Origin of the sequence: Saccharomonospora sp. CUA-673, from assembly GCF_001942305.1 — a bacterium.
Classification (GTDB): Bacteria; Actinomycetota; Actinomycetes; order Mycobacteriales; family Pseudonocardiaceae; genus Prauserella.
In genome coordinates this window covers 56365-262858 of sequence record NZ_MKKE01000033.1, presented here as the reverse complement: position 1 = coordinate 262858, position 206494 = coordinate 56365, and the positions used below count along the sequence as shown (strand labels likewise).

The 206494-nt window shown below is 70.8% G+C and carries 177 protein-coding genes, 1 tRNA gene and 34 pseudogenes (1 of these 212 cut by a window edge); 106 read left to right on the top strand and 106 right to left on the bottom strand.

What is annotated here, in order from left to right:
- Positions 1 to 219 (top strand): integrase core domain-containing protein (locus BJF85_RS16525; RefSeq protein WP_139320666.1); only part of this gene is annotated, 219 nt, incomplete at its 5' end.
- Here the strand turns inward: BJF85_RS16525 and BJF85_RS16520 are convergent.
- The 6 genes and pseudogenes from BJF85_RS16520 to BJF85_RS16500 form a co-directional block, all read right to left on the bottom strand.
- The gene (locus BJF85_RS16520; protein WP_255375691.1) at positions 171 to 1190 is read right to left on the bottom strand and encodes an HNH endonuclease signature motif containing protein; all 1020 of its coding nucleotides are present in this window, start codon (positions 1188 to 1190) and stop codon (positions 171 to 173) included. The genes BJF85_RS16525 and BJF85_RS16520 overlap by 49 nt on opposite strands.
- Before the next feature lie 813 nt (positions 1191 to 2003).
- A pseudogene (locus BJF85_RS16515) lies at positions 2004 to 2608 on the bottom strand (DNA-binding response regulator).
- Positions 2605 to 3705, bottom strand: coding sequence for a sensor histidine kinase (locus BJF85_RS16510; RefSeq protein ID WP_075848706.1), 1101 nt, complete (start codon positions 3703 to 3705; stop codon positions 2605 to 2607). The pseudogene BJF85_RS16515 and the gene BJF85_RS16510 overlap by 4 nt, the downstream one beginning before the upstream one ends.
- An 11-nt stretch (positions 3706 to 3716) precedes the next feature.
- Complete coding sequence (locus BJF85_RS16505) at positions 3717 to 4319, bottom strand: ABC transporter permease (protein ID WP_222844565.1); 603 nt, start codon at positions 4317 to 4319, stop codon at positions 3717 to 3719.
- Positions 4316 to 4522: a hypothetical protein gene (locus tag BJF85_RS29005; RefSeq protein WP_222844564.1), complete on the bottom strand. Its 207-nt coding sequence runs from the start codon at positions 4520 to 4522 to the stop codon at positions 4316 to 4318. Before BJF85_RS29005 ends, BJF85_RS16505 begins: the two co-directional genes overlap by 4 nt.
- Positions 4519 to 5445, bottom strand: a complete 927-nt coding sequence (locus tag BJF85_RS16500) for an ABC transporter ATP-binding protein (protein ID WP_075848704.1) — start codon at positions 5443 to 5445, stop codon at positions 4519 to 4521. The genes BJF85_RS29005 and BJF85_RS16500 overlap by 4 nt, the downstream gene beginning before the upstream one ends.
- Before the next feature lie 112 nt (positions 5446 to 5557).
- Between BJF85_RS16500 and BJF85_RS16495 the strand changes: the two genes are divergently transcribed.
- On the top strand, positions 5558 to 6178 hold the full coding sequence (locus BJF85_RS16495; protein WP_075848703.1) for a YigZ family protein: 621 nt from the start codon (positions 5558 to 5560) through the stop codon (positions 6176 to 6178).
- Positions 6179 to 6180: 2 nt separating this feature from the next.
- Here BJF85_RS16495 and BJF85_RS16490 read toward each other — a convergent pair whose 3' ends face one another.
- The 6 genes from BJF85_RS16490 to BJF85_RS16465 all read right to left on the bottom strand — a co-directional run bounded on the left by BJF85_RS16490 (position 6181) and on the right by BJF85_RS16465 (position 12575).
- On the bottom strand, positions 6181 to 6888 hold the full coding sequence (locus tag BJF85_RS16490) for an ABC transporter ATP-binding protein (RefSeq protein ID WP_075848701.1): 708 nt from the start codon (positions 6886 to 6888) through the stop codon (positions 6181 to 6183).
- Positions 6882 to 7682, bottom strand: a complete 801-nt coding sequence (locus tag BJF85_RS16485) for an ABC transporter ATP-binding protein (protein WP_075848699.1) — start codon at positions 7680 to 7682, stop codon at positions 6882 to 6884. Before BJF85_RS16485 ends, BJF85_RS16490 begins: the two co-directional genes overlap by 7 nt.
- The gene (locus BJF85_RS16480; RefSeq protein WP_075848697.1) at positions 7679 to 8716 is read right to left on the bottom strand and encodes a branched-chain amino acid ABC transporter permease; all 1038 of its coding nucleotides are present in this window, start codon (positions 8714 to 8716) and stop codon (positions 7679 to 7681) included. The genes BJF85_RS16485 and BJF85_RS16480 overlap by 4 nt, the downstream gene beginning before the upstream one ends.
- Positions 8713 to 9579 carry a branched-chain amino acid ABC transporter permease gene (locus tag BJF85_RS16475; RefSeq protein WP_075848695.1) on the bottom strand — a complete coding sequence of 289 codons (867 nt, stop codon included), beginning with the start codon at positions 9577 to 9579 and terminating at the stop codon, positions 8713 to 8715. Before BJF85_RS16475 ends, BJF85_RS16480 begins: the two co-directional genes overlap by 4 nt.
- 106 nt (positions 9580 to 9685) lie before the next feature.
- Entirely contained in the window at positions 9686 to 10882 is a 1197-nt protein-coding gene (locus tag BJF85_RS16470) for an ABC transporter substrate-binding protein (RefSeq protein ID WP_075848693.1), read from the bottom strand.
- 142 nt (positions 10883 to 11024) lie between these two features.
- Positions 11025 to 12575, bottom strand: coding sequence for an AMP-binding protein (locus BJF85_RS16465; protein WP_075848691.1), 1551 nt, complete (start codon positions 12573 to 12575; stop codon positions 11025 to 11027).
- Between the two features lie 129 nt (positions 12576 to 12704).
- Between BJF85_RS16465 and BJF85_RS16460 the strand changes: the two genes are divergently transcribed.
- A complete protein-coding gene (locus BJF85_RS16460; protein WP_075848689.1) occupies positions 12705 to 13628 on the top strand; it encodes a hypothetical protein in 924 nt (307 codons plus the stop codon).
- Complete coding sequence (locus tag BJF85_RS28050) at positions 13589 to 13921, top strand: CdaR family transcriptional regulator (RefSeq protein WP_158056970.1); 333 nt, start codon at positions 13589 to 13591, stop codon at positions 13919 to 13921. The genes BJF85_RS16460 and BJF85_RS28050 overlap by 40 nt, the downstream gene beginning before the upstream one ends.
- A gap of 7 nt (positions 13922 to 13928) precedes the next feature.
- On the opposite strand, the gene xylA is transcribed toward BJF85_RS28050, so the two are convergent.
- A complete protein-coding gene (gene xylA, locus BJF85_RS16450) occupies positions 13929 to 15119 on the bottom strand; it encodes a xylose isomerase (RefSeq protein WP_075848685.1) in 1191 nt (396 codons plus the stop codon).
- Between the two features lie 101 nt (positions 15120 to 15220).
- Here xylA and BJF85_RS16445 point away from each other — a divergent pair, with 101 nt between their 5' ends.
- Positions 15221 to 16606 carry an ROK family transcriptional regulator gene (locus BJF85_RS16445; protein ID WP_075848683.1) on the top strand — a complete coding sequence of 462 codons (1386 nt, stop codon included), beginning with the start codon at positions 15221 to 15223 and terminating at the stop codon, positions 16604 to 16606.
- 218 nt (positions 16607 to 16824) lie between these two features.
- Here BJF85_RS16445 and BJF85_RS16440 read toward each other — a convergent pair whose 3' ends face one another.
- Positions 16825 to 17028, bottom strand: coding sequence for a cold-shock protein (locus BJF85_RS16440; RefSeq protein WP_075848681.1), 204 nt, complete (start codon positions 17026 to 17028; stop codon positions 16825 to 16827).
- Positions 17029 to 17330: 302 nt separating this feature from the next.
- On the opposite strand from BJF85_RS16440, the gene BJF85_RS16435 reads away from it, so the two are divergent.
- Complete coding sequence (locus tag BJF85_RS16435) at positions 17331 to 18617, top strand: acetyl-CoA carboxylase biotin carboxylase subunit family protein (protein ID WP_075848679.1); 1287 nt, start codon at positions 17331 to 17333, stop codon at positions 18615 to 18617.
- Positions 18618 to 18620: 3 nt separating this feature from the next.
- Positions 18621 to 20648, top strand: coding sequence for a CocE/NonD family hydrolase (locus BJF85_RS16430; protein ID WP_075848677.1), 2028 nt, complete (start codon positions 18621 to 18623; stop codon positions 20646 to 20648).
- A gap of 108 nt (positions 20649 to 20756) precedes the next feature.
- Here BJF85_RS16430 and BJF85_RS16425 read toward each other — a convergent pair whose 3' ends face one another.
- Positions 20757 to 21593, bottom strand: a complete 837-nt coding sequence (locus tag BJF85_RS16425) for an IclR family transcriptional regulator (protein ID WP_075848675.1) — start codon at positions 21591 to 21593, stop codon at positions 20757 to 20759.
- A gap of 236 nt (positions 21594 to 21829) precedes the next feature.
- On the opposite strand from BJF85_RS16425, the gene BJF85_RS30300 reads away from it, so the two are divergent.
- The 7 genes and pseudogenes from BJF85_RS30300 to BJF85_RS16400 all read left to right on the top strand — a co-directional run bounded on the left by BJF85_RS30300 (position 21830) and on the right by BJF85_RS16400 (position 27455).
- A complete protein-coding gene (locus BJF85_RS30300; protein WP_255375684.1) occupies positions 21830 to 22054 on the top strand; it encodes a hypothetical protein in 225 nt (74 codons plus the stop codon).
- A complete protein-coding gene (locus tag BJF85_RS16420) occupies positions 22051 to 23133 on the top strand; it encodes an enolase C-terminal domain-like protein (RefSeq protein ID WP_255375683.1) in 1083 nt (360 codons plus the stop codon). The genes BJF85_RS30300 and BJF85_RS16420 overlap by 4 nt, the downstream gene beginning before the upstream one ends.
- 38 nt (positions 23134 to 23171) lie before the next feature.
- A complete protein-coding gene (locus BJF85_RS16415; RefSeq protein ID WP_075848791.1) occupies positions 23172 to 24173 on the top strand; it encodes a tripartite tricarboxylate transporter substrate binding protein in 1002 nt (333 codons plus the stop codon).
- Positions 24170 to 24754, top strand: coding sequence for a tripartite tricarboxylate transporter TctB family protein (locus tag BJF85_RS16410; RefSeq protein ID WP_075848673.1), 585 nt, complete (start codon positions 24170 to 24172; stop codon positions 24752 to 24754). Before BJF85_RS16415 ends, BJF85_RS16410 begins: the two co-directional genes overlap by 4 nt.
- A gap of 12 nt (positions 24755 to 24766) precedes the next feature.
- A pseudogene (locus BJF85_RS16405) lies at positions 24767 to 26295 on the top strand (tripartite tricarboxylate transporter permease).
- Between the two features lie 21 nt (positions 26296 to 26316).
- Positions 26317 to 26646 (top strand): annotated as a pseudogene (locus BJF85_RS31510) (enolase); the annotation flags it as partial.
- Positions 26647 to 26705: 59 nt separating this feature from the next.
- A complete protein-coding gene (locus BJF85_RS16400) occupies positions 26706 to 27455 on the top strand; it encodes a mandelate racemase/muconate lactonizing enzyme family protein (protein ID WP_304442316.1) in 750 nt (249 codons plus the stop codon).
- 71 nt (positions 27456 to 27526) lie between these two features.
- Here BJF85_RS16400 and BJF85_RS16395 read toward each other — a convergent pair whose 3' ends face one another.
- Positions 27527 to 28027, bottom strand: coding sequence for a MarR family winged helix-turn-helix transcriptional regulator (locus BJF85_RS16395; RefSeq protein WP_075848671.1), 501 nt, complete (start codon positions 28025 to 28027; stop codon positions 27527 to 27529).
- A gap of 188 nt (positions 28028 to 28215) precedes the next feature.
- On the opposite strand from BJF85_RS16395, the gene BJF85_RS16390 reads away from it, so the two are divergent.
- The 11 genes from BJF85_RS16390 to BJF85_RS30285 all read left to right on the top strand — a co-directional run bounded on the left by BJF85_RS16390 (position 28216) and on the right by BJF85_RS30285 (position 39015).
- On the top strand, positions 28216 to 29262 hold the full coding sequence (locus tag BJF85_RS16390) for a leucyl aminopeptidase (protein ID WP_075848669.1): 1047 nt from the start codon (positions 28216 to 28218) through the stop codon (positions 29260 to 29262).
- A complete protein-coding gene (locus tag BJF85_RS16385; protein WP_075848667.1) occupies positions 29259 to 30059 on the top strand; it encodes an aspartate/glutamate racemase family protein in 801 nt (266 codons plus the stop codon). The genes BJF85_RS16390 and BJF85_RS16385 overlap by 4 nt, the downstream gene beginning before the upstream one ends.
- 37 nt (positions 30060 to 30096) lie before the next feature.
- Entirely contained in the window at positions 30097 to 31368 is a 1272-nt protein-coding gene (locus tag BJF85_RS16380; RefSeq protein ID WP_075848665.1) for an FAD-dependent monooxygenase, read from the top strand.
- Between the two features lie 49 nt (positions 31369 to 31417).
- The gene (locus BJF85_RS16375) at positions 31418 to 32812 is read left to right on the top strand and encodes an MFS transporter (protein WP_075848663.1); all 1395 of its coding nucleotides are present in this window, start codon (positions 31418 to 31420) and stop codon (positions 32810 to 32812) included.
- Positions 32813 to 32847: 35 nt separating this feature from the next.
- Complete coding sequence (locus tag BJF85_RS16370; RefSeq protein WP_075848661.1) at positions 32848 to 33750, top strand: xanthine dehydrogenase family protein subunit M; 903 nt, start codon at positions 32848 to 32850, stop codon at positions 33748 to 33750.
- On the top strand, positions 33747 to 36173 hold the full coding sequence (locus BJF85_RS16365; RefSeq protein ID WP_075848659.1) for a xanthine dehydrogenase family protein molybdopterin-binding subunit: 2427 nt from the start codon (positions 33747 to 33749) through the stop codon (positions 36171 to 36173). Before BJF85_RS16370 ends, BJF85_RS16365 begins: the two co-directional genes overlap by 4 nt.
- The gene (locus BJF85_RS16360) at positions 36167 to 36730 is read left to right on the top strand and encodes a (2Fe-2S)-binding protein (RefSeq protein ID WP_083666467.1); all 564 of its coding nucleotides are present in this window, start codon (positions 36167 to 36169) and stop codon (positions 36728 to 36730) included. Before BJF85_RS16365 ends, BJF85_RS16360 begins: the two co-directional genes overlap by 7 nt.
- Positions 36731 to 36771: 41 nt before the next feature.
- The gene (locus BJF85_RS16355) at positions 36772 to 37368 is read left to right on the top strand and encodes an SRPBCC family protein (protein ID WP_369822197.1); all 597 of its coding nucleotides are present in this window, start codon (positions 36772 to 36774) and stop codon (positions 37366 to 37368) included.
- A gap of 15 nt (positions 37369 to 37383) precedes the next feature.
- Complete coding sequence (locus BJF85_RS16350; RefSeq protein ID WP_075848657.1) at positions 37384 to 38046, top strand: isochorismatase family protein; 663 nt, start codon at positions 37384 to 37386, stop codon at positions 38044 to 38046.
- Between the two features lie 70 nt (positions 38047 to 38116).
- Positions 38117 to 38596 (top strand): alpha/beta fold hydrolase, encoded by a 480-nt coding sequence (locus BJF85_RS30290; RefSeq protein ID WP_255375682.1) that lies wholly within the window; start codon positions 38117 to 38119, stop codon positions 38594 to 38596.
- Positions 38593 to 39015 carry an alpha/beta fold hydrolase gene (locus tag BJF85_RS30285; RefSeq protein ID WP_255375681.1) on the top strand — a complete coding sequence of 141 codons (423 nt, stop codon included), beginning with the start codon at positions 38593 to 38595 and terminating at the stop codon, positions 39013 to 39015. The genes BJF85_RS30290 and BJF85_RS30285 overlap by 4 nt, the downstream gene beginning before the upstream one ends.
- Positions 39016 to 39059: 44 nt before the next feature.
- Here the strand turns inward: BJF85_RS30285 and BJF85_RS16340 are convergent, their stop codons facing one another.
- Positions 39060 to 40580 carry an amidase gene (locus tag BJF85_RS16340; RefSeq protein WP_075848655.1) on the bottom strand — a complete coding sequence of 507 codons (1521 nt, stop codon included), beginning with the start codon at positions 40578 to 40580 and terminating at the stop codon, positions 39060 to 39062.
- Positions 40581 to 40729: 149 nt separating this feature from the next.
- Between BJF85_RS16340 and BJF85_RS16335 the strand changes: the two genes are divergently transcribed.
- Both BJF85_RS16335 and BJF85_RS30280 read left to right on the top strand, forming a co-directional pair.
- Positions 40730 to 41110, top strand: a complete 381-nt coding sequence (locus tag BJF85_RS16335; protein WP_369822196.1) for a pyridoxamine 5'-phosphate oxidase family protein — start codon at positions 40730 to 40732, stop codon at positions 41108 to 41110.
- A 245-nt stretch (positions 41111 to 41355) separates the two neighbouring features.
- Positions 41356 to 42220: pseudogene (locus BJF85_RS30280) on the top strand (AbrB family transcriptional regulator).
- Here BJF85_RS30280 and BJF85_RS16320 read toward each other — a convergent pair.
- Both BJF85_RS16320 and BJF85_RS16315 read right to left on the bottom strand, forming a co-directional pair.
- Positions 42217 to 43236 carry a sorbosone dehydrogenase family protein gene (locus BJF85_RS16320; protein WP_075848649.1) on the bottom strand — a complete coding sequence of 340 codons (1020 nt, stop codon included), beginning with the start codon at positions 43234 to 43236 and terminating at the stop codon, positions 42217 to 42219. The pseudogene BJF85_RS30280 and the gene BJF85_RS16320 sit on opposite strands and share 4 nt — an antisense overlap.
- Positions 43237 to 43381: 145 nt before the next feature.
- Positions 43382 to 43990 carry a TetR/AcrR family transcriptional regulator gene (locus BJF85_RS16315; protein WP_075848647.1) on the bottom strand — a complete coding sequence of 203 codons (609 nt, stop codon included), beginning with the start codon at positions 43988 to 43990 and terminating at the stop codon, positions 43382 to 43384.
- 101 nt (positions 43991 to 44091) lie between these two features.
- Here BJF85_RS16315 and BJF85_RS16310 point away from each other — a divergent pair, with 101 nt between their 5' ends.
- Positions 44092 to 44835: an SDR family NAD(P)-dependent oxidoreductase gene (locus BJF85_RS16310; RefSeq protein ID WP_075848646.1), complete on the top strand. Its 744-nt coding sequence runs from the start codon at positions 44092 to 44094 to the stop codon at positions 44833 to 44835.
- Between the two features lie 107 nt (positions 44836 to 44942).
- Positions 44943 to 45239, top strand: coding sequence for a hypothetical protein (locus BJF85_RS16305; RefSeq protein WP_075848644.1), 297 nt, complete (start codon positions 44943 to 44945; stop codon positions 45237 to 45239).
- Between the two features lie 33 nt (positions 45240 to 45272).
- Here the strand turns inward: BJF85_RS16305 and BJF85_RS16300 are convergent, their stop codons facing one another.
- Positions 45273 to 46298 carry a LacI family DNA-binding transcriptional regulator gene (locus BJF85_RS16300; protein ID WP_075848642.1) on the bottom strand — a complete coding sequence of 342 codons (1026 nt, stop codon included), beginning with the start codon at positions 46296 to 46298 and terminating at the stop codon, positions 45273 to 45275.
- Positions 46299 to 46557: 259 nt separating this feature from the next.
- Here BJF85_RS16300 and BJF85_RS16295 point away from each other — a divergent pair, with 259 nt between their 5' ends.
- The 4 genes from BJF85_RS16295 to BJF85_RS29000 all read left to right on the top strand — a co-directional run bounded on the left by BJF85_RS16295 (position 46558) and on the right by BJF85_RS29000 (position 50787).
- Positions 46558 to 47733: an MFS transporter gene (locus tag BJF85_RS16295; RefSeq protein ID WP_369822195.1), complete on the top strand. Its 1176-nt coding sequence runs from the start codon at positions 46558 to 46560 to the stop codon at positions 47731 to 47733.
- 134 nt (positions 47734 to 47867) lie between these two features.
- Complete coding sequence (locus BJF85_RS16290) at positions 47868 to 48677, top strand: SDR family oxidoreductase (protein WP_075848641.1); 810 nt, start codon at positions 47868 to 47870, stop codon at positions 48675 to 48677.
- A 442-nt stretch (positions 48678 to 49119) separates the two neighbouring features.
- Positions 49120 to 50382: an HNH endonuclease signature motif containing protein gene (locus tag BJF85_RS16285; protein WP_083666461.1), complete on the top strand. Its 1263-nt coding sequence runs from the start codon at positions 49120 to 49122 to the stop codon at positions 50380 to 50382.
- A 96-nt stretch (positions 50383 to 50478) separates the two neighbouring features.
- The gene (locus BJF85_RS29000; protein WP_075848638.1) at positions 50479 to 50787 is read left to right on the top strand and encodes an NAD(P)-binding protein; all 309 of its coding nucleotides are present in this window, start codon (positions 50479 to 50481) and stop codon (positions 50785 to 50787) included.
- Positions 50788 to 50923: 136 nt separating this feature from the next.
- Here the strand turns inward: BJF85_RS29000 and BJF85_RS30275 are convergent, their stop codons facing one another.
- From BJF85_RS30275 to BJF85_RS16265, 3 genes and pseudogenes are all read right to left on the bottom strand, one after another.
- Positions 50924 to 51214: a hypothetical protein gene (locus BJF85_RS30275; RefSeq protein ID WP_075848636.1), complete on the bottom strand. Its 291-nt coding sequence runs from the start codon at positions 51212 to 51214 to the stop codon at positions 50924 to 50926.
- 529 nt (positions 51215 to 51743) lie between these two features.
- A pseudogene (locus BJF85_RS30270) lies at positions 51744 to 52567 on the bottom strand (DNA-formamidopyrimidine glycosylase family protein).
- A 2-nt stretch (positions 52568 to 52569) separates the two neighbouring features.
- On the bottom strand, positions 52570 to 53421 hold the full coding sequence (locus BJF85_RS16265; protein ID WP_075848634.1) for a ParA family protein: 852 nt from the start codon (positions 53419 to 53421) through the stop codon (positions 52570 to 52572).
- A gap of 158 nt (positions 53422 to 53579) precedes the next feature.
- Here BJF85_RS16265 and BJF85_RS16260 point away from each other — a divergent pair, with 158 nt between their 5' ends.
- The 3 genes and pseudogenes from BJF85_RS16260 to BJF85_RS16250 all read left to right on the top strand — a co-directional run bounded on the left by BJF85_RS16260 (position 53580) and on the right by BJF85_RS16250 (position 56324).
- Complete coding sequence (locus BJF85_RS16260) at positions 53580 to 54341, top strand: bifunctional 2-polyprenyl-6-hydroxyphenol methylase/3-demethylubiquinol 3-O-methyltransferase UbiG (RefSeq protein WP_075848632.1); 762 nt, start codon at positions 53580 to 53582, stop codon at positions 54339 to 54341.
- A 58-nt stretch (positions 54342 to 54399) separates the two neighbouring features.
- Positions 54400 to 55695, top strand: coding sequence for a DNA polymerase IV (dinB, locus tag BJF85_RS16255; protein WP_075848630.1), 1296 nt, complete (start codon positions 54400 to 54402; stop codon positions 55693 to 55695).
- A 207-nt stretch (positions 55696 to 55902) separates the two neighbouring features.
- Positions 55903 to 56324: pseudogene (locus BJF85_RS16250) on the top strand (DUF3040 domain-containing protein).
- 140 nt (positions 56325 to 56464) lie between these two features.
- Here BJF85_RS16250 and BJF85_RS30265 read toward each other — a convergent pair.
- The 5 genes and pseudogenes from BJF85_RS30265 to BJF85_RS16235 form a co-directional block, all read right to left on the bottom strand.
- Positions 56465 to 57040: a DUF4129 domain-containing protein gene (locus BJF85_RS30265; RefSeq protein ID WP_255375692.1), complete on the bottom strand. Its 576-nt coding sequence runs from the start codon at positions 57038 to 57040 to the stop codon at positions 56465 to 56467.
- A gap of 318 nt (positions 57041 to 57358) precedes the next feature.
- Positions 57359 to 57747 (bottom strand): annotated as a pseudogene (locus tag BJF85_RS30260) (transglutaminase family protein); the annotation flags it as partial.
- Between the two features lie 556 nt (positions 57748 to 58303).
- Positions 58304 to 58813 (bottom strand): annotated as a pseudogene (locus BJF85_RS31505) (transglutaminaseTgpA domain-containing protein); the annotation flags it as partial.
- A gap of 155 nt (positions 58814 to 58968) precedes the next feature.
- On the bottom strand, positions 58969 to 60234 hold the full coding sequence (locus tag BJF85_RS16240) for a DUF58 domain-containing protein (RefSeq protein WP_075848789.1): 1266 nt from the start codon (positions 60232 to 60234) through the stop codon (positions 58969 to 58971).
- A gap of 7 nt (positions 60235 to 60241) precedes the next feature.
- On the bottom strand, positions 60242 to 61486 hold the full coding sequence (locus tag BJF85_RS16235; protein WP_083666459.1) for a MoxR family ATPase: 1245 nt from the start codon (positions 61484 to 61486) through the stop codon (positions 60242 to 60244).
- Between the two features lie 243 nt (positions 61487 to 61729).
- On the opposite strand from BJF85_RS16235, the gene BJF85_RS16230 reads away from it, so the two are divergent.
- The 9 genes and pseudogenes from BJF85_RS16230 (at position 61730) to BJF85_RS16195 (ending at position 68967) form a co-directional block, all read left to right on the top strand.
- Positions 61730 to 62182: a hypothetical protein gene (locus tag BJF85_RS16230; protein ID WP_075848787.1), complete on the top strand. Its 453-nt coding sequence runs from the start codon at positions 61730 to 61732 to the stop codon at positions 62180 to 62182.
- Entirely contained in the window at positions 62167 to 62754 is a 588-nt protein-coding gene (locus BJF85_RS16225) for a DUF3558 domain-containing protein (protein WP_255375679.1), read from the top strand. Before BJF85_RS16230 ends, BJF85_RS16225 begins: the two co-directional genes overlap by 16 nt.
- The gene (locus BJF85_RS16220; protein ID WP_369822193.1) at positions 62751 to 63122 is read left to right on the top strand and encodes a PPE domain-containing protein; all 372 of its coding nucleotides are present in this window, start codon (positions 62751 to 62753) and stop codon (positions 63120 to 63122) included. The genes BJF85_RS16225 and BJF85_RS16220 overlap by 4 nt, the downstream gene beginning before the upstream one ends.
- Positions 63119 to 63316: a hypothetical protein gene (locus BJF85_RS31500; RefSeq protein ID WP_369822192.1), complete on the top strand. Its 198-nt coding sequence runs from the start codon at positions 63119 to 63121 to the stop codon at positions 63314 to 63316. Before BJF85_RS16220 ends, BJF85_RS31500 begins: the two co-directional genes overlap by 4 nt.
- Positions 63313 to 64122, top strand: a complete 810-nt coding sequence (locus BJF85_RS16215) for an ESX secretion-associated protein EspG (RefSeq protein WP_075848628.1) — start codon at positions 63313 to 63315, stop codon at positions 64120 to 64122. Before BJF85_RS31500 ends, BJF85_RS16215 begins: the two co-directional genes overlap by 4 nt.
- Before the next feature lie 409 nt (positions 64123 to 64531).
- Positions 64532 to 64963, top strand: coding sequence for a division/cell wall cluster transcriptional repressor MraZ (gene mraZ / locus BJF85_RS16210; protein WP_075848626.1), 432 nt, complete (start codon positions 64532 to 64534; stop codon positions 64961 to 64963).
- Between the two features lie 192 nt (positions 64964 to 65155).
- Positions 65156 to 66112, top strand: a complete 957-nt coding sequence (gene rsmH, locus BJF85_RS16205) for a 16S rRNA (cytosine(1402)-N(4))-methyltransferase RsmH (RefSeq protein ID WP_075848624.1) — start codon at positions 65156 to 65158, stop codon at positions 66110 to 66112.
- Positions 66112 to 66906 carry a hypothetical protein gene (locus tag BJF85_RS16200; RefSeq protein WP_075848622.1) on the top strand — a complete coding sequence of 265 codons (795 nt, stop codon included), beginning with the start codon at positions 66112 to 66114 and terminating at the stop codon, positions 66904 to 66906. Before rsmH ends, BJF85_RS16200 begins: the two co-directional genes overlap by 1 nt.
- A 119-nt stretch (positions 66907 to 67025) precedes the next feature.
- Positions 67026 to 68967: pseudogene (locus BJF85_RS16195) on the top strand (peptidoglycan D,D-transpeptidase FtsI family protein).
- Between the two features lie 162 nt (positions 68968 to 69129).
- Here BJF85_RS16195 and BJF85_RS16190 read toward each other — a convergent pair.
- Complete coding sequence (locus BJF85_RS16190) at positions 69130 to 70923, bottom strand: long-chain fatty acid--CoA ligase (protein ID WP_075848620.1); 1794 nt, start codon at positions 70921 to 70923, stop codon at positions 69130 to 69132.
- A gap of 121 nt (positions 70924 to 71044) precedes the next feature.
- Here BJF85_RS16190 and BJF85_RS16185 point away from each other — a divergent pair, with 121 nt between their 5' ends.
- The 7 genes and pseudogenes from BJF85_RS16185 (at position 71045) to BJF85_RS16155 (ending at position 76287) form a co-directional block, all read left to right on the top strand.
- Complete coding sequence (locus BJF85_RS16185; protein ID WP_075848618.1) at positions 71045 to 71467, top strand: polyketide cyclase / dehydrase and lipid transport; 423 nt, start codon at positions 71045 to 71047, stop codon at positions 71465 to 71467.
- Positions 71468 to 71471: 4 nt separating this feature from the next.
- Positions 71472 to 72260 carry a metallophosphoesterase gene (locus BJF85_RS16180; RefSeq protein ID WP_075848616.1) on the top strand — a complete coding sequence of 263 codons (789 nt, stop codon included), beginning with the start codon at positions 71472 to 71474 and terminating at the stop codon, positions 72258 to 72260.
- A gap of 27 nt (positions 72261 to 72287) precedes the next feature.
- Positions 72288 to 72731 carry an SRPBCC family protein gene (locus BJF85_RS16175; protein WP_075848614.1) on the top strand — a complete coding sequence of 148 codons (444 nt, stop codon included), beginning with the start codon at positions 72288 to 72290 and terminating at the stop codon, positions 72729 to 72731.
- Between the two features lie 5 nt (positions 72732 to 72736).
- On the top strand, positions 72737 to 73918 hold the full coding sequence (locus BJF85_RS16170; RefSeq protein WP_075848612.1) for an ArsA family ATPase: 1182 nt from the start codon (positions 72737 to 72739) through the stop codon (positions 73916 to 73918).
- Positions 73915 to 74454 (top strand): hypothetical protein, encoded by a 540-nt coding sequence (locus BJF85_RS16165; RefSeq protein WP_083666457.1) that lies wholly within the window; start codon positions 73915 to 73917, stop codon positions 74452 to 74454. Before BJF85_RS16170 ends, BJF85_RS16165 begins: the two co-directional genes overlap by 4 nt.
- Before the next feature lie 73 nt (positions 74455 to 74527).
- Positions 74528 to 75489: pseudogene (locus tag BJF85_RS16160) on the top strand (ROK family protein).
- 9 nt (positions 75490 to 75498) lie between these two features.
- Positions 75499 to 76287, top strand: coding sequence for an NUDIX hydrolase (locus BJF85_RS16155; protein WP_075848610.1), 789 nt, complete (start codon positions 75499 to 75501; stop codon positions 76285 to 76287).
- Between the two features lie 47 nt (positions 76288 to 76334).
- Here BJF85_RS16155 and BJF85_RS16150 read toward each other — a convergent pair whose 3' ends face one another.
- The gene (locus tag BJF85_RS16150; protein ID WP_075848608.1) at positions 76335 to 76994 is read right to left on the bottom strand and encodes a hypothetical protein; all 660 of its coding nucleotides are present in this window, start codon (positions 76992 to 76994) and stop codon (positions 76335 to 76337) included.
- Between the two features lie 474 nt (positions 76995 to 77468).
- On the opposite strand from BJF85_RS16150, the pseudogene BJF85_RS16140 reads away from it, so the two are divergent.
- Both BJF85_RS16140 and BJF85_RS16135 read left to right on the top strand, forming a co-directional pair.
- A pseudogene (locus tag BJF85_RS16140) lies at positions 77469 to 78223 on the top strand (lysophospholipid acyltransferase family protein).
- Positions 78224 to 78270: 47 nt separating this feature from the next.
- Positions 78271 to 78769: pseudogene (locus tag BJF85_RS16135) on the top strand (polyadenylate-specific 3'-exoribonuclease AS).
- Positions 78770 to 78788: 19 nt separating this feature from the next.
- On the opposite strand, the gene BJF85_RS16130 reads toward BJF85_RS16135, so the two are convergent.
- Positions 78789 to 79961, bottom strand: a complete 1173-nt coding sequence (locus tag BJF85_RS16130) for a 3-deoxy-7-phosphoheptulonate synthase (protein ID WP_255375678.1) — start codon at positions 79959 to 79961, stop codon at positions 78789 to 78791.
- Between the two features lie 288 nt (positions 79962 to 80249).
- On the opposite strand from BJF85_RS16130, the gene BJF85_RS16125 reads away from it, so the two are divergent.
- Positions 80250 to 81275 carry a 6-phosphofructokinase gene (locus tag BJF85_RS16125; RefSeq protein ID WP_075848604.1) on the top strand — a complete coding sequence of 342 codons (1026 nt, stop codon included), beginning with the start codon at positions 80250 to 80252 and terminating at the stop codon, positions 81273 to 81275.
- 516 nt (positions 81276 to 81791) lie between these two features.
- Positions 81792 to 82985, top strand: a complete 1194-nt coding sequence (locus BJF85_RS16120; RefSeq protein ID WP_369822191.1) for a DUF222 domain-containing protein — start codon at positions 81792 to 81794, stop codon at positions 82983 to 82985.
- Positions 82986 to 83014: 29 nt separating this feature from the next.
- On the opposite strand, the pseudogene BJF85_RS16115 reads toward BJF85_RS16120, so the two are convergent.
- The 6 genes and pseudogenes from BJF85_RS16115 to BJF85_RS16095 all read right to left on the bottom strand — a co-directional run bounded on the left by BJF85_RS16115 (position 83015) and on the right by BJF85_RS16095 (position 88185).
- Positions 83015 to 83997: pseudogene (locus tag BJF85_RS16115) on the bottom strand (VWA domain-containing protein).
- Positions 83994 to 85003, bottom strand: a pseudogene (locus BJF85_RS16110) (DUF58 domain-containing protein). The pseudogenes BJF85_RS16115 and BJF85_RS16110 overlap by 4 nt, the downstream one beginning before the upstream one ends.
- Before the next feature lie 9 nt (positions 85004 to 85012).
- A pseudogene (locus BJF85_RS16105) lies at positions 85013 to 86073 on the bottom strand (AAA family ATPase).
- Between the two features lie 139 nt (positions 86074 to 86212).
- On the bottom strand, positions 86213 to 86575 hold the full coding sequence (locus BJF85_RS31495) for a molybdenum cofactor guanylyltransferase (RefSeq protein ID WP_369822198.1): 363 nt from the start codon (positions 86573 to 86575) through the stop codon (positions 86213 to 86215).
- Positions 86576 to 86670: 95 nt separating this feature from the next.
- Positions 86671 to 86715, bottom strand: a pseudogene (locus BJF85_RS31490) (hypothetical protein); the annotation flags it as partial.
- 108 nt (positions 86716 to 86823) lie between these two features.
- A complete protein-coding gene (locus BJF85_RS16095; RefSeq protein ID WP_075848601.1) occupies positions 86824 to 88185 on the bottom strand; it encodes an NlpC/P60 family protein in 1362 nt (453 codons plus the stop codon).
- Between the two features lie 697 nt (positions 88186 to 88882).
- On the opposite strand from BJF85_RS16095, the gene BJF85_RS26670 reads away from it, so the two are divergent.
- Together BJF85_RS26670 and BJF85_RS16085 are read left to right on the top strand one after the other, a co-directional pair.
- Positions 88883 to 89344 (top strand): hypothetical protein, encoded by a 462-nt coding sequence (locus BJF85_RS26670; RefSeq protein ID WP_083666452.1) that lies wholly within the window; start codon positions 88883 to 88885, stop codon positions 89342 to 89344.
- Positions 89260 to 90363, top strand: coding sequence for a hypothetical protein (locus BJF85_RS16085; protein ID WP_083666450.1), 1104 nt, complete (start codon positions 89260 to 89262; stop codon positions 90361 to 90363). Before BJF85_RS26670 ends, BJF85_RS16085 begins: the two co-directional genes overlap by 85 nt.
- Before the next feature lie 88 nt (positions 90364 to 90451).
- Here BJF85_RS16085 and BJF85_RS16080 read toward each other — a convergent pair whose 3' ends face one another.
- The gene (locus tag BJF85_RS16080; RefSeq protein WP_075848597.1) at positions 90452 to 91111 is read right to left on the bottom strand and encodes a nitroreductase family protein; all 660 of its coding nucleotides are present in this window, start codon (positions 91109 to 91111) and stop codon (positions 90452 to 90454) included.
- Between the two features lie 296 nt (positions 91112 to 91407).
- Between BJF85_RS16080 and BJF85_RS16075 the strand changes: the two genes are divergently transcribed.
- Positions 91408 to 94230: an aconitate hydratase gene (locus tag BJF85_RS16075; RefSeq protein ID WP_075848595.1), complete on the top strand. Its 2823-nt coding sequence runs from the start codon at positions 91408 to 91410 to the stop codon at positions 94228 to 94230.
- Positions 94231 to 94321: 91 nt separating this feature from the next.
- On the opposite strand, the gene BJF85_RS16070 is transcribed toward BJF85_RS16075, so the two are convergent.
- The 5 genes and pseudogenes from BJF85_RS16070 to BJF85_RS26665 all read right to left on the bottom strand — a co-directional run.
- Positions 94322 to 94840 carry a nitroreductase family deazaflavin-dependent oxidoreductase gene (locus tag BJF85_RS16070; protein WP_075848593.1) on the bottom strand — a complete coding sequence of 173 codons (519 nt, stop codon included), beginning with the start codon at positions 94838 to 94840 and terminating at the stop codon, positions 94322 to 94324.
- 162 nt (positions 94841 to 95002) lie between these two features.
- A complete protein-coding gene (egtD, locus tag BJF85_RS16065; protein ID WP_075848591.1) occupies positions 95003 to 95983 on the bottom strand; it encodes an L-histidine N(alpha)-methyltransferase in 981 nt (326 codons plus the stop codon).
- Positions 95971 to 96762 carry an ergothioneine biosynthesis protein EgtC gene (gene egtC / locus BJF85_RS16060; RefSeq protein WP_075848589.1) on the bottom strand — a complete coding sequence of 264 codons (792 nt, stop codon included), beginning with the start codon at positions 96760 to 96762 and terminating at the stop codon, positions 95971 to 95973. Before egtC ends, egtD begins: the two co-directional genes overlap by 13 nt.
- 4 nt (positions 96763 to 96766) lie before the next feature.
- Entirely contained in the window at positions 96767 to 98125 is a 1359-nt protein-coding gene (gene egtB / locus BJF85_RS16055; RefSeq protein WP_075848587.1) for an ergothioneine biosynthesis protein EgtB, read from the bottom strand.
- Positions 98126 to 98289: 164 nt separating this feature from the next.
- A pseudogene (locus BJF85_RS26665) lies at positions 98290 to 99620 on the bottom strand (glutamate-cysteine ligase family protein); the annotation flags it as partial.
- Positions 99621 to 99773: 153 nt separating this feature from the next.
- Here BJF85_RS26665 and BJF85_RS16040 point away from each other — a divergent pair.
- The 5 genes from BJF85_RS16040 to BJF85_RS28045 all read left to right on the top strand — a co-directional run bounded on the left by BJF85_RS16040 (position 99774) and on the right by BJF85_RS28045 (position 105219).
- Positions 99774 to 100352: a TetR/AcrR family transcriptional regulator gene (locus BJF85_RS16040; RefSeq protein ID WP_075848581.1), complete on the top strand. Its 579-nt coding sequence runs from the start codon at positions 99774 to 99776 to the stop codon at positions 100350 to 100352.
- A gap of 224 nt (positions 100353 to 100576) precedes the next feature.
- Positions 100577 to 101896 (top strand): hemolysin family protein, encoded by a 1320-nt coding sequence (locus BJF85_RS16035; protein ID WP_075848777.1) that lies wholly within the window; start codon positions 100577 to 100579, stop codon positions 101894 to 101896.
- A complete protein-coding gene (locus tag BJF85_RS16030; RefSeq protein WP_075848579.1) occupies positions 101893 to 102939 on the top strand; it encodes a hemolysin family protein in 1047 nt (348 codons plus the stop codon). Before BJF85_RS16035 ends, BJF85_RS16030 begins: the two co-directional genes overlap by 4 nt.
- Complete coding sequence (locus BJF85_RS16025; RefSeq protein WP_075848577.1) at positions 102929 to 103867, top strand: 3-methyladenine DNA glycosylase; 939 nt, start codon at positions 102929 to 102931, stop codon at positions 103865 to 103867. Before BJF85_RS16030 ends, BJF85_RS16025 begins: the two co-directional genes overlap by 11 nt.
- A gap of 86 nt (positions 103868 to 103953) precedes the next feature.
- Positions 103954 to 105219, top strand: coding sequence for a hypothetical protein (locus BJF85_RS28045; protein WP_158056966.1), 1266 nt, complete (start codon positions 103954 to 103956; stop codon positions 105217 to 105219).
- Positions 105220 to 105299: 80 nt separating this feature from the next.
- Here the strand turns inward: BJF85_RS28045 and BJF85_RS16015 are convergent, their stop codons facing one another.
- Positions 105300 to 105869 (bottom strand): MerR family transcriptional regulator, encoded by a 570-nt coding sequence (locus BJF85_RS16015; RefSeq protein ID WP_075848575.1) that lies wholly within the window; start codon positions 105867 to 105869, stop codon positions 105300 to 105302.
- 304 nt (positions 105870 to 106173) lie between these two features.
- On the opposite strand from BJF85_RS16015, the gene BJF85_RS16010 reads away from it, so the two are divergent.
- A complete protein-coding gene (locus BJF85_RS16010) occupies positions 106174 to 106824 on the top strand; it encodes a TetR/AcrR family transcriptional regulator (protein ID WP_075848573.1) in 651 nt (216 codons plus the stop codon).
- An 81-nt stretch (positions 106825 to 106905) separates the two neighbouring features.
- On the opposite strand, the gene BJF85_RS16005 is transcribed toward BJF85_RS16010, so the two are convergent.
- The 13 genes and pseudogenes from BJF85_RS16005 to rpmB form a co-directional block, all read right to left on the bottom strand.
- On the bottom strand, positions 106906 to 107379 hold the full coding sequence (locus BJF85_RS16005) for a bifunctional nuclease family protein (protein WP_075848571.1): 474 nt from the start codon (positions 107377 to 107379) through the stop codon (positions 106906 to 106908).
- A gap of 257 nt (positions 107380 to 107636) precedes the next feature.
- Positions 107637 to 108449, bottom strand: coding sequence for a MerR family transcriptional regulator (locus BJF85_RS16000; RefSeq protein ID WP_075848569.1), 813 nt, complete (start codon positions 108447 to 108449; stop codon positions 107637 to 107639).
- Positions 108446 to 108898, bottom strand: a complete 453-nt coding sequence (gene garA, locus BJF85_RS15995; RefSeq protein WP_075848567.1) for a glycogen accumulation regulator GarA — start codon at positions 108896 to 108898, stop codon at positions 108446 to 108448. The genes BJF85_RS16000 and garA overlap by 4 nt, the downstream gene beginning before the upstream one ends.
- A gap of 140 nt (positions 108899 to 109038) precedes the next feature.
- Entirely contained in the window at positions 109039 to 109431 is a 393-nt protein-coding gene (gcvH, locus tag BJF85_RS15990; protein ID WP_075848565.1) for a glycine cleavage system protein GcvH, read from the bottom strand.
- Between the two features lie 199 nt (positions 109432 to 109630).
- A pseudogene (locus BJF85_RS15985) lies at positions 109631 to 110203 on the bottom strand (CDP-alcohol phosphatidyltransferase family protein); the annotation flags it as partial.
- A 95-nt stretch (positions 110204 to 110298) separates the two neighbouring features.
- Entirely contained in the window at positions 110299 to 110529 is a 231-nt protein-coding gene (locus BJF85_RS15980) for a hypothetical protein (protein ID WP_075848773.1), read from the bottom strand.
- A 152-nt stretch (positions 110530 to 110681) separates the two neighbouring features.
- Positions 110682 to 112406 (bottom strand): annotated as a pseudogene (locus tag BJF85_RS15975) (AMP-binding protein).
- A 32-nt stretch (positions 112407 to 112438) separates the two neighbouring features.
- Positions 112439 to 113305 (bottom strand): crotonase/enoyl-CoA hydratase family protein, encoded by an 867-nt coding sequence (locus BJF85_RS15970; protein WP_139320661.1) that lies wholly within the window; start codon positions 113303 to 113305, stop codon positions 112439 to 112441.
- Positions 113306 to 113350: 45 nt separating this feature from the next.
- A pseudogene (gene cobA / locus BJF85_RS15965) lies at positions 113351 to 114590 on the bottom strand (uroporphyrinogen-III C-methyltransferase).
- Between the two features lie 117 nt (positions 114591 to 114707).
- Positions 114708 to 114938 (bottom strand): 30S ribosomal protein S18, encoded by a 231-nt coding sequence (gene rpsR, locus BJF85_RS15960; RefSeq protein ID WP_075848561.1) that lies wholly within the window; start codon positions 114936 to 114938, stop codon positions 114708 to 114710.
- Between the two features lie 10 nt (positions 114939 to 114948).
- Entirely contained in the window at positions 114949 to 115254 is a 306-nt protein-coding gene (gene rpsN / locus BJF85_RS15955) for a 30S ribosomal protein S14 (protein ID WP_075848559.1), read from the bottom strand.
- Between the two features lie 153 nt (positions 115255 to 115407).
- A complete protein-coding gene (rpmG, locus tag BJF85_RS15950) occupies positions 115408 to 115575 on the bottom strand; it encodes a 50S ribosomal protein L33 (RefSeq protein ID WP_075848557.1) in 168 nt (55 codons plus the stop codon).
- Positions 115575 to 115811 carry a 50S ribosomal protein L28 gene (gene rpmB / locus BJF85_RS15945; RefSeq protein WP_075848555.1) on the bottom strand — a complete coding sequence of 79 codons (237 nt, stop codon included), beginning with the start codon at positions 115809 to 115811 and terminating at the stop codon, positions 115575 to 115577. Before rpmB ends, rpmG begins: the two co-directional genes overlap by 1 nt.
- 46 nt (positions 115812 to 115857) lie before the next feature.
- Here rpmB and mrf point away from each other — a divergent pair, with 46 nt between their 5' ends.
- Positions 115858 to 117192 carry a ribosome hibernation factor-recruiting GTPase MRF gene (gene mrf, locus BJF85_RS15940; protein ID WP_139320660.1) on the top strand — a complete coding sequence of 445 codons (1335 nt, stop codon included), beginning with the start codon at positions 115858 to 115860 and terminating at the stop codon, positions 117190 to 117192.
- Positions 117131 to 117379 carry a type B 50S ribosomal protein L31 gene (locus BJF85_RS15935; RefSeq protein WP_075848553.1) on the top strand — a complete coding sequence of 83 codons (249 nt, stop codon included), beginning with the start codon at positions 117131 to 117133 and terminating at the stop codon, positions 117377 to 117379. Before mrf ends, BJF85_RS15935 begins: the two co-directional genes overlap by 62 nt.
- A 100-nt stretch (positions 117380 to 117479) precedes the next feature.
- Here BJF85_RS15935 and BJF85_RS15930 read toward each other — a convergent pair whose 3' ends face one another.
- Together BJF85_RS15930 and BJF85_RS15925 are read right to left on the bottom strand one after the other, a co-directional pair.
- Positions 117480 to 118499 (bottom strand): LLM class F420-dependent oxidoreductase, encoded by a 1020-nt coding sequence (locus BJF85_RS15930; RefSeq protein ID WP_075848771.1) that lies wholly within the window; start codon positions 118497 to 118499, stop codon positions 117480 to 117482.
- Between the two features lie 24 nt (positions 118500 to 118523).
- Positions 118524 to 119435, bottom strand: a pseudogene (locus tag BJF85_RS15925) (oxygenase MpaB family protein); the annotation flags it as partial.
- 114 nt (positions 119436 to 119549) lie between these two features.
- On the opposite strand from BJF85_RS15925, the gene BJF85_RS15920 reads away from it, so the two are divergent.
- Positions 119550 to 120161: a TetR/AcrR family transcriptional regulator gene (locus BJF85_RS15920; RefSeq protein WP_075848551.1), complete on the top strand. Its 612-nt coding sequence runs from the start codon at positions 119550 to 119552 to the stop codon at positions 120159 to 120161.
- A 4-nt stretch (positions 120162 to 120165) separates the two neighbouring features.
- Here BJF85_RS15920 and dmpG read toward each other — a convergent pair.
- A pseudogene (gene dmpG, locus BJF85_RS15915) lies at positions 120166 to 121196 on the bottom strand (4-hydroxy-2-oxovalerate aldolase).
- A complete protein-coding gene (locus BJF85_RS15910; RefSeq protein WP_075848550.1) occupies positions 121193 to 122122 on the bottom strand; it encodes an acetaldehyde dehydrogenase (acetylating) in 930 nt (309 codons plus the stop codon). Before BJF85_RS15910 ends, dmpG begins: the two are co-directional and overlap by 4 nt.
- A 40-nt stretch (positions 122123 to 122162) precedes the next feature.
- Between BJF85_RS15910 and BJF85_RS15905 the strand changes: the two are divergent.
- Together BJF85_RS15905 and BJF85_RS15900 are read left to right on the top strand one after the other, a co-directional pair.
- Positions 122163 to 122992, top strand: a pseudogene (locus tag BJF85_RS15905) (IclR family transcriptional regulator).
- A 71-nt stretch (positions 122993 to 123063) separates the two neighbouring features.
- Positions 123064 to 123468, top strand: a complete 405-nt coding sequence (locus BJF85_RS15900) for a pyridoxamine 5'-phosphate oxidase family protein (RefSeq protein WP_075848548.1) — start codon at positions 123064 to 123066, stop codon at positions 123466 to 123468.
- 185 nt (positions 123469 to 123653) lie between these two features.
- Here BJF85_RS15900 and BJF85_RS15895 read toward each other — a convergent pair.
- Positions 123654 to 124363: pseudogene (locus BJF85_RS15895) on the bottom strand (MBL fold metallo-hydrolase).
- Between the two features lie 136 nt (positions 124364 to 124499).
- Between BJF85_RS15895 and BJF85_RS15890 the strand changes: the two are divergent.
- Positions 124500 to 124985 carry a hypothetical protein gene (locus tag BJF85_RS15890; protein ID WP_075848546.1) on the top strand — a complete coding sequence of 162 codons (486 nt, stop codon included), beginning with the start codon at positions 124500 to 124502 and terminating at the stop codon, positions 124983 to 124985.
- Positions 124986 to 125012: 27 nt separating this feature from the next.
- Here the strand turns inward: BJF85_RS15890 and BJF85_RS15885 are convergent, their stop codons facing one another.
- Positions 125013 to 125597, bottom strand: a complete 585-nt coding sequence (locus tag BJF85_RS15885) for a TetR/AcrR family transcriptional regulator (protein ID WP_075848544.1) — start codon at positions 125595 to 125597, stop codon at positions 125013 to 125015.
- A gap of 93 nt (positions 125598 to 125690) precedes the next feature.
- On the opposite strand from BJF85_RS15885, the gene BJF85_RS15880 reads away from it, so the two are divergent.
- On the top strand, positions 125691 to 126338 hold the full coding sequence (locus tag BJF85_RS15880) for an FMN-dependent NADH-azoreductase (protein ID WP_075848542.1): 648 nt from the start codon (positions 125691 to 125693) through the stop codon (positions 126336 to 126338).
- Positions 126335 to 126655, top strand: coding sequence for a multidrug efflux SMR transporter (locus tag BJF85_RS15875; protein WP_075848540.1), 321 nt, complete (start codon positions 126335 to 126337; stop codon positions 126653 to 126655). Before BJF85_RS15880 ends, BJF85_RS15875 begins: the two co-directional genes overlap by 4 nt.
- Positions 126656 to 126680: 25 nt before the next feature.
- Here BJF85_RS15875 and BJF85_RS15870 read toward each other — a convergent pair whose 3' ends face one another.
- A complete protein-coding gene (locus tag BJF85_RS15870) occupies positions 126681 to 127682 on the bottom strand; it encodes an NADP-dependent oxidoreductase (RefSeq protein WP_075848769.1) in 1002 nt (333 codons plus the stop codon).
- A gap of 149 nt (positions 127683 to 127831) precedes the next feature.
- Here BJF85_RS15870 and BJF85_RS15865 point away from each other — a divergent pair, with 149 nt between their 5' ends.
- Both BJF85_RS15865 and BJF85_RS15860 read left to right on the top strand, forming a co-directional pair.
- The gene (locus BJF85_RS15865; RefSeq protein ID WP_075848538.1) at positions 127832 to 128257 is read left to right on the top strand and encodes a helix-turn-helix domain-containing protein; all 426 of its coding nucleotides are present in this window, start codon (positions 127832 to 127834) and stop codon (positions 128255 to 128257) included.
- Between the two features lie 61 nt (positions 128258 to 128318).
- Positions 128319 to 129062, top strand: coding sequence for an SDR family NAD(P)-dependent oxidoreductase (locus BJF85_RS15860; protein ID WP_075848536.1), 744 nt, complete (start codon positions 128319 to 128321; stop codon positions 129060 to 129062).
- 18 nt (positions 129063 to 129080) lie between these two features.
- Here the strand turns inward: BJF85_RS15860 and BJF85_RS15855 are convergent, their stop codons facing one another.
- From BJF85_RS15855 to BJF85_RS15830, 6 genes are all read right to left on the bottom strand, one after another.
- Positions 129081 to 130052, bottom strand: a complete 972-nt coding sequence (locus tag BJF85_RS15855) for a DUF3048 domain-containing protein (RefSeq protein WP_075848534.1) — start codon at positions 130050 to 130052, stop codon at positions 129081 to 129083.
- Positions 130053 to 130239: 187 nt separating this feature from the next.
- A complete protein-coding gene (locus BJF85_RS15850) occupies positions 130240 to 131469 on the bottom strand; it encodes a styrene monooxygenase/indole monooxygenase family protein (protein WP_075848532.1) in 1230 nt (409 codons plus the stop codon).
- A complete protein-coding gene (locus BJF85_RS15845; protein ID WP_083666444.1) occupies positions 131462 to 132121 on the bottom strand; it encodes an ATP/GTP-binding protein in 660 nt (219 codons plus the stop codon). Before BJF85_RS15845 ends, BJF85_RS15850 begins: the two co-directional genes overlap by 8 nt.
- Positions 132096 to 132437, bottom strand: a complete 342-nt coding sequence (locus tag BJF85_RS15840; protein ID WP_075848531.1) for a DUF742 domain-containing protein — start codon at positions 132435 to 132437, stop codon at positions 132096 to 132098. The genes BJF85_RS15845 and BJF85_RS15840 overlap by 26 nt, the downstream gene beginning before the upstream one ends.
- 64 nt (positions 132438 to 132501) lie before the next feature.
- Positions 132502 to 132942, bottom strand: a complete 441-nt coding sequence (locus BJF85_RS15835) for a roadblock/LC7 domain-containing protein (protein WP_075848529.1) — start codon at positions 132940 to 132942, stop codon at positions 132502 to 132504.
- Entirely contained in the window at positions 132939 to 134348 is a 1410-nt protein-coding gene (locus BJF85_RS15830) for a sensor histidine kinase (RefSeq protein WP_369822190.1), read from the bottom strand. The genes BJF85_RS15835 and BJF85_RS15830 overlap by 4 nt, the downstream gene beginning before the upstream one ends.
- A 438-nt stretch (positions 134349 to 134786) precedes the next feature.
- On the opposite strand from BJF85_RS15830, the gene BJF85_RS15825 reads away from it, so the two are divergent.
- From BJF85_RS15825 to BJF85_RS15815, 3 genes are all read left to right on the top strand, one after another.
- Positions 134787 to 135299 carry an ATP-binding protein gene (locus BJF85_RS15825; protein ID WP_075848525.1) on the top strand — a complete coding sequence of 171 codons (513 nt, stop codon included), beginning with the start codon at positions 134787 to 134789 and terminating at the stop codon, positions 135297 to 135299.
- 38 nt (positions 135300 to 135337) lie between these two features.
- Positions 135338 to 135967: a 5,6-dimethylbenzimidazole synthase gene (bluB, locus tag BJF85_RS15820; protein WP_083666484.1), complete on the top strand. Its 630-nt coding sequence runs from the start codon at positions 135338 to 135340 to the stop codon at positions 135965 to 135967.
- Positions 135968 to 136073: 106 nt separating this feature from the next.
- Positions 136074 to 136709 (top strand): phosphoribosyltransferase, encoded by a 636-nt coding sequence (locus BJF85_RS15815; protein ID WP_075848523.1) that lies wholly within the window; start codon positions 136074 to 136076, stop codon positions 136707 to 136709.
- A gap of 30 nt (positions 136710 to 136739) precedes the next feature.
- On the opposite strand, the gene BJF85_RS15810 is transcribed toward BJF85_RS15815, so the two are convergent.
- Together BJF85_RS15810 and BJF85_RS15805 are read right to left on the bottom strand one after the other, a co-directional pair.
- Positions 136740 to 137306 (bottom strand): DinB family protein, encoded by a 567-nt coding sequence (locus BJF85_RS15810; RefSeq protein ID WP_075848522.1) that lies wholly within the window; start codon positions 137304 to 137306, stop codon positions 136740 to 136742.
- 85 nt (positions 137307 to 137391) lie between these two features.
- Complete coding sequence (locus BJF85_RS15805) at positions 137392 to 138591, bottom strand: ROK family protein (protein ID WP_255375675.1); 1200 nt, start codon at positions 138589 to 138591, stop codon at positions 137392 to 137394.
- 316 nt (positions 138592 to 138907) lie between these two features.
- Between BJF85_RS15805 and BJF85_RS15800 the strand changes: the two genes are divergently transcribed.
- A complete protein-coding gene (locus tag BJF85_RS15800) occupies positions 138908 to 139819 on the top strand; it encodes a sulfite exporter TauE/SafE family protein (protein ID WP_075848763.1) in 912 nt (303 codons plus the stop codon).
- Positions 139820 to 139882: 63 nt separating this feature from the next.
- On the opposite strand, the pseudogene BJF85_RS15795 reads toward BJF85_RS15800, so the two are convergent.
- The 5 genes and pseudogenes from BJF85_RS15795 to BJF85_RS15780 all read right to left on the bottom strand — a co-directional run bounded on the left by BJF85_RS15795 (position 139883) and on the right by BJF85_RS15780 (position 148065).
- Positions 139883 to 145414, bottom strand: a pseudogene (locus BJF85_RS15795) (carboxyl transferase domain-containing protein).
- A gap of 255 nt (positions 145415 to 145669) precedes the next feature.
- Positions 145670 to 146110, bottom strand: coding sequence for a zinc ribbon domain-containing protein (locus BJF85_RS15790; protein ID WP_075848520.1), 441 nt, complete (start codon positions 146108 to 146110; stop codon positions 145670 to 145672).
- Positions 146111 to 146139: 29 nt separating this feature from the next.
- Positions 146140 to 146577 carry a hypothetical protein gene (locus tag BJF85_RS30255; protein ID WP_255375674.1) on the bottom strand — a complete coding sequence of 146 codons (438 nt, stop codon included), beginning with the start codon at positions 146575 to 146577 and terminating at the stop codon, positions 146140 to 146142.
- Between the two features lie 2 nt (positions 146578 to 146579).
- Positions 146580 to 146774 (bottom strand): annotated as a pseudogene (locus BJF85_RS30250) (MBL fold metallo-hydrolase); the annotation flags it as partial.
- A 317-nt stretch (positions 146775 to 147091) separates the two neighbouring features.
- Positions 147092 to 148065, bottom strand: a pseudogene (locus BJF85_RS15780) (NAD(P)H-dependent flavin oxidoreductase).
- A gap of 273 nt (positions 148066 to 148338) precedes the next feature.
- Between BJF85_RS15780 and BJF85_RS15775 the strand changes: the two are divergent.
- Complete coding sequence (locus tag BJF85_RS15775) at positions 148339 to 149433, top strand: CaiB/BaiF CoA-transferase family protein (protein ID WP_075848761.1); 1095 nt, start codon at positions 148339 to 148341, stop codon at positions 149431 to 149433.
- Between the two features lie 71 nt (positions 149434 to 149504).
- Positions 149505 to 149708 (top strand): hypothetical protein, encoded by a 204-nt coding sequence (locus BJF85_RS15770; RefSeq protein ID WP_139320659.1) that lies wholly within the window; start codon positions 149505 to 149507, stop codon positions 149706 to 149708.
- Positions 149709 to 149776: 68 nt separating this feature from the next.
- On the opposite strand, the gene BJF85_RS15765 is transcribed toward BJF85_RS15770, so the two are convergent.
- The 3 genes from BJF85_RS15765 to BJF85_RS15755 form a co-directional block, all read right to left on the bottom strand.
- Positions 149777 to 151819: an acyltransferase family protein gene (locus BJF85_RS15765; protein WP_255375673.1), complete on the bottom strand. Its 2043-nt coding sequence runs from the start codon at positions 151817 to 151819 to the stop codon at positions 149777 to 149779.
- 422 nt (positions 151820 to 152241) lie between these two features.
- Positions 152242 to 153462: a fumarylacetoacetase gene (gene fahA / locus BJF85_RS15760; protein WP_255375672.1), complete on the bottom strand. Its 1221-nt coding sequence runs from the start codon at positions 153460 to 153462 to the stop codon at positions 152242 to 152244.
- Complete coding sequence (locus BJF85_RS15755) at positions 153429 to 154628, bottom strand: homogentisate 1,2-dioxygenase (RefSeq protein WP_075848757.1); 1200 nt, start codon at positions 154626 to 154628, stop codon at positions 153429 to 153431. Before BJF85_RS15755 ends, fahA begins: the two co-directional genes overlap by 34 nt.
- A gap of 125 nt (positions 154629 to 154753) precedes the next feature.
- Between BJF85_RS15755 and BJF85_RS15750 the strand changes: the two genes are divergently transcribed.
- Complete coding sequence (locus tag BJF85_RS15750) at positions 154754 to 155146, top strand: VOC family protein (protein ID WP_075848514.1); 393 nt, start codon at positions 154754 to 154756, stop codon at positions 155144 to 155146.
- A 78-nt stretch (positions 155147 to 155224) separates the two neighbouring features.
- Here the strand turns inward: BJF85_RS15750 and BJF85_RS15745 are convergent, their stop codons facing one another.
- A complete protein-coding gene (locus BJF85_RS15745) occupies positions 155225 to 155758 on the bottom strand; it encodes a MarR family winged helix-turn-helix transcriptional regulator (protein WP_075848512.1) in 534 nt (177 codons plus the stop codon).
- 57 nt (positions 155759 to 155815) lie between these two features.
- Positions 155816 to 156613, bottom strand: a complete 798-nt coding sequence (locus BJF85_RS15740) for an oxygenase MpaB family protein (protein ID WP_075848755.1) — start codon at positions 156611 to 156613, stop codon at positions 155816 to 155818.
- A gap of 252 nt (positions 156614 to 156865) precedes the next feature.
- Between BJF85_RS15740 and BJF85_RS15735 the strand changes: the two genes are divergently transcribed.
- The gene (locus tag BJF85_RS15735) at positions 156866 to 157066 is read left to right on the top strand and encodes a PspC domain-containing protein (protein WP_075848510.1); all 201 of its coding nucleotides are present in this window, start codon (positions 156866 to 156868) and stop codon (positions 157064 to 157066) included.
- 30 nt (positions 157067 to 157096) lie between these two features.
- Here the strand turns inward: BJF85_RS15735 and BJF85_RS15730 are convergent, their stop codons facing one another.
- The gene (locus BJF85_RS15730; RefSeq protein WP_075848508.1) at positions 157097 to 158020 is read right to left on the bottom strand and encodes a LysR family transcriptional regulator; all 924 of its coding nucleotides are present in this window, start codon (positions 158018 to 158020) and stop codon (positions 157097 to 157099) included.
- Positions 158021 to 158281: 261 nt separating this feature from the next.
- On the opposite strand from BJF85_RS15730, the pseudogene BJF85_RS15725 reads away from it, so the two are divergent.
- A pseudogene (locus tag BJF85_RS15725) lies at positions 158282 to 159441 on the top strand (Glu/Leu/Phe/Val dehydrogenase).
- Positions 159442 to 159540: 99 nt separating this feature from the next.
- On the opposite strand, the gene BJF85_RS15720 reads toward BJF85_RS15725, so the two are convergent.
- Positions 159541 to 160377 carry an acyl-CoA thioesterase II gene (locus BJF85_RS15720; protein ID WP_075848506.1) on the bottom strand — a complete coding sequence of 279 codons (837 nt, stop codon included), beginning with the start codon at positions 160375 to 160377 and terminating at the stop codon, positions 159541 to 159543.
- Positions 160378 to 160457: 80 nt separating this feature from the next.
- Here BJF85_RS15720 and BJF85_RS15715 point away from each other — a divergent pair, with 80 nt between their 5' ends.
- Entirely contained in the window at positions 160458 to 161009 is a 552-nt protein-coding gene (locus tag BJF85_RS15715; protein ID WP_075848753.1) for a TetR/AcrR family transcriptional regulator, read from the top strand.
- A 28-nt stretch (positions 161010 to 161037) separates the two neighbouring features.
- On the opposite strand, the gene BJF85_RS15710 is transcribed toward BJF85_RS15715, so the two are convergent.
- The 4 genes from BJF85_RS15710 to BJF85_RS15695 all read right to left on the bottom strand — a co-directional run bounded on the left by BJF85_RS15710 (position 161038) and on the right by BJF85_RS15695 (position 164998).
- The gene (locus BJF85_RS15710; protein WP_255375671.1) at positions 161038 to 162405 is read right to left on the bottom strand and encodes an MFS transporter; all 1368 of its coding nucleotides are present in this window, start codon (positions 162403 to 162405) and stop codon (positions 161038 to 161040) included.
- The gene (locus BJF85_RS15705) at positions 162402 to 163556 is read right to left on the bottom strand and encodes an LLM class flavin-dependent oxidoreductase (protein WP_075848504.1); all 1155 of its coding nucleotides are present in this window, start codon (positions 163554 to 163556) and stop codon (positions 162402 to 162404) included. Before BJF85_RS15705 ends, BJF85_RS15710 begins: the two co-directional genes overlap by 4 nt.
- A gap of 137 nt (positions 163557 to 163693) precedes the next feature.
- On the bottom strand, positions 163694 to 164245 hold the full coding sequence (ssuE, locus tag BJF85_RS15700) for an NADPH-dependent FMN reductase (RefSeq protein ID WP_075848749.1): 552 nt from the start codon (positions 164243 to 164245) through the stop codon (positions 163694 to 163696).
- A gap of 270 nt (positions 164246 to 164515) precedes the next feature.
- A complete protein-coding gene (locus tag BJF85_RS15695) occupies positions 164516 to 164998 on the bottom strand; it encodes a hypothetical protein (RefSeq protein WP_075848502.1) in 483 nt (160 codons plus the stop codon).
- Positions 164999 to 165241: 243 nt separating this feature from the next.
- Here BJF85_RS15695 and BJF85_RS15690 point away from each other — a divergent pair.
- Positions 165242 to 165315: transfer RNA gene (locus BJF85_RS15690), tRNA-Pro, on the top strand.
- A 155-nt stretch (positions 165316 to 165470) separates the two neighbouring features.
- Here the strand turns inward: BJF85_RS15690 and BJF85_RS15685 are convergent.
- Positions 165471 to 166256: a cysteine hydrolase family protein gene (locus BJF85_RS15685; protein ID WP_255375670.1), complete on the bottom strand. Its 786-nt coding sequence runs from the start codon at positions 166254 to 166256 to the stop codon at positions 165471 to 165473.
- On the opposite strand from BJF85_RS15685, the gene BJF85_RS15680 reads away from it, so the two are divergent.
- The gene (locus BJF85_RS15680) at positions 166222 to 167169 is read left to right on the top strand and encodes a GlxA family transcriptional regulator (protein WP_075848498.1); all 948 of its coding nucleotides are present in this window, start codon (positions 166222 to 166224) and stop codon (positions 167167 to 167169) included. The genes BJF85_RS15685 and BJF85_RS15680 overlap by 35 nt on opposite strands.
- A gap of 39 nt (positions 167170 to 167208) precedes the next feature.
- Here the strand turns inward: BJF85_RS15680 and BJF85_RS28040 are convergent, their stop codons facing one another.
- The 3 genes from BJF85_RS28040 to BJF85_RS15670 all read right to left on the bottom strand — a co-directional run bounded on the left by BJF85_RS28040 (position 167209) and on the right by BJF85_RS15670 (position 171016).
- Complete coding sequence (locus tag BJF85_RS28040) at positions 167209 to 167382, bottom strand: alpha/beta fold hydrolase (RefSeq protein WP_158056964.1); 174 nt, start codon at positions 167380 to 167382, stop codon at positions 167209 to 167211.
- 14 nt (positions 167383 to 167396) lie between these two features.
- On the bottom strand, positions 167397 to 169154 hold the full coding sequence (locus tag BJF85_RS15675; protein WP_075848496.1) for a hypothetical protein: 1758 nt from the start codon (positions 169152 to 169154) through the stop codon (positions 167397 to 167399).
- Positions 169155 to 169297: 143 nt separating this feature from the next.
- Positions 169298 to 171016 (bottom strand): aldehyde dehydrogenase family protein, encoded by a 1719-nt coding sequence (locus tag BJF85_RS15670; RefSeq protein WP_075848747.1) that lies wholly within the window; start codon positions 171014 to 171016, stop codon positions 169298 to 169300.
- A gap of 209 nt (positions 171017 to 171225) precedes the next feature.
- Here BJF85_RS15670 and BJF85_RS15665 point away from each other — a divergent pair, with 209 nt between their 5' ends.
- Positions 171226 to 171582, top strand: coding sequence for a lipopolysaccharide assembly LapA domain-containing protein (locus BJF85_RS15665; protein WP_083666482.1), 357 nt, complete (start codon positions 171226 to 171228; stop codon positions 171580 to 171582).
- A gap of 26 nt (positions 171583 to 171608) precedes the next feature.
- On the opposite strand, the gene BJF85_RS15660 is transcribed toward BJF85_RS15665, so the two are convergent.
- Positions 171609 to 172643, bottom strand: coding sequence for a hypothetical protein (locus BJF85_RS15660; protein ID WP_083666440.1), 1035 nt, complete (start codon positions 172641 to 172643; stop codon positions 171609 to 171611).
- A 4-nt stretch (positions 172644 to 172647) separates the two neighbouring features.
- Positions 172648 to 173985 carry a magnesium transporter gene (gene mgtE / locus BJF85_RS15655; RefSeq protein ID WP_075848743.1) on the bottom strand — a complete coding sequence of 446 codons (1338 nt, stop codon included), beginning with the start codon at positions 173983 to 173985 and terminating at the stop codon, positions 172648 to 172650.
- Between the two features lie 353 nt (positions 173986 to 174338).
- On the opposite strand from mgtE, the gene BJF85_RS15650 reads away from it, so the two are divergent.
- Positions 174339 to 175358: a hypothetical protein gene (locus tag BJF85_RS15650; protein WP_187346926.1), complete on the top strand. Its 1020-nt coding sequence runs from the start codon at positions 174339 to 174341 to the stop codon at positions 175356 to 175358.
- Between the two features lie 67 nt (positions 175359 to 175425).
- On the opposite strand, the gene BJF85_RS15645 is transcribed toward BJF85_RS15650, so the two are convergent.
- On the bottom strand, positions 175426 to 176403 hold the full coding sequence (locus tag BJF85_RS15645) for a hypothetical protein (RefSeq protein ID WP_075848492.1): 978 nt from the start codon (positions 176401 to 176403) through the stop codon (positions 175426 to 175428).
- 326 nt (positions 176404 to 176729) lie between these two features.
- Between BJF85_RS15645 and BJF85_RS15640 the strand changes: the two genes are divergently transcribed.
- Together BJF85_RS15640 and BJF85_RS15635 are read left to right on the top strand one after the other, a co-directional pair.
- On the top strand, positions 176730 to 177134 hold the full coding sequence (locus BJF85_RS15640; RefSeq protein WP_075848490.1) for a CrcB family protein: 405 nt from the start codon (positions 176730 to 176732) through the stop codon (positions 177132 to 177134).
- A complete protein-coding gene (locus BJF85_RS15635) occupies positions 177131 to 177508 on the top strand; it encodes a CrcB family protein (RefSeq protein WP_075848488.1) in 378 nt (125 codons plus the stop codon). The genes BJF85_RS15640 and BJF85_RS15635 overlap by 4 nt, the downstream gene beginning before the upstream one ends.
- On the opposite strand, the gene BJF85_RS15630 is transcribed toward BJF85_RS15635, so the two are convergent.
- A complete protein-coding gene (locus BJF85_RS15630) occupies positions 177505 to 179586 on the bottom strand; it encodes a S9 family peptidase (protein ID WP_075848486.1) in 2082 nt (693 codons plus the stop codon). The two genes, BJF85_RS15635 and BJF85_RS15630, sit on opposite strands and share 4 nt — an antisense overlap.
- Before the next feature lie 163 nt (positions 179587 to 179749).
- Between BJF85_RS15630 and rocD the strand changes: the two are divergent.
- The 3 genes and pseudogenes from rocD (at position 179750) to BJF85_RS15615 (ending at position 183089) form a co-directional block, all read left to right on the top strand.
- A pseudogene (rocD, locus tag BJF85_RS15625) lies at positions 179750 to 181035 on the top strand (ornithine--oxo-acid transaminase).
- A gap of 49 nt (positions 181036 to 181084) precedes the next feature.
- Positions 181085 to 182451, top strand: a pseudogene (locus tag BJF85_RS15620) (DUF2252 domain-containing protein).
- Positions 182452 to 182459: 8 nt separating this feature from the next.
- Positions 182460 to 183089 carry a phosphatase PAP2 family protein gene (locus BJF85_RS15615; protein ID WP_075848484.1) on the top strand — a complete coding sequence of 210 codons (630 nt, stop codon included), beginning with the start codon at positions 182460 to 182462 and terminating at the stop codon, positions 183087 to 183089.
- Here the strand turns inward: BJF85_RS15615 and zapE are convergent.
- Positions 183037 to 184089 (bottom strand): cell division protein ZapE, encoded by a 1053-nt coding sequence (gene zapE / locus BJF85_RS15610; RefSeq protein WP_075848741.1) that lies wholly within the window; start codon positions 184087 to 184089, stop codon positions 183037 to 183039. The genes BJF85_RS15615 and zapE overlap by 53 nt on opposite strands.
- Positions 184090 to 184144: 55 nt before the next feature.
- Here zapE and BJF85_RS15605 point away from each other — a divergent pair, with 55 nt between their 5' ends.
- The 7 genes from BJF85_RS15605 to msrB all read left to right on the top strand — a co-directional run bounded on the left by BJF85_RS15605 (position 184145) and on the right by msrB (position 191193).
- Positions 184145 to 184933: a pyrimidine reductase family protein gene (locus BJF85_RS15605; RefSeq protein WP_075848482.1), complete on the top strand. Its 789-nt coding sequence runs from the start codon at positions 184145 to 184147 to the stop codon at positions 184931 to 184933.
- Positions 184934 to 185110: 177 nt separating this feature from the next.
- The gene (locus BJF85_RS15600; protein ID WP_255375669.1) at positions 185111 to 186616 is read left to right on the top strand and encodes an alpha/beta fold hydrolase; all 1506 of its coding nucleotides are present in this window, start codon (positions 185111 to 185113) and stop codon (positions 186614 to 186616) included.
- 113 nt (positions 186617 to 186729) lie between these two features.
- Positions 186730 to 187989 (top strand): AMP-binding protein, encoded by a 1260-nt coding sequence (locus BJF85_RS15595; protein ID WP_075848478.1) that lies wholly within the window; start codon positions 186730 to 186732, stop codon positions 187987 to 187989.
- Positions 187990 to 188002: 13 nt separating this feature from the next.
- Entirely contained in the window at positions 188003 to 188695 is a 693-nt protein-coding gene (locus BJF85_RS15590; protein WP_369822188.1) for a TVP38/TMEM64 family protein, read from the top strand.
- A gap of 239 nt (positions 188696 to 188934) precedes the next feature.
- A complete protein-coding gene (locus BJF85_RS15585; protein WP_255375668.1) occupies positions 188935 to 190350 on the top strand; it encodes a serine/threonine-protein kinase in 1416 nt (471 codons plus the stop codon).
- Between the two features lie 51 nt (positions 190351 to 190401).
- Positions 190402 to 190701, top strand: coding sequence for a hypothetical protein (locus BJF85_RS15580; protein WP_075848739.1), 300 nt, complete (start codon positions 190402 to 190404; stop codon positions 190699 to 190701).
- A gap of 102 nt (positions 190702 to 190803) precedes the next feature.
- Positions 190804 to 191193: a peptide-methionine (R)-S-oxide reductase MsrB gene (msrB, locus tag BJF85_RS15575; RefSeq protein ID WP_075848472.1), complete on the top strand. Its 390-nt coding sequence runs from the start codon at positions 190804 to 190806 to the stop codon at positions 191191 to 191193.
- 47 nt (positions 191194 to 191240) lie between these two features.
- Here the strand turns inward: msrB and BJF85_RS15570 are convergent, their stop codons facing one another.
- The 5 genes and pseudogenes from BJF85_RS15570 to hemE all read right to left on the bottom strand — a co-directional run bounded on the left by BJF85_RS15570 (position 191241) and on the right by hemE (position 195236).
- Positions 191241 to 191654 carry a type II toxin-antitoxin system VapC family toxin gene (locus BJF85_RS15570; RefSeq protein ID WP_075848470.1) on the bottom strand — a complete coding sequence of 138 codons (414 nt, stop codon included), beginning with the start codon at positions 191652 to 191654 and terminating at the stop codon, positions 191241 to 191243.
- The gene (locus tag BJF85_RS15565; protein ID WP_075848468.1) at positions 191647 to 191919 is read right to left on the bottom strand and encodes a hypothetical protein; all 273 of its coding nucleotides are present in this window, start codon (positions 191917 to 191919) and stop codon (positions 191647 to 191649) included. The genes BJF85_RS15570 and BJF85_RS15565 overlap by 8 nt, the downstream gene beginning before the upstream one ends.
- A 47-nt stretch (positions 191920 to 191966) precedes the next feature.
- Positions 191967 to 192665, bottom strand: a complete 699-nt coding sequence (hemQ, locus tag BJF85_RS15560; RefSeq protein WP_075848466.1) for a hydrogen peroxide-dependent heme synthase — start codon at positions 192663 to 192665, stop codon at positions 191967 to 191969.
- Positions 192666 to 192669: 4 nt separating this feature from the next.
- Positions 192670 to 194107: pseudogene (hemG, locus tag BJF85_RS15555) on the bottom strand (protoporphyrinogen oxidase).
- 7 nt (positions 194108 to 194114) lie between these two features.
- Positions 194115 to 195236 (bottom strand): uroporphyrinogen decarboxylase, encoded by a 1122-nt coding sequence (hemE, locus tag BJF85_RS15550; RefSeq protein WP_083666438.1) that lies wholly within the window; start codon positions 195234 to 195236, stop codon positions 194115 to 194117.
- Between the two features lie 97 nt (positions 195237 to 195333).
- Between hemE and BJF85_RS15545 the strand changes: the two are divergent.
- The 5 genes and pseudogenes from BJF85_RS15545 (at position 195334) to BJF85_RS15525 (ending at position 201887) form a co-directional block, all read left to right on the top strand.
- Positions 195334 to 195887: pseudogene (locus tag BJF85_RS15545) on the top strand (DUF3000 domain-containing protein).
- 485 nt (positions 195888 to 196372) lie between these two features.
- Positions 196373 to 197088, top strand: a pseudogene (locus BJF85_RS15540) (response regulator).
- A gap of 126 nt (positions 197089 to 197214) precedes the next feature.
- The gene (locus BJF85_RS15535) at positions 197215 to 198441 is read left to right on the top strand and encodes a ribonuclease D (protein ID WP_075848735.1); all 1227 of its coding nucleotides are present in this window, start codon (positions 197215 to 197217) and stop codon (positions 198439 to 198441) included.
- Between the two features lie 138 nt (positions 198442 to 198579).
- Entirely contained in the window at positions 198580 to 199782 is a 1203-nt protein-coding gene (locus tag BJF85_RS15530; protein ID WP_075848464.1) for a thiolase family protein, read from the top strand.
- Positions 199764 to 201887 (top strand): 3-hydroxyacyl-CoA dehydrogenase NAD-binding domain-containing protein, encoded by a 2124-nt coding sequence (locus BJF85_RS15525; protein ID WP_075848462.1) that lies wholly within the window; start codon positions 199764 to 199766, stop codon positions 201885 to 201887. The genes BJF85_RS15530 and BJF85_RS15525 overlap by 19 nt, the downstream gene beginning before the upstream one ends.
- Positions 201888 to 202230: 343 nt before the next feature.
- On the opposite strand, the gene BJF85_RS15520 is transcribed toward BJF85_RS15525, so the two are convergent.
- The 4 genes and pseudogenes from BJF85_RS15520 to BJF85_RS15505 all read right to left on the bottom strand — a co-directional run.
- Positions 202231 to 203367 (bottom strand): cell wall metabolism sensor histidine kinase WalK, encoded by a 1137-nt coding sequence (locus tag BJF85_RS15520; protein WP_075848460.1) that lies wholly within the window; start codon positions 203365 to 203367, stop codon positions 202231 to 202233.
- A pseudogene (locus BJF85_RS15515) lies at positions 203368 to 204136 on the bottom strand (response regulator transcription factor). It abuts the gene before it with no gap.
- 113 nt (positions 204137 to 204249) lie between these two features.
- Positions 204250 to 206163: a 1-deoxy-D-xylulose-5-phosphate synthase gene (gene dxs, locus BJF85_RS15510; protein ID WP_075848458.1), complete on the bottom strand. Its 1914-nt coding sequence runs from the start codon at positions 206161 to 206163 to the stop codon at positions 204250 to 204252.
- Between the two features lie 101 nt (positions 206164 to 206264).
- On the bottom strand, positions 206265 to 206494 hold the end of the coding sequence (locus BJF85_RS15505) for a FadR/GntR family transcriptional regulator (protein ID WP_255375667.1). It continues 481 nt past the right edge of the window; only the last 230 of its 711 coding nucleotides appear in the window; the start codon falls outside the window, past its right edge; its stop codon occupies positions 206265 to 206267.

The window sequence follows — 206494 nt, the reverse complement described above, 5'->3', positions numbered from 1 at the left end:
GCCGAGACCGTCAACGGGTTGTATAAGACCGAGCTGATCTACTCCCAGCCGGGTTGGCGGTCCCTGACGGAGGTGGAATTCGCCACTATGAACTGGGTTCACTGGTGGAATACCCACCGGCTGCACGAACACCTGAGGCACCAGACGCCCGCCGAGGTTGAGGCGGCCTACTATGAACACCAGCGGGAGGAACTTCCCGCTTCAGAACAACGGAACTGAACCCAGTACGGTTCATTGTCGGGTTCGGGCGGTCGGGGTTCGAGGACGGTTTCGCGTTTGTCGGTGTAGGTCACGCCCAGCGGTGTGGTGACCGAGGACGTGCCGTGGGCGGGGTCGTAGTGGTTGATCCAGCCGGGTGCGTTCTTGAGTCGGTGGTGCTTGCGGCAGCGTGGGCCTGCGTTGTCGACGGCGGTTGAGCCGTGGTCTTTGGTCCACTGTTGTTGGTGGTCGAAGTCGCAGTGCCGGGCGGGCCTGCGACACCAGGGCACGACGCACATCCGGTCGCGGACCTCGACGAGTGTGCGGATCGTCGAGGTCGGACGATACGAGGATCGGCCGAGGTCGACCGGGTTGCCGGTGGCCGGGTCGCACAGCACCTTGCGCCAGATCGACTTCGGGTTCGTCATGATCTCCCGGGCGTAGGTGGCCGGGATCGGTCCGATCCCGTCGATCGACGCGCCGGTCTCCGACATGGACAGTGCTGTGTCGATCGGCATGTGCAGATAGACCATCGCGGCCGACTGAGGCACGGTCACGCCGGGGTCGTTGCCCAGCAACAGGTCTGCGAACACGTCGGCGCGCAGCTGGTCGAGGTTGCGCGAGGAGTCGCCCAGTCGAAGTTTGCGGGCCATTGCATCCACCCGGGCAAAGGCGGCCGAGGCAACGTCGGACGGCAGGTCGGCCGAGATGCGCGATTGGGCGTAGACGCCGTGGTCGAGCGTCACCTTGCGTCCCTCATGCGCCATCCGAGCGGCGGCAGTCTCAGCGCCGGGATCAACCTGCTTGACGATCTGCGAGGCGTGCCAAGCCATGTTCCGAGGCTGCCACGCCGTAAGGGACAGACGGCCCAACTTCTCTTCCAGTAGCCGATCAACCTCCAGCGCATCGGAATCGGAAACCGGAGCCACCACGTTCAGCACCCGCTCAGCGCCATACCGATCCACCTGACCCTCCCGCATAGCCGCAAGCAGCCGAGCATCCGATAAGCCAAAGCCAAAGCGGTATAAATCCGATCCAACACACCCTGAGGCGACAGGCGAAGCTCAGGCGCCAACGCCTCAGATAACGACTGCCGCTCCCACGAATCCGACGACGACCCAGAGTCCAACGAGGCCAGAAACGACACCTCAGCAGCATCAGCCCGAGCCCGCAAAGCAAGCACCGAACGAGCCTCATCAACGATCCCCTCAACATCTCTCACAACACCAACACTACCGAACAAATGAGCGAGACGCATCACCCACTAGGCGACAGAAATACTGACTCAACGTAACCCCAACACCCCACAAACAACGCCCACCGCCGAAGCGAAGCAAGGCCAACCCCGCCAACCACTCCCACCCACAAAACCGCACCCCGAAGTGTCATCCCGTCGACCTAAAACGAAACCATCACACTGCAGTCAGGGCGCAACCAAAACCAAAACAGGAACCAAGAACCAAAACCTTGCGCTGACTGCAGTGTGATAAACGCAAAGCCGAGGTCGACGGGATGACACTTCGGACCAGCGGCAACGCCGCCCCACCATCCCGGAGACCTGCCCCGCCGGCGAGGCACCCCTCTACCCCCGAAACACGAAAACGACGCCACCAACTGCCAACACAGCGCCGCAAAACGCTGACACGGCGACGCGAACTGCTAACACGGCGACGCGAGGTGCTAACACGACGCCACGAAACGCCAACACGCCCGCGCAAACTGCCAACACGGCGACGCAGGTTGCCAACACGGCGTCCCCACGTGCCAACACGGCGACGTGGGGTGCTGACACGGCGGGGACGGGGTTAGATCCAGCCTCGGTCGCGGGCTACGCGGGCGGCGGCGTAGCGGTTCTCGGCCTCGGTCTTTCCGATGGCGGCGGACAAATGGTTGCGCACGGTGCCGGGGGAGAGGTGGAGTTGTGCGGCGATGGCGCGCACGGAGGCCCCGTCTGCGGCGGCGCGCAGGACCTCGCGTTCACGGTCGGTGAGGGGGTCGATGCCGCCGGCGAGGGAGTCGGCGGCGAGGGTGGGGTCGACGACGCGGTCGCGCGGTGGACGCGGCGGACCATCTGGGCGAGCTGGTCGGCGGGGGTGTCCTTGACGACGAATCCGGCGGCGCCTGCTTCCATGGCGCGCCGCAGGTACCCGGGCCTGCCGAAGGTGGTGACGATGAGGCACCGGCATCGGGCGCCGGAGGCGGTGACGGCGGCGGTGGCGTCGATGCCGTCGCCGCCGGCCATCTCGATGTCGATGAGGGCGACGTCGGGGTCGTGGGTGGTGACCGCGGGCAGGACCTCGTCGCCGCGGCCGACCTGGGCGACGACCTCGAGATCGGGTTCGAGCGACAGCAGCGCCGCGAGTCCACCTCGGACGAGGTCCTGGTCGTCGGCGAGCAGTAGGCGAATCATGGGCGGCTGACCTCCAACACGGTTCCCGGACGTTCGGCCCCGGCGTCGCGTTCCGACACCGCGAGCCGGGCACCGGCCTTCGAGGCCCGCTCCCGGAGGCCACGCAGCCCGGACCCCGCGCCGTCGGAGACGAGCTCGCCTCCGACCCCGCCCACTCCGCCGACGCCGTCGTCCTCGACCCGCAGCCGGCCCGGTTCGACCCGCACCCGGCAGGTCGAGGCCTGCGCGTGCCGGACCACATTGGTCACCGCTTCGCGCAGGGCCCAGGCGAACAGTTCGGCGTCGGTGTCGTCGACGCTGCGGACCTCGACGTCGGCGCTGATCCCGGCGGCGGCCAACGCCTCCCGGGCCGTCTCGACCTCGGAGGCCAGGTGGGGTGTGCGCAACCGGGCCACGGTGGAGCGGACCTGGGCGAGCGATTCACGCGCCAGGGCGTCGATGCGGTCGACCTCCTCCCGCGCCCGTTCGGGTTCGAGGTCGATGAGCCTGCGCGCCAACTGGGCCCGGATGGACAGCACCGTCAGCGAGTGGCCGAGGACGTCGTGCACGTCGCGGGCGATCGCGTCCCGCTCGGCGGCCTGGCGCAGTTCCTGTTCGGCGTGGTGCTGACGGTGCTCGAAGTTCTCGGCGAGCCGGATGACGACGATGAACAGCACGCCGAGCCCGGTGCCGAGGATCGGCCCCGGGTGCTCGGCGAACGGCAGCGACACCAGGGCCGCGGTCGCCCACACGGTGACGCCGCTGATCAGGCCGGCCCGCACCGGCAGGGTGAACACCACGATCGCGGTGATGAACGAGGCGTAGGTGATTCCCGTGTAGCCGGTGGCCGGGAGCGTCGCGGCGGCCAGGACCGCCAGTACCAACGCCCGGAGTGCCGCACGGCGCCCCGGACGCGGGCCGTCGTCCTCGTCCCAGAAGGCCGCGAGGTAGACCGCCACGAAGCACACCGTGGCGACCAGCGCGACGACCCGCAGCACCACCGGAACGTCCGCGCGGACGGCCACGATGACGGGGACGGCGAGGAACACCAGCCACACCCCTGCGTACAGCAGTCGGTAGATCCGGATCCCCATGGCCTCATCCTGCCTGATCGTCATCGCGGACGCGGTCAGCGACGCGAGGTGCGGCGCCGCTGCAGCAGCACGCAGGCGACGGCGAACACCAGGGTCCAGGCGCCGACGTTCGCCAACACCATCCACAGTGGATCGTGCCCGGGCCCCTCGCCGGGTCCCATGCCGACGAGGTGGCCGTCGGTGAGCGGATAGCGTGCCAGCGACACGATGCCGTACATCGGGGTGAACCTGCCGATGTCGAGCAGCACGCCCGACAGGGGCATGAACGCGTTGCCGAGGAAGCTGAAGATCACGAGCACACCGGTCGCCGAGCCCACGGCGGCGTCGGAACGGAAGCTGAGGCCCACGGCCAGGCCGTAGAGCGCGAACGGCAGCGATCCCACCACGGTCAACGCGGCGGTGGCCACCCAGGTGCCGAGCGGCATGTCGACGACCGTGAACACCCCGGCGAGGTTGAGTACGAGCACCGGCAGCACAGCGATGATCATCGAGACCGCCGCCTTGGCGGCGATGAACGCGGCGTGCGGCATGGCGGTCAGGGCCAGCTGCCGGCCCCACCCCTGTTGGATCTCCAACGCGGCCGCCCCCGCCATCGACGTCGTCGCCGTGGCCGCGCCGTAACAGGCGATCGCGATCATGGTCCAGGCGCTGGCGTTGCCGACGCGACCGGCTCGTCCGACCACTCCATGGACGCACCGAAGAACAGGAACAGCACCGTGGGCAGCACGATCACGAAGAAGCTGTTGCCGACGTTGCGCAGGTTGCGCCAGAAATCCATGGCGATGTAGTGGGTCAGGCCGTACCCGCCGCCTGTCCGGGCCGGTGCGATCGTGCTGGTCATGCCGGGACCTCCTCGTGGTCCGTCGTCGGCTTCTCGGTCAACAGGCGGAACGCCTCGTCCAAACTGGCCGGTCGGACCGTCAGCCCGTGGGCGACGGTCTCGGTGAGCAGGTACCGCGCGAGGTCGTCGGCGCGCTCGGTGCGGAAGGTGATCCTGCTGCCCTCGGTCTCCGCGGCGGCGAGGTGCGGTACGCGGCGCAGCTCCTCCGGTGCCGGCGACCAGGTGACCGTCACATAGGCGGAACCCGCGCGGGCGCGTACCTCGTCGGTGGGCCCGTCGGCCAGCACCCGGCCGCTGCTCATCAGCACCGTGCGGCGGGCGAACTGTTCGGCCTCCTCCAGGTAGTGCGTGGCGAAGACGACCGTCACGCCCTCGTCGGCCTGCGCCCGCATGCGCTGCCAGAATTCGTGTCGCGCGGACACGTCCATCCCGGCCGTGGGCTCGTCGAGCACGATGACGTCGGGTCGGGGCAGCAGCGCCAGCGCGAAGCGCAGCCGCTGTTGCTGGCCGCCCGAGCATTTGCCGACCTTCCGCGAGACGAACGGGCGCACGCCGGCGATATCGATCACCTCGTCGACGTCGGCGGGGTCGCGGTGCAGGGCGGCGATCATGCGCACGGTCTCGCCCGCGGTCAGGTCGGGCAGCAGTCCACCGGTCTGCAGGAGCGCCGACAGCGTGCCCGTCCGCACCGCCTGCCGGGGGCTGCGCCCGTCGACGCGCACCTGCCCGGACTGCGGGGTGGCCAGGCCCAGGAGGATGTCCAGCAGGGTGGTCTTGCCGGCCCCGTTGGGTCCGAGCAGCGCGAGGACCTCGCCGCGGGCCACGTCGAGGTCGACCCCGTCGACGGCGCGGACCCGGCCGCCGGCGCCGTCGGGGAACGACATCCGCACGTCCCGGGCGGAGATGACAGGTTTCTGATTCATGCCTCCAGTCTCGGCCTCCGGGGCGCCGGGACCGTAGGGCCGACGTCATCGATCGCCCATGACAGATGTCAGGTGGCCGGCGGCGTCCCCGGCGGGGCCTAGACTCGAGGTCGTGGGTGTGATCGCGCGGGGCGGGGAGCACGAGGTCGAGATCCAGCGATCGCTGTTCCGCTGCGCGCTCGCCCGGGTCGAGGACGTCGAGGACGCCAGGACGTTCATCGCGCGCGTGCGCAAGGCCGGGCCCGACGCGACCCACCACTGCACGGCGCTGCGCATCGGCGATCCCGACTCGGGCGCGCTCGTGGCGCGCAGCAACGACGACGGCGAACCCGCCGGCACCGCGGGCGCACCCATGCTCGAGGTGCTCACCCGCCGCGAGCTGACCGACGTGGTCGCCGTCGTGTCCCGATGGTTCGGCGGCACGAAGCTGGGCGCGGGTGGACTGATCCGCGCCTACTCCGGCGTGCTGGCCGAGACATTGGACGTGGTGGGCAGGCTGCGGCGGGTGCGGCACCACGAGCTGATGGTGTCGGTGCCGCACGACCGTGCGGGCCGGCTCGAGAACGACCTGCGCCACTCACCGTTCCGGCTGCGTGACGTCGACTACGGTGTCGACGTCACGCTCACCGTCGCGGTCGCCGAGGTCGCGCCGTTCGAGGAGTGGCTCGCCGAGCACTCCGGTGGCGGCGCCGCCGCCGTCTACATCGGTCCGCGCGACCTCTACCTGCCCTGACCTCACACCCCGAGATAGGCCTCCCGCACCGTTTCGTCGCCCAGCAGGTCGCCGGCGTCCCCGGACAGGGCCACCCGCCCCTCGGCGAGGACGTACCCGCGGTGGGCGATGCGGAGGGCGGCCTGCGCGTTCTGCTCGGCCAGCAGTACCGCGATACCGCCCCGGTTGATCTGGGCGACCGCCTCCAGCACCTGCTCGGTGACCAGGGGAGCCAGGCCCATCGACGGTTCGTCGAGGATCAACAACGCCGGATCCGACATCAACGCCCTGCCGATGGCGACCATCTGCTGCTGCCCACCGGACAGGGTTCCCGCCGGCTGCTGGCGTTTCTCGTGCAGCACCGGGAACAGTTCGTACACCGAGGCCAGTTGCCGGCGGATCCGCCCGCGGTCCCGCCTGCGCACGTAGGCGCCGAGCACGAGGTTCTTCTCCACGGGCATCTTGGGGAACAGATGCCGCCCCTCGGGGCAGTGCGCCAGTCCGGCCTTGACGATGCGATCGGCCGACAGCCCGGGCAGTTTCCTGCCGTCGAAGTCGATGTCGCCCGCGCGGGGCCGGATGATCCCGCTGATCGTGCGGAACAACGTCGTCTTCCCGGAGCCGTTGGCGCCGAGGATCACGGTGAGTTCGCCCTCCCGCGCCGTGATGTCGATCGAGTGCAACACGTCGGCCGTGTCGTAGCCGGCGGACAATCCGCGCACCGTCAGCATGCGTCGGCCCCCTTCTGATCGTCGGTGGTCTCGTCGTGCCCGGTACCGAGGTAGGCCTCGATCACCTGTGGGTCGGTGCGCACCGCCTCCGGCGTGCCGGAGGCGATCTCCTTGCCGTGATCGAGCACCAGGATGTGGTCGGCCAGGCTCATGACCATCGACATCCGGTGTTCGACGAGACAGACGGTGACGCCGCGGTCGACGATCCGGCGGATCAACTGTCCGAACTGGCCGGTCTCCTCCTCGGTCAGTCCGGCGGCAGGCTCGTCGAGCAGCAACAGCTGCGGTTCGGTGGCCAGCGCCAGCGCGATCGACGTCCGTTTCTGCACCTCCTGCGGCACGTGCCCGGCGAAGTCACCGCGGTACTCGCTGATCCCGGTGAACTCGAGGGCCTCCATCGCCTTGTCGAGGTTGTGCCGTTCCTCCCTGCGGTGGCGCGGGGTGTGCAGCACGGCGTCGAACACCGTCGAGCGCGACCGCACGATCCGGCCCGACAACACGTTGTCCAGCACCGTCGAGTCGTCGAACAGGTGCGTGGTCTGGAACGTGCGGGCGATGCCGTGGGCGACCGTCCGATGCGGACTCATCCCGGTGATGTCGCGGTCCTGGAACCGCACCGTGCCCGACGTCGGCCGGTAGAACCCCGCCAGCAGGTTGAACAGGGTGGACTTGCCGGCACCGTTCGGGCCGATGATGGCCGTGATGCGGCCGGCCTCGACGTCGAGGTCGACGTCCTGGACGGCGTGCAGGCCGCCGAACTGCTTGCCGAGTCCGCGTGCTTCGAGCAGCGTCATCGCGCCTCCTCCGGCTCGGTCGTGGACGATGTGGAGTCGGTGTCCCCGGGATCGCGAGTGGCGGTCCGGGAGCGACGGCGGGCGATGAACGTGTTGAGGTAACCGACGATGCCGCGCGGCGCGAAGATCACGATCGCGATGATGATCGGGCCGACGAGCAGGAACCGGTAGGCCTCGAACTCGCCGAAGAGCTCGAACAGGAACAGCACGATGAGCGTGCCGAGCACCGGCCCCATCACGGTGGCCAGTCCGCCGACGAGCACGAACATGAGCATCTCGAAGGTCAGGTCGACGCTCGCCGCCGACGGGCCGACGAACCCCTGCACCGCGGCGAACAGGCCGCCGCCGAGGCCGGCGAACGTGGTCGACGCGGCGAAGGCCAGCTGCTTGTTGAGCCCGACGTTGACGCCGATCGAACGGGCCAGGTCCTCCGACGTGCGGATCGAGACCAACGTGCGCCCGATGCCCGAGCGCCGGATGGCCCAGGTGACGTAACCGGCGCCGAGCAGGAACAGCAGCACCAGGTAGTACAGCACCGTCGGTTCGGAGAAGTCGAAGATCCCGAAACCCTCGGGGAACTTCACCCCGCTGACGCCGGAGTGGGCGTGGGTCACCGATTCCCACCGGCTGATCACCAGGTAGATGATGAAGCCCATCGCGAGCGTGAAGATCGCGAAGTACTCCTCGCGGGTGCGCAGCGCGACGATGCCGGCGACGTACCCGCCGACACCGGTGACCAGCACGGCCATCAGCAGTGCGGGCCAGAACGCCCAGTCGTGATCGGTGGTCAGCAACCCGACGACATACACGCCGATGCCGAAGAATCCGCCCTGTGCCAAGGAAAGCTGACCGGTCAGGCCGAGCAGCAGATTCATGCCGTAGACCGCGATGGCGTACGTCGCGCCGACGGTGAGCACCCGCAGGACGTACTCCTCGCCGGCCAGGGCGAGCGGGGCCAGCAGCAGCGCGAGCGCCACCAGCACCGTGCCCAGGGTCTGGGGCGAGAGGTTTCGGGGAGCGAATCGGGTCGTCATCGTTGCACCGCCTTTGCGAAGAGGCCGGTCGGCCGGATCGCCAGCACGAGGACGAGGACCACGAACGCGACGACCTCACCGGCGACCGCCGACACGTAGGTGGCCGTCATGACCTCGGCGAGCGCGAGGGTGAACCCGCCGACGATGGCTCCGGGCAGCGAGCCGAGCCCGCCCAGGATGATGATCGCGAACACCTTGATGCCCAGCGCGTCGCCCATCGTGGGCGAGAGCAGGTTGATCGGTGCCACGAGACCCGCGGCGATCGTCGCCAGTGCCGCGGCGAGGCCGAACGTCAGCATCGAGACCTTGTTGGGACTGATGCCGACGAGCGAGGAACCCGTGCGGTCCTGCTCGATGGCCTCGATCGTCTGGCCGTGGATCGAGCGCTTGATGAACCAGGTCAGCAGACCCAGCACCAGCACCGCCGTGAGGACGATGATGACCCGCTGCCACGACACCTGCGTCCCCAGGATGGTCACGCTGCCGGTGACCGGGGAGTCCATGCGGCGGAAGTCGGCGCCCCAGATGGCCTGCGCCAGCGCCTGGAAGAAGAACATCGCGCCGACCGCGGCGATCATGTGGTGGGTGTGGGGAGCGTTGCGCAGCGGATGGAACACCACGCGTTCCATCGCGATGCCGACCAGGGCCAGTACGACGGCCGCCAGGCCGATGGCCGCGATATAGGGCACGCCGACGCTCACGAGGAAGAAGTACGTGACGTAGGCGCCCAGCATGTACAGCGCGCCGTGCGCGATGTTGGGGATGCGGAGCACGCCGAAGACGAGTGTCAACCCGATGGCGGCCAGGCAGTACACGCCGCCGAGTGCCAGCCCGTCGAACAGCTGCTGGATGAAGAGGCTCATGTGCCGTCCTTGGTGGGGGCGTCGTTCATGCGCTGTCCTTGTCGATCAGTGCCGTGTCGATTGCTGCCGTGTCGTTCACGGTCCGGTCGATGCCTGTCCGTGCCGGTCACTCGTCGACCTGGTCGATCGGCAGGTACTCGTACTCGCCCTCCGGCGTGCGGTAGGCGACCTCGAGTTCGGTGTTGAGCAGGTGGCCGGCGTCGGTGATCTCGTCGGGGAAGCCCGTCACGTGGAAGCTGTCGTCAACCTCGCCGAGGGCCTCTTCCAACGCGCCGCGGATGGCGTGCGGGTCGTCGATCGACCCGGCGATCTCCATCGCCTTCACCACGAGCGTCATGGCCTGGTAGTTCAGCGACACCTCGGTGGTGAGGGGCCGCTCGTCGGTGATCTCGGTGTCCCACCGGTTGACCACGTGCTCGGTGCCCGGTTCGTCGTAGTGCTCCGCTGGCTTCACGCCGATGGCGTCGTTGAGGTTCTCCGGATCGGTGAACACCTCCATCTCCTCGAACTTCGGCTGGTCCATGAACAGGAACGAACCCTCGTAGCCCTGGTTGCGCGCCTCCTCGACGATCAGCGCGGTCGGCTGCGACGGTCCGCCGAGGAAGATGACGTCCGGATCCTGGGCGAGCGTGCGCGAGACCGGTCCGGCGAAGTCGGACACCTCGGCGTAGTCGATGCTGTTGTTGCTGAGGACCTCGCCGCCCCGCGAGCTCCATTCCTCGGACAGCAACCGGGTCCACTCCTGGCCGTACTCGCTGGAGGTGCCGAGCAGGCCGAGTCGCTCCACCCCGTCGACCTTCAGCTGGTCGACGAACGGCTCGATGTAGCTCTCGAAGTTCGGCGGGATCATCATGGTCAGCTCGTTGCCCTGGGCGACGATCTTGGGATCGGAGCTGTAGGCGCCGAGCAGGAACTCGGTGCGCGTCGAGTTGAGCTCCTGCGAGGCCTGGATCCCGCCCGCGTGCGGGACGAAGATGACCGCCGCGTCGTCCTGCTCGGCCAGCCGCTGGGCGTTGGTGGCCGCGACGTCGGGCGCGTAGTGATCGTCCAGCGAGCGCAGCTCCACCTGGTACTCCTGGCCGTCGACCGTGACGCCCTGTTCGTTGAGGTCGTCGATGGCGAGCTGCAGGCCGGACTGGATGTTCGTGCCGTAGGCGGCCGCGCCGCCGGTGAGCGGCCCCGACATGCCGATGACGATCGTGTCCGAATCGGACCCGCCCGCCCCGCAGGCCGCGGAGGCCAACAGGACGCCGGTACAGGCGGTCGCCGTGGCGACGGTCCGGATGCGCTTCGTTCGTGCCATGGCATTTCTCCTTTGAAATGTGTGGCTGGGGACTGGGTTGGGACGTGCAACGGGCGGTGCTTGTTCTCGGGTACTGCGGTGTTGCGGGTACTGCGGGGTGTTGCGGATGTGTCGGGTACGGGGGGACACAGGGATCGTTCGGTCAGGGGTCGGGATCGAGGGCGATCCGGCGTTTGAGGATCGTTCCGGCCGCGTTCGTCGGCAGGGTCTCGACGGTGCGGACCGACGTCGGGTGCTGGTGGGACGGGAGCGCGGCCGCCAGGTAGGTGCGCAGTTCGTCGCGGCCGACGGCGGCCCCCGGACGCAGCGTCGCGAGCGCGACGATGTCGGGGGAGCGGTCGAGCACGGCGGCATCGCGGACGGCGGGATGCTCGCGAAGTGCCTCCTCGATCTCGCGCGGGTAAATGGTGTGTCCGTCGTGGACGATCAGGTCGCTGGTGCGGTCGACGAGGTAGACGAAGCCGTCCTCGTCCCGGCGGCCGATGTCACCGGTGCGCAGCCAGTCGTCGGGACCCGCCCGGGCGAGGTCCGCATCGGCGGTGGGGTCGTCAGGTGCGGAACCGGCGGTGTAACCGGTGGTCACGATGTCCCCGCGGACGGCGATCTCGCCCGGTTCGGAGTCGCCGACCTCGCGGCCGCGTTCGTCGACGATGCGCAGGTCGAGACCGGGCAGTGGGATGCCGACCGAACCGACCCGTCTGCGGTCGATCCGGTTGCAGGTGGCCATCGGCGGCGCCTCCGACAGGACGTAGCCCTCGAGGACGACGCAGTCGGCGGTGCGCTCGAACGACAGCAGCGTCTCGACGGCGAGCGGGGCACCGCCGGACAGGCACACGCGGAGGCTGCTGACGTCGACGACGTCCAGCGGCGCGGGGCTGGGCTGGTCGAGCAGATCGAGGATGCCGCCGATCATCGGTGGCACCGCGGGAAGCGCGGTGACCCGGCGGCGGCGCACCGCCGACAGCACGTCGACCGCGTCGAGGCTGTCCAACAGTGCCAGGGACGCGCCCGCTCGGATCGCCGCGTGTAGCGCCGCGGTCTGCCCGAACGACTGGAACAGCGGCAGCGCGGCGAGGACGACGTCACCCGCGGACAGTTCGAACAGGTCCTGCACGACGATGTCCGCGGAGCGCAGCAGGGCGCCGTGCGTCAGCCGCACGCCCTTCGGCCGGCCGCTCGCGCCGGACGTGTAGACGACGGCCGCGAGGTCGGACGGCGCGCGCGGGGCGAGCTCCGCGGCGGCGCCGGCACCGTCCAGGGCCGTGAGGCTGCCCGGTGCGATCACGACGATGTCCGTGCCGGAGGTGCCTGGACTGTCGCTGTGCGGACCGTCGGTGTGCGGGTCGTCGGCCTCCAGGCTCGTGGACAGGGCCGTATGCCACACGAACGCCAGTCGTGGCGCCGCATCGGCGAGGCGCCGGGCGAATTGGTCGGCCGTCAGCTGCGGGTCCAGGGGGACCACGACGGCGCCTGCGTGGAGGATTCCGTAGTACAGCGGGGCGAACTCGAGCACGTTCGGGACCAGGAGCACGACGTGGTCACCCGGCCCGATCCCGCGTTCGGTCAGAAACCCCGCCACCTCGCGGCTCTGCCGGCCCAGTTCGCGATACGTGACGACCTCGTCGCCGCTGGAGGTCGCGACGGCGCGCGCATGGAACCGGGAGGATCGCTCGAGGTTCTCGGCCAGGTTCACGGCGGCTCCACTCGTCGTCGAGACGGAACGTCACGGGAGCCTCAGGTTTGTCCAGGTCGCACTGTTTCAGCCATAGTGACTGGACTCACGTATGTCTCGGATGTTTGTGCTCGGTGACAAGGAGGTCCGGTGAGCCAGCAGACGGCGATGACGACAGAGACCGGAACGGATGCGCGGGTGGTGGCCGCGTGCGAGGCACTGCTCGACGACCTGGATCGGTTGACCCTCGACATGGCGCGGCAGATCCGCGAGGACGAGTCCTACTACCGGGAGTACATGACCGACCAGCAATTGGCGGATTCGATTCGGCCGAATGTCATCTCGGGGTTGCAGAACGTCATTCAGAACGAGCCCAATCGGCCGACCGTGGCACGGCGGACCGGCAGGCAACGCGCCGCGCACGGGGTGCCGCTCGCGACCGTGATGCACGCCTACCGAGTCGGGACGTTGCGGCTGTGGCAGGAACTGGTGCGCCAGTGCGGATCCGATCCGCACGTCAGCCAGGCGTTGCTGACGTCGGCGTCGGTGCTGTGGAACTCGTTCGACCTGTCGTCGCAGGCGCTGACGACGGCCTACCGCGACGTCGAGACCGAGCAGCTGTTCCGGGACTCGCGGCTGCGGGAGGCGGCGCTGGCGTCGTTGTTCAGCGGCATCACGACCAACGGCAGGGGATTGGCCGACGTGGCCGCCGCCCTACGACTGCCGACGGTCGGGCTGTTCGTCGTGGTGGCTTCCGATCCGCAGGCGATGGATCGCAGCCGGCTGTCGGTGTCGGCCGAGCGCGCGCTGAGTTCGCTCGGCGTGCGGTCGGTGTGGCGTTCGGAACCCGACAGCGAACTCGGTCTGGTCGTGCTCACCCCGAGCTACCGCGCGGACCGGCTCGACCGGCATCTGGCGTCGATCACGTCGGGCCGGGTGGGTGTGAGCGAGGTGTTCGAGTCGATCGTCGCGACGCCGCAGGCGGTGACGCAGGCGCGGACGGCGCGCGACGCGGCGGCGATCGGGTCGAAGTGGTGCTCCGGTTCGACCAGGCCCGCCTGGCCGCACTCGTGACGTCGGTGCCCGAGCTGAGCGTCGGCCTGGCGCGGCAGGCGCTCGACCGGGTGCTCGAGCTTCCGGTCGAGGAACAGGACGTACTGCTCGAGACGTTGGCGGCGTGGTTCGACACCGACGGTTCGCCCGCCGACGCGGGCCGCCGATTGCACTGCCACCGCAACACGGTGCGCTACCGGCTCAACAAACTCGCGCAGTTGACCGGATGCGACCTGCGCAAGCCCGGTGACATCACCCGGCTGTATCTCGCGCTCGAGGCGGTACGCCTGCTCCCCGACCAGGTGCGGGGGTGAGCCGCGCTCAGCCGATGAGGTGCTCCATGGCCAGTCGCGACAGTTCGACGAATCCGTAGCCCCGCGCGCCGGCCTTGTCGGCGTCGAAGTCCTCGAACGCCGACCGGTCGGAGAGCAGGTCGCCGAGCGTCTCGCCCGGGGCGAGGGTCGGGCGGGCGAGCTCGTCGAGTCCGGCGTCGGCGACGGCCTGCCGCACGCGCGGGTCGCCGCGGAAGGCCTGCGCCTTGGCCTTCAGCATCAGGTAGGACTCCATGTTGGCGGCAGCGCTCGCCCAGACGCCGTCGGTGTTCTCGGTGCGCAGCGGCTTGTAGTCGAAGTGGCGCGGTCCCGTGTACGCGGGTCCCGCCTCACCGCCGGGCGTGCTGCCGTATTCGAGCAGGTCGACGAGGAAGAACGCGGACAGCAGGTCGCCGTGACCGAACACGAGGTCCTGGTCGAACCGGGTCCCCTTCTGGCCGTTGAGGTCGATGTGGAACAGCTTGCCCTGCCACAGGGCCTGGCCCATACCGTGGACGACGTTGAGTCCGGCCATCTGCTCGTGACCGACCTCGGGGTTCACACCGACGAGCTCGTGGTGGTCGAGCTGGGAGATGAACGCGAGGGCGTGCCCGATGGTCGGCAGGAAGATGTCGCCACGGGGTTCGTTGGGCTTGGGCTCGAGCGCCAGCCGCAGCGGATAGCCCTGGTCGACGACGTACTGGGCGAGCGTGTCGATGCCCTCGCGGTACCGGTCGAACGCGGCGGCGACGTCCTTGGCCGCGTCGGTCTCCGAGCCCTCCCGACCGCCCCACAGGACGTAGGTCTGCGCGCCGAGCTCGGCCGCGAGGTCCATGTTGCGCATGACCTTGCGCAGCGCGAACCGGCGCACGTCGCGATCGTTGCTGGTGAGCGCGCCGTCCTTGAACACGGGATGTTGGAACAGGTTGGTCGTCGCCATGGGCACCGTCATGCCGGTCTCGTCGAGCGCGCGGCGGAACCGGGCGATGCGGGTGCTGCGTTCGGCGTCGTCGACGGTGAACGGCGTCAGGTCGTCGTCGTGGAACGTCACGCCCCACGCGCCGAGCTCGGCCAACCGGTGCACGGACTCGACCGGGTCGAGCGGTGCGCGGGTCGCCGTGCCGAACGGATCGGCGGCCTGCCAGCCGACCGTCCACAGGCCGAAGCTGAATTTGTCGTCGGGTACGGGTTTCCTGACCACAATGTCCTCCCTCACCACGAATAAGTTTGGTCATTGAACTTATGTGGTGGGCGGGCCGGTCAAGGGCCGGTATCGGGCGGGTGTGGTTAGGATCGGCGGCCATGGGTACCGCGGAGCCTGCAGGTCAGCACACCGTGCGCCGGCACAACGCGGCGCTGGTGCTGGCCGCGATCGGGGCTGCGGCGGGCACGTCCCGGGCCGGGGTCGCCGCGCGAACGGGGTTGACGAAGGCGACGGTGTCCTCGCTCGTCGACCGGTTGGTGGCGGCCGGGCTGGTGCAGGTGTCCGGCCAGGAGGGCCGCTCGGGGCCGGGCCGGCCGGGTACGGCGTTGTCGCTGGCGCCCGCCGGACCGCACGGGCTCGGCGTCGAGGTCGCGGTGGACTACGTGGCGACGTGCCTGGTGGATCTGACCGGCGAGGTGCATCGGTTGCGGGTGCGCCGCCGTGACAACCGGGATCGGGGTGTGGGCCGGGTTCTGCGCCGCGCGGCGGAGGCGGTGGCGCGGGCGCGCGTGGATGCGGCGGAGCTGGGCGTCGAGGTCGGCGGTGTGGGCGTGGCGGTGCCGGGGTTGGTCGAGACGTCGTCGGGCCTGGTGCGGGTCGCGCCGAACCTGGGGTGGCGGGATGTGGACGTCCCGGGCGAACTGCGCCGACGGGTGGAGGTGCCGGCGCGGGAGGTGATGGTCGCGAACGAGGCGAACATGGCGGCGTTGGCCGAGGTGCATGTGGCCGGTGTGGATGGTCCGCGGAGCTTCGTGCACGTGTCGGGGGAGATCGGCGTGGGTGCCGGCATCGTGTTGGACGGTGCGGTGTTCCACGGGGTGCGCGGGTACGGCGGCGAACTGGGGCATGTGCAGGTCAGTCCGCGTGGGGCGCGGTGTTCGTGCGGGACGAGGGGGTGTGTGGAGCGGATGGCCGGCCAGGAGGCGATCCTCGAACGTGCCGGCGTGTCCGATCTGGACGCACTGGTGGCGCGGTTGGAGGCGGGGGATCGCCCTGCGGTGGCGGCGGTGCGCGCTGCGGCCGACTGGTTGGGAGTGGCGTTGTCGGGGGCGTTGAACCTGCTGGATGTGCCCGCGGTGGTGCTCGGCGGTACCTATGCGCGGTTGTATCCGTGGTTGGCGGGGCCGTTGGCCGATCGGTTGTCGGCGCGGGTGTTGTCCGCGCCGTGGTCCGAAGTGGACGTGGTGCGCTCGCGCCTGGGCACGGAGGCCGCGGTGCGTGGCGCCGCCCTGTCCGCCGTCCGTGCTGTCGTCGCCGACCCGGAGGCTATATCGCCGCTCGGGGTGGGGGATAGCTGCGGACGGCGGCGGGCCTACGTGGCCGGGTCCGCTGTGGACGCGGGGGACGTCGGGTCGGTCAGGCCGTGGTGGTGTCGAACGGGCTGCGCAGTTTGCGCATCGCGGCGTCGCTGTGGTCAGCGGTGGGCTGCGGCGCGGGCGCGGGGATTCGACTGTGGGCGGGTTCGAGGAACGCCGGCGGGGTGACCGCACTGCGGGCGGCCGTGGCGCGGGCGTTCGGGGCGGCGGGCGGAGTCTCTGTGGACAGAGGTCCGCGCCTGCGCACCGGTGTGGGTGTGGTGATGGTTTCCTTCCGTTCCCGGGTCGGTGACCACGGGAGGTGTACGGCCCGCGGCGTGTGCCGCGGGTGGGGTCGTGGTTGCCCGCCCTGACGGACGGGCAACCACCGGGTGTCGTGGGGGCCGTCAGGCCGGGCGCACGACGTCGGCCTGAGGGCCCTTGGCGCCCTGGCTGGCCTCGTAAGTGACCTTCTGGTCCTCTTCGAGGTTGCGGAAGCCCGCGGCGTCGATGGCCGAGTAGTGCACGAACACGTCGGGGCCGCCCTCATCGGGAGCGATGAAGCCGAAGCCCTTTTCCGAGTTGAACCACTTCACGGTTCCGGTGGTCATAATGTCTCCTTCGGGAGCTGGGGGTTGACGGGCAGCCACGAGGTGTGGAGGCCCGGGCCTGAGATCTCGGACGGCGGCCGACTCCAGCTGCAACCAAAGTAAGAAGCACGCCCGCATCAACATCCTGCGAGCATGTACGAACACGAACCCAGAAATATTTCGACCACCTTCGACACTACACGAGTCCTGGCCGGGTGACCACGTCGGTGCACGCGAGCCGCTCGACAGCGGCGAAGCATCACGTGGTTTCGCACTGGATCAGGTGAGGGACCCTCCGGGCCGTGACGAAGGGAGCCACGCGCATGACCAGGAACATTTTCGTGCTCGGTCTCGACGAGGGGAACCTCGACCAGCTCCGGAACATCCCCGGCACCGACGACTGTGTGTTCCACGGCCTGTTGAGCGAGGAAGAACTGGTGAGCGGCGAGCAGGTCGCCCTCGGCGAACTGCTGGACAAGGCGGAGCGGCAGCTCGCCGACTTCGACGGCACCGTCGACGCGATCATCGGCTACTGGGACTTTCCCACCAGCTCGATGGTGCCGATCCTCTGCCGACGGCACGGCCTACGGTCGGCGAGCCTGGACGCCGTCGTCACGTGTGAGCACAAGTACTGGTCGCGGCTGCGGCAGCAGGAAGTGATCGACGAGTACCCCCGGTTCGGACTCGTGAACCTCGCCGACGCCGAACCGCCCGACGGTGTCCGGTATCCGATGTGGATCAAACCGGTGAAGGCCTATTCGTCCGAACTCGCCTTCCACGTGCATGACGCCGACGAGTTCGCCGCCGCCGTCGCCGAGGCCCGCGAGGGCATCGACCGCATCGGCAAGCCCTTCCAGCAGGTGATGGATTTCCTGGATCCTCCGGACGAGATCGCGGCGATCGGCGGACAGGCCTGCATCGCGGAGGAGGCCGTCACCGGTTCGCAGGTGACCGTCGAGGGCTACAGCACGGGGGAATACACCCACGTCTACGGCGTGATCGACTCCCACACCTATCCCGACTCGTCGAGTTTCCTGCGTTACCAATACCCCTCCTCGCTTCCGGCGTCGGTCCAACGCCGCCTCGCCGACATCTCCATCCAGGTCATCGACCACATCGGACTGACCGACGTCGCGTTCAACATCGAGTACTTCTGGGACGCCGACAGCGACACGATCCGCCTGCTGGAGATCAACCCGCGGCACTCGCAGTCGCACGCGAGGCTGTTCACCGAGGTCGACGGTGTCCCGAACCACCAGTGCACGCTGCGCCTGGCGCTCGGCGAGGATCCCGACCTGCCGCATCGCCAGGGGCCGCACCGTCTCGCGGCCAAGTGGTTCCTCCGCCGGTTCGCCGACGGCGTCGTGCGGCGCGTGCCCACCGAGCAGGAGATCGCCGACCTCGAAGCACGGCACCCCGGATGCCACGTGGAGGTCGGCGTGGAGGAAGGCGAACGGCTCTCGGCCAAGAACGGTGAGGACAGCTACAGCTACGTGCTGGCCATGGTGCACGTCGGCGCCGACGACGAGCGCGAGCTGACCGAGCGTTACGAGCGGTGCGTCGAGGAGCTGCCTTTCGAGATCGAGGACGTCGATACGTCCGGGAGGTGAGGAATGCACGAGGTGACGTCCTTTCCCCACGACGTGCGGGAGGACCACCACGTCTGGATCCCGCTGAGCGACGGAACCCGGCTGGGCGCGCGCATCTGGCGCCCCGTCGACTCCGACGAGAACCCCGTGCCGGCCGTGCTCGAATTCATCCCGTACCGCAAAGGGGATTTCACCGCGGTCCGTGACTCGATCCACCATCCCTATGTGGCCGGCCACGGGTATGCGGCGGTGCGCGTCGACCTGCGGGGCAGCGGCGAGTCGGACGGCGTGTTGACGGGCGAGTACCTGGAACAGGAACTGCAGGACGCCGAGGAGGTGCTCGCCTGGATCGCGAGCCAGAGCTGGTGCACGGGACGCACCGGCATGATGGGTATCTCGTGGGGCGGGTTCAACGCGCTGCAGGTCGCCGCACGGCGCCCCGAGAGTCTGGGCGCGATCGTGTCGGTGTGCTCGTCGGACGATCGCTACGCCGACGACGTCCACTACATGGGCGGGTGTCTGCTGGGGGACAACCTGTCGTGGGCCTCGACGATGTTCGCCTACAACGCCTGCCCGCCCGACCCGGCGATCGTCGGTGAGGACTGGCGGCGGATGTGGCACGAGCGGCTGCACGGCAGCGGACTCTGGTTGCAGGACTGGCTGGAGCACCAACGCAGGGACGAGTTCTGGCGGCACGCCTCGGTGTGCGAGAACTACGCGGACGTCGCCTGTCCGGTGATGGCGGTGAGCGGATGGGCCGACGGCTACTCGAACGCCGTGTTCCGGATGCTCGCCGAGCTGGACGTGCCCCGGAAGGGGCTCATCGGACCGTGGTCGCACAAGTATCCGCACCTGGGACAACCGGGTCCCGCGATCGGTTTCCTCCAGGAGATGGTGCGCTGGTGGGACCACTTCCTCAAGGACGTCGACAACGGCGTGCTCGACGAGCCGATGCTGCGGACGTGGATGCAGGACAGCGTGCCTCCGTCGACGGCGTACGAGGAACGTCCCGGGCGCTGGGTGGGCGAGCCGTCCTGGCCATCGCCCCACGTCACGTCCGCGCGGTACGGCCTGGCACCGCATCGCATCCTGCCCGCGGGCGAGAACTCCGAGATCGACGAGGCGCTGCACGTGGAGTCGCCGCTGTCGGTCGGGCAGTTCGCGGGCAAGTGGTGCTCGTACAACGCGCCGCCCGACCTGCCGTACGACCAGCGTGAGGAGGACGGCGGGTCGCTGGTGTTCGACAGCGACGTGCTCACCGAGCGGTGCGAGATCCTCGGATCGCCGGCCGTGCACCTCGAGTTCACGGTCGACCGGCCGGTCGCGATGGTGGCGGCCCGCTTGTCCGACGTCGCTCCCGACGGACGGGCCACGCGCGTGACCTACGGACTGCTGAACCTCACCCACCGCGACGGTCACGACACTCCCGAACGGCTCGAGCAGGGCGAGCGGTACCGCGTCACGGTGCAGCTGAACGGCGTCGCGCAGGCGTTCCCGCCGGGTCATCGGATCCGGTTGTCGCTGTCGACGTCGTACTGGCCGCTGGCGTGGCCGCCGCCCGAGTCGGCGCGGCTCACCGTTTTCCTGGCGTCCTCGGCGCTGACCCTGCCGTTGCGGGACACCGGGGACGGGGACGACGTGTCCCCGCGCCCGTTCGACGAGCCGGAAGGCGCCGCGCCCCTGCCGACCACGGTGCTCCGGCCGGGGGAGCAGAAGTGGGACGTCGTGCGGGATCTGATCGACTATCACTCCGCGCTGGAGGTGGTGAAGGATTCGGGCACCGAGCGCATGGACGACACCGGGCTCGAGGTGACCAAGCGCGCCGAGGAGCGCTACAGCTCGCAGCGCGACGACTTCACGTCCGTCCGCGGCGAGGTGGCTTGGACGATCGGCTTCGCCAGGGACGACTGGCGCGTGCGGACCGAGACGCGCACGGTGCTGACGTCGACGCGCACCGAGTTCCTGCTGCACGCCGAGCTCGACGCCTACGAGGGGGACGAGCGTGTCGTCTCGCTGAACTGGAACACCACGATCCCGCGTGATCACGTGTGAGTGGCGCACACCACCGGTCGTGCCGACGTCACGGTCGTTCAGTGATGTGCCGGCGCGCGAGCCGGGTTCGTCAGCTGTCTCCAGGCGCTTGTGCCGTGGATGCGCCGGTCAGCTGACCGAGCCCGGCTCCGGCTCTGCCGTGAGGTCGACGGGCGCCATCCGCTCGATCGCGAGGCGGGTTCGCTGCATCGCGGCGAGGATCTCCTCGGTCCGCTCCTCGGTGAGTCGTTCGACGGGTACCGAACAGCTGATGGCGTCCGTGCCCGGGCTGGTGTAGCGCAGCGCGAAGCCGAAGCAGCGCACGCCGAGGTAGTTCTCCTCGTTGTCGACCGCGTAGCCGCGTTCGCGGGTGGTCTCCAGGTCGCGGGTCAGAGCCTCGTGGTCGGTGATGGTGTGCTCGGTCAGTGCCGTCAGCCGGCTCGGTACATGCGCGAGGGCGTCGTCGTCGAGCCGCTCGGCGAGCAGCGACTTGCCCATGGAGGTGCTGAAGGCCGGTAGCCGGCGGCCCACCCGGCTGAACGGTCGCAGGTACTGGCTGGACTCCTTCGTCGCCAGGTAGACGATGTCGCAGCGGTCGAGTCGTCCGAAGTGGATCGTCTCGTCGATCTCGGCGCTGAGGTCGTTGATGTGCGGCTGAACGATCCGCAGGTAGGGGTCTGTGTCCAAATAGGTCGTTCCGGCCAGGAGTGTGCGGATGCCGATGCTGTACTGGGTTCCGGACGGATCCGTGCGGACCCATCCGAGGTTCACCAATGTCCGGATCAGGGCGTACACGCTGCTGCGCGGTGCGTCGAGTGCCTCGCTGAGTTCGCGCAGTCGTGCCGGTCGGTTCTGCCTGGAGGCCAGTAGTTCGAGCAGCTCGACGGCGCGCGCGGCCGATTTGACGTCGCGCACGCCTCCCCGCTGATGTGCCTTCTCGGCCGTGGACTTACCGGGTGTGGTCATCGCACCTCAGTTCGCTCTCCCTGGGACGGCGGAGCGTCGCGCGATCGATGCCTGCTCCTGCGGATCGTCGTCTGCGCGGTGTTGACACGGTAGCAACCAGTGACGACGATGTTTCGTATGAGTATGGCATCTACATATGAAGACAACGATGTGCATGTGTGGACAAAGTGCGTGCTGATGGCACCTCCGCCCGCGGTCCTCGAAGCCTGATCCGCCCGTCGCCCAGGAGGTAGAGAATGGGACGCCCCGTGCCCCGCATCGTGCGGGCAACGGCCACGCCGATCCTCATCGGAGATCCGCCGCTGCTGAATGTGCTCGGCGTGCACCAGCCGTACACACCTCGCTGCATCATCGAGGTCGAGACCGACGACGGTGCGACCGGCGTGGGCGAGACCTACGGCGACGCCGAGTACGCCGCGCTGGCCGCCGCGCTCGCCGACGCGTCGTGGGTAGTCCCGTGACGGCGCTGAACGGACTGTTCGAACTCGCCTACGAGGCGGCCGGCATCGCCGACGACGCAGCTCCCGAGTTCGATCCCGCCGGGCTGCGGGGCGTGCGCACACCCTCGAAGCTGGTTCGCAGCGTCGTGTCGGCGTTCGAGATCGCCAGTCTCGACGCGCTCGGCAAGACTCTCGGGCTGCCCGTGCACGCCCTGCTCGGTGGCAAGGTGCGCGACCGGGTCGACTACAGCGCCTATCTGTTCTACCGCTGGGCCGAACACCCGGCAGACGGGGCGCTCGGCGAGCCCGTCCCGGCGGACGACTGGGGTGCTGCGCTCGACCCGGAGGGCGTCGTCGCGCAGGCGCGGCGCTTCGCCGCCGACTACGGGTTCGGCTCGTTCAAGCTCAAGGGCGGCGTCTTCCCGCCGGAGGAGGAGATCGCCGCGATCAAGGCCCTCGGCAAGGAGTTCCCGGACCACCCGTTGCGGCTCGACCCCAACGGCGGTTGGACCGTGGACGCCTCGGTCCACGTGGCGACCGAACTGGCCGGCACGCTCGAGTATCTTGAGGACCCGACACCGGGCGTCGAGGGGATGGCCGAGGTCCGTCGCCGGACCGGTGCGCTGCTGGCCACCAACATGATCGTGACGTCCTTCGAGGAGATCCCCGCCGCGTTCGCCGCCGACGCCGTCCAGGTCGTCCTGTCCGACCACCACTACTGGGGCGGCCTGCACGCGACGCGGGAACTGGCTGCGCTGTGCCGGACGTACGGGGTTGCGCTGTCGATGCACTCCAACACGCATCTGGGTATCAGCCTCGCGGCGATGACCCATGTCGCCAGCGTCGTACCGGACCTGCGCTACGCCTGCGACACCCACCGGCCGTGGCAGACCGAGGACGTCATCACCGAGCCCCACGTCTTCCGCGACGGCGCCGTGGCGGTGTCCGACGGCCCCGGACTCGGGGTCGAGCTCGACCGGGACGCCGTCGCGGCGCTGCACGACCGATGGCGCCGGCTGGACATCCGCGGCAGGGACGACGTCGCCGCCATGCGCGTGGCGCATCCGGATTGGACGCAACCGCCGTTACCGCGCTGGTGACGTCGGTCGACAACTGACGACGTGGAGGGTCAATGATGATGTCTCACCGTCCCCACCGGGCAGGCGTCGCCGTCGTGGCGCTCGCGTGCTCGGCCCTGGTCACCGCAGGATGCACCGTCCACGGCGGTGCGAACGGCGGCGGAACCGGCGAGTTCCCCAACCGGCCGGTCGAGTTCACGGTGCCGACCGAACCGGGCGGCAGCTCCGATCTGATCACCCGTGCCTTGGCCCAGAGCACGGAGGAACACCTCGGTGGCACCTCGATCGTGGTGAACAAGCCCGGGGCCAACGGCAAGGTCGCGGGCAACGCCGTGTTCCGGAGCCAAGCCGACGGACATCGCGTCGCCGTGATGCCGCAGTCGTTGTTCGCCATCGGTCCGCTCGCGATCGACGACCCCGAACCGATCGAGCTGGACGACATGTCGTTCGTCCGCGGACTGACCATCGAGGACTATGTCCTGGTCGTCCCGGCCGCGTCCGAGTACGACACCCTCGAGGAGCTGTTGGCCGAGGACCGGTTGGCCTTCGGCAACTCGGGAGCGGGAACCGGCGGCCAACTCGCGCAGGAGCTGCTGTTCAGCATCGCCGAGGTGAATGCCGCCGACATCCCGTTCGACGGGGGAGGGCCGACGTTGACGGCGGTGCTCGGCGGCCAGATCGACGTGGCCGCGTTGCATCCCGCGGAGGTCATGCCGCAGATCGAGGCCGGCGACCTCAAACCGCTCGCGGTGTTCTCCGAGGAGCGACTCGACGCGCTTGCCGACACGCCGACCGCCGTGGAATCGGGGTACGACGTCGTCGTCGACCAGCGCCGATTCCTCGCGGGACCGGCGGGCCTGCCGGACGAACTGGTGGACCGGCTCGGGGAGGCGACCGACAAGGCGACCCGGAACGCCGAGTACCGCAACATTCTGCGCAGCAACTACATCCGGGAGTGGAACGCCGAGCCGGACGAGGTCGGCGACCAGCTTGCCGAGAGCAGTCGCCGGTTCGAGGACCTGACCGAGGCATACCGCGTCGAGCTGGGTGGTGACGAATGACCGCCGAACAGGACAGCACCACCGAACAGAAGGCCACCGAACCCCAGGCCACCGAGCAGAAGGCCACCGAACCTCAGGCCACCGAGCAGGCCGCCGCCGAGGAGAACGCCGTTGCGGCCGGCAACGAGGTGTCGGAGCGGTACGCGCGGCGGCAGAACCTGATCGCGGCGGCCGTCATCATGACGGTCGGCATCGTGGCCGTGGTCATGTCGGCGAGCCTCGGCGTCGGAGATCTCGCCGAACCGGAACCCGGCATGTGGCCGATGATGATCAGCGTCGTGCTCGTCGCGATGTCGGCGGCGCTTCTCCTGCAATCCGGCCGCCACGGCGACGAGCAGGCCTTCACACGGGAATCCCTGATCGTCGTGGTCGCCGTCGTCTCCCTGCTCGTGTACGCGTCGCTGTTCGAACGCATCGGGTTCGAGGTGCCGACCGTGGCCGTGCTGCTGCTGTGGATCAAGGGGTTGGGACGCCAGTCCTGGCTCGTGTCCCTGGCCGTGTCGTTCGGATCGTGCGCGGTGATCTACGCGGTCTTCATCTCCGCCCTCGGCGTCCCCCTTCCGCACATCGTCGTGTTCTGAGCGAGGCGCATCATGGACTTCCTGATTCCCGTGATCGAAGGCTTCGGTGTCGCACTGCAGCCGATGAACCTGCTGTTCTGCCTCATCGGTGTCACCCTCGGCATGTTCGTCGGGGTGCTGCCCGGGCTCGGCCCGGCCGCGTCGATCGCGATTCTGCTTCCGGTCACGTACACGCTCGACGAGACCGCGGCGATCATCATGCTCGCCGGAATCTTCTACGGTGCGTTGTACGGCGGCACGATCACCGCGATCCTGCTGCGACTGCCGGGCGAGGCCTCCAGTGCTGTGACCGCATTGGACGGTTATGCGATGCGCGCGACGGGCGTGCTGGTACCGCACTCGGCGTCGCTGCGATCTCCTCGTTCATCGGCGGGACGGTGGCGATCGTCGCGCTGACGTTCATCGCTCCGGTCGTCGCCGGGTTCGCGCTCGACTTCGGCCCGCCCGAGTTCGCCGCGCTGGCGTTACTGGGCATCCTCATGGTGGCCACACTCGGCACGGGCTCGGCGCTGAAGAGCGTCGTCGCCGCCGCGCTGGGCCTGCTGTTGGCCAGCATCGGTCAGGACCCGATCGACGGCACCGGCCGCCTGAACTTCGGCTCGGACCAGCTCTTCGACGGCATTCCGTTCGTCATCGTCGCGATGGGACTGTTCGGCGTCGGCGAGATCCTCTACAACCTCGAATCCGTCCGGAACAAGCGCGCCGAACTGCCCGCGGTCGGCCGGGTCTACCCGAGAAAGAAGGATCTCCGCGAATCGAGCGGCGCGATGGGCCGCGGGTCGGTCGTCGGGTTCGTCCTCGGCGTGCTTCCCGGCGGCGGCGCGGTGATGTCGTCGATGGTGTCGTACGCCGTCGAGAAACGCGTGTCCCGCAAACCCAAGCTGTTCGGCCGCGGTGCGGTCCAGGGGGTGGCCGGCCCGGAGACGGCGTCCAACGCCGCGGCGTCGTCGTCGATGATCCCGCTGTTGTCCTTGGGCATCCCGGCGAACGCCTCGATGGCGGTCATCTTCGGTGCGCTGCTGCTGCAGGGCATCACGCCGGGTCCGCTGCTCGTGGAGGACCGCCCCGACCTGTTCTGGGGCGTGGTCAACTCCATGTACCTGGGCAATATCCTGCTGGTGCTGATGTGCCTGCCGCTGATCGGCGTGTTCGTGCGCATCGTGCGCATCCCGGTCGCGGTGCTCGGGCCCGTCGCGCTGATCATCACGTTGGTCGGCGTGTACACGGTGCGGATGAGCGTGTTCGACATGTTCCTGATGATCGGCCTCGGCGTCATCGGTTACCTGATGAAGAAGACCGGGTTCGAGCCGGCGCCCCTGGTGTTGGCCTTCATTCTCGGCGGGATTCTCGAATCGGCCTTCCGGCGGTCGATGCTGCTGTTCGACGGACAGGTCACCGGCTTCTTCGGCCAGCCCATCGCGGCGACCCTGCTGATCGCCACGGCACTGCTGATCGGGTTCACGGTGCTGAAGGCGATGCGGAGCAAACGGGTCGACAGAACCGGCGCGCAACGCACCGAGGACGACACCACCGTGGTCTGACGACCGCAGAAAGGAACGACCGTGACCGACCGTTTCGACACCATCAGTTCCGTTCGGCTTGCTCTCGTGCAGCTACCGCTGTCGGCGCCCATCAGCGACGCGAAGGTGCTCACCGGGCGGCAACGTCCGCTCACGAAGGTGGCGGTGTTGACGGCCGACATCACCACCGAGGGCGGACACCGCGGGTTCGGGTTCAGCTATTCGAAACGGGCCGGTGGTGACGGGTTGTACGCCCACGCCGCGGAGATCGCAGGCGATCTGATCGGTGAGGACGCCAACGACATCGCTCGACTGTGGACGAAACTCGTGTGGGCGGGGGCGTCCGTCGGGCGCAGCGGTCTGGCCACCCAGGCGATCGCAGCGTTGGACATCGCGCTCTGGGACCTGAAAGCACGCCGGGCCGAGCTCCCTTGGCCAAATTGCTCGGTGCCCATCGGGACGGCGTGCCGTGCTACAACACCTCCGGCGGATTCCTGTCGACCCCGTTGCCGGAGGTCCTCGAGAACATCGACGCGGCGTTGGGCAAGGGCATCGGCGGCATCAAGGTCAAGGTCGGTCAGCCCGACACGGCGGCCGATCTCGAGCGCGTCCGGGCGGTGCGTGAGCACCTGGGCGACAAGGTCGCGCTCATGGTCGATGCCAACCAGCAGTGGGACCGCGGCCAGGCACGGCGGGCGTGCCGCGCCCTGGAGCAGTTCGACCTCACCTGGATCGAGGAGCCGCTGGACGCCTACGACGCGGCCGGGCACGCCGCGTTGGCCGAGCGGTTCGACACCCCGATCGCGACGGGGGAGATGTTGACCAGCGTGGCCGAGCACTGGGACCTGATCCGACAGGGATCGGCCGACTTCGTCCAGCCCGATGCCGGGCGGGTCGGTGGCATCACGCCGTTCCTGCGGGTCATGAACCTGGCCGACCACAACCATCTGTCCATGGCGCCGCACTTCGCGATGGAGATCCACCTGCACCTGGCGGCCGCGTACCCGGGGCCGACGTGGGTCGAGCACTTCGAATGGCTCGAGCCGCTGTTCGAGGAACGACTCGACCTGTCCGACGGCCGGATGCTGGTCCCGGACCGTCCGGGCCTCGGACTCACACCGTCCGCACAGGCCGAGGCCTGGACGGTGCAGCACACCACGATCACCGAGCGCGCGGGGTAGGACTCCGACTCGATCGGACGGCGGGCCCCGCTACGGTGCGGGTCCCGCCGTTCGCGTGTCCTCGGCCGTGATCAGGGGAGGCGGTCGAACTCCGCGACCGACTCCCAGCGCTCGGCCAGCGCCGTTAACAGGGCCGCCACATCGGTGTTGCCTTCGAGGCCGGTTCCGCTGAGGAGGGCTTCGTCGAGCTTGCGCGTCTTCCGGTGGATGCGCGTCAGCTCCTTCTTGCCATCCGGCGTCAGGGACACGAGCTTGCGCCGGGCGTCGTGGGGCGATTCCACGCGCTGGATCAAGCCGCGGCGTTCCAGACGGCGGCACAGATCGGCCATGGTCGATGTGTCCAGTGCGGCCGCACCCGCGAGAGAACTCTGGTCGCTGTTCGGATGGGCGCGAATCGTCGACAACACGGCGAACTGCGGACCGGTCAGCACCGGGTCCACGTGCCGGTTCCACGCGGCGAGGTAGGCCTGGTAGAGCCGTCGAGCCCCATATCCGGGTGCGGCGAGAAGCTCCGCCGGCGGCGCCGGCGTGTCCGCCGTGGTCGTCTCATCGGTGTGCGCTGGTCGACCCATCACGTTCCTCCCCTTGGCGGGCATGTGCCCCGTGTGGAGCGCTGTCAATGATACGTGTCCGGACCGTTTCAGCGTGACGGAGGGTTGTGCCGAGCTCGGCGACAGCGGTGTTACGGCTGGGAAAACTGCCGGCAGACTATTGCGCATCCGGATAGTACGTGTTCGGATGAGTTCAGGAGGTGAGCACCATGGATCAGAACCTGTTCAACGATATCTGTCTGCAGCAGTTGACCCTCTCCGGTGTGCACGAGGGCGAGACGGTCGCCGTGCTGACGCGCGGTTCGGAGCGCGGTGAATATGCGGATGCGTTCCTGTGGGCGGCGCGGAAGCTTGGCGCGCAGGCGTTCCACATGCGACTGCCGGCGCCGGTGAGCGCGTCGGGTGCGTGGGCCGTGGGCGATTCCGGCCTGGCGGGCAACCAGCACGCCGTGGACGCGCTGAAGGCTGTGGATATGGTGGTGGACTGCACGTTCCTGCTGTTCTCGAAGGAGCAGTTCGAGATCCAGGGTGCGGGGACACGGATTCTGACCGCGGTGGAGCCACCGGAGCTGCTGGCGCGGTTGATGCCGACCCCGGAACTGCGGGAGCGGGTGGAGATCGGCGCCGAGTTGCTCGCCAAGGCCGGAACCATGCGCATCACCAGTCCGGCCGGGACGGACGTGACGTACCAGCTGGGCGTCTACCCGACGATGTCGGAGTACGGCTACACCGACACTGCGGGGCGGTGGGACCACTGGCCGGCGGCATTCGTCTTCACCGGTGGATCGGATGACGGCGTGGACGGACGGATCGTGTTGTCGCCGGGGGACGTTCTGCTGCCGTTCAACACGTATGTGCAGACCCCGGTCGAGATCATCATCGAGGCCGGCTTCATCCGGGACATTCGTGGCGGCGCGGGCTCATCGGGGTTGGATGCCGACCTGCTGCGTTCGTACATCGAGAGCTTCGAGGACCCGCGTGGCTACGGGATGAGCCACGTCGGATGGGGCCTGGACGAGCGCGCGCACTGGCACGGCCTGACCCAGTTCCCCGGCGGGATGGGCATGGAGCTGCGGAGTTTCTACGGGAACGTGATGTTCTCGATCGGGCCGAACAACGAGTTGGGCGGTCCGAACGACACACCGTGTCATTTCGACATTCCCATGCGGGGCAACAGTCTCTACCTCGACGACGAGCTCATCGTCGACGCCGGCGAGCTGACCGTCGCCGACATGCGACCGGTGGCCAAACGATGACCGCCCACTCGTCGACGTCACGCGGCAAGGCCCGCGATCACCACATCGGGATGATCGTGCCCAGCTCGAACCTGACGATGGAGACCGAGCTTCCCCGGATGCTGCGTGCGCGCGAGGGTGAAGATCCGGCCGATCGGTTCGTCTTCCACTCGGCACGCGCCCGGATGCAGCACGTGACGCCCGAACAGTTGCGGGCCATGAACGAACAGTCCACCAGGGCCGCGACTGAACTCGCGGACGCCAGGCCGGATGTGGTCGCCACGGCGTGTCTCGTCGCGATCATGGCACAGGGACCGGGTTTCCATTGCACGGCCGAGGGCGACATCAGCCGGTCGTTGCGTGCGGAGGGTAGCGAGGCACCGGTGGTGTCGAGTGCGGGAGCGCTGCTGTCGGGTATCGAGGCGTTGGCGGCTCGGCGCGTCGCGATCATCACGCCGTATCTCAAACCCTTGACCCAGGCCGTCGTTGAGTACCTGGAGGACGCCGGAATCACGGTTGTCGACTCGTTGTCCCTCGAGGTTCCCGACAACCGCGAGGTCGCGCGTCTCGACCCGGCCGACCTGCTGCAGCACCACAGGACACTGGACCTGTCCACGGCGGACGCTCTCGTGCTGTCGGCCTGCGTCCAGATGCCCTCGTTGCCGTCGATTCAACCGGTCGAGGACGAGGTGGGCATTCCGGTCCTGTCCGCCGCGACGGCGACCACGTACCGCCTGCTGTCGGAGTTGGGCCTCAAGGCCCGGGTACCGGGCGCCGGCCGCTTGCTGAGTGGCGACGTGTCACCGGCTGTGGCCTGACCGCCCACCGGTATGAAGACGTGAAAGGGAGATAGCTGTGGCTGCAAGTCAGTCATACGAAGTCGTCGTCGTCGGTGCGGGGCTCGGCGGTTTGTGCGCCGCGCTCTCGCTGCGACAGCGCGGCCTTCGGGTGACGGTCGTCGAGGCAGCGGCCGAGCTGGGCGAGATCGGAGCCGGGATCCAGACCGCCCCGAACGCGAGTCGGATCCTGATGGGGTTGGGACTGCGACGGAAACTCGAGGCAGTACGGACCCAGCCGGAGGACCAGGTTCGGCGCCGCTGGGCCGACGGATCGATCATCGCGCAGCTCCCGCTGGGCCAACGCGTGATCGACACCTATGGCGCCCCGTACTGGCACTACCACCGGGCCGATCTGCACCGCATCCTGCTCGATGCGTGCGTCGACCCGGAGGGCCACGGCCCGATTGTGGAGGTCCTGACCGATGCGCGCGTCGTCGCGCTCGACCGCACCGACCCCCGGCGGCCGGTCGTCGAGACGGCCGACGGCAGGCGTGTCGCCGGAGACCTCGTCCTCGGCGCGGACGGGATTCGCTCCACGGTGCGCGACCTTGCCGGCTTCGACGACACCTTGGTGTTCTCCGGGGAGATGGCCTACCGTGCGCTGATCCCCGGCGACGTGGTGGAGGCGGACCCGGCGACCCGGTTCCTGATGGACCGGTATCACTCGACGATCTGGTACGGACCCGACAAACACCTGGTGCACTACGTCATTCGCGGCGGCGAGTACCTGAACATCGTGGCGATCGTGCCGTGCAGCGAGCAGATCGAGCGGGACTGGAGCGGGCCCGCCACGGGTGCCGAACTGGCGCAGCACTTCGAGGAGTGGGACGACCGCGTCCCGACGTTGCTGGCCAAGGCCAAGGACGAGGACACCTCGGTGTGGGCGATGTACCGGCGACGCCGGGACCCGGTGTGGGTCGATGGCCGGGTAGCACTACTCGGCGATGCCTGTCACGCGATGTTGCCGTACCAGGCGCAGGGCGCATCGCAGGCCATGGAGGACGCGGCGGTGCTGGCCGAGGAACTCGGCCGCGTCCCCCGTGACGGCATCGACGGTGCCCTGGCCCGCTACGTCGACCGACGTGCGAAGCACGCCGGCATGGTCCAGGACGCGTCCCTGGAGAACATGCGGTTCTACCACTTGCCCGACGGTCCCGAGCAGCGCGAGCGGGACGAGAAGCTCCGCTGCTTCGACGGCGAGTCCGATGTGTCCTACGACTGGCTGTGGAACGGCAGCCCCCTGAACGACCACGACACGGAATCCATCCACTACCAGTTCGCACGCTGAGGCGTGCTGCCTGACAACCAGCAGCCCAGCCGCACGGACGGAGTCACCCATGCGTACCGGAGATCAAATCGTCCAGGATCTGCCCTGGCGATGGAACGTCCAGGGAAAGATCTTCCTGATCGGAGGATTGGGGTACATGTTCGACGCGTGGGATGTCGCGTTGAACGGGTTCCTCACGCCTTTGGTCGGCTTGGAGTTCGATCTGTCCTCAGGGCAGGCAGGCCTGGTGGCCACCGCCAACCTCATCGGCATGGCGGTCGGCGCCGTCGCCTGGGGCACGATTGCCGACCGAATCGGGCGGAAGAGTGCATTCAGTATCACCCTCGCGGTGTTCGCGTTGTTCTCCGTGCTCGGTGCGCTGTCGCCGAACATCGAGATGTTCCTCCTGCTGCGGTTCCTCGCTGGTATCGGCCTCGGTGGCTGTATCCCGGTGGACTACGCGATCGTCAGTGAGTTCTCCCCGAAACGGGAGCGCGGCAGAGTACTGTCCGCAATGGACGGCTGGTGGCCGATCGGTGCCACCCTTGCCGGGGTGTCGGCGACCCTGCTCGTTCCGTTCGACGGGAACTGGCGATGGATGCTGGTGTTGATGATCCTGCCCGCACTGCTGCTGTTCTGGGTGCGCCGCGGTGTGCCGGAGTCTCCGCTGTATCTGGTCCGTAAGGGCAGGGAGGCCGAGGCGCGCGAAGTGATCGACGACCTGGTCCGGCGTACGGGAGCCACGCCGGAACCGTATGTGATTCCCGAACCGGTCAAGGAGGACAAGCGCGGTGGCGCGGTGGCTGCCGCAGCCGACCAGCTGCGCCGGGTCTGGGCGTACAACCCGCGGATCACAGCCGTGTCGTGGGCACTGTTCGTCAGCGTCATGCTGGTCTACTACGCGGCGTTGAGCTGGATGCCGTCGATCCTGCAGGAGCAGGGCTTCGGCGAGATCGCGTCCTTTGCGTCCACGGCCTTGATGAACGCGGTCGGGATCGTCGGTGTCCTGTTGGCGGTGTTGGTGGTCGACCGGGTCGGCCGGAAGCGGGTCATTGCGATTGCGGGACCGGCGACCGCTGTGACGCTCGTGCTGTTCTCGCTGCTGCTCGACGTGCCCGCGGCTGCGATTGTCGCGCTCGGTGCGTTCGGTCTGCTGGCACTCGTCGTCATCCCGGTGATGTACGCCTACGTCTCGGAGTTGTATCCCACGGAGTTGCGGGCGTCCGGCTTCGGCTGGGCATCGTCGGCGAGCCGGGCCGTAACCGGGTTCGCGCCGTTGCTGTTCGGCAGTGTTCTGTGGCCGGTCCTCGGATTGCCGCTGACGTTCACCGTGCTCGGGCTCGTGCTGGTGGCCGCGGTCATCTACATGATGGTCGCCGCGCCCGAGACCACCGGTCGCGAACTCGACCGCATCGGCTCCGACGACGGTGCCCAGGACGGGCAGCAACCGACGCCCACGGTCTGAGTGTCACCGCCGGACGAACCAGGAGGTCGCCCATCGTGAAGCCCGCCGCGTTCGCATACCACCGTGCACACGACGTCGCCGACGCCGTGCACCTCCTCCGGGAGCTGGTCTCGGCGGGGGAGGAGCCGAAACTCATCGCCGGAGGTCAGAGTTTGATGCCGATGATGAACTTCCGGCTCGCCCGGCCGACCGTCCTGGTGGACCTCGGTGGTCTCCGCCGGGAGCCGGAGCTGCGGAGCATCCGGTTGGACGGCGACACGCTGCGGGTCGGGGCGCTCGTGACGCACCGGGAGATCGAACTCGCCGGCGACACGCTCGGGTCGCACTTCGGGGTGCTTGCCGAGGCGATGCGGTGGGTCGGACATCTGCCGATCCGCTCTCGGGGCACGGTGGCCGGAAGCATCGTCCACGGCGACGCCACGGCCGAATGGTGCCTGCTGGCGCTGCTCCTGGATGCCGTCGTCGTCGCCGAAGGGCCCGCCGGCACGCGGAGGATCCCGGCCTCGGACATGTTCCACGGTTTCTACACGACGGCCGTGGAACCCGACGAGGTCGTCACCGAGGTGCAGTTCACCCGTGGTGCCCGTCGCGCGTCGTTGACGGAGTTCGCTCGTCGACACGGGGACTTCGCCACCGTCGACGTCGCGGTCGCACTCGACGGTGACGAATCGGGCGACGGGGCGGTGAACGGTGTGGTGCCGGGCCGGGTCGTCCTCGGCGGGGTCGCGCCGGCCCCGGTGCAGGTGCCGGAGGCGGAGGCTGTGCTGGCAGAAGGCCCAGCCGGTCCCGCGCTGTTCGAGGCGTGCGGTGCTGCGGCGGCTGCAGCGGTGGATCCGCCGTCGGATGCGGCGGGGAGCGCGGCGTATCGGAAACGCCTGGTGCGGACCCTGGTGGAACGTGCACTGACGGAGGCGTGGACGATGGGAGCGGAGCGTTGACGGGGACCGAACGAGCACCAGGATTCGACGGCAGGCGAGGACGTTGGGTCGGCGCGTCCGTGCCGCGGAGGGAGGATCCGCGTCTCCTGCGGGGCCGGGGAAGGTTCGTCGGCGACATCGAGCTGCCCGGCATGCTCCACGTCGCCTTCGTCCGTGCCTCGATCGCGCACGGCAGGATCACCGCCGTCGACCTGTCGGCTGCACGTGCGGTCGAGGGTGTCATCGCGGTCTACACCGCCGAGGACCTCGCGCTCGGGGACATCGTGGCCCTGCTCGACCGGCCACCCGAGGAGTTCACCCCGACCGCCATGCCCGTGCTCGCGAAGGACAAGGTTCGCTTCGCGGGCGAACCGATCGCCATCGTGATTGCCCGTGACCCGTACGCGGCCGAGGACGGGGTCGAGGCGGCGGTGGTCGACTACGAGGATCTCGGCGCGGTCGTCGACGAAGACTCCGCGTTCGCGCCCGACGCACCGCTGGTGCACGACGAGGCGAGCGGCAATGTGCTCGTCGATGTGTCGATGTTCGACACCCCGGGCGTGGACGAGGCGTTCACGGCGGCGCAGCGCGAGGGCTGTGTCGTCGACGTGACCACGCGCAGCGGGAGGCAGAACGCGCTCCCGTTGGAGACCCGCGGCGTGGTCGCCTCATGGGAGGAGCACGACGATCAGCTGCTGGTGCAGACCTGCACCCAGGTTCCACACCAGGTCCGGACGGTGTTGGCCCGGTCGCTGAAGCTGGCGGAACGGTCGGTGCGGGTCACGGTGCCCGACATGGGCGGTGGATTCGGCCAGAAATGCGTGGTCGGGCGTGAGGAGATCGCCGTGGCCGCCGCCGCGAAACGGCTCGGTGTTCCCGTGAAATGGGTTGAGGACCGGGCCGAAGCTCTGACGGCGGCGTTCCTCGCCCGCGAGCAGCGCTACCGCACCCGCGCCGCGTTCGACGCCGACGGCCGGATCACCGCGCTCGACGTCGACGTCGTGTGCGATATGGGCGCGTACTCGTGCTATCCGTTCACCGCCGGGATCGAACCGCTGATGGCCTCGGCCGAGATGCCCGGCGTCTATCGGGTTCCGGCCTACCGGGTGCATGCGCGGGCCATGACGAGCAACAAGGCCCCGACGGCCCCGTATCGCGGGGTCAGCAGGCCCCAGTACGTCCTTGCCATGGAACGGGTGATGGACCGTGCTGGCCGCGAACTCGGCCTCGACCCGGTCGAGATCCGCCGTCGCAACGTGATCACCGAGTTCCCCTACACCGGCATCAACAACGTCACCTACGACCCGGGTACCTACCGCGAGACCCTCGAACTGGCGGAGGCGACGCTGCGCGACGAGGGGTGGTACCGCGTTCGCGACGAGGCGGCAGCCCGTGGCCGGTGTGTCGGCATCGGCTACGCGTGCTTCTCCGAACGCACGGGCTACGGGTCGGGGGCGTTCGCGCAACGCAAGATGCGGGTCGTGCCGGGCTTCGACATCTCCGAGATCCGGATGGACACGTCCGGATCCGTCGTGGTCACGAGTGGGACCATGAACCACGGGCAGTCGCACGAGACGACGCTCGCGCAGATCGTCGCCGACCGGCTCGGCCTGCCGATCGAGAAGATCAAACTGCGCCAGGGCGACACGGAGCGGATCGCCTACGGATGGGGCACGTTCGCGTCCCGGTCGGCGACGATCGGTGGCTCGGCGGTGTCGCTGGCGGCGGGCCGACTCGGCGAGGTGCTGTGCGCGATCGGCGCGCATCTGCTGGAGACCCGCCGGGACAATGTCGCACTCGACGGGGACGGCGGCGTCGTCACCCTCGACGACGCCGAACGCCGAGTGTCCTATGAGGACATCGCCGATGTTGCCTACCTGCGCAGCCATCTGCTGCCGAAGGACGTCGAACCAACCCTCACGGCGACGGCCAGCTTCGACGTGCCGGGCGACGGGACGTTCTCCAACGCCACGCACGCCGTGGTCGTCGAGCTCGACCGGGACACCGGCCAGGTGTCGATCCTGCGATACGCCTGCGCCGAGGACTGTGGTGTGCTGATCAACCCGAAGGTCGTCGACGGGCAGTGCCGCGGTGGCATCGCCCAGGGCATCGCCGGTGCGCTCTTCGAAGAGGTGACCTACGCCGACAACGGCGAACCCTCGGCGGCGAGCTTCATCGACTACCTCGTGCCGACCGCAACCGAGATTCCGGATGTGTCGATCACGCATCTCGAAACACCCAGCGGGTTCACCGAGAACGGGGCGAAGGGTGTCGGCGAGGGCGGCACGATCGGTGCGCCCGCGGCGGTGTTGAACGCCGTCAACGACGCGCTGCGTGACACGGGCGTCGAACTGGACACGACACCGGTGCATCCCGAAGTGGTCCTGGATGCACTCGACGGCGCCGCGGACACAGCCGGTACGAAGGAGGGCAGCCGATGGTGACCCGGCAGCTGATCGAACTCACCGTGAACGACACCGCGCACGAGGTGCTGGTCGAGCCGCGGAAGACGCTGCTGGACGTGTTGCGCCAGGACCTCGGGCTCACGGGTGCGCATGCCGGCTGCGAGCACGGCGTATGCGGGACGTGCACGATCCTCGTCGACGGAGAGCCGGTACGGGCCTGCCTGATGTTCGCCGTGCAGGCCGAGAACCGCGCGGTGCGCACGGTGGAGTCGTTGGACGACGACGGTGACCTGTCCGATCTGCAACAGGCGTTCAGCGAGCATCACGGACTGCAATGCGGGTTCTGCACGCCCGGCTTCCTCATGTTGGCCGAGGGGTTCCTCACCCAACAACCGGATGCGGATCGACAGGAGGTCCGGGAGGCCGTGTCGGCGAATCTGTGCCGCTGCACGGGATACCAGACGATCGTCGACGCCGTGACCGCCACGGCCGAGAGGCGGAGGTCGTGCGGGCGAGCCGGTGCGTGCGGTGACCGGCTGGGATATCGGCATTCCACATCGGACGACGCTGCGGCGGGGAAGGAAGGAGCAGCGTGATTCTGGAGAACCACATCGACGTACCGGCCGAACCGGACGCCGTGTTCGCCTTGATCAACGACGTCGAACGGGTCGTAACCTGCCTGCCCGGGGCGACCCTGGAGGGACAGGAGGGTGAAGCCTACCGCGGGAGGGTGCGCTTCAAGGTCGGCCCGATTAGTGCGACCTACGCGGGTACGGTGCGCTTCACCGACGTCGACGAGGGGGCGCGAACGCTGCGCCTGTCGGCACGAGGAGCGGATGCGCACGGCAACGGTGACGCGGAGGCCGACGTGACGCTCGTTGTCGGAGAGGCCTCCGGCGGCGCGAGGATGGACCTGCGCACCGACCTGTCGGTACGCGGGAAGATCGCACAGTTCGGCAAGGGCGCGATCAGTTCGGTGTCCACGCGCCTGCTCGACCAGTTCGCCCGCAACCTCGGCGAGCTGCTGCAGCAGCCTGCCGGTGCGACGGCGATTGCCGAGCCTGTGCAGTCTGCGGGGACAGCAGGCGAGCCCGCTGTCCAGCCGGATGCCGTCGACGGACTGGCCATGCTCGTCCCGCCCGGAATACGGCGCTACGCACCCCTTGCCGGTGTGGCGGCGGTGGCATTCGTCCAGGCTGGTTGCTCGGCCGGCTGCGCGGTCAGAATCGCTTGATCAAGGAGTTGCAGCATGGCCGCCGATGACCCGTCCGGTCTGCACGGCGCCGCGACCGACGAGACCTACGCCCGCGCCGGGTTCGGAGCACACGTCCCTCGCGGACCACGGCCCGCGGTGATCGTCGTGGACCTGACCCGGGGTTTCACCGAACCGGCGTTCCCCTCGGGCGCCGACCTCACTGCGGAGGTCGCGGCGAGTGCCGAACTGGTGGCACAGGCGCGGCGCGCCGGCGTCCCGGTGATCTACACGGCGATCAGTTACACACCGGCCGAGGCGGGTGGCGACAGTATCGCGTGGCTGCGCAAGGCCCCGGGTATGCGTGCGTTGACTGACGGGAGCGACGCCGTCGCGCTCGATCCGCGCCTCGACGTGATCGACACCGACCACCTCGTGGTGAAGAAGGGCGCGTCGGCCTTCCACAGCACAGGCTTGGCCGCGCTGCTGACCGGACTGGGGGTCGACACGGCGGTGGTCTGCGGGGCCACGACGTCCGGCTGTGTTCGCGCGACCGCGGTCGACGCCGTCCAATCGGGACTGAACACGCTGGTGGTCCGCGACGGATGCGGCGACCGCGCCCAGGGGCCGCACGAGGCGGCGTTGTTCGACCTGCACGCCAAGTACGCCGACGTGGTCGGACTGGCCGAGGCACTGCGCTACCTCCGGTCGATCGGTTGACGCGGGAAGCGTCGACCCGCCGGGGTCCCTCAGGAGAGAACACAGCATTCCCGAGTACGAGGTGGTTTTCGTGAGTACAGCCGTCCCGCCGATCTCCGTCGAGGCGCCGACCGCACGCACTATCAGCCAGCCTGCACTGGCCGATCTCGCCGACATCCCGGCGACCAGCCGGTGGGTCACCGCCGGATCGGTGCGCCTGCACGTCCTCGACTACGGACCATCGGACGCAGTTCCGGTGCTCATCATTCCGGGAATCACGAGCCCCGCCGTGACCATGGATTTCGTCGCACGGGAACTGACCGACCTGGTTCGGCCCCTGATCCTCGACGTGCGAGGGCGGGGACTGTCGGACAGCGCCCCGGAGACCGACGGCGCACTGCTGGGCTACGACCTGGCCACCTACGCCTCCGATGTGGACGCCGTCATCGCGGGACTCGGGTTGGGCGAGCCGATTCTGGTGGGACATTCGATGGGAGCGCGCATCGCCGCGGTCGCCGCTGCGGAGGCACGGGCGACCTGCGGGGCACGGTTCTGGTCGACCCGCCGATGAGCGGGCCGGGCCGCGGGACGTACCCCACAACCCTGCAGGCGTTCCTCGGGCAGCTCGAGCAGGCCCGCCGGGGCACGACGGCCGACGAGGTGGCGCAGGTGTGGTCCCGGTGGCCACGCCGGGAACAGGAACTGCGCGCACGCTGGCTCGCGTCCTGTTCGCGCACGGCCCTCGAGGCGACGCACGCCGGGTTCGAGTCCGAGGACTTCTTCACCACGTGGCCGCACGTCTCCGGGCCGACGACGCTCGTGTACGGCGGGGAGAGTCCCGTGGTGACCGCCGATGGGGCGGCGGAGGCACGTCGGGCCCACCCGTCGGCCGCTGTGGTGGAGGTTCCGGCTGCGGGGCACATGGTGTTCTGGGACCGACCGGTGGAGAGCGTGTCGGTCCTCCGGGAGTGTCTGCTGTCGATCCGCTGAGCCACCGCGGCCCCCTTCCGGCGGGCCACCCCTCCGGCGGCGGATCAGGCGGGTGGGGTGGGGAAGCCGCCGACGGACTTCTCGTAGGCGTCGGCGACGGTGAGGACGGTGGCGTCGGCGAAGCGCCCGCCGACGATCATCAGGCCTGTCGGGAGGCCGTTCACCAGGCCGGCCGGCACCGTGCACGCCGGGTGGCCCGACACGTCGAACGGGGCGCAGTTGGCCAGCATGCTCAGCGCCGTCGACAGGTACATCTCGAGCGGTGCGTCCGGATCGGGCAGCGGACGCGCGGTGTAGGGCACCGTGGGCATGACGAGGACGTCGTGGGTGCTCAGGGCGTCGTCGTAGGCCCTGCGCAGTTCGTACGCCAGGTTGCGCGCCATGGCGTAGTACTTGCCGCCACCGACTTCGAACGTGTAGCGCCCGGACAATCCGACGAGCTTGACCGTCTTCGACAGTTCGGCGCCGTGGGTGATCCGGTTCGCGGCGTAGTGCGCGATGAGTTCGGGGTCGTAGAGACCCCACGAGTTCATGCCGTAGGCGTTGCCGTCGACCATCTGGAACGCCGCGCCCTCGGTGGCGATGACGTTCCACACCGCCATCGCGTCGGCGTGCCACGGGATCGACACCTCCTCGACGATCGCGCCCGCCTCCCGCAGCGTGTCGATCGCGGACCGCACCGCGTCGTCGACCCCCGGTTCGGCGCCGTCGAGCCCGAACCCCTCGGACAGGACGCCCACACGCATGCCGGTGACGTCGCCGGTCAACGCGGCCAGGTGGTCGACGCGGTCCAGGTGCGTCGGCTGCCGCGGGTCGTAACCGTCGACGCCGGCGAGCACGTCGAGCATCGCGGCCGCATCGGCGACCGTCCGCGTCATGGGCCCGAGGTGGTCGATCGTCTGCTCGATGGGGAACGCGCCGGTGTACGGCACGAGTCCGTGCGTCGGCTTGTGTCCGACCCCGCCGCAGAACGCGCTCGGCATCCGCACCGAACCGCCCTGGTCGCCGCCGAGCGCGAGGTCGACCGCGCCGCTGGTGACCAGTGCCGCGCTGCCCGACGACGAACCGCCCGCGTTGCGCGCGGTGTCCCACGGATTGCGCACCGGCCCCGGCCAGGACGTGAAGCTGCCCCCGGAGAAACACAGGTCCTCGCACACGGCCTTGCCGGTGATCGTGGCGCCCGCCTCCAGCAGGCGGGTCACCACGGTCGCATCGCGGGAAGGCACGAAACCCTCGACCGTGCGCGAGCCGTTCATCATCGGCACGCCGGCGACCGCGACGTTGTCCTTGACCGCCACCGTGCGGCCGGCGAGCGGACCGCCCGCGGCGCCCTCGATCGACGTCGTGACGTACCAGGCGCCGAACGGGTTGTCGGCCGGTTCGGACCAGTCCCGTTCGGGCGGTGCCGGCGCGGACGCGGCGTAGAGCTGCTCGACCCGTTCCGGTGCACCGAGCGTGCCCGCCACCGCAGGCGCGAACTCGGCCAGTTCCGCGGGCGTCAGTCCGAAGGAGAAATGTTCGTCGAGTTCGGCCAGTCGGTCGTTGTCCGGGGGAGGTATCGACATGCCGGCTCCTCGATTCGCGGTCGATCCGTCGCCTGTGGCGAAGTTACGAGCGCCGTCGTGGGGTGTCAACGCGTGGGAGAATGGACGTCCGGGCAGTGTTGTGACGACCAGGGGGTGGGGAGTTGCCCGATACGGAGCTGAGACGGGCGTTGGCGGATCATGCCGGCGACATGGTCGTGTGGCTGGGGACGGTGACCGCGGCCGGTCGGCCGACGGTGCGTCCGGTGTGGTTCGTCGTCGACGACGGGAGGCTCGTGACGTTCTCTGCGCCGCGGGCGGCGAAGGTTCGGCACCTCGCCCGGAATCGGCACGTCGTGCTGAGTTTCCCCACCGACGCGCACGCCCGGAACGTGCGGGTGATCGACGGGACCGCCGAGGTCGATGCCGACGGGCCGCGCGCGTCGGCCATGCCCGGATTCCTGGACAAGTACGAACACCTCTACGCCGGACTCGGCTACGACCGCGCCGGATTCGACGCCGCACTGTCGACGCGCATCACGATCACCCCCACTCGCACGTGGGGTTGGTGAACCGCGGCCGGCGAACCGCCGCCGGCGACTCAAGCAGTGCGCTTAGGGTGGGCCGGTGATCGATCGAGCAGGTGGGCGGCTGCGCGCGTGGGCCGGGCTGGTGGTGGTCTTCGGCGCGGCGTCCGCGCTGTTCGCCGTGGCGGGACTGCCGTCGCCGTACCTGTTCGCGGGCGTCGTCGCCGGCGCCGTGGTGACTGGCCGGGCGCCACGAGATCACTCTGCCGAACGTCGGGCGGCGCACCGGCATGGCCGTCATCGGCGTCGCCGCCGGCTCCATGTTGGACGCCGGCCTCCTGCGTACCCTCGCCGCCCAGCCGGTGCTGCTGCTGTCCGGCGTGGTGCTGACGCTGCTGGTGACCATGGGCATCGGGCAGGTGCTGCGGCTGTCCCCGCACGTCGACGCCTCGACGGCCGTGTTCGCCTCGATCGCGGGCGGCGCGTCCGGGGTGTCGGCCTCGGCTCGCGAGGTCGGCGCCGACGAGGTCACCGTGCTGGCCGTGCAGTACTTCCGGGTGCTGTTCATCCTGCTGACCCTGCCGGTGGTGTCGACGGTCCTCGGCGCGGACGCGACGCGACGTCGAGGCGACCGGCGCCGGCTGGTCCGGGCTGGCGTTCACCGCGGTGGCGCTGGCCGCCGGGTTCGCCGTGACGAGCGTCGTGCGGTTCACCGCCTCCGGCCTCGTCGTGCCGCTCGTCATCGCGGCGGCACTGGCGGCGTCGGGACTGTTCACCACCACCGCGACACCCGAACCGGTGCTCGCCGTCGGCTACGGCCTCATCGGCGTCATGGTGGGACTGTCGTTCACCAGGGCGACCCTGCGGCGGCTCGTCATGCTCATGCCGCTGGTGCTCGTGCAGGTCGTGCTCAGCGTCGCCGTGTGCGCCGCGATCGGGTTCGGCTTCGCCGACATCGCGGGCATCAGCATGCTCGACGGCTACCTCGCGACCACACCCGGCGGCCTGCCCGCCGTCACCGCCGTGGCGCTCGGCTCGGCGACCAACGTCGGCCTGGTCATCGCGATGCAACTCGTCCGCGTGTTCATCGCACTGCTGATGCTGCCCGTCCTGGGCCGGTTCGTGCGCGGCCGGGGCGAGCCGGACGGCGGTTAGGCACCGTCCGGCAGGCGGAGCACCCGGTCGTCGCCGTCGGCGGGCGAACCCCGGCCGTCGGTGTTGTTGGTCAGCACCCACAGCTGGCCGTCCGGGGTGCGCGCCACGTCGCGCAGCCGGCCGTACTCGCCGGACAGCAGTTCCTCCGACGTCGTCGGATCGGCGACGGGAACGGTGAAGAGCCGCTCGCCGCGCAGGTTCGCGATGTAGATGGTGCCGTCGGCGATCTCGATGCCGCTCGGACTCGACTCGTCGGGCGTCCACTGCTGCACCGGATCGACGAACCGGTCGTCCCCGCCGATGCCCTCGACGTCGGGCCAGCCGTAGTTGGCGCCCGGTTCGATGACGTTGAGCTCGTCCCACGTGTCGGCGCCGAACTCGGAGGCGAACATCGTGCCGTCCTCCGACCACGCGATACCCTGCGGATTGCGGTGCCCGTAGCTGTAGACCGGGGAATCCTCGAAAGGGTTGTCCTCGGGAATGCCGCCCTCGGGCGTGAGACGCAGGATCTTGCCCGCGAGGCTGTCCGGGTTCTGCGCGTCCTCGGGGATTCCCGCATCACCCACCGTCGCGTACAGCATGCCGTCCGGGCCGAACGCGATCCGCCCGCCCGAGTGGTAGACCGCCGACGGCAGGCCGTCGATGACCGTCTCCGGCTCGCCGAGCGACAGCGAACCCGGCTGACCGTCCACTGTGAACCGTTGGATGCGGTTACCGTCGTGGGCCGTGGAGTAGACGTACAGCTCGTCGCCGTCGACCTCGAGGCCGAGCAGCCCGGACTCGCCGCCGGCCTCGACGCCCTCGACGGTGCCGACGACGCGCGTCGAGTCACCGGTGAGTTCGAGGATCTGCCCGGTGTCGCGGGCGCTGATGAGCGGTGTGTCGTCGAGAAACGTGATCGACCACGGCGCGTCGAGGCCGGTGGTGATCGGGTCGGCCGACCCCTCGTCCGGCTCGTGCGAACCCGACCCGACGGGGGAGCAGGCAGTGAGCACGGCGAGCGCGGTCACGCTCACCGCGGCGACGGCACGGGAGACGGTCTTCGGCGCGACCCGGCGGGAGGGGACACGGCGTGGGGGGACACGGCGTGAAACGGTCATAACTCCGACATTACGGACCTACGGAAGGTGATCGGCCGGGACCCCGGGGTGACGTGCGGGCTCAGGTGCCGGCGTGCTCGGCCGGCTCGGGCAGGAGCTGGGCCGCGAGCGACCGGGCCGTGGCGGTGAGCGCGGCGGCGTCCACGCCTGTGCGGCTCATGAACACGAGGCCCTGTTGTGCGGCGAGCAGGGCACGGGCGAGTTCCGTGGCGTCGGTGTCGGCCGGCAGGTCGCCCTCGCGGCGCGCGCGGGCGACGCAGTCGGCGATCAGCTCGGTGGTCGTCTCGTAGGTGCGGTGGGCGTGCGCGAGCACGTCGGGATCGGCGGTGCCGCGTTCGCAGGTGCTGTTGGCCAGCAGGCAGCCGCGGCGGGCGTCCGGGTCGTCGGACTCGCCGACCGGCGGGTCGAGGAGGGCTCGCAGGGCGTCCAGCGCACGCGGGGTCTCGGTGAGGGTGGCGCGCAGCTGGGCGTGCATGTCGTCGGTGTAGTCGCGGAGCGTGCGCAGGAAGAGCCGGCGTTTGTCGCCGAAGGCGGCGTACAGACTGCCCTTGCCGAGGCCGCTGACGCGCATGAGGTCGTCCAGGGATGTCGCGGCGTACCCGGCGTCCCAGAACTGCTCGCGGACGGCGCTGAGCACCGTGTTCTCGTCGAACGCGCGTGGACGGCCCATGGCGCCAGGATACGCAATGTTGACCACTCGGTCCATAACTGCCTATTCTGGACCTGGCGGTCCAGAAGTCCGTCGCACATCGAACAGGAAGCAGGCAGAACATGGGCAAGCTGGACGGCAAGGTGGCGATCGTGACCGGCGGGTCTCGGGGGATCGGGGCGGCGTCGGCCCTGGCGCTGGCCGACGAGGGAGCCGACGTCGTGATCAGCTACTCGTCCTCGGCCGAGCAGGCCAAGACCGTGGTCGCCGACCTGGAGGCGAAGGGGGTGCGCGCCGCGGCCATCCAGGCCGACCAGGCGGATGCGGCGCAGGCGGCCGGGTTGATCACCGCCGTGGTCGAACGGTTCGGGAAGTTGGACATCCTGGTCAACAACGCGGCCACGAGCGGCGGTGGTCTCGTCGACGGACCGGTCGACCAGGACGACGTCGATCGCCAGCTCGCCATCAACTACACCAGCGTCGTCGCCGCGATCCGGGCGGCCGTGCCGGTGCTGCCCGAGGGTGGGCGGATCATCACCATCAGCTCGGGCGTGGCCACCCGGGCGGGATTCCAGGGGATGGCGTACTACACGGGCACGAAAGCGGCCGTCGAGGGCTTCAGCCGGGGCGCCGCACGCGACCTGGCGCAGCGGGGGATCACCGTCAACATCATCCAGCCCGGTTTCGTCGACACCGACGGCAATCCCGCGGACGGTCCCGCGGCGTCGGTGTTCCTGCCGACGGCCGCGATGGGTCGGTACGGCCGGCCGGACGAGATCGCCGCGGGTGTCGCGTTCCTGGCCAGTCCGCAGGCGTCCTACGTGACCGGCTCCGTGGTGCGGATCGACGGTGGGTACGCGGCGTAGCTCGCCGGGTCACCTGGCCGGGTGTGATGGGCCGTGCCGGCTGGCGGATTCATGCATGAAAGCTAATGTGTGGCCCCGGACGTGAACAACGACGACGGGTGAGAACTATGACCACGGCACACACCCAGCACGCGGGCCACGACCATCAGCACGGCGAGGGCTGCGGCCACGTGGCCGTCCCGCACGGCGACCACGTCGACTACGCCCACGACGGGCACCTGCACCGGCTGCACGACGGCCACGTCGACGAGTGCGAACCGGCCGGGCACGAGGCCCACGGCGGGCACGACCACGAGCACGGCGAGGGCTGCGGCCACGTCGCCGTCCCGCACGGCGACCACGTCGACTACATCCACGACGGACATCGCCACGCCGCCCACGGCGACCACTACGACGAACACTGAACCGAACGGAATTGCGCTGCGGGGCGGCGCCGCTCAGATCCGGGCGGTGCTGCCCCGCGGCGTGAGTATCGGCGTCAGTACGACGTCCTTCGCGGCGGCGCGCTTGTCGTCGAGCCGCTCGGCGCACGCCTGGACGGCGCATTCGGCCAGTGCCGCCGCGTCCTGACGCACCGTCGTCAGGCCCACATAGGACAACCGGGACGCGCGCGTGTCGTCGTAGCCGACGATCGACACGTCGTCGGGGCAGCGGACGCCGGCGCGACCGAACGTGTGCAACAGACCCTCGGCGCAGCTGTCGTTGGCGGCGAACACGGCCGTCGGCAGGGTCTCGCGGCCGAGTAGTTCCCGCGCCGCGCGGGCACCGGATTCCTCGGTGTAGTCGCCGGGCAGCACCTCGGCGTACTCGTCGAGCCGGTGCGCGCGCATGCGTTCGCGGTAGCCGCGGCGCCGGTCGGCCGATCCGGGCAGGGCGGCCGCGTCGACGTGCACGATCCGGCGGTGGCCCAGCTCGGCGAGATGATCCACGGCGAGCCGGGCGCCGTCGACGTCGTCGACGCGCACGCTGTCGATGCCCGGCGCGCCCGTGTGCTGCCCGATCTCCACGACCGGCACCTGTTCGGCGACCTTCGTCAGATGCGCGGGCGCCTCGACCGACAACCCGATGAGGATCACGGCCTCGCAGCGCAGTCCGAGCAGCTCGTCGACCGCCTGCCGCACCCCGCGCGTCGGCAGGATGGCACCCAGCACGATGCTGTAGTCGAGCCCGGCCGCGGCGGCGTAGAGCCCCTCGATCACGAGCGGGTCCAGCGAGTGCTCCATCGTGAACAGCACCCCGAGCTGGCGGCTTCGCGCGCGCCGCAGCAGCTGGGCCGCCGTGTCGGCCTGGAACCCGAGGTCCTCGGCCGCGCGCAACACGTGCTCGCGGGTGCCGGCGCCCGGGCCCGGCTTGTCGCCCAGCACCAGCGACACGGTCTGTCGGGACACGCCCGCCCGCGCGGCGACGTCCGACATCGTGGGTCGCTTCGCGGCGTCGAATGAGCCGTCGTCGGACCGCGGCATCCGTTTCTCCTGCTCCGGGCGGGTGTGTGGCGGATGCTACCGGCGCGGCGGGCCGCGCCGCGGGGGCGTGGTCCGCCGAGGCCGATCCGTGGTCCGGCGAGACAGATCACGCCGGCGGCGACTTGAACGATCCCGACGGGGCCTGCGACCCTGGACTTGGCACGTGCCAAGAGCTCCCGGTGTTGCGAGTCCGGACGTGGCCCCGTCCTCCCGCTGGACCTCCCACCCCCTCGATTCGCCGGAGAAAGGTGCTGCCCTCATGGCTTTGGCGTTGTGCGCTCTGGCGCTCGGAGCATTCGCCATCGGCACGACCGAGTTCGTGATCATGGGCCTGCTTCCGCAGGTCGCGGGCGGACTCGACGTGTCCGTGGCGACCGCGGGCAATCTCATCTCCGCCTACGCGCTCGGGGTCGTGGTCGGCGCGCCGCTGCTGGCGGCGCTCGCCACCCGCGTGGGCCGCAAACAGGCGTTGCTGCTGTTCCTCGCACTGTTCGTCGTCGGCAACATCGCGACCGTGTTCGCCCCCGGGTATGCCGGCGTGTTCGCGGCGCGGGTGATCGCCGGCCTGCCGCACGGCGCCTACCTCGGCGCGGCGAGCCTGGTCGCCGCGCAGCTGGCGGATCCGTCCCGGCAGGCGACCGCGGTGGCGCGCGTGCTGATGGGGCTGACGGTCGCCAACATCGTCGGCGTGCCCGCGGGCACGTTCCTCGGGCAGATCCTCGGCTGGCAGGCGGCGTTCCTCGTCGTCGCGGTGCTGGGCCTGCTGGCGGTGGCGGGCGTCGCCGCGTTCGTCCCGGCGTTGCCGAAGCCCGCGGGCGGCGGTCTGCGCGGAGAGGTGCGCGCGATGGGCCGGCAGCAGGTCGTGCTGGGCCTGACGACGGCGGTGTTCGGGTTCGCGGGCGTGTTCGCCGTGTACAGCTACATCTCGCCGATGCTGACCGAACTGGCCGGCATGGGCGAGAGCGCGGTGCCCGTGGTTCTGGCGTTGTTCGGTGTCGGCATGACGGCCGGTTCGCTGATCGTCGGACCGCTCGCCGACCGCGCACTGCGCCCGACGATCTACGGCGCGCTCGCCGCGCTGGCCGTGGTGCTGGCGGTGTTCTGGTTCGCGATCAACTCGCCGTGGTCGGCCGTGATCATGGCCGTCGTGCTCGGCGCCGTCGGCTTCGGTGTCACCGCACCGCTGCAGGTACTGATCATGCGTAAGGCCGGCAACGCCCCGACGTTGGCAGCGGCGTCGAACCACTCGGCGTTCAACCTCGCCAACGCCGGGGGGAGCGTGGCTCGGCGGTATCGGTATCGGTGCAGGCCTGGGCTACGCCTCGCCCGCGCTGATCGGCGCGGTCCTGGCGGTGGTCGGACTGGGCATCGCGCTCGCCGCCGGCGCCGTCGACCGGGACGGCACCGATGCGCCGGTCACGGATGGTGCCGATGACGGGGCGGCCGATGGGGCGGGGGAGCGGGTGCCCGAGCGGGTCTGACGCCGACCGAATGGCGGTGGCTTGCGGTGTTTGCGCTGCTAACGTCATAAGTTATGGGTGTTTACTCCGTGACCGGGTCGCGTCCGGGATGGGGCTCGCGACGGCCGACGCGCTCCGCGCGGCAGGGCACACCGTCGTGGGCGTCGACCTCCGCGACGCCGACGTCGTGGCCGACCTGTCGACGGTCGAGGGCCGGCGATTCGCATCGCAGGAGGTGCTCCGCCGCAGCGGTGGACGCCTCGACGGTGCCGTGTTGGCCGCCGGACTGGGGCCGATGCCCCGGCGCGAGCACGACATCGCACGCGTCAACTACCTCGGCGTCGTGGACCTGCTCGCCGCGTGGCGAGCGGCGTTGGCGGAGACGGGCGCGGCGAAGGTCGTCGTCGTGGGCAGCAACTCCACGACCGTGACACCGCTCGTACCGCGCCGCTCGGTCCGCGCGCTCCTGGCCGGCGACCCCGACCGGGCCGTCCGCGCGGTCCGCATGTTCCGAACCGGCGCCGCGCCGATGATCTACGCGGCATCGAAACTCGCCGTCAGTCGGTGGGTTCGGCGCACCGCCGTCACCCCGGCGTGGGCGGGAGCCGGCATCCGGTTGAACGTCCTCGCGCCCGGCGCCGTGCGCACACCACTGCTGGAACGCCAACTCGACAGCCCCTCGGCGCGTGCTGTCGCCGGCTTTCCCGTGCCCGCCGGCAACTACGGCGACCCCGCCCTGCTCGCGACGTGGATGACATTCATGCTCTCCGACGCCGCCGACTTCCTCGTCGGCAGCGTCGTGCTCGTCGACGGAGGCTCCGATGCCTATCTCCGGCCCGACGCCTGGCCCCGGCCCGTGCCGGCGGTGGGGTTGGTCGGCTACATCCGGAGGATGGCGGCGTTCCGTCGGCGGCGTTAGGTGTCCGTGTCAGCACCTCGCGTCGCCGTGTTAGCAGTTCGCGTCGCCGTGTCAGCGTTTTGCGGCGCTGTGTTGGCAGTTGGTGGCGTCGTTTTCGTGTTTCGGGGACAGAGGAGGCGCGCCTCGCCGGCGGGCAGGTCTCCGGGATGGTGGGGCGGCGTTGCCGCTGGTCCGAAGTGTCATCCCGTCGACCTCGGCTTTGCGTTTATCACACTGCAGTCAGGGCGCAAGGTTTTGGTTCTTGGTTCCTGTTTGGGTTTCGGTTGCGCCTGACTGCAGCGTGATGGTTGCTGTTTAGGTCGACGGGATGACACTTCGGGGTGCGGTTTTGTGGGTGGGAGTGGGGTGGTGGCGTATTTGGCCTTGCTTCGCTTCGGCGGTGGGCGTTGTTTGTGGGGGTTTGGTGGTCACTTTGAGTCAGTGCTGTGTCGCCTAGCGGGTGATGCGTCTCGCTCAGTTGTTCGGTAGTGTTGGTGTTGTGAGAGATGTTGAGGGGATCGTTGATGAGGCCCGTTCGGTGCTTGCTTTGCGGGCTCGGGCTGATGCTGCTGAGGTGTCGTTTCTGGCCTCGTTCGACTCTGGATCGTCGTCGGATTCGTGGGAGCGGCGGTCGTTGGCTGAGGCGTTGGCGCCCGAGCTTCGGTTGTCGCCGCAGGGTGTGTTGGATCGGATTCATACCGCACTGGCGTTGACTCATCGGATGCCACGGCTGCTGGCTGCCATGCACGGCGGGCAGGTGGATCGATATGGCGCTGAACGCGTGTTGAACGTTGTTGCCCCGATTTCCAATGCCGATGCTCTTGAGGTTGACCGGCTACTTGAGGAGAAGTTGTCCCGTCTGTCTCTTACTGCGTGGCAGCCGCGGAATATGGCGTGGCACGCTTCGCAGATCGTCAAGCAGGTCGATCCCGGTGCCGAGACTGCCGCCGCTCGCATGGCCCACGAAGGTCGGAAGGTGACCTTGGATCACGGCGTCTATGCCCAGTCGCGGATCTCGGCCGATCTGCCGTCCGATGTTGCCTCGGCCGCCTATGCCCGGGTGGATGCGATGGCTCGCAAGCTCCGGCTGAACGACTCCTCGCGCAACCTCGACCAGCTACGAGCGGACGTGTTCGCCGACCTGCTTCTGGGCAACGATCCTGGCGTTCAGGTGCCGCGGTCGGCGGCGACGGTCTACCTGCACATGCCGATCGACACGGCACTCTCGATGTCGGAGACGGGTGCTTCGATCGACGGGATCGGACCAATCCCGGCCACCTACGCCCGCGAGATCATGACGAACCCCAAGTCGATCTGGCGCAAGGTGCTCTGCGATCCGGCCACCGGCAGCCCGGTTGACCTGGGCCGGTCGTCCTATCGTCCGACTTCGACGATCCGCACACTCGTCGAGGTGCGGGACCGGATGTGCATCGTCCCCTGGTGCCGCAGGCCCGCCCGGCACTGCGACTTCGACCACCAGAAACAGTGGACCAAAGACCACGGCTCAACCGCCGTCGACAACGCAGGCCTACGCTGCCGCAAGCACCACCGACTCAAAAACGCCCCCGACTGGATCAACCACTACGACCCCGCCCACGGCACCTCGTCGATCACCACACCACTCGGCATCACCTACACCGACAAACGCGAAACCGTCCTCGAACCCCGACCGCCCGAACCCGACAACGCCTCCCAACCCGACGACGACGAACCGCCGCCCTTCTGACCTCGGAGGCCCGATTCGCTCCCTGCCGGAGCGGTGCTGTCACGTTCTGCCGCGCTGTCTCGTCCTGGGGAGAGAAGACACATTCGGGAGGACAGCATGCCGAAGGAGATCACGGTCGTCGGTGGAGGACTGGCCGGGTTGGTGGCGGCCGTCGAGGCGGCCGAACGGGGCGCGAAGGTGACGCTGCACGAGGCGCATTCGTCGCTCGGCGGGCGGGGAGGGCGACGTCGGGTCCGTACGTCGCCCATGACGGGGCGCACGTGTTCTACGCCGACGGGCCGCATTGGACATGGTTGGTCGACCACGGGGTGGTCGGCCGGCTGGGACGGCCGTCGGTGCGCGATGCGCGCATCGGGTTCCGCGTCGACGGCGACCTGCGCGCGATACCGCCGCGGCGGTTTCTGAGCATGCTGTCGCTGCGGCGCATGACCCTGACCCCCAAGAGGGCCGCGCCGGTCGACCGGGACTTCCACGGGTGGGCATCCGAACGGTTCGGGGAGGAGACCGCCCGGCACGCGGCCAACGCCATCGCCGTCGCCACCTACGAGGCCGACACCGGACGCCTGTCCGCCGCCTTCGTCTGGGACCTCATCACACGCGTCTTCGCACCCAAACCACCGGCCGTGCGGTGGGTCGTCGGCGGCTGGCAGTCCGTTGTGGACAGGCTGGTGGCCGTCGCCAAGGAACGCGGCGTCGACATCGTGCTCGGCTCCCGCGTCACCGAGCTGCCGACCACGCCGACGATCGTCGCCACCGAGCTGTCCTCGGCGCGCGTCCTGCTCGGCGACGACACGCTGCGCTGGCACAGCGGACATGCCGCACTGCTCGACATCGCCGTACCCCGGGCGCGCACCGACCGGTTCGTCGCCTTCGACCTCGACGAAGGCGGCTTCCACGAGAACTACGCGGCCCAGGACGACACCGTCGCACCGGCCGGCGAATCCCTGTTCCAACTGCAGATGCCCGTGCGCGCCGCCGAGCGCAAGGCCGACGCCGCACACCGCCTGGAACTTCTCGCCGACCACACCGTGCCCGGATGGCGCGAACGTGCACGCTGGCACCGCACCGCCACGGCCAAGGGCCGCACCGGCGCGCTCGACCTGCCAGGACAGACCTGGCGAGACCGGCCCGCCATCGACCGCGGCGGCGACGTCGCCCTCGCCGGCGACATGGTCGCCGCACCGGGAATGCGCGGCGAGATCTCGATCAACAGCGCCCTGCGTGCCGTCACGACGCTGCTGGGCGAGGCTGATGAGGCGGAGACTGCCGGCGCCCCCGAACCGCGGCGAACCCGAAACGATGGGATCTACTCCGCCGTGTCAGCAATCCGCGTCGCCGTGTTGGCGGTTCGCGACGCCGTGTCAGCGCCCTGGGGTGGGTCCTTGTTGGCACCTCGGGCAGAACCACGTCGGTCGCTGCTCGACACCCGAACCCTGCGGCGCCACGCGCACCGGGCCGCCGCAGCGGAAGCAGCCGTGCCGCGTGCGTTCGTACACCCACGTGCGGCGCCTCGGTGCCAGCTCGCCAGTCGTGCTCTGCTGCCAACGATGCGCATTGGCGCGCAACAGCTTCCGCGCCAACGTCACCGCGGCCACCGGGTCCACATCGGACACCGGCGTCCACGGCGTCACACCCAACAGGAAACAGGTTTCCACCTTGTACAGGTTTCCCACCCCGGCCAGCGCCCGCTGATCCAACAGCGCCACGCCCAATTCTCGCGCCGGGTCCGCCGCCAGGTTCTCCGCCGCGCGACCGGCATGCTCGTCCGACCACTCGGCGTCCAACAGATCCGGCCCCAGATGGCCCACCCAGCGATGTTCGTCCGCCACCGGCAGCAACGCCACATCATGCACCCGCACACCGATCACCTCGGCCGCCCCCGTCGCCAACGCCACGCGCACCTGATGGCCCGGCGCGCTCCACCGCGCCCCGCGGCGCACCACCCGCCACTCACCGTCCATCCGCAAATGGCTGTGCAGGCTCAGCACATCCCCGGCGCCGCCGCGTCGGCGCCGAACCGGAAGAACAGGTGCTTGCCCACCGTGCGCACATCCAGGAACGTGCGGCCACGCACATCAGCCGTCGCCAACGCCGGCAGCCGGAAATCGCTGCGCGTGATCACCGCACCGGCCAACGCGCGCTCCACCACGCGCCCCGTGCGGAAAACCGTGTCGCCCTCCGGCACCGCTACGCCGAATCGGGCTGCGCGTGCTGCTCCGGATCCCCACCCAGGATGCGGTGCCGACCCGCACGGCTCGACCGCAGGATCTTCGCCAACACCATGTTGAACGTCAACGAGATCTCGTGCGCCCCCGGCGACCGCCACTCGTGAATCGGCAGACACGCGCCCTGCGCCTGCTGGATCGCCAACTGATCCGGGATCGCCGTCGGCATCACCGCCCTGCCGAACGTCTCCCGCAGCTCCTCCACCCGGTAATGATGCTCGTACGACCGCGGCCGCAACCGGTTCACCAACACCCCGGCCGACCGCAACCGCGGGTTCGGCCCACGGCGCACCGACTCGATCGCCTCGAACGCCCGCTCCGCGCCCGACACCGCATACATCGTCGGCTCCGTCACCAACAACGCCGAATCCGCCGCCAACAACGCCGACCTGGTCAACCGGCCCAACGACGGCGGGCAATCCAGGATCGCGATCTCGTACGGCCGGTCGTCCACCGCCGGCGGGCGCTCGCGCAACACGTCCAACGCCCGCGCCAGATTGTCCATCCGCCGCGCATCCGGCCCCGGCTCGTTCAGCAGCTCCAGATCCTCGGAACTGACGAACACGTCCAACTCGGGACTCCACCCGCTCGGCGCCAACGCCCGATCGATCACCGCCTCGCGCGGGGTGTCCAACACTGCCGTCAACGTGGACTCCGTCATCGGCGGATTCAGCGTCGCGGTCGCGTTGCCCTGCGGATCCAGGTCCGCGACCAACGCGCGAGACCCCCGCCGAAGCGCCGCGGAGGCAAGGCCGAGCGCGACCGTCGTCTTGCCCACGCCTCCCTTGAGGCTCAACACCGCGACCGTATGCACGCCCCGAAGCGTATCGGCTCGCGCAGCGTCACGGGGTGGTCCGGGCGTCCCGCGCGAGATCCCTCACGTGGGTGGCGGTGTGACTCGGGCAGTCACGCCCGGCGTGTCCGGCACACAGGGCGCGCGGTCGCCGACGCGCGTGACTACGCTGGGCGCCCATGCGAACGGAGTACGCGGCCGGCCACGGATCCCCGGCCGTACGGCGAGTGCTGGAAGACGAGCTGGCGCGGGTGCGCGAACAGCGTTCCAGCAGGCCACGGGTGGTCGACGTCGGCGGCGGCAGCGGCGGTTGGGCCGTGCCCCTGGCCCGCCACGGATGCGAGGTGACCGTCGTCGAACCCAACCCCGACGCGCTGGCCACCCTGCGCCGGCGCGCACGGGAGGTCGGCGTCGACGAACTCATCACCGTCGTGGCCGACGACTCCGACGCTCTCACCGGCGCCGTGCCCGAATCGTCCGCCGACCTCGTCCTCGCCCACGGACTGCTCGAGGTCGTCGACGACCCCGCCGCCGCCGTGCGCGCCTTCGCCGCCGTCACCGCACCCGGCGGCGCCGTGTCCGTGCTCGTCGCCAACCGCCACGCCGCCGTCCTGCAGCGTGCACTCGCCGGCCGCGTCGGCGAGGCCACCGCTCTACTGGCCGCACCCGACGGCGTGCTCACCGGCGATTCCGAAACCGTGCTGCGCCGGTTCGACACCCCGGGCCTCGAGATGCTGCTCGGTGGCGCCGGCCTGACCGTCGCGCACATGCAGGGCGACGGCGTCGTCGCCGACGTCGTGCACCACCTGGACGCCGCTCGCGACGGGGCCGAGGAGACGTGGGAACGCGACCTCACCGAGTTCGAGGACCGCGCCGCCGTCACCCCGCCGCTGCGCGACATCGCCAGCCGACTGCACGTACTGGCCCGCCGCCCCGCCTGAACCGCCGCGGGGTTCCGTGTGGCCCGGTTCTGTCGGTGGCCGCGGCTAGGCTGGCGCCGTGGGACGTAACGCGCAGCTGCCCGGCGGGCACGAGCGCTTCGTGGTGCGCACCGACACCCCGCGCGGTGACTACCCGGACGACACCGGGTGCCCGATCCTGCACGTCGACATGGACGCGTTCTACGCGGCCGTGGAACTGCGCGAACACCCCGAACTGGCCGAACGGCCCGTGATCGTCGCCGGCGAGGGCCCGCGGTCCGTCGTGCTGTCGGCCAACTACCCGGCACGCAAGTACGGCGTGCGCTCGGCCATGCCCGCCGGCGCGGCCCGCAAACTGTGCCCCGATGCCGTGTGGATCCCGCCGAGCAGGCACGCCTACCGCGAGGTGTCCGACGGCGTCATGGCGATCTTCCGCGACCTGACCCCGCTCGTGGAGCCCCTCAGCCTCGACGAGGCGTTCCTGGACGTCGGCGGCGCCCTGCGCCGGCTCGGCGCGTCCCCCGCCGAGCTCGGCGCGCGCATCCGGGCGCGCGTGGCCGCCGAACACGGCATCACCTGCTCCGTCGGCGTCGGCCGGGCCAAGTTCATCGCCAAACTGGCCTCCGGCATGGCCAAGCCGGACGCCATGGTCGTCGTCCCCGACGCCTGCACGCTCGAGTTCCTGCACCCGCTGCCCGTCTCGGCGCTCTGGGGCGTCGGCGCCCGCACCGAGGAGACTCTGCGCAACCACGGCTTCGCCACGATCGCCGACGTCGCCGCCGCACCCGTGCAGAGACTGCGGCGCAGTGTCGGCAACGCCGCGGGCCCGCACCTGCACGCACTTGCCCACGGCCGCGACGACCGCCCCGTGGTGGCCGAATCGGAGGAGAAGTCGCTCGGTGCCGAGCACACCTTCGACACCGACGTCCGCGACCGCGGCGTGCTCGACCGGGAATTGCTGCGCCTGTCCGAACGCGTCGCGGCGACGTTGCGGGCCAAGGCGCTGCGCGGCCGGACCGTGTCGATCAAGGTGCGCTTCGCCGACTTCCGCACGATCACCCGCGCCCGCACGCTCGGCGCCGCCACCGACTCGTCCCGCGAGGTGCATGCGCAGGCGTCCGAACTGTTCCGGGAGGCCACCGCGACGCCCTCCGGCGACCCGGTGCCGGTGCGGCTCGTCGGGGTCCGCATGGAGGGCCTCGCGGACGGGGATGCCGCGGAGCAACTGAGCTTCGACACGCTCGCGACGGAGACACCCGGAGTGACTGCGAGCCCGCGCTGGCGGGAGGCCGAACGGGCGGCCGATGACGCCCGGTCGAGATTCGGGTCCGCGGCGATCCGTCCGGCGTCGCTGTTGTCACCCGATGAGAGGTGATGTTGATCGCGTTCCGTGCAGGTCACGGTCCGCTCCGTCGTTGTCGCAGGAAAGAGTCCTGCCGGAAGGTGAGATCGGGTAGTCGCCGGCGCGAGGTCCTCGTATCCTGGGTGGTGACACCCCGACCCTGGGGCTTGTCAGGGTCCACGACGAATTGCGGTCCGGTGCGCGAGAGGCACCGGAAAGCGCTGTGCCGGAGGAGGAAAGATGCCACTCTCCGAGCATGAGCAGCGGCTGCTCGACCAGATCGAGCGCGAGCTCTATGCCGAGGACCCCAAGTTCGCATCGTCGGTACGTGGCGCCAAGGTGCGCCGCCCGAAGCGCGGTAAGCGTCTGCAGGGCGGTGCGCTGTTCGTACTGGGCATCGGCCTGCTGGTGCTCGGCGTCATCGTGCCGGTGCGGGTTGCGAGATCCCGCTGATCAGCGTGTTCGGCTTCCTGGTGATGTTCTTGGGGGTGGTGCTCGTCGTCACTGCCATGCGAGCAGGTGGGGAGCCGGAAGCGGAGGACGCCGACAGCGGCGGCACTGGGGGCTCCGGCGGCGGCTCGTCCGGCGCCGCTCAGGCCAAACGCAGCTCCTTCTCGCAGAAGATGGAGGATCGTCTCCGCCAGCGGTTCGACGATCGATAACACCGCGACCCGCTCCCGCGGGCCGCGACATGCACATACCGACTTCGAGCAGGGCACCGGCCACCGGTGCCCTGCTCGAAATCATGTCCGGGGCACGTCCCGCCGCCTGAGCTCCCAAGGGCCCTTGGGAGCTTCTGGGGTCAGCGGGAGAGGAGGGAGCGGGGGACCAGTTGGCCTCGCCAGGGGAGCGGGGAGTGGCGGTCCATCGCCGCACGCAGGCCCTCCACGGCCTCGGCCAGGTTCGGTTCGGTGCCGCCCGGCAGGCCGGCGCCTGCTGACGGGCCGGCGCCGGCCGCGCCGGTGGGGCTGTACCACGAGCGTTCGACCACCTGCACGATCGTCGACAGGTGGCGGCGGCCCTCGTCGTCGAGCGCGAGCCGGTCGGTGATGGTGTCGCGGGCCTGGCGGAGCGTCTCGGTCGACGGGATGTCCAGGCCGCGGTCGGCGCACTCGGCCAGCACCTCACGCCACGCGGCGTCCGCCGAGGCGGGCGTGCCGCGGGAGACCTCGGCGAGCCGGCGGCGCCGGCCGAACTCACGCGTGGCGGCCGGTCCGAGCAGGGCGGCGACACCGAGGAGCACCACGAGCGGCACCGCCCAGTGCAGCAGCCACCCGGCCAGCACCAGCGAGACCGCCCACGCGCCGCCGACCGCCGCGGCGACGGCAGTGCTCACCGGCGGGCCGCCGGTGACGAACCGCCGGCCGCCCAGCAGCACGGCCGCCGTCGTCGCGGCCAGCAGACCGCCGGCCAGCCATCCCGGCCACTGTGCCGGCGGGCCGGAGTGCGGGTCCGGCTGGGCCTGCGCGTCCTGACCGTCCTCGGGGGCGGGTGCGGGTTCCTCCGACGTCGGCCGGGGGTCGTCCGGCGCGGACTCGTCCTCCGCCGGGTCCGGCGGCAGCGGGTCCTCCTCGGTGTCGAGGTAGTCGGGCGTGTAGCCGCGGCCGTCGCTGAGCGGGGTGGGGTCGAACGTGACCCAGCCCAGGTCGTCGAAGTACACCTCGACCCACGCGTGCGCGTCCTGCGAGGTGATGACCCGCGAGCCCTGACCGTCCTGGTAGCCGCGGGTGAAGCCGACGGCGACCCGGGAGGCACGTCGATCGAGCGCAGCATCACGGCCATGGCCGAGGCGTACTGCTCGCAGAAGCCGCGTTTGCCGTGGAGGACGAAGTCGGCGAGCGCGTCCGGATCGGACGCCGGCGCGGTCTGGGTGTCGTAGACGAACCCGTTGGCCGGGTCGGTGAAGTGCCGCCAGATCGACCGGGCCTGGTCGAACGTCGTGTCCTGGTCGCGGGTGAGGTCCTCGGCGAGACCGCGCACCCGCGGGTCGACGTGGTCGGCCCGGAGGTACTCGGCGGATCCGCCGGTGACGGCGCCCTGGGCGCGCAGCTGCTCGGTGGACGGTTCCTCGAGCGAGGTCGTCATCGTGTACGCCTCGGGGCGACGCCGGTCCTCGCTGTACACGGCGCCGCTGCCGGGGTCGTAGTACCAGCCGGGCGACGGCGGATCGATGCTGCGCATCCGGCCGTAGGTGGGCAGCCAGACGTCGAGCCAGTTGACCGGCGTGACGCGAACGGTGCGCGCGTCGCCGGACGGGGTGTCGCCGGGGGCGGGCGGCAGGACGCCGTCGGCCGGTTGCCCGGCGGGCATCCGCCGGCCCTCCGGCAGCGCCCACCCTTCGCCGGGCACGTATCGGGACAGGGTGAAGGCGCGCATCAGCGGTACGTCCTCGCCGAGGCCGTCGACCTCGAACATCCGCGCATCGCCCCGTTCGCCGAGCATGCCGCGCAGCGAGGTGAACGGGGAGACGCCGAGTCCGCCGGGTGCCTGGCGCTCCTCGGAGTCGGAGCCGGGCAGGCTTCCCTCGGTGCCGACGACCGTGATGGTGGCGCCGGCGACGAGTCCCGCGACGACGGCGGTCACGACCACCGCCACGGGGGCCGACACCGACCCGACGCTGACGCCCGCGCGCGCACGGGTGTGCGGTTACGCCACACCCGGTGCCGGTGCTGCCGTCGACCGCCAGCAGCGCGGCGAACGCGGCGACGCCGAGGGTGAACGTCCACCACGGCAGCATGTCCGAGGTCAGCGCCGAGGGGACGGCGTACAGGCACAGCAGCACGAGGCCGGTGGCGGCCGGGGCGGCCGCGGTGATCGCGAGGATGTCGACGATCAGTGCGACCAGACCGAGCGAGATCATGATCAGACAGCGGATGCCGGCGCTCGCCTCGACGGGCGGCAGTCCGGTGCGAATGTCCTCGAATCCGCCGAGCAGCACGCGGTGCAGTTCGGCGAACGCCTCCGGCCCGGGCAGGACCGTGAGCACCCCCGTCGTCGTGAACGAGCCGGTGATGAGCATCAGCAGCACGAGCAGCTGCGCCGCGCCCACGACGAACGGGTGCAGCCGTGCCGCGCGGGTCGCGATGCCCGTCGCCGTGATCAACAGCGTGGCGAGCAGCACGTCGCCGAACCACGACCAGCCCTGCAGCACCCCGCTCAGCGACGTCGCGGCGGCGATCACCGCGAGCGCGGCCACGAGCGGGGCGACGACGCCGTGCACCGTGAGGGCCGGGCCGCGCCGGGGGGCGTCCCCGGCGCCGGGAGCGGTGGCGGGTTGCTGGGGCGGGGCCGCCGGGGGCGTGACGCTCACCAGCCACCTCCCGCCTGGACCGGGCCGCGGGCCGGGATGGAGCACAGCCGGGTCCACGCCTCGTCGATGCGCATGCTGCGGTCGGCGACGACGACGCCCCAGCCCGCGGACCGCAGCAGCGACGCGGCCTCGTCGACCGGCGGGCCCGCGGGTCGGCCCGGTTCGGGCCACGAGGCGGTGTCGACGAGCACGGCGAGGCTGCGGACGCCGCGGGTGCGCACGTTCGTCAGCTCGGCGACGCCCTGGGCACCGATGGTGCCGAGGACGGCGACGAGCTCCTGGCCGTGGCCCGGATCGGCGCCGGTGGCGAGTTCGCGGTCGTGCGTGGGTTGGAGCGCGGCGAGGGCGTCGAGCACCACGCCGTCGGCCTGCGGTCCCGACTGCTGCGGGGCGTCGACCACGGGCAGGCCGTTGCCGCTGACCAGCCGCACCGGCATGCCCGCGCGGCCGAGGTGCAGGCACGCGCTCGCGGCGAACTCGATCGCCCACTCGAGGCTGCCGTCGGGGGTGCCGATGCCGTGGTGGGCGGCGGCACGGTGGTCGAGCAGTACGGTCGTCCCGCCGCGCCAGGGCCGTTCCTCGACGCGCACCATGACCTCGTCGCGGCGGGCGGTGGAGCGCCAGTGGACCTTCCGCAGGTCGTCGCCGGTGCGGTATTGGCGCACCATGACGTCGGGTTCGCCATGGCCGGCGTGCAGGCGCACGTTGCCGGTCTCACCGCCACCGGTGCCGGCGCCACCGGGCATGCCCTGCAGGCGCGTGATGCGCGGGACGACGACGATGCGCGACGGCGGGGCCAGGTCGCGGTCGAACTCGCACAGTCCGAACGGGTCGGTGATGGTCGCGCGCAACGAGCCGATGCGGTGCACGCCGCGCAGTCCGGGGCGGATCGGGTAGCGCAGGGACACCGGATGGTGGGGGAGGCGTTCGACGACGAACCGCGGCCGCACGCCGAGGACCTGCGGCACGCGGTCCTCGAGCAGGATCTCGCCTGCGGGGAGTCGTCCCGTACGCCACAGGTCGAGTCGCACCTCCCCGTCGCCGCCGACGGGCACACGTTCCTCCGACAGCAGCCGCCGCGCGCCGATGCGCACGCGCGAGGCCGACGCCAGCAGCACGGTCAACAGCGGCAGGGCGATGACGAACACCGCGATGCGCAGTAAACCCCGCTCGTTGAGCACCGCGGCGCAGATCGCTGCCGCGACACCGGCGGCGAGCAGACAGCGTCCGCGCGTGGTCAGACCGGACAGTGCGCGCAGCAACGCGGGTTTACGCCGTCCCGCGGAGGTGGTCATGGCCCTGGGTCCGTACGTCAGCGTCCGACGTGGTCACCGGCGGTCCCGCGCGACCGTCGGGGTAGGGCTGGGCGGGAGGTGTGGCGGCGTGCTGCGGGTGATGCCCGTTCGTCGAGCCCCCGGCCTGCGTGCCGGCGGGGGCGCCCCGCTGGGGCACGGGCAGCCGCTGCAGCACCGAGCGCACGACGTCGGCTGCGGAGCGGCGCGCGGCCTGCGCCTCGGTGGTGAGCACGAGCCGGTGGGCCAGCACGGGTACGGCCACGGCGTGCAGGTCGTCGGGGACGACGAAGTCGCGGCCCGACAGGGCGGCCTGGGCGCGCGCGGCGCGCAGGAACTGGAGGGTGGCGCGCGGCGAGGCGCCGAGGCGCAGCTCGGGCAGCTGCCGGGTGGCCGAGACGATGTCGACGGCGTACTGCCGGACCTCGGGGGCCACGTGGAGCTGCTGGACGGCGGTGGCGAGCCGGTGCACGGTCGCGCCGTCGGAGGCGGGGGTGAGTTCGTCGAGCGGGCTGTGCCCGGCGTGCTCGTCGACCATCGCCAGCTCGGCCTGCGGGTCGGGGTAGCCGATGGACACGCGTGCGGTGAACCGATCGCGCTGGGCCTCGGGGAGGGCGTAGGTGCCTTCCATCTCGATCGGGTTCTGGGTGGCGATGACCATGAACGGCGACTCGAGCGGGTAGGTGGTCGTGTCGACCGTGACCTGCCGTTCCTCCATGCATTCGAGCAGCGCCGACTGGGTCTTCGGCGAGGCGCGGTTGATCTCGTCGCCCACCACGATGTTCGCGAACACCGGGCCGGGCCGGAACTCGAAGTCGGCGTTGTGCCGGTTGTAGATCGACACGCCCGTGACGTCGCTGGGCAGCAGGTCGGGGGTGAACTGGATGCGGCTCACGCTGCAGTCGATGGACCGGCCGAGCGCCTTGGCCAGCGAGGTCTTGCCGACGCCGGGCACGTCCTCGACCAGCAGGTGCCCCTCGGCGAGCAGCGTGACCAGGGCGATGCGGACGACGTCCGGCTTGCCGACGAGGACGCGTTCGACGTTGCCCGCGATGCGCCGGGCGGTCTCGTGCAGCTCACCGAGCCCACCGGTCTCGACGCGCTGCTCACGCTGGTCGGGGCCGCCGTGGTCGGGGTGCTCGGCGTTGGGGTGGGCGGCCGCGTGCGCGGGGCGATCACCGAACGTGTCGGCGGTTGCGGCTGAATGCCCTCTCGACGTCACACGACCTCCACGTTCCCACGTCCACGCCCGTTTTCCAGGTTCCCACGAAGTGTGTCAAACAGAAGCGAAATCGAGACATTCGCCCCGAGCGACGCGGGTCCGCGCCGGGCCTGGGGTTTACAGCGACCGGCAGACCTCTAGTATTGCCCACCGATATCGTGCGGTTACGTAGTGCTATGACTCGGCTGGGCTGTGGCTCGACCACGACTCGGACGACTCGGTCGGTGCGGGATGGGAGGCATGATGACCGGTGAGACGTCGGCGCCCGTCACGGGGCCGGTGGACATCCCGGCGGGTGCCTTCACGGTCTCGCCCGAGCTGGCCCAGGACAGCCTGCGCAAGATCAGCAGCCTGCAGGACGAGGTCGCGCGCATGGTGCGGGAGGCCAAGGTGCTCGGGCGCTCGGTCCCGTTGGGCGGCGGCTACGCGGGCGAGCTGGGCGAGTTCATGGCGCGCTACGGCATCGAACCCGGTGGCGGTCCCGCGGGCGATGTGTCGCAGGCGAGCACGGCCATCGGCGCGCTGGCCTCCGGTGAGGGCTCGGCGGCGGCGCGGGCGGCGGTGCCGGCGCTCGTCGAGTTCGGCAGGCAGTTGGCGGATCTGCGCGAGCAGATCGACGCCGCGCTCGAGCAGTACCGGGCCCGCGACGAGGACGCCGCGGGCGACATGGGCGGTGTGGATTGCGAAGGCGGCTGAGCCTGCTCGCCGTCCCGGCGATCGCCATGCTCGTCGCGGGCTGCGGTCAGGCCGTCGGCGGCGACCCCCGAGGAGACGCCGCCCAGGGGGACACAGCCGAGGGAGGCACGGCCCAGGACGACACCCGGCCGACGCGGAGCGCGCCCCCGTCGAGCGCGCCGAGTGCGGAACCTCTCGATCCGTGCGCGTGGCTGGACCCGGCGGACCGGTCGACGGCGGGGCTGTCGGTGGCGGGCGAGCCGCGGGACGTCGCCGGCGCGCCGGCGTGCGACTACACCGAGCCGGGTGTGGGCGGCGTGACGATCACGGTCGACGACGCGTCCGGGGTGGCCGACCTCGAGGCGGGCGCCGACGACGTCGAGCGGCTGCGGATCGGTGCGCGCGATGCGGTGCGGATGGCCGATCGCGCGGCCGACGACGGCACGTGCGCGGTGGTGCTGGCCACGGGGCCGGGGTCGTCGGTGCACATCGATGTGTCCTCTGTGGACTTCACCGACACGGCGTCGTCGTGCGAGCGGGCGACGACGGTGGCCGAGCTGGTCGAGCCCGAGTTGCCCAGGAGGGCCGAATGAGCGGAGACACGGCACCCGAACCGGTGGTGCGGTACGAGAGTTACAGCCACGAGCAGTTGAAGGCCGAGGTCGAGGCCGGTAACGACCCGGAGGCTGCGGGTGAGATCGCGCGCGGCTGGGTCGAACTGGCCGGGCGCCTGCAGTCCGCGGTGGACACGCTGAGCGGTGCCGCGGGCGGCTCCGAGGAGGCATGGCAGGGCGACGGGGGAGACGCGTTGCGGGCCGCGTTGGCGCGCGCGGGCGCGTGGGCGCGGCACGGCGCGGAGGCCGCCACGTCGGTGGGCGGTGCCGTGTCGGCCCAGGCGGGCGCGGCGGCGCGGGCGCGGGCGGCGATGCCCGAACCCGTCGAGTACGACCGGCCGGGATGATCCGGGACGTCGCGTCGTCCGGGAACCTGGTGGCGTTGGCGGGCCTGGCGGGTGCGCTGGCCGAACGTCGGCACGAGGCCGAACGGGCGCGGCAGACCGCCATCGACGTGATGTACGCGCGGGACCGCGCGCTGCGCGACGCCGTGCCGGGCGACGGTTTCGCGGCGCCGCCGTCGCTGAGCAGCAGGGCATGATCCGGGTCTCGGCCTCGGCGTTCGACATCCTCTGGTCGGACGTCGTCACGGATGCCGCGCCCCGGCCCGGCGTGTTGCGGATCCCGAGCGGCGGTGCGACCGACACCGAGCGGCGGTGGATCCGAGAGGACGTGTACGCCAATCTGGCCGATCGTGGCCTGTTGCCGGGCGGCCGGGTCGACGAGGTGTTGTGTGCGCGGCTGGAGGCGTTGGCGTCGGCGCCGGTGACGATCGAGTGCGAGTTCCTGTTCGACGTGGCCGCCGACGAGGAGCCGTTGCGGGCGGTGCTGGCCGGCAGCCGGACCGGCCCCGGTGTGCTGGCCGTGCAACCTGAACGCACGATCGGCGTGGCCGCCGTCGGCGAGGGCCGGCTGTTCGCCGACGCGGCGGGGGTGCTGCCGGACGTCGAGCCCGGCCCCGGTGCCGGGGTGAACCTCCCGTCGGACGCACTGTCGGCGGCCGACGATCCGGTGTTCGACGGCACGGCGTTCGACGGCAGGGCGTTCGACGGCACGGCGGGCTCGCGGGCGTACGAGCAGCAGGTCCGCGAGGCGCTGGCCATCCAGGCCCGTCCGGTACTGGCGGCCGGTCAGTTCACCCTGACCCGGCGTACGGCGGGGGAGCCGCCGCGCCGGCTGGGTGGCGCGACGTGGTTCCTGACCGATGTCGGCGCCTACACGGGTGTGACCCACCGCGGCGGCGACGGCCGGAGCTGGACGAGCGTGGCGCCGGCCGATCGGGACCGCGTCGCCGCGCGACTGGCCGATCTGGCTGATGCGGAGGACGGGGCACCGGTCCGGGGCTGATCGCGCCCGCCGCGGCTCTCCACCGTTCCCCACCCGGGGCTCCACGGCGCCCCACCACGGTTCCCCACCGTCGTCCCCGGGCGTTCCCCACGATCACCCACGGGCGGCCCCGGGCCGTCCGTGGCGGGTCGGCGACGCTCGAAAACCGGCCGGATCCGGCGTCCCGACGGGCCCGAACCCCGCCGAACATCCCCCGCCTCGGCGATATCCCCCCACCCTGCCCCACCTGCCAACCACCGCGCTGACCTGCGAATCTGTGGCCGATGTCCCGTGAATCCCCGTGTTTTCCCGTTGACTGTGGTGGGAAGTGGGGTACGGTGGTGATCAGTGGGGCGGAAGGGAGCTCCGTGGCCGGTTCCGGTGGGTCCGACAGGGAGGCCTGCTGGATCGGTAGGGGAGGTGGAGGCCGATGTTCCTCGGCACTCACACCCCGAAGCTGGACGACAAGGGGCGGCTGACGTTGCCCGCGAAGTTCCGGGAAGCGTTGGCAGGGGGCCTGATGATCACCAAGGGTCAGGACCACTGCCTCTACGTCTTCCCGCGGGCGGAGTTCGAGCAGATGGCTCGGAAGGTCGCCGAGGCGCCGTTCACGAACGAATCGGTGCGGGCGTATCAGCGGTACCTCTTCGCGGGGACCGATGAACAGCGACCCGACGGGCAGGGGCGCATCGCGATCGCGTCCGAGCTCAGGCGTTATGCCGGGCTCAACAAGGAGTGTGTGGTGATCGGTGCGATCACCAGGTTGGAGATTTGGGACTCCGAGGCGTGGCAGTCCTATCTCGACGACAACGAGGACAACTACGCGAAGGCGCAGGAGGAGATCCTGCCCGGCGTTTTCTGAGTCGCTCCGGCGGCGTAGGGAACCGTCGGAAATCGGCTTCGGTGCGGATGTCCTCAGGCTGCGGCCCTGATACACCTTCCCCGGTATCAGGCCCGCAACCTGAAGGCATCCGCCCGCCGCCGAATCGAATTCGGAACGTATTCGCGTTGAATTCGGCGGAAACGGGGCCGCCGGGAGGAAAGGGGGCGCGTCATGACCAGCGATGCCGCTCACCTTCCCGTTCTCCTCGACCGGGTCGTCGAATTGTTCACCCCGGCGCTCGCCGATCGCGACGCCGTTCTCGTCGACACCACGCTCGGTCTCGGCGGTCACGCGGACGCGCTGCTGTCCGCTCACCCCCGCCTCACCCTCATCGGTCTGGACCGCGATCCCGCGGCACTCGAACGCTCCCGGCAGCGGCTCGCGCCGCACGGCGACCGCGTCGAGTACGTCCACGCCGTCTACGACGAACTGCCCAGCGTCCTCGACCGACTCGAGCTGCCCGCGGTGGACGGCGTCCTGATGGACCTCGGGGTGTCGTCGATGCAGCTCGACGTCGCCGACCGCGGATTCGCCTACGCCCAGGACGCACCGCTCGACATGCGCATGGACCCGACCACCGGCTCCAGCGCGGCCGACGTGCTCAACACCTACTCGGTCGCCGACCTCACGCGCATCCTGCGCGAGTACGGCGAGGAGCGGTTCGCCCAGCGCATCGCGAAGGCCGTCGTGGCCGAACGGGACAAGGAACCCTTCAGCCGCAGCGGACGTCTCGTGGAGCTGCTCTACGACGCCGTGCCGGCCGCCAGCCGGCGCACCGGGGGACACCCGGCCAAGCGGACGTTCCAGGCGCTGCGCATCGAGGTCAACCGTGAGCTCGACGTGCTGCGTGCGGCCGTGCCGGCGGCGCTGGACGCGCTCGCCGACGGCGGCCGGATCGTCGTCGAGGCCTACCAGTCGCTCGAGGACCGCATCGTCAAGCGCGCCCTCGCCGAGCGGTCCACGTCCCGAACCCCAGAGGGGCTGCCCGTGGAACTTCCCGGGCACGGCCCCGAGTTCCGCCTGTTGACCCGCGGTGCCGAGAAGGCTGGTGCCGAGGAAACCGAGCACAACCCGCGTGCGGCGTCCGTCCGTCTGCGCGCGGCCGAACGGATTGGAGCGGCTGCCTGATGACCGCACCCGCACGTCCTCGCCCGCAGCCGGACGAACGTCCGCGGCAGAGCCCGCGGCGCGGCACGCGGCAGGCACCGGCCGCCGCACCCGACACCGGCGCACCGCGCCGCCGCAGTTCCGCCGCCGAACGCGCCTACGCCCGCCGGGCGCAGCGCGTCGACTCGGTGCAGCGCCAGACCGAACAGCGTGAGCAGGCCGAACCGCTGCGTCTGCGCCTCAAGCTGCGCCTGCCGCGCTCGCGCGCCTCGTTCGTGCTCATGCTGATGGCGCTGATGGCCGTGGGCGTCGCGACGACGCTGTGGTTGTCGACGCAGGCCATCTCCGATTCGTACCGGCTCGAGGAGCTGCGCCAGTCGAACGCCGATCTGGCCGAACGCACCGAGGAACTCACACACGAGGTCGCCACGGCCGAGGCGCCCGGTCAGCTGGCCGACCGGGCCGAGAAGCTCGGCATGGTGCCCGGCGGTGACCCGGCCCGGCTGGTCGTGGGCGACGACGGCAAGGTCCGCGTCGTCGGCGATCCGGAGAAGGCCGAGAAGCCCGCTCCGCCGCCCCCACCCGCCGCGCCCGACAACAACGCCGGGGACAACCCGAACGCCGGGGGGAACGGTGCCGCCGACGAACAGCGCGGCGGTGACAACGGCAACGGCGGCAACGGCGGCAACGGCGGTGGCGGCCCGGACGGCGAGAACCGCCAGGCCGACGCCGCGGCCGAGGGCCAGGGTGACCGTCCCGAGGGCGGCGCCGGACCCGGCGGTGACGGCGAGCCAGCCCCCGAGGCCCAGGGCTGACCGACACGCGCGGGGTACGCGCGTACGCCGGTGCGGGCGGTGCCGGCGGGGAGACTGTGGACTGACGGTGGGGCGAGCCGCGAGGGCGGCGGCCCGCGGGAGCGATCCGGAGGGGACCGATGCGACCGAAGCGACCGGCCGGCGGGGCGGGACCGAACCGGCCGTCGGCAGGGCGTGGCCGCGGGGGAGGCCGTACCTACTCGGCGAAGGCGCGCGGCGCCGTCGGCGGGGCGGCCGCAGCCACCGGTGGCACGCAGCAGCGCTTCGCCGTCGGACGCATCGTGTTGGCGGTGATCCTCGCAGCGACCTGCCTCAAGCTCGTGTACGTGCAGGGTTTCCAGGCCGAGGCGTTGTCGGCGCGGGCGGAGCGGCAGAGCACGGCGACCATCGACATCCCGGCCCAGCGCGGTGACATCCTCGACCGCAACGGCGCCCAGTTGGCGTTCAGCGTCGAGACGCGCACGCTGTGGGCGAACCTGCGGTTGATGCGTAAGGAATGGCAGGAGTTCGAGAAGAACAACCCGAACTCCGACGAGAACTACGACTCCCGCGTCCAGGAGATCGCCGAGTTCATCGCCCGCAAGGTGCCCGGCAAGACGACCGAACAGGATCTGCTCGAGGACCTGCGCGACCGCGAGTCGTCGTTCACGTACCTGGTCGACGACGTGCAGCCGTCGGTGGCGGACGAGATCCAGGCCAAGTACCCCGAGATCGGGTACGAGGAGCGGGCCAAGCGCGAGTACCCGGCCGGCAATGTCGGTTCGAACATCGTCGGTTTCGCGAACTGGCGCATGGAGGACCCGGACCAGTCCAAGCACAACATCGAGGGTCTGGCGGGGTTGGAGAGCGCGCGCAACGACGTGCTGACCGGCAAGTCGGGCCGGCAGGTGGTGCAGACCGCGCAGGGCACCAACGTCGTCATCCCGGGCACGGAACGCGACCTGCAGGAGGCGACGGCCGGCTCGGACCTCGAGCTGACGATCGACTCGGACGTGCAGTACAACGTGCAGCGCATGCTGGCCGACTACGTCGAGAAGTCGGACGCCGACGGCGGCAGCGCGGTGGTGCTGGACGCCGAGACGGGCGAGATCTACAGCCTCGCCAGCGACAAGACGCTCGACCCCGGCAACCTCGACCCGGATCTGCTGACCGACAAGGCCGTCACCGAGCCGTTCGAGCCGGGCTCGGTGAACAAGCTGATCACCGCGGCCGGTGCGATCGAGGAGGGCGTCACCAAGCCCGAGAGCGTGCACCAGGTTCCCGGGTCGATCCGCGTGGCCGACCACACGGTGCACGACGCGTGGGAGCACGGCACGCAGCCGTTCACGACGACGGGCATCTTCGCGAAGTCGTCGAACGTCGGCACGCTGATGTTGTCCGACGAGCTCGGTCCGGACCGGTACCTGGAGTACCTGAAGAAGTTCGGCCTGGGGACCCGCACCGGGGCGGGGCTGCCGGGTGAGAGCCCCGGCTACATCCCGCCGCGGAACCAGTGGTCGGGCACGACGTTCGGCAACCTGCCCATCGGCCAGGGTCTGTCGATGACGGTGCTGCAGATGACCAGCATGTACCAGGCGATCGCGAACGACGGCGTGCGTGTGGAGCCGCGAGTGGTGTCGGCGACGCGCGGTCCGGACGGCAGGCGCGTGGCCGAGCCGAAGCCGGAGGAGACCCGCGTGGTCAGCCCGAACACCGCCGAGCAGGTGCGTGACATGCTGCGCGGCACCGTGCAGGACGGCGATTCCTACGAGGCCGGCACCGCTCCGCAGGCGGCCATGGAGGGCTACCAGGTGTCGGGCAAGACGGGCACGGGTCAGCAGATCAACCTGAGACGGGCGCCTACAGCCGCGACCTGTACAACATCACGTTCGCGGCATGCTGCCGGCCGAGGACCCGCGGTTCGTCGTGGGCATCCGCCTCGACGCACCCGACACGACCACCCCCGAGGGCAGCTCGGCGGCACCGCTGTTCAAGGAGATGTCGTCGTACCTGGCGCAGCGCTACGAACTGCCGCTGTCGGAGAAGCCGGCCCCGCGAGTCCCGCTCATCCACCGCCACTGACCCCGCCGAGGCGCGGGCATCCGTGGTGGGCGGGCAGCGTGCGACGTCGACCTCGGCTTCGACGTACAGGTCTGACCCCCCACCCGGTGGCACGAGGTCGGGAACGGTGAACGCCCCTGGCACCGAGGGGTTCGGTGCCAGGGGCGTTCGCGTGCGCGGGACTTACTTCGCGTAGAGCGAGTCGATGTCGTTCGCGTAGTTCTTGCTGACGACGTTGCGCTTGAGCTTCATGCTCGGGGTGATCTCACCGCCGGCCTCGGTGAAGTCCTTCGGCAGGACCGAGAACTTCTTGATCGCCTCGGCCTGCGAGACGAGCTTGTTGGCCTCGTCGATCGCGGCCTGGATGTCTGCCCGCAGCTTCTCGTCGTCGGCCAGATCGGCGACCGTCGCGTCGGCCGGCTTGCCGTTCTGCTCCTTCCACGTCGGGAAGAACTCCTCGTCGACCGTCACCAGCGCGCCGATGTACGGACGCTGGTCGCCGACCACCATCGCCTGGCTGATCAGCGGGTTCGCCTTGAGGGCGTCCTCCATCGTGGACGGGGCGACGTTCTTGCCGCCGGCCGTCACGATGATCTCCTTCTTGCGGCCCGTGATCTTGATGAAGCCCTCGGAGTCGAGCTCGCCCAGGTCGCCGGTGTGGAACCAGCCGTCCTTGACCGACTCGTCGGTGGCTTCCTTGTTCTTCCAGTACTCGCTGAACACGATGTCGCCGGACAGCAGCACCTCGCCGTCGTCGGCGATCCGCACCGAGGTGCCCTTCACCGGGCGGCCGACCGTGCCGACCTTGAACGCGTCGCGGGTGTTCACCGCGGCCGCGGCGGAGGTCTCGGTGAGGCCGTAGCCCTCGAACACCGGCACGCCGATGCCGCGGTAGAAGTGCGCCAGGCGGGCACCCAGCGGGGCGCCACCGGACACGGCCGCGATGCAGCGGCTGCCGAGCGCGGCCTGCAGCTTGCTGTAGACCAGCTTCGAGAAGACGGCGTGCTTGAGCTTCAGCGGCAGGCCGACCTTGCCCTCGTCGAGCGCCTTGCTGTACTCGATGGCGGTCGCCTCGGCGGCGTCGAAGATCTTGCCCTTGCCGCCGGAGTGCGCCTTGAGCTTGGCCGAGTTGTAGACCTTCTCGAACACGCGCGGCACCGCGACCACGAACGTCGGGCGGAACGCGCCCAGGTCGTTGACCAGGTCCGTGGTGTCGGTGTGGCCGAGGGTCACCCGCGACGAGAACGCCGTCAGCGCGATCGCCCGCGCCAGGATGTGCGCCAGCGGCAGGAACAGCAGCAGGGAGTTGCCGTCGTTCATCAGGTCCGGGAACGCGTCGATGTCGGCGCGCACCTCGGCCAGCAGGTTGCGGTGCGTCAGCGTGACGCCCTTCGGGCGACCCGTCGTGCCCGAGGTGTAACAGATCGTGGCGACGTCGTCGGCCTTCACCGCGCGGCGGCGGGCCTGCAGGTCGTCGTCCGAGACCTCCGAGCCGGTGGACGTCAGCTCCGCGACGGCACCCTTGTCGCCCTCGATCTGCCAGCTGTGGGCCAGCTCGGGCAGCCGCTCGGTGACCTCACCGAGGGTGGCGCTGTGCTCGGTCGTCTCCACGACGATGCCCTTGGCGCCCGAGTCGGACAGGATCCACTGGATCTGCTCGGCCGAGGACGTCTCGTAGATCGGCACCGTGACGCCGCCGGCGGCCCAGATGGCGAAGTCGAACAGGGTCCACTCGTAGCGCGTCTTCGACATCAGGCCGACGCGGTCGCCCTGCTCGATGCCGGATGCGATGAGGCCCTTGGCCACGGCCCCGACCTCGGCGGCGAACTTGCGGGCCGTCACGTCGTGCCAGGAGCCACCCACTCGCCGTCGGAAGCTGACGGTGTCCCCGAATCGTTCAGCATTGGCCCACACGACATCCGAGGAGCTCTCGTCGTCGGCGATGGGTCGTAGTGCTGGGGCGCTGTACTCGCGCACGTCAACCTCCGAAATGGCGAAACTCAACAACGTTGTTACTCGCCGGTCAACCTAGCTGCTGTTCGCCCGATTCACCATGGGTGGGTGGGGGCTGTTGCGATGCGCATATCATTTCGCAACCGTGACCGGTTCTCCTGCCGAGCCAGCGCTCGGGCCCGCGCTCGACATCGTCGACGAGACCTTCCTGACCGTGCCGCCAAGTTCGTTGGCGACGGTCTTCGCGGACCCGGCGTCGTGGCGTAGATATTGGCCCGATTTGGTACTCGATGTCTACACCGACCGCGGTGACCAGGGACTTCGCTGGACCGTGCGGGGTGCTCTGGTGGGCACGATGGAGGTGTGGCTCGAGCCGGTGCTCGACGGCACGATGCTGCACTACTTCCTGCGCGCCACCCCCGCCGGACCCCCGCTCTCGCCTGCCGGACTGCGTCGCGAGTTCGACCGGCGGGCCCGTGCGGCCAAGGCGATCGCCCTGGAACTCAAGACGACGATGGAGGACGGCCGCGCCGCGGGGGATCCGCCTCCGCACGGCTCGGTAGGGTGATCATGTGCGGGTTCACGTGGTCTCCGACGTGCACGGCAATGCCGAGGCACTCGCCCGGGCGGGTGATGGCGCCGACGCGCTCGTCGTCCTCGGCGACCTGATCGACTTCGTCGACTACCACGAACACGGCGGCGGCATCCTGGGTGCGCTGTTCGGCGCCGAGAACGTCGCCCGGTTCGCCACCCTGCGCCGCGAGGGCCGCCGCGGCGAGCTGCGTGAACTGTCGAAACGCCTGTGGGGCGGCCTGGACGACCCGCGCGCGGCGATCGACGAGGCCGTGCGCGAGCAGTACACTCGCCTGTTCGCCGCCCTGCCCGCACCGACCTACGCCATCCCCGGCAACGTCGACGCGCCCGCGCTGTGGCCAGAGTTCGAGGCCCCCGGGCTGCACTTCGTCGACGGCAAGACCTGCGACATCGGCGGGTTGCGATTCGGTTTCGTCGGCGGCGCCGTCCTGCCCGACGGCGCGACACCCCGCACCGACCAGGCCTGGCGCCCCTACCTGCGCACCCGCGAGGACTTCGACGCCGCGGTCGCCGGGCTCGGCGCGGTCGACGTCGTCTGCAGTCACATCCCGCCTGCGCTGCCCGAACTGACCTACGACGTCGTCGCGCGGCGGGGCGAGGTCGGCTCGGCCGCACTCGCCGAGTTGATCACCGCCGAGCAGCCGCGCTGGGCACTGTTCGGCCACGTCCATCAGCCGTTGACCTCCGCACTGCGCGTCGGGCTGACCGAATGCCGCAACGTCGGCCACTTCCAGAAGACGGCACGCCCCTACGTGCTGCGATGGTGAGGCGCGTGAACGCTACGCTCTAGCGCCATGGCCGACCAGTCCACGCAGTCCATCGAGGTCGATGCCGCTCCCGAGCGGATCATGGCCGTCATCGCCGATCTGCCCGCCTATCCGGAATGGGCCAAGGCGGTGCAGCAGACCGAGGTGCTCGAGTCCGACGAGCAGGGCAGGGCGTCGCAGGTGCGCTTCACGCTCGACTCGGGGCCGGTCAAGGACGTCTACACGCTCGAGTACGACTGGGCCGACGACGGCCTGGCGGTGAGCTGGCACCTCGTCAAGGGGCAGATGCAGAAGGCCCAGAACGGCAGCTACGCGCTCGAGCCGCTGCCCGGCGGCGGTACCCGCGTGACGTACACGCTGTCGGTCGAGCTGGCCCTGCCGATGATCGGGATGCTGCGCCGCAAAGCCGAGAAGATGATCATGGATACGGCGCTGAAGGAGCTCAAGAAGCGCGTCGAGGTCAAGGGCTGAGGCGCGTGCGGCTGCTGCTGCTCACCGGAAAAGGCGGCGTCGGCAAGACCACGCTGGCCGCCGCGACCGGCGCCGCGCTCGCGCGCCGGGGCAGCAGGACACTCGTCGTGTCCACCGACCCTGCGCACTCGCTCGCCGACGCCGTCGACGTCCCGCTCGGCCACGAACCCGTCGAGGTCGCCGACGGCCTGCACGGGGCGCAGCTCGACGTGCGCGCCCTGGCCGACGACAGCTGGGACGAGGTCCGCACCCAACTTCGCAGTGCGCTCGTGCGCGGCGCCGGCCTCGACGGACTCGAGGCCGAGGAACTGACCGTCCTGCCCGGCGTCGACGAACTGCTCGCGCTCACCGAGGTGCAGCGCCTGGCCACGGGCGGGCGCTGGGACACCGTCGTCGTCGACTGCGGCCCCACCGCCGAGACGCTGCGGCTGCTGGCCCTGCCCGACGCCGTCAGCGGCTACCTCGCGCGCATGCCCGGACCGCTGACGAAACGCTCCGGCCTCGCCCAGTCCCTCCAGGCACTGGCCGCGCGCACCGGATCGCTGAAGGACCTGCTCGCCGACCCGGCCCGCACCAGCGTCCGGCTCGTGTTCACCCCGGAACGCGTCGTCGTCGCCGAGACCCGCCGGACCCTCACCGCGCTGGCGCTGCGCGGCATCCGCGTCGACGGCATGATCGCCAACCGCGTCATGCCCGCGCCCGGCTGGTGGCGCGGCCCGGCCGCCGCCTGGGTGCGCACCCGGCGCGCGCAGCAGGAGACGGTGCTCGGCGAGCTCGAACGGTCCGGATTCGGCTCCGCCGCCGAACGGCTCCGCACCGTCGAGCACCGGGCCGCCGAACCCGTGGGCCTGGCCGCCCTTCACGCGATCGCCGACGAGCTGTACGGTTCGTCCGATCCGCTGGGCGCCGGCGGCGGGGTCGACGGGGCCGGGGAGGCCGACGACACCAATCTCGCGCCGTTGTTGCGGATGTCCGCCACCGATGTCGGGTACCAACTCCGGGTGGCAGTGCCGCTCGCCCGGGACAGCGTGGTCGACCTCGCGCGGGTCGACGACGACCTCGCGATCACCGTCGACGGCGTCCGCAGGCTGATCGCGCTGCCCGAACCACTGCGCGCCTGCCGGATCACCGATGCCGAATCCGACTCGCGCGGCGTACTCGTGCACCTGGAGGGAACCGACTCATGAGCGGCGGCACCGAGGGCACCGACCCGTCCGGCACGTCCGGCGTCGGCGCGGACAGCGCGCGGCTCGCCGAGGAGATCCGGCTGCTGGTGGACCTCGTGACCGAACGCGCCGAACCGTGGTTGCGGGGCCTGTTCGCCGCGGGGCACGGTGGCGGCGACCCGACGTCCTGCCCCGCCCCCGACGGCGGATCCGCGGCCGAGGACGACGCGGGAACCGGATCGGCGTGCTCGTGGTGCCCGCTGTGCGCAGTGATCTCGGTGGTGCGCGGCGAGGCGCCGGAGATCGCCGCCCGGGTGCTCGAACAGGCCGCTCAGGTGATCGCGCTGCTGCGCGCCGTCCTCGCCGATCGGTGGCAGCCCGAGGAGGGCGTGCACATGCCCGGCTACCGGCCGACCTCGCGGCCCGGCCCGGTCCCGGAACAGGCCACCCGACCGCAGCCGGACCCCGCGACCGCGGGCGCCTCCGACACGCCGGGTACGGGCCGACGCGTCCACAAGGTCACGGTGCGCCGCCGCGACCACTGGGAAACCCAGTAGTCGGCCGCGCAGGGGCCGGGGCGGACAGGCGAGTCGGGACGACAGGGGAGCAGCGGCAGTGGTGGCGATCGGCATCGACGTCGGCGGCACGAGCGTGCGCGCCGGGGTCGTCGATGCCTCCGGCGGCCTGCTGGACACCGCCCGCACCGCCACACCCCGCAGCGAGGCCGCCCTCGAGGAGGCCGTCGCCGGCGTCGTCGCCGAACTGCGCGCCCGGCACGACGTCGACGTCGTCGGCCTCGCCGTGGCCGGGTTCGTCGGCCACGACCGCCGCACCGTCATCTTCGCCCCGCACCTGCCGTGGCGCGACGCCGACGTCGCCGACCGCATCGCCCGCCGCGTCGCGTTGCCCGTCACCCTCGAACACGACGCCAATGCCGCCACGTTCGCCGAGTACCGCTTCGGTGCCGCCCGCGGCTGCCGCGTCGGCGCGTTCGTCGCTCTCGGCACCGGCATCGGCGCCGGGCTGCTGCTGAACGGCGAACTGTTCCGCGGCGCCCACGGCGTCGCCCCCGAACTCGGCCACCTGTGCCTCGTGCCCGGCGGGCGCACCTGCCCCTGCGGCAAGGCCGGCTGCTGGGAGCGGTACTGCAGCGGCACCGCCCTCGCCGCCACCGCCGTCGAACTGCTGGCCACCCGGCCGGGGCGGTCCACCGTGCTCGCCCGCGAGGCGGCGTCCAACCCGGACGCCGTCACCGGCCGCCGCGTCGCCGCGGCGCCCGTGACGGCGATCCGCTGGCACGGATGGCGATGGCCGATCTGGCCCGCTGGCTCGGCGAGGGGCTAGCGCTGGTCGCCGACGTCTACGACCCCGAGATCATCGTCATCGGGGGCGGGGTGTCCGAATCGGCGCCGCTGTTCCTGGACGACGCGCGCGAGGTGTACATGCGGTCGGTCACCGGTGGCAAACGCCGGCCGCTGGCCCGGATCCGCACCGCCCAGCTCGGCGACGAGGCCGCCATCGTGGGCGTCGCGACCCTGGCCGCCGAAGCACCCGCGATCGGCTCTTCCGGTGCACCCGGTGCGAGGCGATAGATTCGGGCGATGCTGGTCGGTGACGGCGACGGGTTCGTCGCGTGTGCGTGCGGTCAACGGCACTGGGGTCTGTTCGGCGCGGCCGGACTGCTGCTGACCGACCCCCGCCGCGGCGTGCTGCTCCAACACCGCGCCGGCTGGACGCATCAGGGCGGATCGTGGGCGCTGCCCGGTGGTGCGGTCCAGTTCGACGAGACGTCGGCCCAGGCGGCGGCCCGCGAGACCGAGGAGGAGACCGCCGTTCCCGGCGAGGCGTTCCGCGTGCTCGCCCAGCGCGCCGACGACCACGGCACCTGGCGCTACACCACCGTGCTGGCGACGTTGGCGGCCTCGGCCGGAGCGGTCGAACCCCGTGTCACCAACGCCGAGAGCATGGCGCTGCGGTGGGTCGCACCGGCCGACGTCGACGGATACCCGCTGCACGCCGGTTTCGCCGCGGCCTGGCCCGACCTGCGGGCCCAGCTCGACCGTGAACTCGTGCTGATCGTCGGCACGGGCCAGGACGGCATGGGTCGGGACGCTGTCGGGCGGGAGCGGTTGGACGGGCTCGCGCGCGTGGGCGTGCGCGCCAGCGACATCGGTCTGGACGGGCTGCCGGGGGCCGAACACTGGACGTGGTGGCCACGCGTGGAGCTGACCGCCGACCCGGGGGCCGCCGAGCTCGCCGCATCGGTGCGGGCGCTGCGCGCCCAGCGGCCGCGCGACCATCTCGTGCTGGTGAGCGCCGACCCCGTCGAGGACGCCGACGCGGTGCTCGACCCCGCACGGTTGCGCCGCCTGCTCGAGAACTACCCGTAACCCGGCCCGGCCGGGTTGATCAGACCGGCTTGATCAGCGCTGCGTGTTCACACCTGGGCGCCGTTGTTGGGGTCGGCGCCGGGCGGCGGGCCCTGGCGCACCCGCAGTAGGAGCAGCGCGAGGCCGGCCGCCAGTGACAGCATGCCGAGCGGGGTCGCGATGCCCGCCGCCATGCCCAGCAGCGACGGCGTGATCAACAGCAGCACGCCCAGTACGAACAGCATCAGGATCAGGAACGCGCCCTTGCGCGGTGTGGGCAGCGGCGGCGGTTCGGGCGGGACGAAGCGGTCCTCGGGGTCGTTCGGATCGCCCGGCGCGGGGCCGAACATCGTCTCGTCCCAGGCGATCGGATTGTCCCGCCAGCCCGGTTCGTTCGGCTGGGCATCCCGGGCGGTGGTTTCCGGACGGTCGTCCTCCGGACGGCGCAGCTCGTCGACCCCGCCCGCGTTGCCGACGCCGGGGTCGTCGTCGAACCCGACCCCGCCGCGGCCGCGGTCCGCCCGGTCGGCGCCGTCGTCGGCGGAGGAGTCGTCGCTCCCGCCATCGGCGGTGCCGTCGCGATATCGGCCGTCGCGATGCCGCTCGTCGTCGGCGAAGCCCTTGTCGGCGAGCGCCTGCTCGCCGAAACCCTCCGCCCGAAGGTCGGCGACGATCTCCTCGAACGTCGCGTCGACGTTCTCCGGTCCGTCGGAGCCTGGTCTGCTCACTTCGTCCCCACCTGCCTGGCCGCACGTACGGAGTCGATGCTCTGTCGTCCGAGAACGCCGCGTCGACCGGCCCTGTATCGACAGGTCCCGCGTCGAGGGTCGTCCGGCGCGTCGTTCCCGAGGGTGGCGACGTCGGAGCCCCGGTGCAAGACGGGTGCGACGGTGCTGCCGGTCGTCCCGGGGTACCGGAACGGCTCGGCGCCGGCGGGCACGGGCATGCCAGGGGCCTTTCGGTCTGATCCTCGGACGGGTGAGTACCTCCATGGTTGCACGGATCGGTTTCCCGGCGGGGCGAGTGTGGGGATCCGGTGTGCTGCCGAGGTGCGGGCGGCGGCCGGTATCCGGCGCGGGCGCGGCTGTGAGAAAGTTCGTCGTTGGCCCACCCGTGTTGTTCGGCGGCCGGCTGTGTTCGTAGTGTGATCGACCTGCACGCAGTGAGGCCGAGCGGCCGAGAACGTAAGGAGGCGTGGCCCGGTGGTGTACCGGCTGCTGAAGTACGTGATCCTCGGACCGCTGCTGCGGTTGTTCTGGCCCACGAAGGTCACCGGGGTCGAGAACATCCCGGCCGACGGCGGCGCGATCATCGCGAGCAACCACCTGGCCGTGGCCGACTCGTTCTTCATGCCGCTGTACGTGCCGCGGCGCGTCACCTTCCCCGCCAAACGCGAGTACTTCACCACGCCCGGGGTGAAGGGCCGGCTGCAGAAGTGGTTCTTCACCGCGTCCGGCCAGTTCCCGATCGACCGCTCCGGCGCTCGGCGGCGCAGGCCGCGCTGGAGACCGGAGCGCGGCTGCTCGACGAGGGACGGCTGCTGGGCATCTACCCCGAGGGCACCCGTTCGCCCGACGGCCGGTTGTACAAGGGCAAGACCGGTGTCGCGCGGATCGCGCTCGAGGCGCGGGTGCCGGTGATCCCCGTGGCCATGGTCGGCACCGACAAGGTCAACCCCATCGGCTCGAAGATGTGGTGGCCGCGGCGGCTCGAGATCCGCTTCGGTGAGCCGCTGGACTTCTCCCGCTACGAGGGACTCGCCGGCGACCGGTTCATCGAACGCTCGATCACCGACGAGATCATGTACGCCCTGATGGAACTGTCCGGCCAGGAATACGTCGACGTCTACGCGGCCAAGGCCAAGGAGGAACTCGCCGGCGCGGTGCCGCTGCCCACGCCCGCCCAGCCGCCCGGTGTCGGCGACGTCGCGCGCATGCCGGAGAGCCGGGCGGGCTGAGACGCCCGGTGTCCGGACCGGACGGTCGGCACCGTTACTGTGCTGCGGTGCGATTCTTCTACGACACCGAATTCATCGAGGACGGCGTGACCATCGACCTGGTGTCGATCGGTGTCGTGGACGAGCAGGGCCGCAGCTTCTACGCCGTCTCGACGCAGTTCAACCCGGACAAGGCGGGCAGGTGGGTGCGCGAGCACGTGCTCGACAAACTGCCCAGCCCCGCCGACCCGGCGTGGCGCAGCCGCGAACGCATCCGCGAGGACCTCGTGGAGTTCTTCGGCAAGCGTCCGACGGCATCGAACTGTGGGCCTGGTACGCCGCCTACGACCACGTCGCACTGGCCCAGTTGTGGGGTCCGATGCCCAAGCTGCCCCGTCAACTGCCCCGCTTCACCCGTGATCTGCGGCAGCGCTGGGAGGACGTCGGCAAGCCCACCCTGCCGAAGCGCCCGCCGACGCCCACGATGCGCTCGCCGACGCGCGGCACAACCTCGAACGATGGAAGATCATCGACGAGGTGCGCCGGCGCGACGGCTTCGCGAACTGATCCGCCTCGAGCGCCGTCCTCAGGCGGCGGCCCGGCGGGCTCGCACGCCTGCGGCGAGCTCGTCGAGCAGCGCGGCCGTGGTGTCCCACCCGAGGCAGGCGTCGGTGATGCTGCGTCCGTAGTCGAGCTCGTCGGCCTGCCCGAGCGTCAGGTCCTGCCTGCCCTCGGCGAGGAAGCTCTCGATCATCACGCCGGTGATGCCCGGTTCGCCGCCGGCGATCCGTCCGGCCAGCTCGTGGAGCACCGCGGCCTGCCGGACGTGGTCCTTACCGCTGTTGCCGTGGCTCGCGTCGACGACGACCCGCTCGGGCAGATCCGCCTTGCGCAGCCGCGCGAGCGTGTCGGAGATCGTGGCGGGGTCGTGGTTCGGACCGCTGCTGCTGCCGCGCAGGATCACATGGCAGTCGGTGTTGCCCGCGGTCGTGAACAGCGCCGACAGACCGTCGGTGGTGATGCCGGGGAACACGTGTCCCGCACCGGCGGCGCGCGTGGCGTCGACGGCGACCTGCACGTCGCCCTCGGTGGAGTTCTTGATGCCGACCGGCATGGACAGCGCGCTGCAGAGCTGACGGTGCACCTGGCTGGCGGCGGTACGAGCGCCGATGGAACCCCAGGTCACGATGTCGGAAATGTACTGCGGCGTGATGGGGTCGAGGAACTCGCAGCCCACGGGCAGGCCCAGGCTCGAGACGTCCAACAACAGCTGGCGCGCCATGCGCAGACCCTTGTTGACGGCGAAGCTGCCGTCGAGGTCCGGGTCGTTGATCAGACCCTTCCACCCGAGCGTCGTGCGCGGCTTCTCGAAGTACACGCGCATCACGACGTGCAGCTCGTCGCGCACCGTCTCGGCGTGGGCGGCGAGCTTGCGGGCGTAGTCCAGGGCGGCGTCGGCGTCGTGCACCGAGCACGGGCCGACCATGACGAGCAGGCGGTCGTCCTGGCCGGAGAGGATGTCGACGGTCGCCTGGCGGCCGCCGCGCACGGTGCGGGCGATGTCGGCGTCCACGGGGTGCTCGGCCCGCAGCAACGCCGGCGACATCAGGGGGCTGACGTGCGTGATGCGCTGATTGTCGAGGTCGGCGCCCGCGAGTCTCGCTAGGGAGGGATCGGCATCGGACGCCGGGACGTCGCACCGTCCGGCGCCGACGTGGAGGGGCTGGTTGGGGTGGCCATCGGGGCTTCCTTTCCGCAAGCCGCCCCGGAATCCACCGAGCCGGCTTGGCTTCCGGCTCGAAGTGGGGGATGGTCAGCGCACGGCCACGCCGACCGGCCCACTCCGGGCCGGCCACGTAAACCAGTAGAAACGCTGCATGAGTGGCACCGTAGCACAGGCTAACCTTCCTTGACCGGTGCAGTGATGCACGTCCCGTGGCAAGATCATTGCCACGAGCTCGTCGACGCGTACGAGCCGCCCTTTTCGGCAACACAACTCTCGAAACACAACTCTCGAAACACAGCGACGTGTGGAGGCAGGCGAGCGATGCGAGTGGGTGTCCTGACCGGCGGCGGCGACTGCCCGGGACTGAACGCGGTGATCCGCGCCGTCGTGCTCAAGGGGGTGAACCAACACGGATGGGACGTCGTCGGCTTCCGCAACGGCTGGCAAGGACCGCTCACCGGCGACGTGCGCACCCTGAGCACCGACGACGTCGAACCGATCCTCACCCGCGGCGGCACCATCCTCGGCTCGTCGCGCACCAACCCCTACGCCGTCGACGACGGCCCCGCACGCATCGCGTCCGTACTCGCCGAACAACGCATCGACGCGCTCATCGCCATCGGCGGCGAGGACACCCTCGGCGTGGCACACCGGCTCGGCAAGGAGGGCATCGACGTCGTCGGCGTGCCCAAGACCATCGACAACGACCTCGGCGCCACCGACTACACCTTCGGCTTCGACACCGCCGTGCACATCGCCACCGAAGCCATCGACCGACTCCACACCACCGCCGAATCGCACCACCGAGCCCTCGTCGTCGAAGTCATGGGCCGGCACGCCGGCTGGATCGCACTGCACTCCGGCATGGCCGGCGGGGCCAGCGCCATCCTCGTGCCCGAACGACAATTCTCCGTCGACCAGGTCGTCACCTGGGTCGAACGACGCTTCCACCGCGAATACGCCCCCATCATCGTCGTCGCCGAGGGAGCCCTGCCCGAGGGCGGCGCCGAAGTGCTGCAGAACGGCGAGAAGGACGCCTTCGGACACGTCCGACTCGGGGGAGTGGGATCCTGGCTCGCCGACGAGATCGCCACCCGCACCGGCAAGGAATCCCGCGCCGTCGTCCTCGGCCACACGCAACGCGGCGGAACACCCACCGCCTACGACCGCGTCCTCGCCACCCGATTCGGACTCCAGGCTGTCGACGCCGTCGCCGACGGCGAATTCGACGTGATGGTCGCCTTGCGCGGGGTGGGGGTCGAGCGGATCGGCCTCGCCGACGCGGTGGATGTGTTGAAGACCGTTCCCGAGGAGCGGTTGGCCGAAGCCGAGGTGTTCTTCGGTTAGGGGGAGCGAGGAGGGCGGTGCATTTCGGGGTGCCGTGTCAGCAGTTCGCGTCGCCGTGTCGGAGTTTCGCGTCGCCGTGTCAGCATTCTGTGGCGCCGTGTTGGCAACTCACGTCGCTGTGTTGGCAGTTCGCGGCACTGTGTTGGCAATCCATGACGCCGTGTTGGGGTTTCGGGGTGGGTTGTTGGGGTTGCGTCCTTGGGGTGAGGGGTGCCTCGCCGGCGGGCAGGTCTCCGGGATGGTGGGGCGACTGGTGTCGCTGTTCCGTGTCATCCCGTCGACCTCGCTTTTCGTTTATCACGCTGCAGGCAGGGCGCAAGGTTGTGTTGTTTGGCTGCGGTGTTGGGGTGGGTTGCGCCCTGCCTGCAGCGTGATGGTTTCGTTTTAGGTCGACGGGATGACACGGTGGAGGTGCGTGTTTGAGGGGGTGGGGGTGGCGGGTTTGCCCTTGCTTCGCTTCGGGGGTGGACGGTTTTGTGGGGTTGTTTCTGGGGTGGCTTTTCGGGTTGCTTTTGGGTGGAGTTGTTGTGGGGTGTTTGGTATCATTTAGGGGTGTCGACGTTGACTTCTTCTCTTCTTGGTGAGCTTGATCGGGTTCGTGCCGATCGGGCTCGGCTTGATGCTCGGGAGGCGGTTTTGCTGGCTCGGTTGGAATCGGTTGAGTCCGATTCTGCGGGGTTGGTGGAGTCGTTGCGTCCGGTGTTGCGGGGGTCTCGGGCTCAGGTCGAGAAGCGAGTTGCCCTCGCCTCGACGCTGACCTCTGATCACCCTGGGATGTTGGGGGCGATGTCGCGTGGGGAGGTCGACTCGTACGGGGCTTCGCGGGTTGTTGCTGTGACGTCCGGGATGTCGTCCGCCGATGCACGCGCCGTCGATGCCCAGTTGGCCGAGAAGCTGTCGTCGTCTCCGGCCTCGACGTTCATGCCCGACAACTTGGCTGCGCATGCGCGGAGAATTGCGAATTCCGTTGATCCTGAGGGGCAGGCCGCGCGAGCCCGCACGGCGCGGCAGGGGCGGAAGGTCGAAATCATCCACGGTGAGAACGCCATGTCCCGACTGACCGCACACGTGCCCGTCGAAGTCGCCTCCGCCGCCTACGCCCGCGTCGACGGGATGGCTCAGGCCCTGCGGCGGGCCGGATCGTCGCGATCGATGGATCAGTTGCGGGCTGATGTCACCACAGATCTGCTCCTCGGGCGTGATCCCGGCGTCACCGCACCCGAAACAGCCGCCACCGTCTCCCTACACATGCCGGCCTCCACCGCACTCGGCATCACCGACGACGGCTGCACCCTCGACGGCTACGGCACCATCCCTGCACCCATCGCCCGAGAGATCATGACCAACCCCGCCAGCACCTGGCGCAAAGTCCTCTGCGATCCGACCACCGGCACACCAACATCCCTCGGTCGCACCCGGCGCAAACCCTCAACCACCATCCGAGACCTCGTCCGCATCCGCGACCGCGAATGCGTCGTCCCGTGGTGTCACCGACCCGCCACCCACACCGACTTCGACCACGAACAACCCTGGACAGATGGCGGACCGACGTCAGCCACCAACGGCACCAGCCGCTGTCGACACCACCACCGCCTCAAACACCACCCACGCTGGACCCACAGCCACAACCCGACCCACAGCACCACGACAGTCACCACACCCCACGGCACGACGTACACCGCGCCCGTCCCACCGGTGCTGCGACCATGAGCTCGGCCCGGCCGAACGGCCGCTCCGGATCAGTCCGGCAGGCGCCTGCCGATCACCAGCGAACTCGCCGCCGCGCCGAACAACGTCAGCGTGCCCAGCACCACCCACGGCCGGCTCGCGTCCGTGTCCTGAGTTTCGTAGCCGATCTGCTCGCCCAGGCTCGCGTACACCTCGCGCAGCTCCTCGGCCGTCGCCGCCTTGTAGAAATCGCCACCCGACAAGCGCGCGATCTCCCGCATCGACGGGTCATCCACCGGCACCGGCACTTCCTTGCCCTCGATCTCCACCGAACCGTGCGACGTGCCGAACGAGATCGTGCTCACCGGGATGCCCTTGTCCTTGGCCTCCACCGCCGCCGTGAACGCACCCCGCGGCGCATACTCGTCCTGCGGCACCGTCTGCTTGCCGTCCGTCATCAACACGATCCGCGCCGGCGGCGGACCCTCCGCACCGCCCACCACCGACGAGAAACTCTCGATGGACTGCAACGCCGCGAACATGCCCTCGCCCGTCGCCGTCGACTGCGCCAACTTCAAATTGTCGATCGCATGCGTCACCGGGCCCCGCTCCGTCGTCGGCGCCACCAACACCGTCGCCGTACCCGCGAACGAGATCAACCCCAGGTTCACCCCCGGCGTCAGCCCTCCGCGAACTCCGACGCCGCCGTCTGCGCCGCCTCCAACCGCGACGGCTCCACATCCGTGGCCTCCATCGACAGCGACACATCCATCACCATCATGACCGTCGCCCGATTCCGCGGCACCTTCTGCTCCGCCGTCGGACCCGCCAACGCAAAAGTCAACAACAACAACGACACGACCAACAACGCCGACGGCACATGCCGCGTCCACCGCTTCCCACTCGGCGCCACCCGCTCCAACAACGCCAAGTTCGAGAACCGCATCGTGCGCCGACGCCGCGCCCTCGACGCCAACACGTAGCCCACCACCACGGCAGCCACCACGATCAGCAGCACGAACCACCACGGCGACGCGAACCCCGTCAGATTCATGACACCGCCCCCGACCAACCACGTTTTCGCGCCACCACGAACCGCACCACATCCGCGATCCAGTCCGAATCCGTGCGCAACACCAAATGACCCGCACCGGCCTGACGCAACGCCCGCGCCACCTCCGTGCGATGCTCCTGCGCCGCCGCCGCGAACTCCTTACGCAACAACGCCGACGCGTGCACCTCCCGCTGCCGACCCGTCTCCGGGTCCGCCAACACGATGTCGCCCACCTCCGGCAGATCCACATCCCGCGGATCCAACACCTCGACACCGATCAGATCGTGCCGCGCCGACAACCCCCGCAACGGCCGCTGCCACGACATGTCCCCCAGGAAATCCGACACCACCACCGCAAGACCCCGCCGACGCGGCGGCCTGCGCAGCTGATCGACCAACTCCCCCAGATCGCCGCCCGTACCCTCCTCCGCGCGCGGCATCTCCGCGATCCGCCGAATCAAATTCCGCGCATGCGCCTGCCCACCCCGCGCCGCACCCGCACCGTCTCCGCGCCGTTCGAGATCAACGCGCCCACCCGGTTGCCGCCGCCCGACGTCAGATGCGTGATCGCCGCCGCCGCGCACACCACCAGATCCCGCTTCTCGCAGAACGCCGTGCCGAAATCCAGACTCGCCGACACATCAGCGACGAGCCACGTCTCCAACTCGCGGTCCGCGATCGTCTCCCGGATGTGCGGGGTCGTCGTCCGCGCCGTCACCGCCCAATCCATGCGGCGCACATCGTCGCCCGGCTGATACGGCCGCGCCTCCCCCGGCTCCGACCCCGGCCCCGGAACCAGACCCAGATGATTGCCCTGCAACAACCCGTCCAACCGGCCACGCACGTCGAACTCCAACGTGCGCAATCCGGCCTCCAACCGGTCGCCACGCAGCACCGGCGGCGCCCACCTCGGCCGCTCAGCGTCCCCGGAGGCACCCGCGGCCGACCCGGCCCGCTCGTCCTCCGGCTCCCGGCCGGCGTCCCCGGTGCGCTTCTGCCATGCCATATCGCCCGGTTACCTGCCCGGAACGCCTGCGGCCACCGGCTGCCCGCCCGTGGGACGAGCGGTCACCTGCGGCAACGGAACGGTCTGCAGGATGCGCGTGATGATGTGGTCCAACGGCACCCCGTCGGCCAGCGCGTCGTACGACAACACCAACCGGTGCCGCAACACATCCGGCACCACGTCCACCACATCCTGCGGCAACACGTAATCCCGGCCGCGCACCAACGCCACGCCCGCGACGCCGAGATGATGCCCAGGCTCGCACGCGGCGAAGCTCCGTACGACACCCAGCCGGCCACATCCGTCAGACCGTGCTCACCCGGGGTCCGCGTCGCCAACACCAGCCGCACCACGTAGTCCACCAGCGCGTGGTGCACGAACACCTGCGACGCCACGCCCTGCAGCCGCGCCAGCTCCTCGGGAGACAGGACCGCCTGCGGCTCGGGCGCCGACACGCCCATCCGGTAGACGATCTCCCGCTCCTCCTCCGCCGACGGGTACTCCACGATGATCTTGAACAGGAAGCGGTCGCGCTGCGCCTCCGGCAGCGGGTAGACGCCCTCGTTCTCGATCGGGTTCTGCGTCGCCAACACCAGGAACGGATCCGGCATCGGGAACGTCTCGCCGCCCAGCGACACGTGCCGCTCGGCCATCACCTCGAGCATCGCGGACTGGACCTTCGCCGGCGCGCGGTTGATCTCGTCGGCGAGCACGAAGTTCGCCACCACGGGCCCCAGCTCGACGTCGAACTTCTCGCTGCCCTGGCGGTAGATGCGCGTACCGAGGATGTCGGCTGGCACCAGGTCCGGCGTGAACTGCACGCGGGAGAACGATCCGCCCACCACCTTGGCGAACGTCTCGACCGCGAGGGTCTTCGCGACGCCCGGAACACCTTCGAGCAGCAGGTGACCCTTCGCGAGCAGGCCCACCAACATGCGTTCCACCAGTCGGTCCTGGCCGACGATGATGCGCTTGACCTCGAACACGGTCCGTTCGAGCAACTGGGCGTCACGTGCGGGTGCGCCGGGTTCCGCCCCGTTCGCGCCGTCGGGGATGCCGGGCTCCGTCACGCCTAACCTCCTAGCCGGTGATCTTCCCTCTCCGCCGGGACCGTACCGCCCGCCGAACCCGCACAACCGAGCGAGGTGCTCCCTGCACAGGGAACCGTCCGGGCGGTATGACCGGTGTGAACCGGGTGTCCGGAGGCGGTCACAGGTCCGCCGGTGTGTCCACGTCGGCGGTCTCGCCCGGCCGTGCCGGCACCTCGGCCGTCCGCAGCCCGCCGAGCACCGTCCGCAGCGCCGTGCCCGCCGGTTCCGGCGGCAGGGCAGCGCGCACGGCCGCCGTCCGCCACGCGCTCTGCAACCACTGGCGACGCCCGTCGTCGTCGACCAGCACGGCCCCGTCGAGCTCCGGGTCCGCGGCGAGCTGATCGACCAGTCGCGCCACCGTGTCCGGCCGGACGCCCGGCAGGTCCGCCGCCAGCAGGACCACCACGGCGGCCTCCACTGTGGACAGGCCCGCCGCGAGCGCGGCAACCGGGCCCCCGCCCGCCGCTCCTCCCGCGTCCACCGCACGGCCGGGTCGGAGCCGGGGCCGTCGAAGCCAGGACGCCAGGGGCCGACGACGACCACGTCCTCGGCCCGGTCGGGCCCGTCCTGCGCCGCGCGCAGCGAACGTTCCAACAGCGTCGTGCCGCCGACCTCGAGCATGGGCTTGTCGACGCCGCCGAGCCGCCGGGCCCGGCCGCCGGCGACGATCACGCACGCGAACGACATGCGTCGAGCTTGGCACGTAGGACCGATCGGCCGTCGTGCGCCTCAGCCGATCAAGCGGGTCGCGTAGGGCAGGATGTCGCCGTAGCGCACCGGCACGACCTGGACGTGGCCACCGGACTGCGGTGCCTCGATCATCTGCCCGTTGCCCAGGTACAGCGCCACGTGGTGGATGCCGGCGTTGCCCCAGAAGATCATGTCGCCGCGCTGCATCTGCGACAGCGGCACCTTACGGCCCGAGTCGTACTGGTAGCCGCTGTAGTGCGGGAGCGCCTGCACCCCGGCGAACGCGTAGATCATCAGCCCCGAGCAGTCGAAACCGATCTTGGCGTAGTCGCCGTGGGCGTCGGCCACACCGCCGTCGCGGATGCCGTAGGTGGGACCGCTGGCGTTGCCGCCGCCCCAGGCGTACTGCACGCCGAGCTGCGACATCGCCCGCTGCACGACGGCCTCGACCGTCGCGCCCGCGGGAGCGGAACTCGACGACGGGGCCGGCGCCGGCGCCGGCGCCGAGGATCCGCTGCTGCCGGCCGAGCTCGCCGCGGCCTGGGCGGCGGCCTGCGCCTGCGCGGCTTCCTCGGCCTCCTTCTCCGCCTGCCACTGTTCGTAGGCGTCGCGCTGCCCCTCGAGGCCGCTGACGTTCGACCGTGCCTCGCGGAGTTGCTCCTCGACCTCGCCGCGCTCGGACTCGAGGGTCTCGGTCCGGGCCGCCTGCGCCTGCCGCGCGTCGATCGCCGTCTGCTGCGCCTCCTCGGCGGCCACGCGCGCCTCGCCGGCCGCGGTCCGCTTCGCGCGGGCCTCCTCGAGCGCCTCGCGGGCGGCGGCGTCCTTGTTGGACTTCTCCACCTGGGCCCGGCGCATGTTCTCGAGCACGTCCATCTCGCTGCCGCTGACGGCCCCGAGCAGCTGTTCCCGCGACAGCAGGTCCTTCGGCGACTCCGCTCCGAGGTACGCGCTCAGGGAGCCGACCGTGCTGCCCTGCCGGTAACTGCCCGCGACGAACCGGTCGAGGTTCTCGCGCATGCCGCGGATCGCGCCCGACGCGGTCTCGGCCTCGGCGTTCGCCTCCTCCGCGGCCTGTTCGGCGCTGTCGGCGGCGGAACGGGCCCGCTGAAGGTCGACGCGGGCCTTGTTGGCCTCCTCCATCTTGCGCTCGACCTCGTTGCGCAAGGTGGTCAGCCGCGACTCGGCGTCGGCGAGGCGGCTGGTGAGCCTGCCGACCTCGTCTGCCCGGTCGTTGGCCTCCGCGCGTCCGGCCTCGAGCTCGGAATCGCTCGGGTTGGGCGGCGGTGGCGGCACGGCAAGAGCGGTTCCCGGCCCCGCCATCACTGCGGCGAGTGCCAGCGCCCCCACGGCCAGCACCGAACCTCGCGTCCTCGTCCCCACCTGGGCCCACCTCCTGCTCATCCGAGAAGAACTGTGCCATTTCGGTCACGGCATCACCAGTTGTCACATGCGAATCACTGTCACCTCCCATCACAATTCCCCGGTTCGGGTGACCCTTACCGAGTTGCGCAGGGCCGTTGTCGCCTCCACCCCGGTGACCTGCGACACCGCGAGATCTCGATTCGCACCGATTCACCGTCGCGGTCGGGGCCGCCACGGCACGATGGGAACTCATGTCGTCCGCCCGCACGTTCCCCATCACGGCCTCGGCCGCTGGCGCCTCGTCACGGCGGCCGGACTCGTCACCGCCGTGGTCGGCACGTTCCTGCCCTGGTTCGTCTCCGGCGCCGTGACCAGGGACAGCTACGAGGCGTCGGGCTCATCGGCGCCCTCGGTCTGGCCGGGGACGCGCAGCCGGTGCTCGAGCTCTGGGCCGCGGTTCCGCTGCTGTGTGCCGGGTCCGCGGCGCTGTTGCTGACGCGCTTCACCCGCACCGCGGCGGTAGCGTGTTGGATTCCGGCAATTCCGGTGGGAACCGTTTCGGTACTCCTGACCGTCCAAGCCTTCGATCGCGACGGACCGGTCGGCATCGCCGCCCCGGGCCCCGTCGTGACCGCCACGGGAACGGCCGTCGCGGCCGTCGCGGCCGTGGGCGTTCTCGCAAGCGCACACCTTCGGAAGGGTGCGCGCTGACGACCGAGCAGACAGGTAGGAATCCGTGACGACTCCCCAGGACCCGAACAACCCGTGGGGCGGGCAGCCCGGCCCGTACGGCGGACAGCAGGGCGGTTATCCGCAGGGTGGTGGCTACCCGCAGGGCGGCCATCCGCAGCAGAACTGGCCCCACGGCGGTCAACCCCAGCAGCCTTACGGCCAGCCCGGCCAGTTCGGCCAGCAGCCGTTCGGCCAGCCCCAGTACGGACAGGACCCGTACGGCCAGCAGGCCTACGGGGCGCAGTACGGCGTCACACCCGACGCGGGCGGAAACTCCGGTGGCGGCAAGGGCAAGCGCGGACTGATCATCGGTCTCGTCGCCGTGCTGGTGGTGGCGGTCGGCGTCGCGGGGTCGTACTTCGCGTTCTTCCGTCAGGCTCCGTGGCCGCCGGCGCCTCGTCGCCGACCGACGCGGTGCGCACGCTCGCGACCTCGCTCGAGGACGCCGACGTGGCGGGCGCGATGAGCGGCCTGGCACCGTCCGAGGCCGCGCTGCTGACCGATCCCCTCGAGGATCTCGTCGGCGAGTACCAGCGCCTCGGGGTGTTCCGTGACGACGCGAGCGCCGACGACCTGCGCGGCATCAGCCTGACCGCCGAGAACCTGCAGTTCGACGAGAGCGCCGAGGAGCGCGTCAACGACCGCGTCGTGATCACCAAGCTGACCGGCGGCACGCTGACCTTCACCGGCAACGCCGACGAGCTGCCGCTCGCGCCGGAGTACAAGGACGAGCTGGTCGGTTCGGGCAACACCGTCGAGACGCACACGGTCGACATCGCCGAGGAGACCGACGAGCCGATCCGCATCGCCGCCGTCCAGGAGGACGGCGAGTGGTACCCGAGCCTGTTCTACACCGCCGCCGACGCGATCCTGCAGCAGGAGGGCGCCGCGTGGCCCGAGGAGTCGGTGCAGCCGCAGGGCGCGGGTTCGCCCGAGGACGTCGTGCGCGAAACGGTCGATGCCGCGGTGGCCGGTGACCTGGAGCGCGTGCTCGCGCTGCTGCCGCCGGGCGAGATGAGCGTGCTGCACGACGCCGGTCCGCTGCTGCTCGAGCAGGCCTCCGACTTCCCGGGCGCGCCCGGTGCGGAGCTCACCGACCTGCAGACCGAGACCAGCGACGTCGAGGGCGGCACGCGCGTGACCGTCACCGCGGTGACGGTCAGCGTCGACGGCCAGACGTTCACGGTGCGCCAGGACGGCGACTGCTACGAGGCCGAGGCGCAGGGCCGCACGGAGCGGATGTGCGGGGAGGACCTGGTGGGGATGATGGCCTCCGAGTTCCGGGGCGCCATGCCGCGGCAGGCCGCCGAGATGATGGGAAACCTGGCCGGCGGCGTCATGGAGCAGGGCATCGGCGTCGTCACGGTCGAGGTCGACGGCGAGCACTACCTCAGCCCGGTGCGCACGGTCACCGAGCTCGGCCTGACGGTTCTGCGCAGCCTCTCGCGCGAGGACTTCGAGGCGATGACGCAGGGCGGGTTCTGACCCGCGCAGTCAACTCGCACATGCGGGGGTGGGCCGGAAGCCGGCCCACCCCCGCTTGCGTGTGTGGCGACCGTGCTCGAGTGCCGGCTCAGCTTTCTCGCCGGGCGTGGGCGCCCCAGCTGTTCCAGTGCACGACGTCCTCGACGGGCGCACGCTTGGGACGCGCCCACCGGCCCCGTTCCGGGTACCCCATCGGGATCAGCGCCATCGTCAGCGCGTCGTCCGGCAGTCCGAGCAGGCTGCGCAGTTCGTCCTCGTGGCCCGCGTACAGCGTGGTCAGCGAGGTGCCGATCCCCCGCGCTCGCGCCGCGAGGCACAGGTTCTGGACCGCACCGTAGATCGAGGACCCGGTGCGCGGGTCGGTCGCCTCGGCCGCACGCCGCAGCACGGGGAACACCCACACCGGCGCCTCCTCGAGGTGTTCGGCCAGGTGCTCGGCACCGCGGAACCCGGCAGGACTCAGTCCCTCGGCCGTGCCTGCGAGGAACTGTTCCTTCCGGCTGCCGTAGGCGCGCTGCCAGTTCTCCCGGTACCAGGGCGCTACCCGCTTCTTGATCTCGGGATCGGTGACGACGACCCAGCCCCACTCCTGCCGATTACCGCCGGAGGGCCCGCGGACCGCGGTGTCCAGGATCTCCCACAGCACCTCGTCGGGGATCGGGTCCGGCGCGAGGTACCGCCGTGCCGGGGTCGTGTTGAGCACCTCCCAGGCGGTCTGCTCCTCCACGGGCGGGTCGACATCGCGCATGCTGCGTACTCCGTTCGTCGGCGGCGCTGCTCGTCGCCGGTCCGTGTGTGCTGGTCCGAGGCCGGCACGGTCATCCCACCACGCGGACAACCGAGGCGGACGACACCCAGGACGATCACCACCGCCGAATACCAGACGCCGCCGACGACGTGCCCCCGTGGCCCTGGCTTGACATAAAAAAGGACAGGCGTACTGTTTGTGGGGCAGGGATCTTCCGAGCCCACCTCTGCGGGCGCGACGGGGGTGCGCAAGACTCGGCCCTGGGTACCCGAACTAACCGCCGCATGGAGTGAGACGTGACTGCACCCGCCAGCAAGAACAGCTTCGGCGCTCGCGACACATTGAAGGTGGGTGACGCCTCGTACGAGGTGTTCCGCCTCAACAAGGTCGAGGGCTCGCAGCGGCTGCCGTACAGCCTGAAGATTCTCCTCGAGAACCTTCTGCGCACCGAGGACGGCGCCAACATCACCGCGGAGCACATCCGCGCACTGGGCAACTGGGATCCGAAGGCCGATCCTTCCACCGAGATCCAGTTCACCCCCGCTCGCGTGGTCATGCAGGACTTCACCGGTGTGCCGTGTGTCGTCGACCTGGCCACGATGCGCGAGGCCGTCACCGCCCTCGGCGGTGACCCCGACCAGGTCAACCCGCTCGCCCCCGCCGAGATGGTCATCGACCACTCGGTGATCATCGACGTCTTCGGCCGTCCCGACGCCTTCGAGCGCAACGTCGAGATCGAGTACGAGCGCAACAAGGAGCGCTACCAGTTCCTGCGCTGGGGCCAGAACGCCTTCGAGGAGTTCAAGGTCGTCCCGCCGGGCACCGGCATCGTGCACCAGGTCAACATCGAGCACCTCGCGCGCACGGTGATGTCCCGCAACGGCCAGGCCTACCCGGACACCTGTGTCGGCACCGACTCGCACACCACGATGGTCAACGGCCTGGGCGTGCTCGGCTGGGGCGTCGGCGGCATCGAGGCCGAGGCCGCGATGCTCGGCCAGCCCGTGTCGATGCTCATCCCGCGCGTCGTGGGCTTCAAGCTCACCGGCGAGATCCCGCCCGGCGCGACCGCCACCGACGTCGTGCTGACGATCACCGAGATGCTGCGCAAGCACGGCGTGGTCGGCAAGTTCGTCGAGTTCTACGGTGAGGGCGTCGGCGCCGTGCCGCTGGCCAACCGCGCCACGATCGGCAACATGAGCCCCGAGTTCGGCTCCACCGCGGCGATCTTCCCGATCGACGAGGAGACGATCCGCTACCTCAAGCTGACCGGCCGCTCGGAGGAGCAGCTGGCGCTGGTGGAGTCCTACTCCAAGGAGCAGGGCCTCTGGCACGACCCGTCCGTCGAGCCGGAGTACTCCGAGTACCTCGAGCTCGACCTGTCCACGGTCGTCCCGTCGATCGCCGGTCCGAAGCGCCCGCAGGACCGCATCGAGCTCACCGACGCCAAGCCCTCGTTCCGCAAGTCGGTGCGCGACTACATCACCGACGAGCAGGCCACGCCGCACACCAACGTCGACGAGAAGGTCGAGGAGTCGTTCCCGGCCAGCGACGCGCCGGCCACCTCCGGCGCCGAGGTCGCCGCGGCGGTGCAGTCGGCCGCCAACGGTGCGACCGGCCGTCCGTCCAAGCCGGTCACGGTGCGCTCGGACGAGCGCGGCGAGTTCGTGCTCGACCACGGTGCCGTGGTGATCGCCTCGATCACCTCCTGCACCAACACGTCGAACCCGTCGGTCATGCTCGGCGCCGCCCTGCTGGCCCGCAACGCCGTCGAGAAGGGCCTGTCGGTCAAGCCGTGGGTCAAGACGTCCATGGCGCCGGGTTCGCAGGTCGTCACCGGCTACTACGAGAAGGCCGGCCTGTGGCCGTACCTGGAGAAGCTGGGCTACCACCTGGTCGGCTACGGCTGCACCACCTGCATCGGCAACTCCGGTCCACTGCCGGAGGAGATCTCGCAGGCCATCCAGGACAACGACCTCACGGCCGTGTCGGTGCTGTCCGGCAACCGCAACTTCGAGGGCCGGATCAACCCCGACGTCAAGATGAACTACCTGGCCTCGCCGCCGCTGGTGATCGCCTACGCCCTCGCGGGCACGATGGACTTCGACTTCGACAACCAGCCGCTCGGCCAGGACACCGACGGCAACGACGTCTTCCTGAAGGACATCTGGCCGTCGCCGCAGGAGATCCAGCAGACGATCGACCAGGCGATCACGCAGGAGATGTTCACCAACGACTACGCCGACGTCTTCGACGGCGGCGAGCGGTGGAAGGCCCTGCCGACGCCCGAGGGCAAGACGTTCGAGTGGGACTCCGAGTCCACCTACGTGCGCAAGCCCCCGTACTTCGACGGCATGGCCGCCGAGCCGGCGCCGGTCGAGGACATCTCGGGTGCGCGTGTGCTGGCGCTGCTGGGCGACTCGGTCACCACCGACCACATCTCCCCCGCCGGCGCCATCAAGGAGGACTCGCCCGCCGGCCGGTACCTCAAGGAGAACGGTCTCGAGCGCAAGGACTTCAACTCCTACGGTTCCCGACGCGGTAACCACGAGGTGATGATCCGCGGCACGTTCGCCAACATCCGGCTGCGCAACCTGCTGCTCGACGCCATCGTCGACGGCGGTGTGCAGGGCGGGTACACGCGTGACTTCACGCAGGACGGCGCCCCGCAGGCGTTCATCTACGACGCGGCGCAGAACTACGCGGCGCAGGGCACCCCGCTGGTGGTCCTGGGCGGCAAGGAGTACGGCTCCGGTTCCTCGCGTGACTGGGCGGCCAAGGGCACGAGCCTGCTGGGCGTGCGCGCGGTGATCACCGAGTCGTTCGAGCGCATCCACCGGTCGAACCTGATCGGCATGGGCGTTGTTCCGCTGCAGTTCCCGGAGGGCGAGTCGGCGAGCTCGCTCGGCCTCGACGGCACGGAGACGTTCGACATCGCCGGTATCTCCGCGCTGAACAACGGCGAGACGCCGTCGACGGTCAAGGTCACCGCGACCAAGACCGACGGGCAGAAGGTGGAGTTCGACGCGGTCGTCCGCATCGACACCCCCGGCGAGGCGGACTACTACCGCAACGGCGGCATCCTGCAGTACGTGCTGCGGAAGATGACCAGCGCCTGATCACCAGCTGATCGCGCACAGGGCGCCGTGGGCCGACAGGCCCACGGCGCCCTCGTCGTTCGGCCCGCGTTCGGTCCCGCGAGATCGGCGTTCAGGACTGCGACGTCTGTGTTCGATCCGGGGTGAGGACGAAGATCGGGAAATCGCGACCGGCCTCGTCGCGTTCCATCGCGTAGCCGGGCCAGAACGCCAGCAGTCGCCGCCAGGTCGCCTCACGGTCCATTCCGGACAGTTCCCGCGCGTGGACGTCCGTGGCACGGCCGCGGATCACGACGCGCGCCTCGGGTGTCGTCCGCAGGTTGTGCACCCATGCCGGCTCCGTCGGACGTCCCCAGTTCGATCCGGTGACGATGCAGGCGCCGCGGTCGGGCAGGTACAGCAGGTTCGTCTCGCGCGGCCGGCCGGTGCGCCGACCGGTGGTGACGAGCCGCAGCGACGGCAGTCCCGCGATACCCACGAGCGTCACCCTGCCGCGGGTCAGCCGGGTCAGCCGCGCGTCCGTCCACACGATGGCGGGCGCGAGCCGCATCAGGCCGCGCCGTTTTCCGAGGATGCGGGCCAGGGCGGGCAACGGATTGGACGACGTCGGCGAGGCGGGCGTACGGGACATACCGCCATTCGATCACCCACGGCCCGCCCACGCATCGGGGTTTATCCCCGATCCCGCCGGTCCGACCGCAGACCTCACGCGTCTGGATGCAGATCTGGCGGTTCTGGATGCAGATTTCGCGGGTCTGGGTGCAGGTCTCGGGGGCTGGGTGGGGGCGGGTGGCTAGGTGGCTTGTGCCAGGGAGAGGCCGAACCTGCCTGCCTCGTCGGTCCACCAGTGTTCGAGGGCGAAACCGGCCTCGGCGAGTTCGGTTCGGACCCGTTCGGGGCGGAACTTCGCGGAGATCTCCGTGCGGACGTCCTCGCCGCGGGCGAAGCGCACCTCCAGGTCCGCGCCGGGGATGCGCACCACGAGGTCCCGGCGGGCCCGCAGGCGCATCTCGATCCACTCCTGCTCGGCGTCCCACACGGCCACGTGGTCGAAATCGGCCGGGTCGACGTCGGCGTCGAGCCGAGTCGCGAGGACGGCCAGGACGTTGCGGTTGAACTCGGCCGTCACACCCTCGGCGTCGTCGTAGGCCCGCACCAGGGTCGCCGGGTCCTTCACCAGATCGGTGCCGAGGAGCAGCCACTCCCCCGGCTCAAGCACGCCGCGCACCGACCGCAGGAACCGCACCCGGTCGGCCGGCAGGAAGTTGCCGATCGTGCCGCCGAGGAACACCACCAGCCGCGGCGACGTGCCGGGCAGCTCCGCGAGGTTCTCCGTGAAGTCGCCGACCACGCCGCGCACGTCGAGATCCGGGTAGTCGGTGGAGATCGCCTCGGCGGCCGCCGTCAGCGCCGAGCCCGACACGTCCTGCGGCACGAACTGACGCACAGTGCCGTGGCGCACCAGCCCGTCGAGCAGCACCCGGGTCTTCTCGCTCGACCCGGCGCCGAGCTCCACCAGTGTGCGCGCCCCGGTGGTCGCAGCGATCGCGTGCGCCTCCCGCACGAGGATCTCCCGTTCGGCCCTCGTCGGGTAGTACTCGGGCAACGCGGTGATCCGCTCGAACAGCTCGCTGCCCCGCGCGTCGTAGAACCACTTGGAGGGCAACGATTTCCGCTGCGCCGACAGTCCTTCCCGGACATCGCGCCGCAGTTGCTCGTCGATCGCGACCTCGTCGACCGCCTCGCCGCTCGCGTCGATCCTCACGCCTGCCATGTCGCTCCTCCCTCGTCGATGGCCTCGACCGTCACGGTCACCTCGTCGGACTCGCCTGGCCCTGACGCACACCGCGCCGTGACGAGGCTGCGGTCCGGGACCTGCCGCCAACCGTCGTCCTCGTCGTACGGTTCGGACGTCAGCTCCACGGACCGCGATGTGGCCCGCAGGGCCAGCGAGTGCGTCCACGTGGTGGCGATCAGCGTCCCGGGCGCGGCGATCAGCAGGTTCAGTCGTGATCCCGGCGCCGCGCGGTCCACGTCGGACACGAGCCGGGCGACCTCGGCGGCCGGGTCACCGCCGCTCGCGAGCCGTCGGCGCAGCAACGCCCACAGCAGGGCCGAATCGGTGCGCGACTCGAGTCGCAGCAGATCCGTCGTCGGCAGCGTCGCAGCCAGGTCGGCCACGGAGTCGGGCCAGCCGCGCACGACCCCGTTGTGGCTGAACATCCACGTGCCGTCGAGCATCGGCGCACACGCCGCCTCCTCCACCGGCATCCCCGGCGTCCCGGAGCGGACCGCGCCGACGAACGCCGACGAACGCACCGACCGTGCCAAGCGCGGCGCGGTCTCGTCGGTCCACAACGGACGGGCGCGCCGGTACCGCACAGGCGCACCGTCCGCGGCGATCCAGGCGAATCCGAAGCCGTCGGCGTTGACGGTGCCGCCGCCGCGCATGTCCCGTGGCGCGTGGGCCTGCACCGACAGCGAGTGCGGCGCGTCGACCACCGCATGCGCCGGCGACGCCTCGGGCCCCAGGTAGGCCACGTGCCGGCACACCCGTTCAGCCCTCCCCGGGGCGGAGGTCGCGGGCGCAGCGAAAGCCGGTGAAGATCTGCCGGCGGATCGGGAAGTCCCAGTTGCGGAACGTGCCGCGGATAGCCACCGTGTCGGTGCCGAAGGACCCGCCGCGCAGCACCTTGTACCGCCCGTCGAAGAACACCTCCGAGTACTCGGCGTACGGGAACGCCCGGAATCCCGGGTAGCCGGCGAAGTCGCTGGAGGTCCACTCCCACACGTCGCCGATCAACTGCTGCACGCCGAGCGGCGAGGCCCCGGCCGGGTAGGCGCCGACGGGCGCGGGGCGCAGGTGCCGCTGCCCGAGGTTCGCGTGCTCGGCGCCCGGGTCGTCATCGCCCCACGGGTAGCGCCGGGACCGGCCGGTCTCCGGATCGTGGCGGGCTGCCTTCTCCCATTCGACCTCGGTGGGCAGCCTCCTGCCCGCCCACGCGGCGTAGGCCTCGGCCTCGTGGAACGACACGTGCAGCACCGGTTCGTCGTCGGGCACGGGTTCGTACACGCCGAAGCGGCGGCGCCACCAGCGTCCGCCGTCGAAGCGCCAGAACCGCGGTGCGGTGATGCCTTTCTCCGTGACGTACGCCCAGCCGTCGGCGCTCCACCAGCGTGGGTCGCGGTAGCCGCCGGCGTCGACGAACGCGGCGTACCGGTCGCAGGTCACCGGGAAGGTGTCGATGGCGAAGCCGTCGACGAACACCTCGTGTGCGGGCCGTTCGTTGTCGAGGGCCCACGGTTCCGCGGAGGTGCCCATCGTGAACCGGCCCGCGGGCACGACGACCTCCTCCGGCACGGCGCCGCAGCGGCGGACCGGCGGTGCGGGCGCGTGCAGCAGCGGGTCACCGCGGCGCAGCTGGTGGGTGGCGAGCATCGTCTCGTCGTGCTGCTGCTCGTGTTGGGCGACCATGCCGAACGCGAAGGCCGACTCCGTCAGCGGGCTGCCGTCAAGGGGTGCGGCGTCGAGCGTGTCGAGCGCCTTGCGCCGCACCTGGTCGATGTAGGCGCGCGCCTCGGCCGGCCCCAGCAACGGCAGCTGCGGCCGGTCGGCGCGGGGGTGCCGGAACGCGTCGTAGAGCTCGTCGATGTCGGGGCGCACCGCCTCACGTCCGCCGACGTCGCGGACGAGCCAGATCTCCTCCTGGCTGCCGACATGCGCGAGGTCCCACACCAACGGCGACATCAACGGCGAATGCTGGCGGGTGAGTTCGCCGTCGTCGACGTCGGTGAGTGTGGCCGTCCGTGCGCGGGCGCGTTCGAGTGCTGCGGCGGCCCGTTCGCGGAGGTCGCCCGGTGCCGTGTCGGGGCTGTCATCGGTGCCGGGGCCGGTGTGGGTGTCGACGGTGCTCATGGCGTCGTCCTCCTCGTGGTCGACGGATCGGCGGACTGTCGCGGGCGCGGACCGGTCTGTGGTGTGCGCGGTTGAGGCAGGGGCCCGGGTGGCGGCGGCACCCGCGGGGTGCGCGGCGGCGGAGTGGGACGGCCGGGTTCGCCCGGCCGGCGCGGTGCCGGTTCCCGGTCGAGGCGGGCATGCAGGGCAGCGGTGATGTCGTCGACGCTGTCGCCGGATAGACCGAGGGCGCCCAGTTCGCCGCACGCGAGGTCGACGAGCTGCCGTGCGACGCGGTTCAGGTCCGGATCGGCCGTTCCGTGCCGGGCGGCGTGGACCCACCGGTCCTCGCCGGTGCCGACGGGCGCGCAGAGGTCCAGGACCCGGTCGGTGACGTCCGGTCGGTGCAGCAGGGCGGCGAGCATCGCCACCGGGTCTATCCACCGGCCGGGAGGCTGGGCGTCGAGGTACCGCACCTCGAGGTGCCCGCGTGGCCGCACGGGCGGGAACAGCGTCGTGAGGTGGTAGTCGAGGTCGCCGAACGTGGGTGGTGGCCACGTGCGGGCGATGCCGCGGCGGGCGATCCAGTCGGCGAACGGCACGGCGGGCGGGGCGTCCCACCGCCCTCGCGCACGACGCCGGACCATCAGCGGGGTGTCGAGCACCCGGCGTGCCCATGCCGCAGGCGGATCGGCCGGTTCGGCGTCGAATCGGGTGCGGGGCGGGTCGGTGTCCAGCACCGACAGCCACCGCGCGGACGCTGCCCCGTGCGGCGGCCGGCGTGGTGGGTGGAGTTCGCGAACAGCGCCAACAGCACCGGACCGGCGGCGTGCAGTGCCGCCCACCGCGCGGGCAGGTCGGCGGGCTCCCCCGCGTCGAGACACACCTGCACCGCCGCGGTGGAGCACATCATGGTGATCCCACCGCTGCCCCGGGCGGCGAACCGGCGTTCCATCGCGGCGTACCGCTCGGTCTCGAGCAGGCGCGCGGGGGTTCGTGTGGAATCGATCGCCGTACGGCCGAGGAGGAGGCCCTCGGCGGCGAGCAACGCGGCGACGTGGTCCAGATCGGTGGTGGCCGCGGAGATCAGCCGGTCGAGCGTGGGATGCGGAGCGGTGGAGATCTCGACCTGTCCCCCGGGTTCGACGGTCAGGGCGGACCCGGCGGGCAGTTCCGCGGAGGACGGGCCGGGTGTGCGGCCGGGATGGCGGGCGAGGGTGGCCGGGGCGTGGCTGCCGAGGGCGCGCGCCAGCCGGTCGGGTGCGAGGCGCGCGGACGGGTCGGCGCGGTCGTACACGAGATGTTCGAGTTCGACGCCGACGAGCCGCGGCGGGCCGTGCTTGAAGCACACCGACGCGACGTACGCCTCGCCCTCGGCGCGGTCGGCGACCACGCGGGCCGCCCGATCGCGGGCCGCGGTGTCCGGCAGGGCCGGCTCGGCGACCTCGCCGCCGGCGCACGCTCGCTCGGACGGGGGTTCGGGAAAGGGACTGACAGGACCGTGCATCGCCGTCATGCGACCACCCGTATCGGTTTCCGGGACCGTCGCTGCCCGACGCTACCCCCGGGGTACGACACTCGCAGAGAACTCGAGCCGCCGGATCACACCGTCCTCACAGGACGTACGTACGGTTTGCGTTGGGTCCACGCGCGGTGTCAAGATCGATGAATGCCACGCGTGAGTCAGGACCACCTCGATGCACGCCGGCGCCAGATCCTCGACGGCGCTCGGGTGTGCTTCGGGCGCTTCGGCTACGAGGGTGCCACGGTCCGCAGGCTCGAGGAAGCGACCGCGCTGTCCCGCGGCGCCATCTTCCACCACTTCCGCGACAAGGAATCGCTGTTCCTGGCCCTCGCCGAGGACGATGCCGCGCGGATGGCCGACGTCGTGGCCGAACAGGGTCTGGTCCAGGTCATGCGCGATCTGCTGTCCGGCCAGTCCGAGCACCCCGCCGACTGGCTCGGCACGCGCCTGGAGGTCTCCCGCCGACTCCGCACCGACCCGGAGTTCCGCAGCCGCTGGGCCGAGCACTCCCAGCAACTCACCATCGCCACGCGCAAGCGACTCGAATGGCAGCGGCGGTCGGGCAACCTCCGCGACGACATCGCCGTCGAGGTCCTCGCCGACTATCTCCAGCTCGTCCTCGAAGGTCTCGTGTCCCACCTGGCGATGGGCCTGCCCGCCGACGATCTGGAGCCCGTCCTGGACGTCGTCGAGGACAGCGTGCGCCGACACCGCGGCGAGTGAGCCGCCGGGAACACCACCCACGCCGGCACCGTTTGTGCTGGTTAGGATGACCCGCATTTCCGTTCCCGCTCTTCGAGGAGTGACGTCGTTCGTGCGCGATGCGCCATCGCCGGGTGACAGTCCCGAGCCGGGCGCCAGGCCCGGCTCCCCGCGTTTCCACCCGGCCTCCCTCGTGAAGCCACCCGCACGGCAGGCGGGCGGCGCGCTGTGATGGACGTGTGCTGATGGACGTCGTACTCACCATCGGCGGACTGCTGGTCGTCCTGCTGCTGACGGTCGGCACCGGCCTCGCCGTGGCCGCCGAGTTCTCGCTCACCTCGCTCGAACGCAGCGCCATCGAGGCCAACGTGCGCCAGGTCGGCGACCGCCGTGCGCGCACGGTCCTGAGGGCACACCGGACGCTCTCGTTCCAGCTCTCGGGCGCGCAGGTGGCGATCACCATCACCACCCTGCTCACCGGATACGTCGCCGAACCGCTGCTCGGCCAGGTGATCCGCCCGATGCTGCACGCAGCCGGCCTGCCCGACGGCGCCGTGGCCGGGACCTCGCTCGTGGTGTCGCTGCTGCTGGCCACCACGCTGTCGATGGTCATCGGCGAGATGGTGCCCAAGAACCTGGCCGTCGCCCAGCCGCTGCGGACGGCCCGCGCCGTCGCCGGGTACCACTCGCGGTTCTCCGCGCTGTTCGGCTGGCTCATCACGTTCATGAACAACAGCGCCAACTGGGTCGTGCGCAAGGCCGGTGTGGAACCACAGGAGGAGCTGCGCTCGGCCCGTTCGGCGCAGGAACTCGGCTCCATCGTGCGCGCCAGCGCCGAGAGCGGCACCCTCGACGCCGCGACCGCCCAGCTGCTCGACCGGTCGTTGCGGTTCGGCGAGCGCACCGCCGACGAGCTGATGACCCCGCGGGTGGGCGTCGAGGCGCTGCACATCGACGACACGGTCGCCGACCTCGTCGAACGGTCCCGGGCCACCGGCACGTCCCGGTTCCCCGTGTACCGCGAGGATCTCGACGACGTTCAGGGCGCCGTGCACGTCAAGCAGGCGTTCACGGTCCGCGCCGACCGCCGCGCGTCCGTGCCGGTGAGCTCGGTGATGCGCCCCGTGCCGACGGTTCCCGAGTCCCTGCCGGGCGACGCGCTGCTCGACCGGCTGCGCGCCTCGCGGTTCCAGCTCGCCATCGTCGTCGACGAGTACGGCGGCAGCGCCGGTCTCGTCACGCTCGAGGACGTCGTCGAGGAGATCATCGGCGACGTCCGCGACGAGCACGACGACCGCGAACAGCCGACGTCCCAGCAGATCGGCAACGACAGCTGGGCCGTGTCGGGGAGGCTGCGCGACGACGAGGTGCGCGACATCACCGGGTTCCGCATGCCCACCGGCGACTACGAGACCATCGCCGGTCTCGTGCTCGAGCGGCTCGGCCGCATCCCGCAGCGCGGCGACGCCGTCGACGTCGACGGCTGGCGGCTGACGGTCACCGAGATGGACCGCCACCGCGTGGCCGAGGTCCGGGTCGAACCGGGCGGGCAGGGGGCGGAATGAACGACTGGATCGCCATCGCATCCATCGGCCTGCTGCTCGCGTTCAACGCGTTCTTCGTCGGCGCCGAGTTCGCCCTCATCTCCTCGCGGCGCGACCGGCTCGAGGCGCTGCTGGAACAGGGCACGACCCGCGCCCGGATCGTCATCAAGGCCAGTCAGAACGTCTCGCTGATGCTGGCCGGCGCGCAGCTCGGCATCACGATCTGCTCGCTGCTGTTGCTCCAGTTCGGCGAACCCGCGGTGGCGCACCGGCTCGAGGCCGCGGCCGTCGCCCTCGGTGTCCCGATCCCGGTCTACGTCGTGCACATCATCGCGTTCACCGTCACGCTCGTGGCGATCACGCTGCTGCACGTGCTGGTCGGCGAGATGGTGCCGAAGAACCTCGCGATCGCCGAACCCGAACGGCTCGCACTGTGGCTGGTGCCCGTGCACGTCGGGTGGGTGCGGCTCGTCAAGCCGTTCATCTGGCTGCTCAACGGTGTCGCCAACGGCATCCTGCGGGTGATGCGGGTCGAGCCGAAGGACGAGATCGAGACCAGCTACACCTCCGACGAGCTCGCCGCGCTGCTCAGCGAGTCCCGCCGGGAGGGGCTGATCGAGCAGGCCGAGCACCGCAGGCTCACCCAGACCCTGTCCTCGGCCGACAAGACGGTCGCCGACATCGTCGTGCCCATGGACCAGCTGCGCACCGTGCCGGACCGGCCGACGCTCGGCGACGTCGAGGAGGCCGTGTCGGCCACCGGCTTCTCGCGCTACCCGCTGCGCACCGACGGCGGCAGGCTCGTGGGCTACGTGCACATCAAGGACATCCTCGACCGGATCGGCGACGATCCGGACTCGGCCGTGCCCGCACACAAGATCCGGCGGCTGACCCAACTGGCCATGCACACGCGGATCGACACGGCGCTGTCGGCGATGCGCCGCGAGGGCAGCCACCTGGCCACCGCGGTGGACGGGGCGGGACGGGTCGTCGGCGTGGCCGCGCTCGAGGACCTCGTCGAGGAGTACGTCGGCACCGTCCGGGACGGCACCCATGTCACCTGACGCCCCGACCGTCCTGACCGAGCGGGAGTGGCGCGCCCGCGAGGAGGCGCACGTCGCCCGCATGCGCACCTGGACGGTGCCCCACCAGGCCCGCCGGTCCCGCGGCGAGAAGCATCCGGTGTGGGACTTCCTGTTCACCTACTACTCCCTGCCGCCGTCGCAGCTCGAACGCTGGCAGCCCGGCGCGGGGACCGTCGTGACCGGGCCGGGCGCGCGCACGTTCCTCGCCCGCACCGGCTACGTCGAGACCGCGATCCCCGGCGCCGCCGACGACGACGCCGACACCGCCGCGGTGACCGTGGACCCGGCGGCGCTGACGGCCAAGCGCGCCCGGATGGCGCGGCACGTGCTCGCGCTGCTCGAGGCGACCGCGTCCCGCACGGCGCGGCTGAGCTGTTTCGGCCTACACGAATGGGCGATGGTGTATCGCGACGCACCGGACCAGGTTCGTCACTCTCAGCTACCGCTACGGTTGGGCTCGGCCGGCACCGACGAGGTCGTCGACCGCATGGACATCCGGTGCACCCACTACGACGCCTTCCGGTTCTTCACCGAACCCGCACGGCCGCTCAACACCCTGCAGCCGACCAGGAACTCCCAGCGCGACCTCGAACAGCCCGGCTGCCTCCATGTGGGGATGGACATTTACAAATGGGCCTACAAACTGGGCCCGCTCACACCCTCGGAACTGCTCGCGGACTGCTTCGAGCTCGCCGCCGACATCCGTGAGCTCGACATGCGGGCCAGCCCGTACGACCTCTCCTCGCTCGGCTACGATCCGGTGCGCATCGAAACCGCCGCAGGCAGGGCGGAGTACGCGCGCCGCCAGGCCGCGTTCACCCGTCGGGCCGCGCCGCTGCGCGAACGACTGATCACCCTCTACCGCGGGTTGCTCGCTTCGGCCGAAGTCGGTCCCGAATCACACTGATTCGACGCGCTCGGCTGTTAGGGTGGTTACGTTTTTGTCACGTCGACAGAGTGTAGTCAGCGCTCGGCGCACGCGAGAGGACGCGAATGGGGCGGCACAGCAGAGCCGACGATCCGGCTCCCAAGCAGCCTGATCCGCAGGCGACGACCGGCAGACGCAGCCGGTCCTCGTACTGGTTCAGCGACACCACGACTCCCCCTCCGGCATACCGAGGGGCACCGGGTTACGCACCCGCCCCCGACGGCGTGCGGGAGACCAACCCGGCCATGCACGCCGTCGGCACCGCCGAGCAGCAGCCCCGTCCGGCTCCCCGGCCGAGGCGCTCCGCCGACGCCGGCACCCACCGAACCCCGCCCGGGCACCCCGTCCCCGAGGTCGAGCGCACGATCCCCGCGATGCCTGCTCCCTCGGCCCGGTCCGCGGTGCCCCGCCCCACCGATCCCCGTCCTGCCGACACTCCCCGCCCCTCGGCCACGCCCCGGCCCACCCCCGCTCCCTCCTCGACTCCCGAGCCCGCACCGGCAGACGAGCCCGCAGTGGCAGCCGAGCCGGCCGCCGCTGCCGAGGCCGACGCCCCGCCGGCGTCCGACTCCGTCGACGCGGCCGGGTCCACCAGCAACGACCGCACCGTCACCTCCACCGGCAGCCGCCGCGCGGTCACGTCGACGGGCAGCCGCCGCGCGGTGACCGCCAGCGGCAGCCACCGGGCCGTCACGTCCACGGGCAGCCGCCGCGCAGTCACCTCCACCGGCAGCCACCGCGCCATCGACACGGGCGTGAAGCGGCGCCGCGTGGCCGCGTGGCCGATCGCCTGCGGAATCCTCGTGCTGCTCATCGTGGGCGGCATCTTCGCCTGGAACTGGGCGGACGACGAGATGGCCCACCGCGCGCAGGCACAGGCCGCGGCCTGCCAGGAAGGCACCGCCACGCTCCGGGTCGCCACCGCCCCGGGCGCCGCCGACGCCGTCGAGCAGGCGGCCCGGTCGTGGAACGCCGACCGGACGGTCGTGCACGGCCACTGCATCGACGTCACCGTCCAGCCGGGCACGCCCGAGGTCGTCTACGAGGACCTCACCGGCAACCGCTCGCGCGGCACGCCGTCGGCGTGGATCGTCGACGACACGCAGTGGTCGGACAAGCTCCGGTCCGAGCAGCCGGAGCGCGTCGGCGCCACCCCCGAGACGCTCTCCGAGACCTCGGACGCGACGTTCACCTACGTCAGCCTCGCCGGCGACGGGGTCGACAGCATCCAGCAGCGGGCCGCCCAGTCGTTCCGCGCCTACCTCGGCGAACCCGCCCAGCAGGACGCCCTCACCTCCCGCGGCAGCGGCAGCGCCAGCGACCAGGGCTGACCGACACGCAGCGGCACCACGAACGCGCCGCCACCACGTTCGACCGTGGTGGCGGCGCCGGTGTCTGTCGGGGGCTCGCCTCAGCCGGTGCGGCGGGCCTTGCGCCGCTCGGACAGCTCGTCCGGGACGGGAGTCTCGAGCTCGCCTCCGTCGGCCCGCTCGGCGGGGAACTCGTGCAGCGAGCCGGTGATCTCCTGCATCGCGCCACTGACGGCGATGCCGAAGACACCCTGCCCACCCTGCAGCAGGTCGACGATCTCCTCGGGCGAGGTGCATTCGTAGACGGTCGCGCCGTCGGAGAACAACGTCACCCGCGCGAGGTCGCGCACGCCCCTGCCGCGGAGGTGGTCGACCGCGACCCGGATGTTGTGCAGCGAGATGCCGGTGTCCAGCAGCCGCTTGATGATCTTCAGGACCAGCAGGTCCTTGAACGAGTACAGGCGCTGCGAACCCGAGCCGTGCGCGGTCCGGATACTCGGTGCGATCAGCTTGGTGCGCGCCCAGTAGTCGAGCTGCCGGTAGGTGATGCCGGCGATCTGACACGCCGCCGGGCCACGGTAGCCAACCAGCTCGTCGGGCAACGAGTCATCGGGGAACAGCTCACCCTGTTCCCCACCGTCGATGCCTTGGATCGAACTGTCGTCGACCACGCATGCCTCCTCTCGCCCGGCCACGCGGCCGACGAAACAAGAACGCCGGCCCGGGTGGCGACCGGTACGACACACGCGCATCGGCGCTGCTGTCACCAGGTCCACGTGCCACGAGATCCACGAGCGACGAGGACCGCTCCGCAGCGCCGGCGCGATTCATCGTTCTTCGAACGGTATGCCCACCCCCTCAGGCGGTCAACGCGACGCGCGGGCACCCTGGCGACATCTCGACCGAACGCCGCAACGGCGATCGCCCTCCCGGTATCAACTTGCGCGATTTACTCACCTGGGTCACTATTTACTCATGCAGGTAAATGAAGAATCCCGACTCAGCGAATTCGGTGCGGGTAGCGGACTCACGGTCACCGAGGACGCACGGCGCAGGCAGATCGTCGACGCGACCATCGAGACGGTCGCCGACCTCGGTTACGGCCGTACCTCGTTCGCTCGCATCGTGGAGCGGGCCGGACTGTCGAGCACGCGGATGGTGTCGTACCACTTCGCGAGCAAGAGCGAGCTGATGTCGGCCACGCTCGGCGCGATCATCGACCGGCGCGACACGTTCGTCACCACGAGACTCGCCTCGGAGCTGGATGAGCCGGCGGCCAAGGACCTCCGACTCATCCTGCTCGGTCAGCTGCGCGCGGAGCTGGCGTTCCTCGCGCAGCACCCTCGGGAGTCGACGGCGCTCGTCGAGATCGGCACCCACGCCGGGGCCGATCCCGTATCGGCTCAGGTGGTGCACGCGGTGCAGGTCGGCCGCTTCGAACGGCAACTCGCCCAGGGAACCCGTGCAGGCGTGTTCCGGGACGTCGATCCGCGCGTCACGGCGCTGGCCATGCGGCAGGCCGTCGACGGGGTCACGCTCCGGCTGCGACAGGAACCCGACCTCGACGTCGAGGGCTACGGCCGGGAACTGGCGGAACTGTTCGACCGGGCGATCCGGGCGGACTGACCGCCGTACAGGGCGGACGACCCCGTGAAAAAGCTACGGCCGCGATGCGAGGCATCGCCGGCCGTAGCTGTCGTGGCAGGATCAGGTGTCCGCGCCACGGAAGTCTTCGGGTGAGACCGAGTCGAGGAACTCGCGGAACTTCTCGACCTCGTCCTCCTGCTCGTCGGGGATGAGGAGGCCGGCTTCCTCGAGGACACCCTCCTCGGCGTGAATGGGGACGCCCATCCGCAGCGCCAGCGCCACCGAGTCACTCGGCCGCGCGGACACGCGCACGTCACCGTCGAACACCAGCTCGGCGAAGAACGTGCTCTCCTGCAGATCAGTGATGATCACCTGTTCCAGGTCCCTGCCGAGACCACCGATGACATCCTTGAGCAGATCATGGGTCAGCGGGCGAGCCGGTTTCACCCCTTGTTGTTCCAAGGCGATCGCGGTCGCCTCCACCGAGCCGATCCAGATCGGCAGGTACCGCTCGCCTTCCGTCTCCCGCAGCAACAAGATCGGCTGGTTCGCGGGCAGCTCGACCCGGACGCCGACGACGCGCATCTCGCTCATCGGGCTTCGCCTCCCTCTTCTGCGCGGGCCGCAGCGCGTCGCCTGAGGGTAGCCCCGCTCGGCGCTGCCCCGCGATGGCTCACCGCGCGGACACCGTCGACGCTACCCGTCCGCGGTGCGCTGTGCTCGCTGCTCACTCTCGCCGGCCCGGTCTCTTCGAGCCCGCTTCAACCGTACGTCATCCCTACGGCTTCACCGAAGTTTCGCCGCACTGCTTAACAATGGCGACACGCCAGGTTGCTCCGTCCGGGCGTGGTTCACCCACCGGTCATGCCCCGAATGCCCGCTTTGACGAGCAGGGTGTGGAGCGTGACCGACAGGGCCGCCAGTTCGCGGACCAGTTCATCGCCGCGTTCGCGCGCGCCCGCGTCGCGATGCCGGTAGACCGGGGACGCGATCTGCTCGAGCAGTCCGACCTCGCGGTCGGCGGACACGCGCAGGGCCCGCAGATGCCGCGGTTCGATGCCGAACTCGGCCATCGCCGTCACGGTCCGGGCGATGTGCACGGCGTCGGAGTCGTAGAACCCGGCGGCGCCGGGCCGGATGAGGCCGTACTGGACGAGCTCGGCCAGCAGTGCCTCGTCGATGCCCGCGTCGGCGAGCACCTGCTCCTGCGTGAGCCGCAGGGGCGCACCGCCGGCGAAGTCGGCCGCCGTGGGCGCCGGCACTCCCCCGGTGTCCGGGCCGTCGACCGACACGAGCTTGCGCGGGGGACGCGGCCCCGCCGCACCCGCGCCGTCGCGACCGGCCGGGTTCCCCGCGGCGTCCACGCCGCCCGTTCGGGGGCCGGGGTCGAGTTCGGCGCCGCGGTCGGCAGCTTCCAGCCGTTCCTTGATCACTTTCAGTGGCAAGTAGTGATCACGTTGGGCCGTCAGGACGAACCGCAGACGTTCGACATCGGCGGCGGTGAACTGACGGTAGCCGGACGGCGTGCGACCGGGGCGGACCAGACCCTCGGACTCGAGGAACCTGATCTTCGAGATCGTGACGTCGGGGAAGTCCTTGCGCAGTTGCGCCAGCACGGCCCCGATGCTCAACCCCTCGCGTGGTTGCCGCCCGGCAGCCGTCACTGCGCCCCCTGGCCTCCGGTCAGGAACACCAGCCGGAACTTGCCGATCTGCACCTCGTCGCCACCGGCCAGGACGGCCTGGTCGACCGGCTCGCGGTTGACGTACGTGCCGTTCAGGCTGCCCACGTCGATCACCACGAACGAACCGCCCTCGCGGCGGAACTCCGCGTGCCGGCGGGACACCGTGACGTCGTCGAGGAAGATGTCGCTGTCGGGGTGCCTACCCGCGCTGGTCGTGTCGCGGTCGAGCAGGAAACGCGAACCGGCGTTCGGTCCCCGCTTGACCACCAGCAACGCCGAACCCGCAGGCAGCGCGTCGACGCCGGCCTCCTGCGGCTCGACCGCAGGGGCCTCCTGCCCTTCCACCTCCGACAGGAAGTCCGCCCGGAACACGGAGGTCTTCTCCGGAGCTCCCTCCGGGGGAATCTCGGGCCCGTCGTTCGTGCTCACCTGAGCTCTCCTTACGCACTGACAGTGTGTCGCTTGGCCTTCGGCCGCCGGCCAGGGGCGCTGCTCGCCTCCGGACCGGAAAACCTGGTGCGCCTCAACGTACCGCGCACGGGGCCGCCCGCGGTGCCCGGGCTCCCCGATCAACCCCCGATGACCCGCTGGTATGCCTCGGCATCGAGCAGTCCGCCGAACGTGTCGGGATCGGACAGCTTGATCTCGACGAGCCACCCCTCGCCGTAGGGGTCGCCGTTGATCAGTTCCGGGGTCTCGGTGACGCCGTCGTTGACGGCGACGATCTCGCCGTCCAGCGGCGCGTAGAGCTCCGAGACGCTCTTGGTCGACTCGACCTCGCCGAACGCCTCGCCGGCGGTCACGGTCGAACCGGACGCTGGTAGGTCGACGAACACGACGTCACCCAGCTGGTCCTGTGCGTACTCGGTGATCCCCACCCGCACGACCCCGTCGGTGCGTTCGGCGACCCATTCATGGTCCTCGGTGTAGCGCAGCTCCTCCGGAGCGGACTGAGCAGCCAAGGCCCTTCCCCTTTCACGTCACGACTGCTGCGCATCATGGCACGGTCGCCGCCCGCGCGTCAGTCCGAAACCGCACCCTTCGCCCCGGTGGCCCCCTGAGCCCCCTCGGACCGCTGGGCCCCGTCGGCGGGGTCCGGCTCGGGCTGTGGGGGTTGTTCGAGCGGGCCGCCGTCTCGAGGGTGCCGCGGCGGAAGCGGAAGACGGCCAGGACGGTCTGGATCACGTACAGGGCGCCGGACCACAGGTACAGGGCGCCGCCCCAGATGGTGAACGCGTACGCCAGCGGACGCACGATCTCGGCGGCCATGGAGTCGCCCTGCATGAGCAGCAGCAGGGGGAAGGCGTACATGAGTACGAACGTGGCGCCCTTGCCGACGTAGGTCACCTCGGGCGGCCGGAAGCGGTAGTAGCGCAGCACCAGGACGCACACGGCTGCCACGACCTCGCGGACGAGCAGGGCGACGACGGCCCACCAGGGCACGATGTCGCGGACCAGGAACGCCACGAGGGTGGCCACGATGTAGAGCCGGTCGGCGGCGGGGTCGAGGACCTCGCCGAGCCGGCTCATCTGGTTCAGCCAGCGGGCGAGCTTGCCGTCGAGCCAGTCGGTGCCCGCGCTGAGCACCAGCACCAGCAGGGCCCACCCGTCCTCCTGCGGGCCGAGGAGCAGCCACAGGAACAGGGGGACGCCGGCCAGGCGGAGGATGGACAGAATGTTGGGTGCGGTCAGCGCCTGGCGCAGCAATGACGCTTCGGACCCAGTACCGGACAACTCGCCATGCTGCCTAGATCCCGCAGACTCCCTCACTCGTTCACCGTAGCCGGAGCGTCAGGAAGAGGTGGCGGGGACGCACGCACACCCGACGTTCAGCGGGCGCGACGGTAGCTCCAGCCGCGGCGGCACAGCTCGTCGCCGGTGAGGGCCTGCGGACGCCCGTGCCGGTCCATGCCCATCCAGCGGGGCCGGCCGGCGCCGCTCTCGAGCACGAAGGGCCGGCCCTGGCTCCACACGACCGTGCAGGGCGTGGTGGGCGGGGCGGGCGAGATCGGTTGGGTCTGCGCGGCCGAGCCTGACGCGGGGCTGTCACTCTCGTTCATCACCCGGACCATCGGCAGCCGAGGCGCCCGCGTAACGGCAGGCGATCATGTTCACCCGCCCGCGCCGGTGACACCGCGCACGACCGGCGCCCGATTTGTCCACTGTGGACATGTGTGGACGCGCCCGGCGCCGGTCGTACCACGGGGCCGATTCAGCCTTTCAGCGCAGGGAAATCCTCGTCGCGATACTCCCCTGCGGGCCGCTCGGCCGCCTCGTTCTCCTTGCCGCGCAGCTCCACCCGGCGGATCTTGCCGGAGATGGTCTTGGGCAACTCACCGAACTCGAGTCGGCGAATCCGCTTGTAGGGAGCCAGGTTCTCGCGGCAGAAGGCCAGGATCCCTTCCGCCACCTCGGGACCGGGTTCGTGCCCGGAGGCGAGCACGACGTAGGCCTTCGGCACGGCGAGCCGGATCGGGTCCGGGGCGGGTACACCGCGGCCTCGGCGACCGCCTCGTGCTCCAACAGCACGCTCTCCAGCTCGAACGGCGAGATGCGGTAGTCGGAGGCCTTGAACACGTCGTCGGTGCGGCCCACGTAGGTGATGTAGCCGTTCTCGTCGATCGAACCGACGTCGCCCGTGTGGTAGTAGCCGCCGCCGAACGCGGTCGCCGTGCGCTCCTCGTCGCCGGCATAACCGACCATCAGGCCGGTGGGCCGTTCGGTCAGGTCCAGGCACAGCTCGCCCTCGGTGGCCGGCTCTCCCGTGGCCGGGTCCACGAGCACCACCGAGAACCCGGGCACGGCCCGGCCCATCGACCCGGGCTTGACGTCCTGGCCGGGCGAGTTGGCGATCTGCACGGTCGTCTCGGTCTGGCCGAACCCGTCGCGAATCGTCACGCCCCATGCGGCGCGGACCTGCTCGATCACCTCGGGGTTGAGCGGCTCACCGGCGCGACGACCTTCGTCGGCGGTGTGGCCAGCGCGGTCAGATCCGCCTGGATCAGCATCCGCCACACCGTCGGCGGGGCGCAGAAACTGGTGACGCCGCAGCGATCCATCTGCGTCATCAGCGCGCCCGCGTCGAAGCGCGTGTAGTTGTACAGGAACACGGTCGCCTCGGCGTTCCACGGCGCGAACACGTTGCTCCACGCGTGTTTCGCCCATCCCGGCGACGAGATGTTCAGGTGCACGTCGCCCGGTTCGAGGCCGATCCAGTACATCGTCGACAGGTGGCCCGCCGGGTACGACACGTGCGTGTGCTGCACCAGCTTCGGCTTCGCCGTCGTGCCGGAGGTGAAGTACAGCAGCAGCGGGTCGGCCGCGTTGGTGGCCCCGTCGGGGGTGAACGCCGCCTCGGCGTCGTCGGCGTCGGCGTAGGCCGCCCAGCCCTCGACCGGCTCCCCCACCGCGATGCGCGTGTAGTCGCCGGGGACGTCGTCGAACTTGCCCGCATCGGCCGACCGCGCCACCACGTGCCGCGCCTGCCCGCGCTCGACCCGGTCGACGAGGTCGGCCGGCCCCAGCAGCGTGGTCGCCGGGATGACGACCGCACCGAGCTTGATCGAGGCCAGGATCGTCTCCCACAGCTCGACCTGGTTGCCCAGCATCAGGATCAGCCGGTCACCCCGGCGCACACCCTGGGCGCGCAGCCAGTTGGCCACCCGGTTCGACCGCGCGCCATCTCGGGATAGGTCCAGCGCCCCTCGGTGCCGTCCTCCTCCACGATCCACAGCGCGTAGCGCTCGGCGTTGGCCGGATCGGCGGCCACCCGGTCGAACCAGTCCAGTGCCCAGTTGAACTCGGTCAGCGCCGGCCAGCGGAATCCCGCATAGGCCGTGTCGTAGTCCTCGCGGTGCTCCAGCAGGAAGTCCCGCGCCACGCGGAAAGCGTCGTGGGCCGAGTGGGCTGTGTGGGCTGTGTGGGCCTCGTTGCTCACGTGTCCTTCTTCTCCCTCGTCGTCGAGTTCCGCTACTCACCGGTGAAGTGCGGCTCGCGCTTCTCCATGAAGGCCTGCACCGCCTCGACCAGGTCCTTGCTCGGCAGGAACGCGGCGTTCCACGCCGCCACGTACCGCAACCCGGCGTCGACCTGCTGTTCGGTGCCCATGGACAGTACGTCCTTGATGCCGCGCACGACCAGTGGCGGATTGGCGGCCAGTTCCGCGGCCAGGGTGCGCGCCGCGGCGAGGAGTTCGTCCTGGTCGGCGTAGACGTCGTTGACGAGACCGATGCGCTCGGCACGGGCGGCGTCGATGTCCTTGCCGGTGAGCGCCAGCTCCCGCAGATGACCCTCGCCGATGATCCCGCCCAGCCGCTGCAGGCTGCCGATGTCGGCGACGATGGCGACCTTGACCTCGCGCACGCTGAACTTCGCGTCGGCGCTCGCGAGGCGGATGTCCACGGCGGAGATCAGGTCGACGCCGCCTCCGATGCACCAGCCGGACACGGCGGCCACGATCGGGGTGCGGCAGGTGGCGACAGCGGTGATGGCCTCCTGCAGACGGCGGATCTCCTCGAGGAACCGCGTCCGCGGCCCCGCCTGTGCGTCGGCACCGAGGAACTCGGCCCACCCGGGCAGCATCGCGTTCAGGTCCAGCCCGTACGAGAAGTTCCGTCCGCTGCCGGTCAGTACGATCGCCCGCACCTCGGGGTCGGCGTCGAGCGCGCGGAAGACCTCGGGCAGCTCCCGCCAGAAATCCGGGCCCATCGCGTTGCCCTTGGCGGGCCCCAGCAGAGTCACCTCGGCCACGTGGCCGGATCGGGTGACCTCCAACGAGACGAGGTCGGCGAACGGGTTCTCGGTACCGGCGGCTGCGGCGGGGTTCTCGGCGTTCATGGTCATCATCCTGGCCCACGGGTGCCGCCGAGCACCACAGCCGGGTCAGGCGCCGTCGAGCAGTCCCACCACCGGGCCGATGACCGTCACCGCGGGCGGGCGGATGCCCTCGCGCGCCGCGTCCACGCCGACCTCCTTGAGCGTCGAGCGCAGCACCTTCTGCGTGGCCATCGAGCCGTCCTGGATCATCGCCACCGGCGTGTCGGCGGGCCGGCCCGCGCTCATCAGTGCCTCGGCGAACCGGTCGATCCGCTCGACACCCATCATCAGCACGATCGTGCCCCGGAGCCTGCCCAGCGCATCCCAGTCCACCAGCGAGGCCTCGTGGTCGGGACCGACATGGCCCGACACGACGACGACCTCGTGGGTCACGCCACGATGCGTCACCGGGACGTCGGCGAGCGCGGGCACGGCGAACGCACTCGTGATGCCCGGCACCACGGTCACCTTCACGCCGGCCTCGACACAGGCCAGCAGCTCCTCGAAGCCGCGGCCGAACACGTACGGATCGCCGCCCTTGAGGCGCACGACGAACTTGCCCGCCTTGGCCTTGTCGATCAGTGCGCTGTTGATCACATCCTGGCTCGCGGCCCTGCCGTACGGGATCTTCGCGGCGTCGATCACCTCGACGTGCGGGGGCAGTTCGTCGAGCAGTTCCCGCGGCGCGAGCCGGTCGACGACCACCACGTCGGCACGCGCCAGCAGCCGCCGGCCGCGCACCGTGATCAGCTCGGCATCGCCCGGTCCGCCGCCCACGAGCGCCACGCCCGCCTCGGGACGACCGGCGCCGCCGGACTCCTGGCCGTACCCACGGCCGGGGTCCTGGGCGGCGCCGGACCGCAACGCGTCCAACAGGTTGTCCCGCACGACGGCCGAACGCTGGGGCTCCCCACCGGAGAGCACGCCCACCAGCACACCGTCGTTCTCCCCCGACGCCGGCGTCACCGCACTGCGTCGGGACCGGAGTCGGCACGGACACAGAAGATCCGCCTGCGCTCGGCCTCGGCGTACACCGCGGCGTTGACGTCCGCATCGTCGGTGCACGCCAGGACGTACCAGCGTCGGCGAGGTCACCGTCGGCGTAGGCCCGCCGCGTCCAGGTGATCTCCCCCTCGTCGGCCATCGCGCCGACCGACGGGGTGGTGTCCGGGGATACGAGTTCGATCACGGCCCCGGCCTTGACCAGCCGCGGCAGCCGCCGCTGAGCGACGGTGCCGCCACCGACGACGACCACACGTCGCCCGCTGAGGTCGAGTCCGACCAGGTAGTGCTCCTCCTGCGCCATGCCGGTCAGCATGCCGCATGCCCCGCCCGCAGCACGCGCTCAGGGCCGCGCAACGTGAGCAGGCCCTCTACCCCGCGGCACCCGACATCGGCGACGACACACCCCGAACGCTGCGGCTCAGCCCTTCTTGACCGGATACGGCAACAGGGCCATCTCCCTGGCGTTCTTGATGGCCCGTGCGACGTCCTTCTGCTCGCTCGGGGTCAACCCGGTGATCCGGCGGGCGCGGATCTTGCCGCGATCGGACAGGAACTTCCGCAGCAACGCGGTGTCCTTCCAGTCCACGTACTCGACGCCTTCGGCCCGCAGCAGATTCCGCTTGCGCCGCTTGGGCGGGGTCGGCTTCACCGTTCTCCTCCTACCAGCTCGACTTGCTCACACCGGGCAGCTCGCCCCGGTGCGCCATCTCCCGCAGCCGGATCCGCGACAGACCGAACGCGCCGTAGTAGGCACGCGGCCTGCCGTCGACCGCGTCGCGGTTGCGGATCCGCGTCGGACTCGCGTCCCGCGGCAGCTTCTGCAACGCCGACACCGCCGCGGCCTTCTGCTCCGGCGTGCTGTGCGGCGACCGGACGGTCTCCTTCAGCTCCGCACGCCGCTCCGCGTACCGCGCCGCGACGACCTTGCGCCGCTCGTTCTTCGCGATCTTCGACTTCTTCGCCATCAGCGCTCCTCCCTGTTCTGCGGGACACCCGCACCCGGTCGCGCCGTCGAACCAAGGACTTCGCGATCGTCACTCATCAGCGCTCCTCCTTGTTCTGCGGGACACCCGCACCCGGTCGCGCCGACGAGCCAAGGGCTTCGCGATCGTCACTCATCAGCGCTCCTCCTTGAACTCCACGTGCTTGCGCGCGATGGGGTCGTACTTGCGCAGCACGAGGCGGTCGGGGTTGTTGCGCCGGTTCTTCCGTGTCACGTAGGTGAATCCGGTGCCCGCGGTCGAGCGCATCTTGATGATCGGCCGGATGTCGGTCGTGCTGGCCACTAGAGCTTCACCCCCTGCGCGCGCAGGTCGGCCACGACGGCGTCGATCCCGCGCTTGTCGATCGTCTTCATGCCCTTCACCGACACACGCAGCCGCACCCAGCGGTTCTCGCTGGGCACCCAGTACCGCCGCGTCTGGATGTTCGGTTCCCACCGCCGCGACGTGCGCCGGTGGGAGTGCGACACCTGCTTGCCGTAGCCCGGGGCACGCCCGGTGACCTGGCAGATCGCCGACATCAACCCTCCTTGGTTCTGATAATCGTTTTCATTTACAGTACATGGCGTGACCGACAAGCACCGCGTACCCCTCGTCCTCGTGTCGGGGTTGGCGACCGCGGCCTCCCGCTGCCTGGCCGATCGGCTCGTGGGCGATTCCCGGACGACCGCCCTCGTGCACCACGACCTGCGCCTCGCGAGCGAGGGATTCCTCCGCCGCTACGTCAGCCTCGGCGACCACGACAGCCTCGAGACCGTGCAGCTCGACCACGACTGCGTCTCGTGCACCCTGCGCCGGGACCTGCTGCCGCTGCTGCGCAGCCTGGCCCGCACACCGGAGGTGGAGCGGATCGTGGTCCGGCTGGACGAGGCACTCGAACCCGAGCAGGTCTGCCAGGAGATCCATACGACGGTGGTGGGCGAGGCACCCGTGACCGACGATGTCGAGATCGAGGCGGTCGCCACCGTCGTCGACCAGGCCACGTGGCTGGCCGACGTCACCGGCGACGCACCGTTGCGCGAGCGGGGCCTGCAGGCGGGCCCCGACGACGACCGCACGCTCGCCCAGGTCGCGGCGGTGCAGCCCGAGTTCGCCGACGTGCTCGTCCTCGCGGGCGAGGCGCCCGACGCGTGGACCGCGGCGCGCACCGGGGCGGTCCTCGAGCGTCTCGCCCCACGCGCGGCGATCCTCGAACTGTGCCGAACCGACACCCCGCGGCTCGGCGAGGCCGTGCCCGGCAACGGGTTCCGCGGCACGCCCCGTGATCCGGGCGGCGCCGTGTTGTCCGGGGAGCCGCCGCTGGAACCGGACTGCGGTGTGTCCCTGCTCAGCTTCACCGCCCGGCGCCCCTTCCACCCCGACCGGCTCAACCGGGCACTCGACACCCTGCTCGACGGCGTCGTCCGGACCCGCGGACACGCCTGGATCGCCAGCAGGCCCGACGAGCGGCTGTGGGTCGAGTCGGCAGGCGGCGGGCTCGGCCTCCGCCTCGCCGGACAGTGGCTCGACGCCGACACCGGACCCGCGTGGGACGACGTGTCGCCCGAGCGCCGCGCGATCGCGTCGCTGCGCTGGCATCCGCGATGGGGCGACCGGGCACAGGAACTCGTCGTCCTGGCCGATCGCGCCGACCCCGCGGCCGTCGAGCACGAGCTGCGCGCGGCGCTGCTCACCGACGACGAACTCGCCGAGGGCGCCGATGCGTGGCGCCGCTACCCCGATCCGTTCGTGCCGGCCACAGCGAGGAAGCCGACACCGGCGACCCCGCCACAGAACAACCCGGCACCGAACAACCCGGCACCGACGCCGGTGCGACCGACCCGACATTCCAGGAGGAACGATGAAACGCGGCATCCATCCCGACTACCACCCGGTGGTGTTCCAGGACGCCAACACCGGTGACCGCTTCCTGACCCGTTCGACGGCGACCTCGGAGCGCACCGTCGAATGGGAGGACGGCAACACCTACCCGTTGCTGACCGTCGAGATCAGCTCCGCCTCGCACCCGTTCTGGACGGGCACGCAGCGGATCATGGACTCGGCGGGCCAGGTCGAGAAGTTCCGCCGGCGCTACGGCACGCGCACGTAACCCGGCTTCGGCATCGGTATCGGACGGCGGCGCCGGGAGGTTCGGACCACAGCGGTTCGGACCACGCCTCCCGCGCCGCCGCCCGCGCGTGCCGGTCGCGTCAGCCGAGTACGTCGGCGACGCGGCGCAGGGTCGCGGCGTCGCCACGCACGAGCAACGTGGTGACGACGGTCTTCTCCCACAGCGCCAGTTCGTCGCGGATCTTCGCGGGCGGGCCGATGAGCGCGATGTCCTCGACCAGCGACGTCGGGATCGCCGCGGTGGCCTCGTCCTTGCGGCCGGCGAGGTAGAGGTCCTGCACCGTGTCGGCCACCTCGGCGTAGCCCATGCGCGCGAACACGTCGTGATGGAAGTTGACGTCCTTGGCGCCCATGCCGCCGATGTAGAGCGCCAGCGAGGGCTTGATCATCGCGGCGGCCTGTTCGACGTCGTCGTGGACGATCACCGGCACCGACGCGGCGACCTCGAAGTCCTCGGGTGTCTCCCCGCGCGCGGCGAACCCGTCCTCGAGGGCGGCGCGGTAGAAATCGTCGCTCTTCGGCGAGAAGAACAGGGGCAGCCAGCCGTCGCAGATCTCCGCCGACAGCGCGACGTTCTTCGGCCCTTCCGCCGCGAGGTGGATCGGGATCCGCGGGCGCAGCGGGTGCACGGTCGACTTCAGCGGCTTGCCCAAGCCGGTTCCGCCCTGCAGCGGCAGTTGGTAGTGCCGCCCGTCGTGCACGACGGGTTCCTGCCTGGCCACGACCCGGCGCACGATCTCGACGTACTCACGGGTGCGGGCGAGCGGCTTCGGATAGGGCTGGCCGTACCAGCCTTCGACGACCTGCGGCCCGGATGCGCCCAACCCCAACACGAAGCGGCCGCCGGACAGGTGGTCCAGGGTGAGCGCGGCCATGGCCGTGGCCGTCGGCGTGCGGGCCGACATCTGGATGATGTTGGTGCCGAGCGTGACGCGTTCGGTCGCCGCTCCCCACCATGCGAGCGGGGTCAGCGCGTCCGACCCGTACCCCTCGGCGGTCCAGACCGAGTCGAAGCCGAGTTCCTCGGCGGTGGTGATCGCCTCGAGCGCCCCCTCCGGCGGACCGGACGACCAGTACCCGATGTGATAGCCCAGCTTCACGTCACATTCTCCTTCCGGCCGCACGTAATGGGTCGACCACGAACGTTCCGCCTCCGGCGGCAGATTGCGGTCCGGCGTCTCCACGGCGGGGGCGTCGGGCGGGTCCATGCCGAGGGCGCGGCGCCATCCGGCACGGGCCCGCGGGTGGTACCGACGTTGCCACGGCACGAACCGGAACGCGACGGCGATCGCCGAGCCGACGAGCCGGTGCACCCGCTCGTCGCGCCGGCTCCACCGGTAGCCCAGCAGGTCGCGCACCGGCTGGTCGTACATGCCGACGGTCAGCCACACGAATCCGCGGTGCACGAGCGGACGCACCAGCGCCCACGCCGGCCGCGGCAGCCACGACAGGAACGGCGGCCGGTCGATCCGCGACAGGTCGAGCACGTCGCGCGTGGCCTTGTTGTCCTCGAGCACCTCGCGGCACATGTGGTCCCAGTACTCCTGGAACTCCTCCCACGTGCCCGGCACGGACCGCATGGGCATGTCGTACATCCGGTACCAGCGCCGGTGTTCGTCGAACAGCTGCCGGCGCTGCGCCTCGGTCAGTCCGCCCATGAAGTGCTCGGCGATGACGAGCGTGCTGACGAAGAACGTGGCGTGCGCCCAGTAGAACGTGTGGGGGTTCAGCGCGTGATAGCGGCGGCCGCGGGCGTCGACGCCCTTGATCGTGTTGTGGTAGCCACGCACCTCCAGCGCCGTGGCGTGGGCACGCGGACCGTCGTAGATGACGCCGCCGATCGGGTACAGCGAACGGAACAGGCGCTGCCAGCGCTCGTCGAAGAACCGCGAGTGCTGCTCGACGCCGGCACCGAGTTCCGGGTGCATGTTCTGCATGCTGCCCGCCCACAACGCGATGAGCAGGCCGCGCCAGTCGCCGAAGATGCGCCACGTCAACGAATCCGGGCCGAGCGGTTCGGTCGAGCTCTGCGTCATCGTCGACTCCCAGGACTGACTCGAAGAACTGGCACCAGAACTGACTACGGCCGTTGTCAGCTGTCTCGTCCACGGTACGGTTGGCCACGTGCCTGGTCAACCGGAGGAAACGCCATGTCCGACGTAGACCGCACGTGGGCAGGCACCACGCTGGCCGACCGGCGGGCGACCCGGCGGACGCAGCTGCTGGACTCCGGCCTGGAACTGCTCGGTGCCGGCGGCAGCGCCGCCGTGAGCGTGCGCGCGGTGTGCCGCCATGCCCGCCTCACCGAGCGGTACTTCTACGAGAGCTTCACCGACCGGGACGAACTGATCATCGCCGTGCACGACCTGGTGGTGACCGAGGCGCACCAGGCCCTGGTCGACGCGGTCGCCGCGGCGCCGGTCGACGACCGTCCCGCGCGGGCGCGCGCCGCGGTGACGGCGTTCGTCGAGCTGATCATCGACGACCCGCGCAAGGGTCACGTGCTGCTGCTCGCCCCGCTCGCCGACCCCGCCCTGAGCAGCCGCGGCGTCGAGCGCATCCCGATGTTCGCCGCGCTGGTCCGCGACGAGCTGTCCGACAAGGTCGACGAACAGGACCGCGCGATGACCGCGACCGCCCTCGTCGGCGGACTCGCGAACCTGTTCACCGCTTACCTCGACGGCACCCTCGAGGTGGGCCGCGACCGACTGGTCGAGCACTGCGTCAAGCTCGTGCTCGGGATCGACGCGCTGCACGCCTGAGCCCTCACGCGCCGGCCGCAGCGGTCCTGCCCTCCTCGACGAGTTCGAGCGCGATGTCGATGATCATGTCCTCCTGGCCGCCGACGTAGCGCCGCTCCCCGACCCGCAGCAGGATCTCGTGGGCGGGCACGCCGTAGCGTTCGGCGGCGCGTTCGGCGTGCAGCAGGAAGCTCGAGTACACCCCGGCGAAGCCTGCACGATCGACGAGCGGTCCATCACGGGCAGCCGCGTGATGTAGGGCTTGACGACGTCCTCGGCGGCCGCCATCAGCGCGAAGGCGTCGACCCCGGTCTCCACGCCGAGCCGGTCGAACGTCGCGGCGAGCACCTCGGTCGGCGAGTTGCCCGCGCCCGCGCCGAGCGCGACGAGCGACCCGTCGATCTGCCGGGCACCGGCGCGATGGGCCAGCACGGAGTTGGCCACGCCGAAGCTCAGGTTCTGATGTCCGTGGTAACCGACCTGCGCGTCCTGCCCCAGTTCGGCGACGAGAGCGGCGACGCGGTCGGAGGCGTCCTCCAGGATCAGCGCGCCCGCCGAGTCGACGACGTAGACGCACTGACAACCCGCGTCCGCCATGATCCGGGCCTGCTTCGCCAGGGCCTCCGGTTCGGACATGTGGGAGAGCATCAGGAAACCCACCGTCTCGAGGCCGAGCTCGCGGGCCGCGGTGAAGTGCTGCACCGACACGTCGGCCTCGGTGCAGTGCGTGGCGATCCGCACCGTCCCGGCGCCGAGGTCGGCCGCCGCGCGTAGGTCGGCCACCGTGCCGAGACCGGGCAGGAGCAGCACCGCGATGCGCGCACTGTGGGCCTCCTCGACCGCCGCGGCGATCAGGGTGCGTTCGTCGACGAGCGAGAAGCCGTAGTTGAACGTCGAGCCGCCCAGGCCGTCGCCGTGGGTCACCTCGATCAACGACACCCCGGCCTCGTCGAGCGCGCGGACGGTGTCGCGCACGTTCTGCTCGGTGAACCGGTGCGCCATCGCGTGGCTGCCGTCGCGCAGCGTCGTGTCGACGATCCGGACCGGGGCCGTCATGCGCGCACCGCCTTCTGCTCGTGGGCCGCACCGGCGACGCGATCGGCCAGCAGCTCGCCGACGCGCGCCGCGGCCGCGGTCATGATGTCCAGGTTCCCGGCGTAGGTCGGCAGGTAGTCGCCGCCACCGGCGACCTCCAGGAACACGCCCACGCGGGCGCGACCGTTCCAGTCGGGCCGGGGATCGTCGAACTGCGGATCAGCCTTGAGGGTGTAGCCGGGTACGTACTCCTGCACCCGCGCCACGGTGTCCACAATGGAGTTCGCGATGGCGTCCCGGTCGGCGTCCGGGTCGATCGCGCAGAACACCGTGTCGCGCATGATCATCGGCGGGTCCATCGGGTTGATGATGATGATCGCCCTGCCACGGCCCGCTCCCCCGACGACCTCGAGACCCTTGGCCGTCGTTTCGGTGAACTCGTCGATGTTGGCCCGCGTCCCGGGGCCCGCCGACCGCGACGACACCGACGCGACGATCTCGGCGTACGGCACCTCGGTCACCCGGCTCACGGCGTGCACGATCGGGATGGTCGCCTGCCCGCCGCAGGTGATCATGTTGACGTTCGGGGCGTCGAGGTGGTCGGTGAGGTTCACGACCGGGCACGTGAACGGGCCGGTCGCCGCCGGCGTCAGGTCGACGGCGCGGATGCCCGCCTCGAGGTAGCGCGGCGCCGCGGCCAGATGCGCCTTCGCCGACGTCGCGTCGAAGACCAGGTCCGGCAGCTCGTCCCGCTCGAGCAGCCAGTCGACGCCGCCGGCCGAGGCCTCGACACCGTAGGACGCGGCGCGTGCCAGGCCGTCGGACTCCGGGTCGACGCCCACCATGTACCGCACATCGACGCGCGTGCTGCGGCGCAGCTTCTCCAGCAGATCCGTGCCGATGTTGCCGGGACCGACGATGGCCGCCGTGGCGGTGGGAGTTGTCATGCAGGTGACGCTGCCCCAGTCGATGAGGCACGATCAACGCATGTGTTCCGCTAATCGGAACGATGACGTTCCTGGTGTGCGCGGTGGTGCGGGCGGCGGCGTGGGCGGTCGTCCTGGCGCCGAGTCGGGTGCGGCCGAGACCAGTGGGGCCACGGCGGCGCGGCTCGCCGCGGTGCTGACGGCCTTCCGGCCCGGTGAGGAGACGCTCGGGATCTCGGAGCTCGCGCGGCGTACCGGCATGCCGAAGTCGAGCACGCATCGCCTGGTGGGGCATCTCGTGGACCAGGGTCTGCTCGATGCCGGCGAGCGGGGCAGGTTGCGGTTGTCGCTGCGGTTGTTCGAGATCGGGCAGTTGGCGGTCCAGCAGCGCGGTCTGGTCGACGCGGCCCGGCCGCATCTGGCGGATCTGCGCGAGGCGACGCGCAACACGGCGCATCTGGCGGTGCTCGACGGCGACGAGGTCGTCTACCTCGACATCCTGCGGGGCCCGGACGCGCCGACGTTGCGTCCCGGGTCGGCGGGCGGTTCCCCGCGCACGCGACGTCGGTGGGCAAGGCGATCCTCGCGTTCTCCCCGCCGTCCGTTGTGGACGGTGTACTGACGGGCGAACTACGGCGGGTCAGTTCGCGCACGATCACCGCACCGGGGTTGTTGCGCCGCCAGCTGGCGACGATCGCGGAGGAGGGAATCTCCTACGATCGCGAGGAATCCGGGATCGGCGTCGTCTGCGCGGGCGCCCCGCTGATCGGCTCCGACGGCATCGCCGTGGGCGCGCTGTCGCTGTCCGGCTGGACGGGCCGCATGCGCGTCGACCGCGTCGCCCCGGCCGTCCGCACCGCCGCCCTCGCCCTCTCCCGCCTCCTGCCCTGACCGGCGGTCCGCGGCAACCTCAGCCACCGGCCTCCGCGAGTTGCTGATCGGGCACGCCTAGGGTCGTCGGTATGACTTCGCTGCCTGCGGATCCGCCGACCGATGCCCTCGCCGAGTTCTGGCGGGAACGCCACATCGCGACCCTCACGACGCCGCGCGCCGACGGCACGCCGCACGTCGTGCCGGTGGGCGTCACCGTCGACGAGACGTTCACGACCGCGCGCGTCATCTGCTCGCGCGACAGCGTGAAGGCCCGCAACGTCCGCCGCGCCGGACCCGACGGTGCGCCCGTGGCGGTCAGCCAGGTCGACGGCCGGCGGTGGTCGACGCTCGAGGGCCGTGCCGTGGTGCGCGACGACCCGGACTCGGTCGCCGAGGCCGAACGACGCTACGCCGCCCGGTACCGCACACCCCGCGTCAACCCCGAACGTGTCGTCCTCGAGATCACCCTCGCCCGCCGACTCGGCATGTCCTGAACTGCCGACACCAGCCGCAGGACGCCAACACGGCGACGTGAGATGCCAACACGGCGACGCCAGATGCTGACACGGCGACGCCAGATGCTGACACGGCGACACGGGATGCTGACACGGCGACACGGGATGCTGACACGGCGACACGGGATGCTGACACGGCGACGTGGGGTGCTGACACGGCGGACTCAGGCGCCGAACATGGCTCGGAAGTGCTCCAGGGACTTGGCGCGGTAGACGAAGTTGTCGCGGGTGACCTCGTCGAGCGGGGCCGACGGTTCGGCCGAGTACAGGTGCCCCGGGTGCACCACGGGGTTGCCGGCAAGACCGGCCAGGGCCTGCAGGCTGTGGTACATCGCGTCGCGTCGCCGCCGGGGAAGTCGGTGCGCCCGCAGCCCTCGAGGAACAGCGTGTCGCCGGCGACGAGCTTGTCGCCGACCAGGAAGCACTGGCTACCGGGCGTGTGCCCGGGGGTGTGCAGGAAGCGGATGCCGATCGAGCCGACCTCGAGCAGGTCGTCGTGGGCATGGGCCACCAGGTCCGAATCGGACACGCCGGTCACGCGCCGCACCCATTCGGACTCGGCGTCGTTGACGTGCACCGGAACCTGCTGCTGCCCGAGCAGTTCGGCCAGACCGGGCAACGAGAAGCCCATGAAGTCGCCGCCGACGTGGTCGGGGTGATGGTGGGTGGCCAGCACCCCGGTGAGGCGCATGTCGTCGGCGGCCAGCACGTCGAGCAGGTCGCCCACGGCGTAGGCGGGGTCGACGATCACCGCCTCGCCGGATTCGCGGTCGCCGATCAGGTAGGCGAAGTTGCGCATCTGCGTCGCGACGGGATCGCCGACGGCGAAGTCCCGGCCCGCGAGCAACTGACGGAAGTACAGCTGGTCGGCCATGTCGCGAGAGGCTACCGGTTGGCCGGCCGCGGCCCGGGTACCCGCCATTCGGGCGGACCGGGTGGACGCGGTGCGTGTCCGCCCGGTCACGGATGTCACAATCCTCGGGCCCGCAGATCCACCGTCAGGAGGGGCCATGCGCGCACGCCGCGTCACGGGCGCCGCGATGTCCGTCGTGGTGACCGCCGCGATCCTCCTCACCGGCGCCGGAAGTTCGGCGTTCGAACCGGTCGAGCCGGGCGCGGCGCACCCGTCCACGGCGACGGCCCACGAGGCGCCCGATGACGACCGCCAGCACCCTCATCGGGATCAGGCCGACGGTCCGCACCGGGTGGAGATCCATGTCGCCGGCCCCGAGGACACGTTGATGCGGGTCGTGCGCGATCGCCAGGGCAGCGAGGTCGCGTTGCAGGGCGAACCGTTCGACCACGCCTTCACCGAACCGGCCGGCAGCGACGGCTACCTCGGCATCCAGGTGGCCGCGGCCAGCAAGCAGGCCGGCCACCCGGCCGTGAGCTGCAGCATCACGGTCAACGGCGTGGTCGTCTCCGAACAGGAGTCCGTCCGGGCCGACCACACGGGCCTGGCGCAGGTCCTGTGCACCGTGCCCCGCGACGTCTGACCGTCCGAGGTTCCGGCTGCCGGATCCTCACTGGTCGTCCGCGCCCGCCGCACCGGACTCCGCCGCGTCGAGGACCTGAGCGAGCACTCCCAGCGCAGCAGTGATGCGCTCGACGTCGAGTCCGTTCTCCCGCTGATGCAGGTACACGTCGGGCGCGACCGGGGCCAGCAGGGCATCGGCCAGCGCTTCGGCGTCCGCCGCACCGGCCTCGCGCGCGAGGGCGAGCACGTGCGCACGCCAGAACCCGTAGGCACCCGTGGAGAAGCGTGCGTTCCCCACTTCTGCCCCGAGGACCAGCCGGCCATGGTGCTCGAGCAGGTCGACCATCCGCCCGTAGAACGCGGCCAGCCGCCGGGCGGGCGGTGCGCCCGGCCCCAGTGGCGGCGGACCCGAGATCAGGTCCTCCTGCAACTGCCGTTCGTGGTCGTCCAACAAGGCCACCGCCACCGCGGAGATGGTCGGGTACCGGCGATACAGCGTGGCCCGGCCGACGCCGGCCTCCCGCGCGAGCTCGTCCATCGTGACGACCCGGGGATCCTTGCGCGCGAACAGCGCCGCTGCCGCCGTCAGCACGCGTTGCCGGTTGTGGGCGGCGTCCGCACGTTCACTCATCGCCCCCAGGATACGGGAATAGGTGGACACGCTGTCCGGTTGACCTCGAGTGTCAGACATCCGGACACGATGTCCACTTACCTGGGAGACGAGATGCAGACCCTGCTCCACCTCGACGCCAGTGCCCGCACCCGATCCTTCAGCCGCGAACTCGGCAGGACCTTCGCCGCGTCGTGGAAGGCGGCCCACCCCGACGGCACCTACGTCCACCGTGATCTTGCGGCCGACCCCGTCCCGCAGATCGACGAGGCGTGGACCCAACTGTGCGACTACGTCCTCGCCCACGGGATCACCGACATCGACCGTTACGCCGAGGCCGCACGGACCCCGGAGCAGCGGCAGGCGTGGGCCGTCGTCGAGCCGCTGCTCGCCGAACTGGTGGCCGCCGACGTCGTCCTCATCGCCACCCCGATGTACAACTACTCGGTCCCTGCCTCCCTCAAGGCGTGGATCGACCAGGTCACGTTCCCTCGCATGTCGCTGGCCGGCCGCACGTTCGTCGTCGCCTACGCCCGTGGAGGCGCCTACGGCCCGGACGCCCCGAAGCACCCGTACGACCACCAGGAGCGATACCTCCGGGACTTCCTGGCGGGACATTTCGCGATCGACGACCCGGTCGTGTTCGGCACCGAGCTGGCCAACGCGACCGTCGATCCGGCGCTGGCGCGGCTGCGCACCGCCCACGAGGAGTCTCGCGCCGCGGCGCTCGCGGCCGCGGCCGACCTCGGGAGCCGGCCATGAGCTGGGTGCTGCTCGTACTCGCCGGCGTCATCGAGGTCGCCTGGTCCCAGAGCATCAAGCCGACCGAGGGATTCACCCGGCCCCTGCCCACCGCGCTCTGCTTCGCCCTCGCCGCGGCCGCGGTCTACCTGCTTTCGCTGGCCATGCAACGGATTCCCGTCGGCACGGCCTACGTCGTGTTCACCGGGATCGGCGCCGTCGGCGCGGTCGCGATCGGCATCCTGGTGCACCACGAACCGGCGACGACCAGCAGGCTGGTGGCACTCGGTCTGATCGTCGGCGGCATCGCCCTGGCCAAGGCGACCGCGACCGCATGAACGGCCGCAGCGAGCGGGCCGGGCGTCACGGCGGCCCACCGGCCGTGGCGCTCCGGTCCCGGACGAGGACGATCCGGCCACGAACACCGCCGGCGGCCACGCGCCGGTAGGCGGGCACGACGTCCTCCAGGCTCATGGTCGCCTCCACACGCACCGGGAGTTCGCCTGCGGCCACGCGGTCGAGCAGCCGGGCGAGCAACGGGCCGTCGGGACGTGCGACCACGACACCCACGGCGATGCCGCGCTCCTCCGGCGGCGGGGCGGCGGGTTGCACGCCGACGAACCGGCCGCCGTCGCGCACGTACCGCAGCGCAGTCCGCTGCATGGCGGCTGCGTCGGCAACAGCATCGGCCGCGACCCCGACTGCCGTGTCCGTGGAGCCGGCGGCTGAATCAGGACCGGAGGCGGAATCGGGTGCCGGCGCGAATTCCACGCCGAGACCGCGCACGAACCGCTCGTCCGCGGGCCGCGCGACGCCGGTCACCCGCCACCCGCGCTCGCGGGCCAGGACGGCGACATACGCACCGACCGCGCCGGCGGCACCGGTGACCACGAGGCGGTCTCCACCGGCGGACGGCTCGCCGAGCAGGTCGACGAGCTGGGCGGCCGCCGTGGCGGTGAGCGGCACGGCAGCAGCCGTGACCAGGTCCAGTCCGTTCGGCACGACGGCGACCTGCGTGGCGTCGACGACGAGGTGCTCGGCGTGGGCGCCGTGGTCCCGGTCGAAGCCGTCGACGAACCCCGCGATGCGGGTACCGAGTGGCAGGTCGACGCCGGCTCCCGCGGCCTCGACGGTGCCGGCGAAGTCCCAACCGAGGCCCGTGTACTCCGGCTGGTTCACGAGCCCGAGCTCGTGGAACACCCCACCGGCCACGCCGACGTCGACCGGGTTCACGGCCGCCGCCGCGATCCGGACCCGAATCTGCCCGGCGCCCGGGTCGGGCACCGGGACCTCGACGAGCTCGGTCGCCTCCGGTCCGGACGGGCGGCGGACCACGGCCCTCCGGGAGGTCCCCTGTTCGATCATCGTGCGCCCCTTCGCGTTGTCGTCCGCGGCGCCGGCGACTGCCACGTGTTGCGCCGCTGTCTGTCCGCCCCTCACGATGAACAGGTCACTCTCCGCAAGGAAGTAGGCACCTTGAAGTGCGTAAGTCACCATCACGTCCGGGAGGTGCCATGGCCACCAGGTCCGCCGCCGAACGCCGCGCCGCGGCGAAGGCCGACTACGACGCGTTCCTCGAGGCCTGCCCCAGCCGCCGGCTCCTCGACCGGATCTCCGACAAGTGGGTCGGCCTGGTGCTCGCGGCGTTGGCCGACCACGAGCGCGGCGACGGGCCGGCTCCCATGCGGTACTCGATGCTCGCGCGCAGGATCGCAGGCGTGAGCCAGAAGATGCTCACCCAGACGTTGCGTTCGCTCGAACGCGACGGCCTGCTGACCCGGACCGTCACCCCGACCGTCCCGGTCACCGTCGAGTACGCCCTGACCGACCTCGGGCACTCGCTCCAGGACGTGATGGTCCACATCAAGTCCTGGGCCGAGACCCACATGGATGAGGTCCAGATCCACCGGGATCGCTACGACCGCCAGCAAGGGCGGTGACCGCCCGAGACCCCACCCCTTCCGGGACGGGCGGCGTGGGTGGGCAGGCACACTGTCGGCCATGAACGGAACCGTCGTCGTCCTCGGCGGCCGCAGCGAGATCGGTCTCGCCGTGGCCACGAAACTCGCCCGTGCCGGATCCACGGAGTTCGTCCTGGCCGCGCGCCGCAGCCACGAACTCGACGAGCAGGAGCGCGAGCTGCGTGCCGCCGGCGCCACGCGCGTCGACCGGGTGGAGTTCGACGCCGACGACACCGACCGGCACGCCGACGTGCTCGGCGAGATCATGACCGCCCACGGACCGGTCGACGTCGTCGTCACCGCCTTCGGCATCCTCGGCGACCAAGCGCGCGCCGAGACCGACGCCGCGCACGCGCTGCAGATCGTGCACACCGACTACACCGCCCACGTCAGCGTGCTGACCCACGTCGCGAACCTGCTGCGCGCCCAGGCCAGCGGCCGGCTGGTCGTGTTCTCCAGCGTCGCCGGCGTGCGGGTGCGCCGCGCCAACTACGTCTACGGCTCGGCCAAGGCCGGACTCGACGGGTTCGCCTCCGGACTCGCCGACGCCCTCGCCGGCAGCGGCGTGCACCTGCTGCTGGTGCGGCCCGGGTTCGTCGTCGGGCGGATGACCGAGGGCATGTCACCCGCACCGTTCTCGAGCACCCCGGACCAGGTCGCCGCCGCCACGGTCGGCGCGCTGACATCCGGCAGGCACACCGTGTGGGTGCCGTGGATGCTGCGTCCGCTGTTCTTCGCGCTGCGCCTGCTGCCCCGCGCCGTCTGGCGGCGCATGCCCCGCTGAGGCCGGACCGCACGGTTCTCACCGCGGCGCCAGCAGCACCCACACCGGGCCGCTGTCGGACATCCGGATCGGCTCACCGGACTCGGTCCGGTAGGTGATCGGATCGCCGCGGTTCTCGCGGACCCACTCGCCCTCGAACGCCCGACCGTCGCGCAGGATCGTCGCCTCTCCCCTGCCGACCGAGACCGCCACGGGCGAGAACCGGCCGCCGGAGTCGCGCACCTGCCTGCCCTCGCGGATCTCCGTGCGCTGCACGACGACCGTGCCGGCGACCACCTCGCCCGCCTCGGTCGTGGTGACCGGCGTGCCGTTCAACACGACGCGATAGCCGCCGTCGGCCTCCGACCAGTGGAACCGGTAGCCGGCCGCGCGGAACGCGACCTCGTGGTCCGCAGCGGCGCGTCCGCCCTCCGGTGCCGCGCCGGCGTCGACGACCGCGGCCGGGCCGGTGTCGCGATCCTGGCCGGGCAGGCTGTCCGGGCGGACGTACAGGTTGTGCGGGATGGGCCGGTCGTGGCCGCGGAAGAACGCCTCCGGGCGCATCCGGTCGGTCACGAGCTCGATGGGTGCGTTCCGCAGCAGCGGCTCGATCTCGGGGGCGCCGCCGGAGTAGGCCAACACGGGCCGGTCGAACTGTTCGATCAACGCGATGTCGGTCTCGCGGGCACTGCGCACCGGGCCGACGGCCTCCGGCAGCTCGCTCGCGTACACCGCGGCGAGGCGGGTCAACCCGCCCTCGACGGGTTCGACGTAGACGATGTCGGCGGCCGACAGTCCCGTCTGGGGCCGTGCCTGGTCGACGTTGTCGACCTTCACGACGACCACCGGGCGCCGCTCGGGACCGGTCTCCGGGGGCGGCGACGGCTGCTGCCCACCGCCCCGGTCGGGGGCGTCACCGCCGGACAGCAACACCAGCGTCACCACGACCGCGGCGGCGACGAACACGGCCACGGCGGCGATCAGCTGCACCGCCGACTTCGACACCGCCATCGCGCCGCCACCTCCTCACCGAACCACCGCATGCCGGGCGCGTCACCGCGTGCCGGGCGCGGCTTCGAAGTTCCCGACCCGCCGTCGGCCTAACCAACGAATGGTGCCCGGGCGCGGATACGGCGGCGGGCCGGCACCCGATCGTGGTGCCGGCCCGCCGCCGGAGGTGGATGCTGCGCGACGACTACTACGACACGCTTGCCAGGTAGTCGGCCGCCTTCTGCGGATCCATGAACCAGTGCTGGAAGTCCGTCGGGTCGGAGAACCCGTTGGCGAACCGGTTGGCCACCGCGGAGTTCACCTGAGCCGCGCCCAGGATGTCCATCACGTGCGGAGGCGGCGGCGTCAGCAACGCGTTCGTCCACGCGGTCACGTGCTGGGCGTGGTCCCAGTACTTCTCGAACGTGTTCGACATCCACTCGGCGTCGAACGGCTGGTCACCGCGCTCGAGGATCTCGTGCAGGTAGGTGTGCGCGCACTTGGCCGCGTTGTTGGAGCCCTGACCCGTGATCGGGTCGTTGGCCACCACGACGTCGGCCATGCCGAGCACCTTGCCGCCGGAGGGCAGCTCGCCCACGGGCTTGCGCACGACCGGCGTGTAGCCGCCCGCGAGCGTGGCCCGATCGTCGGTGAGCTCCGCGTTGCGAGAACGCTCGTACTCCCACGGCAGGAACTTCTTCATCAACGCGAGCGTGCGGTCGAGGTGTTCCTGCGGCGACGGCCGGTCGCTGAAGCAGTCCAGCGGACCGCCGGGGATGCCCTCGAAGAACAGGATCTCGCAGTTCCCGCTCAACGTGTAGCCCGGGATCATGAACAGCTCGCCGACACCCGGGATCAAGTTGAACCGCACGGCGCGATTGTTCGGGTGCTCGGGCCGCGTCTCCACGCCGTGGGCGTAGACGACCGACAGCGCGCGCTGCGGCTTCGTCCACACCGAACGCTCGTTGTCACGGTCGAACAGCTGCACCAGTTCGCCCTTGCCCGCCGCGACGACCGTCAGGTCGTACATCGTGGACAGCGAGTTCAGGTCGGCCGTGGTCACGCCGTGGATGACGAGCTTGCCGCCGCGCTCCTCGAACAGCTCGAGCCAGCCGGCCATCTTCACGCGCTGGTCCACGGACTGGCCGTAGGCGTCGAGCCACCCGGCCCAGTTCATCACCCGGCTGCTGTCCTCACCGGCGACGGACACCCCGAGACCGTCGACGGTCACGCACTCGGCTTCCCACAGGTTGAGGCCGACCTCGCGCTCGGTCTGCAGGGCATCGGCGAACATGCACTGGGTCGACATCACCCGGCCGCCGCGGATCTCCTCCGAGGTGCGGGCCGACATCACCGTGACGTCGTATCCGTGGTGTTGCAGCGACAGCGCCAGCTGCAGACCCGACTGGCCGGCTCCGACGACCAGAATCTTACGCATGTGTTCGTGTCCTCCCGGGGTCAGACAATTCGGCCAGCGACAACGTGTAGCTCACGAGCTCACGCAACGTCTCGGCCGTGGATTTCGGATCCCGCGCGTCGACGGTGACCAGCGGGACCGACTCGTCGAGCGCCAAGGCGTCCCTGACTTCGCTGAGGTCATGGTGCATCTCGCCGTCGAATCGGTTGATCGCGACAATGAACGGCAGGTCCGAGTCGTTCTCGAAATAGTTGATCGCGGCGAACGACTGGTCGATCCGGCGGGTGTCGACGAGGACCACGGCGCCGAGGGCGCCACGGGACAGGTCGTCCCACAGGAACCAGAACCGTGCCTGCCCGGGCGTGCCGAACAGGTACAGCAGCAGATCCGAGTGCAACGTGATCTTGCCGAAGTCCATCGCGACGGTCGTGGTCGACTTCTGGGCGCCGTCGGGCGCCTCGTCGATTCCGCTTCCCGCCTCGGTCATCCAGGCTTCGCTGTTGATCGGCGGTACCTCGGAAACGGAGCCGACGAACGTGGTCTTGCCGACGCCGAAACCGCCGGCCACCACGATCTTCGCCGACACCGTCAACTGTTCCGGGTCGGCGGCCTCCACGGCGCCGTTCCCGCCGGCCGCCGTCGGGCCGTCAGACCGGTAGCCGCTTGAGTCCATCGAGGATCCTCTCGAGTACGTTCCGATCGTGCGCGTACGCGTACGCCGTCGGGTGGATGTAGATCGCGCCCTGCGCGGCCAGGTCACTGACCAGGACTCGGATCACACCCAGCGGCAACGCGAGCGACACCGACAACTCGGCGATCGACACGCGTGTGCGCGCACGCTCGTAGAGCTGACGCGACTCCGGCATCAGGGAGTCGGCCAGGCTCGGGTCATAACGCGGCACCGAAATGAGCGTTTCGACCAGTAGGTCGTAACGCGATTTGGTGCGGCCGCCGGTGAGCGCGTAAGGACGGATCCGCTTGCTGCGCATCCGTGTCGGCTGACCGGCCCCGTTTTCTGTGGACACGGTGGTCACTTCCTCACCAGTGGGGTCGTCACGCCTGCGCCCTGCGGGCGGTCAGCACGCGTCGCATGTCGGCACGAATTTCCGGAGTCAGGGCATGGCCGGCGTTGCGGACGAACTGCGTCATCTCGTACGCGACCACCTTCATGTCGCATTCGGGCCCGGTCAGCACAGCGAGGCCGGCGCCGTTGCCGATGCCCATGAACAGGAAGTAGCCGTGGGTGAGCCGGATGATGATCTGCTCACACCCACCCTTGTCGAACAGCGTCGCGCTGTTGCGCGCGAGGCTGAGCATGCCGCTGGCGATGGCCGCGAGCTGCTCCGACTCGTCGGTCGTGACCTCGTCCGACGACGTCAACGGAAAGCCGTCCGACGACATGATCAACGCGTGCGTGACCCCGTGCACCTTGTGGACGAAGTCGTTGATCAACCACGAGAAGTTGTGTTTTCCGGCGCTGGTTTGTGGGTTCACTCGGCGGCCCCACCGGACTCGGGTCGGGTGTCGTCGAGCCGGTGCTTCGGCTGCGAGGACTGCTCCCCGGACTCGGCACCGCCGGCCGCGCTCTCGGACTCGGAGGTCTCGGCGGCGAGCTGCTCGCCGTCGGAGAACGCGTCCAGGTCGGCAAGGAGTTGGTCGTGGCCCTGCTCCAGCGCCACGGGGTCCTCCATCGGGTCCTCGGGAGCCGCCTCGTGCGGCACCGAGGAACCGGAACCCGCACCGGCCGCCGTGACGTCCTTCAGGCTCTGCGACACCCGCCGCGGCAGACCGCTGGCGGTCGTGCCACCGGTCGCGGTCGGGCTGGGTGCCGGCCGCGGACGCGGACGCGGGGACGGCGCCTCCTCCGGCGGAGGGGCCAGGGGCGGCGGCGGGCTCGCCGCGGCGCCGCTCTGCTGCGGCACGCGACGGGGCAGCTCGCCCGAGATCGCACCGGACGAACGGGGGGCCGTTCCCATCGCGGGGCCGGCCGCCGGGGACCGGTCACCGACCGGCGGTTCCGGCGCGGGCTCGACCAGGCCGGGGCCCTGCGAGTAGAACACCGTCTCGTTGCCCGACCACATGGCGTCGGGAACCTCGGTGACCAGACCGGACGGCAGCAGCACCGTCGCGGTGGTGCCGCTCGGCAGCCGATTCGCCAGCGACACGGTCAGCTTGTGCCGGTCGGCCAGGCGCCGCACGACGGTCAACCCCATGCTGCGCACGGCCGCGTCGTCGAGGATGACCTCGTCGACCTCGGACGGCGACAGGCGCCGGTTGAGCTCGTCGATCCGCTCCTCCGGCAGGCCGATGCCCTCGTCCTCGATGCGCATCAGGACGCTGCCGGTCTCGGTCAGGTGCGCGCTCACGCGCACCGGCGCGTTGGGCGGCGACTGGTTCGCCGCGTTGTCGAGCAGTTCCGCCAGCAGTCGGCTGATGTCCTCGGCGGCGAAGCCGACGACACCGAGCGACACGACGCGACCGATGGTCACGCGGGCGTACTGGTCGATCGACGACATCGCACCACGGACAATGTCCACAAGGGACGATGCGTCATTACCGGGCCCACCTGCGTCCCGACCCGCGAGCACCCGCAGGTTCTCGGCGTTGCGGCGCAGCCGCGTCGCCAGGTGGTCGAGGCGGTAGAGCTGCTCGAGGCGCTCGTCGTCCTCCTCGCCGGTCTCCATCTTCTCCAGCTCGGACAGCAGCGTGTCGACCAGGTTCAGGTCACGCAGCGCGAGGTTCGCGCACATGTCGACCAGGGCCTGCTGCTGCTCGCCGGTGTCGTGCGCAGGAAGTGGCTGCGCATACGTCGTGATCGCCGCCGCATCGGCGGTCTCCCCGTCGTACCGCGGGGGGTCGAGCAGCTGCGCCGCCGCCACCCGGGAGCGGTCAAGTAACACACGAGAGCGCTCCAGAATCTCTCGCGCTTTCGCCCGCCTCGCCATTGGTGTCCACACTTTCCTTGAGTCGCGTACGGGCCTCGGATTCGGCCGTAACTCCCCCGACCAACGGACGCCTATGCAAGCAGAAGCCCTGGCCGATGTCCACAACCAGTCCCTGGTTCGACGCGCGGCGTGACCGCCTATGCTCACGTGCGCCGAAGGCCGCACCGTACACCCGTTCGTGGGACATGAATCACGGTGCGTAGCCCATGTACTGACGCACAGATCACACCTAGAGTGTTCTCGTCCGAGGCAGGGCACAGGCGAGCAGTCGGGGCCGCCACCTGGCCGTGACCGCCCGCTGCGTGGGCTCGGGGTGCACGCCCCTCCGGGCCCGGTCGTCCTGCAAGATGTGCCAGTCCGGTCCGAGTGGCACGCGGCGCGGAAGGATCACGAGTGAGCACCCACACCGCACAGGTCGACGACATCCGGCTCGTCGCCGTGCCCAGCGCCCTGAACTGCGCGGCGATGTTCGCGGAGTTCTCGCTGAGCGAGTGGCAGCTGCCGATGCTGCGGGAGACCACGAGCGAGGCGGTGCGCACGCTGGTGCAGAACGTGCTCGACCACGCCCAGGGCCGGACGGGATTCGTCAGCGTGCGCCTGCGACTGAAGGGCGACTGCCTCGTGATCGAGGTGGAGGACGACCAGCTCGCGAACGCCCACGACGACGCGCCGGTGATCGAGGGCCGCCGCACGGGCGCGATGCCGGTGCAGGGCCGCGGCAAGCTCGTGTGGTGCGAGATCCCGTTGCCGCCGGGCATGTCGGCGACGCAGGTGCGCCTTCCGCACCGCGGCGAGCGCCGCAACCTTCCGCCGGAGGCCGCCGCCGCTGCCCCGGAGCCGCCGTCGAACGTCGACCCCTCGCTCGCCGACCGGGTTCTCGTCGGGCTGAAGAACCGCGAGTGGTGAGCTCGCAGATCCCCCGGGTGCCGCAGTCGCCGCAGTCCCTGGCCGAGGACTTCTACACGCTGTGTGGCCGTCGCCGGGATGTGCGCGGTCAGTTCACGGGCGCACCGGTCGACGAGGACACCCTCCGCCGGGTGCTCGGTGCGGCCCACGCGGCCCCGAGCGTCGGGATGAGCCAGCCGTGGGACTTCGTGCTCGTGCGCGACCGCGACACGCGCGCCGCGTTCCGCGAGCACGTCGCGGCCGAACGCGAGGCGTTCGCGGCCGAGCTGTCGGGCGAGCGCGCCGAGACGTTCGCCAAGATCAAGATCGAGGGCATCCTCGAGTCGACGCTGTCGGTCGTGGTCACCTACGACCCCGACCGCGGTTCCCCCGCGGTACTCGGCCGGCATGCGATCGCCGATGCCGGGCTCTACTCGGTCTGCCTGGCGATCCAGAACCTGTGGCTCGCCGCGACCGCCGAGGACCTCGGCATCGGCTGGGTCAGCTTCTACCGCGAGCCCGTGCTGCGCGAGCTGCTCGGCATCCCCGAGCGCGTGCGCCCGGTGGCGTGGCTGTGCCTGGGCCCGGTGACGCACCTCGAGGAGACGCCCGATCTGGAGCGGCACGGCTGGCGCGAGCGGCTGCCCCTCGACGCCGTCGTCCACGAGGAGCGCTACCCGTCCACCTGAGGTGGTCACGCACCCGGTGGGCGGTTTACACCCGGCGCGGACGCGAGCACCCTGGATCGACGAGGCAGTCGATCCTGCGTCGAGACAGTCTGCACGGGAGCCCGGGATGGAGTTCGCCGATCGCCGTGCCGCCGGCCGCGAGCTGGCGGCCCGCCTGCGCTACCTCGACGGTCAGCGGCCGCTGGTGCTCGGTCTCCCCCGCGGCGGCGTGGTCGTGGCCAAGGAGATCGCCGATGCGATCGGCGGCGAGCTCGACATCATCCCGGTGCGCAAGCTCGGCGTGCCCGGCGATCCGGAGCTCGCGCTCGGCGCCATCGCCGAGGGCGGCACGGTCGTGACGAACCCGGACGTGTTGCGCCAGCGCGGGCTCGGCCCCGCCGACGTCGACGAGGCCGCCGCCCACGCGTTCGCCGAACTGGAACGGACCGCGGCGACGCTGCGCCGCCATCGCCCGCCCGCGACGTTGCGCGACCGCGCCGTGGTCGTCGTCGACGACGGCGTCGCGACCGGGGCGACGACGCGGGCGGCCCTGCGGTCGGTCGCGAGCCGCGGCGCACGCTGGTTGACCCTCGCGGTGCCGGTCGCCCCCGCCGAGGTGCTGGAGGAACTGGCCTCGGCCACCGATCACACGGTGTGCCCCAACCCGCGGGTGTGGATGCGCGCGGTCGGCAACTGGTACCGCGATTTCCGCCCGGTGACCGACGAGGAGGTCATCGCCCTCCTGCACCGCCAGCCCGCCTGAGCCCCCACGTTCCCGTGCCGCGCGGCCCGGTCACTCGGCCATGGTGCGCTGTCCGTCGAGGGTTTCGCGGATGATGTCGGCGTGCCCGGCGTGCTGGGAGGTCTCGGTGATCACGTGGAGCAGGACCTGCCGCACCGACCAGCGCTCCTCCGGCTCGAACCACGGCGCCTCCGGCAGTTCGTGGGTCACGTCGAGGTCGGCGGCGGCGAGGAACTCCTCGGTGCGCCGCGCGACGGCCGCGTAGTCGTCGAGGAGCCCGGCCAGCGTCTCGCCGGGCAGCAACCGGAACTCGTCCGGGTCACCGGCCACGGCCTTCGCCCCGGCCACGTCGCGGGACTCTGCCGAATCGGCGCCCGCGAAGTCGAGCCACCCCCGTTCGACCGCGGCGACGTGCTTGATCAACCCGGCCACGGTCAGCGCACTGACGGTCGTCGCCCGGTTCGCCTGCTCGTCGTCGAGCTCCCGCGCCGTGTAGCGCAGGAACCACCGTTGCCGCGCCAGCATCCCGAGCAGATCGGCGCGCTCCCGCTCAGCGCCCGCCGTTCCCGCAGCGCCCGCCGCTGCCGTGTCGGCCGTGGTCGTCCCTGTGGTGCCCATCCTCGCGTCCCTTCCTCGTCCGGTGCTGCCGAGGACGCTACGAGCGATGCCGGACAGCTCCGGTCCGCGATGCCGATGCGGCGAATCAGTCGCGGAGGGAATCGGCGCCCAACATCGACAAGGGGTGGTCGTACAACTGTGTGAGCAGACCCGTGCAGGCCGCCATCGCCTGCACGTTTCGCCCGAATTGTGTCATCACGACCAAATCCTTTCCGGGCAGCACGGTATTCGCGGCGAATTCGTCCAACACGGTGTCGAGATATTCGGGTGCCTCGGTGATGGCCTGACCACCGAGCACGACGAGATCCGGATTCACCAGATCGCGTGTCCGCGCGATCGCGCGCCCGAGCGCGCGGGCACGTTCGGCGAGGATGTCGGCCGCCTTCGGGTCGGTCTGCGCCGCCTCGACCACGTCGCTGAGCTCGGACCCGGCGATGACCCCGGCCCGCCTGGCGCGCTCGACGACGGACCGGTCGGCCACCGTGGCCTCCAGGCAGCCGGTGCGCCCGCAGTCGCACTCCACGTCGCTGCCGATCGGCAGGTGGGCGATGCTGCCGGACTGGCCGGGACCGCGGTGCAGCACGCCGTCGACGGCGATCGCCACGCCCACCATCTCGCGCGCGTAGAAGTACAGCGAGCTCGACGCTCGGCCCGACACCCCGAACAGCAGCTCGGCGGTGGCCATGGCCGGCACGTGGCCGTCGAGGTGCACCGGCAGGCCGGTGACCTCCTCGAGCAGCGCCTTCGCCGGCACGCCGTGCCAGTCGAGCGGCTCGTGCTCCAGCAGTCCGCGTTCGGCGTCCACCTGACCGCCGATCGCGAGCCCGACGCCGATGATGCGCCGCTGCGGCCACTCGGCGAGGAAGGTGCTGACCTCGTCGCCGATGGCCCGCAGCACCTCGGCGGCCGAGCCCTTCGGCGTCGGGATCCGCTCACTGCCCAGCAGCTCGCCGGACAGGTTGGTCAGGCCGTAGGTCGTGGTCACGATCCCGATGTGCACACCGCACGCGGCGATGACGTCGTCGTTGAGCCGCACCGGAACGGTGGGCCGACCGATGCCGCCCCCGGTCGCGTTCTCCGGCGCCTCCCGCAGCAGGTCGAGGTCGGTCAGCGTCGCGACCTGCCTGCTGACCGTGGGCATGCTCAGCCCGGTCAACCTCGCGATCTCCGCCCGCGACAACGGACCGTCCGTCCGCGCCGCGGCGAGCACCGCCGCCGCGTTCGACTCCCTGACCCCGCCCGCACCCGGGACGTCCCGGACCGACGCCGGTAGCTGCCTGCCCACTCGCATGCCTCACTTTCGTCTCGCCCGGAAACACTACGGCGGTCCGACCCATCTCACCCGACTTCCCGCCACCCGGAACAGGCAGGGTCTTCTTTTCTTCACGTTAAAAATCTTCTTTTCACCTAGTTAGTAAGAATGTGTGTTAAACCACGATCCTGAAATGCGGACACGCGGTGTACCGCACAGCGAATGCGTGTCACCATCCAAAACCGCGGCCGACGGACGTTTTCGCACCGGCATTGCGCTGCCGCCGGCCGACAGCGAACCGTTTGTCCGCATTTTCCGAATCACGATTCCTTGATTGACCGAGGTCGGCATGCAAACACTTCTGTTGTTCGGTCTGGCCGGATTCCTGGCGCAGATGGTCGACGGGTCGCTCGGCATGGCGTTCGGCGTCACGGCCACGACGACCCTGCTGGTCGCCGGCACCGCCCCGGCGGTCGCGTCCGCGGCGGTCCACCTCGCGGAGGTCGGCACCGCGCTGGCGTCGGGCCTGGCCCACTGGAAGATGCGCAACGTCGACTGGCGGGTCGTCGGCACCCTGGCCCTGCCCGGGGCGATCGGTGCCGTCCTCGGCGCCTACGTCCTCACGTCGCTGGCCACCGAGTCGGCCGAGGTGTGGATCACGACGATCCTGCTCGTGCTCGGCACGTACGTGCTGATCCGGTTCTCGTTCCTCAAGCTCGGCCGGTTCGTCGCCTCGCGCAGGCCCGGTTCGCGGTTCCTGGCTCCGCTGGGCCTGGTCGCCGGGTTCATCGACGCGAGCGGTGGCGGCGGCTGGGGGCCGGTCGCGACCACGAGCCTGCTCTCGTCCGGACGGCTCGAACCGCGAAAGGTCGTCGGCTCGGTGGACACCTCCGAGTTCATCGTGGCCGTGGCGGCGAGCCTCGGCTTCCTGTTCGCGCTCTCGGCCGAGGAGTCGATGAACTACACGGTCGTCGCCGGCCTGATGATCGGCGGTGTCATCGCAGCGCCGTTCGCGGCCTGGGTGGTCAAGAAGCTGCCGGCACGCATCCTCGGTGCCGCTGCCGGTGGCCTCATCGTGCTGACCAACATGCAGACCCTGCTGTCGTCGTTCGAAGCCTCGTTGAGCGTCACGATCGCCGTGCTCACCGCCGTGGTCGCGCTCTGGGCGACCGGCCTCACCACCGCGATCCGCTCGGTGCGCGCCGAACGCCGCACCGCCGAGGCGGAGGCCGACCGGGAACGCGAGCCGGAGCCCGCCTGAGGGACCCACACCCGACGAACGCGAGCGTGCCCCCACGGCCGTGGGGGCACGCTCGCGTTCGCCTCAGCTGCGGGTGATGGCGTCGATGATCGCGGGGCGCAGGTCCTCGGGCCGGATGACCGCGTCGACCGACCCGACCTCCACGGCACGCTGGATGCTGTGTACCGCGTCGAACTCCGCGGCCACCTCGCCGAGCTTCTCGGCGCGCACCTCGGCCCGGACGTCGGCGAGTTCGGCGCTGCGCGCCGCCCGGTCGACGCCCTCGGCCTCACCGACCCGCGCCTGCGCCGCGTGGACCCGCTCGTCGGCCGCGGTGCGCGCGTTGACCTCGCCGGAGAACACGACCGCCGCGGCGGGCGCGCCGCCCAGCACCGACGCGTACGACCCGTCGACGGCCAGCACGGTCATGTTGGGGTTGAGCGCCTTGGAGAACACCACGAACGCACCGCCGTGGTAGCGCGAGATCACGCAGAACACGATCGGGCCGTCGAAGTTGACGATCGCGCGGCCGATCTCCGCGCCGTACTCCAACTGGAGTTTGCGCATCGACTCGGGCGATCCGTCGAATCCGGACAGGTTGGCCAGCACCACGAGCGGACGGTTGCCGCTGGTGGCGTTGATGGCCCTGGCCGCCTTCTTCGACGACCGCGGGAACAACGTGCCTGCGGTGTAGGTGTCGGGGCCGTCGGTCGGCGGGAAGCCCCGCCGCGGCACCGGCCTGGACTCGATCCCGAGCAGGCACACCGGGCGACCGCCCAGGTGCACGTCCTGCACGACGGCGGTCTCGGCGTCGGCCATCCCCGCCCACCGCTCGAGCACCGGGTGGTCCTGATCGGACAGTGCGCGCATCACGGTGCGGATGTCGAACGGCTTCTTCCGGTCGGGATTGGCCTCGGCGGAGAAGATCTCGCCGACGGTCGTGAACTCGCTGCCCGTCACGTGGTGCGGGAACCCGGTGACATCGCGGCCGGCCGGATCGCTCGTCGCCGCGTTCCGGGGCGCGGTCTCCCCCGGTGCGATGTAGGTGTGGTCGTAGTGCCCCATGAGCACGTCCCGCGCGCCGGCCAGGTCGGCGGCCCAGTACTGGGCCTGGCCGTTCGGTCCCATCACGCGGTCGTAGCCGCCGATGCCGAAGTTGTCCTCGGCCGACACGCCACCGGAGAAATCGAGGGACTGCTTGCCGGTCAGCACCATCGCCGAATCCGGCGTCATCACCAGGATTCCCTTGGTGTGCATGAGCATCGTCGCCTCGGCGTTCCAGTACGGCTGGGCACCGACGGTGATCCCCGCGACGACGATGTTGATCTCACCACCGGCCTGGGTGAACTCGACGATCCGCTTGAGCGCCGCAGCGACCCAGTCCATGTTCTCGGTGCCCGAGTCCATCGCGATCCGCGCGCCCGCCGACAGCGCGAACCACTCGACCGGCACGGCCATCCGCTCGGCCAGGTCCAGTGCCGCGATGACCCGCGCACACTCCGGTTCGGACAGTGAGCCCAGCGACTTGGTCGGGTCGCCGAACAACGCCACCCGCGTGACGCCCTCGGGATAGCGGTCGGTCGGCGTCGTCACGACCCCGACGACGATGCCCGCGGTGTTGCCGCCCTTCGGCCGGTCCACCGGAGCCAGCGCGCCGTCGGCGTCGAGGTCGTACTCGGTGAACGTGCCCTGGGCCCCGGCGAGCATGCCCGTCAGTTCGTACGGATAGACCGCACCGCGGCGGCGCGCCCGCAGGACCTTCTGGCCGTACTCGTCGAGCGGCCGGATCTCCTCCGACGGCGGCTCGATCACCTCGACCCGAACCCCGGACGAGACATCCGACGAGATCCGCACGGCGATGTCGGTCAGCTCGCCGCTGTCGTCGACCGGCCTTCGGCCGATGAGCAGCACCTCCTCCAGGCCCGCGCCGTACGTGGTCGGCAGGACGCGGCGGGCGATGGCCTTCAGCTCCTCGACGCTCAGCGGGTTCGGCGGCCACACGTAGAGCAGGACCCGGTTGGTGTCGAGGCGTTTCTTCGCGGGCCGCCGGGCCTGCTCCGCCCGGATCGCCGCGACACACGCCTCGAGCGCGTTCTCGCGTCCGGGAGCGCGAGGATGCGACCGGTCTCGTCGTCCTGCAACGGCGTCAGGTCGCGAACCTGGGCCATGGCCAGCAGCCGTTCGTCGGCCGGATTCTCGGTGGCCGCGCAGCGGTAGAAGTAGACCTCCTCGTCGGTCGAGGGCAGCCGGGTGAGCTCGAACCGGCGCCACCGCGCGAGCTGCAGCCGCTGGGCGATCATCGGGTGCAGACCGCGGATCAGTCGGTCCTCGGTCAGCTCCCCCGCCTCGGCGGTGAACGTGAAGTGGTGGTGCATCGCCGAACCGCTGCGACCCGCGACGCTGGCGGTCACGCGCACGGTGCGCTCGGGCAGTCGTGCCGCGCGCAGCGTCTCGCCCAGCTGCGCGGCCATCGCGTCGACGTCGGCGGGCTGGTCGGCCCACGTGAGATAGACGTCGGCGACGAGGTCCGCCGCGCCGTCCTGCGCGGCCAGGTCGCTCAGCGCGGAGAGCGCGTCGTCGAGCCGTTCGACGTCGGTTGCCGTGCTGAGGAGTCGGAACGCCGTGCCGCCGCGCGCGTACTCGGCACTCGCGCAGTCGAACCCGTCGCGGTGTTCCGTGCGGAATCCGTGCAGGCGGCGCTGGTGGTAGTAGCGCTTGGCCAGCACCTCCAGCATCGGGCACTGGTCGGTGCCCGCCCTGCCGATGCGTTGCGCCAGCACGCGCACCAGCGGTTCGGGTGTGGCCACCATCGCGGCGATGCGCTCCTGCCGGTCCGGGGCGTCCGGATGCCGGTCGAGGTGGCGCAGATGCCGCCGCACCGCGGTGTAGCTCTCGGCGCGGTTCCGGCGGTACATCGGCTGGCCGAACCACCGGAACACCAGCGTGCGGGCGAGGTCGGTGACGACCGGGAACCGCAGCTGCGTCGCGACGACGAGATGCTCCAACGCCTCGCCGACGGTCAGCTGCACCGCGCTCGGCGGCGCGGGCTCGGTGAGCCACTGCTGCAGGACCGTCGTCACGACGCTCGCATCGGCCGACAGCCGCTGCTGGGCCAGGAAGATCCGGAACACCGCCTGCTCGAGTTCCGACGTCCGGTCGAGGTCGGTGATCCCGTAGTGCCCGAGCACGCGCCGGAGCCGGTCGAGGAACGCGTCCGACAGGCCGGCGCGTTCGGTGTCGAGGCTCTGCAGGTACGTGTGGAAGTACTCGCGTGCACTGTGCACCGCCACAACACCCTCGGCAGCCTCGGCGCCCTCGCCAGCCTCGGCGTCGGCCGGCCGGTTGCGGGTCAGCTCGCACAGATCGGCGAACACGCGCACGAGACCGACCTCGCCCTCGAGCGGCCGGTGTCCGTCGGCGACGAGCTGATCGCGCGCCTTGAGGTAGGCCGCCAGTGCGCGGCTCTCCCCGTCGGAGGCCGCCTCGGAGCGACGTCGAAGCCGAGCAGCCGGCTCCGCAGCTGGTCCAGACCGCGCTCCACCCGCTGCGCCGCGGGCTCCTCGGGCGGCGGCGACGGCAGTTCCAGGTCCACCGCGGGGGCGGCCGCATCGGCACCGGCGTCGTCGGTCTCGTCGGCGGCCGGCTCCAGACGCAGCAGCGGGGCGCCGGCCTCGACCTGACTGCCGACCGCCACGGGCCGGGCGACGAGCGTTCCGCGGAACGGCGCCCGCAGGATCGTCTCCATCTTCATGCTCTCCAGCACGAGCACCGGTGCCCCGGCCTCGACCCCGTCGCCGACCTCCAGCGGCGTGGCCACCACGAGGGCCGGTGCGGGCGAACGCAGCACGCCGCCCTCGTCCCTGCTGACGCGGTGGGTGACGCCGTCGACCTCGACCAGGTGCACCGGTCCGTGCGTACCGGTGACCAGGCGGTAACGGTGTCCGTGCACGGTGAGTTGGCCGCTGCTCGCGTCGAAGCGGCGCAGGTCCACGTCGAACGGCGGCGCCGCGCCGGCACCGTCGATCGCGATGCGGAACCGGCTCTGCCCGGTGCGCGCCACCGCCACGCGGTACCCGGCACCGCGCAGTTTCAGCTCGATCTCCGCCGAGGCGTCCGTGCCCTGCAGGCGCACCTGCGGACGTCCGCCGTGGGCGCTCGTCAGCAGGCGCTGCTGCTCGGCGTGCTCGCTCTCCTCGTAGGCCTCGATCGCGGCCGCGGCCAGCGCGATGCCCGCGTGGCGGTGCGAGGCGAGCCGGCCCTCGGCCCGCACCCGGTCGATCCAGCCGGTGTCTGCCGTGCCGTCGACGACCTCGGGCGCGTCGAGCAGGTCGAGCAGGAAGCTCTTGTTGGTGGCGCCGCCCTCGATGAGCACGGTCGTGTCGCGCACGGCGCGGCGCAGGCGGGCGAGCGCCTCGTCGCGGGTCCGCCCGTAGGTGATGATCTTCGCGATCATCGAGTCGAAGTCGGCGGGGATCTCGTCGCCGGTGCCCACACCGGTGTCGACCCGCACGCCCGGCCCGCTCGGCAAGGTCAGCAGCGCGATCCGCCCGGGTGCGGGGGCGAAGTCGCGATCCGGGTCCTCGGCGTTGAGCCGGGCCTCCACCGCGTGTCCGGACTCCGAGGGCGGCGCCCCGGTCAGCGCGCCGCCCTCGGCGACGTGCAGCTGCGCCTTGACCAGGTCGAACGCCGTCGTGGCCTCGGTGATCGGGTGCTCGACCTGCAGCCGGGTGTTGACCTCGAGGAACGCCAGCAGTCGTTCGCCGGGGTGGTAGAGGAACTCGACGGTCGCCGCGCCGCGGTAGTCGACGGCCACGGCGAGCCGCTCGGCCGAGACCTTCAGCTCGGCGACCTGGTCGGCGTCGAGGCGCACGGACGCGGACTCCTCGATGACCTTCTGGTTGCGCCGCTGCACGGAGCAGTCGCGGACGCCCAGCGCCCACGCCGTGCCCTGGCCGTCGGCGATCACCTGCACCTCGACGTGCCGGGCGCCGGTGACGAGCCGCTCCAGGAACACGATGCCGCTGCCGAACGCGCGCTCGGCCTCCGAGCTGGTGCGTTCGTAGGCATCCGCCAACTCGTCGGCGGTCCGGACCACGCGGATGCCGCGTCCGCCGCCGCCCGCGGTGGCCTTGAGCATCAACGGGTAGCCGATGTTCTCCGCGGCCTGCAGCGCCCCGTCGAGGCTGTCGACCGAACCGCGGCTCCACGGCGCCACCGGGACGCCGACCTCCTCGGCGATCAGCTTCGCACCGATCTTGTCGCCGAGTTTGCGCATCGCCTCGGCCGACGGGCCGACGAACGCCACACCCAGCCGCGCGCACAGTTCCGCGAACGCCGGATCCTCCGCGACGAAGCCCCAGCCGACCCACGCGCGTCCGCACCGGACTCGACCAGTGCCCGCTCGAGGACCTCGAGGTCCAGGTAAGGCCGGTCGGCGGCGGCGCCGAGATGGTAGGCGCGGTCGGCCTCGCGCACGAACGTGGCGGCGCGGTCGACGTCGGTGTGCAGCGCGATGGTCTCGCGCCGGCCGCCGTCCTCGGCGTTGAGCTCGCGCACGGCTCGGATCAGCCGCATCGCGGCCTCACCCCGGTTGACGATGGCGATGCGGGTGAACAAGCTCGGCAAACCTCACAACCTGCTGTCGCGGGCGATCATTCGCGGTGTGCGGGCGCGCGCCGGGGTCATGGCGCACAGGCCCGCCTGTACACCCCAACCCTCTCCGGTCACAGGGCGGCACCGGAATGATCGCACCCGCCACGGCGCGCGGGGACCGTTTGTAGGAACCCACCAAAAACGGCCCCGCAGCCCGCGGTCACGAAGAAGCAGCAGCGACGAAGCGGTTCGCTCGAGCTCACCCGTCCCGGCCGGTGGTCACTCCCCGGCCGGGGGCGTCTCCTTCCGTCGGTCCCGTGCCGCCTCGGCGGCGGCCTGTGTCGCGTCGCCGGATGCGCTCGCCCGGTCGGCGAGTTCGCGGTAGGTCAGCGGGGCGCGTTCGAACCGGCCCTCGTGGGCCGCGACGGCGTCCCGTTTCGTCGACAGTTCGGGATAGGACTCCGCGAGCCGTTGTCGACGTTCGAGCGTGCGCCGCCATTCGGCGACGTACTCCCGGTTCCCGCGACCGGTGCCCTCCCACGACGTCGGCGCCCCGTCCGGCCCCGCGGGTGGCCGGGCCGCCCCGGTGAGCGCCACCGAGCCGGGCAGTCGGCGCACGCCCGCGCCGCACGCGGGACACAGCGGGTCCGGCGCGTGCCAACTCGACTGGAGTCGCTCGAACCGCATCCCGCATCCGCACCGGTAGTCGAACAGCGGCATGGCCGCCTCCTTCCCCGTCCGCTCGGCGGTCAGGTGTAGTAGTTGCCGGGTCCGGTCCGGAGTTCGGCGAGCTGGTCGGCCGCGTGACCGAACACGATCGTCGCGCCCGTCTTCTCCTCGATCGCGCGGATCTTCTCGACCGATTCGAACCACGCGACGGTGTCGTAGACGATGCCCGCGGCGATGGGCGGCGGGCCGTAGCTCTCCTTGAGGTACAGCGAGTCGGACGTGAACACCATGGGCCCGTGGTCGGCAAGGTCGACCTTGAGCGACAACGTGCCCCACGTGTGCCCGGGTGTGCGCAGCAACGTGACGCCGGGCAGGATCTCGGTGTCCTCGGCGATGGTGTCCAGTTCGAGACCGTCGTAGTCGGACTTGATGTGGGCGCCCTTGGCGAAGCGTCGAAGCCGAGTGCGCCCTCCTTCTCGGCCTCGTCGACGATGATCGTGGTCCCGGTGTCCTGCCACAGCTTCGCGTTCGCCGCGTGGTCCATGTGCAGGTGCGACAACAGCAGGTAGTCGATGTCGCCGGGTTCGAGGCCCAACTGCTGCAGGCGCGAGTCGACCCACATGTCCTCGGTGACCTCGTCGACCGGGAAGTACTGGTCCAGTCCGGTCGGGCCCCAGCGCTGTTCCCAGTCGCGCGGCACACCGGCGTCCCACATGAGCTTCTGCCCGTCGGGGTGTTCGATGTAGACCACGTGCGTGGGAACCGGCACCCAGTCGCGCTGCTTGCCGGGGTTGTGCCGCGTGGCCATGCGTCCGGGGTCGATCAGCAGCCACGTCAGGTCGGCGTGCATCGTTCCGGTCGGCAGAATCGTGACCTTGATCTTGTCGGCGTCCCTCATCGCTGTCATCGCTGACCTCCGTGATCTGGAACACATCCCGAGATCAGAGTGCGTGACGTGCGTGAACGGCGTCAACATGCGACCGGGTGTCACCGATCAACGGCGACACCCGGTGCACAGGGACTCGGCGGCAGTCAGCTCACGAGCGCGGCGAGCCTGCTGCGGATCAACTCGTCGGCCTCGCCGGCGATGCGCTCGACAAGCTGGGCAACGGTCGGGATGTCGTCGATGAGGCCCTGCACCATGCCGGCCGACCAGATGCCGCCGTCGATGTCGCCCTCCTCGAGCACCTTGGTGCGCCCGCGGTTGCCGGCGACCAGCTCGCGCACGTCCTCGAACTGTCCGCCGTCGTCCAGAATGGACACGACCTCGCGGCTGACGGCGTTGCTCGCCACGCGCGCGGTGTTGCGCAGCGGACGGAAGATCAGCTCGGTGTCGCGTTCGGTCGCCTCGACCATGCGCTGCTTGACGTTCTCGTGCACGGGCGCCTCCTGCGTGGCGACGAACCGCGTGCCCATGTTGATGCCGTCGCGCCGAGCGCCAGTGCCGCGACGAGACCGCGCGCGTCCCCGAAGCCGCCCGAGGCGACCATCGGGATGGAGACCTTCTCCGCCGCCGCGGGGATGAGCACCAGACCCGGGATGTCGTCCTCGCCGGGGTGGCCCGCGCATTCGAAGCCGTCGATCGAGATGCCGTCGACGCCGAGTTCCTGCGCCTTCACCGCGTGCCGCACGCTCGTGCACTTGTGCAGCACCTTGACGCCGCCGCCCTGGAACGTCGGCAGGTGCTCGGCCGGGTTGAACCCGGCGGTCTCCACGACGGGAATCCCCGATTCGACGATGACGTCGCGGTACTCGGCGTAGGGCGGCGGGTTGATCGACGGCAGGATCGTGAGGTTGACGCCGAACGGCTTGTCGGTCATCTCCCGGCAGCGCGCGATCTCCTTGGCCAGATCCTCCGGGGTCGGCTGCGTGAGCGCGGTGAGGAAACCGAGTGCGCCGGCGTTGGCCACGGCCGAGACGAGTTCGGCGGTGCCGACCCACTGCATCCCGCCCTGCACGATCGGATGCTCCACCCCGAACACATCGCAGAACCGCGTGCGCACCATGACTTTCCCTTCGCCGAACAGGTGAGACCGGGGCGCCTGCGTCCTCGTCGGTCCCGGTCGGTCCTGGCCGCCGCGAGGAAAGCGCCCGCTTACCTCGCACTGTAGCGTCCCCGGCCTCCTGCGCCCATGACTCACGTCTCCCCGTCCCCGATGATCTCGGCGCTCGTCCCGGTGCCCGGGACGCGATACCGTCGCCGCGGACCGGCAGAGCCCTAGCCTTGCCGGCAGCGACGACGAACAACCAGCGTCTGACACAACGAGGTGAACGAGAACGTGCCTGGCCCACTCAGCGGTCTGAAAGTCGTGGAACTGCCCGCCATCGGCCCGGTCCCGCACGCGGGCATGATCCTGGCCGACCTCGGCGCCGACGTCGTACGCGTCGAACGCCCGTCCGGGGCCCTCGACATCCGGGGCGGGCAGCGCGACCACATCATGCGCGGCAAGCGCTCCGTGGCCGCCGACCTCAAGTCCGCCGAGGGCACGCAGTTCGTCCACTCCCTGGCCGCCAAGGCCGACGTGCTGATCGAGGGCTTCCGGCCCGGCGTCGCCGAACGACTCGGCGTGGGCCCCGACGACTGCCACGCCGTCAATCCGCGGCTCGTCTACGGCCGCATGACCGGGTGGGGGCAGGACGGGCCGATGGCCCCGCGCGCCGGCCACGACATCAACTACATCGGCCTCACCGGAACGCTGCACGCGATCGGCCGCGCCGACACTCCCCCGGCGCCGCCGCTGAACCTCGTCGGCGACTTCGGCGGCGGGTCGATGTTCCTGATCACCGGTGTGCTCTCGGCGCTGTGGGAGCGCGAGCGTTCCGGCGCCGGGCAGGTCGTGGACGCGGCCATGGTCGACGGTGCGAGCGTGCTCGCGCAGATGATGTGGGCGCTGCGCGGGGTCGGCATGTGGTCCTCGGAGCGGGCCGGCAACCTCCTCGACTCGGCAGCGCCGTTCTACGACACCTACGTCTGCTCCGACGGCCGCTACATGGCGGTGGGCGCGCTCGAACCGCAGTTCTACGCCCAGCTGCTCGACGGCCTGGGCATCGCCGACGAGGACCTGCCTGGCCAGCACGACCGGGACGCCTGGCCGACGCTGCGGGCACGGTTCACGCAGCTGTTCGCGAGCCGCACCCGGGACGAGTGGGCGGCCGTGTTCGAGGACCGGGACGCGTGCGTCACCCCGGTGCTCACGTGGGACGAGGTCGCCGACCACCCGCACGTCGCCGCGCGGCAGACGTTCCTCGACATCGACGGCGTCGTGCAGCCCGGCCCAGCGCCACGGTTCTCCCGCACGGTGCCCGACACCCCGGAGGCCCCGCCCGCCCCGGGCGGGGACAACGATGCCGTCACCGCCGACTGGGGTGTGTGAGGGCTCCGCGCGCCGCGCCCCTGTCCGGGCGGGCGACGAAGGCCACCGACGCCCTTGACAGGATGTCGGACATGGCCGGAATCGAGATCCCTCGCAACGTCGTCCGCGGCATGGTGGTGCTCACCCTTCTCGCGGTCGCCCTCCTCGTCCTGATGTTCACCGAGGCCGAGGCGAACGTCGGCATGTGGGTCTTCGCCGTGATCATGGTGCTGGCGGCCGTGGGATTCTGGGCCGCCTACTTCTACCAGCGCGCGCAAACCCGCAAGGGCAAGTAACCCAGCGAGAACGACGATCGGGCGCTGCCGCGGCTGCGGCAGCGCCCGATCGTCGTGGTGCGCGTCGCTCAGACGCCGTCGAGGATGGCCGACAGCTCCCGCTGCACGATCGGCGCCATCGTCTTCATGTACGTCTTCGTGATGTGGTTGTTGTCCATGTACACGAGGATGTTGCCGATCATCGGCGGGCACACGTCGCCCTCGCAGAAGTAGTCGCCGAAGTCCAGGAAGTGCACACCCTGGGGCATGTTCGGAACCTCGTCGTACGGCGGGATCTCCGCGTAGACCCTGTCCCGCGGCCGCGAGCACGACGGATCCTCGGGGCCGCGGTTCTCCGCGCAGTCCGCCAGCGAGACGTCGAACCGCGGGTTGTCACGGGCGGCGATCACGGGGATACCTGCTTCGCTGAGCGTGCGCCACTGGTCGACGTAGCCCTCGGGGGTGATCTCCTCCCGGCCCGGGTGCGCGTCGCGCGTGGCGATCGTGAACACCGCGTCCGGCTGGATCTCGAGGATCTCCTGCATGACGGTCTCGTTCCACGCCGCGCACTCGGGGTTGTTCGGCGCGTGGTTGGTCAGCGGACAGCCGCCGCGACCCATCGAGATGATCTGCCAGCCGGCCTCGTGGGCCGCCGGCCGCAGCGCCGCGTTGAACTGCTGGGAGTGCGAGTCGCCGGCGACCACGATCCGCCGCGACGGGTTGTCCTCGACGCCGTCGTAACAGATGGCGACGATCTCGTTCTTGTCGGAGCGGCGACACTCCTCGGAGGTGAAGCTGTCGAACTCCTTGGGCAGCGCCGCGTACGGCGGGATCGGCTCGGCGTCCGCGGCCGCCTGCGGCCCACCGGGCTCCAGCACCGCGGCACCGGGGTGGCGCGGGTCGTTCTCCGGCGGCTCGAAGTTGGCCTTCTGCACGGCCGCGACCTGCCAGGCCCCGGCCGTCGCGAGCACGACCGCGAGGCTGGCCGCCACGAGGCGGTACGAGCCCCAGATGGAGCGCGTGTCGATGGACTTGGCGTTGCCGACCGGCTTCTCGACCAGGTGGTACGTGAGCGCGGCGAGCACGAGGGAGGCGGCGATGATGGCCGCGCCCCCGCGCAGGCCGACCGTCGACTGCTCGCGCACCATCACGTAGAACAGCAGCAGCGGCCAGTGCCACAGGTACAGCGAGAAGCTGATGTTGCCGAGGTAACGCAGCGGCCGTGACGACAGGAACTTGTCGGCGCCGAACACGGTGCCGGTCTGGCCCGCGAGGAGCACCAGCGCGGCCGACACGACCGGCCACAGCGCGACGTAACCGGGGAACATCGTGCCGACCTGCAGCACCATGCCGCAGGACACCAGGCCGATGACGCCGAGCCAGCCCATGACGATCCGCAGGCCCCGGTTGATGACGATCCGGTCGATCATCAGCATCACGAGACCGCCGAGCGCGAACTCCCACACGCGGGTGAGCGAGGAGAAGTAGGCGAACTGCTGGTCGACGTTGGTCAGGTACACCGAGTAGGCCAGCGAGCCCGCGAACAGCACCGACAGCAGGCCGAACAGCGCGATGCGCAGGTCCCAGCCGAACTTCTTGAACGCGAACACGAACAGCGCGATCAGCAGCGGCCACACGATGTAGAACTGGCCCTGGATCGACAGCGACCAGAAGTGCTGCAGCAGGCTGGCCTGGTCGTTCTGTGCGAAGTAGTCGGCCTGCTGCGCGGCGAGCTGCCAGTTCTCGAAGAACAGGGCCGAGGCCACGACCTCGCCGACCGTCTGTTCCCAGCGGCCCTCGGACAGCAGGAAGTACCCGGCGATGACGGTGGCGACCAGCACGGTCGCCATGGCGGGCAGGAGGCGCTTGAAGATGCGGCCCCACGTGGCGCCGAACTTGATGCGGCCACGGGCGCTGGCTCTGTACAGCTGGCCGGTGATGAGGAAGCCGGTGACGAAGAAGAACACGTCCACGCCGCCGGACACACGGTCCAGCCACACGTGGTAGATGACCACCAGCAAGCACGCCAGTGCGCGCAGGCCCTGCAACTCGGGCCGGAACCGGGCCTTGACCGGTACCCCGCCTGGTGCCGTGGCCGACAACTCTGACGGTGTTGGCGGCGACTGCGTCACGGCGAACCTCACTCTCTTCCCTGACCGGCGGTCCATGATGCCAACCCGCATTCGGGTGGTTTCCACCACTTCCGTGCACTGTGACGCAGAATTCGCCCACAAGGTTGCTCGGGCGAATCTCGGCGGTCGTCACACTACGCGACCCCCCGGCTGAATCCGCTGGTCAGAGACGTTTCTGTCCGACAGAAGTCGCGGCGCCGGCGCGGACACGCGACCCGGGTCAACTGCGGGTGCGACCTGATGCCACACCCGAGCACGGCCCGTGACATCAATCACGTCCAGACCGGGGATCGTCGGTCACGCGGCGCCACTCCCCGTCACAACGAGGCCAGGGGCCGGCGCACCGTACCCCAGCAGGGAGTCACTCACCGGAAGGGGACCGCCGCAGGCGGATCGGCACGGCGGATCGGCCGGTGCCTACGTCACTGTCGTGCGGCTGCGATCCGGCCGGCGACCTCGCCGAGGCCGATTCGGCCACCGCCCGTTCCCGGGGCCGTGGCGCTGATGACGACCTCGTCGCCGTCCTCGAGGAACGTGCTGGGGCGACCGGCGACGTCGACGGGGTCGCGCCCACCCCATGTCAGCTCGATCAGGGCGCCCCGCTCCCCCGGTGTCGGACCGGACACGGTGCCGGAGGCGTAGAGATCGCCGGTGCTGCACGCGGCGCCGGCGGCGGTGAGGTGGGCGAGCATCTGCGCGGGCGACCAGTACATGTCGCGGTAGGCCGGGTACGAGACGAGCTGTCCGTTCCAGCGGAGCGCGAAGTCGATGTCGAGCCCCCGGTCCCGATCGTCGCGCAGGTAGGGCAGCACCGCGGGATCCTGCACGGGCCCGGGCACGCGGGCCCGTTCCAGGGCGGCCAGGGGCACGACCCACGGGGAGATAGACGTCGCGAAGCTCTTGCCGAGGTGCGGCCCCAGCGGCTGGTACTCCCAGGCCTGGATGTCGCGCGCCGACCAGTCGTTGACCAGCACCACACCGAACACGTGCTCGGCGAAGTCCGCGGTCGCCAGCCGCGTGCCCATGCGGGAGCCGGTGCCGACGACGAATCCCAGTTCGACCTCCAGGTCCAGCCGCTCGGTCGGGCCGAACACCGGACCGTCGGGGCGCGCCTTCTGCCCGCACGGTCGCGTGATCTCCGTACCGGACACCACGACGGTGCTCGAGCGTCCGTGGTAGCCGACGGGGAGGTGTTTCCAGTTCGGCAGCAGCGGCTCTGCGTCGGGCCGCAGGATCCGGCCGACGTTCGCGGCGTGGTGCTCGGAGGCGTAGAAGTCGACGTAGTCGGCCACTTCGAACGGCAGGTGCAGGGTGACGGCCGCCGCGGCGTGCACGGCCGCTGCGGGGACCTCACCGGCGACGAGCGCGCCGACGCGTTCGCGGACCTCGTCCCACCGCGGCTTTCCCTGTGCCATGAACGCATTGAGCGACGGGCTCGCGAACACGTCGTCCCCGAGCGTCGCGGCCAGGTCCACAACGGACTCGCCGACGCGGACACCGATCCGCGGCGCGCTGCCGGGCGTGGAGAACACGCCGTAGGGCAGGTTGTCGGTCCCGAACGGCGAACCGTCGGGGATCTCGAGCCTCGTCGGGTTCGACACCGCGTTGCCTAGCGCCCCGGCCCGCGGCCGGCCCACGTCCACGTGTAGTTCGGGTCCTCGCACGCCCGCGCGCCCTCGCCGAGTTCCAGCGGGCGGAAGGTGTCGACCATGACGGCCAGTTCGTCGAAGAACTCGGCGCCGAGGCTCTTCTCGACGGCGCCGGGCTGTGGTCCGTGTGCGTGGCCGCCCGGGTGCCAGGAGATCGATCCCTGTCCGATGCCCGAGCCCTTGCGTGCCTCGTAGTCGCCGCCGCAGTAGAACATGACCTCGTCGGAGTCCACATTGGAGTGGTAGTACGGCACGGGAACGGCCTGCGGGTGGTAGTCGACCTTGCGTGGCACGAAATTGCACACGACGACGTTCTGCGCCTCGAACGCCTGATGCACGGGCGGCGGTTGGTGCACACGTCCGGTGATGGGTTCGAAATCGTGCACGCTGAAGGTGAACGGGTACAGGCAGCCGTCCCAGCCGACGACGTCGAGCGGGTGCTCCGGATACACCAGGACGCTGCCGCCGATGGCGCCGCCGACGCGATGTTTGACGTACACCTCGACGTCGGTTCCCTCGCCGAGAAACGGTTCGGCCGGGCCGTGCAGATCGCGTTCGCAGTACGGCGCGTGCTCGAGGAACTGCCCGTACCGGGACAGGTATCGGCGCGGCGGCGCGAGGTGGCTGTTGACCTCGATCGCGTACGCCCGCAGCGGTTCGTCGCCGCGGGGCAGCCAGCGGTGGGTGGTGGCGCGCGGGAGGACGACGTAGTCGCCGGCGACCGCGTCCAGGGCGCCGAACACGGTCTCGACGCGTGCGCTGCCGGATTCGACGTAGACGACCTCGTCGCCGGTCGCGTTGCGATACAGCGGTGAGTCGGCGGCCGCCACGACGTACGACAGGCGCACGTCGGCGTTGCCGAGCACCAGGCGACGTCCGGTCACCACATCGGTGCCGTCCCACGTGCCGGCGGGAAACAGGTCGTGGAGGCGCAGATGCCGTGGGACGAGCGGATGGTTCGGCGTGGTCGACAGGTCGGGCAGTTCCCAGACGCGCGAGTCGACGATCGCCGACGGGACGCCGCGGTGGTACAGCAGCGACGAGTCGGAGGAGAAGCCCTCCTCCCCCATCAGCTCCTCGTAGTAGAGGCCCCCGTCCGGCCGCCGATGCTGCGTGTGCCGTTTGGGCGGCACGCTCCCGACCCTCCGGTAGTACGCCATGACCGCCTCCTCGCCGTCACGCTGCACCGCCTGCACAGCCGCCGCTCCAGGTTAGTTAACGCATGTACTACTGGCAACGACGCGGGATCGGTGCCGGTGGTCCACCAGGTCTAAGTTCGGACGCTATGCGGGTGGAGCTGGCCGCGTTGGTCGTTGACGACTACGACCGCGCTATCGATTTCTTCGTCGACGCTCTGGGCTTCGAGCTTGCCGAGGACGAGCAGTCGCTGACAAACGACGGGCGGCCGAAGCGGTGGGTCGTCGTGCGACCGCCAGGTGCGCAGACGGGTCTCTTGCTCGCTCGCGCGGACGGCGACCGCCAGGCCGCTGCTGTGGGTGACCAGTTTGCCGGCCGGGTGGGGCTGTTCCTGCGTGTGGATGACTTCGATGCCGCGTTCAACCGCATGGTCGCGGCGGGCGTTGAGTTCGTCACCAAGCCGCGTACCGAACCCTACGGGCGGGTCGCCGTTTTCCTGGACGTCGTCGGCAATCGATGGGACTTGCTCGGGCCAGCCTGAACGAGTCCTCAACCATGGTGGCCACGCCGACCAGGCGGATGAACTCGACCTCGACCCCGGTTCGGTCTCCGTCCCCGGCTAGTTGCGTCCTCGGACGTCGAACTGGTCGCGGTTGGTGACGAGCTTGTCGAGCAGCACGATCAGAATGCGTTGTTCCTCGGCCGAGAGGACGTCCGCCCATTCGGCCTCGCGTTCGTTGTGCTCGCGGAAGATCTCGACCATCTCGGAGTGTCCGGTGTCGGTCAGCGACAGCAGCACCGAACGGCCGTCGTGTTCGCCCTGTTCCCGGGCCAGCAGCCCGTCGCCGACGAGCGTCTTGGCGAGGTTGGACACGGCGGCGCGGCTCATGCCGGTCAGCTCGGCCGCCTTCTTCGCCTCCAACGGACCGGCCAGCCACGTGACGAACAGGAGCCGGAAACCCGACCACGACAGCCCGCGCGGACGGTGCACCGACGCCTCGAGATCGTAGGTGACCATGTTCGCCGCCCGGTTCAGGGTCAGCAGCAGTTCGGTCGCGACCTGGTGCTTGAAGCCGTACTCGCCGGAGAGTCGGCGGTGGGCGAGCTCCACGAACGACCAGAAGTCGAGCCCGTTCGCGTCGCCGGCTGCCATGGGCCAACCCTACCGCCGAACCGGGTGGTCAACCCCTGAACGAAACGCGAACCCGGCTCACACCAGCGGCTTGCCGGCACGCAGCCGGCGCCGCAGATCCCACAGGCACACGTTGTACGGGAACGCCCGCACGACCTGGGGCGATGCGCGGATGATCCGGCCGAGCACGCGGTTCATCCCGTCGAACCGGCGCTGCTGGCGTGCGGTCCACCGCAGGCGCATCTGCTCCCGGAACTCCGGAGGCAGGAAACCGGTGGTCACGAACAGGTTGAACCGGCGTGTCAGCAGGTGCAGCGGCCGCGGGAGGAACGAGGCGGTCGCGATGCCGCGGAGGTACTCGCGCACCGTGTCGTCGATGTGGACCTGGTCGAGGCCGCGCCGCCAGTACTGTTCGAACGCGGCCCGATCGGCCGGCCACATGTCCTCGGGCACCTGCAGGGTCGTGCCGAGCGGGGCGGCCGCGCGGTAGACCTCGTCGAGCTCGTCGGCGGGCAACGGGCACAGGTAGGCGGTGTGGACGTCCTCGAAGCCCTTGTACAGACAGGCCGCCACCCACAGCTGCAGCTCCGGGTCGAACGCGTTGTACGGCACGGGACTCGACGCGGTCGAGACGACCTGGGCGTGCTGGGCGTTGACCGCCCGCCGGTAGGCGGCGCGCTCCTCGTCGGTGCCGAGCATCGCCACGGCCAGGTAGGTCAACGTCGTCCGGCCGCGTTTGAACGGACGCCGGTAGACGTTGCCGTCGTCGACCCGGCTCTCCACCACGCCGTACCCGACGCCGGGCCTGCCCAGCTGCATGATGATGTTCGCCGCGGCCGCGAGCAGCCCCGCGCCGAGGATCACGTCCTCGCGCATCACCACGTGCCGGTCGCTGCCCACCGGATGCTCAGCCCCGCCGCTCCTGCGCCTTCCGGATCTGCTTCTCCACCCAGGATTCGACGTCGACACCGGGCGGTTTGCGTTCCGTCACGGTCCCCACCTCTCTTCTGGCGGCGCGCCTGTCTACGACGTTAACCCGCGGCGGCGCCGGGCGACCACCGCGATCTCCGGGTCCGACTAGGGGACGTCCCGGATGCGCGGGCCGCGGTCGGGGTGCACCGTGGAGGTATGAACACAGTCTCACGTTCGACACTCTCCCGGCCCCGCAGCGGCCGCATGCTCGGTGGCGTCTGCGCGGGCCTCGCCCGCCGGTTCGGCTGGCAGACCTCGACCGTGCGGATCCTCGCGGTCGCCTCGTGTCTCCTGCCGGGTCCGCAGTTCGTCGCCTACATCGCACTGTGGATCATCATGCCCAACGACAAGTACTGATCGACCGCATCTCCCGCGGCCGGGCCGGGCTCACGGCAGCGTCGAGCTCGCGCCCAGCCCCTTCTCCGCGGCCGCCGCGCGTACCGCCTCGATGACCAGGCGCACCGACGGCCGCGGCGTGCCCTTGGCCCGGTAGGCGATCGACACCCGCCGCATCACCGGTTCGGTGAGCGCCACGATGTCGACCCCGGGCGGCAACAACGTCAGGCCGAGATCGGACACGAGCGACACGCCCAGGCCGGATCCGACCATCGCCAGGGCCGTCGCCTGCTCCTCCACCTCGTGGACGATCTTCGGTTCGAAACCTTGTTGCTGACAGGCGATCCGCACCGCGCGGCCGAAGTGCGACCGCGGACCGGCCAGCACCCAGGGATGCTCGGCCAACTCGTTCAACGAGACCGCCGGTTCCGGCAACACGCCCTTCGGTACCGCGGCGTGCAGCCGCTCCACCGCGACGACCTCGCGGGCCAAGGCCGGGTCCCACGGCATCGGGTAGTCCGAGTAGTCGATGACGAACGAGAAGTCGAGCGTGCCGTCGCGCACCGCGCCGGCCGTCTCCTCCGGTGCCAGTTCGCGGGTGCGGACCTCGATGCCGGGATGGTCCGAGGCCAGCGCCGTCAGCGCCGCGGGCAGCAGTCCCGACGCCACCGACGCCCACACCCCGGCCGTCAACCGCGCCGACAACCCGTCCTGCGCGTTCTCCAGCGCGTGCGTCGCGCGGCCCACCGATTCGAGGATGTCCTCGGCGTGCTCGGCCAGGAGCGTGCCCAGTTCGGTCAGCTGCACGCGCCTGCCGAGTCGCTCGAACAGCGGAACACCAACGTCGCGTTCGAGTTGGGCGAGCTGCTGGGACACGGCCGAGGCCGAGTAGTGCAACGCGGTGGCGGCGGCGGTCACCGTGCCCCGCCGGTGCAGTTCGCGCAGCATGCGCAGCCGGTGCAGCGACAACTCCATAGGGCTCAGCGTAGGCCTCCACGGAGCCTGTGCAGGAAGCGTGAACGGTTTCGTCCGTGATCTTTAACTGGACGTGCCGGCGCGGGCGGCCCCACTCTGGGATCACGACAGCGACCAGGCGAATCCGAAGGTGGAGGTGGGATTCAGGTGACCACGATGGAGAACCGTCCGGCACCCGGTGGACACGACGCAGCCGCGGTGGTCCGCGCAGCGCCGGCGACGCATGCGGCGGGCGGAACCGACATCCGTACCAGCGAGCCGATGCTGCGGCTCGTCTGGACCGACGCGGTCACCGGAGCCAAGGGTTATCTCGTTGTCCACACGCTCGCCTCGGGTCTGGCCACGGGCGGGACCCGCATGCGCGCCGGCTGCACGATGCAGGAGGTCGAGGACCTCGCACGCGGCATGGCCGCCAAGACCGCCACGTTCGATCTGCCGGTGGGCGGCGCCAAGGGCGGCATCGACTTCGACCCGAAGGACCCGCGCGCCGTCGAGGTCCTCGAGCGTTTCTGCCAGGCCATGCGGCCGTGGCTGGACGCGCACTGGGTCACCGCCGAGGACCTCGGCGTCCCGCAGCACCTGATCGACGAGGTCTTCGACAAGCTCGGCCTCGGCCAGTCGTACCACGCGGCCATCAGCAGGGCCACGCAGCCGGAGCGCACGCTGCGCCGGGTTCAGGCCGGGCTCAACGCCCCGGTGCCGGGCGGGCTGCTGCTCGGTGACGTCATCGGCGGGTACGGCGTCGCGCAGGCCTGCCTGGGCGCCGCGAGCGCATGGAACTGGGACCACGAGGCCACGACGGTCGCGATCCAGGGCATCGGCACCATGGGCGGCGGCGCCGCGTTCTACCTGCACGAGGCGGGGATGCGCGTCGTGGCCGTGGCCGACGCCGCCGGCACGCTGTACCGGGCCGAGGGCTTCGACGTGCCGCAGCTGCTGGAGCTGCGCGACGCCTACGGCGAGATCGACCGCACGCAGCTGCCGGCCGACGTCGAGCTGCTGCCGCGCGACGCGATCATCGGCGCCGACGCCGACATCCTGGTGCCGGCCGCGATCTCCTACGCCGTCACGCCCGACAACGCCGCCGAGGTGACCGCGAAGGTCGTCGTCGAGGCCGCCAACTCGGCCACGACGCCCGAGGCGGAGGCCATGCTGGCCGCGAACGGGATCCCCGTGATCCCGGACTTCGTCGCCAACGCCGGCGCCGCCGCGTGGGCTGGTGGTTGCTGCTGGGTCAGGTCGACGCCGACCCGGCGACCTCGTTCCACCGGCTGCGCACGGAAATGCAGTCGCGCGTGGCGATGCTGCTCGGCGAGTGGATCGTCGACGAGGTGCCGCTGCGCCACACGGCGTGGCAGTTGGCCTCGGCCAACCGCGAGGCGGCCGCCGCCGAGCAGACCGGCGAACTGGTCATCCCCTGACGACCACACCACCGACCGACGAAAGGCGCCCCGTGGAGCGATCCACGGGGCGCCTCTCTGTCCTATTCGGATATTCCGCGTGTTCCGGGCTTTTCCGGCTCAGCCCTTGAAGTAGACGAGCTGGTGGGTCGTGGCCAGCAGTGCGCCGTCGCGGCCCCACAGCTGGGCGGACTGGTCGAAGTAGCCGTGGCCGAAGCGGTTCGACCGTGCGCGCGCCAGCACCGGACGGTCGCCCTGGGCCTCGAGCGCCGCGGCATCGGCGTGGAAGTAGATCGTCAGCGTGATCGTCCCGGCGGGCATGGCCTGTCCGCGGCGGAGGAACACCCGCGGGTAGAACACGTCGCACAGCGACGCCAGCGCGGGGAAGTCGAGCTCGCGTGCCGGCGAGTCCCGCACCCACAGCGTCGTCGTCGAGTCGGGCGATTCGGCGCCCTCGACCGTGGGCAGCAAGCCTTCGAGGAAGCGCATCTCGTAGTTCTTGGCCCACTGCACGAAGTCCGGCATCGGAGTGAGCGCCGCGTCCTCGGGGGCCGGGAACTCGGGCATGACGGTCTCGGTGGCCGCCCACGTCTCGCGCCGCACGGCGTACACGGCGGTCGCGGTGGTGACGACCGTGTCGTCCTGGGTGAGTTCGAGGGACCAGTGCTGGGTGGACCGGTTGGTGCGCGCCGGGCGCGCGGTGACGGTGAACTTGCCGTCGGCGACCGGGCCGGCGTAGTTGACGGTCAGCGACACGGGCACGCCGAGACGTTCGGGGTGCTGCTGGACGGCCTGCAGCAAAGTCGCGGCGGTGATGCCGCCGTACGGGCCGACCATGTTCTGGTAGGCGGGGCTCGTCTCGCCGGTGTACGTGTTGTCGCCGCTCGGGGTCAGCGTGATCGCGTCGTCGAACGGGTGGAGCGCGTCCGCGCCGTCCCACGTACTCGGGTCGCCCATGCCCACTACCTCCCTGTCGCCGTTTTATGACAACCTACATAGTCGAGTCCGGCCACGACGAGACGGAGGAGACGAGCGTCATGCCCCGGAAGTACGATCCCCGCGAGGCGATGATCACCAGCGCCGTCGACCTCATCCGCCGACAGGGGGTCGCGGCGACGTCCTTCGCCGACGTGCTCGCCCACAGCGGAGCGCCCCGCGGCTCGATCTACCACCACTTCCCCGACGGGCGGACCCAGTTGCTCGACGAGGCGACGCGCGCAGCCGGCGCCCGGATGAGCGCCGGGGTCGGCCGCGCCCTGGCCGCGGGCGACACGGTGTCGGCGCTGCGCACGCTGGTGGACCTGTGGCGCGCACCCGCCGAGTCCGGGGACCTGCTCGGCTGTCCGGTGGCCGCCGCGGCCCTCGGCACCGATCCCGGTGCGCGCACGCGCGCCCGCGAGATCTTCGACGACTGGACGGCGATGCTCACCGAGTCGCTCGTCGCCGACGGTCTGTCCACCGAGCGCGCACGGTCCTGTGCGGTGGTGATCCTGTCCGCTGTGGAGGGTGCCCTCGTGCTCGCCAGGGCGCAGGGCAGCGCCGCGCCCCTCGACGACGTCGTCGACGAACTGGAGCGGTTGATCGGCTAGGCGGGCCCGTCCGATCAACCGCTCCGGTTCAGTCCACGCGGGACGGTTCTCGGTCCCGCTGCTGCTCGGTGTCGTCGGCGAGGTACAGATCGCGTGGTCGGATCGCCAGGGTCGCGATCGTGCTGACGACGGCGGTGAACACCAGGTACCCGCACACCCACCACAGCGATCCGCCGCCGAGTGCGAACAGCGCGGTGATCAGCATGGGCGTCAGGCCCGAGGCGTAGATCCCGGAGAACTGGTACACCACGGACATCCCGGTGTAGCGGGTCTCGGTCGGGAAAAGCTGTGCGAACAACGTGCCCTCGGGCGAGTAGCTGATCGCGTAGGCGATGCCGAGGGTCACCACGAGCACCGCGCCGACCACCCACGGATCGGCCGTCCGGAAGCCGAGGAACGCCGGTACCGCGCTCAGTCCGAACAGGACCATGCCGGTGATGTAGGTCCGGCGTGCGCCGAGCCGGTCCACTCCCCTGCCCACGAACGGGATGAGCACGGCCATCACGACCGCCGCCACGGTCACGCCGAGCAGCACCGAGGTGCGCGACATGCCCAGGCCGGTGCAATAGGCGATGGCGAACACGGCCCACGTGTTGAAGGCGACGCCGTCGCCCCAGCGGGCCAGCATCCCGAGCGCGAGGTGGCGCCGGCTCAGCCGATGCCGGACGAGTGCGGCGACGGGCAACCGCGAACGCTGTTTCACGGCCGAGAACGCGGGTGTCTCCTCGACCTTGAGGCGGATGACCAGGCCGACGACGACCAGCACGATGCTCACGCCGAACGCGATGCGCCATCCGTAGGTCATGAACGCGTCGTCGTCCATGACCTCGCCGAGCAATGCGAACAGCCCGGTGCCGAGCGCCAGGCCGATACCGAGACCTGCCTGCGGCCAGCTGCCGTAGAAGCCCTTCCGGCCCCGCGGCGCGTACTCGACCGCCAACAGCACGGCCCCGGCCCATTCGCCGCCGATGGCCAGTCCCTGCAGCACCCGCAGCAGCACGAGCAGGGCGGGTGCGAGCACACCGGCCTGATCGTAGGTGGGCAGCACGCCGATCAGCGCGGTCGCGATGCCCATCAGCAGCATCGTGGTGACGAGGGTGCGTTTGCGGCCGAGGCGGTCGCCGATGTGGCCGAACATGATCGCGCCGATCGGCCGGGCCAGGAAGCCGACGAAGAACGTCGCGAACGACGCCAGCGTGCCGACCGCCCCGTCGCCCGCGGAGAAGAACAGTTCGCCGAACACGATGCTCGCGGCGGTGCTGTAGAGGAAGAAGTCGTACCACTCGATGGTGGTGCCGATCAGGCTGGACGACAGGACCGTCCGATGTTTCGTGCCGCCCTCGTGGTTCCCGCCTCGGCCGTCGTGGCCGGGGCGGGCGTCGATCGTGGTCGTCACCGGGTGGCACCGGCGAACGGGATCTCGGCAACCTCGCCCCCGTCGGCGTCACCGTCCGGGTGCGACCACAGGCCGCGGCGACGCAGCTCGGGCAGCACGCCCTCGCCGAACCAGTACGCCTCCTCGAGGTGCGGGTGCCCGGACAGCACGAACTCGTCGATGCCGAGCTCGCGGTACTCCTCGATCCGGTCGGCGACCTCCTGGTGGCTGCCGACGAGCGCGGTGCCCGCGCCGCCGCGCACGAGGCCGACGCCTGCCCACAGGTTGGGGTAGATCTCGAGCTCGTCGCGCGAGCCGCGGTGCAGCTCGCGCATCCGCTGCTGGCCGGTGGACTCGCTGCGGGACAGGCCCTGCTGCACGCGCTCGATCAGCGCCGGGTCGAGGGCGTCGAGCAGCCGGTCGGCCTCGGCCCACGCCTGCTGCGCGGTGTCGCGGGTGATGACGTGCAGGCGGATGCCGAAGCGGACCTCGCGGCCGCGGTCGGCGGCGAGTTTGCGGATCCAGCCGATCTTCTCCGCAACCGCGGCGGGCGGCTCGCCCCAGGTGAGGTAGACGTCGGCGTGCTCGGCCGCCACCTGGCCGGCCGCCGGCGAGGAGCCGCCGAAGTAGATCGGCGGCACCGGGTCGGGCAGCCGGGAGAGTCGGGCCCGGTCGACGGAGATGTGCTCGCCGTCGTGGGTGACGGTCTCGCCCCGCCACAGCCCGCGCACGATGCCGAGGAACTCGTCGGTGCGGGCGTAACGACCGTCCTTGTCGAGGAAGTCACCGTACGCACGCTGTTCGGCGCTCTCCCCGCCGGTGACGATGTTGAGCAGCAGCCGCCGGCCGGAGTGCCGTTGGAACGTCGCGGCCATCTGGGCGGCCAGCGTCGGCGACAGCACTCCCGGCCGGAACGCGACGAGGAACTTCAACCGGCGCGAGACGCTCGCCAGCATGGCGGTGGTGAGCCACGCGTCCTCGCACCACGCGCCGGTAGGGGTCAGTGCGCCCTCGAAGCCGAGCTGTTCGGCGCCGCGCACGATCTGACCGAGGTACTCGAGTGTCGCTGGCCTGCTGTCGCCGGTCGTGGCGGTGGCGACGCCGTGGCCGCCGCCGACCAGGTAGCGGCTGTCGCCGTAGGTGGGAAGGAACCAGTGGAACCGCAGTGACATTCGAGTCCTTTCCTGGGGGCGCCGTGCGTTATCCCGGGCGCCGGGTGATTCGTTGCGGGTGAAGCTACGCGTGTGCGGATAATTCATCCGGCGGTAATTGGCGCCGAATGGGTGCCCAATTTCCGCCGTGGGAACCGTCAGGACACGAGCGCGATGTCGCCGGTGGCCAGCAGCGCCTCCGAGAAGTCGTCCACACGGGACAGCAGGTCGCCCCGGGCGTCGTCCTCGACGGACACGCCGGTCTCGTCGACGGTGATCAGCCGGTCGAGGAGGAAGTAGCCGCGCATGACGTGGTCGGCGCCGAGGGCGTGCAGCATCGGCCGGAACGCGTAGTCGATGGCGAGCACGTGGGCGGGTGTGCCGCCGGTGGCCAACGGGAGCACCTTCTTGCCCGCGAGGGCGTACTGCGGAAACACGTCCAGGAGGAGTTTCAGCAGGCCGCTGTAGGCGGCCTTGTACACCGGCGACGCGACGATCACCCCGTCGGCGCGGGAGACCGTGTCGACGACGGTGCAGATGTCGGGGTGCGCCGCGTCGGCGGAGACCAGCGCGCCCGGCGGCAGGGTGCGCACGGGTTGCACCGTGACGTCGTGTCCGTAGCCGCGCAGCCGGGTGGCCAAGTATTGGACGACGGCCTCGGTGCGCGAGGCCGCCGACGGACTTCCGCTGAGCGCGACAATTCTGGACACCGGTTCTCCCAACGTGCCGGAACACACCCGCCGGTGGCCGGCGAGGTGTTCGTCGAAAATTTCGGCGCGATCGCCATCCCATGGGAGCAACGGAACCGGTCGACTGTCAACGCCGATTCGACCTGATCACAGAACATTCCAATTGTTGGAATTATCTTCAGAAAATAAGAAAAGGATCGGGCGAATCGCCCGATCCTTGACGAGAGCCTGCGCCCGGCCACGTGCCGCCGGAGGTCGGAACACCGACCCCCGGCGGGCACGGGACCACAATCAGGCCGGGTGATCCTCGATCGACGGACTCATCTGCGGATCGCGGCCGCGTTGCCCCGGAACCGGGGCGACGACCGGACCGGACTGGCGCGATGCGGTGTGCTGCGGGGACGCGCCCCGCCGCGGTCCGGCATCGACCACTGTCCGCGGCTCGGCGAACGTGCCGAACGCGGTCATCGTCACGGCGTGGGCCACGGCCAGCAACAGCAGCAGCACGCCCAGGTTGCCGACGATCGGGCGGATCGCCCCACCGCCGAAACTCAGATCGAGCACGACCAGCAACGCCAGCGCGCCCAGCATCGCCAGGTGGAACAGCACCGTGACGAGCCGCACCTGGGAGCCCACGTCGGAGCCGCCTGCCTCGACGGCTCCGGCGTCGGCGTTCGCCAGGTACCGCTTACCGCTGCGGTACAGAATCTGCCCGTCGACGGCGATCATCAGGGCCCCGAGCACGAGCACGGCCACGAACGCGTCGGTCGGCATGTCTCAACACTCCCTTCGTCGAGTGCGCGAAGGTCGGACACACCGTCGGCTACCCGCACGACAAGATCGAAAACGCAGGGTAGGGAAAGAACGCCCCGCGGACCGCGGCCGATGTGCGACGAAACGCACCGAAACCCCAGGTCGGACGCGAAATCCCAGGCCAGAAGGTCTGCGGTACCCGCTGTGAGCAGGCGATCGCCGGGCAGGTACAGTACTGCCATCACCCCGACACGGGGCGATGGCCGGGCTGTGGCGCAGTTTGGTAGCGCACTTGACTGGGGGTCAAGGGGTCGCAGGTTCAAATCCTGTCAGCCCGACCGGCAAGGGCCGTCTACGCAGGTAGACGGCCCTTTTTCATTGCCTGTCGGTCTTCCACGAGCGCGCAACCCCTTGACCCCGGATCAATCACGCCGCTGTGTCCGTAGGACAGGGAACCTCGTCGGCCGTCGTCGACCGCGGCTGTCGGATGGGCTCAGTGGGCGGTTCGGCCTTGGACTGCCGAGGTTCCTAGGTCGCTCTTGTCCAGGGGCGCCTTCGCCGCGACCGCCTCGGCCCAGGTGGCGGTGTCGGTGACCGCGGCCCAGTTGGAGTGGAGCAGGACCATCAGCGTGTCGTGCACCTGCCGGGCGGAGACCTTGCCCGCCTCGTTGGAGAGGTGGATGGCTCCGGTCGCGTCGGAAAGCACCTCGACGGCGAAGCCGAGCGGTTCGGCAGCCGCCGCCGTGGCGAGCACGCAGTTGTTGGTCATGTAGCCGACCAGGGTGATCGTGTCGATTCCGTTGGCACGCAACCACTCCGTGAGATCACCGGCACCGAACACGCTGGAGTAGCCCTTGACGAGGTGCTTCGACGCCGATGGTGCGCGGCGCTCGATCGCTGGGTGCAGCTTCCAGCCCTCCGAGCCGGGGGCGAACACCGGTGCCCCTTCCGCGGTTTCGTGCTGAACCGTGATCACCGGAAGGCCGGCGTCGGCGGCGGTATCCATCGCACCCGCGATCCGCGCCAGGGACTCGTCGCGGGGCGGGTGCTGCACGATCAGCGGCCCGTCGAAGTACTCCTGCTGGGCGTCGATCACGATGAGGGCTCGGCGTGGGGCGTTCACTGACAATCCTCCGGAGCTGTGGCGGTGATGGCCGGTCGCACCATCGCCTCCGATCCTGCTGACCACCGCTCCGGTAGCGTGAGTGGCAGAGATGTCGCTCTTCGATGAAATCAGGCCAACCATGCGGATCGCCATCCACGCCTTCGACGGGATCACCACGTTCCACCTCGCGGCGCCCCTGCTCACCTTCGGTGAGGTCACCCGTCAGGAGCTGGCCGAAGGCTGGAGTACCACCGTCTGGAGTGTCGACGGCAGCCCCGTTCGGGCCGATGAAGGCGTCCTCATCGACGACCTCGCCGGCCCAGACGCGACCGCATCGGCCGACGTACTGGTGTTCCCGTCCTGGCCGGTGTCCCTGCCCGACCCGGAGCCGGGATTCCTCGACCGCATCCGCGATGCCCACACGCGCGGGGCGACGATCGTGGGCCTGTGCCTCGGTGCCTTTCCGGTCGTCGCCAGCGGCATCCTCGACGGCCGTACTGCGACCACCCACTGGGCCAGCGCCACCGAGCTGGCCGACAAGCATCCGACCGTGCAGGTCCAGGCCGACGCCCTCTACCTCGACCACGGCGACGTCCTCACCTCGGCGGGCACCGCCTCCGCGCTCGACGCCTGCCTCCACCTCGTCCGGGCCCGGCTCGGATCCACCGCGGCCACCACCGTCGCGCGTCACCTCGTCATCGCCCCGCACCGCGACGGCGGCCAGGCCCAGTACATCGAACGCCCGCTCTCCAGCAGCGACGACGGCCCCATGGGCGCGGCCATCGCGTGGGCGCTGGCCAACCTCAACCAGTCGCTCACCGTCCAGGACCTGGCCGCCCGCTCGTCGATGAGCCCGCGGAACTTCTCCCGCCGTTTCCGCGACACCACCGGAATGAGCCCCGCGCGATGGGTGCTCACCCACCGCCTCGACGAAGCACGCCGGCTGCTGGAGACCACAACCTGGAGCGTCACCCGCATCGCCGAAGCTTGCGGGTTCGCCAGCGCGGTGACCTTCCGGCAGAACTTCGTCAAGCACTACAACACCACGCCGACCTCGTACCGGCACCGGTTCACCACCACGCCGTGATGACCGCCGCCGGCGGCAATGCCGTATCCGGTGCGCCGGTCAGGATGCGAAGTTGCCAAGGCCCTCGTTGAAGCGGTCGGGTTCCTCGGAGAACGGGGCGTGCCCGCTGCTGGCGAACGGCACGGTCTTGGCCTTCGGCAGCTGACCGGCGAGCCATTCGTCGAGCGGGTCGCCAACCCCTACCGGCTCGTGGGCGTCACCGCCGGTGTCCACCGACCCGGTACCGGTCAGGGCACGAGTCCGAACAGGACCGACGCCTGCTGATCTCCGCCCCACAGCACCACCGCGCCACCGGCGTCGAGCATGCGAGGTCCATCGGACGAGAGGGAGGCGACGGTCGTCCCGCGAGGAAGCTCGATCTCCTCCTCGTTGCCGGCGCTTTTCCCGAACGGCGCGACCACCAACCCCGGGGTCTCCAAGTACTCCGAGGCGAAGACCACCGCGTCGTCGAGAACCCGGAACACGCCGTTCGGCACGGTGGCCGACAGGGGAACCTCGGACACCGCCGTATCGATGACCTGCCCGTCGGCGTCCCCACGGAGGATCCTCGTGTATCCGGAGGACCTGACCGCGGTGACGCTGCCGTCCGCGTCCGCCTGAAGGACCCCGCTGTCGACGTATTCCCCCCGATCCAGTTTCTCGGGCAGCACGGCGAGCTCGTCACCGCTGTCGGCGTCGAACGCCACGGTGCGCCCGCCCGGTCCTCCCTCGACGACGAGGGTGTCGTCACCGAGGTCGGTGATGCGAGGCGAACGGCTGGTGTCCGGGTACGGGATGTGCCAGTCGGTGCGCCACAATTCGGCCTCCCGGTCGCGGTCGACCGCCGCCACCATCGCGTCGACGTCCGACCCGACCCAGCCGAACGCGTCCCCGGTCTCGGTCGACGACCGGACGTATCGCCCTTCGACACAGCCGATCAGCCCGGTCAGACGCGTTCCCGCCTGCTCGACCTGGGACACGACGCAGTTCTCCGGCAGCGACAGAATGTCGCTCACCGTGTCCCGGCGCCGCTCGTCGCCGATCACCCTTTCCGGCGGCAGCCGCGAGGATTCGCCGACCACCGCTCCGCTCTCGGAGTCCAGGTGCACCGTCGTGTCGTCCGCCGGATCGCTGTCCTCGGGCCTCGACCTGCTGCTGGGCGAGGAATCGTCATCGGTGCGAGGCCGGTGCCGTACGTGCACGTGGTCGTCCTCGAGCCACACATCACTGACGACGTCGTACGGATGCCGGTAGGACCAGACCTCGCTGCCGTCCGAGCCGTCGAGGGCGACGGCTCCGTCGTCGAGCAGCACGAGCGGACCGTAGGGGCCGTCCTCGACCGCCTCGACATCGCTGCTCCCCGGCGGCCGCCACGACCAGCCAACCTCGGACACGTGAGCCGGCGCCGCACCCGGCTCGCGTGGGCCGTCCGCCTCCCGGTGGTGGACCCACGGGAAGACGACCTGCGCCAGCAGGACCGCGATCAGTACCACCGGCAGCACACCGACGGCGGCCAGACCGGCGCTGCGGCGGAAGGGCCGCACCGCCGCCGCACCCGGCCCGGACGCCACGAGTCCGCATCCGACCACGATCACGCACGTCGCGACGAACAGGTGCACCTCGTCCGGCGAGGATTCGAGAAACCGCGAGCCGTCCACGCCCGTGGAGAACGCATCCCGCGGGATGGCGTGCCAGAGCGCGAACAGCGCGAGACACAGTGCCGGGATCATCCCGGACAGGTGGCTGCCGGTGGTCCGCTCCGCACCCGTCACGTTCACGACGCCGAGGACGAGCACGGCCGCGCCGGTCAGGTAGGCGAGCATCCACGAGCCCCACAGCTCGTCGCCCCGCACTCCCCCTGCGTAGACCGTGACCACGAACGTGGCCCACACGAGAGCGCCGGCCAGCAGGCCGGCTCCCACCCACAGGAGCGCGGTGCGCACCGATCCGCGCTGCTTCTCCCCCGTCTTCTCCGGCTGCGTCGCTGCCGGCTGCTCCCCCGTCACCGGGCCCCCAGATCTCGCGTCGTCGCTGCGATGTCCCGATCCAGGATGTCATCGCAGCGACGCCGAAATCTCCCGAACAACCGACAACAGGGAGAACGACGGGCCGGGTGCGGGCCCAGTGGGGCCCGCACCTGGAACGCATCTCAGCCGCGCAGGGCGGGCGGGAAGATCTTGAGCAGGTTGACCCAGCTACGCTCGCCGCCGTACGCGGCGAGGGCCCGGCCGGTCTTCTCGGCCGTCTTCGCCGTGACGAACCACGGCATGGTCGGCGCCATCGTCAGCTCGCCCTTCAGCACCGACCGCGGGAACGGCCGGAACGGCCCGCGCACCACCGTCTTCTCCGAGTCGGCGATGAGGTTCGTGTTGTGCACGACGCCGATCCCGGAACCGACCTCGTCGAGCGTGTGGCCCGGGTAGGCGCCCCAGGTGGCGCCGCCGAGCAGGAACGCCACACCGGACCAGACGTTGACGCCCACCGCGCCGTAGCGCAGTTCGACCAGCAGCTCCTCGAACCGCTCGCCCATCGCCGTGAGGTCGGCGGGAGCCGCGATCACCGACGCGCCCAGCGTGCCGTCGAGACGGTCGTTGGCGAACGTGACGGCGTTGCCGAGGAACTCCGCGCCCGTGCCGGGCAGTTCCGTGATGCCGAGGACGCCGGCGAAGTACTCGCCGTCGTAGAGCTCGGTCGGCGCCTCGTCGTCGAGCGACACCAGCAGGCACGACCCGACCTGCTCCGCCGCGTCGCCGTATGTGGCGGCCGCCCGGTCGACGGACGCCTGACCGCCCGGGTACCACGGCGCGCGCGGCGTGATCTTCCGCAGCACGGCGCGGATCGCGTCGAGGAAGGCGTCCTTCTGGTCCCAGTCGGACGAGATCAGCAAGGCCTGACCGCCGATGCAGTTGTGGCCCGCGTTGTGCAGCCGCTGGGTGACGACGTGCTCGGCCTGGTGGACGAGATCCGCCTGGTCCCACTGCCCTGGCACCACGATGATCGGCGAGACACCGCCCAGTTCGGACGTGATCTCCTTGGTGATCTTCGGCGTGCCGGCCGCGCGGTTGCGCTCGCCCTCCTCGCCCACGCCCCACACGATCGCGTCGTGGGTACGGGCCGAACCGGTGATGTGCACGTGGCCCACCCCGTCGTGGTTGACCAGGTGCTCACCGACGTCGGCACCGCCGTTGACGACGCGGACCAGGTCGGCGTCCACGAGCGGGGCGAGCGCCGCCTCGTAGACGGGCTTGAGGCTCGCGAACGTCGGGTTGAGCTTGATGACGCTCGTGCGGTTGAAGGCCACCAGTTCGTACACCGCGTCCAACGGGGCGATCGCGGAGATGTTGCCCGCGCCCAGCACGACACCGACCCCGCCGGCCGAGTCCGCACCGTCCTTGGCGCCGAGTCCGGCGGACGTGCGCGCCCGCACGGGCGTCACCCCGGGCGGCAGCCACACGTCGGCGCGGAACCCGTTGTAGAGCAGGGTGTCCTTGAGATCGCTGGGCAGCACGCGCACCGTCGTGCGGCCGCCCGCCGTGCCGAACTTCAGCGTGTCCAACGGGGACTTGCCCGCGGCCAGCGTATCCAGCGTCGCGGCGTACTCGCCGAGCATCGGCGCGACCGCGCCGGGACCGGAGATCCACTCCTCGCCCTCGAGGTGGCCGGCCGGGACGCCCTTGGCACCGCATGCGGCCTCCGCCCACCGCGCGGCCTCCGCGGCGACCGTCTGCTGAGCCTGCCGCAACAACGCGGCGCGCCGGCTCAGCGGCAGCCCGGCCCACCACGCCGCCCCCGCGGTGAGGGCCTCGACGGCCTGGTCCAGTTCGGCCTGGGTGGCGGGCGTCGCGTCGTACGCGGTATCCGAGCTCATCGTTCTCCCGTTGTTCGTGGTGGCGGCCATCCTGCCACGGGTCCGCGCACAGTCTGCCCGAAGCGCGGCCCGCACCGGACACGGCTCGCGGCGCCGCGCCGGATCGACCGACCAGGTGATCCGGGGGTTCCTCACGAGTAGGCGGGACGCTTCGGGGGAAAACGGTGGGCACGTTCGCCCGCGCGACGTCGGCCAGACTGGAGGAGACGATGGCACGCTCACGGTCGTCGGCAGCCGACCACGACGACACCACCGACACCGGCCCCGGAACACCCGGAGCGCCCCCGGCGCCCACCGGCAGCACGGTGGAACGCAGCCGCTCCGGCGGACTCTGGGTGGGCCTGATCGTGGCCGCCGTGGTCCTCGTGCTGCTGCTGGTGTTCATTCTCCAGAACCTGCAGAGCGTGCAGCTGAACCTGCTCGGTTTCGACGGTCACATGCCGCTGGCCGTGGCGATCCTGCTGGGTGTCGCCGCCGGTGCCGTGCTCATCGCCGTGCCGGGATCGGTGCGGATCATGCAGCTGCGCCGCAACGTCCGCCGTTCGGGCCCGCCGCACTCGCCCTGACGAGCACGCGTGGCGCGCGCGGTCGTTCAGCGTCCCGGTGACCCGCGGTCCCGGCCGTGCCCGATGTCCGGCATGGCGTATGTCGCGGCGAGTCGATCGAATGCCCGTTTGGGTCGCCAGGCACCACCGGTGGGAACGCCGGGCAGTGTGCGGACGATGCCGTAACTGGCTTTGTCCAGGTCGAGAGCCGGGTCCGGCGAGTAGGGATTGGACGGTTCACTGAACGCGTAGACGAAGCACCCCGCGACACCCTCACGTGCGTAGAGGGTGATCAACTCCGCCAGGTGCTCGGCTTGCGCGGCCTCGTCCCGTGGCAATGCCGGATCGATCCGAGGAGGCGTGGTGGCGAAGTCGACGACGTCGTGTCCGCCGCCACCGGCGCTGTCCGCGCCCGCGTAACTGCAGATGCCGAACTCGGTGATCACGACGGGTTTCTCCGACGCGACGAGGTTGCGCACGGTCTCCGCGTAGCCGCTCCGGTTCTCGTCCTGGCGGTACAGGTTCACGCCCACGAGATCGAAGGCCGACCAGTCCACCGTTTCCCACTCGCCCGCCGCGTACGTGACCGGGCCGGCGAACACGTCACGGGCCCGAGTGCGGGCGCGGACGAGGTAGTCGTCGAGCCGTTCGTCCCACTCGCCCGGCAAGGGCCACGCGTTCGACAGCAGCTCGATCCGTTCGGTGTACGTGTCGCCGGGCAGCACACCGGGCAGGAAGATCGTCAGCTCGCAACCGACGTGCAGATGGACCGACGCCCCGTCCCTGCGCAGCCGCTCTGCCACGTCCCCGGCGGCGGCGAGATGGTCGAGTACCTCCCGCTGCGGGCGATCGATCAGTCGCGGCTGTATCCAGACGTCGAGTCCGAGATCGGCCGCGCTGCGTGCACAGGATTCCACCCGGTCGAGTTCGCACCCGAAGATGTTCACCGACGTGCAGTGCAACTGCTCGGCGATCACCCGCATGTCGCGCTCCGCCACCAGTGGATCCCATGCCACTCGTGACAGTTCGTCGGGGAGGTAGTTGAGCCCCGTGTCGTAGTTGATGCCGCGATGTGCCAGCACGCCGTCACAGTCCCAGCACGAGGTGGGCGATGAGGAAGTAGATCACCAGGCCCGTGGCGTCGACCAGAGTCGTCACCAGCGGGGCGGAGATCACCGCCGGGTCGATGCCGAGTCGTTTCGCCACGAGCGGCATCGTCGCGCCCACCGTCGCCGCCCAACTGCAGATGACGATCAGCGACAGGGCCACCGTCATCGCCACCGGTACGTCGACGAGCACGCTGCCGATCAGCAGACCCACGGCACCGAGCGCCGTTCCGACGAGCAGTCCGACCCGGCTCTCCCGCCACGCCACGCGGAACAGGTCCCGCGTGCGCACCTCGCCGACGGCCAACGCGCGCACCGTCGCCGTCGCGGCCTGTGAGCCCGCGTTGCCGCCCGCGCCGGTCAGCAGCGGGATGAACAACGCCAACGCCGTCACCGCGGTCAACTCGGCCTCGAAGATCTGCAGCACGTTGACCGTCAGCGTCGCCGCGACGATGAGCAGCAACAGCCACACCACCCGCGACTTGGCCAGTTGCACCACGCCCGCCGACATGTAGTGACCGCTCCAGGGCGCGGCCGCGGCCTGCCTCGCGATGTCCTCGGTGTCGGCCGCTTCGATGACCTCGAGGGCGTCGTCGATGGTCAGCAGGCCGAGCACGCGGTTCTCACTGTCGACGACCGGCAGCGCCAGCACGTTCGCGTCCTGCATCAGACGCGCCGCGTCCTCGGCCTGGCCGGTCGCCTCGACGATCGGGTAGTCCTCCTTGAGCAGCTCCGTGATCGGCCGTTCGGGTGGACTCAGGACCACGTCGCGCAGCGACACGACGCCGACGAACCGGCGTTGGTCGTCGGTCACCGGCAGCGTGTAGACGGTCTCCGCGTCGGCCCCGCGGTCGCGCACCACCTCGAGTGCCTCGCCCGCGGTGCGCCGCTGCCGCAACGTCACCGTTTCGGGGGTCATGTAGCGGCCGACGGAGCCGTCCTCGTAGCCCAGCAGGGCGGCCGTCATCGACCGTTTGCGCGGGCTGAGCCCGGCCAGCACCTGGCGGGCGAACTTGGCGGGCGCCTCCCCCAGCAGCCGCGCGCGGTCGTCGGGATCCATCTCCTCGACGACGTCCTGGAACGCCTCGCCGCGCAGCTCCGAGAGCACCTTGTGCTGGTCGGTCGGGTCGAGCTCCTCGAACACCGTGAGCGCGCGGTCCTTGTCGAGCAGCCGGAACAGCAGGACCGCCCGCACACCGTCGGCGCGGGCGAGCTCGTCGGCGACCTCGTGCGGCGGATGGTCGGCGACCCACTGTTCCAGTCCCGGCAGGTCGTGTGCGTCGAACAGGTCGTCCAGCAGGTCCGTGTCTGCGGTCATCCGCTGCTCCTCCGCCACAAGCTGCCCGAGACACCTCGGTTCCTGTCGCGTTCCATCATTCGCGATCTCGGCGCCGATGCACGTTCGCCACGCACCAGGGTGCCGTGGGACACAGCCGAACGGGGCATACCGCACGATCGGCACAGGACGGCCGGCGGACGTTCGCACGGCCGGGCACGGCGGTGTCCGACGACGCCGCGACACGTATCCGATTCGTCCCGATCACGGGTGCGAAATGGCACAGCGAGAGCACGCTGAGTGAGACCGTGCATCCTAACCGGTGAGTCCTACCTCACCTCTCATGTTCATCAAAACGGAATGTGAGACCCTCGGCACCCATGCGGACAGCGGAGATGACCCTCTGGGTGGCGGTGGGTCTGGCAGCAGTGGCGATCATCGCCGTATCGCTCGCCGGCTGGCAGCTCGTGAAGGCCCGCAGACAGGCCCAGCAGATCCACCGGCTGGCCCTTCAGGTCCGCGACCTGTCCACCGAGACCCAGCACCACGCCGGCCACGCGGCCGAGGCCGACCAGAGCGCCCGCGACCAGGCCCGCTGGGCGTGGGAGCAGGTCAAGCTGGCCAACACGCAACTCGAGCAGGCCCAGCAGGACAAGCAGGCCAGCACCCAGGCCGAGCAGTGGGAATGGGCCTACGCCCTGACCATGGCCGCGCGTGAGCTGGTCGACGCCAGCACCGAGCTCGTCCGCATCGGCCTCGACACCCAGGTGGCGCCGCACTACCGGCAGGCCGCCAACCGTCACTACCGGCAGTCCTGCCAGCGCTGGCAGGACACGATGATCAAGGCGCTCTCGCGCACCTCCCCGAGCCTGGAGGTGCAGCACCAGCTCATCGCCTTCGGCTACGTGCACCAGCGGCTGCACGGCCACATCGACGTCCTCCTGCGCTCGGTCGAGACAGACACGCTGTCCGAGAAGGACCCCGTGGCCCAGGGCGTGCACGCGCTGCGGCACGAATTGGCCAACGTGCACCGCCAGTTCCAGCGCACCATCAGCGCCAGCCTCGCCACCGTCGGCGACGCCGAGATCCACGACGAGGCGATCGCCGAGCCGGACACCCGCAGCATCAGCGCACCGGCACCCGAACCGCCCACGCAGGTCGGTACGCCGCCGGCGCCGCGCAACGGCTCCCGACCCGACCGCTCCCAACCGAGCTTCGGCAGCAACGGACGCCCGGCGCAGGCATCGCAGACACACGCCGCAGGAACGCCGAACCCCGGAACGCCGGCTCCGGCCGGGACATCGGCACCGGCGAAGGCAGCGCGGAACGGCAGCGACCGGACCGCCGCATCCCGGCCCCCGGCACCCCAGGGCCCGCCGGCCAAGGCGCCGACCACCCACGCCCGCACCGCCTGACGCCCGCTCGGACCTACACCGCTCAGCCGTCGGCGAGCCGCCGCATCCACGCGATGCCGACCGGACCTCAGGCACCGATGCGGACCAGCAGGTGTTCATTGAGGTTCTGCCGGGCCACCTCCACCTCGTCCGCCAGGGGTTGGAGGTACCCCGCTGAGACCAACTCCTGCGTGAGGGCCCAGATGAGTTCATGCACCACGATGAGCGTGCGTTCGTGAGCGCTAGCGTTCGGGATCGCCGCGAAGAGCGCTTGTGCCTGCGTCTCCGTTGTGAGCGTCTCGGCGATCGTCTCGGCGATGGTCACACTGTGGACATGGAGCATGTCGCTCATGTCCGGCACGAGTACCGGAATCTCGATCTGCGCTGTCGGGTCCTTGAGCAACTGCCGGGCTGTTTCGGAGAGAGCGACTTCCTGCAGGGCGTGGCGAGTGCTTTCGGTCCAGACCATGACAAGTGTGCCGGCCTCTCCCGAAATCTCATTGACGCCGGCACCGGCTGGAATCGGCGGATAAATCGCCCAGAACGCGCCGTTCCAGAGCGGCCGGTCCAGCGACAGCCCGGTATCGGGAACCATGTCGGTAGCGCGCAGCCGGTCCCACAGCAGTCCATCCACAGCATGACCGAAGACGACAGCGTAATCGTGCCCGTGGTGGCCGCGGCGGCGCAGTTCCTCGCGAATTGCCCGGACCTCAGCACTGACCTTGTGCGTCAGGTCTGTAGCCAACTGGCGGATCCTCGGGCGTAACGGGTCGAAGATGTCGGGCCCGACGACCGGAAACGCTGTGGTGACACGGTCGTCGTCGACTTCGATGAGGTCATACACCTGCAATAACTTCAGCTGGCTCTGCGAAGGCGCGATCCCGTTGGCCTCCAGCTCGGACAGGGTGGCGCCATCTCTTGCCGCGTAGAGGAGCGCGCCGTTGTCGTCCAGGGCAACGATTCCGTGCGGAGTGCTGCGAGCTCCGAGCGCGAATGCGTGGAGCCCCCACTCGGTGAGGTCACTCGGTTCCAGCCGATGGGCGTTGGGGCGGACCGGTGCGTCCATCGTTATCTCCTCGCCAAGTTCACCAGGTGTCGCACGTTCCGGGAGTAGTAGGGCGTCAAGGTCACGCTACCGGCGGGTCGAAGCGGCCACGTGCTTGTCGTGGACATGGATAACGCAGTCCGAGAGGCCCACACATCCGGGACGTGGAGCGCCTGGGGCTCCGGTGGCGCAAACGGGCCCTGCAGGAAAAGCCGAGCCCCTCCACCGCTCAGCCGACGGCGGCGACGTGCGCATCGGCGGCGGCGTCGCGACGCTGCGCCGCCACCGTCCGGTCGTGCGGCGCGGGGCCGGCGAACGTGCCGCGGACGATCCATGATGATGGGCCCATGACCCGAACCCGCCACTGGGACGTGCTGCTCGCCGTCGCGGCGGGTGGTGCGCTCGGCAGCCTCGCGCGTTACGGACTCGGGCTCGCCCTGCCCTCGCCCGCGGGCGTCGCGACGGTGCTGGCGAACGTCGCGGGCTGTCTCGCGCTCGGTGCGCTGATGGCGATCTTGTCGCTGCGCGCGCGGTCGCCGCGGCTGCTGCGCCCGTTCCTGGGGGTCGGCGTGCTCGGCGGGTTCACCACCTTCTCGACCTACGTGCTCGACACGCTCTCGGCCGCCGACGGCGGACGGCTGGTGGCGTCGTTCGCCTACGCCGCCGGGTCGGTGTTCGCGTCGCTGCTCGCCGTCGTCGTGGGGATCTGCCTGGCCCGGCTCGCGGCGCGCGGGAAGGGGACGGCGCCGTGACCGGCGTGATGGTGCTGCTCGGCGGCGCGGGTGGGGCCGTGCTGCGCTATCTGATCGACCTGCGGCTGCGCCGCGGGCAGACCGGGGCGTTTCCCCGCGGCACGTTCGTCGCCAACCTCGTCGGCTCGGGGCTGCTGGGCGTCCTCACGGCGTGGGTGCTGTCGGCCGGCGTCGAGGGCGAGGCCGTGTTCGCACTGGCCGGGATCGGGCTGTGCGGTTCGCTGACCACGTTCTCGACGTTCGGCTACGACACCGTCCGGCTCATCGAGCAGCGCCGCAGCGGCACGGCCGCCGGCTACGTGCTGCTCACGATCGCCGGCGGCCTGTTGGCCGCCGGCGCTGGACTCTGGGCCGGTTCGACCCTGTTCGGCTAGCCGAGCTGTTCCTTGATCCAGCGGACCTGGGTGAGCATCAGATTCTCCGCGACCTCCTCGGCCTGCGGCGTCATGTGCGTCGCACCGGCCAACGGCAGGAACGTGTGCGCCCGGCCCGCAGCGAGCAGTTCCGACGACAGTCGCAGCGCGTGCGCGACGAACACGTTGTCGTCGGCCAACCCGTGCACGATCAGCAGCGACCGCTCCAGGCTCGGCGCGTCGGTGATCAGCGAGTTGCGTTCGTAGGCCTCGGGATTCTCCTCCGGGTGCCCGAGGTAGCGCTCGGTGTAGTGGGTGTCGTAGAGGCTCCAGTCCGTCACGGGCGCACCCGCCACGCCCGCGGTGAACACGTCCGGCCGGCGCAGCACGGCCGCCGCGGCGAGGTATCCGCCGAACGACCAGCCGCGGATCGCGACCCGGCCGAGGTCGAGCTCACCGAACCGCTCGGCCGCGGCGTGCAGCGCGTCCACCTGGTCGGCCAGGGCCACATCACCGAGATCGCCGGACATGGCGCGCTCCCACGCGGGTCCACGTCCCGGCGAGCCGCGCCCGTCGACGACGAGCACCGCGAATCCCTGATCGGCCAGCCACTGGGGCGTCAACATCGCGTTGCGGCTCCGCAGCACGCGCTGGGCATGCGGACCGCCGTACGGGTCCAGCAGCACGGGCAACGATCCGCTGCCCGGTTCGTGCCCGGTCGGCAGCACCAGCGCCGCCCGCAGGCCGCGCTCCCCCAGTTCCAACCACTGCACGTTCGGCACGACACCCGGTTCGACCGCCACCGACGCGATGCGGCCGACCTCCCCGCCCGCGGACAGCACCGACACGCGAATGCCGGCATACTCCGGACTCCACGACGACAGCACCGCGGTGTCCACACTGCCCGATCCATTGTGGACACCGTCGCCGGTCGACAGCCGCCGCACCGAACCACCGTCGGTGCGGTACACGTGGATCTGTGTCGGATCCGCCTCGGACGCGCTGAACAGCACCTCGTCGCCGACGTCGACGACCGACCGCACCTGCAGCTCCGGGCCCGTCACGGCCGTACCGTCGACGTAGAGGCGGTAGGCGTCGTCGGCGACCCCGACGTGCACGAACCGCCCGTCCCTCGTCCACGCCGGGACGCCGGGCACGAGCTCCACCCAGTCCGGATCGGTCTCGACGTGCAGCTGCTTCGTCGACCCGTCCGCGACCTCGAGGGCGTGCACCTCGAGCCGCTTCTGGTCCCGCGTCTGCAGGGTCAGCAGCGGCGCGCCGCCGGCCGACCAGTGCACCGCGGCCAGGTACTCCCAGTCGCCGAGCGACACGTCCACCCGGTCCCCGTCGAGCGACACGACCGCGAGCGACGCGTCGACGTTGGTCGTCCCTGCGGCCGGGTAGGCCACCGTGTTCACGGGTGCGGCCGGGTTGACCGGATCGGCGATGCTCCAGCGCGGCACGCGCGTCCGGTCGGCGCGCTCCACCAGAAGGCTGCGGCCGTCCGGGGACCACCAGTAGCCGCGCACCCGCCGCATCTCCTCAGCGGCGATGAACTCGGCCAGACCCCAGCTCACCTCGGGGTCGTCCTCCACCACGACCGCCCGATCGTCGCCCGTCGCGACGTCCACCACGCGCAGCCGCCGGTCGGCGACGTAGGCGACGTGGGTGCCCTGCGGGTTGGGCCGCGGGTCGACGACGGCGGCGTCGACGAGCATGCGGGTCGCGCCGGTCGCCAGATCGGCGGTGTAGAGCCGGCCCGACAGCGAGAACGCCGCCATCGTGCAGGCCGCGTCGGTCGCGTAGCCGACGACGCCACCCGAGGTCTCGCGCGCACGCTCGCGGCGGGCCCGTTCCTCGGCGGGCAGATCCTCCTCGCCCGGCAGCAGTTCCGCGGCGTCGACGAGCTTGGTCTCCACCCCGGTGGCGACCTCGAGCTGCCACAGACTGTTCCGCCGATCGGTGCCGCTCTCCGACCGCAGGAACAGGACCCGCGAACCGTCGGGCGTGACCTGGAACTGGCGCGGCGTGCCGAGGGTGAACCGTTGCGTCCGCGCCTGCGCGCGCAGGAAGGAAGATCGTCCGTCACGGGATCCCACTCTGGCAGACCGCCCGCCGCGGCGTTACCGGTACCACCCGACCAGCACCACGCCGGCGGCGCACAACGATTCGCCGTCACGGGCGGTGATCCGCGCAATGTTCGGCGACAGCGAGCAATGTCCGGCGGCTGATCTCGACGCCGCCCGCGCCTAGTCTGAACGTATGACGACCTTCGCCGACCGCACCCGTTCCGCCGGCAACCACGCCGACGACTCCGGCACCCACGACGGCGCACCCGCAGCGACCCTGTCGGGCCCGGCCGACTACATCGCGCTGGACGAACGGTGGAGCACGCACAACTACCACCCGCTGCCCGTCGTGATCTCCGCAGGCGAGGGCGCGACGGTGACCGACGTCGAGGGCAAGCGCTACCTCGACTTCCTGTCCGGCTACTCGGCGCTGAACTTCGGGCACGGCCACCCGGCGCTGCTGGCGGCGGCGAAGGAGCAGCTGGAGCGGCTCACCCTGACCTCCCGGGCGTTCCACCACGACCAGCTCGGCCTGTTCTGCCGCGAGCTGGCCGCGCTGACCGGCACCGAGATGGTGCTGCCGATGAACACCGGTGCCGAGGCGGTCGAATCGGCCATCAAGGTGGCGCGCAAGTGGGCGCACCGCGTGAAGGGCGTGCCCGACGGCGAGGCGCGCATCGTGGTGGCGGCGTCGAACTTCCACGGCCGCACCACGACCATCGTGTCGTTCTCCACCGACGAGACGGCGCGCGCGACTTCGGCCCGTTCACGCCGGGCTTCGACGTCGTCCCGTACGGCGACGCCGAGGCGCTCGCCGCCGCCATCACCGACCGCACCGCCGCGGTGCTGGTCGAGCCGGTGCAGGGCGAGGCGGGCGTGATCGTGCCGCCACCGGGCTACCTGGCCGAGGCGCGCAGGCTGTGCGACCGGGCCGGCGCGCTGCTGATCGCCGACGAGATCCAGTCGGGTCTGTGCCGCACGGGATCGGTGTTCGCGCTCGAGCACGAGGGCGTGCGCGCCGACCTGTACACGCTGGGCAAGGCGCTCGGCGGCGGCATCGTGCCGGTCTCGGCGGTCGTCGGCCGCAAGGACGTCCTCGGCGTGTTGCAGCCGGGCGAGCACGGTTCGACGTTCGGCGGCAACCCCCTGGCCTGCGCCGTCGGACGCGCGGTGGTGCGACTGTTGGCCGGCGGCGAGTTCGCCGAGCGCGCCACGACGTTGGGCCACCGTCTCCACACGCGACTGGCCGGACTCGTCGGCCACGGGATCGCCGAGGTGCGCGGCCGCGGCCTCTGGGCCGGGGTCGACATCGCCCCGGACGGGCCGACCGGCCGCGAGGCGTCGCAGGCGCTGCGCGAGCGCGGCGTGCTGTGCAAGGAGACGCACGGTTCGACGCTGCGCATCGCACCGCCGCTGGTGATCACCGAGGACGAGTTGGACACCGGTCTGGACGCCCTGGAAGCGGTCATTCGGCGCTGACGCGCCGAATCGGGCCCGGCGCTGCCGCGGGGTGCGTAAGAATGGCGGGATGGTCGACCTTCGCACACCGGTGAGCAGCGAGGCCGTGCTCGCCCGGGGCACGGCGCTGCGGGACGCCGTGCCGCCCGCGTCGCACGATCACGACGCGGCCCCGCCGACGCGTCCCGGCGTGCTCGAGTTCCTCGAGGCGAGCAACTGTGGACGCCTGCCGGAGTTGGTGCCGTTGCGGATCGGCCGCATGCTGGCCTCGCCGTTCGCGTTCTACCGCGGCGCGGCCGGGCTGATGGCGGCCGATCTCGCCGGCACACCCGCGAGTGGTCTGGACGCGCAGCTGTGCGGGGACGCGCACGCCGCGAACTTCGGGCTCTACGGCGCGGCCGACGGCGAGATCGTCATGGACATCAACGATTTCGACGAGACACTGCCGGGACCGTGGGAATGGGACCTCAAACGACTCGCGGCGAGCCTCGTGCTGGCCGGCCGCGAGGGCGGCGTGTCGGAGAAGAAGTGCGTCGAGGCGGCCGAGGACGTGGTCAAGTCCTACCGGCGGACGGTGCGGGAGCTGGCCGAGGTGCCGTTCCTGCAATCGTGGAACGCCCTGCCGGACGCTCGGCCGTCGAACGTGCCAAGGCCGACGAGCTGATCGACGACTTCGCGAAGGCGGCGGCGAAGGCCCGCAAGAACACGAGCGCCAAGATCGCGGCGAAGCGCACCGAGGAGTACACCCACGAGTCGGGAACGAGTGTCTGGCGGTTCACCGAGGAGCCGCCGAAACGGACCCGCGTCGACGCGGCGACCGCCGACGCCGTCGTCGCCGGACTCGAATCCTATGTGGACACGCTCCGGGAGTCGCGGCGCAACCTCATCACCCGCTACGCCGTGTCCGATGTGGCCTTCCGCGTCGTCGGCACGGGCAGCGTCGGCCGCCGCGCCTACATCGCGCTGCTGCGCGGCAACGGGGACGAGGCCCTGGTGCTGCAGCTCAAGGAGGCGTGCCCGTCCGCGCTGGCCGACCACCTGCGCGCCGAGCACTGGGAGCACGAGGGTCGCCGCATCGTCCACGGCGGCCGGCTCGTGCAGGCCGAGACCGACATCCTGCTCGGCTGGACGAGCATCGACGACAGGCCGTTCATCGTGCGCCAGTTCCGCAACATGAAGGGCGACATCGACCCCACCGGCCTCGACGGCGGCCATCTCGACGACTACGGCCGGCTCGCCGGCGCCCTGTTGGCCCGCGCGCACACCCGCTCGCTCGACCCGCGCCTGCTCGCCGGCTACTTCGCCGACGACAGCGAGATGGACGAGGCGGTCGGCCGCTTCGCCGTGCGGTACGCCGACCGGACCGAGGCCGACCACGCCGAACTGGTCGCCGCCGTCCGCTCGGGTGCGCTGGACGCCGAGATCGAGGACGACTGATCCCGCCCATGCCCCGTGTCTCGCTGCTCGGCGTGCCCGCGTGCCTGGCCGGGTGGCTCGTGCTCGGTCTGCTCGTGGCGGGCGGCACCGCGCCGACACCGCCGGACGCGGTGGTCGAGGGGTTCGCGCTCGGACTGCCCCGTGGCGTGCTCACCGTGTTCACGTGGCCGACGCTCCTGCCCGTGGTCGCCGCGGTGCTGCTCGCCGTCGCGGTCACGGCACTGCGCCGCGGGCGCCCGGAGGTCGCGGCGCTCGCGGTCCTCGCCCCGGCCCTGGCGATCACGGTGAACACGTTTCTGAGCAAGCCGCTGTTCGACCGCTGGTACGACGAGCACCTCGCCTACCCGAGCGGGCACACCGTCAGCCTCGTCACGGCGGTGACGGTGCTGGCGGCGGCGACGGCGGGCCGCGTCCGCACGGTCGTGCTCGCCGTCGGCGCGGTGCTCACCGCGCTCGCGGCGGTCGGCATGGCGGGACTGGGCTACCACTACGTCACCGACGTCGTCGGCGGAGCCGCGTTCGCCGTCGCGGTCACGACCGCCGTGTGGTGGGCTCTGAACCGCTTCCCCGGCGATCGGCCGGGCGTCAGCGCAGGGCCGTCGCCTCGGCGTCGCGGGCCAGGGCGGTCAGCCGGCTGACGGCCCGCAGGTACTTCTTGCGGTAGCCGCCGGCCAGCATCTCCGGGGTGAACAGCTCGTCGAGCGAACCGCCGGAGACCAGCACCGGGATCGCGCGGTCGTAGAGCCGGTCGGCGAACGCGACGAGCCGCAGCGCGATGGCCTGGTCCTCGGCCGGCCGCACACCGCGCAGATGCACCGCCGACACCCCGTCGACGAGCAGGCCGTAGGCCGACGGGTGCAGGCTCGCCAGGTGCTCGCACAACGCGTCGAACTCGTCGAGTGTGGAGCCGTCGCGTCGGCCTGCCGAGGCGGCGAGGTCCTCGTCGCTCAGGGCGGCGGGCGGTTCGGGCAGACCGCGGTGCCGGTAGTCGGGCCCGTCGACCCGCACGACCCCGAACCGCGCGGACAGGGACTGGATCTCACGCAGGAAGTCGTCGGCGGCGAACCGGCCCTCGCCGAGCTTGTCGGGCAGCGTGTTGGAGGTCGCCGCCACGAACACGCCCGCCTCGGTCAGCTCGCGCAGCAGCCGGTTGACGAGCATGGTGTCGCCCGGGTCGTCCAGTTCGAACTCGTCGATCGCCAGCAGCCGGTGCTGGGACAACTGCCGCACGGCCTCGGCGAATCCGAGGGCGCCCACCACATGTGTCAACTCGACGAACGTGCCGTACGACTTCGGGCCGGGCACCGCGTGCCAGATCGACGCGAGCAGGTGCGTCTTGCCGACGCCGAAGCCGCCGTCGAGATACAGCCCGGGCTTGCCGTCGGCCGCGGCGCCGCTGCCCGAGCCGTTCTTGCGGCCGAACAGCCCGCGCAGCCCGGACCGCTTGCCGTGGCCGGCCGCCACACGCTCCGCGAACGCGCCGCAGTCCTGGACCGCGGCGGCCTGGCTCGGCTCGTCGGGATTGGGGATGTAGGTCGAGAGCCGCACGTCGTCGAACCGGGGCGGCGGCACGAGGGTCGTGACCAGCTCGTCCGCGCCGAGGGACGGCCGGCGTTCGGTCAGCTTCTCGACAGACATGCCCACCAGGCTAGACGGCGGCCCGATGTGACCTGGGCCGCGCGCCCGTGTTGGGATTGATCTCGTGCACCGTCTCTGGCCCCCCGACCCGTCCGACACCGGGCACGCCCTGTCCGACGCCGAGCTCGAGCAGTTGTACGACTACCCCGCGGGCCTCGAACGGCCGTGGATCCAGGCCAACTTCGTGGCCTCCGCCGATGGTGCGGTCGCCGTCGACGACGCCTCCGAGGGCCTGTCGAGCCCCGCCGACAAGCAGGTGTTCCTGCTGGGCCGGGACCTGGCCGACGTGATCCTCGTCGGGGCGGGCACCGCGCTCGCCGAGGGCTACCGGGGCGCCCGGAGCGGCGAGCGTCGACGCGCACGCAGGCGCCGGTTCGGGCTGAGCGACGTGCCGCCGATCGCCGTCGTCAGCCGCCGCTGCACCGTGCCCGCCGACGCCCCGGTCATCACCGACACGTCGGTGCCCACGATCGTGCTGACGACCACCACCGCCCCGCCCGAGCGCCGCGCGGCGCTGGCCGACGCGGGGGCCGAGGTCGTCGTCGCGGGCGGCGAGACCGTCGACCTGGCCGCGGCCGTGACACTGCTCGGCGAACGCGGACTGCTCCGCATCGACTGCGAGGGCGGACCGCACCTGTTCGGCTCGCTCGTGGCCGCCGACCTCGTCGACGAGCTGTGTCTGACCTACGCGCCGCTGCTGGCCGGACCCGGTGCGGGCCGCATCGTCGCGGGCGCACCGGACCCGGCAGCCGCGATGTCCGCACCGCGGAACATGGAGCTCACGTCGCTGCTGCACGAGGACGGCTTCCTGCTCGCCCGCTACCGCAGGGATCGCTCCCGGTGACACCCGGTCACTCTGCCTCACGGGTCCCACACCGGACACGTGCGACGGTAACGTCGCCAGCCGCCGCCCGCGGGTCGCAGCTGCTCAGCCGTGCCACCCCGCCGAACCACATCGACAGCAATGCCACTTCGAGAACGGGAGACCTGATCGTTGCCGCGCCGTGGTCGTGACCGCCTCGTGGCGTTCGCCGCGCTCCTGCCGGTCGTCGTGCTCGCCGCCTGCACCGTGGGCCCGTCGACCCGTCCCGCCGTGGTCGAGAACGACGCACCCGCCCCGCAGGAGCGCCCCGGCGACGACTCCGAACCGGCACCGCTGCCCGAGGCCGAGCCGCCCGGCCCGTCGAGCGTGAACTGGACCGACTGCGCCGAGGAGACCCGCGAGCAGCTCGGCGACGCGGCCCGCGGCGACCTGAGCTACGAGTGCGCCACCGTCACCACCACCCTCGACGCCCCCGGCGCGCCCGGACACGGGCTCTCGCGCACCGCGGTACTCAAGGCGGGCGACGGTCCGATCCCGCTGGTCGTGGTCAACGACGTCGACGGCGAACCCGGCAGCGTGCACGCCGCCCGCCTCGCGGCGAGCATGCCCGACGAGATGCTCGAGCGGTACTCGCTGGTCGGCGTCGACCGCCGCGGCACCGGCGCGTCCGACGGCGTGCGCTGCATTCCCTCGACCGACCGGCCCGGACTGTTCGACGCCGACCCCTCCGAGGACATCGAGCCGCCGCTCGACGCGGCCCGCACGGCGGGTCAGCAGTGCGCGATCAACCTCGACGACGAACAGGCCGCGTTCGACAGCTGGCGCACGACCGGCGACCTCGAGACCGTGCGCGAGCACCTCGGTGTGGAGCATCTGCATGCCCTCGGCCACGGCGAGGGTTCGCGGGTGCTGGCCCTCTACGCCGCCCGCTACCCGGACAAGGCGGGACGCATCGCGCTCGACGGCATGCCGGATCCCTCCGACGACCGTCCGGCGGCGCTCGGTGACGTCGCGGGCGGGGCGGAGGCCACGTTGGACGCCGCCGGCGAGCAGCTCGGCCGCGACCTGCGCGGCGACGTCACCGCGATGGCCGAACGTCTCGACCGGACGCCCGAGTTCACCCCCGACGGCTACCGGATGACCGGGCCGATGGCGCTGCGTGCGGTGCTGAGCGGACTGGCCGAACCGCACCGTTGGCGCGCGCTCGCCGATGCCGTCGGCGCCGCACGCGGCGGCGACGTCGGCGGGCTCGCGGCGTTCCTGCAACCACACCTGGTCGAGGACCAGCACGCGCCGGCGCGGATCGACGGCACGCTCGCCACCCGGTGCAACGACACCGAGGCCCGCCTGCCTGCCGAGCAGATCACCGAGGCGGCCAACCAGCTCGCGCAGGATCATCCGCTGTTCGGCGGGGTCGTCGCGCAGGAGCTCGTGTGGTGCAGTCCCTGGCCGACGCGCTCCGACGAGGCCGGGGACATCACCTCCGACGAGACCCCGCCGATGGTCGTCGTCAGCACCGCCACCGACCCGGTCACGCCCGAGCAGGGCACCGTCCGCGCGGCCGAGCAGATGCCCTCGGCGGTGCACGTGGCCTGGCAGGGCGCCGGGCACGGGGCACTGGAGTCCGGTTGCGTCGCCGAGGCGCTCAGCGGCTTCTACCTCGACGGGGACGTCCCTCGCGACGGCACGCTCTGCCCGGCCTGACGCGTGCACGTCGAGCCGGGAGTTGATCTTCAGTTGATCTTCCGGCCGGGGACGCACCGAGGGCGTCGACCAGTACTTGACGGGGACCGTGCGGGATGTTTCGCTGACCCGCGGTGAACCTTCTGTCGTTGCTCTCCGGCCTGACCAAGCGCGACCCACACGCCATCATCGCGATCGACGCCGATCCCGTGCAGCCCGTGCACGTCAGTCGTTCCGAACTCTGGCGTCGCACCCTGCAGCTGCGCGCGGATCTGGCCACAGCGGGAGTGGGTCGCGGGGACGTCGTCGCGGTGTGCCTGCCCAGCTGGTCCGATCTGCTCGGCTGGCAGCTCGCCACCGCCTCGCTCGGTGCGTGCGCGGTGGGACTGGACCCGGAGTGCCCCACCGACGATCTCGTCGACACGGTCGCCGACGCGCGGCCGCGCGTGCTCGCGCTCGACGTCGGCGTGCGCCCCGAGGTCCTCGACAAGCTCCGCGCGGCGATCACCGCCCACGGCGGCGACGCCGACACCGCCGAACCACTCGCCCCGGCCGTGGCCGTCGTGCCGGGCCCGCACGCCGAACCGCCCGTCGATCCGTCCCCGTGGGACCTGGGCGGCGGTGCATGGCAGCCCAGCGCCGCCACGGCCGGCATGCCGATGCCCGCCGCCGGCGGCGACGAACCGGCCGTCGCGTTCGCCCCCGGCCTGGCCGCCTACCGAGAATCGACCCTGCTCGCCCACGCCACCGCCACCGCGGAGGCGCTCGGACTCGGCGACGGCGATCTCGTGGTCTGCACCCGCCCGGCTGCCCAGCCCCTCGCCTGGTCGTTCACCCTGGCCGCGGCGGCCGGAGGCGCCACGTATCTGTTCGACCCGCAGCTCGACGAGACGGCCCTGCCCGCGCAGCTGGCCCGGTTCAGCGCGACCCACCTCGTGGCCGACGAGGCCGCGGCCCGCCACCTCGCCGCCGCGCACACCGACCCGGCGGCCGCGCTGCCCACGCTGCGCTGGGTGGGCATCCCCAACGCCGAATCGGCCGAGGCCGCCCAGAGCCTCGAGGCCGCAGGCGTCGCGGCCCGCGGCTTCTACGCACCACGCGGCATCCTCGCCCCGTTCGCACTGTGGCCCGACGACCGCTCGACCGCCGACCGGTGGCTCGGCGGCGGCACCCCCGTGTGCCCCGACGTCGAGCTCCGTATCACCGAGCCGGACGCCGGGACCGTCCCGGACACCGCGGCCCCCGATCCGGCCGCCGCGAAGCACGGCGTGCTGGAGATCCGCGGCGGCTGCGTCCCCGACAACACCACCGGGTGGTTCCGCACGGGCGACCTCGCGTCGCTGACCTCCGACGGCGACATCCGCTACGAAGGGCCGGCACCGCAGCACCGGTGAGTCCTGCTCTACCGTGAGTACCGTGCCGCGCCGGACCAAGCTCCTCCTCGGGCTCCTGTTGTTGGCCGGGCTCGTCGTCGCGGCGTTGGTCCTGCCGATCCCCTCACCCACCACGCTGCGGGCGTGGGCCGACGACGCCGGCTCCGGCGCGGTGTGGCTGTTCCTGGTGGCCTACGCGGTGTGCACGATCGCGCCGATCCCGCGGACGGTGTTCAACCTCGCCGCCGGCCTGCTCCTCGGCGAAGCACTGGGCATCGGCGTCGCCTTCACCGCCACCCTGCTGTCGGGTCTGCTCGGGTTCCTGCTCGCCCGCGCGCTGGGCCAGGAGTTCGTGACCAGGAACATGCACCGCACGCCGGTGCGCGCCGTCAACGCGCGGTTGGAATCCGGCGGCATGCTCGCCGTCGCGTCGCTGCGGCTGATCCCGATCGTCCCGTTCGCGCCCCTGAGCTACTGCTGCGGCATATCCCACATCGGCCTGCGGCCGTATCTCGTGGGCACGGCGCTCGGCAGCCTGCCCGGCACGATCGCCGTCGTCGTCCTCGGCGACGCACTGACCGGCGACACGCCGCCGGCACTGCTCGCCTGTTATGCCGTTTTCGCCGGGCTCGGAGCCGTCGGACTGATCCGGGTGATCCGTGCCGGAACACCGCAAAACCCGCAGGTAGCAGACGCGCACCCGCAACCGGAACGCGCACCGGACTGACGCGTCGCACTTCACACAGGTCCGTCCGGGCCGTTTCGGCGGGCCGCTACACTCGACACGGGCGCTAGCGGGGTGGCGCACCGGTCCCTTTCCGAGACCTCGAATCACGCCGACGTGCACCACGCGGAGTTCGCGGGTTCGAGGAGCAGCAGAGCAGTAGCCGAGGAGTAGGCGTCATCGACACCGGTCAGTTGGTCGCAGGCCACTATCGCCTCGTAGAGCACGTCGGCACCGGCGCCATGGGCATCGTGTGGCGCGCCGTCGATGAACGCCTCGAGCGAGCGGTCGCCGTCAAGCAGATCCTGACGCAGCCGGGTCTGTCCGAGACCGAGCGCGCCACCGTGCGTCAGCGCGCCATGCGCGAGGCGAAGAACGCGGCCCGATTCCAGCACCCCAACGCCATCGTCGTGTTCGACATCGCCGAGCACGACGGCGATCCGGTCCTGGTCATGGAGTACCTCCCGTCGCAGAGCCTGTCGGCGATCCTCGCCGAACGGGGTCCGCTTCCGGTCCCGGAGGTCGCCCGCATCGGCGAACAGGTCGCCGCGGCCCTCGTGGCCGCGCATCGCGCCGGCATCGTGCACCGCGACATCAAGCCGGGCAACCTGCTGATCGACGCCAACGGCACCTGCAAGATCACCGACTTCGGCATCTCCCGCGCCAGCGGTGACCTCACGCTCACCCAGACCGGGCTGATCGGCGGCACCCCCGCCTACCTCGCACCCGAACTGGCCCGCGGCGCCGACCCGACACCCGCGTCCGACGTGTTCGCGCTCGGCGCGACGCTCTTCCACGCCATCGAGGGCCTGCCGCCGTACGGTGACAACACCAACCAGCTCGCGCTGCTCTATGCGGCCGCCAACGGGCAGATCAATCCGCCGCAGCACGCGGGCCAGTCGACGGCGCTGCTGATGAGCCTGCTGCGCACCGATCCCGACGAGCGTCCGAGCATGGGCGAGGCCCGCGAGCGGCTCGGCGCGCTCGCCTCCGGTGCGGCGGCGCCGGCGACGCCGTTGGCCGCGACCGCCGTGTCGCCCGCCGTGTCCGACGGCGGCGGCCGCAAACCGGCCGGCGCACCGTGGCAGCGTGAGCACCAGACCCCGCCGCCCCACCAGCCCACCGCCGCGGGCGCACCTGCCGTCGCCTCCGACGAGGGCGGCGGCGGATCCCGCAAACCGCTGCTGTTCGCCGCGCTCGGCGTCCTGGCGCTGGCGATCGCCGCGGTGCTGGTGTTCACGCTCGGCGGGGACGACGAACCCGCCGCGGGCGGGGGGCCCACGACCTCCCAGCAGCCGACGACCACCCAGTCGCCCTCCCCGAGCCGCGAGACGAACGCCGGCGGCCCGGTCGAATGGGGCGCGGCCGGCCAGCTGGTCGGCGAGTTCTACGGCCGGCCCGACTGGGACGACCTCACCCCGACCGCACAGGACGTGTACGGCTCGGAGGACGAGTTCGACACCTACTGGGAGGAGCACCGGCTCAGCGGCTGGAGCAACGCCCGCGTCCCGGGGGCCAACCCCGACGGTTCGGTCGACGTGCACGTCAACCTCGACTTCGGCAACGGCTCCGCGCCCTACGTGGTGACGGTGGTCAACATGGGCGGCGACCTGCTCCTCGACGGGGACACCCGCGTCGACGGCGCGGCCGCGCAGTAGCGGACGTTCCACCGGTGGGCGCCGCACGCGGTATGTCCTACGGTGGGCACCATGCCGGATGACGACCAGACCCGCCGTCGGCGGCAGTTCGACGACGAGCTGATCGGGCTCGACCCGGATGATCCGGAGGCCCAGGAGTTCGCCGACCACCTGCACAAGATGCAGAAGGCCGAACCCGCGTTCACGGTGGAGAGCTCCCTGCGCGGCGTCGCCGAGTTCGCCGAGGGCAGCACCCGCGCGACCGGGCTGCGGTGGTGGACCGCCGTGGCGATCGTCGTGCTGATCCTGCTCGGCGTGATCGTGGCCGCATGGGATCAACTGAGCGCCGTCGTCGAGCACGTCTCCCGGTAACCTGGACGGCATGGAGCCCGCCGCGAACCCCACCCCGGACACCGACCGTCCCGGCGTCGATCGGCCCGGTGTCGATCAGCCCCGCGCCGATCAGCGAGTGTCGTGAAGTCGGACGAGCAGTGGCGCGCCGAACTCGGCCCGGACGCCTACGCCGTGCTCCGCAAGGCCGGAACGGAACGGCCGTTCACCGGGGAGTACAACGAGACCGACACCGAGGGCGTCTACGAATGCCGCGGATGCGGCGCGGAACTGTTCCGGTCGACCACGAAGTTCGCCAGCCACTGCGGATGGCCGTCGTTCTACGACCCGGCCGACTCGGACGCCGTGATCCTGCGCAAGGACGTCTCGCTCGGCATGGTGCGCGTCGAAGTCCTGTGCGCCACCTGCCACGGCCACCTGGGCCACGTCTTCGAGGGCGAGGGCTACGGAACCCCCACCGATCAGCGCTACTGCATCAACTCGGTAGCCCTGAGGCTCGTCGCCACCGACTAGCGACCACCCACGTCGCACCCAGCCCCCGCCCGCGTGGGACACCCTCCTCACCCAGCGGCGGGCACGACCTCCACAGCACACGGCAGCCCGTGCGCCCTGCCCAACCGTGCATCGGCGGTCACCAGTGGGAGGTCGAGCCGGGCGGCCAAACTGACGTACAGCCCGTCGTAGAACCGGACGCGGTCGCGTAGGTCCCAGGCACCGCGGCTCAACGGCCCCGCATGGGGATACCGTTCGTCCACGACGAAGTCCATCGCCGCCATCGCCGCCGACGCACCGTCGGCCGAGAGATCACCCCGCAGTACGTGCTTCCGGAGCACGTCGCCCACCTCGGCATCGACGAGGTGAGGCGCGTGCACCGCACCCGCGGCAAGACGTCTGCCCAATTCCTCCGCCCGTCGGGTCCGCTCGATCAACATCACGATCAACGTCGAAGCGTCGGCGACGACCTCATCACCCACGGTGCGCCGTGTTCTCCTCGCCCGGCCACGGACCGCGGATGTCGTCGAGATCGGCCAGGACGCTGTCCGCGGTCACGCCCGGCTCGTTTCGCTCGGCCAACTCCGCCCGCAGACGTTCGAACACGGAGCGCTTCCGGGCAACACGCGCCAGAAAAGCCGCCTGCTCCCGCATGTAGGACTGCAGCGACTTGCCCTCCGCACTTGCCGCGGCACGCAGGGCCTCGTACTCCTCGTCCGGGATGTCACGGATCTGAATGGTCGCCATAGCGCTACTTTAGCGCTACGGCGACCATCTTGGCCACTTCGCCCGGGTCAGGGCAGGTTCTTGACCAGCTCGCCCGGTTCGACGCGGGGCCCGGTGTAGAACGGGATCTCCTCCCGCACGTGTCGGCGCGCCTCGGTGCCGCGCAGGTGGCGCATCAAATCGACGATGCGGTGCAGTTCGTCGGCCTCGAAAGCGAGGATCCACTCGTAGTCGCCGAGCGCGAACGCCGGCACCGTGTTGGCCCTCACGTCCGGGTAGTCGCGGGCCTCCTTGCCGTGGTCGGCGAGCATCTTCCGGCGCTCGTCGTCCGGCAGCAGGTACCACTCGTAGGAGCGCACGAACGGGTAGACGCAGACGTACTTCTTGGGGTCCTCACCGGCCAGGAACGCCGGGATGTGGCTCTTGTTGAACTCCGCGGGCCGGTGCAGCGCGACCTGGCTCCACACGGGCCTCGACGCCCGGCCCAGCGGGGTCGACCGGCGGAATCCGCTGTAGGCGTCCTGCAGCTGCTCGAGTTCCTCGGCGTGCCACCAGATCATGAAGTCCGCGTCGGCACGCACACCGGCGACGTCGTACACCCCGCGCACCGCGACGCCCTTGCCCTCGAGCGCCTCCAGGTACTCCGTGGTGGCCTGGGCCGCCGCGCCGCGGTCGTCGTCGCCCAGCTTGCCGGGTTCGACCCGGAAGACCGACCACATGGTGTAGCGGATCGTGTTGTTGAGTTCGTCGTAGTTCAACCGAGCCATGACCCTATGGTCCCACCGTGACCTGGGTCGCCACGCGCCGGGCGGCCGCATCGGCCGTGCCGATACACGCGGGAATGCCCACGCCGTGCAGGGTCGCTCCGGCGACGGCGAGCCCGGGCAGGCCGACGACCGCGCGTTCGATCCGCGCGACCCGTTCGGCGTGGCCGACGCCGTACTGCGGCAGGCCGCCGCCCCACCGCTGCACGGCGACGTCGACGGGGTCGGCCGTGATGCCGGTCAGTTCGGCCAGGTCCGCGCGGACGCGGCGCACGAGTTCCTCGTCGGTGGCCCGCAACGCGGTGGTGTCACCGAACCGGCCGACCGATCCGCGCAGCAGCACCGGGCCGTCCCCGACCGGTGCCTGATGGGGCCATTTGCGGGCGGAGAACGTGAAGGCCTTCGCGGTGAACCGCCCACCGGCGGCGGTGTGTTCGGTGGCCCCGACCAGCACGCCGGACGCGTCGGGCAGCTCCGTCCCCGCGGGCAGGGCGAGGGAGACGACCGCCATCGACGCCAGCTCGACCTCGCCGTAAGCACCCGCGGCGGCGGGTGCGACGTCGGCCAGCAGCCGCGCGGCGGCGGGTGCGGGCACGGCCAGCACGACGGCGTCGACGTCGAGGTCCCGCTCGGCCGGGGCGTGGCGTCCGGGACGGCGCCGAAGGTCAGCCGCCAGCCCGCGGCGCGGCGTTCCAGGGCGCGCACCGGGACGCCGAGCCGCACCTCGGCCTCGGCCCGTTCGGCGAGCGTGGTGATCAACGTGTGCAGACCGCCGACGAGGGTGCCGAACACCGGCGCCGGAGCGGCCGGCGTCGCCGGGTCCCCGGACGTCGCGGGCAGCTGCGCCGCGACGGCCGCCGACAGCGACGTCGGCCCGCGGTCCAGGGCGGCCGCGAGGGCGGGCAGCACGGCGCGCAGCCCGAGTCCGTCGCGCCGCCGGCGTAGACGCCGCCGAGCAGCGGGTCGACGAGCCGGTCGACGACCTCGTCGCCCAGTCGCTCGCGCACGAGCCCGCCGAGGGAGACGTCCCGGTCACCGAGTTCCAGCGGCGGCAGCTCCCGCTCGGCGGCCACCCGTTCGACGCCGCGTTCCGACAGCACCCCGGCGACGGAGTCACCGTCGGCGGGGATTCCCATGACGGTGCGTTTCGGCAGACCGACGGTGCGCCCGCCGGCCCGCACCCCGGACGCGGCCCCCGACGGGTGCCGCAGGCGGTCGCCGAGCCCCAGTTCCGCGATCAGGTCGAGCGCCTCGGGCCTGCGCGCGAGGAACGCCTCGGCGCCGACGTCGCACGGGCGGCCGGCGAGGCTCGTCGTGCGCAGCTTCCCGCCGAGTTCGGACCCGGCCTCGCACACGGTGATCGCGGTATCCGGGCCCAGCAGCGTGCGGAGCCGGTAGGCGGCGGTCAGTCCCGAGACGCCTCCCCCGACGACCGCGACCCTCACGCGTGCCTCACAGGCTGTGCACGAGCTGGGCGACGCGGGTCAGCACCTCCGGATCGGTCTCCGGCAGGACGCCGTGGCCCAGGTTGAAGATGTGTCCCGACGCCGCGCGGCCCTCCTCGACGATGCGCCGCACCTCGGACTCGATCACCGGCCACGACGCCATCAGCAGCGCGGGGTCGAGGTTGCCCTGCACGATCGGCTCCGGCTGGCCGGCGGCGCGCAGTCGGCGCGCGGCCTCGTCGAGGGGCACCCGCCAGTCGACGCCGACGACGTCCGGACCCGCGTCGTGCAACGCCGGCAGCAGCTCGCCGGTGCCGACGCCGAAGTGGATGCGCGGCACCTCGTAGTCGGCCACCCCGGCCAGCACCCGCGCCGAGTGCGGCAGCACGAACTCCCGGTAGTCCTTCGGCGAGAGCGCACCGGCCCACGAGTCGAACAACTGCACCGCGTCGACCCCTGCGTCCAGCTGGGCCTTGAGGAAGGTCAGGGTCACGTCGGCGAGCCGGGACGCGAGCCGGTGCCACAGCTCGGGCTCGGCGTGCATGAGCGCCTTGGTGTGTTCGTGGTTGCGGCTGGGCCCGCCCTCGATCAGGTAGGACGCGAGGGTGAACGGGGCGCCCGCGAAGCCGATCAGCGGCGTCTCGCCCAGTTCCTCCAGCAGCATCGACACCCCGTCGGCGACCGGGGCGACCTGCTCGGGCACGAGCTCGGGCAGCGCGTCGACGTCGGCCGCCGTGCGCACCGGGTGCGCCACGACCGGTCCGGTGCCCGGGACGATGTCGATACTCAGCCCCGCCGCGTACAGCGGCACGACGATGTCGCTGAACAGGATCGCCGCGTCGACCCCGTGCCTGCGCACCGGCTGCATCGTGATCTCGGTCAGCAGCGCCGGGTCGAAGCACGCCTGCAGCATCGGCACACCCTCGCGCACCGAGCGGTACTCGGGCAGCGACCGGCCGGCCTGGCGCATGAACCACAGCGGCACGTGCTTCGGCGTGCCACCGCGGGCGGCGACCAGGAGCGGGGCGTCGGGCAGGTGGCGGCGGGCGGCGGAGGGCCCGGCCTGCCCGGACTGCGCTGCCGTCCCCACGGCGGCCGACGTGGACGAGGAGGTGAACGGGACTGTCATCGCCTTTCATGGTGCCACGCCCGGATCGTCGGCCTTCCGTCGGCGCGTCCTGGCGGGCGCGGGCGCCCGGACGGCTTAGGCTCGGAGAGTGACCGCGATAGCCCAGGCGCCGGAGGAGTTCCGCAACGCCGTCGCCGCGCTGCAATCGTTGCGGCCGCGGCCGGAGGTGAGCCTCGAGCCGATCAAGGCTCCCCAACGGCTGGCGCCTGGGCCTACGCACTCAGTTGCGAGACCACCGGACCGGACGAGGTCGAGGTGTCCGGCCGGCTGGTGCTGCTGCACGACCCCGAGGGCCAGGAGGCGTGGAACGGCGTCTTCCGCCTCGTGGTCTACGTGCGCGCGGGCATCGACAAGGAACTGGCCACCGATCCGTTCCTGCCGTCGGTCGGCTGGTCCTGGCTCACCGACGCGCTCGAGGCCACCGGCGCCGACCTGACCGCACTGGGCGGCACCGTCACCGAGACCTCCTCGGCCCGCTTCGGCGAGATCTCCGGACCCTCGCGCACCGACGACCTCGAGCTGCGCGCGTCCTGGACGCCGCTCACCGCCGAACTCGGACCCCACGGCGAGGCGTTCTGTCAGCTGATCGCCAGCTACGCCGGCCTGCCGCCGGCGGGCGTCACGATGTTCGAACAGCGCCGCTCGTCCTGACGCCGCTCCCCCACGCCGCTGCCCCACGCCACTGGCCATCGGGCCTTGGTCCGTTCGGACGCACGCGCGCGAGGCCTCCGAACCCCGCCGAAGGTCGGTTCCCGGGTCGCCGACGCCGAGCCGTTCCGGACCCGTGTGGACCCCTCGGACCGCCCCGAGACCGCCCGCAGACGAGTGCGTCATACTCGGTCCGCCCACCTGCACGCGTCATATGCACGCCCAGTTCATGCACCGTAAACGGGCAATATCGCACAGCCTCACGCGCGTGTTACACCTTTCTCCCGGATTAATCCCATCGCGCTACAGCAGAGGCGTCGAACCGCAACTCGATCGGGATAGATACCCGTTTGATGCCCCCACTACCCCACTCAGGCGGCTAGAGTGCCTCTCGACGACACCACTTTCGGTCTAAAGCTGGCGCGGCTGATCGGCCGAAAGTCCCGGTGCCGGTCGGGGGGCACGACCGACTCCAGGGAGGTAGTGACGTGGCTGCCGTCGGCTTTACTCAGGCCGTTCGATCCACGCCAGCCGGCGCCTTGCCGGCGAGCATGGTTCCGCATCCGCGGGAAGAGTTGTTTTCCGTGATGGTGGTCGATGACCACCCGTTGTTGAGGGAGGCGATCGCCGGGCGACTGGCCCAGATGGGCGCCGGAACGGTGCACGAGGCCGCTACGGTGGCCGAGGCGAGGGCGCGAGCGACGGCCACCGGGCCGTGCGATCTCGCCATCCTCGATCTCGGACTGCCGGACGGCAGCGGCATCGAGCTGGTCACCGAGCTCCGCAGCAACGGCTGGCCACGGGTCGTGGTCCTGGCCTCGTCGGACGATCCCTATGCGGTCCGTTCGGCGTTCCAGGCAGGCGCCCAGGCCTACCTGTTGAAGTCCGCGTCGCCGGTGGTCGTCACCGACGGCGTGCGCCGGGTCCTCGACGGGGGCGTGTACGCGACCCGAGTGTGGCCCCGGTGCTGGCGACCGGAACCCGGGTTCCGGGCACCGACAACACCCCGCGTGAGCTCTCGGCTCGCGAGGTGGAGGTCCTGCAGTTGGTGGCCGACGGCCAGTCCAACAAGGAGATCGGCGAGGAGCTCAGCCTCTCCGCCCTCACGGTGAAGTCGCACCTGTCCCGGATCGGGCGCAAGCTCGGCACCGGCGACCGGGCCCAGATGGTGGCGCTGGCCATGCGAGCCGGCGTCATCCGCTAACACCATCAAGCCCTACGGGACGGCTCGCCAGGGGCAAGGCGGCCGTCCGTAGGGTTCGTACTCGTGCAGAACGCCGAAAACACCTCCTCAGCGACCGCCGCGGCGTCGGCGGGCACGGCACCGTCGGTGCCGGCAGGCGAGGAGCAGGCGCCTGCACCGCAGCTGCTCACCGAACCGGTGGGCGGCACCCCACCGGTCGTCGACGACGTCGACGGCCTCCACGACGCGTGCACGCGCCTGGCCGCGGGCACCGGACCGATCGCCGTCGACACCGAACGCGCATCGGGCTACCGGTACTGGCCGAAGGCCTATCTGGTGCAGATCCGGCGCGAGGGCGCCGGCACGGTGCTCATCGACCCGATCCCGCTCGCCGAGCAGCTCGGCCCGCTGGCCGAGGTCCTGAACGACACCGAGTGGGTCCTGCACGCCGCGTCGCAGGACCTGCCGTGCCTGACCGAGCTGGGTCTGCATCCGCCGTCGCTGTTCGACACCGAACTCGCAGGCCGGTTGGCCGGCCACGAACGGGTCGCGCTCGGCACTCTCGTCGAGAAACTGCTGGGCTACACGCTCGAGAAGGGCCACAGCGCCGCCGACTGGTCGACGCGGCCGCTGCCCCAGGACTGGCTCAACTACGCCGCCCTCGACGTCGAACTGCTCGTCCCGCTGCGCGCGGCCCTCGAGGCCGAGCTCACCGAGCAGGGCAAGCTCGACTGGGCCCGGCAGGAGTTCGAGGCCGTCCGCACCGCGCCTGCCCCGGCCCCGCGGGCCGAGCCGTGGCGCCGCACCTCCGGGGTGCACAAGGTGCGCACCCCGCGTGGCCTCGCCGCGGTGCGCGCCCTGTGGGAGGCGCGCGACGAGATGGCCCGCAAGCGCGACCGGGCGCCCAGTCGCGTGCTGCCGGACAACGCGATCGTCAACGCCGCGCTGTCCGAACCCGGCACCCAGGAGGCGCTGCAGGCGTTGCCGGTGTTCGGCGGCCGCGTCCAGCGCCGCTACTCGGCGATGTGGTTCAAGCACCTCAAGGCCGCCCGGGAACTGCCGAAATCGCAGCTGCCGAGCACCACGACCCAGAACGACGGACCGCCGCCGGTGAACCGGTGGGGCGACAAGGACCCCGACGCCGCCGCTCGGCTCGGGGCGGCGCGCACGTCCCTCGGGGCGATCGCCGAGCGGCACGCCCTGCCGGTCGAGAACCTCCTGCTGCCGGATCTGCTCCGCCGGACCTGCTGGCGTCCGCCGGAGGACCGCTCGCCCCAGGGTGTCGCCGCGGCGCTCGCCGAGGGCGGCGCCCGGCAGTGGCAGGTCGATCTCACCGCCGAGGTCCTCAGCGAGGCCCTGCACAAGACGGCGTAACCAGCAGATCCTTCGGGGGTCGCTGAAGTGGGCGAGCCCACCCTGCACACTCCCACGCTGCGGGACTACCATCGCGGTTACCGGCCGGTAACAACGTCGTCGGTCGGTCTCGAGTTCCCACTTCCCGAAGGAGCACCCGTGTCCGCACCCGCGCGCACCGTGGCCTTCGTCGACGGGGTACGAACCCCGTTCGGCAAGGCCGGCGACAAGGGCATCTACGCCAACACACGGGCCGACGATCTGGTCGTCAAGGTCATCCGCGAGCTGCTGCGCCGCCACCCGGAGCTTCCGCCCGAGCGCGTCGACGACGTCGCGATCGCGGCGACCACGCAGATCGGTGACCAGGGCCTGACCATCGGCCGCACCGCCGCCCTGCTGGCCGGCCTGCCGAAGTCCGTGCCCGGCTACTCGATCGACCGCATGTGCGCAGGCGCCATGACCGCCGTCACCTCGGTGGCGGGCGGCATCGCTTTCGGTGCCTACGACGTCGCGATCGCCGGCGGTGTCGAGCACATGGGCCGGCACCCGATGGGCGAGGGCGTCGACCCGAACCCGCGGTTCCTGTCCGACAAGATCGTCGACCAGTCCGCGCTGGTCATGGGCCAGACCGCGGAGAACGTCCACGACCGCTTCCCCGGCATCACCAAGGACCGCTGCGACGCCTACGCCGTGCGCAGCCAGGAGCGCTACGCCGACGCGGTCAAGGCCGGCAACATCGGCCCCGAGCTGGTTCCGGTCGCCACGCGCCACCCCGAGCTGGGCTGGGGCCTGGCCACCGAGGACGAGCCGCCGCGGCCGGGCACCACGCTGGAGAACCTCGCCGGCCTCAAGACCCCGTTCCGGCCGCACGGCCGGGTCACCGCGGGCAACGCCGCCGGCCTGAACGACGGTGCCACCGGCGCCCTGCTCGCCGGTGAGGACACCGCGCGGGAGCTCGGCCTGCCGGTCGGCATGCGGATGGTCGGCTACGCGTTCGCCGGCGTCGAGCCCGAGGTCATGGGCATCGGCCCGGTCCCGGCCACCGAGAAGGTGCTGCAGCGCACCGGCCTGTCGATCTCCGACATCGGCCTGTTCGAGATCAACGAGGCGTTCGCCGTCCAGGTGCTCTCGTTCCTCGACCACTTCGGCATCGACGACGAGGACCCGCGGGTCAACCAGTGGGGCGGCGCCATCGCCTGCGGTCACCCGCTCGCCTCCTCGGGCGCACGGCTGATGACCCAGCTGTCGCGCCAGTTCGCCGAGCGCCCCGACGTGCGCTACGGCATGACGACCATGTGCATCGGCATCGGCATGGGCGGAACGGTCATCTGGGAGAACCCGGCATGGGAGGGCAACAAGTGATCACCGCTGAGCAGGCCAGGACGGCCTTCCCCGACGAGGTCGTCACCCACGCGGTGACGCGCCTGGTCTCGGTGCCCGGCCTCGACAAGCCGGTCGCCCTCATCACCATCGACAACGGCCACGACCACACGCGTCCGTCCACGTTCGGCCCGCAGAGCCTGGTGAGCCTGAACGCGGCGTTCGACGAGGCCGTGGCGGCCGACCCGGCGGCGATCGCCGTGACGGGCAAGCCGTTCATCTTCGCCGTGGGCGCCGACCTGTCCGGTGTGGAGCAGATCTCGGACCCGGCGCTGGCGACGCAGATCGCGCAGACCGGGCACGACGTGTTCCGCCGGTTCACCGAGTCGCAGATCCCGACCTTCGCGTTCGTCAACGGCGCGGTGATGGGCGGCGGGCTCGAGCTGGCGCTGTCGTGCCACTACCGCACGATGGCCGACAACGTCGCCGCGATCTCGCTGCCCGAGGTGTTCCTCGGGCTGTTCCCGGGCTGGGGCGGCACGCAGCTGCTGCCGAACCTCATCGGCCCGGACGCCGCGGTGACCGTGATCATCGAGAACGCTCTCAACCAGAACAAGATGCTCAAGCCGGCCCAGGCCGCCGAGCTCGGCATCACCGACGAGCTGCTGCCCTCGGCCGACTACCTCGAGCAGTCGCTGCTGTGGTTGTCCAAGGTCGTCCGCGGCGAGGTCGCCCCGGCCCGCCGGGAGATCGACCGCGGCCAGGAGTGGGACGCCGCCCTCGGCCGCGCCAAGGCCGTCGTGGCCGGCAAGACGAAGGGCGCGTCGCCGGGTGCGGAGAAGGCCCTCGAGCTGCTCGAGCTGGCCCGCAACGCCGACCTCGACACCGGCTACGCCGCGGAGACCGAGGGTCTGGCCGAGCTGCTGATGTCCGACCCGCTGCGGGCCGGGCTGTACTCGTTCAACCTCGTCAACAAGCGTGCGAAGAAGCCCGCCGGCGCCCCGGACAAGTCGCTGGCGCGCCAGGTCGGCACGGTCGGCATCGTCGGCGCGGGTCTGATGGCCAGCCAGCTGGCGCTGCTGTTCGTCCGCAGGCTGAAGGTTCCGGTCGTGCTCACCGACGTCGACCAGGGCCGCATCGACAAGGGTGTGTCCTACGTGCACGGCGAGATCGACAAGCTGCTCGAGAAGAAGCGCGTGAGCCCGGACGAGGCCAACCGCCTGAAGGCGCTGGTGTCGGGCTCGCTGGACAAGGCCGCGTTCGCCGACGCCGGTTTCGTCATCGAGGCGGTCTTCGAGGACATGGGCGTCAAGCGCCAGGTGTTCGCCGAGCTCGAGCAGCACGTGAGCCCCGAGTGCGTGCTGGCGACGAACACCTCGTCGCTGTCGATCTCGGAGATGGCGGCCGAGCTGCAGCACCCGGAGCGGGTCGTCGGCTTCCACTTCTTCAACCCGGTCGCGGTGCTGCCGCTGCTGGAGATCGTCCGCGGCGAGAAGACCGACGACGCGACGCTGGCGACCGCCTTCTCGGTGGGCAAGCAGCTGAAGAAGTCGAGCGTACTGGTCAAGGACGCGCCCGCGTTCGTCGTGAACCGCGTGCTGACGCGGTTCCTCGGCGAGGTGCTGGCCACCGTGGACGAGGGCACGCCGTTCGACGTCGCCGACTCGGCGCTCGACCCGCTGGGCCTGCCGATGTCGCCGATGACGCTGCTGCAGCTGGTCGGCCCGCCGGTGGCGCTGCACGTGGCCGAGACGATGCACGAGGCGTTCCCCGAGCGGTATGGCGTCAGCGACAACCTCAAGCGGTTCGTCGACGCCGGCAAGTCGGCCGTGTGGCAGTGGGACTCGTCCGGCAACCAGACGGTCGACCCGGAGGTCGCCGAGCTGTGGCAGCAGGGCGATGCGCCGTCGACGGCCGAGCAGGTGCGCGAGCGCGCCCTGGGCGCGCTCGCCGAGGAGATCCGGATCATGCTCGACGAGGGCGTGGTCGCCGAGGCGCAGGACATCGACCTGTGCATGATCCTCGGTGCGGGCTGGCCGTTCTGGCTGGGCGGTATCACGCCGTACCTCGACCGCGCGGGCGTGTCGGAGAAGGTCGCGGGCAAGCCCTTTCTCGCTCCGGGCGTCGCCTCGGTTCCCACCGCATGAGGTGAGCTGACCGCGAGACCGCAGACGGGGCGTTGGTGCGCATGCGCACCAACGCCCCACTGTATAGGTCATTATACAAAACAGTGCCGTGTCAGCATCCCGCGTCGCCGTGTCAGCATCCCGCGTCGCCGTGTCAGCACCCCACGTCGCCGTGTCAGCATCCCGCGTTGCCGTGTGCGCATTTCAGGTCTCCGTGTGCGCAGCTCGCGGCACCGTGCCTCGACATCGCCGCCGCCGATCGACAACACAGCGACGCCAGGTGCCAACACGGCGACGTGGGGTGCCAACACGGCGACGTGGGGTGCTGACACGCCCGCGTGGGGTGCTGACACGCGACTCGGGGTCAGGCGGTGGCGGGGACGCGGACGGTGACCGACAGGCCTCCGCCGACGACGGGTTCGGCGTGGACGGTGCCGCGGTGGGCCTCGGCGGCCGCGCGCACGATCGACAGGCCGAGTCCGGCGCCGGACCTGGCCGTCCTGGCCACGCCGGCGCGGCGGAACGGTTCGAACAGTTCGGTGACCGTCGCCGGGTCGAGCAGCGGCCCCGAGGAGCGCACCGTCAGCGCCGTCCACCGCTCCCCCGCGCTCGTCGTCACCTCGATCCAGCCGCCGTCGATGTTGTGCCGGACCGCGTTCTCCAGAAGGTTGCCCGCGACGCGTTCGAGCAGCGCCGCATCGCCCTTCGTCGCCGCCGGCGTCAACCGCAGGTCGGCGCGCAGGTCGCGGCCGGCCGCCTCCGCCTCGACGGCGCTCCAGGCCCGCTGCACGACCTCGGAGACGTCGACGCGTTCGGTGAGCACGAGCCCCGCCCCGTCGGTCCTGGCGAGCAGCAGCAACGACGACACGAGGCGTTCGGCGCGTTCGGTCGCATCGCGCACCACCTCCGCCATGCGGCGCAGCTCCGCCTCGTCGGCGTCCTCATCGGACAGTGTGACCTCGAGTTCGGTGCGGATCACCGACAGCGGGGTGCGCAGCTCGTGACTCGCGTTGGCCACGAAATGGCGCTGTGCGTCGAAAGCCGACTGCAACCGGTCGAGCATCGCGTCGATCGTCCGCGCCAGCTGCGCCAGCTCGTCGCGTGTGGACACCTCGCCGATCCGCTCGCCCATCGACTCGCCGGACAGCCGTTCGGCGGTGTCGGTGATGTCGCGCAACGGTTGCAGCACGCGCGAGGTGAATGTCCACGCGAGAATCCCGGCGGCCGCCACGACGAAGCAGAACGCGATACCGCCCGCGATGACCACCCGGCCGCGCGCCTGGCTCCGCAGATGGTCGGCCAGGTCGGCGGCCTTCACGTGCACGCCGTCGACCTCGACGATCGTGCCCGGCGGCAGTTGGGGAACCGCGGCCACGGCGTCGCCGACGAGCGTCCACGCGAGCCACAGCAACAGCGCGCTGACGATCGCGACGAGCACCGTCGCGAGGATCGTGATCCGCGCGCGGAGACCACGCGCCGGGACTGCCGTACGTTCGAGCACCTACGTCAGTGAACCGGACTCCGACGACGTGCCCGCACCGGGTTCGGTGACGCTGCCCGAACCGGAGCCGGAGCCGATCTCGTCGACATCGGCCGCGGGCTCCGCCGTCGCCGCGCCGGGCACGCGGTACCCGGAGCCGACGACGGTCTCGATGACCCCGGGCTCGCCGAGCTTCTTGCGCAGCGTCATCACCGTGACCCGCACCGTGGTGGTGAAGGGGTCGGCGTTCTCGTCCCACACCCGTTCGAGCAGGTCCTCGCTGCTGACCACGGCGCCACCGGCCGACAACAGCACCTCCAGGACGCCGAACTCCTTGCGGGTCAGGTCCACGGGCTCGCCGGCGCGCCGGACGGTCCTGCGCGAGGGGTCGAGCTCGATATCGCCGGCCGTCAGCACGGGCGGGGCCGCGGGGGTCGCGCGCCTGCCGAGGGCCCGCACCCGGGCCACGAGCTCGGGGAAGGCGAACGGCTTGGCCACGTAGTCGTCGGCGCCGAGCGAGAGTCCTTCGACCCGTTCGGCGACGGCCGTGCTCGCCGTGAGCATCAGCACGCGGGTCAGCTCGCCCGACTGCACGATCTCCCGGCACAGGTCGTCGCCGGACATCCCGGGCAGGTCGCGGTCGAGCAGCACGACGTCGTACCGCGTGACGGTCGCCTTCTCGTGCCCGTCTCGCGTCGAACGCGACGTCGACGGCCATACCTTCACGGCGCAGCCCGCGGGCGATCGCCTCGGCGAGCGGCGCCTCGTCCTCTACTACCAAAACACGCACGTCACCCACGGTGCCACACATTCCTGACAGCTTCCTGAGATGCGTGGCCGGCCCGGATCGTCGGGCCGGCCACGGACGTCGGGCGCGCAGGTGGACGCGCGGTGCGGTGCCGGTCAGTCGCGGGTGCCGCCGGCGACGTCGGCCGCGGCCGAGACGCCGATGCGGCCCGCGGCCCATTCGGTGACCTTCCTGGCCACGTCCTGGACCGTGAGCCCGACTGCGGCGAGCACCTCGCCGCGGCTGCCGTGGTCGTGGAACTCCTGCGGCACGGCCAGATCACGCAGGGGCACGTCGCAGTCGGCGTCGCGCAGTGCGGCGGCCAGGGCCGAGCCGAACCCGCCGTGCCGCCCGCTGTCCTCGACGGTGACGACGAGCCGGTGCCTGCGGGCCAACTCGATCAGGTCGCCGGGCACCGGCACGACCCAGCGCGGGTCGACGACGGTGACGCCGATGCCCTGGTCGGCGAGCCTGCCTGCGGCGTCCACGCCGAGGCCGGCGAACGCGCCGACCGACACCAGCAGCACGTCCTCGGACTCACCGCGGCGCAGCACGTCGACCGTGCCGACGCGTTCCACGGCGGCTACGGCGTCGACGACGGCGCCCTTCGAGAAGCGCAGCGCGGTCGGCCCGTCGTCCACGGCGACCGCCTCGTTCAGCTCCTCGCGCAGCGTCTCGGCGTCGCGCGGCGCGGCCACCTGCATGCCCGGGACCATGCCGAGCAGCGACAGGTCCCACATGCCGTGGTGGCTGGGCCCGTCGGGACCGGTGATGCCCGCCCGGTCGAGCACGAGCGTCACGGGCAGGTTGTGCAGCGCGACGTCCATGAGGGTCTGGTCGAACGCGCGGTTGAGGAACGTCGAGTACACGGCGACGACCGGATGCCGGCCGTCCATGGCGAGGCCGGCGGCCGAGGTGACGGCGTGCTGTTCGGCGATGCCGACGTCGAACCACCGGTCCGGGTAGGCCTCGGCGAAGGTGTGCAGGCCGGTCGAGCGCAGCATCGCGGCCGTGATGGCCACGACGTCCTCGCGGGTGGCGCCGATCCGGGTCAGCTCCTCGGCGAACACCGACGTCCAACTCGGACCCTTCACCGGGGGCAGGCCGGTCTCCGGGTCGATCGGGTCGGTCTGGTGCATCTGGTCGGCCTCGTGGTTCACGGCCGGTGCGTAGCCGTGGCCCTTCTCGGTCGCGACGTGGACGATGACCGGGCCGCCGAAGCTCTTCGCGCTCTGCAGGGCGCGTTCGAGGGCGCCCAGGTCGTGCCCGTCGACCGGGCCGAGGTACTTCAGGCCGAGGTCGGAGAACATCACCTGCGGGCTGAACGCGTCCTTGATGCCGGCCTTCGCGGCGTGCAGCGCCGTGTAGAGGGGCTTGCCGACGACCGGAGTGTTCTGCAGCAGTTCCCGGCCCTCGTCGAGCAGGCGTTCGTAGCTGGGCCGCAGCCGCAGCGCCGCGAGGTGCTCGGCGACGCCGCCGATGGTCGGCGAGTACGAACGTCCGTTGTCGTTGACCACGACCACGACCGGAAGGTCGGGCTGGCCGGCGATGTTGTTGAGGGCCTCCCAGCACATGCCGCCGGTGAGCGCGCCGTCGCCGACGACCGCGACGGCGTGGCGGTCGGTCTCGCCGGCGAGCCGGAACGACTTGGCCAGGCCGTCGGCGTAGGACAGCGCGGTGGAGGCGTGGCTGTTCTCGATGTGGTCGTGCTCACTCTCGGCGCGCGCGGGGTAGCCGGAGATGCCGCCGCGCTGGCGGAGGCCGTCGAACTCGTCACGGCGGCCGGTGACGATCTTGTGCACGTAGGCCTGATGTCCGACGTCGAACAGCAGCGGGTCGCGGGGCGAGTCGAACACGCGGTGCAGCGCCAGGGTCAGCTCGACGACGCCGAGGTTGGGGCCCAGGTGTCCGCCCGCCGCGCAGACCTTGTCGACGAGGAACGTCCTGATCTCCTCGGACAGCTCCACCAGCTGCGCGTGGTCCAGCCCCTTGAGATCCGCCGGTCCGTGCACGGACTCCAGCACCGTCACTCTCCACCTCATTCGCCGTCGGGTCAGTACTTGGTTGCGGCTCGACCGCTCAGTCTAAAGAGGGACGCGGCCGCGCCCGTGAGCGCGACCCGAACCCGCCGTCATTCCCGACCCCACAGTGCCACCATCGCGTCCCGGACCTCACCCAGCAGTTGGCGCATGGCGTCCTCGGCGTCGCGTTCGCGGCCCGCGGCGACGGCGGCGGCGACGCGTTCGTGGGTGTCGAGCGCCTCGGGCACCGGGTGGTGGGGCATGAGGCCGAGCTGGGTGCGTCCCTCCAGCACGACGGCGACGACGTCGGCCAGCGCCCGGAACATCTCGTTGCCGCCGG

Excerpts from the sequence above, each read along its gene's own strand:
- BJF85_RS16510 (WP_075848706.1), bottom strand. The coding sequence starts at position 3,705 with ATGACGATCAGGCAGGATGAGGCCATGGGGATCCGGATCTACCGACTG.
- BJF85_RS16505 (WP_222844565.1), bottom strand. The coding sequence starts at position 4,319 with ATGATCGCGATCGCCTGTTACGGCGCGGCCACGGCGACGACGTCGATG.
- BJF85_RS29005 (WP_222844564.1), bottom strand. The coding sequence starts at position 4,522 with ATGACCAGCACGATCGCACCGGCCCGGACAGGCGGCGGGTACGGCCTG.
- BJF85_RS16500 (WP_075848704.1), bottom strand. The coding sequence starts at position 5,445 with ATGAATCAGAAACCTGTCATCTCCGCCCGGGACGTGCGGATGTCGTTC.
- BJF85_RS16490 (WP_075848701.1), bottom strand. The coding sequence starts at position 6,888 with ATGCTGACGGTGCGCGGATTGTCCGCCGGCTACGACACGGCCGACGTG.
- BJF85_RS16485 (WP_075848699.1), bottom strand. The coding sequence starts at position 7,682 with ATGACGCTGCTCGAAGCACGCGGACTCGGCAAGCAGTTCGGCGGCCTG.
- BJF85_RS16480 (WP_075848697.1), bottom strand. The coding sequence starts at position 8,716 with ATGACGACCCGATTCGCTCCCCGAAACCTCTCGCCCCAGACCCTGGGC.
- BJF85_RS16475 (WP_075848695.1), bottom strand. The coding sequence starts at position 9,579 with ATGAGCCTCTTCATCCAGCAGCTGTTCGACGGGCTGGCACTCGGCGGC.
- BJF85_RS16470 (WP_075848693.1), bottom strand. The coding sequence starts at position 10,882 with ATGGCACGAACGAAGCGCATCCGGACCGTCGCCACGGCGACCGCCTGT.
- BJF85_RS16445 (WP_075848683.1), top strand. The coding sequence starts at position 15,221 with ATGGGTACCGCGGAGCCTGCAGGTCAGCACACCGTGCGCCGGCACAAC.
- BJF85_RS16440 (WP_075848681.1), bottom strand. The coding sequence starts at position 17,028 with ATGACCACCGGAACCGTGAAGTGGTTCAACTCGGAAAAGGGCTTCGGC.
- BJF85_RS16435 (WP_075848679.1), top strand. The coding sequence starts at position 17,331 with ATGACCAGGAACATTTTCGTGCTCGGTCTCGACGAGGGGAACCTCGAC.
- BJF85_RS16430 (WP_075848677.1), top strand. The coding sequence starts at position 18,621 with ATGCACGAGGTGACGTCCTTTCCCCACGACGTGCGGGAGGACCACCAC.
- BJF85_RS16425 (WP_075848675.1), bottom strand. The coding sequence starts at position 21,593 with ATGACCACACCCGGTAAGTCCACGGCCGAGAAGGCACATCAGCGGGGA.
- BJF85_RS30300 (WP_255375684.1), top strand. The coding sequence starts at position 21,830 with ATGGGACGCCCCGTGCCCCGCATCGTGCGGGCAACGGCCACGCCGATC.
- BJF85_RS16415 (WP_075848791.1), top strand. The coding sequence starts at position 23,172 with ATGTCTCACCGTCCCCACCGGGCAGGCGTCGCCGTCGTGGCGCTCGCG.
- BJF85_RS16410 (WP_075848673.1), top strand. The coding sequence starts at position 24,170 with ATGACCGCCGAACAGGACAGCACCACCGAACAGAAGGCCACCGAACCC.
- BJF85_RS16395 (WP_075848671.1), bottom strand. The coding sequence starts at position 28,027 with ATGGGTCGACCAGCGCACACCGATGAGACGACCACGGCGGACACGCCG.
- BJF85_RS16390 (WP_075848669.1), top strand. The coding sequence starts at position 28,216 with ATGGATCAGAACCTGTTCAACGATATCTGTCTGCAGCAGTTGACCCTC.
- BJF85_RS16385 (WP_075848667.1), top strand. The coding sequence starts at position 29,259 with ATGACCGCCCACTCGTCGACGTCACGCGGCAAGGCCCGCGATCACCAC.
- BJF85_RS16375 (WP_075848663.1), top strand. The coding sequence starts at position 31,418 with ATGCGTACCGGAGATCAAATCGTCCAGGATCTGCCCTGGCGATGGAAC.
- BJF85_RS16360 (WP_083666467.1), top strand. The coding sequence starts at position 36,167 with ATGGTGACCCGGCAGCTGATCGAACTCACCGTGAACGACACCGCGCAC.
- BJF85_RS16350 (WP_075848657.1), top strand. The coding sequence starts at position 37,384 with ATGGCCGCCGATGACCCGTCCGGTCTGCACGGCGCCGCGACCGACGAG.
- BJF85_RS30285 (WP_255375681.1), top strand. The coding sequence starts at position 38,593 with ATGAGCGGGCCGGGCCGCGGGACGTACCCCACAACCCTGCAGGCGTTC.
- BJF85_RS16340 (WP_075848655.1), bottom strand. The coding sequence starts at position 40,580 with ATGTCGATACCTCCCCCGGACAACGACCGACTGGCCGAACTCGACGAA.
- BJF85_RS16315 (WP_075848647.1), bottom strand. The coding sequence starts at position 43,990 with ATGGGCCGTCCACGCGCGTTCGACGAGAACACGGTGCTCAGCGCCGTC.
- BJF85_RS16310 (WP_075848646.1), top strand. The coding sequence starts at position 44,092 with ATGGGCAAGCTGGACGGCAAGGTGGCGATCGTGACCGGCGGGTCTCGG.
- BJF85_RS16305 (WP_075848644.1), top strand. The coding sequence starts at position 44,943 with ATGACCACGGCACACACCCAGCACGCGGGCCACGACCATCAGCACGGC.
- BJF85_RS16300 (WP_075848642.1), bottom strand. The coding sequence starts at position 46,298 with ATGCCGCGGTCCGACGACGGCTCATTCGACGCCGCGAAGCGACCCACG.
- BJF85_RS16295 (WP_369822195.1), top strand. The coding sequence starts at position 46,558 with ATGGCTTTGGCGTTGTGCGCTCTGGCGCTCGGAGCATTCGCCATCGGC.
- BJF85_RS16290 (WP_075848641.1), top strand. The coding sequence starts at position 47,868 with ATGGGGCTCGCGACGGCCGACGCGCTCCGCGCGGCAGGGCACACCGTC.
- BJF85_RS16285 (WP_083666461.1), top strand. The coding sequence starts at position 49,120 with ATGCGTCTCGCTCAGTTGTTCGGTAGTGTTGGTGTTGTGAGAGATGTT.
- BJF85_RS29000 (WP_075848638.1), top strand. The coding sequence starts at position 50,479 with ATGCCGAAGGAGATCACGGTCGTCGGTGGAGGACTGGCCGGGTTGGTG.
- BJF85_RS30275 (WP_075848636.1), bottom strand. The coding sequence starts at position 51,214 with ATGTCGAGCAGTGCGGCATGTCCGCTGTGCCAGCGCAGCGTGTCGTCG.
- BJF85_RS16260 (WP_075848632.1), top strand. The coding sequence starts at position 53,580 with ATGCGAACGGAGTACGCGGCCGGCCACGGATCCCCGGCCGTACGGCGA.
- BJF85_RS16230 (WP_075848787.1), top strand. The coding sequence starts at position 61,730 with ATGACCGGTGAGACGTCGGCGCCCGTCACGGGGCCGGTGGACATCCCG.
- BJF85_RS16220 (WP_369822193.1), top strand. The coding sequence starts at position 62,751 with ATGAGCGGAGACACGGCACCCGAACCGGTGGTGCGGTACGAGAGTTAC.
- BJF85_RS31500 (WP_369822192.1), top strand. The coding sequence starts at position 63,119 with ATGATCCGGGACGTCGCGTCGTCCGGGAACCTGGTGGCGTTGGCGGGC.
- BJF85_RS16215 (WP_075848628.1), top strand. The coding sequence starts at position 63,313 with ATGATCCGGGTCTCGGCCTCGGCGTTCGACATCCTCTGGTCGGACGTC.
- mraZ (WP_075848626.1), top strand. The coding sequence starts at position 64,532 with ATGTTCCTCGGCACTCACACCCCGAAGCTGGACGACAAGGGGCGGCTG.
- rsmH (WP_075848624.1), top strand. The coding sequence starts at position 65,156 with ATGACCAGCGATGCCGCTCACCTTCCCGTTCTCCTCGACCGGGTCGTC.
- BJF85_RS16200 (WP_075848622.1), top strand. The coding sequence starts at position 66,112 with ATGACCGCACCCGCACGTCCTCGCCCGCAGCCGGACGAACGTCCGCGG.
- BJF85_RS16175 (WP_075848614.1), top strand. The coding sequence starts at position 72,288 with ATGGCCGACCAGTCCACGCAGTCCATCGAGGTCGATGCCGCTCCCGAG.
- BJF85_RS16165 (WP_083666457.1), top strand. The coding sequence starts at position 73,915 with ATGAGCGGCGGCACCGAGGGCACCGACCCGTCCGGCACGTCCGGCGTC.
- BJF85_RS16155 (WP_075848610.1), top strand. The coding sequence starts at position 75,499 with ATGCTGGTCGGTGACGGCGACGGGTTCGTCGCGTGTGCGTGCGGTCAA.
- BJF85_RS16125 (WP_075848604.1), top strand. The coding sequence starts at position 80,250 with ATGCGAGTGGGTGTCCTGACCGGCGGCGGCGACTGCCCGGGACTGAAC.
- BJF85_RS16095 (WP_075848601.1), bottom strand. The coding sequence starts at position 88,185 with ATGAGCAGGAGGTGGGCCCAGGTGGGGACGAGGACGCGAGGTTCGGTG.
- BJF85_RS16080 (WP_075848597.1), bottom strand. The coding sequence starts at position 91,111 with ATGCGCGATGTCGACCCGCCCGTGGAGGAGCAGACCGCCTGGGAGGTG.
- BJF85_RS16070 (WP_075848593.1), bottom strand. The coding sequence starts at position 94,840 with ATGTCCCGTACGCCCGCCTCGCCGACGTCGTCCAATCCGTTGCCCGCC.
- egtD (WP_075848591.1), bottom strand. The coding sequence starts at position 95,983 with ATGGCAGGCGTGAGGATCGACGCGAGCGGCGAGGCGGTCGACGAGGTC.
- egtB (WP_075848587.1), bottom strand. The coding sequence starts at position 98,125 with ATGAGCACCGTCGACACCCACACCGGCCCCGGCACCGATGACAGCCCC.
- BJF85_RS16040 (WP_075848581.1), top strand. The coding sequence starts at position 99,774 with ATGCCACGCGTGAGTCAGGACCACCTCGATGCACGCCGGCGCCAGATC.
- BJF85_RS16035 (WP_075848777.1), top strand. The coding sequence starts at position 100,577 with ATGGACGTCGTACTCACCATCGGCGGACTGCTGGTCGTCCTGCTGCTG.
- BJF85_RS16030 (WP_075848579.1), top strand. The coding sequence starts at position 101,893 with ATGAACGACTGGATCGCCATCGCATCCATCGGCCTGCTGCTCGCGTTC.
- BJF85_RS16025 (WP_075848577.1), top strand. The coding sequence starts at position 102,929 with ATGTCACCTGACGCCCCGACCGTCCTGACCGAGCGGGAGTGGCGCGCC.
- BJF85_RS28045 (WP_158056966.1), top strand. The coding sequence starts at position 103,954 with ATGGGGCGGCACAGCAGAGCCGACGATCCGGCTCCCAAGCAGCCTGAT.
- BJF85_RS16010 (WP_075848573.1), top strand. The coding sequence starts at position 106,174 with ATGCAGGTAAATGAAGAATCCCGACTCAGCGAATTCGGTGCGGGTAGC.
- BJF85_RS16005 (WP_075848571.1), bottom strand. The coding sequence starts at position 107,379 with ATGAGCGAGATGCGCGTCGTCGGCGTCCGGGTCGAGCTGCCCGCGAAC.
- BJF85_RS15980 (WP_075848773.1), bottom strand. The coding sequence starts at position 110,529 with ATGAACGAGAGTGACAGCCCCGCGTCAGGCTCGGCCGCGCAGACCCAA.
- BJF85_RS15970 (WP_139320661.1), bottom strand. The coding sequence starts at position 113,305 with ATGAACGCCGAGAACCCCGCCGCAGCCGCCGGTACCGAGAACCCGTTC.
- rpsN (WP_075848559.1), bottom strand. The coding sequence starts at position 115,254 with ATGGCGAAGAAGTCGAAGATCGCGAAGAACGAGCGGCGCAAGGTCGTC.
- rpmB (WP_075848555.1), bottom strand. The coding sequence starts at position 115,811 with ATGTCGGCGATCTGCCAGGTCACCGGGCGTGCCCCGGGCTACGGCAAG.
- BJF85_RS15935 (WP_075848553.1), top strand. The coding sequence starts at position 117,131 with ATGAAACGCGGCATCCATCCCGACTACCACCCGGTGGTGTTCCAGGAC.
- BJF85_RS15920 (WP_075848551.1), top strand. The coding sequence starts at position 119,550 with ATGTCCGACGTAGACCGCACGTGGGCAGGCACCACGCTGGCCGACCGG.
- BJF85_RS15910 (WP_075848550.1), bottom strand. The coding sequence starts at position 122,122 with ATGACAACTCCCACCGCCACGGCGGCCATCGTCGGTCCCGGCAACATC.
- BJF85_RS15900 (WP_075848548.1), top strand. The coding sequence starts at position 123,064 with ATGACTTCGCTGCCTGCGGATCCGCCGACCGATGCCCTCGCCGAGTTC.
- BJF85_RS15890 (WP_075848546.1), top strand. The coding sequence starts at position 124,500 with ATGCGCGCACGCCGCGTCACGGGCGCCGCGATGTCCGTCGTGGTGACC.
- BJF85_RS15885 (WP_075848544.1), bottom strand. The coding sequence starts at position 125,597 with ATGAGTGAACGTGCGGACGCCGCCCACAACCGGCAACGCGTGCTGACG.
- BJF85_RS15880 (WP_075848542.1), top strand. The coding sequence starts at position 125,691 with ATGCAGACCCTGCTCCACCTCGACGCCAGTGCCCGCACCCGATCCTTC.
- BJF85_RS15875 (WP_075848540.1), top strand. The coding sequence starts at position 126,335 with ATGAGCTGGGTGCTGCTCGTACTCGCCGGCGTCATCGAGGTCGCCTGG.
- BJF85_RS15870 (WP_075848769.1), bottom strand. The coding sequence starts at position 127,682 with ATGATCGAACAGGGGACCTCCCGGAGGGCCGTGGTCCGCCGCCCGTCC.
- BJF85_RS15865 (WP_075848538.1), top strand. The coding sequence starts at position 127,832 with ATGGCCACCAGGTCCGCCGCCGAACGCCGCGCCGCGGCGAAGGCCGAC.
- BJF85_RS15860 (WP_075848536.1), top strand. The coding sequence starts at position 128,319 with ATGAACGGAACCGTCGTCGTCCTCGGCGGCCGCAGCGAGATCGGTCTC.
- BJF85_RS15855 (WP_075848534.1), bottom strand. The coding sequence starts at position 130,052 with ATGGCGGTGTCGAAGTCGGCGGTGCAGCTGATCGCCGCCGTGGCCGTG.
- BJF85_RS15850 (WP_075848532.1), bottom strand. The coding sequence starts at position 131,469 with ATGCGTAAGATTCTGGTCGTCGGAGCCGGCCAGTCGGGTCTGCAGCTG.
- BJF85_RS15845 (WP_083666444.1), bottom strand. The coding sequence starts at position 132,121 with ATGGACTCAAGCGGCTACCGGTCTGACGGCCCGACGGCGGCCGGCGGG.
- BJF85_RS15840 (WP_075848531.1), bottom strand. The coding sequence starts at position 132,437 with ATGCGCAGCAAGCGGATCCGTCCTTACGCGCTCACCGGCGGCCGCACC.
- BJF85_RS15815 (WP_075848523.1), top strand. The coding sequence starts at position 136,074 with ATGGAGTTCGCCGATCGCCGTGCCGCCGGCCGCGAGCTGGCGGCCCGC.
- BJF85_RS15810 (WP_075848522.1), bottom strand. The coding sequence starts at position 137,306 with ATGGGCACCACAGGGACGACCACGGCCGACACGGCAGCGGCGGGCGCT.
- BJF85_RS15800 (WP_075848763.1), top strand. The coding sequence starts at position 138,908 with ATGCAAACACTTCTGTTGTTCGGTCTGGCCGGATTCCTGGCGCAGATG.
- BJF85_RS15790 (WP_075848520.1), bottom strand. The coding sequence starts at position 146,110 with ATGCCGCTGTTCGACTACCGGTGCGGATGCGGGATGCGGTTCGAGCGA.
- BJF85_RS15770 (WP_139320659.1), top strand. The coding sequence starts at position 149,505 with ATGGCCGGAATCGAGATCCCTCGCAACGTCGTCCGCGGCATGGTGGTG.
- BJF85_RS15755 (WP_075848757.1), bottom strand. The coding sequence starts at position 154,628 with ATGGCGTACTACCGGAGGGTCGGGAGCGTGCCGCCCAAACGGCACACG.
- BJF85_RS15750 (WP_075848514.1), top strand. The coding sequence starts at position 154,754 with ATGCGGGTGGAGCTGGCCGCGTTGGTCGTTGACGACTACGACCGCGCT.
- BJF85_RS15745 (WP_075848512.1), bottom strand. The coding sequence starts at position 155,758 with ATGGCAGCCGGCGACGCGAACGGGCTCGACTTCTGGTCGTTCGTGGAG.
- BJF85_RS15740 (WP_075848755.1), bottom strand. The coding sequence starts at position 156,613 with ATGCGCGAGGACGTGATCCTCGGCGCGGGGCTGCTCGCGGCCGCGGCG.
- BJF85_RS15735 (WP_075848510.1), top strand. The coding sequence starts at position 156,866 with ATGAACACAGTCTCACGTTCGACACTCTCCCGGCCCCGCAGCGGCCGC.
- BJF85_RS15730 (WP_075848508.1), bottom strand. The coding sequence starts at position 158,020 with ATGGAGTTGTCGCTGCACCGGCTGCGCATGCTGCGCGAACTGCACCGG.
- BJF85_RS15720 (WP_075848506.1), bottom strand. The coding sequence starts at position 160,377 with ATGGGCGACCCGAGTACGTGGGACGGCGCGGACGCGCTCCACCCGTTC.
- BJF85_RS15715 (WP_075848753.1), top strand. The coding sequence starts at position 160,458 with ATGCCCCGGAAGTACGATCCCCGCGAGGCGATGATCACCAGCGCCGTC.
- BJF85_RS15705 (WP_075848504.1), bottom strand. The coding sequence starts at position 163,556 with ATGTCACTGCGGTTCCACTGGTTCCTTCCCACCTACGGCGACAGCCGC.
- BJF85_RS15695 (WP_075848502.1), bottom strand. The coding sequence starts at position 164,998 with ATGCCGACCGACGCGTTCGTGGCCGTGCTCGTGCTCGGGGCCCTGATG.
- BJF85_RS15680 (WP_075848498.1), top strand. The coding sequence starts at position 166,222 with ATGCGGATCGCCATCCACGCCTTCGACGGGATCACCACGTTCCACCTC.
- BJF85_RS15670 (WP_075848747.1), bottom strand. The coding sequence starts at position 171,016 with ATGAGCTCGGATACCGCGTACGACGCGACGCCCGCCACCCAGGCCGAA.
- BJF85_RS15665 (WP_083666482.1), top strand. The coding sequence starts at position 171,226 with ATGGCACGCTCACGGTCGTCGGCAGCCGACCACGACGACACCACCGAC.
- mgtE (WP_075848743.1), bottom strand. The coding sequence starts at position 173,985 with ATGACCGCAGACACGGACCTGCTGGACGACCTGTTCGACGCACACGAC.
- BJF85_RS15650 (WP_187346926.1), top strand. The coding sequence starts at position 174,339 with ATGACCCTCTGGGTGGCGGTGGGTCTGGCAGCAGTGGCGATCATCGCC.
- BJF85_RS15645 (WP_075848492.1), bottom strand. The coding sequence starts at position 176,403 with ATGGACGCACCGGTCCGCCCCAACGCCCATCGGCTGGAACCGAGTGAC.
- BJF85_RS15640 (WP_075848490.1), top strand. The coding sequence starts at position 176,730 with ATGACCCGAACCCGCCACTGGGACGTGCTGCTCGCCGTCGCGGCGGGT.
- BJF85_RS15615 (WP_075848484.1), top strand. The coding sequence starts at position 182,460 with ATGCCCCGTGTCTCGCTGCTCGGCGTGCCCGCGTGCCTGGCCGGGTGG.
- zapE (WP_075848741.1), bottom strand. The coding sequence starts at position 184,089 with ATGTCTGTCGAGAAGCTGACCGAACGCCGGCCGTCCCTCGGCGCGGAC.
- BJF85_RS15585 (WP_255375668.1), top strand. The coding sequence starts at position 188,935 with ATGGGCATCGTGTGGCGCGCCGTCGATGAACGCCTCGAGCGAGCGGTC.
- BJF85_RS15580 (WP_075848739.1), top strand. The coding sequence starts at position 190,402 with ATGCCGGATGACGACCAGACCCGCCGTCGGCGGCAGTTCGACGACGAG.
- BJF85_RS15565 (WP_075848468.1), bottom strand. The coding sequence starts at position 191,919 with ATGGCGACCATTCAGATCCGTGACATCCCGGACGAGGAGTACGAGGCC.
- hemQ (WP_075848466.1), bottom strand. The coding sequence starts at position 192,665 with ATGGCTCGGTTGAACTACGACGAACTCAACAACACGATCCGCTACACC.
- hemE (WP_083666438.1), bottom strand. The coding sequence starts at position 195,236 with ATGACAGTCCCGTTCACCTCCTCGTCCACGTCGGCCGCCGTGGGGACG.
- BJF85_RS15525 (WP_075848462.1), top strand. The coding sequence starts at position 199,764 with ATGGGAGGGCAACAAGTGATCACCGCTGAGCAGGCCAGGACGGCCTTC.